214 protein-coding genes, 3 tRNA genes, 3 pseudogenes and 2 riboswitches (2 of these 222 only partly in view) are annotated in these 226,234 nt (G+C 57.3%); of the genes and pseudogenes, 134 read left to right on the top strand and 86 right to left on the bottom strand.

Annotated features, from left to right (window positions below):
- From C8N31_RS02305 to phnC, 7 genes are all read right to left on the bottom strand, one after another.
- Positions 1 to 767 carry the 5' portion of a glycerophosphodiester phosphodiesterase family protein gene (locus C8N31_RS02305; protein WP_025047331.1) on the bottom strand. Its footprint begins 448 nt before the window's first position, so 767 of the gene's 1,215 nt are visible here — the first part of the coding sequence; the start codon lies at positions 765 to 767; the stop codon falls past the left edge of the window.
- A gap of 101 nt (positions 768 to 868) precedes the next feature.
- Positions 869 to 1,486 carry a DapH/DapD/GlmU-related protein gene (locus C8N31_RS02300; RefSeq protein WP_025047330.1) on the bottom strand — a complete coding sequence of 206 codons (618 nt, stop codon included), beginning with the start codon at positions 1,484 to 1,486 and terminating at the stop codon, positions 869 to 871.
- A gap of 2 nt (positions 1,487 to 1,488) precedes the next feature.
- The gene (locus tag C8N31_RS02295; protein WP_025047329.1) at positions 1,489 to 2,136 is read right to left on the bottom strand and encodes an SDR family NAD(P)-dependent oxidoreductase; all 648 of its coding nucleotides are present in this window, start codon (positions 2,134 to 2,136) and stop codon (positions 1,489 to 1,491) included.
- Positions 2,133 to 3,449 (bottom strand): phosphonate ABC transporter, permease protein PhnE, encoded by a 1,317-nt coding sequence (gene phnE, locus C8N31_RS02290; RefSeq protein ID WP_025047328.1) that lies wholly within the window; start codon positions 3,447 to 3,449, stop codon positions 2,133 to 2,135. Before phnE (C8N31_RS02290) ends, C8N31_RS02295 begins: the two co-directional genes overlap by 4 nt.
- Entirely contained in the window at positions 3,446 to 4,318 is an 873-nt protein-coding gene (phnE, locus tag C8N31_RS02285; RefSeq protein WP_025047327.1) for a phosphonate ABC transporter, permease protein PhnE, read from the bottom strand. Before phnE (C8N31_RS02285) ends, phnE (C8N31_RS02290) begins: the two co-directional genes overlap by 4 nt.
- A gap of 67 nt (positions 4,319 to 4,385) precedes the next feature.
- Complete coding sequence (gene phnD / locus C8N31_RS02280) at positions 4,386 to 5,303, bottom strand: phosphonate ABC transporter substrate-binding protein (protein WP_025047326.1); 918 nt, start codon at positions 5,301 to 5,303, stop codon at positions 4,386 to 4,388.
- A gap of 61 nt (positions 5,304 to 5,364) precedes the next feature.
- Entirely contained in the window at positions 5,365 to 6,180 is an 816-nt protein-coding gene (phnC, locus tag C8N31_RS02275; RefSeq protein ID WP_025047325.1) for a phosphonate ABC transporter ATP-binding protein, read from the bottom strand.
- Positions 6,181 to 6,511: 331 nt separating this feature from the next.
- Between phnC and C8N31_RS20180 the strand changes: the two genes are divergently transcribed.
- A complete protein-coding gene (locus C8N31_RS20180) occupies positions 6,512 to 6,697 on the top strand; it encodes a hypothetical protein (RefSeq protein ID WP_146173094.1) in 186 nt (61 codons plus the stop codon).
- Between the two features lie 6 nt (positions 6,698 to 6,703).
- On the opposite strand, the gene C8N31_RS20675 is transcribed toward C8N31_RS20180, so the two are convergent.
- From C8N31_RS20675 to C8N31_RS02245, 6 genes are all read right to left on the bottom strand, one after another.
- The gene (locus tag C8N31_RS20675; RefSeq protein ID WP_310437629.1) at positions 6,704 to 7,009 is read right to left on the bottom strand and encodes a hypothetical protein; all 306 of its coding nucleotides are present in this window, start codon (positions 7,007 to 7,009) and stop codon (positions 6,704 to 6,706) included.
- Between the two features lie 187 nt (positions 7,010 to 7,196).
- A complete protein-coding gene (locus C8N31_RS20670; protein ID WP_310437628.1) occupies positions 7,197 to 7,553 on the bottom strand; it encodes an aldo/keto reductase in 357 nt (118 codons plus the stop codon).
- A complete protein-coding gene (gene arsJ, locus C8N31_RS02265) occupies positions 7,550 to 8,815 on the bottom strand; it encodes an organoarsenical effux MFS transporter ArsJ (RefSeq protein ID WP_025047324.1) in 1,266 nt (421 codons plus the stop codon). The genes C8N31_RS20670 and arsJ overlap by 4 nt, the downstream gene beginning before the upstream one ends.
- Positions 8,812 to 9,810 carry an ArsJ-associated glyceraldehyde-3-phosphate dehydrogenase gene (locus tag C8N31_RS02260; RefSeq protein ID WP_025047323.1) on the bottom strand — a complete coding sequence of 333 codons (999 nt, stop codon included), beginning with the start codon at positions 9,808 to 9,810 and terminating at the stop codon, positions 8,812 to 8,814. Before C8N31_RS02260 ends, arsJ begins: the two co-directional genes overlap by 4 nt.
- A 4-nt stretch (positions 9,811 to 9,814) precedes the next feature.
- On the bottom strand, positions 9,815 to 10,654 hold the full coding sequence (locus tag C8N31_RS02255) for an arsenate reductase/protein-tyrosine-phosphatase family protein (RefSeq protein WP_025047322.1): 840 nt from the start codon (positions 10,652 to 10,654) through the stop codon (positions 9,815 to 9,817).
- 630 nt (positions 10,655 to 11,284) lie between these two features.
- Positions 11,285 to 11,812 (bottom strand): tyrosine-type recombinase/integrase, encoded by a 528-nt coding sequence (locus tag C8N31_RS02245; RefSeq protein ID WP_231476719.1) that lies wholly within the window; start codon positions 11,810 to 11,812, stop codon positions 11,285 to 11,287.
- A gap of 760 nt (positions 11,813 to 12,572) precedes the next feature.
- Between C8N31_RS02245 and C8N31_RS02240 the strand changes: the two genes are divergently transcribed.
- Together C8N31_RS02240 and C8N31_RS20665 are read left to right on the top strand one after the other, a co-directional pair.
- Positions 12,573 to 12,890, top strand: coding sequence for a hypothetical protein (locus tag C8N31_RS02240; protein ID WP_037917801.1), 318 nt, complete (start codon positions 12,573 to 12,575; stop codon positions 12,888 to 12,890).
- Between the two features lie 444 nt (positions 12,891 to 13,334).
- Complete coding sequence (locus tag C8N31_RS20665) at positions 13,335 to 13,676, top strand: HGGxSTG domain-containing protein (protein ID WP_025047319.1); 342 nt, start codon at positions 13,335 to 13,337, stop codon at positions 13,674 to 13,676.
- Positions 13,677 to 13,724: 48 nt separating this feature from the next.
- Here the strand turns inward: C8N31_RS20665 and C8N31_RS02230 are convergent, their stop codons facing one another.
- From C8N31_RS02230 to C8N31_RS02205, 6 genes are all read right to left on the bottom strand, one after another.
- Positions 13,725 to 14,078: a DUF2513 domain-containing protein gene (locus C8N31_RS02230; protein ID WP_146173093.1), complete on the bottom strand. Its 354-nt coding sequence runs from the start codon at positions 14,076 to 14,078 to the stop codon at positions 13,725 to 13,727.
- A gap of 389 nt (positions 14,079 to 14,467) precedes the next feature.
- Positions 14,468 to 15,118: a carbonic anhydrase gene (locus tag C8N31_RS02225; protein WP_025047317.1), complete on the bottom strand. Its 651-nt coding sequence runs from the start codon at positions 15,116 to 15,118 to the stop codon at positions 14,468 to 14,470.
- A 22-nt stretch (positions 15,119 to 15,140) separates the two neighbouring features.
- The gene (locus tag C8N31_RS02220; protein ID WP_025047316.1) at positions 15,141 to 16,172 is read right to left on the bottom strand and encodes a C45 family autoproteolytic acyltransferase/hydrolase; all 1,032 of its coding nucleotides are present in this window, start codon (positions 16,170 to 16,172) and stop codon (positions 15,141 to 15,143) included.
- Positions 16,172 to 17,695: a biotin carboxylase gene (locus tag C8N31_RS02215; protein WP_269146521.1), complete on the bottom strand. Its 1,524-nt coding sequence runs from the start codon at positions 17,693 to 17,695 to the stop codon at positions 16,172 to 16,174. The genes C8N31_RS02220 and C8N31_RS02215 overlap by 1 nt, the downstream gene beginning before the upstream one ends.
- Complete coding sequence (locus tag C8N31_RS02210; RefSeq protein WP_025047314.1) at positions 17,661 to 18,515, bottom strand: carbon-nitrogen hydrolase family protein; 855 nt, start codon at positions 18,513 to 18,515, stop codon at positions 17,661 to 17,663. The genes C8N31_RS02215 and C8N31_RS02210 overlap by 35 nt, the downstream gene beginning before the upstream one ends.
- Positions 18,516 to 18,662: 147 nt before the next feature.
- Complete coding sequence (locus C8N31_RS02205; protein ID WP_025047313.1) at positions 18,663 to 19,580, bottom strand: LysR family transcriptional regulator; 918 nt, start codon at positions 19,578 to 19,580, stop codon at positions 18,663 to 18,665.
- 224 nt (positions 19,581 to 19,804) lie between these two features.
- Here C8N31_RS02205 and C8N31_RS02200 point away from each other — a divergent pair, with 224 nt between their 5' ends.
- The 8 genes from C8N31_RS02200 (at position 19,805) to C8N31_RS02165 (ending at position 27,789) form a co-directional block, all read left to right on the top strand.
- Positions 19,805 to 20,581, top strand: coding sequence for a 5-oxoprolinase subunit PxpA (locus C8N31_RS02200; protein ID WP_025047312.1), 777 nt, complete (start codon positions 19,805 to 19,807; stop codon positions 20,579 to 20,581).
- A 25-nt stretch (positions 20,582 to 20,606) separates the two neighbouring features.
- The gene (locus tag C8N31_RS02195; protein WP_025047311.1) at positions 20,607 to 20,843 is read left to right on the top strand and encodes an acetyl-CoA carboxylase; all 237 of its coding nucleotides are present in this window, start codon (positions 20,607 to 20,609) and stop codon (positions 20,841 to 20,843) included.
- A 1-nt stretch (position 20,844) separates the two neighbouring features.
- Positions 20,845 to 22,215: an acetyl-CoA carboxylase biotin carboxylase subunit gene (locus C8N31_RS02190; protein WP_025047310.1), complete on the top strand. Its 1,371-nt coding sequence runs from the start codon at positions 20,845 to 20,847 to the stop codon at positions 22,213 to 22,215.
- Positions 22,216 to 22,225: 10 nt separating this feature from the next.
- Positions 22,226 to 23,101: a 5-oxoprolinase subunit B family protein gene (locus tag C8N31_RS02185; protein WP_025047309.1), complete on the top strand. Its 876-nt coding sequence runs from the start codon at positions 22,226 to 22,228 to the stop codon at positions 23,099 to 23,101.
- Positions 23,091 to 24,062 carry a 5-oxoprolinase subunit C family protein gene (locus C8N31_RS02180; RefSeq protein ID WP_025047308.1) on the top strand — a complete coding sequence of 324 codons (972 nt, stop codon included), beginning with the start codon at positions 23,091 to 23,093 and terminating at the stop codon, positions 24,060 to 24,062. Before C8N31_RS02185 ends, C8N31_RS02180 begins: the two co-directional genes overlap by 11 nt.
- 71 nt (positions 24,063 to 24,133) lie before the next feature.
- Positions 24,134 to 25,204 (top strand): TMAO reductase system periplasmic protein TorT, encoded by a 1,071-nt coding sequence (gene torT / locus C8N31_RS02175; protein ID WP_025047307.1) that lies wholly within the window; start codon positions 24,134 to 24,136, stop codon positions 25,202 to 25,204.
- A gap of 69 nt (positions 25,205 to 25,273) precedes the next feature.
- Positions 25,274 to 26,782, top strand: a complete 1,509-nt coding sequence (locus C8N31_RS02170) for a sugar ABC transporter ATP-binding protein (protein WP_025047306.1) — start codon at positions 25,274 to 25,276, stop codon at positions 26,780 to 26,782.
- Positions 26,779 to 27,789 carry an ABC transporter permease gene (locus tag C8N31_RS02165; RefSeq protein ID WP_025047305.1) on the top strand — a complete coding sequence of 337 codons (1,011 nt, stop codon included), beginning with the start codon at positions 26,779 to 26,781 and terminating at the stop codon, positions 27,787 to 27,789. The genes C8N31_RS02170 and C8N31_RS02165 overlap by 4 nt, the downstream gene beginning before the upstream one ends.
- Before the next feature lie 108 nt (positions 27,790 to 27,897).
- Here C8N31_RS02165 and C8N31_RS02160 read toward each other — a convergent pair whose 3' ends face one another.
- A complete protein-coding gene (locus C8N31_RS02160; RefSeq protein WP_025047304.1) occupies positions 27,898 to 28,464 on the bottom strand; it encodes a cupin domain-containing protein in 567 nt (188 codons plus the stop codon).
- Between the two features lie 144 nt (positions 28,465 to 28,608).
- Here C8N31_RS02160 and C8N31_RS02155 point away from each other — a divergent pair, with 144 nt between their 5' ends.
- Genes C8N31_RS02155 through C8N31_RS20510 form a run of 8 tightly spaced genes read left to right on the top strand, consistent with a single transcriptional unit; the run spans position 28,609 to position 36,243 of the window.
- Complete coding sequence (locus C8N31_RS02155) at positions 28,609 to 29,886, top strand: 4-aminobutyrate--2-oxoglutarate transaminase (protein ID WP_025047303.1); 1,278 nt, start codon at positions 28,609 to 28,611, stop codon at positions 29,884 to 29,886.
- 2 nt (positions 29,887 to 29,888) lie between these two features.
- Entirely contained in the window at positions 29,889 to 31,343 is a 1,455-nt protein-coding gene (locus C8N31_RS02150; protein ID WP_025047302.1) for an NAD-dependent succinate-semialdehyde dehydrogenase, read from the top strand.
- 30 nt (positions 31,344 to 31,373) lie between these two features.
- Positions 31,374 to 32,783, top strand: coding sequence for a Glu/Leu/Phe/Val family dehydrogenase (locus C8N31_RS02145; protein ID WP_025047301.1), 1,410 nt, complete (start codon positions 31,374 to 31,376; stop codon positions 32,781 to 32,783).
- Positions 32,784 to 32,786: 3 nt separating this feature from the next.
- Positions 32,787 to 34,097, top strand: a complete 1,311-nt coding sequence (locus tag C8N31_RS02140; RefSeq protein WP_025047300.1) for an NAD(P)/FAD-dependent oxidoreductase — start codon at positions 32,787 to 32,789, stop codon at positions 34,095 to 34,097.
- Between the two features lie 7 nt (positions 34,098 to 34,104).
- Positions 34,105 to 34,866, top strand: coding sequence for an energy-coupling factor ABC transporter ATP-binding protein (locus C8N31_RS02135; protein ID WP_025047299.1), 762 nt, complete (start codon positions 34,105 to 34,107; stop codon positions 34,864 to 34,866).
- Positions 34,841 to 35,455: an energy-coupling factor transporter transmembrane component T family protein gene (locus C8N31_RS02130; RefSeq protein ID WP_025047298.1), complete on the top strand. Its 615-nt coding sequence runs from the start codon at positions 34,841 to 34,843 to the stop codon at positions 35,453 to 35,455. The genes C8N31_RS02135 and C8N31_RS02130 overlap by 26 nt, the downstream gene beginning before the upstream one ends.
- Position 35,456: 1 nt before the next feature.
- Complete coding sequence (locus tag C8N31_RS02125; RefSeq protein ID WP_025047297.1) at positions 35,457 to 36,020, top strand: biotin transporter BioY; 564 nt, start codon at positions 35,457 to 35,459, stop codon at positions 36,018 to 36,020.
- Positions 35,998 to 36,243, top strand: coding sequence for a nitroreductase family protein (locus C8N31_RS20510; RefSeq protein ID WP_338063660.1), 246 nt, complete (start codon positions 35,998 to 36,000; stop codon positions 36,241 to 36,243). The genes C8N31_RS02125 and C8N31_RS20510 overlap by 23 nt, the downstream gene beginning before the upstream one ends.
- Before the next feature lie 615 nt (positions 36,244 to 36,858).
- On the opposite strand, the gene C8N31_RS02110 is transcribed toward C8N31_RS20510, so the two are convergent.
- Positions 36,859 to 36,944: transfer RNA gene (locus C8N31_RS02110), tRNA-Leu, on the bottom strand.
- Between the two features lie 171 nt (positions 36,945 to 37,115).
- Here C8N31_RS02110 and C8N31_RS02105 point away from each other — a divergent pair.
- The 10 genes from C8N31_RS02105 (at position 37,116) to C8N31_RS02060 (ending at position 51,237) form a co-directional block, all read left to right on the top strand.
- On the top strand, positions 37,116 to 38,102 hold the full coding sequence (locus C8N31_RS02105) for a complex I NDUFA9 subunit family protein (RefSeq protein WP_025047295.1): 987 nt from the start codon (positions 37,116 to 37,118) through the stop codon (positions 38,100 to 38,102).
- Entirely contained in the window at positions 38,102 to 38,908 is an 807-nt protein-coding gene (locus C8N31_RS02100; protein WP_025047294.1) for an undecaprenyl-diphosphate phosphatase, read from the top strand. The genes C8N31_RS02105 and C8N31_RS02100 overlap by 1 nt, the downstream gene beginning before the upstream one ends.
- 158 nt (positions 38,909 to 39,066) lie before the next feature.
- Entirely contained in the window at positions 39,067 to 40,500 is a 1,434-nt protein-coding gene (locus C8N31_RS02095; RefSeq protein WP_025047293.1) for an NAD(P)-dependent oxidoreductase, read from the top strand.
- A gap of 2 nt (positions 40,501 to 40,502) precedes the next feature.
- Positions 40,503 to 40,934 carry a GFA family protein gene (locus C8N31_RS02090; RefSeq protein WP_025047292.1) on the top strand — a complete coding sequence of 144 codons (432 nt, stop codon included), beginning with the start codon at positions 40,503 to 40,505 and terminating at the stop codon, positions 40,932 to 40,934.
- Positions 40,934 to 45,466: a glutamate synthase large subunit gene (gene gltB, locus C8N31_RS02085; protein ID WP_025047291.1), complete on the top strand. Its 4,533-nt coding sequence runs from the start codon at positions 40,934 to 40,936 to the stop codon at positions 45,464 to 45,466. Before C8N31_RS02090 ends, gltB begins: the two co-directional genes overlap by 1 nt.
- 171 nt (positions 45,467 to 45,637) lie before the next feature.
- Complete coding sequence (locus C8N31_RS02080) at positions 45,638 to 46,573, top strand: Hint domain-containing protein (RefSeq protein WP_025047290.1); 936 nt, start codon at positions 45,638 to 45,640, stop codon at positions 46,571 to 46,573.
- 47 nt (positions 46,574 to 46,620) lie between these two features.
- Positions 46,621 to 47,349, top strand: coding sequence for a monofunctional biosynthetic peptidoglycan transglycosylase (mtgA, locus tag C8N31_RS02075; protein WP_025047289.1), 729 nt, complete (start codon positions 46,621 to 46,623; stop codon positions 47,347 to 47,349).
- 58 nt (positions 47,350 to 47,407) lie between these two features.
- Positions 47,408 to 48,073 (top strand): FtsZ-binding protein FzlA, encoded by a 666-nt coding sequence (gene fzlA / locus C8N31_RS02070; protein ID WP_025047288.1) that lies wholly within the window; start codon positions 47,408 to 47,410, stop codon positions 48,071 to 48,073.
- 61 nt (positions 48,074 to 48,134) lie between these two features.
- On the top strand, positions 48,135 to 49,163 hold the full coding sequence (queG, locus tag C8N31_RS02065; protein ID WP_025047287.1) for a tRNA epoxyqueuosine(34) reductase QueG: 1,029 nt from the start codon (positions 48,135 to 48,137) through the stop codon (positions 49,161 to 49,163).
- 67 nt (positions 49,164 to 49,230) lie between these two features.
- Positions 49,231 to 51,237 carry a hydantoinase/oxoprolinase N-terminal domain-containing protein gene (locus tag C8N31_RS02060; protein WP_025047286.1) on the top strand — a complete coding sequence of 669 codons (2,007 nt, stop codon included), beginning with the start codon at positions 49,231 to 49,233 and terminating at the stop codon, positions 51,235 to 51,237.
- 26 nt (positions 51,238 to 51,263) lie between these two features.
- Here the strand turns inward: C8N31_RS02060 and msrA are convergent, their stop codons facing one another.
- The 4 genes from msrA to C8N31_RS02040 all read right to left on the bottom strand — a co-directional run bounded on the left by msrA (position 51,264) and on the right by C8N31_RS02040 (position 54,321).
- Positions 51,264 to 51,773 (bottom strand): peptide-methionine (S)-S-oxide reductase MsrA, encoded by a 510-nt coding sequence (msrA, locus tag C8N31_RS02055; RefSeq protein WP_025047285.1) that lies wholly within the window; start codon positions 51,771 to 51,773, stop codon positions 51,264 to 51,266.
- Entirely contained in the window at positions 51,770 to 52,219 is a 450-nt protein-coding gene (gene msrB, locus C8N31_RS02050) for a peptide-methionine (R)-S-oxide reductase MsrB (protein WP_025047284.1), read from the bottom strand. The genes msrA and msrB overlap by 4 nt, the downstream gene beginning before the upstream one ends.
- Before the next feature lie 154 nt (positions 52,220 to 52,373).
- Positions 52,374 to 53,381: a GlxA family transcriptional regulator gene (locus tag C8N31_RS02045; RefSeq protein ID WP_037906145.1), complete on the bottom strand. Its 1,008-nt coding sequence runs from the start codon at positions 53,379 to 53,381 to the stop codon at positions 52,374 to 52,376.
- A 70-nt stretch (positions 53,382 to 53,451) separates the two neighbouring features.
- The gene (locus tag C8N31_RS02040) at positions 53,452 to 54,321 is read right to left on the bottom strand and encodes a DMT family transporter (RefSeq protein ID WP_025047282.1); all 870 of its coding nucleotides are present in this window, start codon (positions 54,319 to 54,321) and stop codon (positions 53,452 to 53,454) included.
- A gap of 141 nt (positions 54,322 to 54,462) precedes the next feature.
- Here C8N31_RS02040 and C8N31_RS02035 point away from each other — a divergent pair, with 141 nt between their 5' ends.
- Positions 54,463 to 55,050 carry an ATP-dependent Clp protease proteolytic subunit gene (locus C8N31_RS02035; RefSeq protein ID WP_025047281.1) on the top strand — a complete coding sequence of 196 codons (588 nt, stop codon included), beginning with the start codon at positions 54,463 to 54,465 and terminating at the stop codon, positions 55,048 to 55,050.
- Between the two features lie 69 nt (positions 55,051 to 55,119).
- Here the strand turns inward: C8N31_RS02035 and C8N31_RS02030 are convergent, their stop codons facing one another.
- The 3 genes from C8N31_RS02030 to ade form a co-directional block, all read right to left on the bottom strand.
- Positions 55,120 to 55,410: an HU family DNA-binding protein gene (locus C8N31_RS02030; RefSeq protein WP_025047280.1), complete on the bottom strand. Its 291-nt coding sequence runs from the start codon at positions 55,408 to 55,410 to the stop codon at positions 55,120 to 55,122.
- Positions 55,411 to 55,539: 129 nt separating this feature from the next.
- A complete protein-coding gene (locus tag C8N31_RS02025) occupies positions 55,540 to 57,003 on the bottom strand; it encodes an AMP nucleosidase (RefSeq protein WP_025047279.1) in 1,464 nt (487 codons plus the stop codon).
- Complete coding sequence (gene ade, locus C8N31_RS02020) at positions 57,000 to 58,802, bottom strand: adenine deaminase (protein ID WP_025047278.1); 1,803 nt, start codon at positions 58,800 to 58,802, stop codon at positions 57,000 to 57,002. Before ade ends, C8N31_RS02025 begins: the two co-directional genes overlap by 4 nt.
- 49 nt (positions 58,803 to 58,851) lie before the next feature.
- Here ade and C8N31_RS02015 point away from each other — a divergent pair, with 49 nt between their 5' ends.
- The 10 genes from C8N31_RS02015 (at position 58,852) to C8N31_RS01970 (ending at position 67,275) form a co-directional block, all read left to right on the top strand.
- Positions 58,852 to 59,271, top strand: a complete 420-nt coding sequence (locus tag C8N31_RS02015; protein WP_025047277.1) for a VOC family protein — start codon at positions 58,852 to 58,854, stop codon at positions 59,269 to 59,271.
- A 65-nt stretch (positions 59,272 to 59,336) separates the two neighbouring features.
- Complete coding sequence (locus tag C8N31_RS02010) at positions 59,337 to 60,092, top strand: class II aldolase and adducin N-terminal domain-containing protein (protein ID WP_025047276.1); 756 nt, start codon at positions 59,337 to 59,339, stop codon at positions 60,090 to 60,092.
- Positions 60,082 to 61,074 carry a sterol desaturase family protein gene (locus C8N31_RS02005; RefSeq protein WP_025047275.1) on the top strand — a complete coding sequence of 331 codons (993 nt, stop codon included), beginning with the start codon at positions 60,082 to 60,084 and terminating at the stop codon, positions 61,072 to 61,074. The genes C8N31_RS02010 and C8N31_RS02005 overlap by 11 nt, the downstream gene beginning before the upstream one ends.
- A gap of 86 nt (positions 61,075 to 61,160) precedes the next feature.
- Positions 61,161 to 62,042 carry a sterol desaturase family protein gene (locus tag C8N31_RS02000; RefSeq protein ID WP_338063659.1) on the top strand — a complete coding sequence of 294 codons (882 nt, stop codon included), beginning with the start codon at positions 61,161 to 61,163 and terminating at the stop codon, positions 62,040 to 62,042.
- A 74-nt stretch (positions 62,043 to 62,116) separates the two neighbouring features.
- Positions 62,117 to 63,364 (top strand): glycosyltransferase family 4 protein, encoded by a 1,248-nt coding sequence (locus C8N31_RS01995; RefSeq protein WP_025047273.1) that lies wholly within the window; start codon positions 62,117 to 62,119, stop codon positions 63,362 to 63,364.
- Positions 63,365 to 63,413: 49 nt separating this feature from the next.
- On the top strand, positions 63,414 to 64,304 hold the full coding sequence (locus C8N31_RS01990; RefSeq protein ID WP_025047272.1) for an NAD-dependent epimerase/dehydratase family protein: 891 nt from the start codon (positions 63,414 to 63,416) through the stop codon (positions 64,302 to 64,304).
- Positions 64,304 to 64,921, top strand: a complete 618-nt coding sequence (locus C8N31_RS01985) for a sugar transferase (RefSeq protein ID WP_025047271.1) — start codon at positions 64,304 to 64,306, stop codon at positions 64,919 to 64,921. The genes C8N31_RS01990 and C8N31_RS01985 overlap by 1 nt, the downstream gene beginning before the upstream one ends.
- Before the next feature lie 46 nt (positions 64,922 to 64,967).
- The gene (locus tag C8N31_RS01980) at positions 64,968 to 65,828 is read left to right on the top strand and encodes an SDR family oxidoreductase (protein WP_025047270.1); all 861 of its coding nucleotides are present in this window, start codon (positions 64,968 to 64,970) and stop codon (positions 65,826 to 65,828) included.
- Positions 65,829 to 65,868: 40 nt separating this feature from the next.
- On the top strand, positions 65,869 to 66,417 hold the full coding sequence (locus tag C8N31_RS01975; protein ID WP_249031121.1) for an exopolysaccharide biosynthesis protein: 549 nt from the start codon (positions 65,869 to 65,871) through the stop codon (positions 66,415 to 66,417).
- A 66-nt stretch (positions 66,418 to 66,483) separates the two neighbouring features.
- On the top strand, positions 66,484 to 67,275 hold the full coding sequence (locus C8N31_RS01970) for an ion transporter (protein WP_025047268.1): 792 nt from the start codon (positions 66,484 to 66,486) through the stop codon (positions 67,273 to 67,275).
- On the opposite strand, the gene dxs is transcribed toward C8N31_RS01970, so the two are convergent.
- From dxs to C8N31_RS01945, 5 genes are all read right to left on the bottom strand, one after another.
- Positions 67,272 to 69,200, bottom strand: coding sequence for a 1-deoxy-D-xylulose-5-phosphate synthase (gene dxs / locus C8N31_RS01965; RefSeq protein WP_025047267.1), 1,929 nt, complete (start codon positions 69,198 to 69,200; stop codon positions 67,272 to 67,274). The genes C8N31_RS01970 and dxs overlap by 4 nt on opposite strands.
- A gap of 21 nt (positions 69,201 to 69,221) precedes the next feature.
- On the bottom strand, positions 69,222 to 70,043 hold the full coding sequence (locus C8N31_RS01960; protein WP_231476717.1) for a polyprenyl synthetase family protein: 822 nt from the start codon (positions 70,041 to 70,043) through the stop codon (positions 69,222 to 69,224).
- 64 nt (positions 70,044 to 70,107) lie between these two features.
- Entirely contained in the window at positions 70,108 to 70,350 is a 243-nt protein-coding gene (locus tag C8N31_RS01955; RefSeq protein WP_025047265.1) for an exodeoxyribonuclease VII small subunit, read from the bottom strand.
- Positions 70,351 to 70,503: 153 nt separating this feature from the next.
- Entirely contained in the window at positions 70,504 to 71,205 is a 702-nt protein-coding gene (locus tag C8N31_RS01950) for a response regulator (protein WP_025047264.1), read from the bottom strand.
- A complete protein-coding gene (locus C8N31_RS01945; RefSeq protein ID WP_025047263.1) occupies positions 71,202 to 71,714 on the bottom strand; it encodes a MarR family winged helix-turn-helix transcriptional regulator in 513 nt (170 codons plus the stop codon). The genes C8N31_RS01950 and C8N31_RS01945 overlap by 4 nt, the downstream gene beginning before the upstream one ends.
- Positions 71,715 to 71,872: 158 nt before the next feature.
- On the opposite strand from C8N31_RS01945, the gene C8N31_RS01940 reads away from it, so the two are divergent.
- Positions 71,873 to 72,742 carry a branched-chain amino acid aminotransferase gene (locus C8N31_RS01940; RefSeq protein WP_025047262.1) on the top strand — a complete coding sequence of 290 codons (870 nt, stop codon included), beginning with the start codon at positions 71,873 to 71,875 and terminating at the stop codon, positions 72,740 to 72,742.
- A gap of 12 nt (positions 72,743 to 72,754) precedes the next feature.
- Here C8N31_RS01940 and C8N31_RS01935 read toward each other — a convergent pair whose 3' ends face one another.
- The 4 genes from C8N31_RS01935 to aroC all read right to left on the bottom strand — a co-directional run bounded on the left by C8N31_RS01935 (position 72,755) and on the right by aroC (position 76,317).
- Positions 72,755 to 73,522, bottom strand: a complete 768-nt coding sequence (locus C8N31_RS01935) for an SDR family NAD(P)-dependent oxidoreductase (RefSeq protein WP_025047261.1) — start codon at positions 73,520 to 73,522, stop codon at positions 72,755 to 72,757.
- Entirely contained in the window at positions 73,522 to 74,121 is a 600-nt protein-coding gene (gene cobO / locus C8N31_RS01930) for a cob(I)yrinic acid a,c-diamide adenosyltransferase (protein WP_025047260.1), read from the bottom strand. Before cobO ends, C8N31_RS01935 begins: the two co-directional genes overlap by 1 nt.
- Before the next feature lie 15 nt (positions 74,122 to 74,136).
- Entirely contained in the window at positions 74,137 to 75,111 is a 975-nt protein-coding gene (locus tag C8N31_RS01925) for a DMT family transporter (protein WP_025047259.1), read from the bottom strand.
- Between the two features lie 102 nt (positions 75,112 to 75,213).
- Complete coding sequence (gene aroC, locus C8N31_RS01920) at positions 75,214 to 76,317, bottom strand: chorismate synthase (protein ID WP_025047258.1); 1,104 nt, start codon at positions 76,315 to 76,317, stop codon at positions 75,214 to 75,216.
- Between the two features lie 91 nt (positions 76,318 to 76,408).
- Positions 76,409 to 76,511: riboswitch (TPP riboswitch) on the top strand.
- Positions 76,512 to 76,547: 36 nt separating this feature from the next.
- Between aroC and thiB the strand changes: the two genes are divergently transcribed.
- From thiB to C8N31_RS01905, 3 genes are read left to right on the top strand one after another with little or no spacing between them, the layout of a single operon-like run.
- A complete protein-coding gene (gene thiB / locus C8N31_RS01915) occupies positions 76,548 to 77,525 on the top strand; it encodes a thiamine ABC transporter substrate binding subunit (RefSeq protein ID WP_025047257.1) in 978 nt (325 codons plus the stop codon).
- Positions 77,501 to 79,057: a thiamine/thiamine pyrophosphate ABC transporter permease ThiP gene (locus C8N31_RS01910; protein ID WP_025047256.1), complete on the top strand. Its 1,557-nt coding sequence runs from the start codon at positions 77,501 to 77,503 to the stop codon at positions 79,055 to 79,057. Before thiB ends, C8N31_RS01910 begins: the two co-directional genes overlap by 25 nt.
- Entirely contained in the window at positions 79,044 to 79,736 is a 693-nt protein-coding gene (locus C8N31_RS01905; RefSeq protein ID WP_025047255.1) for a thiamine ABC transporter ATP-binding protein, read from the top strand. Before C8N31_RS01910 ends, C8N31_RS01905 begins: the two co-directional genes overlap by 14 nt.
- A 52-nt stretch (positions 79,737 to 79,788) precedes the next feature.
- Here C8N31_RS01905 and C8N31_RS01900 read toward each other — a convergent pair whose 3' ends face one another.
- Positions 79,789 to 80,238, bottom strand: a complete 450-nt coding sequence (locus C8N31_RS01900; protein WP_025047254.1) for a 6,7-dimethyl-8-ribityllumazine synthase — start codon at positions 80,236 to 80,238, stop codon at positions 79,789 to 79,791.
- Positions 80,239 to 80,313: 75 nt separating this feature from the next.
- Positions 80,314 to 80,464: riboswitch (FMN riboswitch) on the bottom strand.
- Positions 80,465 to 80,529: 65 nt separating this feature from the next.
- Here C8N31_RS01900 and C8N31_RS01895 point away from each other — a divergent pair.
- The 5 genes from C8N31_RS01895 (at position 80,530) to C8N31_RS01875 (ending at position 84,725) form a co-directional block, all read left to right on the top strand.
- Positions 80,530 to 81,153, top strand: coding sequence for an FMN-binding negative transcriptional regulator (locus tag C8N31_RS01895; protein ID WP_025047253.1), 624 nt, complete (start codon positions 80,530 to 80,532; stop codon positions 81,151 to 81,153).
- Positions 81,154 to 81,225: 72 nt separating this feature from the next.
- Positions 81,226 to 81,837 (top strand): glutathione S-transferase, encoded by a 612-nt coding sequence (locus C8N31_RS01890; protein ID WP_025047252.1) that lies wholly within the window; start codon positions 81,226 to 81,228, stop codon positions 81,835 to 81,837.
- A gap of 174 nt (positions 81,838 to 82,011) precedes the next feature.
- Positions 82,012 to 82,569, top strand: coding sequence for a ubiquinol-cytochrome c reductase iron-sulfur subunit (gene petA / locus C8N31_RS01885; RefSeq protein WP_025047251.1), 558 nt, complete (start codon positions 82,012 to 82,014; stop codon positions 82,567 to 82,569).
- 12 nt (positions 82,570 to 82,581) lie between these two features.
- Complete coding sequence (gene petB / locus C8N31_RS01880) at positions 82,582 to 83,922, top strand: cytochrome b (protein ID WP_025047250.1); 1,341 nt, start codon at positions 82,582 to 82,584, stop codon at positions 83,920 to 83,922.
- An 11-nt stretch (positions 83,923 to 83,933) separates the two neighbouring features.
- A complete protein-coding gene (locus C8N31_RS01875) occupies positions 83,934 to 84,725 on the top strand; it encodes a cytochrome c1 (RefSeq protein WP_025047249.1) in 792 nt (263 codons plus the stop codon).
- A gap of 95 nt (positions 84,726 to 84,820) precedes the next feature.
- On the opposite strand, the gene mtaB is transcribed toward C8N31_RS01875, so the two are convergent.
- Entirely contained in the window at positions 84,821 to 86,077 is a 1,257-nt protein-coding gene (gene mtaB / locus C8N31_RS01870) for a tRNA (N(6)-L-threonylcarbamoyladenosine(37)-C(2))-methylthiotransferase MtaB (protein ID WP_025047248.1), read from the bottom strand.
- Positions 86,074 to 86,907, bottom strand: a complete 834-nt coding sequence (dapF, locus tag C8N31_RS01865; protein WP_025047247.1) for a diaminopimelate epimerase — start codon at positions 86,905 to 86,907, stop codon at positions 86,074 to 86,076. The genes mtaB and dapF overlap by 4 nt, the downstream gene beginning before the upstream one ends.
- 104 nt (positions 86,908 to 87,011) lie before the next feature.
- Here dapF and C8N31_RS01860 point away from each other — a divergent pair.
- Positions 87,012 to 87,087: transfer RNA gene (locus C8N31_RS01860), tRNA-Lys, on the top strand.
- Positions 87,088 to 87,297: 210 nt separating this feature from the next.
- Here C8N31_RS01860 and C8N31_RS01855 read toward each other — a convergent pair.
- Both C8N31_RS01855 and C8N31_RS01850 read right to left on the bottom strand, forming a co-directional pair.
- Positions 87,298 to 87,933 (bottom strand): ChrR family anti-sigma-E factor, encoded by a 636-nt coding sequence (locus tag C8N31_RS01855; protein WP_025047246.1) that lies wholly within the window; start codon positions 87,931 to 87,933, stop codon positions 87,298 to 87,300.
- Positions 87,934 to 88,500: a sigma-70 family RNA polymerase sigma factor gene (locus C8N31_RS01850; RefSeq protein WP_197021497.1), complete on the bottom strand. Its 567-nt coding sequence runs from the start codon at positions 88,498 to 88,500 to the stop codon at positions 87,934 to 87,936. It lies immediately after the preceding gene.
- 158 nt (positions 88,501 to 88,658) lie between these two features.
- Between C8N31_RS01850 and C8N31_RS01845 the strand changes: the two genes are divergently transcribed.
- The 6 genes from C8N31_RS01845 (at position 88,659) to C8N31_RS01820 (ending at position 94,154) form a co-directional block, all read left to right on the top strand.
- Positions 88,659 to 89,939 carry an NAD(P)/FAD-dependent oxidoreductase gene (locus tag C8N31_RS01845; protein WP_025047244.1) on the top strand — a complete coding sequence of 427 codons (1,281 nt, stop codon included), beginning with the start codon at positions 88,659 to 88,661 and terminating at the stop codon, positions 89,937 to 89,939.
- Positions 89,936 to 90,691, top strand: coding sequence for a DUF1365 domain-containing protein (locus C8N31_RS01840; RefSeq protein ID WP_025047243.1), 756 nt, complete (start codon positions 89,936 to 89,938; stop codon positions 90,689 to 90,691). The genes C8N31_RS01845 and C8N31_RS01840 overlap by 4 nt, the downstream gene beginning before the upstream one ends.
- The gene (locus C8N31_RS01835; protein ID WP_025047242.1) at positions 90,691 to 91,848 is read left to right on the top strand and encodes an SAM-dependent methyltransferase; all 1,158 of its coding nucleotides are present in this window, start codon (positions 90,691 to 90,693) and stop codon (positions 91,846 to 91,848) included. Before C8N31_RS01840 ends, C8N31_RS01835 begins: the two co-directional genes overlap by 1 nt.
- Positions 91,841 to 92,578, top strand: coding sequence for an SDR family NAD(P)-dependent oxidoreductase (locus C8N31_RS01830; RefSeq protein WP_025047241.1), 738 nt, complete (start codon positions 91,841 to 91,843; stop codon positions 92,576 to 92,578). Before C8N31_RS01835 ends, C8N31_RS01830 begins: the two co-directional genes overlap by 8 nt.
- A gap of 27 nt (positions 92,579 to 92,605) precedes the next feature.
- Complete coding sequence (locus tag C8N31_RS01825; RefSeq protein WP_025047240.1) at positions 92,606 to 93,004, top strand: DUF2177 family protein; 399 nt, start codon at positions 92,606 to 92,608, stop codon at positions 93,002 to 93,004.
- Between the two features lie 94 nt (positions 93,005 to 93,098).
- Positions 93,099 to 94,154 carry a cupin domain-containing protein gene (locus tag C8N31_RS01820; RefSeq protein ID WP_025047239.1) on the top strand — a complete coding sequence of 352 codons (1,056 nt, stop codon included), beginning with the start codon at positions 93,099 to 93,101 and terminating at the stop codon, positions 94,152 to 94,154.
- A gap of 6 nt (positions 94,155 to 94,160) precedes the next feature.
- Here C8N31_RS01820 and C8N31_RS01815 read toward each other — a convergent pair whose 3' ends face one another.
- Positions 94,161 to 95,675 (bottom strand): malonate--CoA ligase, encoded by a 1,515-nt coding sequence (locus C8N31_RS01815; RefSeq protein ID WP_025047238.1) that lies wholly within the window; start codon positions 95,673 to 95,675, stop codon positions 94,161 to 94,163.
- Positions 95,676 to 95,746: 71 nt separating this feature from the next.
- Positions 95,747 to 97,483: a SulP family inorganic anion transporter gene (locus C8N31_RS01810; protein WP_025047237.1), complete on the bottom strand. Its 1,737-nt coding sequence runs from the start codon at positions 97,481 to 97,483 to the stop codon at positions 95,747 to 95,749.
- A gap of 239 nt (positions 97,484 to 97,722) precedes the next feature.
- Between C8N31_RS01810 and C8N31_RS01805 the strand changes: the two genes are divergently transcribed.
- The 3 genes from C8N31_RS01805 (at position 97,723) to C8N31_RS01795 (ending at position 100,542) form a co-directional block, all read left to right on the top strand.
- Entirely contained in the window at positions 97,723 to 99,177 is a 1,455-nt protein-coding gene (locus C8N31_RS01805; protein WP_025047236.1) for an aldehyde dehydrogenase family protein, read from the top strand.
- Between the two features lie 9 nt (positions 99,178 to 99,186).
- On the top strand, positions 99,187 to 99,933 hold the full coding sequence (locus C8N31_RS01800) for an SDR family oxidoreductase (RefSeq protein ID WP_025047235.1): 747 nt from the start codon (positions 99,187 to 99,189) through the stop codon (positions 99,931 to 99,933).
- A gap of 78 nt (positions 99,934 to 100,011) precedes the next feature.
- Entirely contained in the window at positions 100,012 to 100,542 is a 531-nt protein-coding gene (locus C8N31_RS01795) for a hypothetical protein (RefSeq protein WP_025047234.1), read from the top strand.
- 20 nt (positions 100,543 to 100,562) lie between these two features.
- Here C8N31_RS01795 and C8N31_RS01790 read toward each other — a convergent pair whose 3' ends face one another.
- Positions 100,563 to 101,831, bottom strand: a complete 1,269-nt coding sequence (locus C8N31_RS01790; protein ID WP_025047233.1) for a flavin-dependent oxidoreductase — start codon at positions 101,829 to 101,831, stop codon at positions 100,563 to 100,565.
- A gap of 341 nt (positions 101,832 to 102,172) precedes the next feature.
- Between C8N31_RS01790 and hisD the strand changes: the two genes are divergently transcribed.
- From hisD to C8N31_RS01770, 4 genes are all read left to right on the top strand, one after another.
- Positions 102,173 to 103,480 (top strand): histidinol dehydrogenase, encoded by a 1,308-nt coding sequence (gene hisD, locus C8N31_RS01785; protein ID WP_025047232.1) that lies wholly within the window; start codon positions 102,173 to 102,175, stop codon positions 103,478 to 103,480.
- Between the two features lie 53 nt (positions 103,481 to 103,533).
- On the top strand, positions 103,534 to 104,031 hold the full coding sequence (gene comD / locus C8N31_RS01780) for a sulfopyruvate decarboxylase subunit alpha (RefSeq protein WP_025047231.1): 498 nt from the start codon (positions 103,534 to 103,536) through the stop codon (positions 104,029 to 104,031).
- A complete protein-coding gene (comE, locus tag C8N31_RS01775; protein ID WP_025047230.1) occupies positions 104,031 to 104,585 on the top strand; it encodes a sulfopyruvate decarboxylase subunit beta in 555 nt (184 codons plus the stop codon). Before comD ends, comE begins: the two co-directional genes overlap by 1 nt.
- A gap of 139 nt (positions 104,586 to 104,724) precedes the next feature.
- Positions 104,725 to 107,130 carry a GcvT family protein gene (locus C8N31_RS01770; RefSeq protein ID WP_025047229.1) on the top strand — a complete coding sequence of 802 codons (2,406 nt, stop codon included), beginning with the start codon at positions 104,725 to 104,727 and terminating at the stop codon, positions 107,128 to 107,130.
- 46 nt (positions 107,131 to 107,176) lie between these two features.
- Here C8N31_RS01770 and C8N31_RS01765 read toward each other — a convergent pair whose 3' ends face one another.
- Positions 107,177 to 110,575, bottom strand: a complete 3,399-nt coding sequence (locus tag C8N31_RS01765; RefSeq protein ID WP_025047228.1) for an indolepyruvate ferredoxin oxidoreductase family protein — start codon at positions 110,573 to 110,575, stop codon at positions 107,177 to 107,179.
- A gap of 135 nt (positions 110,576 to 110,710) precedes the next feature.
- On the opposite strand from C8N31_RS01765, the gene C8N31_RS01760 reads away from it, so the two are divergent.
- Positions 110,711 to 111,160, top strand: coding sequence for an Lrp/AsnC family transcriptional regulator (locus C8N31_RS01760; RefSeq protein WP_037917789.1), 450 nt, complete (start codon positions 110,711 to 110,713; stop codon positions 111,158 to 111,160).
- Here the strand turns inward: C8N31_RS01760 and C8N31_RS01755 are convergent.
- Positions 111,157 to 111,378, bottom strand: a complete 222-nt coding sequence (locus C8N31_RS01755; protein ID WP_037917786.1) for a DUF2061 domain-containing protein — start codon at positions 111,376 to 111,378, stop codon at positions 111,157 to 111,159. The genes C8N31_RS01760 and C8N31_RS01755 overlap by 4 nt on opposite strands.
- Positions 111,379 to 111,655: 277 nt before the next feature.
- On the opposite strand from C8N31_RS01755, the gene C8N31_RS01750 reads away from it, so the two are divergent.
- From C8N31_RS01750 to C8N31_RS01735, 4 genes are all read left to right on the top strand, one after another.
- On the top strand, positions 111,656 to 112,768 hold the full coding sequence (locus tag C8N31_RS01750) for an S-(hydroxymethyl)glutathione dehydrogenase/class III alcohol dehydrogenase (protein ID WP_025047227.1): 1,113 nt from the start codon (positions 111,656 to 111,658) through the stop codon (positions 112,766 to 112,768).
- Positions 112,769 to 112,871: 103 nt separating this feature from the next.
- A complete protein-coding gene (locus C8N31_RS01745; RefSeq protein ID WP_025047226.1) occupies positions 112,872 to 113,330 on the top strand; it encodes a (2Fe-2S)-binding protein in 459 nt (152 codons plus the stop codon).
- 2 nt (positions 113,331 to 113,332) lie between these two features.
- The gene (locus C8N31_RS01740; RefSeq protein ID WP_025047225.1) at positions 113,333 to 115,573 is read left to right on the top strand and encodes a xanthine dehydrogenase family protein molybdopterin-binding subunit; all 2,241 of its coding nucleotides are present in this window, start codon (positions 113,333 to 113,335) and stop codon (positions 115,571 to 115,573) included.
- Positions 115,573 to 116,133 carry a hypothetical protein gene (locus C8N31_RS01735; RefSeq protein WP_025047224.1) on the top strand — a complete coding sequence of 187 codons (561 nt, stop codon included), beginning with the start codon at positions 115,573 to 115,575 and terminating at the stop codon, positions 116,131 to 116,133. Before C8N31_RS01740 ends, C8N31_RS01735 begins: the two co-directional genes overlap by 1 nt.
- Positions 116,134 to 116,193: 60 nt before the next feature.
- On the opposite strand, the gene C8N31_RS01730 is transcribed toward C8N31_RS01735, so the two are convergent.
- Positions 116,194 to 117,747: a trimethylamine methyltransferase family protein gene (locus C8N31_RS01730; protein WP_025047223.1), complete on the bottom strand. Its 1,554-nt coding sequence runs from the start codon at positions 117,745 to 117,747 to the stop codon at positions 116,194 to 116,196.
- A gap of 132 nt (positions 117,748 to 117,879) precedes the next feature.
- On the opposite strand from C8N31_RS01730, the gene C8N31_RS01725 reads away from it, so the two are divergent.
- Complete coding sequence (locus C8N31_RS01725; protein WP_025047222.1) at positions 117,880 to 118,920, top strand: pyridoxal-phosphate dependent enzyme; 1,041 nt, start codon at positions 117,880 to 117,882, stop codon at positions 118,918 to 118,920.
- Between the two features lie 208 nt (positions 118,921 to 119,128).
- On the opposite strand, the pseudogene C8N31_RS01720 reads toward C8N31_RS01725, so the two are convergent.
- The 4 genes and pseudogenes from C8N31_RS01720 to C8N31_RS01710 form a co-directional block, all read right to left on the bottom strand.
- Positions 119,129 to 120,045 (bottom strand): annotated as a pseudogene (locus C8N31_RS01720) (tripartite tricarboxylate transporter permease); the annotation flags it as partial.
- On the bottom strand, positions 120,038 to 120,271 hold the full coding sequence (locus C8N31_RS20175) for a hypothetical protein (RefSeq protein ID WP_051544570.1): 234 nt from the start codon (positions 120,269 to 120,271) through the stop codon (positions 120,038 to 120,040). The pseudogene C8N31_RS01720 and the gene C8N31_RS20175, both read right to left, overlap by 8 nt.
- Positions 120,272 to 120,592 (bottom strand): hypothetical protein, encoded by a 321-nt coding sequence (locus tag C8N31_RS20660; RefSeq protein WP_338063657.1) that lies wholly within the window; start codon positions 120,590 to 120,592, stop codon positions 120,272 to 120,274.
- On the bottom strand, positions 120,492 to 120,857 hold the full coding sequence (locus C8N31_RS01710) for a type 2 periplasmic-binding domain-containing protein (RefSeq protein ID WP_025047220.1): 366 nt from the start codon (positions 120,855 to 120,857) through the stop codon (positions 120,492 to 120,494). The genes C8N31_RS20660 and C8N31_RS01710 overlap by 101 nt, the downstream gene beginning before the upstream one ends.
- A gap of 320 nt (positions 120,858 to 121,177) precedes the next feature.
- Between C8N31_RS01710 and C8N31_RS20255 the strand changes: the two genes are divergently transcribed.
- Positions 121,178 to 121,324, top strand: coding sequence for a hypothetical protein (locus tag C8N31_RS20255; protein ID WP_156026878.1), 147 nt, complete (start codon positions 121,178 to 121,180; stop codon positions 121,322 to 121,324).
- Between the two features lie 4 nt (positions 121,325 to 121,328).
- On the opposite strand, the gene C8N31_RS01705 is transcribed toward C8N31_RS20255, so the two are convergent.
- The 5 genes from C8N31_RS01705 to C8N31_RS01685 all read right to left on the bottom strand — a co-directional run bounded on the left by C8N31_RS01705 (position 121,329) and on the right by C8N31_RS01685 (position 125,402).
- On the bottom strand, positions 121,329 to 121,649 hold the full coding sequence (locus tag C8N31_RS01705; RefSeq protein ID WP_025047219.1) for an NIPSNAP family protein: 321 nt from the start codon (positions 121,647 to 121,649) through the stop codon (positions 121,329 to 121,331).
- Positions 121,646 to 122,119 carry a TRAP transporter small permease gene (locus C8N31_RS01700; RefSeq protein WP_025047218.1) on the bottom strand — a complete coding sequence of 158 codons (474 nt, stop codon included), beginning with the start codon at positions 122,117 to 122,119 and terminating at the stop codon, positions 121,646 to 121,648. The genes C8N31_RS01705 and C8N31_RS01700 overlap by 4 nt, the downstream gene beginning before the upstream one ends.
- The gene (locus C8N31_RS01695; RefSeq protein WP_025047217.1) at positions 122,116 to 123,402 is read right to left on the bottom strand and encodes a TRAP transporter large permease; all 1,287 of its coding nucleotides are present in this window, start codon (positions 123,400 to 123,402) and stop codon (positions 122,116 to 122,118) included. Before C8N31_RS01695 ends, C8N31_RS01700 begins: the two co-directional genes overlap by 4 nt.
- A gap of 57 nt (positions 123,403 to 123,459) precedes the next feature.
- A complete protein-coding gene (locus C8N31_RS01690) occupies positions 123,460 to 124,431 on the bottom strand; it encodes a TRAP transporter substrate-binding protein (RefSeq protein ID WP_025047216.1) in 972 nt (323 codons plus the stop codon).
- A 74-nt stretch (positions 124,432 to 124,505) separates the two neighbouring features.
- On the bottom strand, positions 124,506 to 125,402 hold the full coding sequence (locus C8N31_RS01685) for an NAD(P)-dependent oxidoreductase (RefSeq protein WP_025047215.1): 897 nt from the start codon (positions 125,400 to 125,402) through the stop codon (positions 124,506 to 124,508).
- A gap of 134 nt (positions 125,403 to 125,536) precedes the next feature.
- Here C8N31_RS01685 and C8N31_RS01680 point away from each other — a divergent pair, with 134 nt between their 5' ends.
- From C8N31_RS01680 to C8N31_RS01670, 3 genes are read left to right on the top strand one after another with little or no spacing between them, the layout of a single operon-like run.
- Positions 125,537 to 126,280, top strand: coding sequence for a FadR/GntR family transcriptional regulator (locus C8N31_RS01680; RefSeq protein ID WP_025047214.1), 744 nt, complete (start codon positions 125,537 to 125,539; stop codon positions 126,278 to 126,280).
- Between the two features lie 18 nt (positions 126,281 to 126,298).
- Positions 126,299 to 127,945 carry a thiamine pyrophosphate-binding protein gene (locus tag C8N31_RS01675; protein ID WP_025047213.1) on the top strand — a complete coding sequence of 549 codons (1,647 nt, stop codon included), beginning with the start codon at positions 126,299 to 126,301 and terminating at the stop codon, positions 127,943 to 127,945.
- Between the two features lie 19 nt (positions 127,946 to 127,964).
- On the top strand, positions 127,965 to 129,458 hold the full coding sequence (locus tag C8N31_RS01670; protein ID WP_197021496.1) for an aldehyde dehydrogenase (NADP(+)): 1,494 nt from the start codon (positions 127,965 to 127,967) through the stop codon (positions 129,456 to 129,458).
- Positions 129,459 to 129,633: 175 nt separating this feature from the next.
- Here the strand turns inward: C8N31_RS01670 and C8N31_RS01665 are convergent.
- Positions 129,634 to 129,710, bottom strand: a tRNA-Arg gene (locus tag C8N31_RS01665).
- A gap of 124 nt (positions 129,711 to 129,834) precedes the next feature.
- Between C8N31_RS01665 and C8N31_RS01660 the strand changes: the two genes are divergently transcribed.
- Both C8N31_RS01660 and C8N31_RS01655 read left to right on the top strand, forming a co-directional pair.
- Positions 129,835 to 130,872, top strand: a complete 1,038-nt coding sequence (locus tag C8N31_RS01660) for a LacI family DNA-binding transcriptional regulator (protein ID WP_025047212.1) — start codon at positions 129,835 to 129,837, stop codon at positions 130,870 to 130,872.
- A 1-nt stretch (position 130,873) separates the two neighbouring features.
- Positions 130,874 to 132,073 (top strand): winged helix-turn-helix domain-containing protein, encoded by a 1,200-nt coding sequence (locus C8N31_RS01655; RefSeq protein WP_037917783.1) that lies wholly within the window; start codon positions 130,874 to 130,876, stop codon positions 132,071 to 132,073.
- Between the two features lie 7 nt (positions 132,074 to 132,080).
- Here C8N31_RS01655 and C8N31_RS01650 read toward each other — a convergent pair whose 3' ends face one another.
- Positions 132,081 to 132,782 carry an aspartate/glutamate racemase family protein gene (locus tag C8N31_RS01650; RefSeq protein WP_025047210.1) on the bottom strand — a complete coding sequence of 234 codons (702 nt, stop codon included), beginning with the start codon at positions 132,780 to 132,782 and terminating at the stop codon, positions 132,081 to 132,083.
- Positions 132,783 to 132,952: 170 nt separating this feature from the next.
- Between C8N31_RS01650 and C8N31_RS01645 the strand changes: the two genes are divergently transcribed.
- From C8N31_RS01645 to C8N31_RS01605, 9 genes are all read left to right on the top strand, one after another.
- Positions 132,953 to 134,191, top strand: a complete 1,239-nt coding sequence (locus tag C8N31_RS01645) for an NAD(P)/FAD-dependent oxidoreductase (RefSeq protein WP_025047209.1) — start codon at positions 132,953 to 132,955, stop codon at positions 134,189 to 134,191.
- Between the two features lie 31 nt (positions 134,192 to 134,222).
- A complete protein-coding gene (locus tag C8N31_RS01640) occupies positions 134,223 to 135,212 on the top strand; it encodes a TRAP transporter substrate-binding protein (RefSeq protein WP_025047208.1) in 990 nt (329 codons plus the stop codon).
- Positions 135,213 to 135,317: 105 nt separating this feature from the next.
- Entirely contained in the window at positions 135,318 to 135,842 is a 525-nt protein-coding gene (locus C8N31_RS01635; protein ID WP_025047207.1) for a TRAP transporter small permease, read from the top strand.
- Positions 135,843 to 135,846: 4 nt separating this feature from the next.
- The gene (locus tag C8N31_RS01630; protein ID WP_025047206.1) at positions 135,847 to 137,157 is read left to right on the top strand and encodes a TRAP transporter large permease; all 1,311 of its coding nucleotides are present in this window, start codon (positions 135,847 to 135,849) and stop codon (positions 137,155 to 137,157) included.
- 11 nt (positions 137,158 to 137,168) lie between these two features.
- Complete coding sequence (locus tag C8N31_RS01625) at positions 137,169 to 138,107, top strand: hypothetical protein (RefSeq protein WP_025047205.1); 939 nt, start codon at positions 137,169 to 137,171, stop codon at positions 138,105 to 138,107.
- Positions 138,100 to 138,837, top strand: coding sequence for a 5-oxoprolinase subunit B family protein (locus C8N31_RS01620; protein ID WP_025047204.1), 738 nt, complete (start codon positions 138,100 to 138,102; stop codon positions 138,835 to 138,837). Before C8N31_RS01625 ends, C8N31_RS01620 begins: the two co-directional genes overlap by 8 nt.
- A complete protein-coding gene (locus C8N31_RS01615) occupies positions 138,834 to 139,862 on the top strand; it encodes a 5-oxoprolinase subunit C family protein (protein WP_025047203.1) in 1,029 nt (342 codons plus the stop codon). The genes C8N31_RS01620 and C8N31_RS01615 overlap by 4 nt, the downstream gene beginning before the upstream one ends.
- A 1-nt stretch (position 139,863) precedes the next feature.
- A complete protein-coding gene (locus tag C8N31_RS01610) occupies positions 139,864 to 140,637 on the top strand; it encodes a LamB/YcsF family protein (protein ID WP_025047202.1) in 774 nt (257 codons plus the stop codon).
- 4 nt (positions 140,638 to 140,641) lie between these two features.
- Positions 140,642 to 141,484 (top strand): phosphotransferase, encoded by an 843-nt coding sequence (locus C8N31_RS01605; protein WP_025047201.1) that lies wholly within the window; start codon positions 140,642 to 140,644, stop codon positions 141,482 to 141,484.
- On the opposite strand, the gene C8N31_RS01600 is transcribed toward C8N31_RS01605, so the two are convergent.
- Positions 141,469 to 144,399 (bottom strand): ABC transporter transmembrane domain-containing protein, encoded by a 2,931-nt coding sequence (locus C8N31_RS01600; protein ID WP_249031123.1) that lies wholly within the window; start codon positions 144,397 to 144,399, stop codon positions 141,469 to 141,471. The two genes, C8N31_RS01605 and C8N31_RS01600, sit on opposite strands and share 16 nt — an antisense overlap.
- A gap of 199 nt (positions 144,400 to 144,598) precedes the next feature.
- Between C8N31_RS01600 and C8N31_RS01595 the strand changes: the two genes are divergently transcribed.
- A complete protein-coding gene (locus C8N31_RS01595) occupies positions 144,599 to 144,988 on the top strand; it encodes a DUF3307 domain-containing protein (protein ID WP_025047199.1) in 390 nt (129 codons plus the stop codon).
- Here the strand turns inward: C8N31_RS01595 and C8N31_RS01590 are convergent.
- The 4 genes from C8N31_RS01590 to C8N31_RS01575 form a co-directional block, all read right to left on the bottom strand.
- Positions 144,978 to 146,696, bottom strand: a complete 1,719-nt coding sequence (locus C8N31_RS01590; RefSeq protein WP_025047198.1) for an adenylate/guanylate cyclase domain-containing protein — start codon at positions 146,694 to 146,696, stop codon at positions 144,978 to 144,980. The genes C8N31_RS01595 and C8N31_RS01590 overlap by 11 nt on opposite strands.
- 92 nt (positions 146,697 to 146,788) lie before the next feature.
- Positions 146,789 to 151,636 (bottom strand): PKD domain-containing protein, encoded by a 4,848-nt coding sequence (locus tag C8N31_RS01585; protein WP_025047197.1) that lies wholly within the window; start codon positions 151,634 to 151,636, stop codon positions 146,789 to 146,791.
- 37 nt (positions 151,637 to 151,673) lie between these two features.
- Positions 151,674 to 153,986: a FecR domain-containing protein gene (locus C8N31_RS01580; protein ID WP_025047196.1), complete on the bottom strand. Its 2,313-nt coding sequence runs from the start codon at positions 153,984 to 153,986 to the stop codon at positions 151,674 to 151,676.
- A 324-nt stretch (positions 153,987 to 154,310) separates the two neighbouring features.
- Positions 154,311 to 155,369 carry a saccharopine dehydrogenase family protein gene (locus C8N31_RS01575; RefSeq protein WP_025047195.1) on the bottom strand — a complete coding sequence of 353 codons (1,059 nt, stop codon included), beginning with the start codon at positions 155,367 to 155,369 and terminating at the stop codon, positions 154,311 to 154,313.
- A 211-nt stretch (positions 155,370 to 155,580) separates the two neighbouring features.
- On the opposite strand from C8N31_RS01575, the gene C8N31_RS01570 reads away from it, so the two are divergent.
- From C8N31_RS01570 to C8N31_RS01530, 9 genes are all read left to right on the top strand, one after another.
- Positions 155,581 to 156,498 (top strand): LysR family transcriptional regulator, encoded by a 918-nt coding sequence (locus C8N31_RS01570; protein ID WP_025047194.1) that lies wholly within the window; start codon positions 155,581 to 155,583, stop codon positions 156,496 to 156,498.
- A 158-nt stretch (positions 156,499 to 156,656) separates the two neighbouring features.
- Complete coding sequence (locus tag C8N31_RS01565; protein ID WP_025047193.1) at positions 156,657 to 158,390, top strand: ABC transporter substrate-binding protein; 1,734 nt, start codon at positions 156,657 to 156,659, stop codon at positions 158,388 to 158,390.
- Between the two features lie 106 nt (positions 158,391 to 158,496).
- Positions 158,497 to 159,558: an ABC transporter ATP-binding protein gene (locus C8N31_RS01560; RefSeq protein ID WP_025047192.1), complete on the top strand. Its 1,062-nt coding sequence runs from the start codon at positions 158,497 to 158,499 to the stop codon at positions 159,556 to 159,558.
- Positions 159,558 to 160,631, top strand: coding sequence for an ABC transporter ATP-binding protein (locus C8N31_RS01555; RefSeq protein WP_025047191.1), 1,074 nt, complete (start codon positions 159,558 to 159,560; stop codon positions 160,629 to 160,631). The genes C8N31_RS01560 and C8N31_RS01555 overlap by 1 nt, the downstream gene beginning before the upstream one ends.
- Positions 160,628 to 161,491, top strand: a complete 864-nt coding sequence (locus tag C8N31_RS01550; protein ID WP_025047190.1) for a carbohydrate ABC transporter permease — start codon at positions 160,628 to 160,630, stop codon at positions 161,489 to 161,491. The genes C8N31_RS01555 and C8N31_RS01550 overlap by 4 nt, the downstream gene beginning before the upstream one ends.
- On the top strand, positions 161,488 to 162,285 hold the full coding sequence (locus tag C8N31_RS01545; RefSeq protein WP_025047189.1) for a carbohydrate ABC transporter permease: 798 nt from the start codon (positions 161,488 to 161,490) through the stop codon (positions 162,283 to 162,285). Before C8N31_RS01550 ends, C8N31_RS01545 begins: the two co-directional genes overlap by 4 nt.
- A complete protein-coding gene (locus tag C8N31_RS01540; protein WP_025047188.1) occupies positions 162,285 to 162,686 on the top strand; it encodes a DUF2160 domain-containing protein in 402 nt (133 codons plus the stop codon). Before C8N31_RS01545 ends, C8N31_RS01540 begins: the two co-directional genes overlap by 1 nt.
- Before the next feature lie 79 nt (positions 162,687 to 162,765).
- Positions 162,766 to 163,161, top strand: a complete 396-nt coding sequence (locus C8N31_RS01535; protein WP_025047187.1) for a BlaI/MecI/CopY family transcriptional regulator — start codon at positions 162,766 to 162,768, stop codon at positions 163,159 to 163,161.
- A complete protein-coding gene (locus tag C8N31_RS01530; RefSeq protein ID WP_025047186.1) occupies positions 163,148 to 164,293 on the top strand; it encodes a M56 family metallopeptidase in 1,146 nt (381 codons plus the stop codon). The genes C8N31_RS01535 and C8N31_RS01530 overlap by 14 nt, the downstream gene beginning before the upstream one ends.
- Positions 164,294 to 164,302: 9 nt before the next feature.
- Here the strand turns inward: C8N31_RS01530 and glpK are convergent, their stop codons facing one another.
- The 8 genes and pseudogenes from glpK to leuC form a co-directional block, all read right to left on the bottom strand.
- Entirely contained in the window at positions 164,303 to 165,790 is a 1,488-nt protein-coding gene (gene glpK / locus C8N31_RS01525) for a glycerol kinase GlpK (protein WP_025047185.1), read from the bottom strand.
- Between the two features lie 51 nt (positions 165,791 to 165,841).
- Complete coding sequence (glpD, locus tag C8N31_RS01520) at positions 165,842 to 167,425, bottom strand: glycerol-3-phosphate dehydrogenase (RefSeq protein WP_037917778.1); 1,584 nt, start codon at positions 167,423 to 167,425, stop codon at positions 165,842 to 165,844.
- A 108-nt stretch (positions 167,426 to 167,533) separates the two neighbouring features.
- A complete protein-coding gene (locus tag C8N31_RS01515) occupies positions 167,534 to 167,914 on the bottom strand; it encodes a VOC family protein (RefSeq protein ID WP_025047184.1) in 381 nt (126 codons plus the stop codon).
- 118 nt (positions 167,915 to 168,032) lie between these two features.
- Entirely contained in the window at positions 168,033 to 169,139 is a 1,107-nt protein-coding gene (leuB, locus tag C8N31_RS01510; RefSeq protein ID WP_025047183.1) for a 3-isopropylmalate dehydrogenase, read from the bottom strand.
- A gap of 107 nt (positions 169,140 to 169,246) precedes the next feature.
- A pseudogene (locus tag C8N31_RS01505) lies at positions 169,247 to 170,164 on the bottom strand (endonuclease/exonuclease/phosphatase family protein); the annotation flags it as partial.
- A 29-nt stretch (positions 170,165 to 170,193) separates the two neighbouring features.
- Positions 170,194 to 171,024, bottom strand: coding sequence for a hypothetical protein (locus tag C8N31_RS01500; RefSeq protein WP_231476703.1), 831 nt, complete (start codon positions 171,022 to 171,024; stop codon positions 170,194 to 170,196).
- 313 nt (positions 171,025 to 171,337) lie between these two features.
- Positions 171,338 to 171,943, bottom strand: coding sequence for a 3-isopropylmalate dehydratase small subunit (gene leuD, locus C8N31_RS01495; protein ID WP_025047180.1), 606 nt, complete (start codon positions 171,941 to 171,943; stop codon positions 171,338 to 171,340).
- Positions 171,943 to 173,349 (bottom strand): 3-isopropylmalate dehydratase large subunit, encoded by a 1,407-nt coding sequence (gene leuC / locus C8N31_RS01490; RefSeq protein WP_025047179.1) that lies wholly within the window; start codon positions 173,347 to 173,349, stop codon positions 171,943 to 171,945. The genes leuD and leuC overlap by 1 nt, the downstream gene beginning before the upstream one ends.
- Positions 173,350 to 173,622: 273 nt before the next feature.
- Between leuC and C8N31_RS01485 the strand changes: the two genes are divergently transcribed.
- The 3 genes from C8N31_RS01485 to rlmH all read left to right on the top strand — a co-directional run bounded on the left by C8N31_RS01485 (position 173,623) and on the right by rlmH (position 176,056).
- Positions 173,623 to 174,984 carry a mechanosensitive ion channel family protein gene (locus C8N31_RS01485; protein ID WP_025047178.1) on the top strand — a complete coding sequence of 454 codons (1,362 nt, stop codon included), beginning with the start codon at positions 173,623 to 173,625 and terminating at the stop codon, positions 174,982 to 174,984.
- Positions 174,985 to 175,197: 213 nt separating this feature from the next.
- Positions 175,198 to 175,563 carry a ribosome silencing factor gene (gene rsfS / locus C8N31_RS01480; RefSeq protein WP_025047177.1) on the top strand — a complete coding sequence of 122 codons (366 nt, stop codon included), beginning with the start codon at positions 175,198 to 175,200 and terminating at the stop codon, positions 175,561 to 175,563.
- 22 nt (positions 175,564 to 175,585) lie between these two features.
- Positions 175,586 to 176,056, top strand: a complete 471-nt coding sequence (gene rlmH / locus C8N31_RS01475) for a 23S rRNA (pseudouridine(1915)-N(3))-methyltransferase RlmH (RefSeq protein WP_025047176.1) — start codon at positions 175,586 to 175,588, stop codon at positions 176,054 to 176,056.
- 2 nt (positions 176,057 to 176,058) lie between these two features.
- Here rlmH and C8N31_RS01470 read toward each other — a convergent pair whose 3' ends face one another.
- Complete coding sequence (locus C8N31_RS01470; RefSeq protein WP_025047175.1) at positions 176,059 to 176,412, bottom strand: hypothetical protein; 354 nt, start codon at positions 176,410 to 176,412, stop codon at positions 176,059 to 176,061.
- Positions 176,413 to 176,456: 44 nt separating this feature from the next.
- Positions 176,457 to 177,149: a DUF599 domain-containing protein gene (locus C8N31_RS01465; protein WP_025047174.1), complete on the bottom strand. Its 693-nt coding sequence runs from the start codon at positions 177,147 to 177,149 to the stop codon at positions 176,457 to 176,459.
- Between the two features lie 81 nt (positions 177,150 to 177,230).
- Between C8N31_RS01465 and C8N31_RS01460 the strand changes: the two genes are divergently transcribed.
- The 6 genes from C8N31_RS01460 to C8N31_RS01435 all read left to right on the top strand — a co-directional run bounded on the left by C8N31_RS01460 (position 177,231) and on the right by C8N31_RS01435 (position 183,540).
- Positions 177,231 to 178,679, top strand: coding sequence for an FAD-linked oxidase C-terminal domain-containing protein (locus C8N31_RS01460; protein WP_025047173.1), 1,449 nt, complete (start codon positions 177,231 to 177,233; stop codon positions 178,677 to 178,679).
- Between the two features lie 61 nt (positions 178,680 to 178,740).
- On the top strand, positions 178,741 to 179,859 hold the full coding sequence (locus C8N31_RS01455; protein WP_025047172.1) for an FAD-binding protein: 1,119 nt from the start codon (positions 178,741 to 178,743) through the stop codon (positions 179,857 to 179,859).
- Positions 179,860 to 179,897: 38 nt separating this feature from the next.
- Complete coding sequence (gene glcF, locus C8N31_RS01450) at positions 179,898 to 181,229, top strand: glycolate oxidase subunit GlcF (RefSeq protein ID WP_025047171.1); 1,332 nt, start codon at positions 179,898 to 179,900, stop codon at positions 181,227 to 181,229.
- A gap of 95 nt (positions 181,230 to 181,324) precedes the next feature.
- A complete protein-coding gene (locus C8N31_RS01445) occupies positions 181,325 to 182,113 on the top strand; it encodes a trypsin-like serine peptidase (RefSeq protein WP_025047170.1) in 789 nt (262 codons plus the stop codon).
- A complete protein-coding gene (locus tag C8N31_RS01440) occupies positions 182,113 to 182,940 on the top strand; it encodes a trypsin-like serine peptidase (RefSeq protein ID WP_037917775.1) in 828 nt (275 codons plus the stop codon). The genes C8N31_RS01445 and C8N31_RS01440 overlap by 1 nt, the downstream gene beginning before the upstream one ends.
- A gap of 129 nt (positions 182,941 to 183,069) precedes the next feature.
- Entirely contained in the window at positions 183,070 to 183,540 is a 471-nt protein-coding gene (locus C8N31_RS01435; RefSeq protein WP_025047168.1) for an Hsp20 family protein, read from the top strand.
- 121 nt (positions 183,541 to 183,661) lie between these two features.
- Here C8N31_RS01435 and C8N31_RS01430 read toward each other — a convergent pair whose 3' ends face one another.
- A complete protein-coding gene (locus tag C8N31_RS01430) occupies positions 183,662 to 185,134 on the bottom strand; it encodes an NAD-dependent succinate-semialdehyde dehydrogenase (RefSeq protein WP_025047167.1) in 1,473 nt (490 codons plus the stop codon).
- 96 nt (positions 185,135 to 185,230) lie between these two features.
- On the opposite strand from C8N31_RS01430, the gene C8N31_RS01425 reads away from it, so the two are divergent.
- The 10 genes from C8N31_RS01425 (at position 185,231) to C8N31_RS01380 (ending at position 194,535) form a co-directional block, all read left to right on the top strand.
- Positions 185,231 to 186,019, top strand: a complete 789-nt coding sequence (locus C8N31_RS01425; RefSeq protein ID WP_025047166.1) for an alpha/beta hydrolase — start codon at positions 185,231 to 185,233, stop codon at positions 186,017 to 186,019.
- Entirely contained in the window at positions 186,016 to 187,251 is a 1,236-nt protein-coding gene (locus tag C8N31_RS01420) for an MFS transporter (protein ID WP_025047165.1), read from the top strand. The genes C8N31_RS01425 and C8N31_RS01420 overlap by 4 nt, the downstream gene beginning before the upstream one ends.
- 120 nt (positions 187,252 to 187,371) lie before the next feature.
- A complete protein-coding gene (locus tag C8N31_RS01415; RefSeq protein ID WP_025047164.1) occupies positions 187,372 to 188,448 on the top strand; it encodes a GumC domain-containing protein in 1,077 nt (358 codons plus the stop codon).
- Complete coding sequence (locus tag C8N31_RS01410) at positions 188,423 to 188,689, top strand: hypothetical protein (RefSeq protein ID WP_146173090.1); 267 nt, start codon at positions 188,423 to 188,425, stop codon at positions 188,687 to 188,689. Before C8N31_RS01415 ends, C8N31_RS01410 begins: the two co-directional genes overlap by 26 nt.
- Positions 188,682 to 189,803, top strand: coding sequence for a hypothetical protein (locus C8N31_RS01405; RefSeq protein ID WP_025047162.1), 1,122 nt, complete (start codon positions 188,682 to 188,684; stop codon positions 189,801 to 189,803). The genes C8N31_RS01410 and C8N31_RS01405 overlap by 8 nt, the downstream gene beginning before the upstream one ends.
- A gap of 54 nt (positions 189,804 to 189,857) precedes the next feature.
- Complete coding sequence (locus C8N31_RS01400; protein WP_025047161.1) at positions 189,858 to 191,795, top strand: AAA family ATPase; 1,938 nt, start codon at positions 189,858 to 189,860, stop codon at positions 191,793 to 191,795.
- Between the two features lie 134 nt (positions 191,796 to 191,929).
- The gene (locus tag C8N31_RS20250) at positions 191,930 to 192,130 is read left to right on the top strand and encodes a hypothetical protein (RefSeq protein WP_156026876.1); all 201 of its coding nucleotides are present in this window, start codon (positions 191,930 to 191,932) and stop codon (positions 192,128 to 192,130) included.
- A gap of 133 nt (positions 192,131 to 192,263) precedes the next feature.
- The gene (locus C8N31_RS01390; protein WP_025047160.1) at positions 192,264 to 193,619 is read left to right on the top strand and encodes a DUF6638 family protein; all 1,356 of its coding nucleotides are present in this window, start codon (positions 192,264 to 192,266) and stop codon (positions 193,617 to 193,619) included.
- Between the two features lies 1 nt (position 193,620).
- On the top strand, positions 193,621 to 193,887 hold the full coding sequence (locus tag C8N31_RS01385; protein WP_025047159.1) for a hypothetical protein: 267 nt from the start codon (positions 193,621 to 193,623) through the stop codon (positions 193,885 to 193,887).
- Between the two features lie 12 nt (positions 193,888 to 193,899).
- Positions 193,900 to 194,535, top strand: coding sequence for a DUF1523 family protein (locus C8N31_RS01380; protein WP_025047158.1), 636 nt, complete (start codon positions 193,900 to 193,902; stop codon positions 194,533 to 194,535).
- 99 nt (positions 194,536 to 194,634) lie between these two features.
- On the opposite strand, the gene C8N31_RS01375 is transcribed toward C8N31_RS01380, so the two are convergent.
- Positions 194,635 to 196,212 (bottom strand): DUF5928 domain-containing protein, encoded by a 1,578-nt coding sequence (locus C8N31_RS01375; protein ID WP_025047157.1) that lies wholly within the window; start codon positions 196,210 to 196,212, stop codon positions 194,635 to 194,637.
- Between the two features lie 144 nt (positions 196,213 to 196,356).
- On the opposite strand from C8N31_RS01375, the gene C8N31_RS01370 reads away from it, so the two are divergent.
- A complete protein-coding gene (locus C8N31_RS01370; RefSeq protein WP_025047156.1) occupies positions 196,357 to 197,175 on the top strand; it encodes a sulfotransferase family protein in 819 nt (272 codons plus the stop codon).
- Positions 197,176 to 197,178: 3 nt separating this feature from the next.
- On the opposite strand, the gene C8N31_RS01365 is transcribed toward C8N31_RS01370, so the two are convergent.
- Positions 197,179 to 197,859 carry an SGNH/GDSL hydrolase family protein gene (locus tag C8N31_RS01365; protein ID WP_025047155.1) on the bottom strand — a complete coding sequence of 227 codons (681 nt, stop codon included), beginning with the start codon at positions 197,857 to 197,859 and terminating at the stop codon, positions 197,179 to 197,181.
- Positions 197,860 to 198,023: 164 nt separating this feature from the next.
- On the opposite strand from C8N31_RS01365, the gene smpB reads away from it, so the two are divergent.
- From smpB to C8N31_RS01345, 4 genes are all read left to right on the top strand, one after another.
- Positions 198,024 to 198,512: an SsrA-binding protein SmpB gene (gene smpB / locus C8N31_RS01360; protein WP_025047154.1), complete on the top strand. Its 489-nt coding sequence runs from the start codon at positions 198,024 to 198,026 to the stop codon at positions 198,510 to 198,512.
- Positions 198,505 to 199,149 carry a glutathione S-transferase family protein gene (locus C8N31_RS01355; protein WP_025047153.1) on the top strand — a complete coding sequence of 215 codons (645 nt, stop codon included), beginning with the start codon at positions 198,505 to 198,507 and terminating at the stop codon, positions 199,147 to 199,149. Before smpB ends, C8N31_RS01355 begins: the two co-directional genes overlap by 8 nt.
- Before the next feature lie 87 nt (positions 199,150 to 199,236).
- Positions 199,237 to 200,091, top strand: a complete 855-nt coding sequence (sseA, locus tag C8N31_RS01350; protein ID WP_025047152.1) for a 3-mercaptopyruvate sulfurtransferase — start codon at positions 199,237 to 199,239, stop codon at positions 200,089 to 200,091.
- Positions 200,091 to 201,275, top strand: coding sequence for an amino acid aminotransferase (locus tag C8N31_RS01345; protein WP_025047151.1), 1,185 nt, complete (start codon positions 200,091 to 200,093; stop codon positions 201,273 to 201,275). Before sseA ends, C8N31_RS01345 begins: the two co-directional genes overlap by 1 nt.
- 164 nt (positions 201,276 to 201,439) lie before the next feature.
- On the opposite strand, the gene C8N31_RS01340 is transcribed toward C8N31_RS01345, so the two are convergent.
- Together C8N31_RS01340 and C8N31_RS01335 are read right to left on the bottom strand one after the other, a co-directional pair.
- Positions 201,440 to 202,747 carry an ammonium transporter gene (locus C8N31_RS01340; protein WP_025047150.1) on the bottom strand — a complete coding sequence of 436 codons (1,308 nt, stop codon included), beginning with the start codon at positions 202,745 to 202,747 and terminating at the stop codon, positions 201,440 to 201,442.
- A 30-nt stretch (positions 202,748 to 202,777) separates the two neighbouring features.
- On the bottom strand, positions 202,778 to 203,116 hold the full coding sequence (locus C8N31_RS01335) for a P-II family nitrogen regulator (RefSeq protein ID WP_025047149.1): 339 nt from the start codon (positions 203,114 to 203,116) through the stop codon (positions 202,778 to 202,780).
- Between the two features lie 254 nt (positions 203,117 to 203,370).
- Between C8N31_RS01335 and C8N31_RS01330 the strand changes: the two genes are divergently transcribed.
- The 9 genes from C8N31_RS01330 (at position 203,371) to C8N31_RS01290 (ending at position 213,339) form a co-directional block, all read left to right on the top strand.
- A complete protein-coding gene (locus C8N31_RS01330) occupies positions 203,371 to 205,584 on the top strand; it encodes a transglycosylase domain-containing protein (RefSeq protein WP_025047148.1) in 2,214 nt (737 codons plus the stop codon).
- A gap of 102 nt (positions 205,585 to 205,686) precedes the next feature.
- Positions 205,687 to 206,535: a PhzF family phenazine biosynthesis protein gene (locus C8N31_RS01325; RefSeq protein WP_025047147.1), complete on the top strand. Its 849-nt coding sequence runs from the start codon at positions 205,687 to 205,689 to the stop codon at positions 206,533 to 206,535.
- Positions 206,536 to 206,628: 93 nt separating this feature from the next.
- Positions 206,629 to 208,365, top strand: a complete 1,737-nt coding sequence (locus C8N31_RS01320) for a type I secretion system permease/ATPase (RefSeq protein ID WP_025047146.1) — start codon at positions 206,629 to 206,631, stop codon at positions 208,363 to 208,365.
- The gene (locus tag C8N31_RS01315; RefSeq protein ID WP_025047145.1) at positions 208,362 to 209,657 is read left to right on the top strand and encodes an HlyD family type I secretion periplasmic adaptor subunit; all 1,296 of its coding nucleotides are present in this window, start codon (positions 208,362 to 208,364) and stop codon (positions 209,655 to 209,657) included. Before C8N31_RS01320 ends, C8N31_RS01315 begins: the two co-directional genes overlap by 4 nt.
- A gap of 70 nt (positions 209,658 to 209,727) precedes the next feature.
- On the top strand, positions 209,728 to 210,186 hold the full coding sequence (locus C8N31_RS01310) for a RidA family protein (RefSeq protein ID WP_025047144.1): 459 nt from the start codon (positions 209,728 to 209,730) through the stop codon (positions 210,184 to 210,186).
- Positions 210,183 to 210,944 carry a glycerophosphodiester phosphodiesterase family protein gene (locus C8N31_RS01305; protein WP_025047143.1) on the top strand — a complete coding sequence of 254 codons (762 nt, stop codon included), beginning with the start codon at positions 210,183 to 210,185 and terminating at the stop codon, positions 210,942 to 210,944. The genes C8N31_RS01310 and C8N31_RS01305 overlap by 4 nt, the downstream gene beginning before the upstream one ends.
- Before the next feature lie 48 nt (positions 210,945 to 210,992).
- Positions 210,993 to 212,180 (top strand): GNAT family N-acetyltransferase, encoded by a 1,188-nt coding sequence (locus C8N31_RS01300; RefSeq protein ID WP_025047142.1) that lies wholly within the window; start codon positions 210,993 to 210,995, stop codon positions 212,178 to 212,180.
- Positions 212,177 to 212,494: a 4a-hydroxytetrahydrobiopterin dehydratase gene (locus C8N31_RS01295; protein WP_025047141.1), complete on the top strand. Its 318-nt coding sequence runs from the start codon at positions 212,177 to 212,179 to the stop codon at positions 212,492 to 212,494. Before C8N31_RS01300 ends, C8N31_RS01295 begins: the two co-directional genes overlap by 4 nt.
- Complete coding sequence (locus C8N31_RS01290; RefSeq protein WP_025047140.1) at positions 212,494 to 213,339, top strand: mechanosensitive ion channel family protein; 846 nt, start codon at positions 212,494 to 212,496, stop codon at positions 213,337 to 213,339. The genes C8N31_RS01295 and C8N31_RS01290 overlap by 1 nt, the downstream gene beginning before the upstream one ends.
- A 55-nt stretch (positions 213,340 to 213,394) precedes the next feature.
- Here C8N31_RS01290 and C8N31_RS01285 read toward each other — a convergent pair.
- Positions 213,395 to 213,883: pseudogene (locus C8N31_RS01285) on the bottom strand (redoxin family protein).
- 90 nt (positions 213,884 to 213,973) lie between these two features.
- Here C8N31_RS01285 and C8N31_RS01280 point away from each other — a divergent pair.
- Both C8N31_RS01280 and rsmD read left to right on the top strand, forming a co-directional pair.
- On the top strand, positions 213,974 to 215,182 hold the full coding sequence (locus C8N31_RS01280) for an NAD(P)/FAD-dependent oxidoreductase (RefSeq protein WP_025047139.1): 1,209 nt from the start codon (positions 213,974 to 213,976) through the stop codon (positions 215,180 to 215,182).
- The gene (gene rsmD, locus C8N31_RS01275) at positions 215,179 to 215,739 is read left to right on the top strand and encodes a 16S rRNA (guanine(966)-N(2))-methyltransferase RsmD (RefSeq protein WP_025047138.1); all 561 of its coding nucleotides are present in this window, start codon (positions 215,179 to 215,181) and stop codon (positions 215,737 to 215,739) included. The genes C8N31_RS01280 and rsmD overlap by 4 nt, the downstream gene beginning before the upstream one ends.
- Here rsmD and C8N31_RS01270 read toward each other — a convergent pair.
- From C8N31_RS01270 to sfsA, 3 genes are all read right to left on the bottom strand, one after another.
- A complete protein-coding gene (locus C8N31_RS01270; protein WP_025047137.1) occupies positions 215,736 to 216,947 on the bottom strand; it encodes an aminotransferase-like domain-containing protein in 1,212 nt (403 codons plus the stop codon). The two genes, rsmD and C8N31_RS01270, sit on opposite strands and share 4 nt — an antisense overlap.
- Positions 216,948 to 217,088: 141 nt before the next feature.
- Positions 217,089 to 217,901 (bottom strand): type I methionyl aminopeptidase, encoded by an 813-nt coding sequence (map, locus tag C8N31_RS01265; RefSeq protein WP_025047136.1) that lies wholly within the window; start codon positions 217,899 to 217,901, stop codon positions 217,089 to 217,091.
- 31 nt (positions 217,902 to 217,932) lie between these two features.
- A complete protein-coding gene (gene sfsA, locus C8N31_RS01260) occupies positions 217,933 to 218,649 on the bottom strand; it encodes a DNA/RNA nuclease SfsA (protein WP_025047135.1) in 717 nt (238 codons plus the stop codon).
- A 47-nt stretch (positions 218,650 to 218,696) separates the two neighbouring features.
- Between sfsA and C8N31_RS01255 the strand changes: the two genes are divergently transcribed.
- From C8N31_RS01255 to C8N31_RS01240, 4 genes are read left to right on the top strand one after another with little or no spacing between them, the layout of a single operon-like run.
- Positions 218,697 to 219,416, top strand: a complete 720-nt coding sequence (locus C8N31_RS01255; RefSeq protein WP_025047134.1) for a competence/damage-inducible protein A — start codon at positions 218,697 to 218,699, stop codon at positions 219,414 to 219,416.
- Positions 219,413 to 220,132: a GNAT family N-acetyltransferase gene (locus C8N31_RS01250; protein ID WP_025047133.1), complete on the top strand. Its 720-nt coding sequence runs from the start codon at positions 219,413 to 219,415 to the stop codon at positions 220,130 to 220,132. The genes C8N31_RS01255 and C8N31_RS01250 overlap by 4 nt, the downstream gene beginning before the upstream one ends.
- A gap of 13 nt (positions 220,133 to 220,145) precedes the next feature.
- The gene (locus C8N31_RS01245) at positions 220,146 to 220,715 is read left to right on the top strand and encodes a peroxidase-related enzyme (RefSeq protein ID WP_025047132.1); all 570 of its coding nucleotides are present in this window, start codon (positions 220,146 to 220,148) and stop codon (positions 220,713 to 220,715) included.
- Positions 220,712 to 221,689: an OmpA family protein gene (locus tag C8N31_RS01240; RefSeq protein WP_051544568.1), complete on the top strand. Its 978-nt coding sequence runs from the start codon at positions 220,712 to 220,714 to the stop codon at positions 221,687 to 221,689. Before C8N31_RS01245 ends, C8N31_RS01240 begins: the two co-directional genes overlap by 4 nt.
- A 68-nt stretch (positions 221,690 to 221,757) precedes the next feature.
- On the opposite strand, the gene C8N31_RS01235 is transcribed toward C8N31_RS01240, so the two are convergent.
- The 3 genes from C8N31_RS01235 to C8N31_RS01225 form a co-directional block, all read right to left on the bottom strand.
- Positions 221,758 to 222,663 carry a LysR family transcriptional regulator gene (locus C8N31_RS01235; RefSeq protein WP_025047130.1) on the bottom strand — a complete coding sequence of 302 codons (906 nt, stop codon included), beginning with the start codon at positions 222,661 to 222,663 and terminating at the stop codon, positions 221,758 to 221,760.
- A gap of 145 nt (positions 222,664 to 222,808) precedes the next feature.
- A complete protein-coding gene (locus C8N31_RS01230) occupies positions 222,809 to 223,750 on the bottom strand; it encodes a CorA family divalent cation transporter (protein WP_025047129.1) in 942 nt (313 codons plus the stop codon).
- 77 nt (positions 223,751 to 223,827) lie between these two features.
- Positions 223,828 to 225,855 (bottom strand): NADPH-dependent 2,4-dienoyl-CoA reductase, encoded by a 2,028-nt coding sequence (locus C8N31_RS01225; RefSeq protein WP_025047128.1) that lies wholly within the window; start codon positions 225,853 to 225,855, stop codon positions 223,828 to 223,830.
- A gap of 124 nt (positions 225,856 to 225,979) precedes the next feature.
- Between C8N31_RS01225 and C8N31_RS01220 the strand changes: the two genes are divergently transcribed.
- Positions 225,980 to 226,234: the 5' portion of a GNAT family N-acetyltransferase gene (locus C8N31_RS01220; RefSeq protein WP_025047127.1), read on the top strand. It continues 216 nt past the right edge of the window; 255 of the gene's 471 nt are visible here — the first part of the coding sequence; the start codon lies at positions 225,980 to 225,982; its stop codon lies beyond the right edge, outside the window.

The following is a 226,234-nucleotide window of genomic DNA, read 5'->3' as shown; positions in this document are numbered from 1 at the left end:
TCGAGGTTGAACGATTGCAACCAGACATCAGTCGCAGGAACGCCCGCGGCGACATATTCGTCGACCAGCTTTTGGGCGTAGTCCTGTTGCGTGAAGCCGTTGAACGGCATCTCGACCGAGGGTGATTTGAGTTCAGGCGTGAACCGCGCGCCAAGGTCGCGAAACAATCCGATGGATTCAGCGTGTGTCATCAGCATTGCAGGTTCAGCCGAATATAGATCGGTGCGAAAATCCGCTGTGCCGTCAAGATAGGCCTCTACCGTTGTGGCGGTGCTATCAGCGGCGTCCATCTTGGGCGTCAAGCTGCGATATTCGTCAAGCGTAATTTCGGATGTACGGCATTCGGCGGTGGCACTAGCATCTCCAAACGCTGGCGTAAAGGGCGTTGTGCAGGTTGAGGCCAGTGGCGTGGCAAGGATGTTGGTCGTTGTATGCAAATCGTTCTGCGCGTGCCGGCACACCAATTCAAGGTCTTCGGTGAACGTCACATCACATTCCAAAATGCCCGCCCCCATCAAGGCCGCCGCGCGGTTGGATTCAACCGTGTGCTCTGGAAACTGCATCGGCGCACCCCGGTGTCCGATGGAAAACAGCGAGCGTGACGCATCTTGATTTTGGCAAGACTGCAACTGATCCTTCAGTGGACCGTCTTCCATCCGGTCGATCAGGTAAAACGGACGCGGGCCGTATTCAACGCGGTCAAGCGTTTGTGCGACGGCAGGTGCCGCGGCGAGCGTGGCTGTTGTCAGTGCGATGAAACGAAGCATGATGTTCCCCTTTGGTGGTCATTCTGGCTCGGGGTAATCGCGTTGTGTGACTGCCCCATAACAGAAACGTCAAAGGTTTATGAAAGCAGGTCGCCGCGGGGTTAGTTTTCGTATTTTTCCAAGAACGCGTCGGCCTTCAGGGCCCGAAAATCGTCCAGCGCCTCGCGCAATGCATCATGGTCCCAATCCCACCACGCCAGCGCAACAAGACGGTCCGCGATGTTGCGTGGCTGGCGCAACCGTAAGGGTTTGGCGGGTGTCCCAGCAACGATTGTGTAGGGATCGACATCCTTTGTGACTACGGCCCCTGCCGCCACGACCGCGCCGTCACCCAAAGTAACCTCAGGCTTAACCATCGCACCCGCCCCGACCCATGTGTCGTGCCCGATGTGGGCGATACGGGATTTGCGATGCGAAAAGAACGCCTCATCCCACGTCGTGTCATCCCAATAATCCGCAGAGCGATAGAGGAAATGGTGACAGGCGGCGGTGTCCAAAGGATGGTCCGTCGCACCGATCCGGCTGAACGCTGCGATATTGGCGAATTTTCCAATCTGCGCATTCGCGATGTCGGCGTAACGGTCACAGTAGGAATAATCCCCGAAGGTCGCGTTATTCAGGCGGCTGCCACGCCCGATTTCCACGTAAGCACCAAATGTGCTGTCGGTGATATCGCAATCGGGATGGATGAAAGGGTTGGTCGCGCTTAGTCGGGGCATGATCAAAATTCTCTTTCTTCGCCGGTAAATCGAAAAAACTTACCCGTCTCTGCAAGGGTCAGTCCTGCGGAAATATCAAGGAAGCCTGCAGCTACGTCGTCTGGGTCTTCATCTGCGTCCATCCCACCCATGTCCGTGCGCACCCAGCCCGGATCCACAAGAACGACAAGGATCCCGTCAGGTTCCAGCGATGTGGCAAGGCCTTGCATCACTTTGTTCAGCGTGGATTTTGAGGCGCGGTAGGCGATCTGTGTCGGCTTGCGATACCTCATCCACGCCATTTGGGACGACACGTTCACAATCCTGGGGGCTCTACTTTCGCGCAGGCGCGGCAGCACCGCTTGGGCCTCGGCCAAAGGGGCCAACGTATTCACCGATAAGGTATGGGCAAATCCATACCAATCCATGTCCAACGGCGTTTGATGTTCTGCCTCAGGCCCGATGACGCCTGCGTTGTTGATAAGCACGTCAACGGGAGGGATATCTGCCAATTGCGCAGCGATGCGTGCCGGATCATCAAAGATAAGCGGCACAGTTCCGTACCGTCCGTCGCGTGTCGTGCCAATGACGGTATGTCCGCGCGCGGTGGCACCCGCCATCAACGCGGCCCCAATGCCGCGGTTCACACCCGTAATCAAATAGGTCGTCATCCGTCTTTGCCGCCAATCAATTTACCACGCAGCCAGCCCGACAGCCAGTCCATCAACATGACCATCACAATGATCAGGATGATGTAATATGCGACTTCCTCCCAGTCTTTTTGCGTTTGGATGGCTTGCGTCAACATCAGGCCAATGCCGCCGCCCGTGATCGCGCCGATGATCGTCGCAGAACGGGTATTGGATTCGAGGAAATAGAGCACCTGTGCCAGCAGCACGGGAACGACTTGCGGGATTACCCCGAACCGATACCGTTGCAGCGGTTTGGCACCGGTCGATGTCACACCTTCGATCTGTTTGTCATCGACGTTTTCTAGCGCCTCAGAGAACGTCTTGCCGAATGTTCCCGTGTCGGTGATCAAGATAGCCAAGGCACCGGTCAACGGGCCCGGTCCGAACGCACGGGCAAGAATCACGGTCCAGATCAGCGCATCCACACCGCGCACGAAATCAAACAAGCGGCGCGTGGCTGCACGCAACAATAGGACTGGTGTAAATCGTTTGGCGGCTAGGAACGCCAGTGGCAGCGCGATGATCGCAGCCCCCATGGTCCCTAAGAACGCCATCAGGATGGTCTCACCGATGGCCCATGCGATATCCTTATGGCGCCACATCTTGTTGTGCCAAAAGTCCGCCACTGCGCCGTTGATGTTGCCACGACCCGGGTCGATCTGTGCGCCGAATAGGATCTGCCCGATACCGACGCCGTGATAGGGGCTGTCGAGCGTGAACCAAAACAGCTCCCAGCCCGCGAAATAGTTGAACACTTCGGTCTTGGACCCCGTAAGGGTGATCCGACCCTCGGGCGTTGTGATCGCGACACGGCGATCTGAGGCGTTGATCCAATCAGGCAGATCAGCGGGCAGATTGGTAGTGACCTTACGGCCTTCGGCCTGTGCTTCGACCAGACCAAAGCCCGGAATGTTCACCTGGGTGCGGTTGTCTGACAAGAAACGTACAGTGGTGTCGCCACCAAGATCAACCTTGACAACGTCGGTGCCGCTGACCCACGCGGGACGTGCGCCTTCGGGGTATTCGCCCTTGCGCTCGCCTTCAACAGCATAGGCGATTTCGCCGTTCCGGTTGTCGCGGGTGACGTGAACCTTGTGCGACCAGATATCAGAGGCCAGCGTGCGTGCATTGTCCACATTCACACGCTGGACCAAGCCCGGCACATCAAAAGCAAAGAAGATATAGGCAAAGTAGACCAAGATCACCGCAGGCACGCCGAAAGCGAACAAACGTTTGCGACGAAACAGACCATCTGCATGGATTTTGGCGGTTTGGATATCTACGGCAGTCATTGGGCCTGTCCTTCGGTCAAACGGTTGCGGTAGCGGCTTGAGACTTGGTCAAAGAAAACGATTGTTCCGAACAGCAGGACAAAGATCGCGGCGGCCTCATCAAACCGGCCCGGTCCCCAAGCCATCGCATTGCGCAGCTCGTACCCAATACCCCCCGCACCAACAAAGCCCAGAATGGCTGAGGCGCGGATGTTAATTTCAAACCGAAGCAGCGTGTAGCTGACGTAGTTTGGCGCAACCTGCGGCAACACGCCCAGCAGCATCCGCTGTGTCCATGTGGCTCCTGTTGAGGCCAGTCCTTCAACGGGTTTCAGGTCAGCATTCTCAGCCACTTCAGAAAACATTTTGGCCAATGCACCGGCCGTGTGCAGTGCAATCGCGATCATCGCAGGTACAGGTCCACCGCCCAAAACGAAGATCATAACCAGCGCGATCACGATTTCGGGGATTGCGCGCAGAATGTCGGAAAATCGGCGAAACAGCGGGATCAAACTTGGCCATTTCGCAAGGCCTCGCGTTCCCAACAGAGACAGGATCAGGCCACCAATGGCGCCGATGATCGTCGCCACCGACGCGATATTGATGGTTTCAACAAGGGCCGGGAAAAACTTGGCAATCAGGACTGGCAGGTCTGCGCGCTTTTCCCATGCTTCGGCAAAAACTTCGCTAGGGTAGTCGCCAATTTGATGCAATCCTTCCCAGAACCCACCTGCATTTCGGTCGTCCGCCACGTTAAAACCAGACACCATCAAGACCACGAAGATGAGCAGCGCCAAACCACTATAGAGCCTGCGCCGTCCCACTTGGGCAATATAGCTTTCACGAATGTTCCCGATGCTTGGCACGCTTGCTGTGTCTTGTGTTGTCATGATGTCCCTGCACAAAAATACCGGCCGCCTCGCAGAACCGAGGCGACCGGTGTCGTCATAAAATAACTTAGCCGCCGATTTTGGCTTTGCGGGCCTCAACGATAGAAATGTATGTGTCATGCGTAACTGGCTGTGCGCCCAAGCCGTCGCCAGAAAACACGCCGTAAGAGCACTCGGGATCGTTTTCATACAGGTTATCAACGAGTTCGGTCATCGTCGCTTTGACGTCAGCCGGCAGGCTCTTGCGTAGAACGACCGGACCTTCAGGGATCACAGCGGACTGCCAAATCTGCACAAGATCGTTCATGTCAACGAGACCCGCGTCAACCGCCTTGCGCAACGCGCCTGAATCGTAGCCATCTTCCCAGTTGTCGTTCAGGCCAGCCGCCCAAGTCACGCCACCATCGATGTCGCCGTTTGCCACGGCAATAATCGTCTGTTCATGGCCGCCAGTGAACTTAACTTCGCCGAAGTAGTCTCCAGATTCCATCGTGATGCCGTCTTTGTACTGAGGAATCTCAATCGATGGGATCAGGTAGCCTGATGTGGAGTTTGGATCACCAAAGCCAAAGACTTTACCCTCCATGGCGTCAATGCTGTCGATGCCACTGTCAACACGCGCAAAGCCGATGGAATGATAGCCGATGGAACCATCAAGGTTTACTTTGACAAGCACAGGCTCGACCGCCTCTGGATTTTGCAAGTATGTTGCCGCGTATGATGATGCGCCCAACCACGCCATGTCGAGTGTGCCACCAAGCAGACCCTGAATGACGCCATTGTAGTCAGCCGGAGCAAATATTTTCGTCTCAACGCCAAGGGCTTCGGATGCGTATTCCTGCAAGCAAGCGTAGCTGTTCAAACGGTCCTGTGCGTTTTCACCGCCAAGGACACCAATACGGAATTCGGTGATTTCATGGCCATCTGCGTAGACGGGGGCGGCAAGTGCTGTGGTTGCCAAAGCGGCTGCGATAAACTTTTTCATCAGTGTCTCCATGGAAGGAATTGAGCGCCCCCGTGTCATACTGGGACGCAGGTAAACTAGCTCAGGCGACGACCTCGATTTTGGGCGCGTCCGTCCTGTCCAGCGTTTCGATTTCGGTTGATGTGGCGGCTTCGGAAAAGTCCGCGCCCGCCCCATAGATGTCGCGCGCGACACCGGTGGTCAGTTGTGCGGGCGTGCCGTCAAACACGATGCGGCCATCGCGCATGCCAATAACCCGGTCACAGTAGCGACGTGCGGTATCCAGTGTGTGCAAGTTGGCGATGACCATGCGGCCATCTTCTTCGTGAATGTCGCGAAGGGACTGCATCACGACTTGTGCATTCATCGGATCAAGCGATGCGATAGGTTCGTCGGCCAGAATAATAGCAGGGTCCTGCATCAGCGCGCGCGCAATGGCGACACGTTGTTGCTGGCCACCTGACAGGGCTTCTGCACGTTTGGGTGCCTGTTCAGCGATGCCAAGACGGTCCAAAATATCGATGGCTTTGTGAATGTCGGACTGAGGATAAAGGTTGAACATCGTCGCCAGCGTTGAGCGGCGGTTCAACGTTCCATGCAGCACGTTTGAGACCACATCCATGCGAGGCACCAGATTGAACTGTTGAAAGATCATCGCGCAACGCGATTGCCAGTGGCGGCGCGCGGCACCGCGCATTGCCGTCACATCTTCGCCTTGAAACAGTATTTCGCCATCTGATGCATCACTGAGCCGGTTGATCATCCGCAGAAGAGTCGACTTGCCCGCGCCTGAGCGGCCGATGATGCCAATCATCGCAGGTGCGTCAATTTGGATATTGGCAGCGTCCACGGCGATCTTATCGCCAAACTGTTTTGTCAGTCTGCTAATGGTCAGCATGTTATCCCCCGATGCGTTCTGGGGATGCTTAGGCCTGTAGTCCAACACTTGGGTGACAGTTTTGAATCATTTTTTTGAAAGTTTTATAAAGGTTGCGTGACGGTCGGTGAGGGCAGGCAAGTCAGGGGCGCTACCTATCGTGGTAAATCTCCATGGCGCCACACCCGTGGATAATGCTGTCATATACTTGTTACATTCACGCCTCTGCGGTTAGTGTATCACCATGAGACGCTACATTTTTCTTTTCGTTATAGGCTTCACAGCCTTTCCAGCTTTGGCACAATCGCCAACGGCGGATGTGACATGCGATGACAGCGCGCGCTTAGAGCGGATGCTAAGCACTGTAATGCACGCCGAACGCCGCGCCTTGGGGTTTCGCGGGCCAGAGACTTTGCTTGAGGTCTGGATCGATCCGCGCACGCAGGATTGGACGTTGGTGCAAACCTACACCAATGGCACGTCCTGCATCATTGCGATGGGCGAACACTGGGAAGACTTGACACCCGCACCCGCATAGACGCGACTAGGCCTCCTCAAGGCGGTCGGTCGCGGGGGCTGGGGTTTGGCAAAGAGCCGTGATCCGTGCATAGTGTTTGTCGCTCAACGATATCTGCGTCGTTGCCAGCGATGGTCGCGGGGTCCATCTGCGTCTGTGCGGCAAGGGCTGCAATAGATTTTGCAGTTTGTGCATCCACGTTTGTCCATACCGCGCGGCATATCGGCTGTCCGTGGCAAGACGGCCGCCTCCGCTTTGTGTATCTTTGCCCGCCAACAGCCCCGCTCCAAGCGGCGAATAGGCGGCGACGTTGATACCTTCGGGTTTGGCCATTGGCAGCAATTCAACCTCGGCCTAACGTTTGACTAATGAATACATGCGCTGGATCATAACGATGCGGGTGCCCATCGCCGCAGCCACGCCTTGCGTTTTCACCACTTGCCAAGCGGTATTGTTGGTCACGCCGATGTGGCGAATTTTCCAGCCTGCTGCAACCGCGCGACCGCCTCAATTGTTTCCTCTAGTGGGGTGTCAGCGGCAAAGCGGGCAGATACAGCAGATCAATGTAATCCAGACCAAGCCGCTCTTGAAAGGCGTCAAAGGTAGCGTTTATGTTCTTTCTGCCTGCACCGCCCGTATAGGCGATCTTGGTTCCAACATGGATCGTGTTAGGTTCAGCCTTGATAAACTGGGCCAACAGGGTCCCGGATGCGCCGCCTGTGTAAACATGCGCTGTGTCGAAATGGTTCACACCCGCCGCGCGACACGCGTCATACATGGCGGGGCTGGCCCCAGCATCTGCTGTGCCGCCAAATTGCATGGTTCCAAAACACAAAGGCGACAGCGGCGTCCCGCCAAGCGTGCGAAGCTGCGTCATGTCGCTTGTTTCTCGTCAGGCCTCAGAAAGCTCACCGCGACGGCGGATAAGGCGACCATTCCGGCGGCGATCCCGAGCATTAGGGGAAGCCCCCCGATCTGATAGCTGAGCCCTGATGCGAGCGTCCCGATCAGCCGCCCAGCCGCGTTGGCCATGTAGTAGAACCCCACATCCATTGTGACCCGTTCCGCCTTGGTGAAGGACAGGATCAGAAAGGAATGGAGCGATGAGTTCACCGCAAACAGCGCCCCGAACACCAACAACCCCACAACGACACCGAGCGTCAGCCAGTCTTGCGGCCCATGCGCCATCAAAGCCGCCACGGCGAGAACCGCCGGGACCACAGCAAGCGCCCAAGCCCAACCGCGTGCCGCTGAAATCAGCTCAGCGGTGGGACGCGTTTTGGCGCGCAGGATACGTGGGGCATTGGCCTGCACTAACCCGTACAAGATGACCCATACGGCCATAAACGTCCCGATCAAGAAGAACGCGGTGCGATTGCCTTGCGTCGTTCCATCCGACAAAACCGCGTAGAAATAGATCGGGATACCGACCACGAACCAGACATCCCGCGCCCCGAACAGAACGACCCGCGCAGCGCTGAGCCAGTTGACGTTGGGCGATTTGGAAAAGATCTCGGCGAATTTTGCGTCCTTGCGGCCTTTGGGAAGACCCGCTGGCATTAACAATAGAACGGCGATCAGGATCACCGCCAACACCGCCGCCATGCCAAGCACTGCACCAACAAAGCCCACTGTCGCCAGTAGCGCAGCGCCCAGCAGAAACCCCACACCTTTGACCATATTCTTGGATCCCGTCAGCAGGGCGACCCAGCGGAACAATCCTGCATCACCAGTAGGCGCCAGCAATTTAACCGCAGATTTGGACGACATCTTGGCGAGGTCTTTTGCCACTCCGCTGGCCCCTTGCACCAACATCACAAACACAACCGACGCCCCAACGGCCCAGTTCGGGTCAAGTTGCGCGAGCACCAACAGAGCGACAGCCTGCATCCCAAGCCCGGCATATAGGGTCGACGTCAGCCCGAACCGCGCCGCGATCCACCCAGCGCACAGGTTCGTCACGACGCCTGCGATCTCGTAGAGCACAAACAGATAGGCCAGCTGCACAGGAGAAAAGCCCAGCGTGTGAAAGTGCAACAACACCAACATCCGCAGCGCTCCGTCCGATAGCATGAACGCCCAATAGGCGGCCGTTACGGCGATGTAGGCCGACAGGCCCTCGGGCCGCGCGTCGCTCACAAACTGCCCCCGACCATCAATGCCACATCCACCAGACGATGCGCGTAGCCCATTTCGTTATCATACCACGTGTAGACTTTGACCTGTGTGCCGTTGATCACCATGGTCGAAAGCGCGTCCACAATGCTTGAGCGTTCGTCATTGGTGTAGTCCGTCGAGACAAGCGGACGTTCCTCATAGCCAAGAATGCCGTTCAATTCACTCTCGGACGCGGCTTTGAAAAGGCCGTTGACCTCCTCTGCGGTGGTTTCGCGCTCAACTTCGAACACACAATCGGTCAGCGAGGCATTCAACAGCGGCACCCGCACCGCATGGCCGTTCAGACGTCCCTTAAGCTCTGGGTAGATCAGCGTGATCGCCGTCGCACTGCCCGTCGTTGTCGGGATAAGGGAGTTGAGCGCCGATCGCGCACGGCGCAAATCCTTGGCAGGGCGATCCACAATGGTCTGCGTGTTCGTCACATCATGGATCGTGGTGATGGAGCCGTGCTTGATCTTCAGGTTTTCGTGGATCACCTTCACGACCGGGGCCAGACAGTTCGTCGTGCAACTGGCCGCCGTGACGATGTTATGGCGCGCGGGATCATAGATCTCGTCATTCACGCCAAACACGATATTCGCGGCATTGCCGTCCTTTACCGGAGCGGACACCACGACCTTTTTAACGCCGGCGTCAAAGTAGGGCGCGATCTTGGCTTCGGTTTTGAAGACGCCGGTGCAGTCGATCACAACATCAACTCCGTCCAGCGGCAGATCGGCAATGTCGCGGGTGCCAATGAACGGCAGTCGCGTGCCATCAATTGTCACGCCGTTGTCGTCATGGGCAAACTCGGCGTCCCAGCGCCCATGCACCGTATCAAACTCTAGCAGATGCGCGTGCATCTCGGGGTCACCGACCGCGTCGTTGATCCATGCTATTTCCGCGCCGCGCGCCAAAAGGGGCTTTAAGGCGAGTTTACCAATCCGGCCAAGGCCGTTCACAGCATATACGGTCATTAGGCTATCCTTCGTTTTTGATTTGGCCGATGTCATCCACGGCCTTTTGCAGGGAAATACGATCCAGTGACGCAATCGGCAGGGCGGTAAACCCCGTCATGCGGTTGCGCAACGCGCCATAGGTCTGGCGGAATGCGAGGCTCTTCTCTGCGTCTGTGCCCTGAACATTGACCGGATCAGGTAGCCCCCAGTGGGCACTAATTGTCTGACCCTGCCACGCGGGGCATTCTTCATTGGCGGCTTGATCACAAACGGTGAAGACAAAGTCGAGGGCCGGAGCATTTTCGGTCTGAAACTCCCCGATGTTCTTAGCCCGCAATTCTGACACGTCATGGCCGTTATGCTCCAACACCTCCAAGGCAAAGGGGTTTAGGTCCGATCGCGGTTTGGTGCCCGCAGAATAGACGTTGAAACGATCCGGCGAGAGGTCGCGCAGGATGGCTTCGGCAAAAATCGACCGGGCGGAATTGCCGGTGCAGATGAACAAGACATTGAACTTTCGATCCGTCATTTCAGAAATCCTATGGGAGGCATCACTGGAGAATGGAGAACAAATTTCAGGTCGTCCCCGACAACAGTCGTGGAGAAGGAACCCAATCGTCGCTTGAGTTACGTCCATATCCACTGAGTAGCGCAGCGATGTGCCGACCCGTTCTTGGCTGATCAGACCGGTTTGCATCAGCGCAGATACATAGGTCGACAGCGTATTGGGCTTAAGTTCGAGAGCATTGGCGAGTTCCGTCGCAGGAACCCGGTCTGGGTAGCGCCGCATGAGCAGCCGGAACACAGCGAGCCGTTGCGGATGGCCAAGCGTTGAGAGGCGGTCGGGAATTAATATATCCATACTTCATGAATAATTGAAGTATGGGCCAAATTAAAATGAAGATTTTGTAAAAATGAGCCCCCGCTCGCCGGAACGGCACCTCAATAAAGAGTGGCGCATACGCGATCTTGGATTAACTGTGTTGCGGGTTTGCCCTCTGGTTTCGAGTTGGCGGCATTGGCCAGAAGAGCTAGCTTCTCTGGTTTTTGGAATCCAACCAACTGACGATATCTTGCCGTGGCGCACCTATGAACTCAGCAGGATGTTGAGGATCAAAAATGTGCTTTGTAGGATCAAAAACGCGTGGCCCCCGGGTCGTTTTCGTCGTGACCCAAATTGCCGCGATGCGGTTCGCTTCATCCATTTCGGCAATATATCTGTCCATAGCTTCCCCGCACCCAGTGTGTAACGCTTTCATGACGTTAGGATACGTGGAACGATTCGAAAAGTATCCCAGCGGTCTGGGGGCTTTCCCGGATGCGCCTGGAAGTTTGAGCATGCCTTCGCAATTGGGACTAAAGGCTGATGATGCGCGGACCACGGCCGACTGAAGCAATTGATCTGTGCATCCACTACGACCTGATGGTCAAATTCCAAGTAGGCAGACTCACCAAGACCTCGGCGAACGGCCAGCACCTTCGCCGAAATCGCTTAGATGTCGATGCCTTCTGCGATAGTCAGAGCGTCTTCTAGTTCGACACCGAGGTAGCGCACCGTGCTATTGACCTTCGTATTACCAAGCAAAAGCTGCACAGCGCGCAAGTTGCCGGTCTTACGGTATATCTCGGCAGCTTTGGTTCGGCGGAGCAAATGGGTATCGTAGCCTCTCGGCTCCAACCCAATCGATGTCAACCAATCACTAACGAGCCGACCATAGTGACGTGTTGAGATGTGTGGGCGGTCGTGGAAGCGGCTCGGAAACATGAAGCGGCGACCAATCATCTCCGGTGACCTCGTCCAAACAATGACGGCATCTCGTGTGTTCTCAGTCAGTTCAAACTGAACCTGCTTTTTGGTCTTGTTTTGGTTCATAGAAACGCGTTCGCGAACGCGATCATCCTTGACCAATTCAGTCACGACGAGTTTGACAAGATAGCAGCTCCACCGCTTACTATCAATCGCTACGTTTAGCAGCGCTAGGTCGCGAAGGTAGCCTGCAAGTTCGAGGCGCGCGCGGATAGATCAGACTTGTTTGGTAAGCAGCGGCCGTTCCTGCCCGATGATCCGACCTTTGTTCCAGGCTTTGCGCTTAGAGGTGACTGCAGGAAGTTGGACTCTTGGCATGATTTGCCCTCCAATCCTCCTTCCAAACCCAGTCGTCATCACCGCGCTGACACCAAAAGCACAGCATTGGATTGAATGGCCGCTCTTGGACGCGTGTGCAGACGGCATTTCTAAGACTGCATCACACCGCAACAAGCCACACTTGATCCTTTCGCCTTTTATCTTTGCTGCGATTTGTTTGAATGACCACTTTTCCTGCTGCGAAGCTGTATGGAAATTTACGCTGTTGCAGCATTATCCATGCTGCGAGCGCGCGCAGCGAGAAAAAGCAATGACGGAGTCGGGCTCTTCAGGAACATTCGCCGCACCTAGTTCGATTGGCTGCTTAGGCTAAAACATGGGCAGAGATGTCCTCAGTTGAAGCAGCTTCCAAAGCTCTCAAGCCGCTCGTGATTCGGGAGGATGACGTTTGCGGCGTGCAGCACTTCAGCATTTCGAACAGACATCGGCAGCCAGTTAACGATCATGTCTGACTGTACTTTATGAGGTTACATACAATCATGTATGGAGGTATAATAATACCACATATAGGGTAACACATGCGCCGCTACACCAGAACAAATCGACTGAACAGAAGACATGCACTGGCGGATGCAAGTAATGCAGTCGCTGGCCATGGGCCAGATGGTCGGGTGTGGGACGGCAGAGCCAAAAGATGGAAGAGGCCAACATGAGCAATTCACCTCAAGAACAAATACAGGCACCAATGACAACTGATGAGCAGCGTGATGTGATCCTTAACGTCGTGATGGACTTTTTCCCTGATGACATTGGGGAGTACATTCGTCACGTGGGCTTTGATATTCAGGGCATCGGTGACCCCAAGAACTTCGTTGACGCATGGCTAGGTCACTACCGGCTCGGGCAGGGCACGTATGACGTTGATCGCGCCTTGATGGACTTCACCACGTGGCCGCCGATTTCGCGGCGCATTTTCGAGTTGCAGGACGAAGCCCGGAAGTTAGCCACATGATTTGTGAACAGATGCCGCAGATACGGATTTCTGACGCCCACCGACTGTCTAGTGGCGCGATCAATATTCGCGGTGTTCAGGTTTCCATTGAATGGACTCAGCAACCTCTTGGTGGATCACGGGCATGGTTCAACTGCCCCACATGCCAGCGCCGGTGTGCCATTCTTTATCCAAACCGTTGCAGGCTCTGTTTGAAGTTGCGGTACCAATCCGAGTTGTTGTCCCCTGAAGACCGCGCAATATTACAGGCGCACAAATTGCGGGCGCGGCTCGGCCAATCTGACGGCAACCTTACTCTCCCGTTACCTCCAAAGCCAAAGTGGATGCGCTGGCACACATACTTCGCATTTCGCAAACGCATCCATCGCGCAGATCAACGCCAGTTAAGTTGGGTCAGAGCATATCTGGACGCCATGCGTCGTGAATAGATTTGAAGGTAAAAAAATGCTGACAGGCAAAGGCAAGACGGGTTTGCAAAGAGATACGCGCGGGCGTGGGGAAGGGGTCTTACTAGATTACGAGCAAAATGCTCTTGCTCGAGAGCTCGCGAGGCTCGACGCCAAGATGGTTGAACAAGTCGCCATACATCGCCAGACATGCCACGCCAAGACCCGAAAGGGGCGTCTATGTAGGAACAAATCAGAACCGGGTCGCAGGCGATGCAAGTTTCACGGCGGTATGTCCACGGGGCCAAAGACACAGGAAGGCAGGGCGCGCATAGCAGAGGCTCAACGTGCCAGGTGGGCCGGTTTCCGCCAAAACGCAAAGAAAAAGTCCGGCAGGTGACCCAGCGTTTCAAATACAGCCAGGCCAGGTGTGAGATGTCCAATGGGATCAGAATTCCAAACCTGTCAGTTCGGCCGCTTTGGCTTTGAACACTCCAAATGCAATTGTCTTCAACATCTCGAGCGTGACGCCACCGGCTTTTCCAGCTAGTTCCTTGGTTTTTGCCCAAACTTTTTCGTCGCGAATGGTAGCGATATAATCATGACCTGCGTTTGTGATTCGGAAAAAGCGCCCTTCCTCCATCGCCATTAATCCTGCGTCACAAAGAAGCCTATAATGATAGTGTTCTAGGTGCCCGTTTTCGCTTGTTTCAAAGTCTGCTTTGCCTTTTTGTATTCGTCCCAATTTAAAAGCCTCCGCAGCTAATAATAGGTCTCTCATCATGTCATCATTGCGTTTCAAGGCACTTCCTTTCCGATCCAATCCAAACTAGCACATCGCTACGCTGCCCGGGATACACTTACATTTGGTACACTAGTTTTGTTGCTGGACACTGGGCATATAACTAAAACGATAAGTTTTCCGCTAGGGCATTGGCTCAGAAATTCACTAATGAGCATCAGCCGCAATTGGGCGCTATGCGCGAACGCTCAAGATGCTGAGTGAAGAACGTTGGCGCTGCTTTTACTGGCAAGGGTGCAACCCGCCGCTGCAATGTCTGCAAAAGAGGGAGCACTGGTCAGAAAAAAAGTTAAGATTAGCGGCTGACCGCATCGGGAGCAGCCATCAATCACACCGGACGGGAATTGGACCTCGGCCATCCCATATTGCTGGATCGTTGTCCGGTTACTTCAACACTTCATTATGTGCTGAAACTGCTTCGTTCCCGGATCAAAAGCCATCAGTTGCCCACCCCCGAGATCTTGCCAGATGCCATGAAGCTTGAGACCGCGGCTCTCGATCGCGCTCACCACATTCGGGTAGGTCATTAGGTTCTCCAAGGATGTCATTACGCTGATGAATTCGAGAGCTCGAACACGGTCCTCCGCTTTGGAAAGCCCCTCGACGCGGAAGAATTCATCGCCGACGATCTTCAACCACGTTGAGAGGGCAGGGGTGACACTGATGGAGTCCGGATTTAGTGCCAGATCGTGGCAGGCCTTGATGCCACCACATTGTGAGTGCCCGGCAACAACGATGTGGCTGACTTTCAGTACATCTACTGCGTAGTCTAAGGCGGCGACCGTTCCATGATGCCCAGCGTCGTCGGCAAATTTTGGAACGAGGTTTGCGATGTTGCGGTGTACAAAGATGTCACCTGGGTCAGCGTCGAACACTTTCGAAGTTTGAACACGGCTGTCGCAACAGCCAATTGCGAAAACTCTTGGCGTTTGCCCCTGATCAGCGAGTTGTCGGTATTTATCGCTTGCCGGGTCGTAGTCTGACGACTTCCACCTTGCATAACCTTCGACGAGAAACCTTGGTAGCGCGCTAATCCCCATGTGTTATCCTTCCGTTTGGCTGTTATTCAACACTTGAAAACCCTTGAGCAAATCTGCTCGGGGTTCGTGGTGCATCAGACAATTCAATGGTCGCTGTCATGGGTTGGAAATCATCGAAGGATTGACTGATCAATTGATTGTCCCAGATGTAATCGACGTCGCCCGAACGCGGCGAGAGCAGGCAACTGTAGAGCGTTCCAAAACCTCGATTGTATGCGTAAGAGCGCAATGGAGGCTTCTGAAATGCTTGGTGTAGCTCTTGCGTTGAGGGAGCGTTCTGCGCCGAAGTCAGATCACTCAAGACCGAAGAACGTTCTTTGGATCTTGCAAGGGCCACATAGGCATCCCACCTTTTTCCGGATTGATGGTTCGTCGCATATGGCCTGTCGAGCGTCTTTGCGCGTTGGCCTGGGGCAATCTCGACGGTGCGCACGTCACCCGAACAGTCATTGATCGTTATGTTGTAAGCCATATGGCATGGCACATGCTTCAGGGCCTCGACTGCTTGATATGTGGTGTCACAGGTTTGCAGGAGGTACCGCAGGATAATCGGGATACCAAAGCCGATCCCGGTTGCACGGCTGCCACCAAAAGCAAGGCTGACCGCAAGTCCGTATTCGTTGATGCCATCGAGGCATCCCCAAAGACTATCAATCGTCGAAATGACCCGCGTGTTGCCCCAGTTCGTCAGCGCGACTGTCCCCTCAAAAAGGCGGGGGCTGTAGTCATAGCTTCGAAAAAGGACAGGCTGTCCGCTCGACCAGAGACCGATTTGGCTGCACCCCGTCACGTAGGCGGGTGGGCAATACATCGATAAGAACCTTGCGGCCGTATCGTCCAGGCCGTCGACTGAGATCAAGTCCTGATAAATGCGGGATAGTTCCGGCATATGGGACCGAACGGATTTCTCGCACGCCACAAAAGAGGGTCGATTGCTGATACCATGGGACAAAAACCACCGACGATACGAGGGCCAGAACCGATCAAAAGATGATTTCCAGTTCTCGCCAGCACCGTCGTACTCAACAAATTGAAAGCTTAACTTGCGGGACATCAGATGATCTTGAATGCCCCCGGCTCCTGTATTTGTGGCGGCGTGTCCTCAAACGGCGCCAAGGCACGCGTGGTGTAGCCAGAACGAATTGCCTTCACCCAGTCTTTGGCTCGTTTTGTGAGTTTATGGTTCTTGGACATCAGACGACCCTTGGTGATCAAGATGCCAAGATCTGCGCCTTCGTAGCAGTAATCCCCGCTGCCAGCGATGCGAAGGAAGAAGCCTTCAGTCTTGTCGTCCAGATTTGATCTGCGCAGGTCGAAGCGATCAAGTTCCAAGCGACCGTCATCACCAATGTGGTAGATGCCGCTTTCAGGCGCATCTTCGATCACGCCAACCTCGTCTTCAGTATACTTGATGACCAATTGCGACCAAGTGTCGATGTTCTTTGGCTCGCTCCAACGTTTGTTCACCTCGCCGATGTCGATATCGAAATCTTGGCCGCTGAACTCGAGGAGATGGAACAGGAAGAGAGGCATGTCTGCGAAGGCAAACGACGCGATATTCGTCATTGCGGATGCCCCGGTGACGCGCGGATTGAGCTCGCCAAGCCAAACTTCATTGGTATCCTGGTCGATCAGGAAATCCAGTTCGAAGTAGCCACGATACCCAGTTTTTCGAAGCTCTTCACCAAACTTGAAGGTAAGGTCACGCGCGCGCTCAGATATCTCAATTGGAAAGGCATCCGGTGAGATTTCATTTCCTGCCCAGCCTCCCCGATAAGGCGTCAGCTCCTTGAAACCCACGATCTCCGTCATCAAGGGTCCAACAACAGTGCCGCAACGCGTTGTGCAAGCCTCGATCGCCGCCTGATGGCATTTGATACGCGTCATGATCTTGACGGTGCCTGCCGAAACAATCTCATCCGCATGCTTTTTCCAGGTGGCTTTGCTAGACACAAAAAACGTCGTGTGGCCGGAGTCACCAAACGAGGTTTGGATGACAAGGTCGGTGCCGAGGTGTTCGGCTTTTTGGCAGAGATCTTCGTAAGACGAGATCTTTGCTAAGACGTTTGGAACGCTGGGAACACCGGCGCGCTCGCCAATTTTCACAGTCTGGATCTTGTCATCCAGTCGATTGCGCAATTTAGCTTTTGGAAACGGAATTCGTAGTTTCGCCGCTTTTGCCAGTTGCTCAGTTTCCCCATCAAACATAAGGAAAACGCCCTGGCCGCGCTTCTTTGGGCGGATGTAGTCGAGGACTTCTTTGTTGCCGAGAAGATGGTTGTTGATCTCCTCCATGCTTTCAAATTCCTGGGTCGCGTCATGGGAAGGAACGAACACGTTTGGATGGCGTCCGTCGAAACAGTCGATCAGATTGATGAACTTGAAATTGCTCACCCACGTATCGATACCCAGAAGGTTGAAGGGGCTGGCACTCACGAAGTAAATGGGTTGCTCGTTCTTGTGGAAAAACAACCTCGCATCTGCAACGGATGTAAGCATGGCAAGTTCCTTTCTGGATCGTTGGTTCCAAGCATTAGCGTGGCTAGAGGTCCCTGATTGGCATTTGAAGCGGGCCAAGACCCCTGAGGAAGGTCGTGGTTGGACCAGGTTTGTACACGTCGAAATCGATGGGTTTGTCGCGATAGGACTTGAGCGTTTGACCCAACCCGTTGGCTCCACGTTTGCGGCAGCGTTTTACGAGGTCGAGATCAAGCTCCAGCGGAAATACAGCGTCCGCTTGCCCAGCATCGTGGACGATATGACCGGTCGGATCAGCCACCACGGAATGGCCGATGCCCCCGGAATCGAGACCATTCACGTCGACAACATAGCATTGGAACATCACCGCAGTCGCTCGGGCAATCGCGAGTTCAGCATCACGGTCCGTTGTGCCCGTCAAAACGGGGTGAAGGAGAACCTCAACACCTTGTGAGACAAGTGTCCTTGTCGTTTCGGGAAACCAAATATCGTAGCAGATAGTCAATCCAAAACGCCCGACACTGGGGACATCAAAAATGAGGAAATGCTCACCAGCCTTTACACCCTGTTCATAGGGTCTAAAGGGAAACATCTTGTCGTACTCGCCTACGATCTCCCCGTCAGGGTTGATCACAACGGTGTGGTTGAAGATGTCTTCGCCCCGCTTTAGGAAATATGACCCAGGGCAGACCCAAACGTTGTGCTTTGCGGCGAACTCGCGGAACGGAGCTTCCACGCTATCGGGGTCCTCAGTGGCAAATGCGATGGACGGACCGTGTGGCGCAAGCTCGCTGAAAAGGATCATGTCGGTCCATGGATGAACATGGACAATCTTGTTAGCACGCTGCAACATCGCAGGTATGTTGTTCCCTGATACGGAAACTGGCATCTGCACACCGGCCACTGAAAAATGAGTCATCCAAGACGCCCTTGAGTTTGGGTGCAAGGTCAATTAGCGCCTTGCAATCCTTACTCTGTTAGGGTCATGAGGGGTGTGAAATGAAGTTCTATTAAGTGATAGACCAACATCGGAATAACCGATTTCCGGCGTCTTTGGGTCGCCTCGTTACTTTCTGCCGCTGAACTGGGCCATCTGTGGAGAGACAAAGCTCGACTTGAAATAGTCTACCAACAGGTGCATCGCAGGAGTGAACTCGGCGTCGCTCCGCCAGGCTATTCCGACGTCCATTGTTGGGATCTCGACGTCGGTGGAAACTGTTTCCAGACGTTTGCCTTCCAACGACCACGGCCGATACACCATGTCGGATAGAATGGCGACGCCTTGCCCATTCGCAACCATAGACCTGCAGGCTTCAACAGATGATGTTCTGAGCTTCGTATTGGGTCGATAGTTGGTCTTGCTCCAGTATTTCATGGCGGTATGGGCCGCCTCGTCGACTGTGAGCATTATATAGTCTTCCTTGGCGATCTCCTTGAAGCTTGCTTTGCCGCCGTCCAGAAAACGGTGGCCAGTTGGAACCCAAAGCCTACGAGACGACTTCAAGAGAGTTTCTGATTCCAGGTCAGGACTGCTGAGGTTCGACGTGAGAAGAACAGCGAGATCGAAGCGGTTTGCGAGGAGGCCGTCCTCGATGCTCTCGCGGTTCAGTTCACTGATCTGGATATCCAAGCCTGGATGAAGGCGGGCAAGGCGATCGATATGGAAGGGAAGGAAATAGCCCAACACAGTATATGTCGCGGCCAGAGTGATCCTGCCGCTTACTTCTGAACGGCGCTTGGTCAGTCTCTTAGCTTCATCAACCTTGTCCAGGATTTCCCGAGATGCCGCTAAGAATTCTCGTCCTGAATCCGTCAACTCCATCCCTTGAGAGGAGCGTACAAAGAGTTCGGCATCAACAATTGCTTCCAATTCCTTGATAGCGCCCGTGACTGACGATTGTGAGATGGACAACGCACTCGCGGCGCGACTCACTTGACCCGATTCTGCGGTTGCCACGAAATATTTGAGATGGCGTAGGTTCATAGCCTTCACTTAACACTATACCTGACGCCAAGCTATCGGAAAATTCGATGCCATTTGTGTACTGTGCAGATGCAGCAATTTCCCTTTGTTATAAATCAACAGGTTGAGCAATTTCTTTCGCGATTGCAGTATCTAAATTTCTGATACGCAGGCCTCAGAATAAAGAAATTCCAATTCTCAGTGCTTTTTGTGAACCTGTTCGAAACCAAACAGGGATGCGAACCATGAAAGAGATTATCGACCTCAACTGCGACATGGGTGAGGGATTTGGCCAGTGGAAGTTGGGTGAAGCGCCAGATGAAGAGATCATGGCACTCATCAGTTCAGCCAACATCGCGGCAGGTTTTCATGCTGGCGACCCAAACTCAATGGATCGGGTCGTTAAGCTCGCGCAGACCTACGGCGTCGGCCTGGGGGCACATCCCGGATACAATGATCTTCAGGGTTTTGGCCGCCGCTACATCAAGACAAGCTCCGAAGAACTTGTGAACGACATCGTTTATCAAGTTGGCGCAATCCGGGAATTTGGGCGCCGTCATGGTGTCAGCCTCCAACATGTGAAGCCGCACGGAGCCCTCTACATGGAAGCGGCTGTCAACGAAGAACTGTCCGAGATGATCGTCGACACGCTTGGTAAGACGTGTGGCACTGCCATTATCTTCTGCATGGGGATTTCGAAAACCTACGAAGTCGCAAAACGCGTTGGTCATCCTGTTGCTCGCGAATTCTACGCTGATCGTGACTACGACAAGTCTGGTTCAATCGTCTTTGCACGACACGTTTCTCGACCAAAACCGGAAGAAGTGGCTGAGAAATGCGTGCGGGCCTGCAAAGAAGGTGTCGTGAGAACTGTCGATGGTGAGGACATTCCAATCGAGTTTGAATCCATCTGTTTCCATTCGGACACGCCAGGTGCTCTGGATATGGGCAAAGCCATCCGGGCCGGCCTGACGGATGCGGGCATAACAATCGCGCCAGCTGCTACAGTGCTGGGACTCTAAGATATCCTGAGGGAGGAAAACACAAATGGCACAAGTACTTTCACCGTTGCCGGGGACTTTCTACGTTAAGCCGTCGCCGGAAGCCGACCAGTTCAAATCGTCTGGAGACGCCGTTGCCGTTGGCGACACGATCGGTCTTATCGAAGTGATGAAGACGTTCATCGAGATCAAATCTGAAGTTGCTGGTACTTTCACCGCTTATGCAGCGGAAGACGGAACTCCGGTTCAAGCCGGCGAAGCCCTTGCTGAAGTGGCCGAATGATATGACCATTCAACGTCTATTTATTGCAAACCGTGGCGAAATCGCTGTCCGCATTATTCATGCTGCCAAGTCGCTCGGCATCACCACAATCCAAGCCTACTCTGAGGGCGATGCAGACATGCTTGCAGTTAAACTGGCCGACGAGTCAGTGTGCATTGGGCCGGCCAAAGCAACGGAATCCTATCTCAACGTTACTGGTATGGTCGCGGCGGCAATTGAGAAATCCGCCGATGCGGTACACCCCGGTTACGGTTTCTTGTCGGAAAGCCCTGAGTTCGCACGCGCGATTGAACAGGCTGGCCTCAAGTTTATCGGACCTTCTGCTGATACGATTGAGCGGATGGGGGACAAAGTTGCTGCGCGCCAGGCAGCGGAAGCTGCTGGTGTGCCCGTTGTACCCGGCTCCAAGGGTCGCATCGAAGATGTGAACGAAGCCGTCGCAGTGGCGGCGCAAGTTGGCTACCCGGTTATGGTCAAGGCTGCTGCTGGTGGTGGTGGCAAAGGCATTCGGATCGCAGACAACGAAGAGGAGCTGCGTACCTTAGCCCCACAGGCACAACAGGAAGCTGCCGCCGCCTTTGGCGACGGTGGTCTCTACGTCGAACGCTCTGTGAAATCACCGCGCCACATCGAAGTTCAGATTGTTGGTGATGGCAAGAAAGCGGTTCACTTCTACGAGCGCGAATGCTCGCTGCAGCGTCGACGCCAGAAAGTCTGGGAAGAAGCGGGAGCTGATTGCCTTGATGATGAGACACGTGAGAATCTCTGTATGGCTGCGGTCGCTCTTGCCGAAGCTGTCAATTATCGCGGCGCTGGAACACTCGAGTACCTCTACGAAGAAAGCACGAAAGAGTTCTTCTTCATCGAGATGAACACGCGCATTCAGGTCGAACACCCAGTGACCGAGATGATTACCGGTTTTGACCTGGTTCAGGAAATGATCCGTGTTTGCGGCGGCGAAGAGCTCAGTGTCAGCCAAGATCAGGTCAAGAAGTCCGGTCATGCGATCGAGGTTCGCCTCAATGCGGAAGATCCCTTCATGCAGTTCATGCCTTGGCCCGGAAAGGTCGAAAGCTTGAAGATTCCAGAAGGGGAGGGGATCCGGTTCGACCACTTAATGTACGAAGGTTATCAGATTCCTCCGTTCTACGACTCTTTGATCGGGAAACTGATCGTGCATGGCAAGGATCGTGCGGATGCGATCTCGAAAATGGCTGCTGCACTTGATGGTCTTGAGATCAATGGCCTGAAAACAACTGTCCCACTCCACAAGGCACTGGCCAAAGATCCGACCGTCGCAACTGGCGATTTCCACACCCAATGGCTCGAGCCGTGGCTGGAAGCCGGAAACCTTAGCCCCGAGAACACGTGAGGAAGTCATAATGAAAACCAGATATACATTTGGAGGCGACGAGCACGTATATGTCGAGATGGACGACGAAATGTCCCTCGACGCGTTCTTCAAGTCTCTTTCAATGAGCAATGCGGTGCGCGATGCCAACATTGAGGGCGTCACTGAAATCTGCCCAGCAAACGCGTCATTTCAAGTTCGCTTTGACCCGGACGTGATCTCGCCTGATGAGATCATGGCGAAGGTCAAAGAGTTGGAACACAAGGCCGAGTCTGCTGAAAAACGATTGACGACGCGGATCGTCGAGATTCCCGTGTTCTACAAAGATCCATGGACGCATGAAACACTGATGCGCTTTCGTGAACGCCACCAGGATCCAAATGGAACCGATCTCGACTACGCTGCCAAGATCAACGGTTTCGCGGACGCCGACGCGTTTATTGAGGCGCATCACTCACAGCCATGGTTTGTCTCAATGGTTGGTTTTGTTGCGGGCCTACCGTTTCTTTATCAGCTCGTCGAGCGCGACAAGCAGTTGCAGGTTCCGAAGTACCTGAGCCCGAGGACAGACACTCCAAAACAGACAATCGGCTATGGTGGGTGCTTCTCTTGCATCTACTCCGTGCGTGGCGCAGGTGGCTATCAGATGTTCGGGGTCACTCCGATGCCAATCTATGATCCGGAGCAGAAGGTCTCACACCTGAAAGACTTTATGGTGTTCTTCAAGCCCGGCGACATCGTGAAGTGGAAGCCGATCGATCGTGCTGAGTATGACGCAGTTGTCGCCGCAGTCGAAGACGGCACTTACGAGCCGCGGATCGCGGAGGTCGAATTCGATCTCGACGAGTTCAATGCCGACATGCGCGGCACCAATGCAAAGATGTTGGAGGCCCTCAATGACGCTTAAGATCAAAAACCCAGGTCTTGCGACCTCTATTCAGGACCTTGGCCGCATCGGCTACTTTCACCTCGGCATTCCGCTCGGTGGTGCAATGGATCGCTATGCGTTGCGTGCAGCTAATATGCTTGTTGGTAATGACGAAGGCTCTGCCTGTCTGGAAGCCGTTTTCATGGGCCCCGAAATCGAGTTCACCGAGACGGCGACCGTCGCTGTCACGGGCGCTCAATTGCCCATCAAGGTCGATGGCGAAGTTCAGGAAGCTTGGACATCCTTTGTCGTGAAGGCAGGTCAGACTCTCAGTTTTGATTTCCTTCAGGCCGGTGCGCGCATCTATATCGCAGTGAGCGGCGGAATTACGACACCAGAAGCACTGGGCAGCCGCTCGACCTATTCCATTGGGGCTCTTGGCGGCGTCGAAGGACGCGCGATCCAAGCTGGAGACGAACTGCCCACAGGCGGTTCAGAAGGACCTGGCGCCGGCCGTACGGTACCGGAATCTCTTCGTCGCAAGCCAGGTACTCCCGCCAGGTTGCGCGTTCTCCCCGGGCTTTACTGGCATCGCCTGACGGATGAAGCGGGTGCCGGGTTCTTCGAAGATGAATGGAAAGTTGCGCCTGAAGCGGATCGCATGGGCTATCGTTTCAAAGGCGGGCGCCCATTGGAATTCGTTGATCGCGAACAACCCTTCGGGGCGGGCGCAGATCCATCCAATATCGTGGATGGCTGTTATTCTTATGGATCCATTCAGGTGCCCGGTGGCACAGAGCCGATCGTGCTTCACCGAGATGCCGTTTCGGGTGGCGGGTACTTTACCCTTGGCGCGATCATTTCCGCAGACATGGACCTGATCGGCCAACTTCAGCCCCATACACCCGTGAAGTTCGAGAAGGTCGATATGACCCAATCACTGGCTGCCCGAAAGGACCGCAAAGATATGCTTGAAAAAATAAGAGAAGAGCTCGGCTAAGAGCCAGAAATCCAACCTGAAATCGCGAGAAATCGCCTCAGACTACCGTAACTGACAAGGAGATCAGAATAATGAAACTCGTCCTAAAGACAGCGCTCGCTCTGAGTGTTGCAATCCCAGCAACAGCCTTTGCCGAAGAAGCCTGGTTCCCCTATCCCGCACAAGAAGTCACTCCTGCGTTCTCCGCAGACGGCGAAACAAGCGCTGTGACTTACGAAGCGCTCGATGCTGCTGAAAAGGCATGGAACATCTGTGTGTCTTTCCCTCACATGAAAGATGCCTACTGGCTTGGCGTCGACTATGGCGTCACCGCTGAAGCTGAACGTCTCGGCGTTAATCTCAACGTTGTGGAAGCCGGTGGTTACACCGAACTGGCACGTCAAATCAGTCAGATCGAAGACTGCGTCTCCGGTGGTGCTGACGCGATCGTTGTTGGTGCAATCTCATTTGATGGCCTGAACAACGTTATCGGCGAAGTTGCTGCCCAAGGCATCCCTGTGATTGATGTCATCAACGGCGTTTCATCTGAAGACATTTCGGCGAAATCTTTGGTCTCTTTCCACACGATGGGATACCAGACTGGCGCTTACCTTGCCGAAAAACACCCAGCTGGCTCAGAACCTGTCCAGGTTGGCTGGTTCCCTGGTCCTGCTGGCGCAGGTTGGGTTGAAGGTGCCCACGCAGGGTTCATGGAAGCCGTAGAAGGCTCTGCTGTCGAGGTGCTTGAGCCACGCTTTGGTGACACAGGCAAAGAAACTCAGCTGCAGTTGGTTGAAGACGTTCTTCAAGCAAATCCTGAGGTTCGCTATTTGGCAGGTACCGCTGTTACTGCCGAAGCCGCTCAGGGTGTTATTCGCGAGCGCGGCCTGCAGGGCGAAGTTGATCTGCTGGCTTTCTACATGACGCCAGGTGTCTACACCGGCATCGAGCGCGGTTTCATTCTTGCAGCACCCGCAGACAGTATGGTGATCCAAGGCCGTGTTGCGATCGACCAAGCGGTTCGCATTCTGGAAGGAAAGGACTTCGTGCAGCACGTGGGTCCTGAAATTTTCGTAGTCGATCCAACCAACATTGGCGAAGTGGAGCGTACAAACATCCTTCCTCCGGATGGTTTCGCGCCCGTCTTCTCCGTGTCCAACTAACTACCTCCCTGTTGGACTTGCGGGCTGGTTTGGGCCTGTCCCTCCGGCCCGCATTTTTTGGAGATCAACATGACTGCACAAGCACTAATCGAAACCAAGGGACTAACAAAGCAGTACCCCGGAGTCCTTGCTCTCAACTCGGTCGATTTCGACCTGAAGTCTGGAGAGGTCCACGTCCTCTTCGGTGAGAATGGGGCGGGGAAATCGACTTTGATTTCCATGTTGGCAGGCGCGAATAACCCGTCGCAGGGAAGCGTCTTGCTAGACGGCAAAGAGGTGAGATTCGAAAGCGTTGCTGATGCCCAAGAGAAAGGTATCTACACCGTCTTCCAAGAATTCTCACTCATTCCAACGCTCACCGTTGCCCAGAATATTTTCCTTGGATGGGAGCCCATGCGTGGCCCCTTCATTGACCATAAGACCATGCGCAAGCGCGCCCACGACATGTTACTGGAACTTGGTTTCGATATCGACCCAAACGAGGTCACAGCACATTTGTCGCGCGCGCAACAGCAGATGGTCGAAATCACAAAGGCGTTCCACGGCGATTTGAAAGTCCTCATCCTTGATGAACCTACAGCCTCGCTGACTGACAAGGAGGTTGATCACCTGTTTGAGTTCGTAAAGGAGCTTAAGGAAAAAGGTGTGGGCATTGTCTACATCTCGCACCGAATTCAGGAATTTTCCCGCATCGCCAACCGCGTCACGGTATTGCGTGATGGAGGCAAAATCGGCACCGTCGATATGGTTGACACGGATGATGACGCGCTCGTCGAAATGATGACGGGGCGTGCGATCGATGAAATATACCCGAAGATTACCAAGGGATCTGGCGAGGTTCTTCTCTCTGTTGAGAACCTCAGAACGGTTGGGATCCATGATGCCACGTTTGACGTCCGGGCTGGCGAAGTTCTTGGGGTCGCGGGCCTCGTAGGGTCAGGTAAATCCCGCTTGTTCCGAACGGTAATGGGACTGACAACGCGAGTTGGTGGCAAGGTCACATTGAAAGGCGAGGATATCAGTCACGCTCCAACCCGTGATATCATTAAGAGCGGCATCTACTATCTTTCACCAGACCGAAAAGCAGAGGGCCTGGACCTGGCCAAAACGTCCAAAGACAACCTCGCGATTAATCTGGTTATGGGCGACAAGGTTGGCGGCGAAGGCCAATTGGTCAAATGGGCAGAGGTCAACTCGGAAGCCGTCACCATCTCTGACTACGTGGAACTGCATGAAGGTTATCGCAACAAGCCAGTCTCTCAACTGTCCGGCGGCAACCAGCAGAAGGTTCTGTTCGGGAAGTGTTTTGGCCAGAACGCGGATATCATCATCTTTGATGAGCCGACCGTAGGCGTCGATATGGGCACCCGTGCAGCGCTCTACCTGCTGATTAAGGAATTGGCGGAGTCTGGCAAAGCCGTAGTTGTGATCTCGTCCGACCTACCCGAGGTCATGAACCTCTCTCACCGAATGATTGTTCTGGCTCATGGCCATGTCTCCGCAGTGCTAAGCGGCGATGACATGACCGAAGAACAAGTTCTCAAATATTTCTTCGACGAAACCGGAGCAAAACAATGACCACAGAAGCAATAAAAAACGGGCCATTTGAGCCTATCCGTAAAGTGTTCCTCAAAGTCGGTGTCTTGCCGTTCTTTCTCGTCGGCGCATTGATCATCTTTACCGCGCTTTCAGATAAGTTTCTGAGCGTTCAGAACCTCGTAAATGTCGCGCGCCAATCAGTATATCTGGTCTTGGTGTCCATGGGGCAAATGCTGGTCCTGATTTCGGGCGGGTTTGACTTGTCAGTTGGCACTTCCATTGCCCTCACATCGGTCGTCTCCGCGCTTGGTATGGTTTGGTTTGCTGGGATTTTCCCCGATGCCATCTGGATCGCGATCCTGCTGGGTGCCTTCATGGGTTTTGCGGCAGCAATCGCGGTTGGTCTGGTTAACGGCGTTGGTGTTGCCTACTTTGAGGTTTCTCCCTTCATCATGACCTTGGGTGTATCGTCCGTTGGTGCTGGCCTGGCTCTATTCTTGACAGGTGGTGTGCCTGTCTCGGGTTTGCCTTTCGCATTCGGCGATACGTTTGGATTTGGTCGCCTGTTTGGAATTCCTGTCCCGGTGATCATCGCAGCAATCTGCATACTTGTGATGTGGTTGTTCATGTCTCGGACCCGCTTGGGAACCCAAGTGTATGCGGTTGGAGGCAACATCAAAGCTGCACATCTTTCTGCGATTGACACGAAGCGCACCCTGATGATGGCATACGTGATTTGCGCGCTCATTGCGTCGCTGACCGGTTTGCTGCTGACCGCGCGTGTCGAATCCGGTGAGGCCAATTTGGGGAGCTCGATTGCTCTGGAGTCTATTGCGGCTTGCGTCATCGCTGGCGTGTCCCTGCGGGGCGGGATTGGCCGAGTGGAAAACGTGGTTCTTGGCGCATTCTTTATCGTCCTTGTCCAGAACGGGATGAACCTCGCCCAAGTCAGCTCTTACATGCAGATGGTACTGCTGGGAGCGCTTTTGATCCTCGCGGTGATCTTCGATCAAATGCGCTACCGAATGATCCTAAGTGGCAGCTGATTGTTGCCCTCAAGAGAAAAGGGGGCCGGTAAACACCGGTCCCCTTTATTGTTCAAACTCAGAAAGGAGAACGTCAAACGGTTCGGAAAGCAGATGAGTCCAAACGCGCTAAAAGGTCGGCGGGGTGCAGGCACTTACAAGTACACAAGGCTCGGGTCCAACTTGTCGAAAACGATGTGGTCTCTTGCTGTCAAAGTAATAGGCGTCACCAGGCCCAAGTATCTTGCGTTGTTCATCAACCGTGATCTCGATGCGACCTGATATGACAATCCCGCCTTCTTCGCCTTCGTGCACGTACATCACACGCCCGGTGTCTGCTCCGACTGCATATGTTTCGTGAAGCATCATCATGGCACGCCCTAACAGGTCCTTTCCGACTTGTTTCAGCGACAAGCGGCCCTTGCCAATCTCGGGAAGATCTTCGGCAGCATAGAACGTTGTCTTCTCTAGCTCCGGTTCGAATTCGAAGAATTCAGAGAGGCTAATTGGGATGCCGTCAAGAACACGCCTCAGGGCTCCGACAGATGGGTTCGTCTTTCCAGACTCCATGAGGGAAATTGTGGAATTTGGCACGCCCGTCTTCTTTGCAAGTGCGCGTTGTGAAAGGCCCGCTCGCTCCCTGATTGCTCGGAGCCGGGCTCCAAGAATGAGATCCTCATGAGATGTGTTTGACATGTCCATAATACCCAAAAAGACTTCTCAATAGCATTATAAATCAATGCGTTACAAACTACAAGAAACAGGCTTTTGTAAAATTATGAACGCCTTAAGAAGGAAATTAAGCGGGCTTCGTGGCCCCGAGTCGAAAAGGAAATGACAATGTTGAACGCAGAAATCAGCACACGCAAAGATGAAGCAATCTCTCGCGGCGTGGGAATGCAGACTCAGATCTACGCAGATAGAGCAAAGAACTCGGAAGTTTGGGATGTAGAGGGGAACCGCTACATTGACTTTGCAGCCGGTATCGCGGTCGTGAACACAGGCCACTGCCATCCCAAAGTCATGGCAGCGGTTGAAAAGCAAATGGGCTCTTTCACGCACACTTGTCACCAGGTTCTCCCTTACGAGAATTACATCAGCCTGGCCGAACGCTTGAACGCGCGGGTCTCAGGTGACTTTGAAAAGAAGACCGTCTTTGTGACGACAGGTGCGGAAGCCGTAGAGAACGCGATCAAAGTCTCACGGGCCTATACAGGGCGTCCCGCCGTCATTGCGTTTGGCGGCGGCTTTCACGGCCGTACGTTCATGGGCATGAGTTTGACGGGCAAGGTCGCCCCTTACAAGCAAGGCTTTGGCGCAATGATGCCGGACGTCTACCATGTACCTTTCCCGATCGACCTGCATGGGGTCTCTACGAAAGACTCGATGGATGCGTTGAACAAACTGTTCAAAGCGGATCTTGACCCTGGTCGCGTCGCCGCCATCATTTTTGAACCTGTGCAAGGCGAAGGGGGCTTTTATCCCGCACCCGCTGAGCTCGTGCGTGAGGTCCGTGCGCTTTGCGACGAGCATGGCATTGTCATGATCGCAGACGAAATCCAGACCGGCTTTGCGCGCACAGGAAACTTGTTCGCCATGGATGGCTATGGCGTTGCACCTGATCTTACGACAATGGCAAAAGGCCTGGCTGGTGGTCTGCCGCTCGCGGCCGTCGTCGGGAAAGCTGAAATCATGGACGCAGCGGGGCCAGGCGGCCTTGGCGGAACCTATGGTGGTAATCCTTTGGGCATCGCCGCTGCGCATGCCGTTCTTGATGTGATTGAAGAAGAAGACCTTTGTGCACGCGCCAACGAATTGGGTTCTCGTCTTCGCCAGCGGCTTGAATCGATCCGCGCAACGGCTCCTGAGATCGTGGAAATTCGGGGTCCCGGCTTCATGGTAGCGGCTGAATTCAACACGCCAGATGGCGCCGCCCCTAGCCCTGAATTCACTCAAAAGGTGCGAGCCGAAGCTTTGAAGCGGAATCTGATCCTTCTGACTTGCGGTGTGCATGGCAATGTCATTCGTTTCCTTGCGCCGATCACCATCCAAGATGACGTATTCGCAGAAGCCCTCGACATTCTCGAAGAGTCCGTCGCTGCAGCGCAGGAGAACTAGAGATGTGGAACCTAAACGATCCATCGCTTCTGGAAACGCGCGCCTATATAAACGGTCACTGGGTAGAAACCGAAAAGACCTTTGCAGTTCGCAACCCTGCTAACGGCATAGAGATCGCAGAAGTCACTGACTTAGCCGTTGAGGATGTGAGCCTGGCAATCGACGGGGCCTACGACGCCCAGAAATCGTGGGCTGCGAAGACGGGCAAAGAGCGCGGAGTCATCTTGCGTAGTTGGCATGACTTGATGTTGGAGAACATCGATGATCTCGCCACTATTCTGACAGCCGAGATGGGAAAGCCGTTCGCCGAAGCCAAAGGCGAAATCATGTATGGCGCATCCTATATTGAGTGGTTCGCGGAAGAGGCGAAGCGGATCTATGGCGACGTTATCCCCGGTCACCAGCCTGACAAGCGTATTGTCGTGTTGAAGCAACCGGTCGGTGTGGTCGGATCCATCACGCCATGGAACTTCCCCAATGCGATGATCGCGCGGAAAGTTGCGCCCGCCCTGGCCGTTGGCTGCACCTTCGTGGCACGCCCGGCTGAACTAACACCACTTTCAGCCTTGGCGATGGCCGTACTGGGCGAGCGAGCGGGCATTCCTTGCGGCGTTTTCAGTGTCTTGCCGAGCAGTGACGCTTCGGGCGTCGGCAAAGAGATGTGTGCCAACACGAAAGTAGCCAAGATCACCTTTACGGGTTCTACACGCGTCGGAAAAATCCTCATGGAACAAGGTGCTGCAACCGTCAAGAAGGTGTCAATGGAGCTCGGTGGCAATGCACCGTTCATTGTATTTGACGATGCCGATGTCGATGCCGCAGTAGAAGGTGCGCTCATTGCGAAGTTCCGAAACGCAGGCCAAACGTGTGTCTGTGCGAACCGCATTTATGTGCAATCGGGTGTCTACAAGGAGTTCTCCGAGAAACTCGCTGAGCGCGTCGCTGCCTTTGGTGTAGGCGATGGTTTTGGAGAGGGTGTCACGATTGGCCCCCTCATCAATGACGCAGCACTCAAGAAGGTCGAGACTCATCTGTCAGATGCAGTTGCGAAAGGCGCGCAGGCAATCACCGGCGGTCAACGCCATACGTTGGGCGGAACCTTTTTCGAGCCAACTGTCGTAACGGGCGTCACGAAAGACATGCTGGTTCAGCATGAAGAGACCTTTGGCCCTGTTGCCCCTTTGTTTGAGTTCAAGACTGAAGACGAAGCAGTCGAATTGGCGAACGATACAGAATTCGGTCTTGCCGGATATTTCTACTCCAAGGACATCTCTCGCGTTTGGCGGGTCGCTGAGCGGCTGGAAACGGGCATGGTCGGCATCAACACCGGAATGATCTCTACCGAAGTCGCGCCCTTTGGAGGCGTGAAGCAATCGGGGCAGGGACGCGAGGGCTCCAAGTACGGGGCCGATGACTATCTCGAACTCAAATACATGTGCTTCGGCGAAATCAACTGAGGTTGGTCCTCAGCAGCAAAGGAAAATACAATGTCGGGCAGCAAAACATTCCTCCAAGACGTAAACCTCATGTTTCAGGAGGCAGCGGACCTTATCTCGATGGAAGAGGGGCTTGCCACCAAGATTAGTGTGGCGAACTCGACCTACATCACGCGCTTTGGTGTCAGATTGCGCGGTAAGATGCACACTTTTGAGGGGTGGCGGTCTGTTCACTCAAACCATCCAAGTCCGGCAAAGGGTGGCATCCGATACGCGTCCTACGCCAATCTAGATGAGGTGGAAGCACTCGCCGCATTGATGACTTACAAATGCGCGCTCATGGATATCCCTTTCGGAGGGTCGAAGGGGGCTCTTAAGGTCGATCCTCAGGAATGGACATCCGAGGAGCTTGAACGCATCACCCGCAGATTTACGCAGGAGCTCGTCCGCCATGAGTTTCTGACGCCCAGTCTCAACGTGCCAGCACCAGATGTTGGGACGAATGAAACGACAATGATGTGGATGGCTGACGAGTATCGACGGCTCAGGCCGACCGACATCAATGGGTCGGCTTGCGTGACCGGGAAGCCGCTTGCGGCGGGGGGTATTGAAGGGCGTATCGAAGCCACAGGCAGAGGCGTTCAATACTCCATCCAAGTGCTTTTTGAGACCGAGATTGATCGTGCCAAGACACAACTTCCCAAGACACTGGATGGTGCGACAGTCGTTGTGCAAGGTCTTGGAAACGTGGGATACCACGCAGCCAAGTTCTTATCTGAGGAAGACGGCTGCCGCATCGTGTCCGTCATCGAGCGAGATGGTGTCGTCAGAAACCCAGACGGTTTGAACATCGAGAAGCTTAAGCAACACATCGTTGATACAGGCGGTGTTCGAGGATTTACGGGCGGTGTTCATTCGCTTGATGCAACCGACGCCTTGGCTGACGAATGCGATATTCTCATTCCCGCGGCGCTGGAAGGGGTCATCACTGAAGAAAATGCTCCTTATTTGCGCACCAAGCTCATCGTCGAAGCGGCAAATGGGCCAATGACGTTCAAAGCCAATGATATCCTCCGCAAGCTTGGCGTTGTCATTATTCCTGATCTGTTTGCAAATGCTGGCGGCGTAACGGTCAGCTATTTTGAGTGGGTCAAAAACCTCACTCATATTCCTTTTGGCCTGATGGAGCGGCGGCGCGATGAGATGGGGCATCGTGTTCTTGCCCAATCGCTCGAGCGCATGACAGGCAGCCAGTTTCCAGAAGATGCCACGGGCGCATTCCTTCAAGGGGCCAGGGAAATCGATCTGGTTCGCTCGGGTTTGGATGACAAGATGCGCTCTGCCTATGCTGAGATGTCAAATCTCTGGAACACTGACGACACGATTCCAGACCTTCGAACTGCTGCCTATATGATTGCGGTCCGGCGCATTGCCGGCATCTACAAAGCATTGGGGATCTGATCGTTGGAAACGCAAATCCCCAGAATTGTGGTTGTCGGTGGTGGAGCAGGAGGGTTGAACCTTGTCACCCGGCTTAGCCGATCCTTGGGTCAAAAAGGACGGGCTGACATAACGCTCGTTGATGAGAACCTGTCTCACATTTGGAAACCTTCGCTACATGAGTTTGCGGCGGGAACCAAAGGTCCTGAAGAAGAGATCAGCTTCCTCGAACATTCCAATCGCAACGGTTACAAGTTTCGTTTGGGGCGTTTTGCGGGCGTTGACTACCAAGAACGTTGGGTGATGTTGGACCCGGTCTTGAGCGACGAAGACGTTGAGCTATCGCCAGCCAGAGCGGTTCCCTACGATATTCTGGTGCTCGCGATCGGAAGCCGATCCAACGATTTTGGCACGTCTGGTGTTTCAGAACACTGCTTGTTCTTGGACACGCCGACCGAGGCCAAACGGCTGCAATCAGCGATATTGAATCTGTGTCTCAGAATGGAAACAGGTGCGTTGGATGTCGACAATGATGCAATTCGCCTTGCCATTGTCGGTGGAGGTGCAACGGGCGTAGAGCTTGCTGCCGAGCTTCGCGAGGCGACGGAACAATTGGGGCGGAATGGCATCGACAAATTGCGCATTCCGGACTCGGTCGGCATTACGGTTATTGAGGGTTCTGAACGCCTTGTCGGTGCGTTGCCGGAAAGTATCTCGGAGAAGGTCTTACACGAACTAGAGACACTCAATGTCGATGTCCTTTTGGGGACGCGAGTGACCAAAGTATCTGAAAAAACCCTGAAGCTTGGCAACGGTGATTCACTAGACGCCGAGATTATCGTTTGGGCCGCTGGCATCCAAAGCAACAAGGCGCTCGCTTCAGCGGTAGACCTCGAAGTCGGCAGTCTTGGGAGGCTGCTCGTCGGGCCGACCCTGCAGACAACATGCGAAGACCGGATTTTCGCAATGGGTGATGCCGCGGATTGTTATTGGCCAGAGCAAGAGTGCTCACTCCCACCACGCGCACAAGTCGCTTCGCAACAAGCCGCATTTCTCGAAGCGCAAATCAAGCGCATGATTTCGGGCCGTGCCCTAACCGAGTTCAAATATACGGATCACGGATCTTTGGTCGCACTAAGCTCAAGCTCGGCGATTGGATCGTTAATGGGACGCGCGCTTGGGACAATGACCCTAAAAGGCTGGCTCGCACACCGCGCCTACAAGTACCTCCACTACCAGCATGAAGCAGCCGTGCAAGGGCACTTTCGAGCAACGGTCCGTACTTTCTTGTCGATGGCCATGCGTCGCGTACGCCCGCGACTAAAGCTGCACTGAGGTTGGCATGAAGATGCAACGCGTCACAAACCAACAAGATAGCCAGGCTGCGAACACGCTTCGCCTAGTCGATGTCAGTTATGATGTTGACGGCAGGACCATCTTGGATCGAGTTTCTTGCGAACTAACCGCCTCTCGGATTGGGGTCGTTGGGAGGAACGGATCGGGTAAATCCACGTTGGCCCGGCTACTGGCCGGTCTCGTTTCTCCAACAAGGGGTGAACTTCACGTTAACGGACTTGATCTTGCCAAAGATCGCAAGGCGGCTCTGGATGAAGTGGGCATTCTATTCCAGAATCCTGATCATCAAATTATTTTTCCGACTGTTGAAGAAGAGATCGCTTTCGGATTGAGACAACAGGGATATTCAAAGAACGAAGCCGCCAGGACCACGAGCGCAACGCTTTCGGATTTCGGGAAGTCGCATTGGTCCGAGGCCCACATCAGCGCTTTATCGCAAGGCCAAAAACACCTTGTTTGCATGATGGCCATCATAGCTATGAAGCCAAGATTGATCATCTTGGACGAACCCTTCACAGGGCTGGACATCCCAACTAAGGCGCAGCTCACGCGTTATCTCAGACGTTACCAAGGTGGGCTTTTGCATATTACCCATGACCCTTCCGATCTTTCGGGCTACGAGCAGATCGTTTGGCTTGAGGGAGGGACGGTAAGGTCGATTGGCGATGCCCGCAGCGTCATGACGGCGTACGAGATGGAAATGGCGAAGTTGGGAGGATTGGATGATATCTCTGACCTCACCCATTAGAACCAGAGCACATAACTGGCCAGCTGGCGCCAAGCTTCTTAGTCTCTGTGTCGCGACTGCTGTGCTTTTTGCCATCAAAGATGTGCCAGCTCAGGTCCTGGTCTTTGCGCTTGTTATAGCTCTCTATACTATTCCCGGTCGGGATTTCCTTGCTGCAGGCTTCAGGCAATTAAGGTTGTTGTGGCCTTTCGTCCTGATCGTCGGATTGTGGCATTTGTGGACTGGGGAATTTGCTCTCGGTGCATCCGTAGTATTGAGAATGCTCTCAGCGGTCGGGCTGGCGAATTTGGTCACGATGACCACGCGATTATCTGACATGATCGACGTCGTGAAGGCTGTTACTGTGCCACTACGCTGGTTCGGGCTGAGCTCACGCGTCCTGGAGTTCGCCATCGCATTGGTAATCCGGCTCACGCCGGTTCTGGTCGAAAGAGGCGGGCAACTGTCTCAGTCCTGGAAAGCACGATCACGTAAAGCGCCAAACTGGCGCATCATCTTACCTTTCACCGTACTTGCGCTTGATGACGCAGATTATGTCGCAGAAGCTCTGCGTGCTCGCGGTGGATTCAACACCAAAGAGGATACCTGACATGGAAAAAACCGTAGCCCTCATTGCTCTCTTTGCAGCACTGATTGCAGCCTTGGGCTTGATCCCAAAGGTCACACTTGCCTTCGGCGTTCCTGTTACTGCCCAAAGTCTTGGCGTCATGCTCTGCGGTACAATTCTTGGATCAAAGCGTGGCGCGCTCGCGACACTACTCTTCCTATTGCTCGTCGCAATTGGCTTGCCTCTGCTATCGGGTGGCCGGGGCGGTCTCGGCCTCTTTGTCTCCCCATCGGCCGGGTTCCTGATCGGCTGGCCCGTCGCCGCATTCTTCACAGGTCTTATCGTCGAAAAATGGCGCAGCGCTTCTCTCGCTGTAGTCGGCGGCGTAGCCTCCATCATCGGGGGTATCATTGTCATGTATGTCTTCGGGATCATTGGGATGTCGATTACGCTTGAGAAATCTCTGACCGAGGCGACGGCGCTTGTGACGGCGTTCATTCCTGGGGACATCATCAAGGCTGTGATTGCGGGGATGCTGACGGCCGCATTGGCGAAAGCGCGACCTGCGAGTGTTCTGTCACGCTATGAACCGGCCGATGCTGTCTGATTTCGCGGACATACTGGCCCAACGCCGTTCAATCCGAGCCTACACCAGCGATCGGGTTGAACGGGCAACGTTGGAGAGGATTTGCTTGGCTGCACGGCGTGCTCCCAGCGGTGCAAATTTGCAGCCGCGAAATTTCCACGTCCTTACAGAGACTGCTCTGGAAGGCCTGATTGCACGTCTGACGGCTGCCCAGCAGACCGGTGAGCCGATCAGCGAAGACTAATCTTACTTTGCCGAAAAGATGTCGCAGGATCTAAAAGAACGACAGCGGCGTGCAGGATATGCACTTTACGAAGCTCTTGGGATTCAACGTCGCGATACAGAGGGACGGCGCAAGCAATTTGCCAGGAACTATGCCTTCTTCGGGGCTCACCTCTTGGCCTGTCGAACCACCTCTTCAAATCTGGCGTTGCCCAATGGGCGCATCGTATGAACTCGACAGATCCCTTGATCCCAAGAGACAGATGTACGACGTCTATTTCTACGGGCCGTCCGCCCTGCCCCAAAGCCTCCCTGAAGCACAGGCACAATTCAATTTCGTGGCACTTCCAGCCGTCTTTCGACTGTCTGAACCGCAACGCGACGCTCCCGGAAGGCCTAGGCACTTTATCACTGAAAGCTGTGATAGCACTGCCATAGCAATTAGCGGCCGCTGAGTCTTAGCAGGCTTGGTCAAACGTTTGGCAGAGAAATTGAAACTGCTTCGTGCGCTTTGGTCGATGCCAGGATAGGCGGAAACAAGCAACGCGTGCAAATTGGTTGAGGGGGACTGTAAGGGGGACTAAAGAGCCAGACAATTAGTTAATATATTGATAAATAACAAATATTTAGATTTAATTGGTGCCCAGGAGAGGACTCGAACCTCCACACCGTTGCCAGTACTAGCACCTGAAGCTAGCGCGTCTACCATTCCGCCACCTGGGCAGGTTGCGTGAGCGCTGATCTAGGGGGATGTTGGGGGGGTGTCAATCGGATTTTAGCAGAAAAATCACCGTTCCCGCATTTGGTCGCATCCATCCTGCGCACTTCTGCCTTGTCCGGCGGCAGGCAGGGGGGTACATCACTGTGTAAGAATAGACGTACAGGAGCATTATCATGTCCAAGCTGGTTACGATTTATGGCGGTTCCGGGTTTGTCGGGCGTTACATCGCGCGGCGGATGGCCAAAGCGGGCTGGCGTGTGCGTGTGGCTGTGCGGCGCCCGAACGAGGCGTTGTTTGTCAAACCTTACGGCGTGGTTGGTCAGGTAGAGCCGATCCTGTGCAACATCCGCGATGACAATTCTGTCCGGGCTGCAATGGTGGGTGCGGATGCGGTTGTAAACTGCGTTGGTATTCTGGCCGAAAGCGGCAAGAACTCGTTTGATGCGGTGCAGGTAGAAGGCGCAACGCGCGTGGCGCGGCTGGCGGCTGATGAAGGTATCGCGCGGATGGTGCAGATTTCTGCAATTGGTGCAGATGCGGATTCAGACAGCGAATACGCCCAGACCAAAGCGGGCGGCGAGGCTGGTGTGCTTGAGCATATGCCCGGTGCTGTGATCTTGCGTCCTTCCATTGTTTTTGGGCCCGAGGATGAGTTCTTTAACCGCTTTGCTGGCATGACACGGTTTAGCCCTGTGCTGCCGCTGGTGAATGCGGATGCCAAGTTTCAGCCAGTCTATGTGGATGATGTGGCCCATGCCGCAGAGCTGGCCCTGACCGGAAAGGCAGAGGCTGGCGTTTACGAATTGGGCGGGCCGGATACCGAAAGCTTCCGCGAATTGATGCAGCGGATGTTGGGCGTTATCGGGCGTCGTCGCTTGATCCTGAACATGCCAAACTGGATGGCGCGTCTGACGGCCTTTGGGTTTGATATGATGCAGGCAATGACCTTTGGATTGATCAGCAATGGCGTTCTGACCCGCGATCAGGTCAAGAACCTGCAAAACGACAATGTCGTGGCACAAGACGCGCAGGGATTCGACAGCTTGGGGATCGGCCCGGTGTCGATGGTTTCGATCCTGCCAGATTATTTGTGGCGGTTCCGGCCTTCCGGCCAATATGACGCAATCAAGGATTCGGCACAGAACCTGCGCCGCGGCTGATGGACAGCTCGACAACGCTGGTTGCAGCTTTTCTGGGGCTTGTTGAGGGGCTGACGGAGTTTATTCCGGTCTCCTCAACGGGGCATTTGCTGCTGGCCGGGCATTTTCTTGGGTTTGAGAGCGCGGGCAAAACATTCGAAGTGGTGATCCAGCTGGGCGCGGTTCTGGCGATTCTGACGCTCTATGCTGGTCGGCTGTGGTCTGTCTTTTCCACTGCGCCGCATGATCCGCAATCGCGCCGTTTCATTCTGTCAGTTTTGATTGCGTTTTTGCCCGCCGTTTTCATTGGCGTGCTTGCCCATGATTTCATCAAAACGGTTCTGTTTGAGACGCCGATGTTGATCGCAATCATGCTGATCCTTGGCGGTTTTATCCTGCTGGTCGTGGACCGCATCGCGCCGGAGCCTGTGCATGATGACGCGATGCGCTTTCCCATTCCGATGGCCCTCGCGGTCGGGTTTATCCAATGTCTTGCGATGATCCCCGGCGTATCTCGATCCGGGGCAACTATTGTTGGGGCGCTGATGATGGGCAGCAGCAAACGCGCGGCGGCGGAGTTTTCGTTTTTTCTATCGATGCCGACGATGGCAGGTGCCTTTGCCTATGATCTCTACAAAAATCGCGATGTTTTGGATGCCTCTGCGATGGGTGAAATCGCTGTAGGTTTTGCTATGGCCTTTGTCAGTGCGGTATTGGTCGTGCGGTGGCTGCTCGGGTACGTGAGCAAGCATGGATATGCACTTTTTGGTTGGTGGCGAATCATTGTTGGAACGGCTGCCGTAGCCGGGCTTTTGACCCTTGGTTGACACATAGGTCCGGATCGGATCTAAAATCAGGCAGAAAACTGTTCCGCCAACTCGGTCAGATAGAATTAACTTGAATGTAGGTCAGTAATACTGACTTTTATTTCCTTTCATCCTGTAATATCCCACAGCTTCGGTGGATTGAATGAAAGGGCGCGGTCATGGCCAAGCAACCTATGCTGAAATTTGTAAGCGTTGAACGGGATATGCCAGAGAAACGGCCCCCGGATTTGCGGCGCACGGATTTTCAAGAGATCTACGCCGAATATGCGGATGCGAAAGCCAAGGAGCAATCCAGCCGCTGTAGCCAATGTGGCGTGCCCTATTGCCAAAGCCATTGTCCGCTACACAACAACATTCCCGATTGGCTGCGCCTGACCGCCGAAGGGCGTCTGCAAGAGGCCTATGAGGTCTCGCAAGCCACCAATACCTTCCCCGAGATCTGCGGACGCATCTGCCCACAGGACCGTCTGTGCGAAGGCAATTGTGTGATTGAACAATCCGGCCACGGCACCGTGACCATTGGGTCGGTCGAGAAATATATCACAGACACCGCATGGGAGAACGGTTGGGTGCAACCGATCACGCCCAAGGCGGAGCGTACCGAAAGCGTTGGCATCATTGGCGCGGGGCCCGGCGGCCTTGCAGCGGCAGATGTGTTGCGCCGGGCGGGTGTGCAGGTGACGATCTATGATCGCTATGACCGCGCGGGTGGGTTGCTGACCTACGGCATTCCGGGGTTCAAACTGGAGAAAGACGTGGTCATGCGGCGCAATGATCAGCTGGCCGAGGGCGGTGTCACATTTGAGCTGAACTGCGATGTGGGTCGCGACATCAGCTTTGCCGATATTCGGGCCAAACATGACGCAGTGATCATTGCAACTGGCGTATACAAAACCCGCGAAATTCAGGCCCCCGGTGTGGGCGGCCTGGGCGTGGAGCGGGCAATTGATTTTCTGACCGCCAGCAACCGCAAAAGCTTTGGCGATACAGTTGAAGAATTCGAAAGCGGGCGTTTGAACGCTGAAGGCAAGCGCGTGGTTGTGATCGGTGGCGGTGACACTGCGATGGATTGCGTACGGACGTCGATCCGCCAAGGCGCGACCAGCGTGAAATGTCTTTATCGCCGTGACCGGACAAACATGCCGGGCAGCCAGCGCGAAGTGGCAAACGCCGAAGAAGAAGGCGTGATCTTTGAGTGGCTTTCCGCGCCCAAAGGGTTTGTGGGTGATCCCGTTACGGGCGTCATGGTGCAGAAAATGCGTCTCGGCGCACCTGATGCCACCGGGCGTCAGGCCCCTGAGGTGATCGAAGGCGCCGACTATATCGAGGAGGCCGATCTGGTGATTACCGCCCTTGGGTTCGAGCCAGAAGACCTGCCGACCCTCTGGAATGAGCCTGATTTGCCGGTAAACCGCTGGGGCACTGTCAAAGCGGACTATATCACCGGCGCAACGGCCCTTGATGGCGTTTATGCGGTGGGTGATATCGTACGCGGCGCATCCTTGGTGGTTTGGGCGATCAAGGACGGGCGCGATTGCGCTGAGGCGATTCTTGCCCGGCTTGGCGACGCTGCCGCGATTGCGGCTGAATAACCATGGATGAGGTTCAACACCTTTCAGGGCAATGCCTGTGCGGCGCGGTCAAGATCACCGCAACGGCCAGCAATCCGATCCTGCGGGCCTGCCATTGTGATATGTGCCGGCAGCATACCTCGGGCATGTTCATGTCGATCTCTGCTGATCCGGATAGCATTTCGGTGGAGGGCCCCGCCAAGAGCTTTCGGTCATCAGAATGGGCTGAACGCGGCTTTTGCCCCGAATGCGGTTCAACGCTTTGGTACGGAACGGTCCATGACGGGGTCAAAAACCTCTCTGCCGGGCTGTTCAAGGGGGCCGCTGACGCCCCGATGAAGCTTGAATTTTTCACCGACAATTGCCCGCAGGGATATGCCCTTGCCGGAACCCACAAGAAACTATCGACACAAGACACAATTGCGCTGTTTGCGCCGCAAGAAGGAGAAGCCTGATGACCAAATATGATGATGCATGGGTGGCCCGCGAAGAAGCAAAACGCGCGATGATGGCGGAGCAGGGACTGTATAGCCCTGAGGAAGAGCATTCATCCTGCGGTGTTGGCCTTGTAGTGAACATTGACGGTAAAAAGACCCGTGATGTGGTGCTGAACGGGATCAAAGCGCTCAAGGCGATCTGGCACCGCGGCGCGGTGGATGCGGATGGCAAAACCGGCGATGGCGCGGGCATCCACGTTCAGATCCCGGTTCCGTTTTTCTATGATCAGGTGCGCCGTACCGGCCACACACCCCGCGAGGACGAGATGATCGCGGTTGGTCAGGTCTTTCTGCCACGTACCGATTTTGGCGCTCAGGAAACATGCCGAACCATCGTCGAGACCGAAGTGCTGCGCATGGGGTACTACATCTATGGCTGGCGCCATGTGCCTGTCGATGTCTCTGTTCTGGGTGACAAGGCCAATGCGACCCGTCCGGAGATCGAACAGATCCTGATTTCTAATGCCAAGGGTGTCGATGAGGAGACCTTTGAACGTGAACTTTATGTAATCCGCCGCCGCATTGAAAAAGCAGCGAACGCGGCGCATGTGCCAACGCTCTATCTTGCGTCGCTGTCATGCCGGTCGATTATCTACAAAGGCATGATGTTGGCCGAGCAGGTGGCGGAATTCTATCCGGACCTCAAAGATGACCGTTTCGTGAGCGCCTTTGCGATCTATCACCAGCGTTATTCCACCAATACTTTCCCGCAGTGGTGGCTTGCGCAACCCTTCCGCATGTTGGCGCACAATGGTGAGATCAACACACTGCGTGGCAACCTAAACTGGATGAAATCGCATGAGATCCGCATGGCATCGAATGCCTTTGGCGACATGGCCGAAGATATCAAACCGATTGTGCCTGCCGGATCGTCGGATTCTGCTGCATTAGACTCTGTCTTTGAGGCATTGGTGCGTGCGGGCCGGAATGCACCCATGGCAAAAACCATGCTGGTGCCCGAAAGCTGGTCCAAGCAGGCGGTTGAACTGCCGCAGGCGTGGCGCGACATGTATTCTTACTGCAACTCCGTGATGGAGCCGTGGGATGGCCCCGCTGCATTGGCGATGACCGATGGCCGCTGGGTGTGTGCCGGTCTTGACCGGAACGGGCTGCGGCCGATGCGGTATGTGGTGACTGCGGACGGGATGCTGATCGCGGGCTCTGAGGCAGGTATGGTGCCGCTGGACGAGGCCAATGTGTCTTTCAAAGGGGCGCTTGGCCCCGGCCAAATCATCGCTGTCGATATGGCAGATGGCAAACTCTATCACGACACTGAAATCAAAGATCAACTGGCGGCATCACAGCCATTTGGTGATTGGGTCGGCAAAATTGTTGAGTTGGACACGCCCCTGTCCAAGGTTACAGAAGCACCGTTATTTTCTGGAAATGAACTGCGCCGCCGTCAGGTAGCTGCGGGATATTCCATCGAAGATCTGGAACAGATCCTCGCGCCGATGGCAGAGGATGGCAAAGAGACGCTGGCGTCGATGGGTGATGACACGCCATCGGCGGTGCTGTCGAAACAGTATCGTCCGCTCAGCCACTTCTTCCGCCAGAACTTTAGTCAGGTGACCAACCCGCCCATCGACAGCCTGCGTGAATTCCGGGTGATGAGTCTGAAAACACGGTTTGGCAACCTCAAGAACGTGCTCGACGAAGACAGCAGCCAAACAGAGATTTTGGTGCTGGACAGCCCGTTTGTCGGCAATGCGCAATTTGATGAATTGTTCAGCCACTTCAACGCGGATGTGGTGACAATTGATTGTACGTTTGAACCGGGCGGCAGCAATCTGAGTGCTGGTTTGGCCCGTATTAGAGACGAAGCAGAAGACGCCGTGCGTTCGGGCGCCGGGCATCTGGTGCTGACGGATCAGGCCAGTGACGAAAACCGCGCCGCAATGCCGATGATTCTCGCCACCAGCGCGGTGCACAGCCATCTGACCCGCAAGGGTTTGCGCACTTTCACCTCGTTGAACGTGCGGTCTGCGGAATGCGTTGATCCACATTATTTCGCGGTTCTGATTGGCTGTGGTGCGACCGTGGTCAACGCATATCTGGCGGAGGATTCACTCGCCGACCGGATCGAACGTGGCTTGCTCGATGTGTCTCTAACACAGGCGATTGGCCGCTATCGCGAGGCGATTGATCAGGGTCTGCTCAAGATCATGGCTAAGATGGGAATCTCTGTGATTTCCTCCTATCGCGGCGGTCTCAACTTCGAAGCGGTCGGCCTGTCCCGTGCCATGTGCGCCGAATACTTCCCCGGTATGACCAGCCGTATCAGCGGCATTGGTGTGACCGGCATTCAACGCAAGGCCGAGGCGGTTCACGCCAAAGGCTGGCAAGGCGATGGCGTTGTTCTGCCCATCGGCGGTTTCTACAAAGCGCGCAAATCCGGCGAGACCCACGCATGGGAAGCGTCCTCGATGCACTTGCTGCAAATGGCCTGCAATAGAGCCTCATATGAAATGTGGAAGCAGTACTCTGCCAAGATGCAGAGCAACCCACCGATCCACCTGCGCGATCTGCTGGATATCAAACCTCTCGGTACGCCGATTGGGCTCGAAGAGGTGGAAAGCATCACCTCGATCCGCAAACGATTTGTTACACCGGGGATGAGCCTTGGCGCGTTGTCGCCAGAGGCGCACAAGACCCTCAACGTGGCGATGAACCGTATCGGCGCCAAGTCCGATTCCGGCGAAGGTGGCGAAGATCCGGCGCATTTTGTGCCAGAGCCAAACGGCGACAACCCAAGTGCCAAGATCAAACAGGTGGCCTCTGGTCGCTTTGGCGTGACCGCTGAGTATCTGAACCAATGCGAAGAGTTGGAGATCAAGGTCGCACAGGGTGCCAAGCCCGGTGAGGGTGGTCAGTTGCCCGGTATGAAGGTGACAGATCTGATCGCGCGACTGCGCCATTCGACCAAAGGTGTGACGCTGATCTCGCCACCGCCGCACCACGACATCTATTCTATCGAAGATCTGGCGCAGCTGATTTACGATCTCAAACAGATCAACCCGCGCTGTAAAGTGACGGTCAAATTGGTCGCTTCCTCCGGTGTTGGTACAATTGCCGCCGGTGTTGCCAAGGCCAAGGCGGACATCATTCTGATCTCGGGCCACAATGGCGGCACAGGTGCGTCTCCTGCGACCTCAATCAAATATGCGGGGTTGCCGTGGGAAATGGGCCTTACGGAGGCGCATCAGGTTCTGTCCATGAACAACCTGCGGGATCGTGTGACCCTGCGGACGGATGGCGGCCTGCGCACTGGACGTGACATCGTGATGGCCGCGATGCTGGGCGCCGAGGAATACGGGATCGGCACCGCCGCTTTGATCGCCATGGGCTGTATCATGGTGCGTCAGTGTCAGAGCAACACCTGCCCAGTGGGTGTTTGTACCCAGGATGAAGCGCTGCGGGACAAGTTCACCGGTAATGCCGACAAGGTCGTGAACCTGATCACTTTCTACGCCAGCGAAGTGCGCGAGATTTTGGCGAGCATCGGTGCGCGATCCCTGGATGATGTGATCGGTCGGGCGGACTTGCTCACTCAGGTCAGCCGCGGTTCGGCACATCTGGATGATCTGGACCTGAACCCGCTGTTGATCACTGTCGATGGTGCGCACAACAACGTCTATGACCGTGACAAGCCGCGCAATGCGGTTCTGGATACGCTTGACGCGCAGATCGTGCGTGACGCCGCGCGGTTCCTGGAAGATGGCGAGAAGATGCAATTGAGCTATGCGGTTCAGAACACCCACCGGACTGTTGGCACCCGCATCTCAAGCCACATTGTCCGCAAATTTGGGATGAACAATTCCCTGCAACGTGATCACCTGACGGTCAAACTGACCGGGTCGGCCGGGCAGTCCCTTGGCGCCTTTGCTGCGCCGGGTCTCAAGCTTGAAGTGTCGGGTGATGCCAATGACTACGTCGGCAAGGGTCTGTCTGGCGGTACCATCGTTGTGCGCCCGCCAATGGCCAGCCCGGTCGTGGCGGCCGAGAATACGATCATCGGCAATACCGTGCTTTATGGCGCGACCGCGGGGTATCTGTTCGCGGCGGGCCGTGCGGGTGAGCGGTTTGGTGTGCGCAACTCTGGGGCCAAGGTGGTCATTGAGGGCTGCGGCAGCAACGGATGTGAGTATATGACAGGCGGTGTAGCAGTTATTCTGGGTGAGGTTGGTGCCAACTTTGCCGCCGGGATGACCGGCGGTATGGCCTATCTTTATGATCCCGACGGGCAGGCACTGGCCCTGATGAACCGCGAAACAATCGTGGTTGGACCGGTGTCTGTGGACCATTGGCAAGTGATTCTCGAAGAGCTGCTGGAGCAGCATCTTGCAGAGACAGGAAGCCGAAAAGCCGCAGAAATTCTTCAGCATTGGGAAACCGAGCGCCACAATTTCATTCAGGTCTGCCCCAAGGAAATGCTGCCTCATCTGCCCGCGCCACTGGGGTATGAAGATGCTGCAATGCCAGCAGAATAAGGGATTTTCGGCAAATACGACCCCTACGTGAAGTCTTTGAATTTTGCGTAGGGGTGATCAAAAAAACCGCCTTTTCTCGAACATTTTTTGACACATTTGACTAAACTTTTGACGTAATTCGAACCGGATTGAAGCGCAGAGTCTCGATTGTAACGCAATCAGGATCTCGCTATGCCGACGTCTTACAAAGATCAGTTCTATACAATCGACCCGGGCAACCCGCCTGCGTCAGGTACTGCTGTATCATTCACCCGTCAGACATTTACGGACGCCAACGACGATGGATTGATCCAGCCAAACGTTGGTGACACCTTTGAAGGCACACAAGTCACCTCCGTCTGGCAGAACGATTCTGTGACGATCAATGTTCCCGGTGTGGGCAACGTGACCTACACAGGCACGACCTTTTACTTGGCAGGGGGGCTGCCTGCGGTTTTCACCCCGACAGATGGGCAAGTTCTACAAAACGGGACGTTTGTCAGCTCGACCTATGTTACCAGCAGCACGCAGATGCCGGTGGCCAACACGGGGCCAACCTGTTTTACTCCCGGCACGATGATCCAGACGCCAGATGGTGACCGTTTGATCGAGGGTTTGAAGGTTGGTGATCTGGTCAATACCGCCGATCACGGCGCACAGCCGATCCGTTACATTCTGCGCGGAACGTTCCGGGCCGCAGGTGACGTTGCGCCAATCCGATTTTCTGCTGGCTCTATCGGCAATGATGCCCCGCTGACCGTTTCACCCCAGCACCGGATGTTGATCACCGGTTGGCAGGCGGAGATGTTCTTTGGCGTTGATGAGGTGCTTGTCGCGGCCAAACATCTGGTCAACGGAGATACGATCCGGCAGGTCACTGGCGGCATGGTGGAATACATCCATCTGGTGTTTGATCAGCACGAGCTGGTCTTTGGTCAGGGTGTTCCATCAGAAAGCTTCTTTCCCGGTCATGTGAGAGACATGGAAGATCAAGCCGCACGAGACGAGCTGTTGATGTTGTTCCCTGATGCAGCGGATTTGACCACTGAAGACATGCAGACGGCACGTTGTGTCTTGCGCGGGCGTGATGCGCAGATCCTGCAAGGGCATCCGCATCTGCTGCAATAGGGCGGGGCGGCGTTCACAAACCCCAGAGTCGTCCCTATAGATTGGGAATGGCAAAACCGACGCAGAAAAAATCGAAACCCAAAAAGAAAAAACCGCCGCAGCGCAGTTTGCGGCAGCGCCTGAGACGTATCTTTTGGCGCAGTGTATCCGGTGTGTTTCTGTTTACTGTGGCGATTGTTGTTTTGTTTGCCGTTTTCAACCCGCCTACGAATTTCTACATGATCTCTGAAGGGCGCAGGCTCGGCAGTATCAACCAGACCTGGGTGCCGATGGAGCGCATCGCCCCGGTTATGGCCCGGTCTGCTGTGGCCGCTGAGGATGCGAATTATTGCTACCATTGGGGATTCGATTTGGCGGCGATTAAACTGGCCATCGCAGACGGATCATCGCGCGGGGCCTCCACCATCAGTCAACAGACAGTCAAGAATGTCTACCTTTGGCACGGGCGGGTGTGGTTGCGCAAAGCGATGGAAACCGCCCTCACGCCGTTGGTCGAGGCATTGTGGTCCAAGCGGCGCATCCTTGAGGTCTATCTGAACATTGCCGAGTTTGATGAGGGTGTTTTTGGGGTCGAAGCAGCGGCCCAGCACTACTTCGGTGTAACCGCCGCAGATCTGTCCGCAAGTCAATCTGCTCGACTGGCGGCGGTGCTGCCTTCGCCCAAAAGCCGATCTGCCTCGAAACCGGGCGCCTATGTGAAAAAACGCGCAGCGCAGGTGCGTGACGGGGCGGCGACAATCAGCAGAGACGGGCGGGCCGCATGTTTCGAGAGTTGAAAACAGCACGTTTAACGGGCATTGAAAGAAACCAACCCCAAATTATCGGATCTTAGTAATGGCTCGTTTGTTTCATGTCCCTCTCTCCCCTTTCTGCCGCAAAGTGCGTCTGAGCCTTGCGGAGAAGAAGATCGAGGTGGAGCTGGTGGAGGAACGGTACTGGGAGCAGGATCCGGACTTCATGCGTCGCAATCCGGCAGGAAAGGTGCCTGTGCTGCGGCTGGACGGGATCATGATGTCTGAAAGTGCGCCGATCTGTGAGTATATCGAAGAGACCCGGCCAGAACCGTCGCTTTTGCCAACCGATCCGGTGCAACGGCTTGAAGTACGCAGGTTGGTCAGCTGGTTCGACGATAAATTCCATGCCGAGGTCACCTCGAAACTGCTTTATGAGCGGGTCAACAAAAAGGTGATGAAGCAAGGCTACCCCGACAGCAGCAATGTCAAAGCCGGGGCCAAAGCGATCAAGTATCATCTGGATTATATGGCATGGCTGCTCGATCATCGGCGCTGGCTTGCCGGGGATAAAATGAGCCTTGCCGATTTTGCCGCGGCGGCGCATCTGTCATCGCTCGATTATATCTCTGATGTGGATTGGAACCGCAGCGAGATTGTCAAAGATTGGTACGCCAAGATCAAATCGCGACCTGCGTTCCGTTCCATTCTGGCCGACCAGATGCCGGGTTTCCCCCCGCCCGCACATTACAACAACCTGGATTTCTGATCGACCCGCCGAGGGCTGTCTGCCCCCGGACCCCCGAGAATATTTAAGGCCAAAAAGCAATATGGATCTCAAAGCACGATTGGTGGATCAGGCCCTAACCGAGGGGTTTGTGAGCTGTCGGTTGTGCAAACCGTGGGATGTGCCCGAAGTGCCGGACAGGTTGGCGGCGTTTGTCGCTGATGGCTATCACGGGCAGATGGGCTGGATGGAAGAACGGATGCACTGGCGCGGCAACCCTGCCGCCCTTTGGCCGGAGGCGAAGACGGTGATCATGCTGGCGGAATCCTATGCGCCGGAACAAGATCCGCTGACGGTCCTGGAGCATCCTGAAAAGGCGGCGATATCGGTTTATGCGCAGGGGCGTGATTATCATGATGTGGTCAAGAAACGTCTGAAACGTTTGGCGCGGTGGTTGATAGAACAAGAGCCTTGTGAGGTGAAGGTGTTTGTCGACACTGCTCCTGTGCCGGAAAAGGCGCTGGCGCAGGCATCCGGGCTTGGATGGCAGGGCAAGCACACCAATGTGTTGAGCCGGGATTGGGGCAATTGGGGCTTTTTAGGCTCTGTTTTTACCACTCTGGATCTGCCTGCGGACAAGCCTGAGATTGATCATTGTGGATCGTGCCGCGCCTGTCAGGATATATGCCCAACGGATGCCTTTGTGGCCCCCTATCAGCTCGATCCGCGGCGTTGCATCTCGTATCTGACAATTGAACATAGCGGTCCGGTTGATCTTGAGCTTCGCGAAAAGATGGGCAATCGGATTTATGGCTGTGACGATTGTCTTGCGATCTGTCCGTGGAATAAATTTGCAGCTCCGGTGAGCGACGACAGATATCATGGGTCGCATGTTGAGGCGGCAGATTTGGCGGAGTTGGTCGCGTTAGATGATGCTGCGTTTCGTTTGCGGTTTTCCGGATCGCCTGTCAAACGAATTGGCCGTGACAGGTTTGTGCGCAATGTTCTTTATGCCATTGGGAATTCTGGTTTGCCGGCATTGCGCCCGGCAGCGGCACCATTGTGCGAAGATACAGATGCCACAGTGGCAGAGGCGGCGCGTTGGGCGATGGCGCGGCTCTCTGATGGATGACGCAATTGGACTGGACGCCGACGCGCATCAGGGTAAATCCTAACCAGAGAAAAATGGGGAGGTGCCGATGCCGGTGCTATTGGGCGTAGATACAGGCGGGACGTATACGGATGCTGTGCTGATCCGTGATGAAATCACGGTCATCGCTTCTGCCAAATCGTTGACCACCCGGCAGGATCTGGCGATTGGTGTCGGCAACGCGGTGCGGTCCGTTCTCGAAGCCGCACAGGTTGCGCCGGAGGATATCGCGCTGGCGTCTCTCTCGACCACGCTGGCCACCAATGCCTTAGTCGAAGGGCAGGGTGGTCGTGTGGCGCTGATTTACATCGGATTTAGGGGCCGTGATCTTGAGGCACATGGTTTGGCTGAGGCGCTTAAGGGTGATCCTGCGCTGGTGTTGGCTGGTGGACATAATCACGCCGGTGGTGAGGCGCAGCCGCTTGATGAACAGGCTCTAATCAGCTTTCTAGAGACACATAAAGATGATGTCAGCGGCTTTGCTGTCGCCAGCCAATTTGCCACGCGAAACCCGGCGCATGAGCTACGGGCGGCGCAGCTAGTTGCGGAAATGACTGGCAAACCCGTGTCATCATCTCATCAATTGTCGGCCAAGTTGAACGGTCCGAAACGCGCAATGACAGCGGTGTTGAACGCGCGGTTGATTGGCATGATTGATCGGCTGATTGGCCGCGCAGAGGATGTCTTGCAGCAGATCGGCGTCGCGGCGCCGCTTATGGTGGTGCGCGGGGATGGCGCTCTCATCTCGTCAGGTCAGGCCCGCGAACGCCCTATTGAAACGATTTTGAGCGGCCCTGCGGCCTCGATTGTTGGGGCGCGTTGGATGACCGGTGTCGATCACGCATTGGTCAGTGACATCGGCGGCACAACCACTGATGTGGCCCTGATCAAAGGCGGAAAGCCGCAGATCGACCCTGCAGGAGCGCGGGTTGGCCCCTATCGTACAATGGTTGAAGCGGTGGCGATGCGGACCACCGGGCTTGGCGGAGACAGCGAGGTGCATTTTCAATCCGAAGGTTTGCAAGGCGGTGTGACGCTGGGCCCCCGCCGGGTTTTGCCGATTTCTCTGATCGCGGTAGATGCCCCTGACGTCGTGCACGCCGCGTTGGATGCACAGCTGCGCAGTGTCGCGCCGGGCGAGCATGATGCGCGATTTGTACGGGCAGTTGCAGGTCAGACCAAAGAGGGGCTTGGCCCACGCGAACTGGTCCTGCTGGACCGGATTGGCGATCAGGTGCATCCGTTAGGTGATATCATCCGGTCGCGGATTGAATTGGGGGCACTTAAACGTCTGGTTGAGCGCGGCCAGATCCAAATTGCTGGTGTGACGCCATCAGATGCCAGCCATGTGCTGGGCCGGGTTATGGAGTGGGACAGCGGGGCAGCGCGCAAGGCCTTGCGGTTGTTCGGTCGGCGGCGGACCGGCGGCGGTGATGTTCTGTCCAATAGCGAAGATGACATTGCAGAAATGATCATCGACCGGTTGACGCATCAGACAGCTTTGGCCTTGTTAGAGACTGCATTTGCAGAGGAAATCCCTGAATTTGACGTGCCGCCGGATGTGTTGGCGCGGCATGTTCTGATGCAACGGGGCATGAGCGGGCATCAGGGGTTGGTGCGACTGAACACCGGACTTGCGGTTGACGTTGTGGGGCTTGGCGCCTCTGCGCCCAGTTATTACCCCGCTGTGGGGCGGCGGCTTGGTACCCGCATGATCTTGCCAGAGCATGCGGGCGTTGCCAATGCGATCGGTGCCGTTGTCGGGCGCGTCACAATGCGGCAAAGCGGTACGGTCACGTCGCCCAGCGAGGGCAAATACCGGGTGCATCTCGCCGATGGGCCAAGCGATTTTGGTGACCAAGATAGTGCATTAGCCTTGTTAGAGACTGTTTTGCGCGATGCGGCGCAGGCGCAAGCCGTGGAAGCTGGTGCGCAGGACATCCAGTTAACGGTAACCCGTGATATCCGAACCGCCGGAGTTGAAGCGCGTGAAGTGTTTGTGGAAGCAACCGTTACCGTGGAGGCGGCGGGGCGTCCGAGGGTCGCAGAAGGGTAGGCCGGGCGAGCCGCCCAACCAAGTTCTTATTCCGCAGCCGCGCGCTTTGGCAGCACCCAATCTGGCCGTGCAAAATGGCAAGTGTAACCATTGGGCTGGCGTTCCAGATAGTCCTGATGCTCTGGTTCAGCTTCCCAAAAATCACTCACAGGTTCAATTTCCGTCACGACCTTACCGGGCCAGAGACCTGAAGCTTCGACATCTGCAATAGTGTCTAATGCGGTCTCTTTTTGCTGTTCGTCTACGAAATAGATTGCGGACCGATAGCTCATACCCATGTCGTTGCCTTGCCGATTGGCTGTGGTCGGGTCGTGGATCTGAAAGAAAAACTCCAACAGCTCGCGATAAGAGGTCTTGGCGGGGTCAAAGATGATTTCGATCCCTTCGGCGTGGGTGCCGTGGTTGCGGTAGGTGGCGTTAGGCACATCGCCGCCAGTGTAGCCCACCCGTGTCGAGACCACGCCGGTGCGTTTGCGGATCAAATCCTGCATGCCCCAGAAACAGCCGCCTGCCAGCACTGCGCGTTCGTTGCTCATGTGATGTCCTCCACTTGGTTCAGATAATCGCCGTAGCCTTCGGCTTGCATGTCATCGCGGTGCACAAACCGCAAGGAGGCGGAATTGATGCAATAGCGTAGCCCGCCGCGGTCGGGTGGACCGTCGGGAAACACATGACCAAGGTGGCTGTCGCCATGGGTGCTGCGCACCTCGGTGCGGATCATGCCAAGGCTGGCATCGCGCAATTCTGCAACATGGGCTGGTTCGATGGCTTTGGTGAAACTGGGCCAGCCGCAACCGGATTCGTATTTGTCCGACGAGGCAAACAGCGGCTCACCCGATACGATATCAACGTAAATGCCGGGTTCTTTGTTGTTCAGCAGCTTGCCCGTGCCGGGGCGTTCGGTGCCGCTTTCTTGGGTGACGTGGAACTCTTCGGGCGAAAGGGCCGCGATGGCGTCCGGGTTCTTTTCGTAGCGGGGCATGGAGATCCTCCTGTCGATGCGGTTGGCACATTAGATGGGGCGACGGCAGGAAATTCAAAGGGTTTGTGGGGTCTGAGCACCGATATGTGATGGACGATGGAATAAGCGACCAGAGTGCTTATCTATCGAGAACAGGCTTTCGGCGGAGCCGGGATTAACGATGCACCGAATCTGACCACAGCACTTTGCCGTCAGAGGCCTCCATGCCCGGAGGGATACCATAGGCCGACCGGTAGCTTTTTGAAAAATGCGACAGTGATTTGAAGCCGCAGGCCACACAGACATCCGTGACCGACAAATCCGTTTGGCGTAGCAGATTGCGCGCTTTTTCCAGACGCAGGTGCAGATAATACCGCTTTGGCGAGGTGCTGAGGTATTTTGCGAACAAACGTTCCAGCTGCCTGGTGCTAAGAGTGACGACGCCGGCAATCTCTTCTGGGCGCAGCGGGTCTTCCAGATTGTTTTCCATGATTTGCAACGCCAACAGCAGCTTGGCGTTGCGCACCTCGGGCCGCGATTGCAGCGACATCCGTTGCCTTTGGCTGTGGACTCGCGGCACGGTATAGACCATCTGATCGGCGACCCATGTGGCGATGTCGTTGCCATAGTCTTTGTTCACGCGGTGCAGCATCAAATCCATCGAAGCCACATTGCCAGCCGAGGTAAAGACGCGCCCGTCTACGGAATACAGCGTGTCTTCCATGATCACGTCAGGCAGCATTTCAGCCAGCGCCGTCTTGTATTCCCAATGAGTCGTGACCCGCTTGCCGCCGATCAACCCGGCCAGCGCAAGTGTATAGGTCCCGGACGACAACGCGCCGTAGTCCATGCCTTTACGGGTTTCACGGCGGAGCCAATTGAGCAACGGCTTGGTGCTGCCGCGCCCGGCATTTTCGCCAGCACAGACAATCAATGTCTCGTTTCGATCCAGTTCTGTCAGGCCGCTGTCGACTTCTATACTGACACCATTATAGGCGCGAACGGGTTCTCCGCTCTCGGAGATCAGGCGCCATTTGTAGAATTTCTGGCCAGACGGGTGATGGTTGGCCAGTGCCAGAGTGTCCAATGCACACGAAAAGCCCAACGTCGAAAACCCCGGCAAAAGCACGAAGGCATAAGACCGCGGCGCGGTGGTCTGATCTATGAGGCGGGCGCTGTTCATGGCGCTAGCTTTTGCACGTTTTGTAGCGGCGCCGAGCGCGATCTGCGGCAAAAAACGATAGCTTTACGTCTTATTGGCGACTTTGCCTTGAGATTTGAACGGCCAGAATCCCCATGGTGATGATCAAAACGCCCAAGGCTTCGCGCCAGCCGAGCGACTCATTGAGCAACACAGCGGCGACCAGAACGCCGAAAAACGGGTTGAGAAAGTGGAAAGTGGCCGCACGTGTGGCGCCGATCCGGTTGACCAGCCAGAACCAGACCACAGTGGCGGCGAGACCAGGCACAAGGCAGGTGTATGTGAACGCAATGGCCAATGGCCAGCTTGGGTTGATGCGCGGGGTTTCAAACACCAAAGTGGCAATCGTCAGGGCAACGCAGCCCACCAACATTTGCAACCCCACAATCATCAGGAAATTGCCGCCCGAAGTTGCACCCCGCACCAAGAGTGTCGCGGCCGAAAGCGCAAGCACACCAACGACGCAAAGCGCAATGCCCACCATATCGACACCGCCGCTCAGTCGGGCACCCATGATGATGGCCACCCCGACGACACCCGCCACCAAACCTGCCACACCCAGCGGCTTGAGCCGTTCACCATAAAGAATCCACGCAGCGAAACCGACGATCAGAGGCATGGTGGAGGCGATGATGGCGGCCAGAGAGGCTTCGATGTTTTGCATCGCGACAAAATTCATGCCCAGATACATCGCGTTTTGCAACACACCAAAGATCGCGGTCGCCCGCCATTGTGCGGGGGTCAGCCGCCAGCTTTGCCCCAATGCCAGTGCGATCCCGACCCCCAAAAGGCCGGACACCAGATAGCGCAGGGAAAGGGCAAACAGGGGCGATGCATCTGCAACGATGATCCGCGCCGAGGTAAAGGCAGAGGACCACATCATCGCAAAGACGAGACCCATCAGAATTGCACGAATATCCATCTTTGCCCCTTCGGTATCCAAGCCCGACAGTTTCCCAGATTGCACCCAAGGGCAAGGGGCGGATTGACGCCTATGGGACGGATGGACAACCCCTGCGTGCAGGGTTAGCGTTTGATCATTCATCGAAATCAGGAGGCCTTTATGAAGATCAATTTGTTGGATGACACCCAACCGGAAAAGACCGACGGCGACCGCATCAGTGCCTTGTTCTTCAAAAGCCGCAATGTGGTGATCACGGGCGAGATCAACGACAAGCTGGCACAGCGTACAGTTACGCATCTGCTGGCCTTGGCCGAGGAAAGTGATGATCCGATCAACGTCTATATCTCGTCACCCGGCGGCCATGTGGAATCGGGTGATATGGTGCATGACGTGATCAAATTTATCCGCCCCAAGGTCCGCACCATCGGGTCAGGCTGGGTGGCCAGTGCCGGCGCGCTTATTTTTGTCGGGGCGGAAAAGGAAAATCGGTATTGCTTGCCCAACACCCGTTTCCTTTTGCATCAACCCTCTGGCGGCATTGGCGGTCAGGCGACGGATATGATGATCCAGGCCGACCAAATCCGCATTATGCGCGAACGGTTCGATCAGCTTTTTGCTGAGGCGACAGGGCAGGCCCCGGAAAAGATTGCCGCCGACACGGCACGTGACTTCTGGCTCAAGGCCAGTGAGGCGCAGGATTATGGTCTCGTTGGCCATATCATCAATGGGATTGATCAACTGCAGTGATCGCCGGCGTCTGCACAAACAAAAAGGGCCGCCAGAGGGCGACCCTTTGATACTAAAAGCTTGCGGGGTTTAACCGTTGACGCTGTCTTTCAGCGCTTTGGCGATGGTCATTTTCACAACCTTGTCCGCTTCTTTCTTGAACTGTTCACCGGTCGCAGGGTTGCGAACCATGCGCTCTGGGCGCTCGCGGCAGTAGATCTTGCCAACGCCGGGCAGGGTCACTGCGCCGCCACCGGACACTTCGCGTGTGATCAGGTTGCAAACCGCGTCCAGCGCTGCGCCTGCGGATTTTTTGTCTGTGCCCATTTCATCTGCCAATGCGGCGACGAGCTGAGTCTTTGTCATAGGTTTGGTTGCCATCTTTTTATCTCCTTAGACCGCCCGAATTTAGGGCCCTGTGAGCGGAATGTAACGGTATGTTGTAGGATAACACAACGAATAGTGGCGCGAAAAACCGCAAAACATGCGATTTTCTGCTGTTTTTGGCCTTTAGAGGAAGGCGGTTTCGTCAAACGAGCGCAATTTCCGACTGTGAATGCGTTCCAGTGGGGTGGAGCGCAGCAATTCCATGGCCCGAATTCCGATCATCAAATGCCGTGCAACCTGTGTTTTATAGAAATCTGACGCCATTCCGGGCAGTTTCAACTCGCCGTGCAGCGGTTTGTCCGAGACACAAAGCAGCGTTCCATAAGGCACCCGGAACCGATATCCGTTGGCGGCGATTGTCGCGCTTTCCATATCGAGGGCGATAGACCGCGATTGGCTCAGCCGTTGCACCGGGCCGGATTGATCGCGCAATTCCCAATTGCGGTTGTCGATCGTGGCCACGGTGCCGGTACGCATCACACGCTTGAGCTCATAGCCTTCAAGCTGGGTCACTTGTGCCACCGCACGTTCCAGCGCGATCTGGATTTCGGCCAATGCCGGGATTGGAGTCCAGACCGGCAGGTCGTCATCCAGCACGTGATCTTCGCGCAGGTAGGCATGAGCCAGCACAAAATCGCCCAAGGCCTGACTGTTGCGCAGGCCTGCGCAGTGCCCGACCATCAGCCATGCATGGGGCCGCAACACGGCGATATGATCCGTGGCGGTTTTTGCGTTTGATGGGCCAACCCCGATGTTGACCAGCGTGATACCGGAACCGTCCTCGCGTTTCAGATGGTAGGTTGGCATCTGCGGGGTCTTTTGGGTCTCGCCCAATGGCGTGCCACCGTCGGTGATCTCGACATTACCGGTCGAGACAAACGAGGTGTAGCCGCTGTTTGGGTCGTTCAGTTGGGCCCGCGCATAGTCTTCAAACTCGGTGACGTAGAACTGGTAGTTGGTAAACAGGACATGACACTGAAAATGTTCTGGATCGGTCGCGGTGTAATGCGCCAAACGCGCCAGAGAATAATCAACCCGCTGCGCGGTGAAGGGTGCAAGCGGCCGCACGTCGTCCTGTGGAACATAGGTGCCGTTCACGATGTCATCGTTTGTGGTGCTCAGATCCGGCACATCAAACACATCGCGCAAGGTAAATTCGGCGGCGCCGTCTTGTGGGATCTCCATGGCGCTTTCACCGGTCACGGCAAAATGCACCGGGATCGGTGTGTCGGATGGCCCGATGATCACCGGTTGCCCGTGGTTCTCAAGCAAGAGGCCAATCTGTTGGATCAGGTAATTGCGAAACAAATCAGGCCGGGTAATCGTGGCGGCAAATGTACCCGGTGAGGACACATGCCCAAAGGCCAGCCGCGTATCGACATGAGCATAGCTGGAGGTGCGAAACCGGACCTCTGGATAAAACGCACGGATGCGGACCTCCTGCGGAGTGTCCTGCATTGCGGCGTTGAATTGATCTCGCAGGAACCCCGTCGCTTCCATGTATAGCTCTGTCAGGCGGTCAACGGCGGCGGTGGCATCTGTGAACTCTTCCGAAGGGCGGGCGTTCGGGGTCAGGATTTTGGTCATGAATGAGGCTCTAACACGGGGATAAATTCAAAGGACCGGACATCGACCAACCCAAGGTCAGAGATCCGCAATTCGGGAATGACAACCAACGCTAGCAGGGAATGCTGCATATAGGCATTGTTGAGCGTGCAGCCACAATCTCGCATGGCTTGCATCATGCCTTCAGCCTTGGCGGCAACCTCGGTGGCGGGGCTGTCGGACATCAAGCCTGCGATCGGCAATTCGACCAGCGCAAGTTCCACGCCATCGCGGAAGATCGTGATCCCGCCGCCCACTTCACGCAATCGGTTTGCCGCCAGTGCCATCTGTTCCGGGTCTGTGCCCACAACAATCATATGGTGGCTGTCATGCGCCACGGTAGAGGCCATCGCCATTTGCCCCTCATAGCCGAACCCGGACACAAACGCGTTGACGACCCCGCCGGTTGCGCGGTGACGTTCGACCAATGCGATCTGGCAAACCTCTCCGGTGCTTTGGACCTGTCCATCGGTTACCGGCAGTTCAAACTTCAAGGCCCGTGTGGGTGCTTGGTTTTCTACCACTCCAATAACATTTGCGGTGACCGCGTTGGCACCTTTGGGCGCATCAATGCGGAAATCTGTGCCTGTCAGATCCTTAGCCATGTTCACGGTTTTACGTGCCGCTTCTGGCCAATCGTAGTGTGGACAATCCACGAGACATTCGCCCGCCTCGGCCACGATCTGACCGCGGGCAATAACAGTCTCTATCGGGAGAGTTTTGAGGTCTGAGGTCAGCACAATATCCGCGCGGCGTCCGGGGGTGAGCGACCCGATATCGCGTTCCAGCCCGAAATGTGTGGCGGTGTTGATCGTGGCCATTTGCAAGGCCACAACCGGATCACAGCCGCACTCGATGGCATGGCGCACAACGCGGTTCATATGCCCATCGTTGACCAATGTGCCAGAGTGGCTGTCATCGGTGCAAAGGATCATATTGCGCGGATCTAGACCCTTTTCGGTGATCGCTGTGATCTGCGTCTCGACGTCATACCAAGCGGAGCCGAGGCGGATCATGGACCGCATTCCTTGCCGCATTCGGGCAATAGCGTCGGCCTCGCATGTACCCTCGTGGTCATCCGCCGGACCGCCCGCGACATAGGCGGCAAAAGCGGGTCCAAGGTCGGGTGAGGCATAATGCCCGCCTACCGTTTTGCCAGCCCTCTGGGTGGCGGCAATTTCCGCCAGCATTTGTGGATCGCCGTTGCTGACACCGGGAAAGTTCATCATTTCGCCAAGACCAATGATACCGGGCCATTGCATGGCCTCGGCCACGTCTTCGGCGCTGATCTCAAAGCCTGTCGTCTCCATTCCGGGCGCGGATGGGGCGCAGGATGGCATCTGGGTGAAAATATTCACCGGCTGCATCAGTGCCTCGTCATGCATCATACGCACGCCTTCAAGGCCCAGAACATTGGCGATCTCATGGGGATCGGTGAACATGGATGTTGTGCCATGGGGGATCACGGCGCGGGCAAACTCTGCCGGTGTGAGCATCCCGCTTTCGATGTGCATATGTGCGTCGCACAGGCCGGGGATCATATAGCGGCCTTTGGCCTCGATGATCTGGGTGTCTGGCCCGCGGCAATGGCTGGCATCTGGCCCAACAAAGGCGATCCGTCCTGCGGCGATGGCAATATCGTGGTCAGGCAGGATTTCGCGGGTGTGAACGTTGACCCATTTGCCGCCCTTGATAATCGTATCAGCAGCGGTGCGCCCAGCGGCCACATTGACCAGTTGGGCGGCGACATCGGGCCATGAGGGAAAAATTTCTTGCGTCATGGCCCAAGGTGACACACGGTTTGAGCGGGTTCAACCGAGGAAAGAACAGATGGATTTCGACAAGGTCTCAGCCGAAGAGTTTGGTGCCAGCCTACGCGGCATCGGACTGAACCTTTTGGTGCGTGATGTTTCTGCGCAAATCTCCTTTTTAGAGACTGTTTTTGGCATGAAAGCGTTTCAGCCTACCGCGGATTTTGCGATCGTAAAATATGGCGATCAGGTCTTTCAGTTGCACAGTGACGGCACGTACCATTCCAACCCGTTGCTTAGCCTTTTACCCGAAAACCCGCCACGCGGCGGCGGGATCGAGATCCGGCTTTACGACACAGACCCCGAAACAGCCTGTGCCAAAGCCGAAGCGGCGGGCGGTACTGTTTTGCAAGGACCAACAGACAAACCGCATGGGCTGCGTGAAACTTATATTCTGTGCGAAAACGGATACGCATGGGTCGCTAGCCGACCACTTTGAATGTCGTTTTTGAAAGGTTTCCTGTCGGCCTCTTTGCCAGAGTGAAACAAATGGAGGGACAAAGAATGAGCGTCACACAGATTCGGCAGAATATGGATCACTGGCAGGAACGCGTGGATCTTGCCGCGGCGTTCCGCTGGACCGCCCGTTTGGATATGCACGAGGGGGTCGCGAACCACTTTTCTCTGGCTGTGAATGACGAGGGTACGCAGTTCCTGATGAACCCCAATCAGGTTCATTTCTCCCGTATCCGCGCCAGTGATCTGTTGATGGTCGATGCCAACGATCCAGAGACATTATCAGGCCCTAATGCACCTGATCCGACGGCTTGGGGGCTTCATGGCGGGGTGCATCGCGCCTGCGCCCATGCCCGTTGTGTGATGCATGTGCATTCGATCTACGCAACTGTCTTGGCTTGTTTGCAAGACAGCCGCTTGCCGCCGATTGATCAGAACTGTTGTACGTTTTTCAACCGCGTTGTGATTGACGAAGACTATGGCGGTCTGGCGTTTGAGGACGAAGGCGCGCGCTGTGCCCAATTGCTGACCGATCCCAAACAAAAGGTCATGGTCATGGGCTCTCATGGAGTGATGGTGATCGGGGATACGGTCGCAGATACCTTTAATAGGCTCTATTATTTTGAACGTGCGGCGGAAACTTACATCAAGGTCCTGCAAACTGGTTTGCCGTTGCGACGCATCTCTGATGAGATCGCCGAGAAGACGGCACAAGAGCTGGAAAACTACCCTGAACAAGACGCACGACATCTGGCCGAGCTGAAGGCGATATTGGACTCAGAAGGATCCGACTATGGCCATTGAACCGGAAATTGGTGCAGAAGCAGAGCGTTGGCATCATCATCCGGGGCCGGTTCGGAACAACCCACTTTTTAGCTGGCCACCGCAACCTGTGGCGGTGTTGAGATGGTATGCCGCATATTGGCTGGCGGTTTCGACAATTACGATCACCGCAGTATTTTCCGTGGCGATCTATTTCACGCTTTTGCCCGCGTTAGAGACAATGCAGAGCTTTCAGGCCGGGTGGATGGTTCGGGTCTGGCTGGCCAACCTGTTGCCGCAAGCGATTTGCGCGGGCGGGTTGCATATGTGGCTCTATCACTGGCGCAAACAGGGCAATCAGACCAAATATGATGCCCGTGATCTGGCCCGCGATAACGGCACTTATACCTTTGGCAATCAAGTTTGGGACAATATGTTCTGGACTTTGGTCAGTGGCGTTACTCTGTGGACAGTTGCCCAATGGGCTGTGTTCTGGATGATGGCGAATGGCTATGCGCCAGCGATGTTGTTTCCGGACAATCCGGTTTGGTTTGTGTTGATGTTCCCGTTTCTGGTGATTTGGTCGTCATTCCATTTTTATTGGGTGCATCGGTTGCTGCATGTCCCGGCGATCTACAAACACGCCCATGCTCTGCACCATCGCAACGTCAATGTTGGGCCGTGGTCCGGCATTTCGATGCATCCTTTGGAGCATCTGCTGTTCTACACGAATTTCGCGATCCATCTCATTGTGCCCAGTCATCCGATTCACATTCTGTTTCACGGTTATGTGCAATCGGTGCATCCGGTGTTCTCACACTCGGGCTTTGATCAACTGGTTGTGCGGGATGAGGAGAAGGCCAAGATGGGCGATTTCTTTCATCAGCTGCATCATCGTTATTTTGAGTGCAATTATGGCACCGTCGAAATGCCTTGGGACAAGTGGTTTGGTTCATTCCATGACGGCAGTGCCGATGCGACACAACGCACGAGAGCCTTCAAGAAACAGATGTACACAAAATGAGCGACACGCGGCGAGAATGGAATCATGAACCGGACCTGCCGCTTCAAGTCTCGCCGTTGTGGCAATGGCCGCCAAAACCGCTCCACGTGTTCAAATGGTATGCGGGCGCCTGGTTCTTTTTCACGATCAACGTGGCGATCCTTGGCTTGGCATTCGGCAGCTACTTTTGGCTGAGCCCGCAGTTGGATCAGACCCGAACGTTGGATCTTTCGTGGGCGTCACTGATTTTCCTGCGCAACTTCGTGTTGTTTGTGATCGTGGCTGGTGGGTTGCATCTATGGTTTCATACCTATGCAGTTCAGGGGCAGGACAAGAAATACGATCCGCGCCCGTTTCCGCGCAAAGGGCGGATGTTCAGTTTCAACTCACAGGTCCTGGACAACATGTTCTGGTCACTCGCCTCTGGGGTCACAATCTGGTCGGGGTTTGAGGTTTTGCTTTGGTGGGCGCTTTCCAATGGGTATGCGCCGCTGACCAGTTTCGCCCAAACGCCCGTTTGGTTCATTGCGTTCTTCTTTTTCGTGCCGGTGTGGGAAAGCTTTTACTTCTATTGGATACATCGTTTGCTGCACTCCAACCTGCTGTATCGGTTCCATGCGCTGCACCACCGGAACACGGATGTGGGGCCTTGGTCCGGCCTATCCATGCATCCGCTCGAACATCTGATGTTCTTTGGGACGGTTGCGATCCATTTCGTTTTGCCCACGCATCCGGTGCATGTGATTTTCCATCTGATGTACTATGCGCTTTATGCGGTTACGACCCACACCGGGTTTGAGGGGCTTTGGTTTCGCAATCTCAAGCGGGTGCATTTGGGCATGTTCCACCATCAGATCCATCACCGCTATTTTGAGGTGAATTATGGAAGCCTTGATGTGCCGTGGGACAAAGTGTTTGGCTCGTTTCACGATGGCACGCCCGAGGGCAAAACGCGGATGAAAGAACGCTTGCGCAGTCGCAAGCGATAAACGTCTGGTTGCGTTGCCAAGATGCGCGCGCTCTGGTTATCTGCGCACAACGCTCTCAATTGCAGGCCTTTGACATGAATATTCTATTTGTTCATCAGAACATGCCGGGGCAATACCGCGAACTGGTGCAATGGTTGGCTGCGCAGGGCGAACATCGGATTTACTTCCTGACCCAGCGCCGCAATGCGCCGTCCTTTGAAGGTGTAAAAACCTGCATCTACAAGCCGCACCGGACACCAGCCAAAGATGCCTATGGCCTGTCAAAGGTGTGGGAAGCCGCTGCGGGGGCAGGTTTTGGCGCGGCGACCGCGGCGCGAAAGCTGGAGCAAGAGGAAGGGTTCAAACCCGACATCGTGATCGGGCATGTTGGCTGGGGCGAGTTGACGTTTTTCAAGCAGGTCTGGCCAGATGTGCCAATCATCGGGTTCTTTGAGTATTACTACAACATGACCGGCGGCACCGTTGGCTTTGATCCGGCAGAGCCGCCGACGGATCATGCTCCATTCTTGATGCAAGCCCGCAACGCCGTGCCTCTGGCCAATATTGAAACGGTCGATTTGGGCCAATGTCCGACAGTTTGGCAAAAGGATCGGTTTCCCAAGCGCTTTCATGAGAAATTCTATGTTTGCCATGACGGAATTCGCACGGATTTGTTGCAGCCTGACCCGACGGCAGAGGTTGGGCTGGGACGGTTGGAAAAACCCCTGACAGCGCAAGATGAGGTCGTGACCTATGTCGCTCGCAATCTGGAGCGGACGCGCGGGTTTCACACCTTAATGCGGGCTTTGCCGCGCATCCAACGCGAACGGCCGAACGCGCGGATCTTGATCGTTGGCGGCAATGAGGTCTCTTACGGCGGCAAAGCCAAGACGCCGGGCGGCTTGCGTGCCGAGATGGAGGCGGAGGTTGGCAAGGATCTGGATTGGGACCGCCTGCATTTTCTGGGACAGATCCCCTACGATCATTTTTGCAAGCTGATCCAGATCAGCAGTTGCCATATCTACCTGTCGATGCCCTTTGTTCTGTCGTGGTCCTTGCTTGAGGCGATGTCGATGGGCGCGCGGATCGTTGCCTCTGATGTTCCTTCCGTGCGCGAGGCTGTAACCCATGGCGAAACCGGGATGTTGGTTGATTTCTTTGATCACGAGGCGCTGGCGGCGCAGGTGGTGGATGTGCTGGCGCGACCTGATGATTTTGCGCGTTTGGGCAGCGCGGCGCGGGCGCATGCGGTTGAACATTACGACTTTCTGGGCACTTGCCTGCCCGAACATATTGCGCAGATCAACGCATTGGTGCCCAAAGACAAGCGGATCGTGATCTGATCATCCAAACATAATGATCTGTTAACCATTTCACCGATAGCGTGGGGTGATGGATGGTTCTGGTGTGATATCCGCGATAGATCGCCTCGGCGAAAGCCCGGTTTTGGTGCTTGGCGCGGGTGGACGATTGGGCCGTATGTGCCGCCAATATTGGCCGATGGATCATGATTTGATCAGCCAAAGCCGGCAAATCGGATTGGGTGACGTCCGATTTGACCCGCTGTTGGACCAAAGCGCTCTCATCGCCGCGGCACGGGGCAAACGGGCGGTGGTCTGTTTGGCCGGGGTCGTGCCAAAGGGTACAAGAGAGCCGTCTGTTGATTTCGGGTTGAATAGCGATCTGGCCTGCGCTGCAGTACAGGCGGCAAAGGCGGCGGGATGCCCACGAGTGTTCCTGGCATCTTCCGCCGCGGTTTATGGTCGGCAGATTGGCCCATTGTCCGAGACCACACGCCCTTGCCCGATCAGCGCTTATGGCCGGTCAAAACTGCGGATGGAAGAAGAGGCCCACGCCATCGGCATTGCATTGGATCAGCCTGTCACATCGTTGCGCATCGGCAATGTTGCAGGCGCTGATGCAATCCTTGGCGGCTGGCACAGGGGGATGCGGATCGACCAGCTGCCTGATGGCACAACTCCGCGCCGCAGTTATACTGGTGGGGTGGATCTGGCAAAGTTGATTTGTCAACTTACATGGGTGCCGCATGTGCCACCGGTTTTGAACGTGGCGCTGAGCGGTGCAATTGAAGCGCGGTCGCTTTTGGATGCTGCTGGGCTGCCATGGTCCTATCGGCAGGCCACGGCTGATGTGATCCCCGACGTGACACTGAACGTGGATTTGCTTGGCCGTGTGCTGGGCCATGCAGTGCCAGAGGTGAACGCGGTTAAGCTGGTCTCGGAATGGCAAAGCGGGCCAAGGCAACAGGCCTGCGCCGTTTGATGCCCTTGTCCAAACGGCTTTTTGATTTGCTGTTGGTCGCGTTGTTGGCGTTGCTTTTGGCTGTTCCGATGGCGCTTTTGCTGCTGTGGCTTTTGGTGGCCGAAGATGGGCCGGTTTTCTTTGTCTCGGAGCGGATGAAAACGCCAGAGGTTGCGTTTCGATTGTGGAAATTGCGGACCATGACCCATGTCGGGGCGGATCAGGGTGTAACCGGCGGGGACAAGCACGGCAGGGTCACACGCAGTGGCGTCTGGCTGCGGCGGTTTCGATTGGATGAGCTGCCGCAACTGTGGAATATCCTGCGCGGCGACATGAGCTTTGTCGGGCCGCGTCCGCCGCTTCGGTGTTACGTTGAACGGTTCCCGCGAATTTATCGGCAAGTCCTACAAAGCCGTCCGGGGGTTACGGGACTGGCCAGCGTTATGTGCCACAGGGCCGAGGATCGGCGCCTACAGCAATGCCAAACCCCGGCCGAAACAGATGCGGTTTACGCGCGTGTTTTTGTGCCGCGCAAGGCCAAGCTTGATCTGATTTATCAGCGCAACCGAAGCCTTTGTCTGGATCTGAGATTGCTATTCCGCACAGTGTCTGTGCTGGCGTTGGGCCGCCGGAAATGACCATTGCCCTCTTGCTGCGCCGGGCGCAAAGGGGCAGGTATTGCGCATGGATAAAACACTTCTTTCTCTGGGCCACGGATACAGCGCACGGGCATTGGCCGACCGGCTGATCCCGCAGGGCTGGCGGATCATCGGAACAACGCGCAGCGCGGACAAACGGGATGATATTGCGGCGACGGGTGTCGAACCTTTGCTTTGGCCGGGAACGGATATTGCGCCGCTTTTGGCGCAGGTGCCACATGTGTTGGTGTCAGCAGGGCCGGGTCCGGAGGGCGATCCGGTGCTGGGCGCGTTGCGCGAGCAGATCACCGCGGCCGCACCGCATTTGCGCTGGGTAGGGTATTTATCGACAACCGGTGTTTACGGTGATCATGGCGGTGATTGGGTGGATGAAGATACGCCACTGACACCTGCAACCAAGCGTGGATTGGCCCGTGTTCGTGCCGAAACCGCATGGCAGTCGATCCCTGATCTGCCGCTGCATATTTTCCGCCTAGCCGGGATCTATGGCCCCGGTCGCGGCCCATTCGCCAAGGTCCGCAAAGGCACCGCGCGGCGGATCATCAAAGAGGGGCAGGTGTTTTCGCGTATCCATGTGGAAGACATTGCGCAGGCGCTGGAATTGTCGATCCGCTCCCCGCAGCCCGGCTCGATCTACAATCTGTGCGATGATGACCCCGCGCCGCCCCAAGACGTGATCGGATTTGCCGCGACCCTTTTGGATGTGCCATTGCCACCCGCGATGGACTTTGAAACCGCAGAAATGACCCCGATGGCCCGCAGCTTTTACGCAGAAAGCAAGAAAGTCAGGAACAATCGGATCAAAGAGGCGTTGGGCTGGCAACCGCAATACCCCGATTATCGAAGTGGTCTGACCGACCTTTTGAAGCGGGAAACCTCAAGTTGATCTTATGCCCGCACCTGAGACAGACCATAGACTGACAGAAATGCTCGATGGTTTGGAACAGGCAGGGCAGGGCCGCAAGGTGTCCTTCCGCGATCTGCTGCGCCCATTTGGGGATCGGGCAATCACCCCGTTCATCCTGCTCATTGCGCTGCTGATGGTGTCGCCTCTGTCTGGCATTCCCGGCACGCCCACCCTTGCCGCGATGATTATTGTGACGATGGCGGTTCAGGCCCTGTCAGGGCGCAAACGGATCTGGTTGCCGGAGTTCTTGTTGCGCCAGCGCCTGCGATCCGAACGGCTGCATCAGGCTGTACGCTGGATGCGCAAGCCTTGCGCATTTCTCGATCGTCATTCGCAAGCGCGGCTGCAATTTCTGACAAAAGGCGTGATGCGGTGGATCACCCTTGCCGTCTGTGCCGCGATCCCCCTGGCCTGGCCGCTGTTGGAAATTCTGCCAATGGTCACCTCCGTCGGGGCGGCCACCGTGGCGTTGCTGGTCTTTGGTCTTTTGACCCACGACGGTGTTTACGTGCTTTTGGGATATTGTGCTGTTGCACTCAGTGTTTTTGCCGGTCTTGCGCTGCTCTGACCTGCGCGGGCTTGTTCAGGCACCCGGCCATCGCCATATAGGGGCAAACGCGGCATGGGCAGGAATATGACGGTACAACAACGACTTCAGGCAGTTCTGGAAACACCGAGATTTGGCACTGCGATTATGTCGGTGATCATTTTCAATGCCGTGCTGCTTGGCCTTGAGACCTCCAAGACCGCTATGGATGTGGCGGGCGGTTTGATCTTGATGCTGGACCGGCTGTGCCTTGCGATCTTTGTGCTGGAACTGGCGGCCAAGCTGGTGGCCTACAGGCTGCGGTTTTTCCGTGATGGATGGAATATCTTTGATTTTGTGATTGTTGGCGTGTCCTTGGTGCCTGCCGCGCAGGGGTTCTCGGCGTTGCGGGCGCTACGCATCCTGCGGGTGCTGCGCCTTGTGTCTGCCGCGCCGCGTCTGCGACGGGTTGTCGAAGGTTTCATCACTGCGCTGCCCGGCATGGCGTCCGTGTTTTTCCTGATGGCGCTGATTTTTTACATCGGGTCGGTGATCGCGACCAAACTCTTCGCGTCCAGTTTTCCTGACTGGTTTGGCACGCTGGGCCTGTCGGCCTATTCCCTGTTTCAGATCATGACGCTGGAAAGCTGGTCCATGGGCATCGTGCGTCCGGTGATGGAAGTTTACCCGCTGGCATGGATGTTCTTTATCCCCTTCATCATCGTCACCACCTTTGCCGTGGTGAACCTTTTGGTGGGTCTGATTGTGAATTCCATGCAAGACGCCCACCACGAAGAGGCAGACGCCGAAACCGGGGCCTACCGCGATGACGTCACCGCGCGTTTGCTGGTGATTGAGGGGCAGTTGGCGCGGCTGCTGGAACAGCAGAAAAAGCCTTAGGCCCGCTGCGCCCCAAGGCTGGCAATGCCCAGAACATCCAAAACCTTTGCCTCGATATGTTCGGCGTTCATTTCGGCCACGGCATACATGTCTGCCGGGCTGGCTTGATCAATGAACGTGTCCGGCAAGACCATGGAGCGATATTTCAGCCCCTCGTCAAACACGCCTTCTTCCGCAAGCAACTGCGCAACATGGCTGCCAAAGCCGCCGACCGCGCCCTCTTCGATGGTGATCAGGGCCTCGTGATCCGCGGCCAGTGACAGGATCAATTCGCGGTCCAGAGGTTTGGCAAACCGGGCATCGGCAACCGTAGGGGTGATGCCCTTGGCCTCTAATGCTTCGGCGGCTTTTTCGACCTCCTCCAGACGTGTTCCGAACGACAATAGCGCCACCTTGGACCCTTGGGTGATCATCCGGCCCTTGCCGATTTCAATCGGCGTGCCACGCTCTGGCATGTCTACGCCGCGCCCTTCGCCGCGGGGAAAACGAAAGGCGATAGGACCGTTGTCATGGGCCGCTGCTGTGGCGACCATGTGTTTTAGTTCGGCCTCATCGGCGGCGGCCATCACCACAAATCCCGGCAGGTTGGCCAGATAAGCAATATCGAATGCGCCCGCGTGGGTCGCGCCATCCGCGCCCACCAATCCGGCGCGATCAATGGCAAAACGAACCGGCAAACGCTGGATCGCCACGTCATGCACAACCTGATCATATCCGCGCTGAAGGAAAGTCGAATACATCGTGCAAAAGGGTTTCATCCCGCCTGCGGCAAGCGCGGCACAGAAGGTCACGCCATGTTGTTCGGCAATCGCCACATCAAAACACCGCGAGGGATAGCGTTCTGCAAAAAGGTTCAATCCGGTGCCATCGGGCATCGCGGCGGTCACGGCGCAGATCTTGTCGTCCTCCGCCGCTTCTTGCAGCAAGCTTTGCGCAAAAACCGAGGTGTAGCTTGGCGCATTTGAGGGGGCTTTTTTCTGCTCGCCCGTCACCACATTGAATTTGGCCACCCCGTGGCCTTTGTCGCGGGCCTGTTCGGCGGGGGCGTATCCTTTGCCCTTTTTGGTCAGCACATGGATCAGGATCGGCCCGGTGGCGCGGTCCTTGACCGTGCGCAATACAGGCAGCAGCTGGTTCATGTCGTGGCCGTCAATTGGCCCGACGTATGAGAACCCAAGCTGTTCGAACAAGGTACCGCCAACGGCCATGCCTTTGAGAATATCCTTTGCCCGTTTCGCGCCCTCGCGGAACGGCTCGGGCAAAAGGCTTACTGCGCCTTTGGCTGCGGCTTTGAAGTCCTGAAAGGGCTCTTCGGCATAAAGACGGCTCAGATAGCTGGACATTGCGCCAACGGGCGGCGCAATCGACATCTCGTTGTCATTGAGGATAACGATCATCCGCTTGCCCAGATGTCCGGCGTTGTTCATCGCCTCATAGGCCATCCCGGCAGAGATCGACCCATCGCCAATCACTGCAATCGCATCGCCCAGCCCTTCGGGAATGTTTCCGCCCAGATCCCGCGCCACGGCAAAGCCAAGCGCCGCACTGATCGAGGTCGAGCTATGGGCGGCGCCGAAAGGATCATAGGGGCTTTCGCTGCGCTTGGTGAATCCGCTAAGCCCGTCCTTCTGCCGCAGGGTGCGAATACGGTCGCGCCGCTCGGTCAGGATTTTATGAGGGTAACACTGGTGCCCGACGTCCCAGATGATCTTGTCACGCGGTGTGTCAAAGACCGCATGCAAGGCGACGGTCAATTCGACAACGCCCAAGCCTGCCCCCAAATGCCCACCGGTTACGGAAACGGCAGAAATGGTTTCCTGCCGCAGCTCTCTGGCCAGTGTATTCAGTTCAGAGTCGCTGAATTGTTTGAGGTCAGCTGGCCGCTTGGCGCGGTCCAGCAGTGGGGTGACAGGTCGGTCGGTCATTTGAACCCCCCTCCGGGTGATCTATTTCTCGCGGGCAATAACGAAGCGAGCGGCCTCTCGCAAGGTTTCGGCGTCCTCTCCATAGGAAGATAGGGCATCACAGGCAGATTGCACCAGGTCAGAGGCGCGGCTTTTGGCCCCATCCAGCCCCAGCAGCGATACAAAAGTGGCTTTGCCCGCGCCCGCATCCTTGCCCGTGGCTTTGCCAACCACGGCTGCGTCGCCTTCGATATCCAGAATGTCATCGGCGATCTGAAAGGCGAGGCCAAGCGCATCTGCATAGGATTTGAACGCGGTGCCATCCGTGCCGGTCATACGCGGCCCGGCCATTGCGGACCATGTGATCAAGGCACCGGTTTTCCCGGCCTGAAGCGCGGTGATCTCGTCCAATGTTAAAGGCAGTGCAGCGGTCTCTGCCGCGATGTCCATCGCCTGTCCGCCAACCATCCCGCCAACGCCCGCAGCGCGGGCCAGGCTGACAGTCAGATCCATCTGCTGTGCGGGGTCGCAATCCACCTCACCAAGCAATTCAAACGACAGCGAATGCAAGGCATCGCCTGCCAAAACGGCCGTTGCCTCATCCCATTTCCGGTGCACTGTCGGTTGGCCGCGGCGCAGGTCGTCGTCATCCATGCAGGGCAGATCATCATGGATCAACGAATAGGCATGCAGCGCTTCGATTGCGCCCGCCGCCGGTCCGGCCTGCGCCGCGCTGCATCCACAGATCCGGGCGCTTTCCAACACCAAAAACGCACGCAATCCCTTGCCGCCACGGGTGGCATAGCGCATCGCCTGCGCGATATCGCTGCTTTCATTTGCGAGGGCTACGTCAATCCAATGCACCGCGACATCCTGCGCCGCGCCAAGGGCCTGCGGAAACGGCAACCGTGCGTTTGATCCGTCTATCTCAGAGACCTTCAACAGGTTTCGCCCCCACGGGATTGCCCTCGCCGTCCAAGGTAATCGCCGCCACCTTTTCTTCGGCTTCTTTCAGCTTGGCCTCGCACCGCGCCTTTAACGCCGCACCCCGTTCATAAAGCGCAATAGATTCGTCCAGCGCCACATCGCCCCGCTCCAGCTGGCCCAGAACCTTTTCCAGCTCCGCCATCGCAGTTTCAAAGTTCATCTCATCTACGGATGTCTCGGACATGTCAGTGCCTTTCTGTCAAATTCCCGGCCACATTAACGGCGAAGCGAAAGGCCTGCCAGATGCGCGGGTCATCTTTCTTTTTGGCCTTAAATATTTCGGGGGGTCAGGGGGGCTGGCCCCCCTTTGCCGCGCTGGCCAAACCCGCGCCTTTTATCAATCCGGCGCCAGCATATACCCCGCGCCGCGCACCGTTTGCAGGTAGCGCGGCTGTTTGGGATTGTCCTCAATCTTGCGGCGCAGGCGGGTGATCTGAACGTCCACGGCACGTTCCTGCGCCTGCCCCCGATCGCGGCCCAATTCCTCAACAAGTTTGGCACGGCTCAGAGGCACACCGGGCTGAGCGGCAAAGATCTTCATCAATTGCACCTCGGTGGCGGTCAGCCGGACCAGATCATCGCCCTGCCACATTTCACCGCGTTCCAGATCATACCGGATCGGCCCCAGCGACAGCACCTTGGGCGCGGCATCTTGCGCACTGGTATCAGGCATACGCCGCAAAATGGCGTTGATACGTAGCAGCAGTTCCTTGGGTTCAAACGGCTTGGCCAGATAATCATCCGCCCCCGCCTCAAGCCCTTCGATCCGGTTGCCAGTCTCGCCTTTGGCGGTCAGCAGCATGATCGGTGTCTGCATCGTTTCGCGCAGCGATTGGGTGAGCGACAGACCATCCTCGCCAGGCATCATCACATCCAGAACGATCAGATCAAAATCCAGCCCCGCCAGAATGCGCCGCGCATGGGCGGCATCGCGGGCGGCGGTGACCAAAAACCCGTTCCGCATCAGAAATTTCTGAAGCAGCGTGCGAATACGCTCATCGTCATCAACGATCAGCAGATGGGCGTCCATATCCATCATGATCCGCTTTCCTTGAGCCGCGTATAGCTCGCGCCCATTTCAGGATCCATCATCGCCTCCAATACCGTGCGAAATCCAGCCACCGCATCGGGACCGGCATCGCGGAATGCTGTGCGCATCCGGGCGCGTTGTGCATCAGACAAGGTCTGTTCCAGCGCGCGGCCCGCATCCGTCAAAAAGAGGTGCCGCTCGCGTTTGTCGTTGCGGCCCACCCTGCTTTCGACAAGACCATCTGCAATCAGGGTGCGCAACACACGGTTGAGTGACTGTTTCGTGACGCCAAGAATATTCAGCAGGTTGTTCACCGTGGTTCCCGGCGCCCGGTTGATAAAGTGGATGGCGCGGTGATGCGCCCGGCCATAGGCCATATCCACCAAGATACGGTCCGGGTCTGCGGTAAAGCCGCGATAGGCAAAAAACATGGCCTCTATGGCCTGCCTGAGCTGTTCGTCGGTCAGGAAAAGCAGGCTCTCGCCACTGCTGCCTGCGGGGCCGCGTCCGTCTGCCATAGTGTCCTCATATGTTGGTGTGCCAACATTACGTCAGCCTTGTTGACACTCCAAGGACGAAAGGCTAGAGAATCGCAGCTTTTGCGTAATTAAATGTCCGAAACGGTCATTTCTTGCGCAACAATCGAAAAATGACCCGCTAAGTTGGAGGAATGCAGATGGCTGGAGCATATGATGATCGGGATGGTTTCATCTGGTTGGATGGTGAAATGGTCAACTGGCGTGACGCAAATGTGCATATCCTGACCCATGCGATGCATTATGCGTCTTCGGTGTTCGAAGGCGAACGGGCCTATAACGGCAAGATCTTCAAGAGCCGCGAACACTCCGAGCGGTTGCGTCGCTCGGCCGAGATGATTGATTTCCAGATCCCATGGACCGTGGACGAGATCGAAGCGGCCAAGGTCGAAGTTCTGGCCAAGTCCGGCCTGTCCGATGCCTATGTACGGGCCATCGCATGGCGCGGTGCGGGCGAAGATATGGGTGTGGCATCGGCCCGCAACCCTGTTCGCCTTGCCATCGCGGCCTGGGAATGGGGCGCCTATTACGGCGATGCCAAAATGAAGGGCGCAAAGCTGGACATCTCCAAGTGGAAACGCCCGAGTCCCGAGACCATCCCAAGCCATGCCAAAGCGGCAGGCCTTTATATGATCTGCACCATGTCCAAACATGCGGCCGAGGCGAAGGGCTGTTCGGACGCAATGATGTTCGACTACCGCGGCTATGTGGCCGAGGCGACCGGGGCGAACATCTTTTTCGTGAAAGATGGCGAAGTACACACCCCTGACCCGGATTGCTTTCTCAACGGGATCACCCGCCAGACGGTTGTCGGGATGCTCAAGGAAAAAGGCATCACCGTTCATGAACGCCACATCATGCCGGAAGAGCTTGAAGGGTTTGAGCAATGCTGGCTGACCGGCACAGCGGCGGAAGTGACCCCTGTGGGCCAGATCGGCGATTTCAACTTTGAGGTCGGCGCCCTGACCCGCGACATCGCGGAAAGCTATGAAAAGCTGGTGCGGGTTTAACCCCGCACCGCGCTATTTGCGAAGCGCAGGCAGGCCCACGCCTGTGCTTTCAAACCCGCCATCTGATGCGATGATCTGGCCAGTGACATAGCTGGCCTTCTCGCTGCACAGGAACGCGATGACCTCACCGATTTCCTGCTCCGACCCATAGCGGTTGAGCGGGATCGCATCATGGTAGGCGTCGATGATGTCTTGGGTGTGTACGGCCATGGCCAATTTAGTCCGCACGGGGCCGGGGCAAACTGCGTTTGCCCGAATCCCATACTCCCCAAGTTCCGCCGCCTGTTGTTTGGTCAGGTGGATCACGGCGGCTTTGGATGTGCCGTAGGCCACGCGCAGGGTTGAGGCCCGCAAGCCAGAGATCGACGCGATGTTAACGATTGCGCCAGCGCTATCCTTGAGCGCCTCGGTCGCGGCTTGGGTCATCAGGAACACACCGTCCAGATTGGTTTCCATCACCCGCCGCCAACGGGCAAAATCCGTTTCTTCGATGGGCCCAAAATCAGCCACGCCCGCATTGTTGACCAAGGCATCCAGCCGTCCGAAATGATCAAGGCAGGCGCGGATCGCTTGAGGTGCGGCTTGCGGGTCGGAAACGTCAAACAGCAGATCCAATGCCTTGCCGTCAAACTCTGCCGCCGCAGATTTCAGGGCGTCAGCGTCACGATCCAGCAACGCAACCCGCCAGCCATCTGCGGCCATCAGGTGCGCCGTGGCCAGCCCGATCCCCCGCGCCGCGCCGGTGATCAGCGCGACCTTGGCTTGTGTGCCGTTCGCCATCAGAAATCCACACCGCGCTGGGCTTTGATGCCTGCCTTGAACGGGTGTTTGACCTCTGTCATTTCTGTCACCAGATCGGCATAGGCGCAAAGCTCTGGCTTGGCATCGCGGCCTGTGAGAATCACGCCGGTGTCTTTGGCGCGCGCATCGAGCCCAGCAATAACGTCTTCGACGCTGATGTATTCATAGCGCATCGCGATGTTGATCTCGTCCAGAACCACCAGATCATAATCGCCGCTTTCCATCATCTCGCGGGCCTTGGCAAAGGCAGCCTGCGCGGCGGCGATGTCACGGTCTTTGTCTTGGGTATCCCACGTGAAACCTTCGCCCATGGTGTGCCATGTGACTTCTTCGAGGCGATCAAAGAACAACCGCTCGCCGGTTTTCCATTTGCCCTTGATGAATTGCACCACGCCAACCCGCTGTTTCCAGCCAAGTGCCCGCACCACCACGCCAAAAGCGCTTGAGGTTTTGCCCTTACCTGCCCCGGTATGGACCAGAACCAGCCCCTTTTCCGGATCCTGAAGCTCTGCGACTTTTTTGCGTTGCTCGGCCTGACGCTTTTGCATCTTTTCTTTGTGGTCTGTTGTCTCGGACATGGGGTTCTCTCTCCTTTAGCCGGGGGTGCCTGGTGGGGGGACATTGGGCTTTGATTTGCTCCTGTCCACCCCCAATTGCCGTTCGCGCCAGATAATCAGCACACCACCCGCAATGACAAGCCCAGCACCCAGCAGAATCGTTGCGGTTGGCACTTCGCTGAAGACCACCCAACCAATAAGGCTGGCAAAGATCATCGAAGAGTAATCAAAAGGCGCGAGCATCGAGGCGCTGCCAAAGCGGAAAGACGACGTCACAAGGATTTGTGCAACACCGCCGATCAGGCCCGCACAGATGATCAGGCCCAGCACCTCAATGCCCGGCGCGGTCCATGTGAGGGCCGGTGTTTGAATGAGCCAACCCAACGGTAGGGTCAGCAGCGACAGGCAGGTGGCGGTCAATGAGAAGTAAAAGACGATAGCAGAGGTGCTGTCAGTTTGCACAAGTCGCCGGACGTGGATCTGTACCAAGGATCGCAGGATGGACGCGGCCAACACCATCAACGCGCCGTAGGTGGCGGCGGCACTGAAGTTTGCGCCCATAGACAAACGCGGGGCAATTACGATCATCACACCAATCAACCCAAGCGCCACGGCAGACAAGCGGAACAGGCGCACCCGCTCGCCCAGAAACAGGGCGGCGAATATCACGGTGAACATCGGCGTGGCATAGCCGATCGCGGTCACTTCGGGCAGGGGCAGAAGGGCGAGCCCGGCAAAGGTCAGGCCCATCGCGGTGGTGCCAAAGAGCCCGCGCCAGATGTGGCCAAAGAGATTGTTAACCTTAAGCCCGTCATGCAAATGCCCGCTTTGCCACAGCCAGAGGCCAATGATCGGTATAGCAAAGAGTGAGCGGAAAAAGACGGCCTGCCCGGGCGGTACGTGACCAGAGGCGGCCTTGATCAGTGCGGCCATAACCATGAACAGAAAGATCGCACAGAGTTTGAGCGCAATGGCGCGTCCGGGGCGGTTCTGGGTCAGACTGGCGGGCATGGCGGAGTCATGCGCCTCTGATCGGGAAAGTGCAAGCGCGTGGGCTGGGTGGCGGACGTTTTCAAAAAGTCCGGTCAGGAAAATTTGAGATTTTCCGCGCCCTCAGCCGATGATGCCGCGATTTTCTCCAACCTGCCCGCGGTGCAGCAGCAGGTGATCGAGGATCACACAGGCCATCATCGCCTCGCCCACCGGCACGGCGCGAATGCCCACGCAGGGGTCATGGCGGCCTTTGGTGATGATCTCGGTCTCTTCGCCGTTTTTGGTGATCGTCTTGCGGGTCGTGAGGATGCTTGAGGTTGGTTTAACCGCAAAGCGCACGACAATATCCTGCCCGGTGCTGATCCCGCCCAGAATACCACCTGCATGGTTGGACGAGTATCGCGGCTGGCCATCGTTGCCCATGTAAATCTCGTCCGCGTTGGCCTCACCTGTCAGCATCGCCGCTGACATGCCCTCGCCGATTTCCACACCTTTGACGGCATTGATGCTCATCATTGCGGCGGACAGGTCGGTATCAAGTTTGCCGTACACCGGTGCGCCGATCCCGGCGGGGACACCGCGCGCGACCACCTCGATGATCGCCCCGACGGAGGAGCCGGATTTGCGCAACCCATCAAGGTAGGTCGCCCAATCTGATGCGGCCTGTGCATCTGGCACCCAAAACGGGTTTTGCTCAATCTGGTCCCAATCAAATGCAGTGCGGTCGATCTGATGGGGCCCCATCTGGACCATGTAACCGGTGATCTGAACACCGGGCGCCATGGCTTTCATCGCCTCGCGGGCCAATCCGCCAGCTGCCACGCGGGAGGCCGTTTCACGGGCAGAGGACCGCCCGCCGCCGCGATAATCGCGAATGCCGTATTTCTGGAAATAGGTGATGTCGGCATGACCGGGGCGGAACTTGTCCTTGATATCCCCGTAATCCTTAGAGCGCTGGTCGGTGTTTTCGATCATCAGCTGAATCGGGGTGCCGGTGGTTACACCTTCAAACACACCTGACAGGATCTTCACCTCATCGGCCTCGCGCCGCTGGGTGGTGTATTTGTTCTGCCCCGGTTTTCGTTTGTCGAGCCAGTGCTGGATCATCTCGGGCGTGACCGGCACACCGGGAGGGCAACCGTCAACCGTTGCGCCCAAGGCCGGGCCGTGGCTTTCGCCCCAAGTGGTCACGCGGAAGAGATGGCCAAAGCTGTTCATCGACATAAATGCACTCCTGTTGGGTCTGCATTAACGGGCGCAGTGCTGTGCCTCAAGGGGTTTTGGCTTGCATCCCTTTGGACATGCTCCTAACGATGGCGATACCTCGGGGGGCTCAATTGAGCTGAGATGTGCATTTGCATGGACCCGTAGAACCTGAACCGGTTAACACCGGCGGAGGGAAGGTCTGGACAAACATCCATCCTTTTTCCCTTTCGCCGCAAAAGGAGGATGCGATGAAGTATCTTACACTTGCAGCGGGCTTGCTTGGGGCCTCGGCAGCGATTGCCGAAACACCAGTGCTGACTGTTTACACCTACGACAGCTTTGTTTCTGACTGGGGGCCAGGCCCGCAGATCGAGAAAGCGTTTGAGGAAAACTGTGCTTGCGATCTGAAATTTGTCGGAATGGGCGATGGCGCGGCGCTTTTGGCGCGGCTCAAGCTCGAAGGCGCACGATCTGACGCTGATGTGGTCCTGGGGCTTGATACCGGCCTGATCGCGGCGGCCAAGGACACTGGGCTGTTCACTGAAACGGCTGTGAGCGCTGATTATGCCTTGCCGATCACTTGGGACGATGCCGTTTTTGCGCCCTACGATTGGGGTTACTTTGCCTTTGTTCACAACACGGACATGACCCCGCCCAAAAATTTCAAAGCGCTGGGCGACAGTGACGTGAAAATCGTCATTCAAGATCCGCGTTCCTCAACCCCCGGTTTGGGGCTGATGATGTGGGTCAAGGATGCCTATGGCGATGAGGCCGAGGCGATTTGGCAGGGCTTGGCAGACAATGTCGTGACCGTGACCAAAGGCTGGTCCGAGGCTTATGGTCTGTTCCTTGAGGGCGAAGCCGACATGGTGTTGAGCTATACAACCTCGCCTGCCTATCACATCATCGCCGAGGAAGACGAAAGCAAAGCCGCAGCTGTGTTTGACGAAGGCCACTATATGCAGGTCGAAGTCGCTGGGCGTCTGGCGAACAGGGATCAGCCAGAGCTGGCTGAAGCGTTTTTGAACTTTATGGTGTCTGACGCGGCACAATCCATTTTGCCGACAACCAACTGGATGTATCCGGCGGTGATGCCAAGCGGCGGCCTGCCCAAGGGGTTCGAGGCGCTTGTGAAGCCAGAAAACGCGCGATTGATCCCCGCCGAAGAGGTGCCAGCCATTCGTGATGCGGCATTGCAAGAATGGCTCGGCGCGTTGTCGCAGTAAAAAACGGTGCAGGCATCGGCGCTGCGATCTTGGTCGCGGTTCTGGTGCTTGCCGCTTTGCTCGCGGTGATGTCGCGGGCAGAGACCGGCGCAGGTTTGCTGCGCTCTGATTGGGCTGCTGTGCGGTTTACCGTTTGGCAGGCGGTTTTGTCTTCGGTGATTTCAACACTCTTGGCCATCCCGGTCGCCCGTGCGTTGGCACGGCGGCGGTTTGCAGGCCGGGCCTTGCTGGTGACGCTGCTGGGTGCGCCGTTCATTCTGCCCGTGATTGTGGCTGTGCTTGGGCTTCTGACGGTGTTTGGCAGATCCGGCTGGTTGAACCAATTGCTTGGCCTTGCCGGGGTGCCAGAGGTGTCGATCTACGGATTACACGGGGTGGTTCTGGCGCATGTGTTTTTCAACCTGCCCTTGGCGACACGGTTGATTTTGCAAGGCTGGCAAAGCATCCCGGCAGAGCGGTTTCGCCTTGCCGCGCAATTGCGGCTTGGACCACGTGGGATTTTCCTGACGCTGGAATGGCCGCTGCTGCGCCAAGTGGTGCCGGGGGTGGCGGCGTTGATCTTTGTGATCTGCTTGACCAGTTTTGCCGTTGCACTGACACTGGGGGGCGGGCCGAAGGCCACAACGCTTGAATTGGCTATTTATCAGGCGTTCTTGTTTGATTTTGACCTGTCACGGGCGGCACTTTTGTCATTGGTGCAGCTGGTGTTGGCGGGAGGTGCGGCATTGGCCGCATTGTGGATCATTCCGGCGATCTCGCTGGGCGGTGGTCAGGACCGAACGCTGCAACGTTGGGACGCGCGTGGAGGGTTGCAACGTGCAGGGGATGGGGCGGTCATCACTTTGGCGGCGCTGTTTTTGCTGCTACCGCTTGCGGCGGTTCTGCTGCGCGGCGTTGCGGGTTTGCCGCAAGTGCCTGCCGCAGTTTGGCAAGCGGCAGGGTTGTCGGTGTTTGTGGCGGTGATCTCTGTGTTGACGCTTTGCCTTTTGGCACTGCCGATGGCGGGCTGGATCGCAACCCGCCAGAGGGGCGGTGTGGAGGCAATAGGGTTGCTGGGCCTGTCTGCATCACCTTTGATGATCGGCACTGGCTGGTTCATTTTGATCAATCCGGTGATGAACCCGTCTGATCTGGCCTTGCCCGTGACGGCATTGGTCAATGCGATGATGGCCTTGCCCTTTGCGCTGCGGATCTTGGTGCCGCGGCTGCGCGATACATTGGCGGATTTTGGACGGCTTTCTGTGTCGCTTGGCCTGCAAGGCTGGCCGCTTTGGCGTTGGGTGATCCTGCCGCGGTTGCGGGGGCAATTGGGATTTGCAGCAGGCTTGACGGGTGCATTGTCGGTCGGGGATCTGGGCGTGATTGCGCTTTTTGCTGATCAGGACCGGACAACATTGCCACTGCAAATGTACCGGTTGATGGGCGCTTACAGAATGGAGGCAGCGGCGGGGGCTGCGTTGATCCTGCTGGCGTTGGCATTGGGGATATTCTGGATCTGCGACAGGGGAGGACGCTGGCATGCTGAGAGTTGAACAGGCGAAAATTGCGCTGGGCGATTTTTCATTGGCTGCGGATATGGCGCTGGAGCAAGGGCAGCGGTACGCCGTGATCGGCCCGTCCGGGGCAGGCAAGTCCACCTTGCTCGGTGCGCTTTGTGGCTTTGTGCCGTTGCAATCGGGCCGCATTCTTTGGCAGGGGCGGGATATTTCGCAGGACAATCCGGGCCAACGCCCCATGACGATGCTGTTTCAGGACAACAACCTGTTTCCGCATCTGACTGTGCAGCAGAACGTCGGCTTGGGACTGCGCCCTGATCTGCGGCTGTCCGGGGCAGAACAGGCCAAGGTGCTGGACGCGCTGCGCCGTGTGGGGCTGGCCGATCACAGTGCCAAACGCCCCGCTGCTTTGTCGGGAGGACAGCAAAGCCGCGCGGCGCTGGCGCGGGTGTTGGTGCAAGCGCGGCCGCTTGTTTTGCTGGATGAACCCTTTGCGGCGCTCGGTCCGGCGCTGCGCAATGAGATGCTGGATCTGGTGGCCGAATTGGTGGCCGAAACCGGCGCGGCGCTGATCATGGTGACACATGCCCCCGAAGACGTGCGGCGCATTGCCGATCAGGTGGTGTTTGTCGCCGAAGGCCGCGCCGAAGCACCGCAACCGGCGGCGGCGTTGATGGACAACCCGCCGCCGGCGCTGCGTGCCTATTTAGGCTGAGAGGCAGCGAAGTCTTTAGAGACTTCGGACCGTTTTCTTTGAAGGAAATGGATCATGCGGCCAATGCCGCTTTTGCCCCAGTGATGCCGAGGGCGGCGCGGGCGGCTTCTCGGCCCTTCTCCACAAAGTGATCGCGGTAGATCGCGTTGTGATGGTCAGTTTCCTGATAGTGATGCGGGGTCAGAGACACCGACAGCACAGGTACGCCAGTGTCCAAGCCAACCCGCATCAACCCTTCAACCACAGCAGCGGCCACAAAATCATGGCGATAGATGCCGCCATCTACAACAAAGGCGGCGCATGCGACGGCGCTGTATTTGCCGGTGCGGGCAAGGGTTTGTGCCATCAGCGGCATTTCAAACGCGCCGGGCACATCGACAACGCCGACTTGTGCGGCGGGGATAATTTCGCAAAATCCGTCCAATGCGCGATCAACGATATCGGCGTGCCATTGAGCTTTGATAAAGGCGAAGCGGGCGGGGGCTGTATTGCCATGTGTCATAATGATCTCCTTTGGTTCAGACACGTCCACCCAAGGCGATCACGACCACAGACAGGGGCATGGCCCCCGAATATGACGCATTCTCTTTCATCCGGACTATGACCGTCGGCTCTGGCATCTCACCAGATCTGCTGACCAACCCCTAGCGGGAGTTGCGCTCGCGGGCTCGCGGGGTCGTGCCCTGCATACCGCCGGTGGGGAATTTCGCCCCGCCCTGAGAATGGCGCCACGTTGCAATGTCGTGCAAAACTCTGCAAGAGCGAAAATGAGAGATTTGAAAAGGTACGCGCCATGCACCCCAATCCGATATTTCATGATGCCGACGATGCACGAAACGTTGCATTTGCCCGCGAGCGGGGCTTTGGCGTTTTGGCGGCACAGGGTGCGGATGCGCCCATGCTGAGCCATATTCCTTTCTTGCTGTCCCATGATGGGGCGGTTGCGGATCTACATTTGGTGCGGTCCAACCCGATTGCCCGCGCCTTGAAGGAACCGGTGCCTGTGACTTTGGCGGTGTCTGGCGCAGATACCTATGTGTCGCCCGATTGGTACGAGGTGGCAGATCAGGTGCCGACCTGGAATTATGTTGCTGTGCATCTGACGGGGGTTCTTGAGCGGCGACCGCAAGAGGAATTGCTGGCGCTCCTCGATCGGCAATCGGCCTTTTATGAGGATCGCCTTCTGCCCAAACCGCCATGGAAAACCACCAAGATGACACCGGATGCGCTTGAAAAGATGATGCGTATGATCGTGCCTTGCCGGATCAAGGTGACGGCTGTTGATGGCACATGGAAGCTGGGCCAGAACAAGCCCGATGCGGTGCGTGATGCCGCCGCAGGCCAGATCGAGGCTTATGGGTTTGGATCGGAGGCCCATGTCATTGGTGCCCTGATGCGCGGCGTCTCGAAGGACTGATTTGGTACAATGCAGTGATTGCGCCCAAGGAAATGCGGGGCAATACTTGAGCGATCAGTTCAGGAGACCTGCATGAAACTCGCCTATTCGCCGACCTCTCCCTATGTGCGCAAAATCATGGTTTTGCTACACGAAACCGGGCAGCTTGATGATGTCACGCTGGAAGAACAACATGGCACACCCTTGGCCCCGGCACCGGGGCTGTTGCCGCAAAACCCGCTGGGCAAAGTGCCCGCGCTGGAACGGGCAGATGGCCCAGCTATTTATGACAGCCGGGTGATTTGCGCCTATCTGGACGATCGCGCAAAGGCGGGCCTTTACGGCAGCGGCGCGGCGCATTGGGATCTTCTGACACTTGAAGCGACGGCGGACGGGATTCTCGATGCCGCGTTGTTGATGGTCTATGAAACGCGCTTGCGTCCCGAAGAGATCCGCATGGATGCTTGGGTTGAGGGGCAATGGGGCAAAATTGAACGCGCCTGTGCTGCATTGAACACACGTTGGATGAGCCAGCTGTCCGCGCCGATGAATATCGGGCAGATCGCGGTTGGCTGTGCGCTTGGCTATGTGGATTTCCGTTTGGACGCGCGTGGTTGGCGCAAAGGCAATGATGCATTGGCCGCATGGTACGAAAGCTTTGATTCGCGCCCTTCGATGCAGGCAACTGTTCCGCCAGCGGGTTAATTTTTGCTCAAACGGCTATTTTTCCGGTTTCTTCGGCAAACTGCGACCCTTTGCGCGGCATTGCCATCTGGACGGACTCGCTTTGGCCCGTTAGATACCGCTTGAAGTCAGGTGGCGCATTCGCGCCGCCTCTATGTCTGATGGCCCGTTTTGGCCGAGAAGTGGAGTAAACCCGTGTCCCAAGCAGATGATCACGCAGGCACCCGGAGGGATTTCCTGTATTACGCAACCGCCGGAACCGGTGCCGTAGCCGCCGGGGCTGTTGCCTGGCCGCTTGTCAATCAGATGAATCCATCTGCTGACGTTCTGGCGCTGTCCTCTATTCGTGTGGATGTTGCTGATGTTGAACCCGGCACCCAGCTGACTGTGAAGTGGCTCGGTAAACCGGTTTTCATCCGTCGCCGTACCCAAGAAGAGATCGACGAAGCCCGCGCCGTTGCGTTGGCTGACTTGCCCGATCCTGTGGCGCAGAACGACAACCTCGGTTCCGTGGATGCGTCCGACGAGAACCGCACGCTGGATGAAGCGGGCGAATGGTTGGTGATGATGGGTGTGTGTACGCACCTTGGCTGTGTGCCTTTGGGCGATGCCGGTGACTTTGGCGGCTGGTTCTGCCCCTGCCACGGTTCACACTACGACACCGCGGGCCGTATCCGCAAAGGGCCAGCGCCGACCAACCTGCCGGTGCCTGTCGCTGAATTCGTGGATGAAACCACGATCAAACTGGGTTAAGGGAGCACACCAATGTCTGGAATTCCTCACGACCATTACGAGCCAAAGTCAAACGGCGAAAAGTGGCTGCACAGCCGCCTGCCCATCGTTGGCCTGCTCTATGATACATTGATGATCCCCACACCCAAGAACCTGAACTGGATGTGGATCTGGGGTATTGTGCTGACGTTCTGTCTGGCGCTTCAGATCGTCACCGGTATCGTTCTGGTTATGCACTACACGCCGCATGTCGATCTGGCGTTTTCGTCTGTTGAACACATCATGCGCAACGTGAACGGCGGCTATATGCTGCGGTACCTGCACATGAACGGCGCATCGCTGTTCTTTGTTGCGGTCTATGCGCATATCTTCCGCGGTCTCTATTACGGGTCTTACAAAGCCCCGCGCGAGATCACATGGATCATCGGTATGCTGATCTATCTGCTTATGATGGCAACCGGTTTCATGGGTTACGTTCTGCCATGGGGTCAGATGTCCTTTTGGGGCGCGACTGTGATCACCGGCCTGTTTGGCGCGATCCCGTTCGTGGGTGAAAGCCTGCAAACATTCCTGCTGGGCGGACCTGCGGTAGACAACGCCACGCTGAACCGTTTCTTCAGCTTGCACTATCTGCTGCCTTTCGTGATTGCCGCGCTTGTTGCGGTTCACATCTGGGCCTTCCACAGCACCGGCAACAACAACCCAACAGGTGTTGAAGTCCGCCGCGGCTCAAAGGAAGAAGCAGAGAAAGACACGCTGCCGTTCTGGCCTTACTTCGTGATCAAGGATCTGTTCGCACTTGCAGTGATCCTCGCGGTGTTCTTTGCCATCGTCGGCTTTATGCCAAACTATCTGGGCCACCCCGATAACTACATCGAGGCAAACGCCCTGGCGACACCTGCGCACATCGTGCCGGAATGGTATTTCTTGCCCTTCTACGCGATCCTGCGGGCGTTCACCTCTGAGGTTTGGGTTGTTCAGATCGCGTCATTCGTGACCGGCGGTATTATCGACGCGAAATTCTTTGGTGTTCTGGCGATGTTTGGTGCGATTGCCGTGATGGCGCTGGTGCCATGGCTGGACACATCCAGCGTACGTTCGGGCCGCTATCGCCCAATGTTCAAATGGTGGTTTGCCCTGCTGGTGATCGACTTCTTCGCCCTGATGTGGCTGGGTGCGATGCCGGCCGAAGAACCCTACGCGAGCTTCTCGCTCATTGCGTCGGCCTATTGGTTCGCCTACTTCCTGGTGATCCTGCCGCTGCTTGGGGTTATCGAGAAACCTCTGCCGCAACCGGCAACCATCGAAGAAGATTTCGATGCACATTACGCCCACAAAGCCGATGCTGACGCAGCGGCCAACCCGGCGGAGTGAAGGACATGACAATGATCAAGAAACTGACCCTGTCCGCGCTTGTTGCGCTTGGCCTTGGCACTTCCGGCGCAATGGCCGCCGGTGGTGGTGAGCAGCACATCGAGAACATCGATTTCTCGTTTGACGGCCCTTTTGGTGCCTATGATGTGAACCAGCTTCAACGCGGTTTGCAGATCTACACTGAGGTCTGTGCGGCCTGCCACGGCCTGAAATACGTGGCGATCCGGACCCTTGGTGACGACGGCGGCCCACAGCTGCCCGAAGATCAGGTCATCGAATATGCCAAACAGTTCGAAGTGTTTGACGCCGATCTCGATGATTTCCGTGAAGCAACACCCGTGGACCACTTCCCGGAATCCAATCTGGAAACGGCACCTGACCTGTCGCTGATGGCGAAAAAGCGGGCCGGTTTTCATGGCCCCTACGGCCTTGGCATCAACCAGTTCTTCAAAGGTATGGGCGGCGCCGAATACATCGCGGCCCTGCTGAACGGCTATACCGGTGAGACCAAGGAACAGGCCGGTGTGACCTTCTACGAGAACACCGCATTCCCTGGTGGCTGGATCGCAATGGCGCCACCGCTGGATGATGAATCGGTCGAATTTGTCGATGGCCATGCCAACGATCTGCATCACCTGTCGGAAGATGTATCCGCTTTCTTGATGTGGACAGCTGAACCCAAGATGATGGCGCGCAAGCAAGCCGGTTTTGCCGGTGTGCTGTTCCTGACCCTGCTTTCGGTTCTGTTGTATCTGACCAACAAACGCCTTTGGGCACCGGTGAAATACAAAAACCGCGACTAAGCTGGCCTAAGCCGGAATTCAAAAGCCTCCGCAGGGAACTGCGGAGGCTTTTTTGTGATGTATCTAAAGAAACGCGCCCGAACTTTTCAAAGGGTTCAGACGGTGAGTTGGTTGCCGGATTGCCCGAGGATAGCAGTGGTGACGATCTGTCCTTCGGTCTGCGGTTTCGTGAAAGTCACCTCGGTAAACTGCTCTGTCCGGCCCATGGTCGGGTTTTCCATCAATATGCGATGGGTCTTGCCGATCTGCGCCTGCAAGTGCCGCTGCACCTGTGCATCGCCCGCGGCTCGCAATTGCGCCGCACGGGTTTTGATCACTGTCCCGTTCACCTGATTTGGAATCTTTGCGGCCGGTGTGCCATCCCTTTTTGAATAGGGGAACACATGCAGCCATGTCAGATCACAGTCTTTGACCAGCTTCAGCGAGTTCTCAAAATGGGCGTCTGTTTCCGTGGGGAAACCGGCGATGATATCAGCGCCAAAGGTCATATCCGGGCGTAGGCGTTTGGCCTCTTCCGTGAACCGGATGGCATCATCGCGAAGGTGCCGCCGCTTCATCCGTTTGAGGATCATGTCATCGCCATGCTGTAACGACAAATGCAGGTGCGGCATCAAACGCGGCTCTGTTGCAATGGCTTGCATCAGGTTTTCATCGACCTCGATACTGTCGATTGAACTGATCCGCAGGCGGGGCAGGTCCGGCACCAGCCGCAAGATGCGCATGACCAGATCACCCAGCTTGGGTGTTGCGGGCAGATCAGCCCCCCAAGAGGTCAGATCAACGCCTGTTAGCACGACCTCGTTAAAACCTTTGCCCACCAAACGCTTGATCTGATCCACAACAACACCCGCCGGGACAGAGCGGGAATTGCCGCGGCCATAAGGAATGATGCAGAAGGTGCAGCGATGGTCACAGCCGTTCTGGACCTGCACATAGGCGCGGCTGCGGGTGCCGAACCCGTCAATCAGATGTCCGGCGGTTTCAGTGACCGACATGATGTCATCGACCTGAACCGCCTCTGTTTCGCCGATAAAATCTGCCGCCAGCCCTTGCCATGTATCGGGACGCATCTTTTCGGTGTTGCCGATCACGGCATCGACCTCATCCATCTTGGCAAAGGTGTCCGGCTCGGTCTGTGCGGCGCAGCCTGTGACGATCAGGCGGGCCTCTGGATGGGCCTTGCGCAGCTTGCGGATGTCTTGGCGCCCTTTGCGCACGGCCTCTGCGGTGACGGCGCAGGTGTTGACGACAATCGCGTTCTCCAGCCCGGCCTGCCCGGCAAGATCCTTCATCGCCTCCACCTCATAGGCATTGAGGCGGCAACCGTGATTGGAAAATACGGGGGGTTTCATTTCAGGCTGTCCAGAAAGTCAGCAGTAAAGACGCCACTGAATACATGTGAGGTCGGTCCGGTCATCCAGACACCATCCTCGGCCCAGTTCAGATGCAAGGTACCGCCATCCAGATCAATGCGCACCTGTCGCCCTGTCAGTCCCCGCCGGGCCGCAGCAACGGCCGTGGCGCAGGAGGAAGAGCCAGAGGCCAGTGTCACACCAACCCCGCGTTCCCAGACCCGCATGCGGATGTGATCGGGGCCAATGACTTGCGCAATCTGCACGTTGGTGCGTTGGGGATAAAGCGGGTGATGTTCGATCCGCGGGCCGATCTCTTCGAGGTTTGCGGCCATCACGTCATCGACAAAGAAGGTGCAATGCGGATTGCCCATGCCCGTGGCGGTCGGGCTGCCATCAATAGGCAGGGTCAGCGTATCCATTTGCTCGGACAATGGCACTTCGGCCCAGTCCAGCTGTGGCTGGCCCATATTGACAGAGGTCAACCCGTTGCCCGCATCCTTGGCCGCCAGATCGCCGCGATCCGTGGTCAGGTGAAGGTCGGATTTCCCGGTCTCGTCCATGATGAACCGCGCAATGCAGCGTGTGGCGTTCCCGCAAGCGGCAGACAGTGAACCGTCTGAATTGAAAAAGGTCAGATGCGCATCGCCTTTGCCCTTGGTGATAACGGCAAGCTGGTCGAATCCCACGCCAAAGTGCCGATGACCGATTCCCTTGGCGATTTCGGGTGTGATCTCATGCGCTTGCGCACGCGCATCCACAACGACAAAGTCGTTGCCAAGCCCGTGCATCTTCATGAAGGGCAGATTATCGGTGTTTTCAGAGCACATTCGGCGCATATAACGATGCGCCGCGAAGTAATCCAGCATGTCCAGGCATTTTCCTGTTTTTGGGCTTGACCCTGCCCCTCTAGCTTTCTAGATACCCGCCCAGTGGGCCGTTAGCTCAGTTGGTAGAGCAACTGACTTTTAATCAGTGGGTCGCAGGTTCGAATCCTGCACGGCTCACCACTGAAATCCGAAAAGTATCAAGGGGTTGGTGAAACCACCCAATTTGGTCGCGGGTCGAGCGGCGCGCGCGATTCGTCTGCGCCCTTTTGAGCGGTTGGCGCTTTTGACCGTGTGAGTTGTTTTGGCAAACTGAGCTTACGCCGCATCCGCTTGCACCTCCGGCGAAGGGCAAGCGGTTGGCGACATCGAGTCAACGACTGCGAAAACCGATCAGATCTTGAACAGTGGCTGCAACAATCTTGGCAACAGCGCGTTGAAACGCAAAGGAGCATCCGTTGCGGCGAGACAGATACAAGGCGGGCCGGCATCCGCAATTGGAGTATGCTCCAGATCCTGATCGGCGATCTCAAGGTCGCCAACGCCGAAGCGCCCGGTTTCATCGCTGAAGCTGCCCTGAAGAACCAGCGTCAACTCCAACCCATTGTGCGAATGATCAGGCACCGCTTGTCCGGGCGGGATATAGAGCAATCGCACAGATCCCTCGCGATCACCGGACAGGATGCATTGCCGCACGCCAAGGCCCAATGATTTCCACCGTGGCGGCTTACCCTTGAGCGCCTCCATGACAGGGCCGGGATAGACGCCGGACCGTGCATAGGTCTTTTCGACCGGTGCGGGGGCGTCCAGCAGGGCCAGAGTGCTGTTCTTCAGATTGCCCGAGACAGCTTCGCTGTTCGCGGCTTCAAGTAGGGCGCCGCCCGCCATCTGATGCGCCTCGAAACCTGCGCGGCAGTCGAGGCACAGCGAAATATGCGCGGCCACGACCACGGCATAAGGATGGGGCAACGTTCCAGCGGCATAGGCCGCAAGCAGATCGTCGGAGATATGGTGATTGATTGCGGTCATCTAACGCATGTCCTTAAGCTCATGGCGCAACCGTTCCAGCCCCAGACGGATCCGGGATTTGATTGTGCCAAGCGGTAGGCCCGTCTGGGTGCGGATCTCCTGATGGGTCAGCTCCCCCAGATAGGCTTTTTCAATGATTTCACGTTGGTCGGGCTTGAGCAGCGACAACGCCTTTTTCAGTGCCCCTGCCTCTTGTTCTACGGCGAGGATCTGACCGGCATCTGGCTCGGTCTCGGGATCTTCGGCCAATTCTTCTGGCATGGGGCGGTTTTCTTTGCGGATCACGTCGATCTGGCGGTTGCGCGCGATCTGGTAGATCCATGCTGAAACCTGCGCACGCTCGGGATCGAACTGCGCCGATTTGCGCCAGACGGTCAGCATGACCTCTTGCACAATCTCTTCGGCTTGCCCGGTGCCGGTGCCGGACCGCATGATAAAACCTTTCAGGCGCGGTGCGAAATAATCAAACAGCATCGCAAAGGCATCGCGGTCGCGTTGGTCGCGTACCAATAGCATCCACGTTGTCTGTGGAGAGACTTGGGCGGACGGTTTCGTCACCTGTGTCATGTCCTTTCCAAACCGCGCCGGGGGCGGTTTGAGCGTGGGAGGGGTATCTAGGCTCGCAATCAGCATAATCTCATTACGGGGGCCGATAAAAGTCGGATCATTTTTGATCCAACTTTTTTTGCGCCTCGTAACACTAGGGAATAAGCACTGGAGCCTACATGTCATTTGATGCCCTTCCCATCCGCCCGCAACGTGTCGCTATCATTGGTGGAGGGATATCTGGACTGGCTGCGGCTTATCTTCTGTCGCCGCATCATGCGGTCACTCTTTATGAGGCCGCGCCGCGACTGGGCGGGCACGCGCGGACTGTGATGGCAGGCCGGAACGGGGATCAACCGGTCGATACTGGTTTTATTGTCTTCAACTATGCCAATTATCCGCATCTGACCCGTATGTTTCAGGATCTCGATGTGCCTGTCGCCAAAAGTGACATGAGTTTTGGCGCGTCGATCAATGACGGCAAGATCGAATATGGGCTCAACAGTCTTTCAGCGCTTTTGGCGCAGCCGCGCAATATGCTTCGGCCGGGGTTCTCGCGCATGGTGCGAGACATTTTGCGGTTCAACAAAAAGGCCGAAGCGATGACAGATGAGACCTCGCTGACCATTGGCGAGTTCATGGATGATCTGAGGCTTGGCGATTGGTTTCAGCGCTACTATTTGATGCCGCTGTGTGGTGCGATCTGGTCAACGCCGCCCGCAAAAATCCGGTCTTTTCCGGCACGTGCCCTCATCCAGTTTTTCCGCAACCACGCATTGCTAAGCACACATGGACAACACCAATGGTGGACAGTAGATGGCGGCAGCATCGAATATATCCGCCGTCTGGAGCAACATCTGCGCGGTCGCGGCGCGATTTTGCGCACCAATGCCCCTGTACAGGGTGTGCGCCGAAACGCGGTAGAAAGCACGGTTTGCACCGCAGATGCGCCGGATGAAACATTCGATCAGGTCATCTTTGCCTGTCATCCCGATCAAACATTGCGTCTGCTGGAGCAGCCAACAGCGCAGGAACAGGCGGCCCTGTCGGCGATCCGGTTTCAGGACAACCAGATGATCCTGCACCGCGATGAGGCGCAGATGCCGCGCCGCAAATCGGTTTGGTCCAGCTGGGTTTACAAGGCCGATACCACGCGGCCAGAGCCGGCGATCGGCGTGACGTACTGGATGAACCGGCTCCAGAATATCCCGCAGAATGACCCGCTGTTCGTCTCGTTGAACCCCTCCGACCCGGTGCCGGATGAATTGATCTACGACCAGAAAACATTCCGCCATCCGGTGTTTGATACCGCTGCCCTGAACGCGCAACAGCAGTTGCGTGATCTGCAGGGGCAAAACAACACTTGGTTCGCGGGCGCCTATACCCGCCACGGGTTCCATGAGGATGGTTTTGCCAGCGCCGCGCGGATTGCCCGTCTGATGGATCGGCAGTTCGCATGAGAACCGTACCCGAATATATCTCAGGGGTGACGACCCATACCCGTAAGGGTGCTGTGCGGCATGGTTTTCGGTACGGCGTTGATTACGTGATGATTGACCCAGAGCAGGATCAGCGCAGCCCGTTCTTGTTTTCCCGCAACAGGTTCAATTTCAGCGCGGTGCACGACGTGGATCATGGTGGCCCACTTGGGGCAGGCCGTGGTCCTGCGTGGGCGCGTGCGGCGTTGCGGGCCAATGGTCTGCCGGATCGCGGCGTGGATCTGCGTCTTTTGACCCAACCGCGGTTTCTGGGCTATGTGTTTAATCCGGTCAGTTTCTGGCTGGCCTTTAGGGGGGCGGATCTGGTTGCGGTGATTGCTGAAGTCTCCACGCCGTTCCATGACCGGCACAGCTATTTGTGCCACCTACCGGGTTTTGCGCCGATCACCGGCGAGAGCCGGATCGAAAAGCCGAAATGGTTGCACGTGTCGCCCTATCAGGACGTCGCGGGGCATTATCAATTCGGGTTCGACATTCGCGAAGACCAGATTGCGATCCGGATCATTCACAAAAACGGTGAGGAAGGTGTGGTCGCGACACTGTCCGGCCCCCGCGTACCGATGACCAGCCCAGACCTGATCAAAGCCAGCCTGCGCCGCCCCCTTGGAGCGATGCGCACCATTGGCCTGATCTATTGGCAAGCTCTGATCCTGAAACTCAAGGGGGCCAACTACCGGTCCCGCCCAACACCGCCCAAGACCGAGGTAAGCTGATGCTTTTTCTAACAAACCGTGTGAAGCGGGACTTTCTGGACACATGCGGCCGGATCAACACGGGCAGTCTGCGCCTGCGCACGCCAGAGGGCGAGATCTATGACTTTGGCGCGGGGTCTCCTGCTGCCGAGATGCGCATTTACGATTGGTCTGTTGTGACATCTATCGCGGCACGTGGCGACATTGGGCTGGGAGAGACTTATGTCGCTGGTCTTTGGGAAACCTCTTCAATCGCCGACTTGGTTGAGGTTGCCATTCTCAATCTGGATCAATTCCGCGGCTATGCCTATGCGGGGTTCTGGTCGAACCTGAAATACCGCGTGGTCAATCAGATCTTGCGCGCCAATTCACGCAGTGGCGCCGCGCGAAATATCCGGGCCCATTATGATGTTGGCAACGAATTCTACCAACTCTGGCTGGATGAAGGGATGACCTATTCATCAGCGATGTTTGCGGCGGGCGACAACGATCTGCTGCGGGCGCAGAACCGCAAGTATGATCGCATTCTGAACCGACTTGGCGAAGCTGAGAATGTGCTTGAGGTTGGTTGTGGCTGGGGCGGCTTTGCCGAGCGGGCTGCGGACAGCGGGCGTCATGTGACCGGCCTGACCATCTCGCGTAGTCAAAAAGGTTATGCCGATGCGCGCCTGGATGGACGGGCCGACATCCGGTTGCAGGACTATCGCGACAGTGCTGGGCGTTATGATGGCATCGTTTCGATTGAGATGATTGAAGCGGTTGGTCAAAAGTACTGGCCCACCTATTTTGCGATGCTCAAAAACCGGCTCGCCGAAGGGGGCCGCGCCGTGGTGCAGGCGATCACGGTCTCGGACGACTATTTCGACACATACCGCCGGACCGCAGATTACATCCGGCAGCATACCTTCCCAGGTGGCTTGCTGTTGTGCGATGGGGCGATCCGCGAACAGGCACGGCGGGCCGGCCTCAGGGTTACCGACAGCCATGCGTTTGGTCAGGACTACGCCCGCACCTGCGCGGTATGGGATGACCGTATCGAACAGCAATCCGGCAAGATCCGGGCACTTGGTTTTGACGACGCGTTCCTGCGCAGCTGGCGCTATTATCTCGGCGCTTGTGCGGCCTCGTTCAAGGCAGAGCAGACCAATGTGGTGCAAGTGGAGCTGAGCCATGTCTGACCGAGAAACCGTTTGGATCATCGGGGCAAGTGACGGGATCGGCGCGGCCTTGGCCCGCGCGTGGGCGGCCAAAGGCGCGCGTTTGATCCTATCGGCGCGGTCCGAAGACAAACTTGCATCTTTTGCGGCTGAACTGGGACCGGACCATGTGGCGCAGCCGCTTGATGTGTCGGATCGTGACAGCCTTGATCGGGCCGCGCAGGCGATTGCAGCACGTGGCCCTGTGGACCGGGTTGTGCATTTGGCGGCGATCTATGATCCGGGCAAGGTCGCAGACCTTGATGCAGAAAAGGCCGCGCAGATTGTCACCGTGAACCTCGCCGGGACGTTTCATGTGGCGCAGGTGGCGCCAAAGGTTCTGCGTGCAGGTGGGCAGATGGCGCTTTGCGGATCGGTGGCAGGCTACATCGGATTGCCTCAGGGGCAGATTTATTCCGCAACCAAGGCGGGGGTGATTAACCTTGCCGAGACCCTACGGGCAGAACTGTCGGGAAAGGTGGATGTCCGGCTGATCAACCCCGGTTTCGTTGAGACCCGCCTGACCGCTCAGAATGATTTTGACATGCCCGCCATGGTCACCCCCGAACGCGCGGCGGAGGAGATCATCAAAGGTTTGCTGGGCCGATCTTTCGAAGTGCATTTCCCGCGCCGCCTCACGTGGCCGCTCAAGTGGTTGAGCGCGCTGCCTTATTGGGCGGCGCTGCCACTGACCGGGCGTTTGACCCGCTGATCCCAGATTGATGAAAGAAGCAAAGCCATGAAAATTCTTGTTCTTTACCTGTCGACTGCTCTGGTATTTTTCGCGGCGGATGCCGTTGGCCTGAGGATGCTGATTAAGCCGGTGTTCGACCGGCACATCGCGCATTTGTATGCCGATCCGTTTCGTGTCGTTCCAGCGGCGGTTTTCTATCTTGGCTATGTCGCGGGGGTGCTTTGGTTCGTGGCGTTGCCTGCCCTGCGCGATGGTGACCCGGTTGCGGCTTTGATTGGCGGTGCTTTGCTTGGTCTGATGGCCTATGGCACCTATGAATTTACCAATTATGCAACCCTGCGGGATTGGTCGATGACGCAGGTTATCGTCGATAGCCTTTGGGGCGCGGTTCTCACCGGGTTTTCTGCATGGGCGGGGGTCATGATCACGCGGGCGTTGGTTTAGGCCAGCTACCGCAGCGGTCCGGTCCTCTATGCGGATGGCGATGCGGCGTATATTGTATCAGTGTCAACTGCATCACCAATAGGGAGGCCATAACATGGGCTTGCGTTTCATCTTCATGCTGACCCGCAACGACCGCACGGTGGAGGATGCGGCCGCGCATTTGGCGACCGCTTTGGCCTTGGGTGTGCGGCATGTGGGGTTCAAGGATGTCGGCCTGCCAGTGGCCGCGCTCAAGGAGCTGAACCAGACGATCAAGGCCAAGGGGGCGACGTCCTATCTTGAGGTTGTTTCTCTTGATCAGGACAGTGAAGTGCGCTCCGCCCGTGCGGCTGTTGAGATCGGGGTCGATGTCCTGCTTGGCGGTACACGGGTTGATGAGGTGCTGCCGGTTCTGGCGGGGCGGGGCATCGCCTATTATCCGTTTCCCGGTCGGATTGAGGGGCATCCCAGTGTCCTGCAAGGCAGCATCGAAGAGATCGCAAAAAGCGCCGCTGAACTGGCGGCGCGGGACGGGGTGGATGGGCTGGATCTGCTGGCCTATCGGTCCAATACCGATGTGCCTGCGTTGATCCGTGCGGTCTGCGCTGCCGCTGGTAAGCCGGTGATCGCGGCGGGTTCCATCGCTGATCCTTCGCGGATTGCCGATGTGCGGGATGCGGGGGCGGCAGGCTTTACCATTGGCACTGCGGCGCTTGATGGCCTTTATCCGGCTGAGGCTAATGATCTGGCCTCGCAACTGGGCGCAATTGTCCGAGATGTGGCAGAGCTGAACGGGCATATTTCACCCTTTGGCAAAAAGAGCCTCGACCGTGCATTTGGGTCATTCGAAGACACATGGTCTCCTCGGGTTGCGGGTCAGATCAACGACATGCAGATCAAACTGGTCAAACTGGAAGGGGATTTCACCTGGCATTTCCACCATGATGAGGACGAGTTGTTTCTGGTGCACCGTGGACGGCTTTTGATGAAGTTTCGCGACCGCGAAGAGATCATCGAAGAGGGCGAATTTATCGTGGTGCCGCGCGGCGTTGAGCATTGCCCCGTAGCCCTGTCAGAAAGTTGTGAGGTGGTTCTGCTGGAACCGGCCAGCACGGTAAACACCGGCACAGCCAGCGATGCGCGGACGGTTCATGATCTGGCGCGGGTCTGACACCGCCTAACTGTCAAAGGCATCCGCATAGGTTTCACGCAGCAGGTTCTTTTGCACCTTGCCCATAGTATTGCGCGGCAGGGTGTCCACGACGATCAATTTGCGCGGACATTTGAACCGCGCGAGGTCGGAGTTAAGCTGAGCCAAAATCGCCTCGCTGTCCGGCTCCGCGCCTTTTTCGCGTACAAGAATGCCCAGCGGCGCCTCACCCAGATCGTCATGTGGTACGCCGATCACAGCAGATTCAAGCACACCGGGTTGGTCATCCAACACCAACTCAACCTCTTTGGGATAGATGTTGTATCCACCCGAAATAATCAGATCCTTGCTGCGTCCGACAATCTGCACATAGCCCTGATCGTCGATCAGCCCCAAATCGCCGGTGATAAAGAACCCGTCGCTGCGCAGTTCAGCGGCGGTCTTCTCCGGCATCTGCCAATAGCCCTGAAACACATTTGGCCCGCGCACTTCGATCACGCCAATCTCGCCATCTGGCAGGGTTGTCCCGCTGTACTGGTCTGCCACTTTCAATTCTACCCCTGGCAAGGGATGCCCGACCGTTCCCGCGCGGCGGTCCCCGTCATAGGGGTTTGAAGTGTTCATATTGGTTTCGGTCATCCCATAGCGTTCCAATATCCGGTGGCCTGTTCGGGCCTCAAACGCCTTGTGGGTTTCCGCCAACAGGGGGGCAGACCCCGAGATGAACAATCGCATATGTGAGGTCAGATCCTTGGTAAAACCGGGATGATCCAACAGCCGGGTGTAGAACGTCGGCACCCCCATAAGGCTGGTGGCGCGGGGCATGAACCGGATCAATTCATCCACATCCAGCTTGGGCAGGAAGACCATAGATCCGCCTGAAAGCAGGATGATATTGGTCGCAACAAACAGCCCGTGCGTGTGAAAAATCGGCAATGCATGCAGCAGGACATCGCGCTCGGTAAAACGCCAGAACTCTTTGAGGGTTTCGGCGTTGCTGAGCAAGTTGGCTTGGCTCAGCATAGCGCCTTTGGACCGGCCTGTGGTGCCGGAGGTATAAAGGAACGCGGCCAGATCATCCGGTGATCTGTCTACTGCAACAAAGGTTTCGGACTGGGCCTCGGCCAAGTCTGCCAAAGTACCGCCGCCCGACCCGTCCAGCGTTTCGAGACGTGCCTGCGCATCCTTGGCCACGGGTGACAGACCGCTTGCTTTGGCCGGGTCACAGACTAGCAACTTCGCGCCCGAATTGCTGACGAAATAGTCTACTTCGGCAGGTTTGTAGGCAGTGTTCAGAGGGAGAAAGACCAGCCCTGCCTGTACGCAAGCGGCGTAGAGGGCCAGCGCATCCGCTGATTTGTCGATCTGCACGGCAACCCGATCCCCGGCAATCAGCCCGCATGCGGCAAATGCGTTGGCAAAGCGCGCAGTACGAGCCAGAAAATCCGCATGGGTCAGGGTCTGGCCGTCCGGCAAATGCAGAAACGGTGTGTCTTTGCCTTGGTGGCGACCAAACAGAGCATCAAAAAGCGGATTTGCCATCATCATTCCTTTGCGGAGATTTCGCTCGAATTTGCGCTATCGGCCCTGCGGCGTAAAGGGGCGCTTTGACGCTAGGATGAAACCTTTGCGCTGGCAGCGCTGGCGGCAAATTCGGCGGCCTCAAATTGCGTCAGGAACACTTTGCCGGTCATCTCTTGCAAGAAATGTTGTTCCCCCAGCCGGTCCATCACCGGGCCTTTGACCTCGGACAGATGCAGGCAAACGTTCATTTCCTTAAGGCGGGTGTTGATCATCTCAAGGGATTCCAATGCGCTGAGGTCAATCGCGTTTATGGCAGAGCATTGCAAAATCACATGCCGAATAGCTGGATCACGGGCGACGCGGTTGTGGATCTGATCCTCAAGAAATCTTGCGTTGGCAAAATACAGGCTCTCGTCCACCCGCAAGGTCACGACGGCGGGGTCGGTAATCACCTTGTGGCGCAAAATATTGCGGTAGTGTTCGGTGCCCGGCACGCGGCCCACTTCGGCGATATGCGGTTTGGATGACTTGTAAAGATGCAGCAGGATCGAGAGCAGCACACCGGCTGTGACACCCGCTTCGACGCCCATGCCGAGGGTCAGCAGGATCGTTATCGCCACGGCGGCGAAGTCGGATTTGGAGTAATGCCAGCTGCGGGACAGGATTGAGAAATCCACAAGGCTGAGCACCGCAACGATGATGGTTGCTGCCAGTGTTGCCTTGGGTAGGAAATAGATAAGCGGCGTCAGCAGCAGCGCTGCGATGGCAAGACCGATGGCGGTAAAGGCTCCGGCGGCAGGGGTCTCTGCGCCTGCATCAAAATTCACAACCGATCTGGAAAATCCCCCGGTGACAGGAAATCCACCTGTCAACGCCGCGCTGATGTTGGCCGCGCCCAGACCGATCAATTCTTGATCCGGGTCGATCCTCTGGCGCTTTTTCGCGGCAAGGGTTTGTGCGACCGAAATGGATTCCACAAACCCGATCAGCGAGATTAGGAAGGCAGGCAACACCAGTTGTTGCAACAGATCAAGCGGAACAGGTGGCAAGGTAAAGGGCGGCAAACTTTGCGGGACTGCGCCGACAATCTGCACGCCGCTTTGATTCAGATCAAAACCCCAAACCGCCAATGTGGTCATGACAACAACCGCGACAGGTCCGGCCTTGACCAAGGCGGATTTGACCCCATCGGGCAAACCAAGCCGCGCAAGCAGCGGCGCAAGACCTGTGCGCACCCAGAACAGGAACACGATCGCACTGGCGCCGATGATCAAGGTGATCCAATTTGTCTGCGGCAGATGCCGGATCAAGGTTTCGAGCAGGTCCAAAAGCGTATGACCCTGCGCGTCGATACCAAGAATATGTTTGAGCTGGCTGGCTGCAATCAACAGCCCGGATGCGGTGATAAATCCGGCAATCACCGGATGCGACAGAAAGTTTGCGACAAAGCCAAGCCGGAACAGGCCCATCGCAAGCAGGATCGCACCCGACAAGGCCGCAAGGGTCAGGGCCGCCGCAGCATATCCGGCGCTGCCCTGCGCAGCGACTTCGCCCAAGGTGGCGGCGGTCATCAAGGATACAACCGCCACAGGGCCAACCGCCAAGGCGCGGCTGGTCCCGAACACCGCATAAAGCATGATGGGCAGGATTGAGGCGTAAAGCCCTGCCTCGGGGGGCAGGCCGGCAAGCAGGGCATAGGCCAAAGACTGCGGGATAAGCATGATCGTGACGATCACTGCTGCCATCAGGTCATTGCTGAAACTGCTGCGGTCATAGGTGCGGCCCCAGCTGAGGATAGGCAGAAATCGGGCGAGGGATGTATTCATGAAATGGTCCGGCAGGGCTGCGCGAGTGGCGCAGGAACAGAGTGATCGTTTCCCACTAGTATAGCTCAAAGATGTCCGAGTTTCGGTGACTTAGTCACCTTGCTTGCCGAATTTTGAACTTAGGTTGGAAGCGGCGGGAAGCCGGGCACCCAAACCCTGTTCATGCGATTTTGGGCTGTTCATTGATGCGGTTCTGCCGCAGCTTGGGCGCAGTTCAGACAGCACAGTGAGGATGAAACGTGACCCTGCGACCTTTAGGCATAGATCCCGGCTTGTGTTTCATCGGCGGCCAGTGGGGCCCAGTGGATGGCGGAGATACCATACCGCTGCGCAACCCGTCTGATGGATCGACCTTGTGCGCAATTGCACGTGGCGGTGCAGCGGACGTTGATCGCGCTGTTGCAGCGGCCGAGGGCGCGCTTTCGGGTGACTGGGGCCGGATGCCACAATTTGAACGGGGCCGGATCTTGCAAAAGACCGGCGCGATGGTGTTGGAGCATGTGGACGAACTGGCCGAGCTTGAGGCGCTGGATGTTGGCAAGCCGCTCAAGCAGGCGCGAGCCGATGTGATCGCCCTTGCGCGGTACATGGAGTTTTACGCCGGTGCGGTTGATAAGATCCACGGCACGACCATTCCCTATCTCGATGGGTATACCGTCTATACCCTGCGGGAGCCGCATGGGGTGACGGGGCATATCATCCCCTGGAATTATCCGATGCAGATCATCGGGCGGTCTGTTGGGGCGGCTTTGGCAATGGGCAATGCAGCGGTTTTGAAACCGGCAGAAGAGGCATGCCTGACCGCGCTGGCCTTTGCCGAGATTGCCCGCCGCGCCGGTTTGCCGGACGGGGCATTGAACGTGGTTCCGGGGTTGGGCGCGGAGGCGGGCGCGGCCCTAGCCGGTCATCCGGGTGTCCGGCATGTGTCATTCACCGGCTCCGTCGGGGTTGGCAAATTGATCCAGACAGCGGCGGCGGCCAATGTGGTGCCTGTCACGCTTGAGCTGGGCGGCAAATCCCCGCAGCTGGTGTTTGAAGATGCGGATGTGGATGCGGCGCTGCCGTTTCTGACCAACGCGGGCATTCAAAATGCGGGTCAAACCTGTTCGGCGTCTTCGCGTATTTTGGTGCACCGCAGTCGGTATGACGAAGTGTTGAGCGGTATGGCGGAACGGTACTCTGCGCTGCGTGCTGGTCCTGCGATGCATGATCTTGATGTCGGGCCGCTGGTATCAGCGCGGCAAAAAGAGATTGTTGAAGGGTTTCTGATCAAAGGCAAAGACCTTGAGCTCGCGGCACAAGGGCAGGTTGTTTCGGATGCGCCTGCGGGTGGCGCCTATGTTGCGCCGACCCTGTTCGCGGGTGTGAAGCCGGATCACCTGTTGGCGCAGGATGAGATTTTTGGGCCGGTGCAGGTCGTTATTCCATTTGAGACTGAAGAAGAGGCGGTTCAGATCGCTAATGGCACGGCGTTCGGGCTGGTTGCTTCGGTCTGGTCGCGCGATGGTGCGCGGCAGATGCGGCTGGCCAAACGGCTGCGGGCGGGGCAGGTGTTCTTGAACAATTATGGCGCGGGCGGCGGTGTGGAACTGCCCTTTGGCGGCACGGGTCTGTCCGGACACGGGCGCGAAAAGGGCTTTGAGGCGCTTTACGGATTTTCACAACTCAAGACCGTCGCGGCGCTGCACGGCTAGGAGGATCAAATGAGACTAAGCAACAAAACAGCAATCGTCACCGGCGGTGCATCAGGGTTTGGCGCGGGCATTGTTCGCAAATTTCACGCCGAAGGGGCCAAGGTTCTGATTGCGGATCTGAACACCGAACTGGCAGAGGAATTGGCGGCAGAACTGGGCGATGGGGTGCGGGTTTGTACCACCAATGTGGCCAAAGCCGCAGATGTAGATGCGATGACGCAGGCCGCATTGTCGGCATTCGGGCAGATCGACATTCTGGTCAACAATGCAGGCACCACACATTTGCCCGCACCGATGGAAGAGGTCAGCGAAGAGGATTTTGACAAGGTTATCGCCGTTAACGTCAAATCGGTTTACCTGACAGCAAAATCCATTGTGCCTTTGATGAAGGCCCGCAAAACCGGGGCGATCTTGAATGTGGCTTCAACCGCAGGGGTCAGCCCGCGACCACGACTGAACTGGTACAATGCCTCCAAAGGGTGGATGAACAACGCGACCAAGGGCATGGCGGTCGAACTGGCCCCCGTCGGGGTGCGCGTCAATGCGATCAATCCGGTTGCAGGTGAAACGCCGCTGTTGAAGATGTTCATGGGCGAAGACACACCCGAAGTGCGGGCCAAATTTCTGTCGACCATCCCGCTGGGCCGGTTTTCCACCCCCGAAGATATGGGCAACGCCGCCTGCTATCTGTGTTCGGACGAGGCCAGCATGGTTACGGGCGTCTGCATGGAAGTTGACGGCGGGCGCTGTATCTGACGTCATTCGGAGGCGTTTGAAACGCGCCCCTCTGGTAATCTTCCGCAACTCCACTACATATAATATATGAGATCATTCATGCCGCTTCATCGACTGCTTCTTGCGCTGGTTTTCAGCATCCTACCGGTTTTGGCTTTGGCCGCTGAAATTGGCCGTTTTGCAGGTGTCTATGAAGGCAGTTCTGAGTTTGTGCAGGACGGCGAGGCACAGCGCCGCGATCTGAGCACCACCATCAAACCATCAAAAACGGGTTTTGAGCTGAGCTGGACATCGGTTAGCTACAAAAGCGATGGGCGGATTAAGCAGAAGGTCTATACCATCGAATTTGTGCCAAGTCCTCGCGATGGCATCTACGGCTCTGCGATGAAAACCAATGTGTTTGGCAAGCCTGAGCCACTGGACCCCCTCAATGGTGAACCGTTTGTCTGGACCCGGATCAGTGGCGACACATTTTCGACGTTTTCGCTTTTTATCAACGAGGCTGGCGAATACGAAATGCAGGAATATCACCGCACGCTGGCCGACGGCGGGCTCGATCTTGTGTTTCGTCGGGTCAAGCAAGGCGCGATAGAACGTGAAATCAAGGCATTCCTGTCCAAGGTGAAATGAGCACATCTTTCTGATTGAGCTTAGCCTATCTTTGCTCCTTCGGCGATGGTGCGTGGGCGCGCATTTGTTTCTTCAATCCCGTAACCTGCTGCCGCTTTGTACTTATCAGCATGTGCGGCTAGCTCTTCCTTGCTCATCACTTCGGAAATGTCGGTGAATGCGCCATCTGCGCGTTGCTCGACCAGATCCAGAATGGAATCCGGGCCCGCGACACGGTTCATCAAGGTCACCTGCGCCGTCTGCGGGCGCATCTCGGCTTCATAAACTTCCAGCGCCTTGGGCCCGATGCCATGCGCCAGGAATGCCGCGCCCAGTTTGCGGGCGTCGATAATGGCCGACCCTGCACCGTTCGATCCCACTGGATAGGCGGCATGGGCGGCATCGCCCATCAAGGTCACGCAGCCCTGTTGCCAGTTGTCCATCGGGTCACGGTCCACCATGGGGTATTCATAGACTTTGCCAGCCTCGCGGATCAATCCGGGCACATCAATCCAATCAAGATCAAACACCGAAAACGCGGGCAGGACATCGTTTTTGTCAGCTTCGCGGCTCCAGTCTTCTTTGTTCCAATCGGCGTCCGGATCTTGCAAGAGTGTCGCAATCCAGTTGATCTCTGCAAGGCCGGTGTCTGGGTCAGGCTTTGAAATCGGATAAGACACAAAGCGCAGACCTTTTGATCCGATCATCACCATGGACGCACCGGTCTTGAACGGTTTGGCCAGCGTTGTGCCGCGCCACATGATTGTGCCGCCCCATTTTGGCGGGCCTTCGTCCGGGTCGATCTGGCCCCGGATCGCAGAGTGGATGCCATCGGCTCCGATCACCACGGAACCGTCCATTGACCGGGTTTCGCCATCCGCGCTGCGCAGATGCAAGGTCGCGCCTGCGTCTGTGTCCTCAAACCCGGTTGCGGCCCAGCCGGTTTCAACGGCATCCGGCCCGGCCCGTTCGATCAGCGCGTGATACAGCATCATGTGCAATTTGCCCCGGTGAACAGAATACTGTGGCCAGTCATAGCCCGCCCAATGCCCGCGTGGTTCGGTCCAGACATGCACGCCATGGCGGGTGAACATCCCGTAATCTTGGGTGCGCACACCGATCTGTTCCAGTTCGGCTTCGAGACCTAGATCAATCAATTCGCGGACAGCGGTGGGTTGAAGGTTGATCCCGACGCCCAAGGGCCGCAGCGTTTGAACCGCTTCGAACACTTTGAAGGGCACACCGATCTGATGGCAGGTCAACCCCAGTGCAAGCCCTGCGATCCCGCCTCCGGCAATAAGAACTGTCATAACTCTGCCTCTACGATTGTATTTGGGCATAGGGTGAGAATGCTGCCGTAACTGTCAAGAGCAGGGCAGGTTTAAGGCAAAGGCTGCGTATGCGAATGCCCCGCAGCTGCGACAGAGCCATCGACAATTCCGGCACAAGATAGCCCCATTCAGGGTCAAAATGGCCCATGAATTTCAGTCCTCGAAAGCCAGTTTTCGGCTTTTGAAAATGGAGGTGCCGAAACGGCTGAAAGCCTTGCAAAGCCGCAAATAGCCCCCCAAGAACAGTCATAATCTACTGTTTTCCCTTTGGCGGGCGCAGAGGATTTGCCCTCATTCTTTCGAACAAAGGACCGCATGAAATGGCCCCGACTTACCTGAAAAAAGCCAGCATGACAGCGCAAAGCGGATCGTCCGATGTTCAGAACACGGTACAAACCATCCTGTCTGACATTGAAAGCGGCGGCGAAGAAAAAGCGCTTGAGTATGCGGCCAAGTTTGACAAATACGCCGGAAATATCCTGCTGACAGAGGAAGAGATTTCCGCCGCCTCCGCGTTGGTGTCCGATCAGGTCAAGGCCGATATCCGGTTCGCCCATGACAATGTAAAGCGGTTTGCAGAGGCGCAGAAATCCACCATTGGCGACGTTGAGATTGAGGTCGTTCCGGGATTGACTGCGGGCCAAAAGGTGATTCCGGTGGATGCTGTGGGCTGTTACGTGCCTGGCGGGCGTTACAGCCATATCGCCAGCGCAATTATGACCGTAACAACCGCCAAGGTGGCAGGATGCAAACATATCATGGCCTGCTCGCCGCCGCGCCCTGATGTGGGTATCAATCCTGCGATTATCTACGCGGCCCATGTGTGCGGCGCGGACAGCATCATGGCTATTGGCGGTGTGCAGGGCATTGCGGCGATGACCTTTGGTCTGTTTGATCAACCCAAGGCGAATATTCTGGTGGGTCCGGGCAACCAGTTTGTCGCCGAGGCCAAGCGCATTCTTTATGGCCGCGTCGGCATTGATATGGTGGCCGGCCCAACCGACAGCCTGATCCTTGCCGATGCCAGTGCGGACGCGCATATCGTCGCGACGGATCTCGTTTCGCAGGCTGAGCATGGCTATAACTCACCGGTCTGGTTGGTCACGGATGACCGCAAGCTGGCGGATAACGTGATGGCGATGGTGCCGGGGATGATCGATGATTTGCCACCTGTGAACCGGGACAGTGCATTGGCTGCGTGGCGAGATTATGCCGAGGTTGTTCTGTGCGCCGACCGCGAAGAGATGGCAGTGGTGTCTGATATCTATGCGCCCGAACATTTGACGGTGCAGGCCGAAGATCTGCCATGGTGGTTGGACCGGTTGACGTCTTATGGATCACTGTTTCTGGGCGAGGAAACCACAGTTGCCTTTGGCGACAAGGCCAGCGGCACAAACCACGTTTTGCCAACCTCCGGGGCGGCGACATATACGGGCGGTTTGTCGGTTCACAAATACATGAAAATTGTCACCTGGCAGCAGGCAACCCGTGAGGGCGCCCGCCCCGTGGCTGAGGCGACGGCCCGCATATCGCGACTGGAGGGCATGGAAGGTCACGCGCGATCTGCCGATGTCCGCCTTGCAAAATATTTCCCGGATCAGCGGTTTGATCTTGGCGCTGCCAGCTAAGTATTGTCGCTTGTGGTATCATCTGAATTCTCAGGACCGAGAGGAGTTTAACTTTGTCCATATCCAAACAAATCGTTGATGACTTTGTCGCCAATGACATCTCATTTGTAACGACCGTGCCGTGCAAGCAGTTGGCTGGCGTGATTGACGAGGTCGAAACCCGGCCAGAGATCTACCACATCCCATCCAACAAAGAAGACGAGGGCATGGGGCTTTGTGCTGGTGCTTTCATGGGCGGCAAACGCCCCGCCATCATCATGCAGAACACTGCGATTGGTGTGACGGTGAACACGCTGGTAACTCTGACGCAGTTCTACCGGATGCCTCTGCCCATGCTGATCAGCTATCGCGGCGAGCTGAAAGAGCCGGTCGCCTGTCAGGTTGAAATGGCGGTGCATACCAAGGCGTTGCTCAATCAGTTGAACATCCCGACCTATCATTTCCACAAGCAAGAAGATGCGCAGGAATTGGATGCGATCCTGAAATATACATTCATGTGCAACAAGCCGGTCGCCATCCTGACCGATGCAACATTCTGGGGAGGTTACTGATGATCCGTTCCGAAATTCTTAAAGAAATCGCACCGATCCTGCGGGACCAACTGGTGATCTGCAATATTGGCCTGCCCAGCCAGGAATTGCATATGATCGACGATCAGCCGACCAATTTTTACATGTTGGGTACCATGGGCCTTGCGTCGTCTATCGGGCTTGGCGTGGCTTTGGCGCAGGACAAAACGGTCATCGCGATTGACGGTGACGGGTCTGTGTTGACGAACTTTGGCACCTTGCCGACCATTGCCAACAATGTGGCAGACAACTTTGTTCTAATGATCATCGACAATGGGTCTTATGGATCAACCGGGGATCAGCCGACCTATGCGGGCAAGAAGACATCGCTGGCCGCTGTGGCGACAGCCTGCGGCTGTGAGAATGTGGTCGAAGTGCAGGACAAGGACTGCGGTCCGGCACTTGAGGCAGCGATTGCATCAAAGCAAATGACGATCATGGTGGTGAAATGCGACAGCGGTAATATCAAAGTGCCGGTGATCACCAAGGATCCTGTGGTGATCCGCGACCGGTTTATGAATGCCGTAGCATCCTGATCTGAAATCATAAACTCTGTTTATTGGCGCGTACCCTGACCGGGTGCGCGCCTTTTTCTTGGCCGTGTCGCGATTGGTCTTGACGGGCCCCGCGCCGCGCTTGTCTGCTTGACCCTATCAGCACGAGGGGAGAGCGGGCATGAAATCGCATTACAGAGTGGTTGTTATCGGTGGCGGCGTTGTTGGGGCATCCGCGCTTTACCATCTGGCCAAACTTGGCTGGAGCGATGTTGCGCTGGTGGAACGTTCGGTCCTGACCGCAGGATCAAGCTGGCACGCCGCCGGCGGTATTCATGCGCTGAATGCTGATCCCAATATTGCGGCCTTGCAGGCCTATACCATTGATCTGCTGAGCGAGATCGAAGAGGAAAGCGGCCAGAACATCGGGCTGCATATGACCGGCGGCTTGACGATGGCAGGCACCCCTGACCGATGGGAATGGCTGCAATCGGCGTACCGCACGTTTCAGTCCATCGGCATCGAGGATTGCCGTCTTGTCAGTGTCGAAGAGGCGGTCGCGCTGAACCCGATCATGTCCGGTGACGGGCTGTTGGGCGGCATGTGGGCTGATCGCGAGGGGTATATTGACACCACAGGCACTGTTCATGCCTACGCTGGCGCGGCCAAAAAACGCGGTGCAACTGTGATCGAAAACAACCGCGTGCTTGAGCTGAACCAGACCCTCCAGGGGTGGGAAGTGGTGACAGAGAAAGGCACAATTTCTTGCGAACATGTGGTCAATGCAGGCGGCCTTTGGGCCAAACAGGTGGGCCGGATGGCGGGGGTTGAATTGCCGGTTGCGCCGCTCAAACACCATTACCTGATCTCCGACACAATTCCGGCGCTTGAAGCACTGGATTTCGAGGTGCCGATGACTGTGGACCTCGAAGGGTTCACCTATCTGCGGCAGGACCAGAAAGGTGTTCTGCTGGGAATTTATGAGGTGAATACCGAACATTGGGCGATGGACGGTGCCCCGTGGGACTACGGGATGGAGCTGTTTCAGGAAGACACGGACCGGATCGAGCATGAGCTGACGCTGGGATTTGAGCGTTATCCCGCGTTGCAGGATGTGGGTGTGAAAACATGGGTCAACGGCGCGTTTACCTTTAGTCCCGATGGCAATCCCTTGGTTGGCCCGGTTCCGGGCAAGCGTGGTTATTGGTCGGCTTGTGCGGTTATGGCCGGGTTCCTGCAAGGCGGCGGTGTTGGCAAAAGCCTTGCAGAATGGATGATCCACGGAGAGCCGGAGGCGGATGTCTATGGCATGGATGTGGCCCGTTACGGCATCTGGGCCGAGAACAAACAGTACATCGCGCAGACCACCGGGCAGTTTTATTCGCGCCGCTTTGTGATGACCTATCCGAACGAACAACTGCCTGCGGGCCGCCCGATTAAAACCACTGCAGCCTATACCGATATGACGACGGCGGGCGCAAAATGGGGGCAAAGCTGGGATCTTGAGGTGCCGCTGTATTTTGCACCGCAGGGGTTTGAGGAAACGCCGTCTCTCAAGCGGTCGAATGCCCATGATATTGTCGGGGCGGAATGCCGTGCGGTGCGCGATGGCGTTGGTCTGCTGGACATCACCGCGTTTTCCCGGTTCGAGGTTTCTGGCCCGAATGCAGAAGGCTGGCTCAACCATCTGATGGCATCCAAACTGCCTGCGCCGGGGCGTGCGAAACTGGCGCCGATGCTGGGGCAGGATGGGCGGCTGAAGGGGGATCTGACGATCTTCAATTGGGGGGATGGCACATGGTGGATCACCGGATCTTACTACCTGCGCCAATGGCACATGCGGTGGTTTAACGATCATATGCAGGACGGCGTGAACCTGCGCGATCTGGGTGACGAAATGGGCGGGCTGTCGCTGGCTGGTCCCAAGTCACGCGAAGTGTTGCAAGCGGCGTTGAGCGATGGTGATCTGGAAGCCCTGCGGTTTATGGGCTGTGCGCAGATGGACGTGGGGTTGATCCGCTGCAAAGTCGGCCGATTGTCAGTCGCGGGAGAGTTGGGATACGAATTGCACAGCCGCGCCGGTGACCTGAAAGCCCTGCGTGATCACCTGCTGGCGGCGGGGGCAGATCACGGCATGATCGAATATGGGTTCAACGCCCTGTTATCGCTGCGGCTTGAGAAAAGCTTTGGCATCTGGTCGGCGGAATTCACCCAAGGCTACACGCCGGGCATGACGGGGATGGACCGTTGGATTGACTGGTCCAAAGATTTCATCGGCAAAGATGCAGCACTGGCAGAGCGGGACGGGGCAGGCCCGGACAAGTTGTTGGTGACACTTGAGATTGATGCGCTGGATGCGGATGCCAGCGGGTATGAGCCGGTTTGGCATGACGGGCGCAAGGTCGGTTTTGTGACCTCTGGCGGTTATGGGCATTGTCTGGGCAAATCGCTGGCGATGGCATTGGTTGACCGCGGCAGCGCTGCCGAGGGCACAGCACTTTCGGTGCATGTGGTCGGGGTGGAACGGCCTGCAACGGTGATCGCAGCGTCACCTTATGATCCGCAGGGGCAGGTGATGCGCGGATAATGGTTTTGGGCAGAGCGTTGGAAGGCTGCTCTGCCCCATGCGCCGATCAGCTGAGCAGTGTCGCGATCTTCTCTTTGGCCTGTACTGCTGCCTTCTCCTTGACTGGACCGTAGCCTCGGATCTCCATCGGGGCGGTCAGAACGGCAAGAGCGGCCTCTTCGTTCAGCGCGCCGTTGCCAACCTGCGCCATCACCTCTTCAAACCAACCGATCAGCGCGACCTCCAGCTTGCGATCTGCACCATAGCGGAACACATCGGCCCAAGTGCCGCGCAGGCCTTTCATCCGGGCCAGCAGGCCAAAGGTCTTGCCCATCCATGGGCCAAACGTCGTTTTGAAAGGCCGCCCGCGTGTGTCTTTGCCCGTTGGCCAAAGCGGCGGCGCGAGATGGTATTTGACCTTGTAGTCACCTTCAAAACCCTGCGCGATCTGATCGGTGAAGCCCGATTGGGTATGCAGACGCGCGACCTCATATTCGTCTTTGTACGCCATCAATTTGAACAGGGATTTGGCCGCCGCACGGATCATATCCTCGCTCGCCCCGGTTTGCGCAAAGCTCTCAAGCTTTGATTGGTAGCGGGCGGCATAGGCGGCATTCTGGTAGTCGGTCAAAAATGCCATGCGCCGCTCGATCAGGGCAGAAACGCTTTCATCTGTTGTCGGCGCTTTCTCGTCCTGCGTCAGCAGTTCGGGGTTGTCGGCCATGATCCGGCCATAGGCAAAGGCGATTTTGTTTTTGTCTGGCGCAACGCCGTTCAATTCAATCGCCTGATAAAGTGCATCAAGCGAAACAGGCACCAAGCCCTTTTGCCAAGCAAAGCCGAGCATCATGACGTTGGCAAACACCGCATCCCCCATCAACCGCTCTGCCATTGCGTTGGCATCAAAGGCTGACAGGTTTTCCGCGCCAACCACGCCCGCGATCACATCTTCGCGGGCATCAACGCGCAGATCGGCATCCCGATTCAGCACCAGATCACCGGTCGGCATTTCGGCACGGTTGAGAACGATCCGTGTGCCCTTGCGGTAATGTGCCGAGGCTTTGGGTGCGGAGCTGACCACCATGTCACATCCGATCACCGCATCCGCGCTGCCGTCATCAATGCGCACCTGATGCACGGCATCGGGGCTTTCGGCCAACCGGACATAGCCCAGCACAGTTCCGAATTTCTGGGCAAATCCGGTGAAATCCAGCACGCTTGCACCTTTGCCTTCGAGATGGGCCGCCATGGAAATCAGCGCACCCACGGTCACAACCCCGGTGCCACCCACGCCGGTTACAAGCAGGTCAAACGGTTTTTCCAGATTGGGCAGTTTGGGGCGGGGCAGGTCTGCGACCATACTATCCACATCCAGGCCTGCCCCAGATTTCTTGCGCCGCTCGCCGCCCTCGATGGTGACAAAGGAGGGGCAGAAGCCGTTGAGACAGGAATAATCCTTGTTGCAGGTGGATTGGTTGATCTTCCGCTTGGTGCCGAACTCCGTTTTCTTTGGCTCGACGCTCAAACAATTGCTTTCGAGCGAACAATCCCCGCAGCCCTCGCAGACCAGATCGTTAATCATGACAAAGCGTTTGGGGTCGTCCATCTGTCCGCGTTTGCGCTTGCGGCGTTTTTCGGTGGCGCAGGTCTGTTCGTAGATCAGGACCGTCACGCCGGGGATCTCGCGCAATTCGCGTTGCACCGTGTCCAGATCTCGGCGGTGGTCGAATGATGTGCCAGCGGGGAAATCGGCACGGGTGAACTTTTCCGGATGATCCGAGACAAGCGCGATGCGGTTGACCCCTTCGGCGCGGGCGGCTTGGGCGATGCCACTGACGGACACCGGCCCATCAACAGGTTGCCCGCCAGTCATCGCCACGGCGTCGTTGTAGAGAATTTTGTAGGTGATATTGGCTTTGGCCGCGACCGCCTGCCGGATCGCGAGAGAGCCGGAGTGATACCACGTGCCTTCGCCAAGGTTCTGAAAGATATGCTTGCCGCCGTTGAACAGCGACGTCGCAATCCACGGCACCCCTTCGCCGCCCATCTGGGCAAATCCGGCGGTGTCGCGGTCCATCCAGCTGGCCATGACGTGACAGCCGATGCCAGAGGCCGCTTTGGATCCTTCGGGCAATTTGGTGGAAGTATTGTGCGGACAGCCTGAGCAGAAATAGGGCGTGCGGTTTGCGCCGGGCACGTTCAGCACCGGCGCCGGCGTGCTGGTCAAGACTTTGGCGCGCTCCACGAGATCTTCGCTTGGGAAAAACGCATCCAGCCGCGAGGCGATGATTGGCACCAGTTTCAGCGGTGACAGTTCGCCCGTCCACGGCACCAGCTCTTTAAGGTTTTCGTCATGTTTGCCGACCATTCGCTGTGGCTTGGAACCGGGCCAGTCATAGAACGCCTCTTTGAACTGGCTTTCGATGATGCCGCGCTTTTCCTCGATCACAAGGACTTCTTTTTTGCCTTTCACAAACTCCAGCGCATCGCGGCGGGCGAGAGGCCAAACCATACCTACCTTGTATATGTCGATGCCAAGCTGGCGGCATTTCTCTTCGGACAAGCCAAGCAGACGAAGTGCTTCGAGCAGGTCCAGATGCCCCTTGCCCGTGCTGACAATGCCAAACGGCGCATCGTCGATGTCATAGATTTTGCGATCAATCGGGTTGGCTTCAACAAAGGCTTCGACCGCCTCAAGCTTGTCGTGAATCCGCGTTTCGATGCCCGGTGAGGGCAGATCACCCAAACGCACATGCAGCCCACCTGCGGGCGCGGTGTAATCTGGCTGGTTGAAGGTTCGGTCTGGCAAAAGATCGACGGATGCACCGGATTCCACCGTTTCGGAGATCGCCTTGAAGCCCACCCACGTGCCGGAGAACCGCGACAGGGCAAATCCATATTCGCCAAAGCTTTGGTATTCGGCGACCGAGGCGGGGTTCAGCGTCGGCATAAACCACGACATGAACGCCACATCTGATTGGTGCGGCATGGAGGACGAGACACACCCGTGGTCGTCACCCGCAACAACAAGAACGCCACCTTTGGGCGCGGATCCATATGCGTTGCCATGTTTGAGCGCATCGCCAGACCGGTCAACGCCGGGCCCCTTGCCGTACCACATCGAAAACACGCCATCGACTTCGGCGTGCGGATCCAGATGCGCCTGTTGCGCACCCAGAACTGCGGTTGCGCCGAGATCTTCGTTCACGGCGGGCATGAATTTGATGCGGCTTTCCTCAAGCCGCGGCGCAATGCGCCACATTTCCTGATCCAAGCCGCCAAGGGGGGAGCCGCGATACCCCGAGACAAAACCGGCGGTGTTCATGCCTGCATTCTGGTCCCGCCGCGCTTGATCGAGCATGATACGCGTGAGCGCCTGCGTACCGGTCATAAAAACGCGCCCACGAACCTGCGCGTAGCGGTCATCAAGTTGATAGGTTTTGAACTGGTGATCAGGACGGGACATTGCGCACTCCAAGCTTTTGGCGAAAATACATTATGAATTCTGGATTACGGCTTCATTCTTTCTGCAATTACTGCCATTGTGCGAGAAATTGTTTCACAATTACCACTTCGTTTGGCAATTTTACCCGAGGTTTCTATGGATGATATTGATCGTAAGCTGTTAACGTCTCTTCAACAGGATTCGCGGCTCCCGAATGCGCAGCTGGCGGAAAAACTCAATATCTCCGCATCGTCGTGCTGGCGCAGGGTCAAGGCGTTGGAAGAGGCCGGAATTGTTGAGCGCTATGCCGCTATCGTCAACCCGAAGCAAATGGGCCTGCGGTTTGAGGCGATCGTGCATGTTCACCTGACCCGCCACGATACCGAAGCTTTGGCGCGTTTCATCGCCGCCGTTCAGCGCCGCGAGGAGGTGACGGAATGTTACGCAACCACAGGGCAGGCGGACTACCACCTGCGTATCCTGTGCCGCGATATTGACGCCTATAACGAGTTTCTCGAAGGGTTCTTGTTTGTTCAGCCTGCGGTGAATTCTGCGCAAACAAATGTGGTTTTGCGTCGGATCAAAGCGAATGGGCCGGTGCGCTAGCTTCCTTGATCTTGCTGAATAATCTGGCCCCAGCGGATGCGATCCCAGATCCGTTCGTGGATGAAATAGGTCACCGTACCACAGGCAAAGCTGGCTAGGGCAAGCCCGCCAGCGGCCCGTATTGATCCGGTGGTCAGATAACCAAGGATTGCCATCATCAAGAGGCCGGACGTTTGCCAGGTAAGGGCCTTGGCCAATGTGCGTTTGGGGTGCTGCATTCTTGCTCCTTCGGGTCAAGCATTACGGCAGTCGCGGAGAGCGGGCCATTCTGAGAAAAGTCAGATATTGGTCACCGTTGATGGTAATTATCAACAATGGTTATTTTTGAGCGCATAGTGTGGATATCGTCAAGTCTTAGGTCGAAGGCGCGTCCGCTATGCTTTCCAGCTTTCCTCTTGGGTGTCGCATCTGAACCCTCAGGCGGTGTTGCTTGCCTTGACAAGTGACCCGCCCTTAAGCTTCCTGCGAAAAACAATTTCGGAGGATATCCCCATGATGAAAACCCGTGCCGCCGTTGCCGTTGAGGCAGGAAAACCGCTTGAGATCATGGAGGTGAACCTCGAAGGGCCTCGCAAGGGCGAGGTTCTGGTCGAAATTAAAGCGACCGGTCTGTGCCATACGGACGAATTCACCCGTTCAGGCGACGATCCCGAAGGGATTTTCCCGGCGATCCTGGGCCACGAAGGTGCAGGCGTGGTTTTGGAGGTGGGCGAAGGCGTCACCACGCTGGAGCCGGGCGATCACGTGATCCCGCTTTACACACCTGAGTGCCGCGAATGCGAATATTGCCTCAGCGGCAAAACCAACCTGTGTCAAAAGATCCGCATCACCCAAGGGCGCGGGCAATTGCCAGATGGCACTACCCGCTTTTCCATGCTCGATGGCACGCCCATCCATCACTACATGGGCTGTTCGACCTTTGCCAATCACACGGTTGTGCCTGAGATCGCGCTGGCCAAAGTGCGCAAGGACGCGCCGTTCGATAAAATCTGTTACATCGGTTGCGGTGTGACCACGGGCATCGGCGCGGTGATCAACACCGCCAAGGTCGAGATCGGCGCGCGTTGTGTTGTCTTTGGTCTGGGCGGTATTGGCCTCAATGTCATTCAGGGTCTGCGCCTTGCGGGCGCGGATCAAATTGTCGGTGTGGATCTCAACGACGACAAGGCCGAGACGGGCAAATACTTTGGCATGACCGATTTTGTGAACCCGTCCAAGGTTGACGGCGATTTGGTCGCCCATCTGGTTGAGCTGACCAAAGGCGGCGCTGACTATTCGTTTGATGCAACTGGCAACACCAAGGTGATGCGCGATGCGTTGGAATGTGCGCACAAGGGTTGGGGCGAAAGCATCATCATTGGTGTGGCTCCGGCGGGCGCCGAAATTTCGACGCGGCCGTTCCAGTTGGTAACTGGCCGGGTTTGGCGCGGTACTGCATTTGGCGGCGCCAAGGGCCGGACAGATGTGCCCAAGATTGTGGATTGGTACATGGACGGCAAAATCGAGATTGACCCGATGATCACCCACAAGCTCAAGCTTGAAGAGATCAACCACGGATTTGATCTGATGCATGAGGGCAAGAGCATCCGCGCTGTCGTCGAATTCTGATCTCTAAAAATGACCCAAGGTAACCCGCAGCGAAGACAGGTTGCGGGTTGCCGACACAGGCGGCGCTCCTAAATTGAACGAAACAGTTCAGCAGGAGCCGCCCATGAAACTCAACGTCAACGGAAAAAATCACGAGGTGGATGTCGAGGACGACATGCCGCTGCTTTGGGTTTTGCGGGACGAATTGGGGATCACCGGGCCGAAATACGGCTGCGGGATCGGGCAATGCGGGGCCTGTACCGTACATATTGACGGCATTGCGGTGCGGTCATGCCAATTGGCGGCAGCTGACGTCGATGGCGACGTGACCACGATCGAAGGGTTGGGAACACCTCAGTCGATGCATGCGGTGCAAGCCGCGTGGGTGGATCATCAAGTTGCGCAATGCGGCTATTGTCAGTCAGGCCAGATCATGCAGGCTGCTTCCTTTCTGGATCTGAACCCGGACCCCTCGGATGATCAAATTGATGCCGCGATGAGCGGTAATCTTTGCCGGTGCGGCACCTACCCACGCATTCGCGCCGCGGTGAAAACCGCCGCTTCCAAATTGCAGGGGGCTTGATTATGGAACGCGTGCGCACGATTGCCCGCCGCAGTTTTCTGGTGGGGTCTGCCGCCGTTTTGGGCGGTGTGGCCTTTGGCACCTATCTTTACAAACGCGAGGTCGAGAACCCGCTTCTGGATCAGCTCGCGCCGGGCGAGGTGGCCTTTAACCCCTATGTGATGATCGATGCGGATGGCATCACCTTGATCACGCCACGTGCGGATGTGGGGCAGGGGGCCTATTCTGTTCAGGCGCATTTGATTGCCGAAGAGCTGGATGTGGATGTGTCGCAAGTGCGCCTTGATCCCGGCCCGCCAGCGGCAGCTTACTACAACCATGTTGTCGCCGCCGAAGGGATGCCGATTGCCGCCGTTTCCGACAGTTTCTTTGCGCAAGCCGGACGCGGAGCAGCGGATGTAGCGGGCAAACTCTTGGGTCTGCAATTGACTGGCGGATCGTCCACCGTGCCGGATATGTATGACCGCCTGCGCGAGGCTGGTGCGATGGCGCGGGAAACCTTGGTCGCGGCGGCGATGGCGCAAACGGGAATGGCGCGTGATCAGCTGGAAACAGGCGATGGCGCAGTGAATTTGCCGGATGGATCGCGGCTTTCTTATGTGGGTTTGGCTGCTGCCGCGGCCGCGTTGGAGCCGGTGCAAGATACGCCGCTGCGCCGTCCGTCTGAGTGGAGGCAACTCGGACAGGCACATCAGCGCAGCGATATTGTGCCAAAATCGACCGGCACGCAGGACTACGGCATCGACATGCAGATGGACGGGCTGGTCCATGCCACAACCCGCACCAACCCGGCGCGTGGGGGTGGCATGCGGGGCTATGACGCGGCCGAGGCAGAGAAAATGCGCGGCGTTCAGGCAATCCTGCCTATCCGAGAAGGTATCGCGGTGGTGGCGGACAACACATGGCGTGCCTTTCAGGCTGCGGATGCGGTCAACTGCGATTGGGGCGATAGCCCGTATATTGGTGAAACCGAGGGCCAGATTGCGGCGCTGAACGCATCCTTTGCCAAAGATCAACAAGACAGCCAGTTTCGCGATGACGGCGATGTAGAGGCCGCGCTGGGCGATGGTGAGGTGGTCGAAGCAGCTTACCAAATCCCGTATCTAGCCCATGCGCCGCTTGAACCGATGAGCGTGGTTGTGAAACTGGGCGCTGGCAGGCTTGATATTTGGACCGGTACGCAAATTCCGCGGTTCATGCAGGTCAATGCCGCCAAACTGGCAGGGCTGGAGGCCGAGCAAGTCTATGTTCATGTCCTGATGTCCGGCGGCAGTTTTGGTCGGCGACTTGAGGATGATTATGTGCTGCAGGCCGTCGAGATTGCGCAGCAGATGCCGGATGTGCCGATTAAAATGACCTGGAGCCGGGAGGAGGATTTCACCCATGATTTCCCCAGGCCGATGCAATTGGCACGCGCGCGGGGCAAGGTGGCGCAGGGGGAGGTGACAGCATTTGATCTGGGCATTGCTGCGACCTCTGTGACGGAAAGCAGCCTTGGCCGATTGGGCCAACCGGCGATGGGGCCGGATGTGGCGATTGTAGCGGGGGCATGGGATCAACCCTTTGCCATTCCCGACTACCGGGTCACCGGATATCGTGCCCCTGCGATGGTGCCGGTCAGTTCATGGCGCTCTGTCGGGGCATCGGGCAACGGGTTCCTGCACGAAAGTTTCATGGATGAGCTGTGCCATGCGGCGGGGGCCGATCCCTTGCAGGAACGCCTGCGCCTTTGCAGCCATGACGTGTCGCGCAAGGTTCTGGAAACCGTTGGCGAGATGTCGGGCTGGGGCGGCGATCTTGGCCCGCGACGAGGGCGCGGTGTTGCCTTCGTGTTGGCCTTCGGCGTGCCTGTGGCGCAGGTGGTCGAGGTCACAGATACCGATGACGGCATTCGCATCGACAGGGTTTTTGTGGCAGCGGACGTGGGGCGCATATTGGATCCGGTGAATTTTGAGGCGCAGGTTACGGGCGGTGTGATCTGGGGGCTTGGCCATGCGATGAATTGCGGGCTGACCTATGAGGCGGGCGTGCCGCAACAGGACAACTATCACGCCTTTGAAGGAATGCGCCTGTATCAGACCCCGGAAATCACGGTGCGCGGATTGGAAAATGGCGAGAAGATCCGCGGTATTGGAGAACCGGGCGTGCCGCCTGCGGCACCTGCCTTGGCCAATGCGATCTTTGATGCCACCGGGCAGCGCATTCGCGAAATGCCCTTTGATAAACATGTGAGGTTTGTCTGATGCGTTATGCCATTGCTTTGATGGTGCTGGCCTCTCCACTGGCGGCCCAAGATACCGCGACCCGTGCCGAGGGATTGCAAGCCTGGGATCAGATTTTTGCGGTCACATCACACCCCCGCTGCACCAATTGTCATGTCGCGGAGGACCGCCCGATGTGGGAGGGGCTTGGCTATGGCGCGGGTGCGGTACATGGCATGTATGTCCGGGCGGATGAAAGCCGGATCGGTGCCGAAACCATGCCATGCCGAACCTGCCATGTGACCAGCGATGCCGCCAACATCGTATCTCACGCACCGCCGCATATTGATGATGCGTGGCGGTTGCCTCCGGCAGAGCTGGCATGGCTGGGCAAATCCTCAGCCGAGGTTTGTGTGCAGTTGCGCGATCCGGAAACCAATGACGGCAGCGATATCCCGGATCTGATCGACCATGTGCAAACCTCTGCCTTTGTCAGCTGGGGGTTCACCCCCGGCGCGGGCCGCTCTGCGCCGGATGGAACAGTTGCGGATCTCGCACGGGAGCTGGCGATCTGGGGGGCGGCGGACACCCCTTGCCGGTAGAGCCTTAGGCGGGCCGCCGCGCAGGAGTTTTTCTAGCCAAATGAAGCGGGAAGCGGTGCATTAGTAGCTTTGGTTGAGCTCGTCGCTGGCCGGTATTTCTGTCTCGCGGCGACTGATGTAGGCGCGCAACTCTTCATCCTTTGCAAGGTCCAGATGCGGCTCTTGGTATTCGGACAATAGCTTGCGGGCATGGATCAGGGCGCGTTCGGTGATTTCCTTGGCTCCGTCCGCCTGCCATTGTTCGATGGAGTTGTTGTCAAAGAGTTCAGGCATGAAAAACGCGGTTTGAAAGTTGTCTTGTGTGTGGGGGTGGCCAAGGTAATGACCGCCGGGGCCAACATCGGGGACAGCGGCCAGAGCCTCGTCAAAATCGTCAAAGTTGGGGCCCTGCGCCATCCGGTGGGCCATGGCGCATTGTTCGGCATCAACGATGAATTTCGCAACCGAGCAATGCATGCCCGCTTCGTTCCAACCTGCGGAGTGCCAGATGTAATTGGCGCCCGCATGCATCACCGATGACAGGGTTGTGGCGCTTTCATAGCCTGCTTGGGCGTCGAATGTTTTGGCCCCGCCCAATGTGTTCGAGGTGCGCCAAGGCACATCGTAGTGCCGGGCCATTTGTCCGATCATAAAGTTCATCAGCGAGATTTCGGGGGTGCCCGCCATCGGCGCGCCTGATTTCATGCTGACACTGCTGAGGTAGTGGCCATAGATCGCCGGACATCCTTTGCGGATCACTTGAGTGTAGGCCAGCGCCGACAGGGCTTCGGCATTCAGTTGTGCGACAGAAGCGGCGACAGAGGCGGGCGTGTTGGCGCCCCCGAGCACGAAGGGAGAGCACAGCACCGGTTGATTGGCGCGGCAGAAAGCCCGCATTGCGCCCAGCATGGTTTCATCCCAGACCAGCGGCGAATTGCCGTTGCAATTGCCTGTGACAACGGGGTGCCCTTCGACAGTATCAGAGCCAAACAGAATCCGGCACATGTCGATGACGTCTTCGGCGTTCTTGGGGCTTGTGGTCATACCCATGAAGGTTTTGTCGGAGTATTTCATCGAGGAATAGGTGATCCGCAGGTGTCGCTGACTGATCGGGTGATCATAAGGTTCGACGATGTGGTGGGCGCTGGAATGCAGGGCGGGCATCATATGGGCCAGCTTGTGGAACATCGCCAAATCATCCAGCGTCGGATTGCGGCGCACGTCATCCAGATCACGCAGGTAAGGCGCGCCGGTCATCGGGACAAACATCGCATCACGTCCGCCCAGAGCGAGGTTTTTATTGGGATCGCGGGCCAGATAGGTGAACCGCGCGGGGATCGTGGCGATCAGGCCGCGCACCAGCCCGCGATCCAGGTAGACACGTTCGCCGACAACTTTGGCCCCGGCCTTGCGCCAGTCTGCGAGAGCGATGTCATCGCGGAACACCACACCGACATTTTCCAGGATATCCATGGAGGCGGCATCAATCCGTTCCACCTGAGAGCCGGTCATGATTTCGCAAGTGGGGATCTTGTTGTGAATGCCGGGCAGCATGGAGACATCCGTGGTCTGGCGTATCGCGCGGCGGGCGGCGCGGCCACCAGAGCGGGTGGGTGCAATAGCTTGATCTGTCATGGCGATCCCTTTCTGAATTGCCTTCAGGCTTGCACATTAGCGACGTCGCTGGTTGTCCAATGGCGAAGTGTTTTCCACAAAACAGGCCGCAAACCGCTTGACCTGCGACCGGCAGCGTATTGGAGTGCGCGGATGGATATTTTGCACAACAACCGTCCGGCGGCCCTTACCGGGCTAGATGATGTTCCCTTTCCTTCGGTGGAAGCGGATGCGCCGATGGCCTTGCTCAAGCGGTGTCCGGCAGCGGGGCAAACGCCGTTGGTGTCGGCCAAACCAATAGCGGCACAGGCAGATGTGGCGGAGGTTTGGATCAAAGACGAACGCGGCCGCATGGGTTTGGGCAGCTTCAAGGCGCTGGGCGCGGCCTATGTGATTGCCCATGACGCCGAGCAGGGAAATGCCAAAGGTGCGACCTATGTGACCGCAAGCGCGGGCAATCATGGGATGTCTGTAGCCGCAGGGGCAGCTGCCTTTGGCGCGCGGGCAGTTGTCTATATTGCCCAGACGGTGCCAGAGGCATTCGCCGCACGGTTGGCGGATCAAGGGGCTGAGGTTGTGCGGGCCGGTGAAACCTATGAGGCGTCTATGGAAGCTGCAGCGCAGGCCGCGTCAGACAATGGCTGGCGGCTTTTGTCGGACAGCTCATGGGAGGGGTATATGGAATATCCTCACCGCGTTATGGAGGGATACCTTGCCTTGATGGCTGAGGCGATTGAACAGATGGAGCAGGTGCCCAGCCATATCTTTTTGCAGGCAGGCGTCGGCGGTTTGGCCGGATCATGCGCGACGTTGGCCCGGCAGGTTTGGGGGGACGTGCCGAGAATCATCGTGGCGGAACCGGCATTTGCCGCCGCGCTTTATGGGTCTGTCGCCGCAGGCGGACCAACCGAAGGTGGCGGCCCGGTCAGTAATATGGGGCGCCTGGATTGCAAGATGCCTTCGCTGATTGCGCTCAAAGGATTGGCGCGGGATGCGGATGATTTTGTGCTGCTGTCCGAGGCGGAGGCCGAAGCGGGCGCTGGCGCTATGATGGTGGCTGGATGGCCGTCAACGGAATCTGGCGCTGCTGGTGTTGCCGCCTTGCTGGCTGCATCCGCGGACCAACGTCGGGAACTGGATCTGACAAAAGATGCGCGGGTTCTGTGTATTTTAAGCGAGGGACCGGAGGGGTAAGCCCCGACCTTTTCATGTGAATGTCCTCTGAGGCAATATACCCCGGCGTGGCAACGGCACACAAAATGATGAAGCTTGATCCGATCAGGGTCGCCGTCCGCTCTAGGCTTTTGCAGGGTTCTGTGACCAACACTTCCACGGGTGAAGGGCCGATCCCCAAAGTCAGGTACATATCGAACAGGCTGTAGCGCATGGAATAGGCGCCAAACATGCACAGGAACAAGATGGCGGGAACCATGATCCGTTGATCGATGCGGATCAATCTGCCGAAAAGCCAGCAAGGGAAAGGCCAACAACCAGCAAAATCGATTGGGTCACGATTACCCCGGCAAAGATCGAGTTGACCAGACCAGGGTTGGCAGAAAAAAACACCGGGCCTGGCTCAAATCCGTGGATGGTCAATGCGCCAAGCAATACCGCGGTGACAGCATCCCCCGGCACCCCCAGCGACAGCATCGGGATCAATGCGCCCGCCGTCCCTGCGTTGTTGGCGGCTTCGGGGGCTGCGACGCCCTGAATGTTGCCTTTGCCAAATGTATCGGGGTCGGCTGCCGCGCGTTTAGCCTCGGCATAGGTCGCAAATGCAGCAATATCGCAACCTGCGCCGGGAACAGCGCCGACAAAAACGCCAATGAAAGCAGATTTGAGCATGGTCCAACGGGTGATGATCAAATCGGCCAGCCTTGGCAGGAAATTCCCTGTTGCAGCTTCTTTCGGGAACGTCAGCATGTTTTCGGCCCGCGCAAAGACTTGCGCCACGCCAAAAAGGCCAATCAGGACGGGGATCAGTTCCACACCGCCCAATAACTCACGCGACCCAAAAGTATAGCGGGTCTGGGCTGAAAGGGGGTCAAAGCCGATCGTTGTTATCAATACGCCAGCCGCAGCCGCCAAAGCGCCGCGCAGCAGGTTCTTGCCCGACACCGCCACGATCATCGCAAGACCAAACAAGGTCAGGGCAAAAAACTCGGGCGGACCAAAGGCAAGCCCAGCCCGCGCCAGTGTCGGCGCGAGAAGGGTCATGATGATCGCCCCGACAGAGCCGCCGACAAATGACGCCAAGGTGGCAAGGCCGATGGCCCGTCGGGCCTCGCCTTTTTGCGACATGGGAAACCCGTCAAGCATCGTTGCCGCCGCCGCAGGTGTGCAGGGCGTGCGCAACAGGATCGCCGACAATGAGCCCCCTTAGATGCCGCCACAAAAGACCCCGATTAGCATCAGGATGCCTTGTCGCGGTCAGGCCGGGAAGGGCGCCGACAAAAACACCAGCCAATACACCCCCAAGGATATAGAGCAGCACAACAGGGTCAGAGAATATCGTGGCAAAGCCGGCGATGATCGCGAAGTCCATTCAAATGTCTCCCAAGATGCCCAGTGGGGGTGGCGCATAGGCCAGACCTGCGAGCAGGGAATAGGCGACAGCCGGAAGGATCACGGCAGTTCCCGCAATTGTAAGGTGGTGGCGCGCGCCGAGGATGATCATCGTGCCCGCCACCCAAAGCGGCGCGATCAGCGGATAGCCAATCACAGGCATGAGGGCGAGAAACAACGCTGTGCCCGCAAGTAACGCCCTAACGCGGCGGCTGGTCCCGTTTGCATGAGCCTCGGGCGCCGCGCGGGTTTGGAGCAGTGCAATCAGGGCAAGCGAGGCTGTAAGGCCCCCCGCAATCATCGGGGCCTAGGTCAACCATGCCCATCGGTTCATAGGCCGTAAGTTCAAATGTAACCAAACCGATTGTGTATCCACCGGGCCGCGCCGTTGCAGTTGCGCCCATGCCGGATGCGCCAACCGCGCCTGTGCGGTTGACCACATTGACGTTTGCGCCAAGACAGCTTTCTGCCTCTGCCACCAAGGTGCGGGCAATGGTATCTGTGCCGCCGCCGGCGGACCAAGGTACGATCAAAGTGATGTCTTTTTCCGGAAGTTCAGCCAGCACCGGTGTGGCAAAAGCGATGTTGATCGCTGCGAGTGTTTGGTATTTCAGGGTAGTCCTCCCTATGCCGGGTCTGTATTGTAATCGCAGTACGTCCCCCGGCCGGGCGCAATGCGTTTGGTTCAATTAGGACAAGCCGATGATTATTCGTCTCGCCGTATTTTCTGGTCATTTACCAGCCGAGTCCGCGGCCGCATTCGAGGCCCATGTGACAAAGCGGATGTTGCCGTTGATCTCTTCGTTTCCCGGCATATCGTAGGTGCGGGGTTCTGCGCACCGAAGGTCGCGATGGCTTGCTGGAGAATGCCTGCCTTGCGCTTGAAATGACCTATCTAGATCAAGCCGCGATGGAGCGTGCGCTTGCCTCGCCCGCGCGGGCGCAGAATGCCAAGGAAACAGAGATTTTGTTGGAAATGGTCGAAGACCCGCGTGTGAGCCACACTGTCTTCGATGTTTTGGCGGCTGGTTGATCGCCTATTTGGGATCAAAGAATGGCGCAGGGGTCAGGATCGTGTTGACCTGACTGGCCAGATTGCCGCTTTCGCTGCTGAGTTTGAGGAATTTCTGCCAATCTGGATCGGCGGCCAGAGCGGCGCGGCGGGTGCTGCGGTCTGCGGCGTCCTTGTAGACCCAAATATGAACGTAGGAATTCACATCACCGGTTTCGACCGCGCCATAAACAGCCGGTTCGCCCAAATGCTTGCGCTGCACTTCCCAGCCGTGATCGGCATATAGCTGCATGTGTTTTTTGATCCGGCCCGGATGGCAGGTATAGGTGCGGTGATCGTAGATCATGATTTGATCTCCTTATTGGTGGTTAATTTGAATAGATCGACACAGGCATAGATACTCATCACTGCGCCCGAGATGGGGATGGCGGCGTAGAACAAGGATGTCGGCAGATCGAGGATCGGGGTCAGCGCACGTGCATCAAGCGTCAGCGACGCGCCGTACCATGTCATTGCAAACAAGAAGCACAGGCTGATGAGCGCAATCAAAATGCGCAGCAGACGCGAGGGGGCTGGTGGCAAGGTTTCTATCAGCCAGTGGACCTGAAAGTGGTCCTTGTCCCGCCACAGAGCCGCAGCGCCGATAAAGACCATCCAGGCAAAAAGGCCCTGCACCACCTCATCGAACCACGCGAATCCAGCAAGCTGAAAGGTCCGCGCAACCACGTTGATGAACAGCAGCAGAAACAGCAGACTGAGGCATGTGATGGGTACGATCCGCAAAAGCTGACCGAGGCGGTGATCCAGCGCGCTCATGGTCCCATCACCAGATTGGGCAGCCAAGTAGACACCCCTGGCACGGCAACGACCAGCACAAGAACCAGTGCAAGACCGATGAGATAAGGAACAAGAGCGCGTGACAAACGCCCGACAGGCATTCGCGCGACTGAAGCAACGGCAAAAAGCACCATCCCGACTGGCGGGGTGAGCAAGCCCAGCATCGAGCACATGATCATGATCACCCCGATTTGAACAGGATCGACCCCAATCTGTTGCATCACCGGCAGGAACAGCGGCACGGTCAAAACGATGACTGCAATCCCCTCAAGGAACATGCCTAATACCAGCAAGATCGCGACGACGATGATCAGGATCACGGCCGGATTGTCAGAAAACCCTATCATTGAGGAAACAAGTGCATCCGGCACGCGCTGGTGTACTAAGAGCCAGCCAAAGAAACCTGCTGCGGCGATGACAAACATCACACGGATGGTGTGTTGCAGGGTGCTCCAGAAAATGCCGGGCAGGTCGCGGGGTGCGATTTCGCGGTAGACAACCATGGAAAGAAACATCGCATAGGCGCTCGCGGCAACGCCGGCCTCGGTGGGGGTAAATAACCCGCCGAAAATACCCGCGATGATGATGATTGGGGTCAAAAGGGAAAGGGCTGCGCCTTTGAAGCTTTGCCAGATTTCGATCCAGTCGATGTGATCGGCCCGCGGCATCTTGTGGCGCAAGGCCACCAGCCAGACGGCCCCCATGAGGGCCAGCGCCATCAGCACGCCGGGCACCACACCGGCAAGGAACAACTGTGCGACAGACACGCCAGTGATCGAGGAATAAAGGACAAAGGGGATCGAGGGGGGAAACACCGGCCCGATCGTCGAAGAAGCCGCGGTGATTGCCGCGCTAAAATCCGGGTCATAGCCTTTGTCGGCCATCGCCTTGAGTTCGACTTGTCCTAGGCCGGCAGCATCCGCCACGGCAGCCCCGGACATGCCAGAGAAGAACAGCGACGCCAGCACGTTAACCTGGCCCAGACCGCCGCGCACATGACCCACGGATGCATTGGCAAAGCGAAAGATGCGTTCGGTGATTCCGCCTGTATTCATCAACGTACCCGCAAGGATGAAAAACGGGATCGCCAATAGGGTGAAGCCAGTGGTCGCGGAGAACATACGCTGGGGCAGCATAGCGAGAATACGAAAGTCGCCTTGCAATGCGTAAAATCCAACCGCCGTCAGCCCAAGGGAAACCGCAATCGGCACGCCAATGGCGATCAACAGCACCAGCACGCCCAGAATGATAAACGTCGTCATGTGAAAAGCCCTGGGTGGGGCCGCCCGCGACTGATTGGGCCGCGAGCAACCATTGGGTTACTTCAGGAAGCTGAGGAAGGTGTCCATGTTCTCCTGACCGGAGAACTCGGCAACCCGCGCCCGCGCTGGACCCATCAGGGCTGCAAAGGGGGCGAGATCCGGACGGGTCACGGCCATGCCTGCCGCCTCAAGCGCTGCGATCTCGTCTTCTTCTTGGGCGATCACCGCGGCACGCATCATATCACCCGCGCGTTTGCTTTCTTCGCGCAGGATGGTCTGCTGCTCTGGGGTGAGCGCGTCAAAGACGTCTTTGTTGATCACATGCACCATGGAATTATAGACGTGGCGCGTGACGGCAAGATTGGTTTGGAAATCATTCAACTTGAAGTGATAGATAACGCCAATCGGGTTTTCCTGCCCGTCCACCACACCCTGGTTCAATGCATTGGGAAGCTCGGGGAACGCAATCTGCGTTGTCGCCGCGCCAAGCCCTTCCATTGCCGCCACGATTTGCAACTCTGACGGGGTGCGCAGTTTCAGGCCTTCGACGTCGCTGGGTGCATTGATCGGGCGAACCGAGTTGGTGATATTGCGAAATCCGTATTCCCAGTTGGACAGCATAACCAGGCCCTGCTCTTCGAGCTTGGGAGCGGCCCAATCCATGAACGGCCCATCAAGGATCGCATGCGCTTCTTCATAGCTGGAGAAGGCGAAAGGCGTCATCACCGTGCCAAATGCCTTTTCATATTTGTCGAGCGCGCCCTGCGTTGGCAGGTTCATTTCGATGGCGCCAAGAACGGTCTGCTCATGCTGCTCTGGCGGGCTGCCCAACTGGTTGGCGGGGAAAAGCTCCACCGCGACGGCGCCATCCGTGCGCTCAGAAACGGCCTTGGCAAAGGCCTGTGCGGCGATGTGGCCCGGATGCGCTTCGGCGGCGAAATGTGCAAGCCGTAGCGTGACATCCTGTGCGAATGCCGTTCCGGACATAAGCGCCGAAATTGCGCCGGTGATCAGTAGTTTCTTGAGCATTTGGTTTCCTCCCGTAATGCAGTTTATTTTGCGCCGCGCAGATGACACGTTGCGGCATGTGTATGGGGCAAGGCCTATTGCGCCTCGGGCAGTTTCGCCTCGACCCCTGTAGGATCTTCGTATGCCTTGATGACAGCGGTGCAGCCTTCGTCGCCATGCCCCATGATCGAGGCCAGCGCGTAGGTTTGATGAACAGATTGCGCCATGAAGCCGGGCAGGCCGGCTTGCTCCAGCCATTCAGCGTAATAGCGAACGTCTTTTTGTGCGTTGGACAGGGACATATGCGGGGTGAAATCTCGCAGCAGCGTCAATTCACCATAAAGGTCCATCATTCCTGACTTCCCGCCCGCGGCAGAGATGATCCCGATGACTTTGCTCATATCGAGTCCCTCTTTTGCCGCCAGCGCGAAGCCTTCGCAGAAGGTCGCGACATTGGCGAAAGCGATATAATTATGGATCAGCTTGAGGCGGATCGCATGACCGGCAGGACCAACGTGAAAGATGTTCTCGGCATAGGTTCCAAACACCGGGCGAAGATGCTCGATCAGTTCTTCGTCGCCGCCAAATAGGATGTTGACCTCGCCGCGGTCGGCGTGCGCGGGGGTGCGTGTCATCGGCGCTTCGGCGTAGCGGACACCTGCGGCATCACATTGCGCCCGCATCAGATCAACGTGTTCGGCAGATACAGTCGTGTGATCAACCAAAACGTCGCCCGGTGACATATGCGCCAGTGCACCATCCGGCCCCAATGCAATGCTTTGCACTGCTTCTGCTGTGGTGACGCAGATCATCAACACGTCGCAATCAGCAGCCATCTGCGCCGCTGTGCTCCCTTGTTTCGCACCCAAGCCTACCGCGTGATCGACACGCGATTGATCCAGATCCGAAACTGTTAAGTCGATACCTTTAGCCGCCATGTTCTTGGCCAGTCCGCGGCCCATGCCGCCAAGGCCAATCAACCCGATTCTCATATGCTTCGCCCAATTTCGTTCACCAAAGCATTAAAGCAGTTGTCAGACAACCTGTTTTATCATATCCCATTTGATAACGGCTGTCTGAAACCCTATGCTAAAGACGCAATGGCCCTAATTTTGGAGTATTTTCGATGTCAGACAGTGCGAATCTTTTTGATCGGATCGATCGTCCGCGCCGTTTGCCGGACGAGGTCGCGGTTTCTATCATAGGTGCAATCGAAGGTGGGCAGTTGATGCCGGGTGATCGTCTGCCAACAGAATCGGAATTGTCAAAGCGCTTTGGCGTGGCGCGGACCGTTGTACGCGAGGCAATATCTCTGTTGCGCTATGATGGTATCGTGAATTCCCGGCGCGGCGTTGGGGCTTTTGTCACAGACGCATCCCAACGCGCCGCTTTTCGTATTAGCCCGGCCTGTTTTGAAAAACGAAAGCAGATTGTCCAGCTTTTGCAGCTTCGCACAGGCGTTCAAGCCGGGGCTTCGGCACTGGCAGCGAACACACGCACGTCAGATCAGCTTGCACAGATCGAGGCTGCCTTCAAACGCATGGTTGTCGCAGACGAGCGCGGCCCGTCAGATGCGCTTGAAGAGCGGGTCGATAGTGAGCTGTTGCTTTACCGCTACATCACCGAGGCGTCGAACAACCCATATTATGCCGAGGTCGTCGCGATGATCGAGGCGAACATACAGAATAATCTGCGCTCAGCGTTCTTGAAAAACGCTGCGGCCTCAGAGTTTGGACCGGAGATTATTGCGGAACACAGCGCTGTGCTTGACGCCCTGCGCGCAGGAAACATGGAAGCCGCGCGCACGGCAACCCGCACCCGTTTTGAACGTGCCGCCGATCGATTGGCCGCACGGGCCGATTTTGCCTGACACAAGGATACCCCGACAATGACCAACGCTTCCTCCCCGCTGCATGGCGGTGCCCTTTTGACGCAATGCCTGGCGGCACAGGGGGTTGAGCGGGTGTTTTGCATTCCGGGTGAAAGCTTTTTGGCGGCGCTTGACGGTCTTTATGATGCGGATATCGATGTGGTCGTTGCCCGCCAAGAAGGCGGCGCCGCGATGATGGCCGAAGCGACAGGTAAACTAACCGGAAAGCCCGGCGTTGCCTTTGTCACCCGTGGTCCGGGGGCAACAAATGCAAGTGCCGGTGTGCACATTGCCTTTCAAGACAGTACACCAATGGTTCTTTTTGTGGGGCAAGTCGCAAGCGACCAGCGCGACCGCGAGGCGTTTCAGGAGGTGGATTATCGTGCGATGTTTGGCCCGCTGGCGAAATGGGTCGCAGAGATCGACCGTGCGGACCGGATCCCGGAATACATCAGTCATGCATTCCATGTCGCGCAGTCCGGCAGACCCGGCCCCGTCGTGCTCGCGCTTCCGGAGGATATGCTATCTGGCATTGCGGAGGGCGCACCCGTCCCGGCGGCGACGCTGCCATCGGGCAAGGCCGCGGATTGTGACCTAAAGCGTGTTGTCGAAAAATTGGCTGCGGCCAAGCGGCCCTTGATCATCGCGGGCGGTGCAAGCTGGGATGCGGAGGCGGCAGAGGCGCTTGGCCTGTTTGCGAAACAGATGGGCTTGCCAGTGGGCGCATCGTTCAGATGTCAGGATTTTATCGACAACCGACACCCAAACTACGTGGGAGACGTTGGGATTGGGATCAATCCGGCCCTCGCAAAACGGGTGCAGGAGGCAGACGTGATCTTGGCACTCGGTGCGCGATTGGGCGAAATGACGACCTCGGGTTATACACTTCTGACACCGCCCGTATCGCGCCAGGAACTGATCCACATCCACGCTGATCCCTCGGAGATCGGGCGTGTTTACCATCCCGCCTTGGCCGTTGTGGCCCAGCCGGGACCAGTCATCAAACAGCTCAAAGATATGGCCATCGCCCGCGAAGGCGGCACATGGTTGACCGATGCGCGCGCGGATTATGAACTTTGGCAAGAGCCGCAAGAAACACCCGGTGCGCTCAAGATGGAACAAGTGATTTCACATTTGAACGGCGCACTCGACGACGACGCTATTCTGACCAATGGTGCCGGCAATTACTCCGCCTGGCTGCACCGCTATTACCGCTATCGTGGTTGGCGGACCCAGTTGGCCCCCACGTCAGGTTCTATGGGTTATGGTCTGCCTGCTGCCATTGCCGCCAAGTTACACCATCCAGAACGTGATGTGATCTGTCTTGCCGGTGACGGGTGTTTCCAAATGGTCAGTCAGGAATTTGGCACCGCCTGCGATCAGGGTGCAGCGGTGATTACCCTTGTTTCAGACAACGGCATGTACGGCACAATCCGGATGCACCAACAGCGCCATTATCCGGGCCGCCCGTCCGGCACCGCAATGAAAAACCCCGATTTCGCAGCACTCGCAGAAGCATATGGCGGCTTCGGGGCTACAGTCATCAAAACCGAAGAATTTGGTCCCGCGCTGATCGCTGCACGTGCAAGCGGTCTGCCTGCCATTCTTCATCTGAAACTTGACCCTGTTGCGTTGTCGCCAAAGATGCGCCTTGAGGGGCACTAACCCAAACTGGAGATCCCCCGTGATTGAACCAACAGGCCAACACCTGATCGATGGAGATTGGGTCAGTTCTGATGCCAAATTTACAAGCACACCGCTCACCGGCCCTGGTGTTGAGGTCAGTGAAGGCACCGCCGCAGAAGTGGACCGCGCCGCGAAAGCCGCCGAGGCCTGTTTTGCCAGCGTGAGTGCGATGCCGGTCGAACGCCATGCGGCTTTGCTGCGCCGGATCGCGGCGCATATCGACGATCAAGGTGACGCCATCACGGCCTATGGTGTGGCCGAAACTGGCCTGCCCAATGCCCGTTTGGTTGCGGAACGTGGCCGAACGGTCGGGCAGCTGCGTTTGTTTGCCGACTACATCGAAAGTGGTGATCAACTCGACCAACGCCATGATCCCGCTCAGCCAGATCGCAGCCCTGTTCCCGCGCCTGATCTGCGTTTGGTACAGCGCCCCATTGGCCCGGTCGCCGTATTTGGTGCGTCCAATTTTCCACTGGCTTTTTCAACGGCTGGTGGCGACACCGCATCTGCATTGGCCGCTGGATGCCCGGTCATCGTGAAGGGCCATCCTGCCCATCCAGCCACCGGCGAAATCGTCGCGCGTGCCATCGCATCTGCCGTCTCCGACGAAGGCTACCCAGCAGCTATGTTTCAATTGGTCCAAGGCAGCACACACGATCTGGGTCGCGCACTGGTTGAGCATCCACTGATCAGCGCAGTGGGTTTTACTGGCTCACTTGGGGCAGGGCGGGCGCTCTTTGATCTCTGTGCAAGGCGGCCGGTCCCGATCCCATTTTTCGGAGAGCTGGGTTCAATCAATCCGGTCTTTGTCCTGCCCCATGCTTTGGCGGCACGCGGTGCCGAATTAGCCAAGGCTTGGGCGGCATCGTTGACAATGGGTGCCGGGCAGTTTTGCACCAACCCCGGCTTGATCGTATTGCCAAAAGGACCAGAGGGAGATGCGTTTCTCGATGTCGCAGTGGCGGCCCTCCAAGAGGTTGCGGCCCAACCGATGCTGACAACTGGAATTGCCGATGACTTCATCAACAAAACACAACAAATCGCAAAGATGAGCACCTTGGCGTTTCAAGGTCAAACCAAAGACCGTGACGTTACGCCATTCATCAGTTGCGTATCCGCGTCGGAATTTAGCGCAAATCCAGCACTGCGCCACGAAGTGTTCGGTCCATTTGGGCTGGTCGTGCGTACTCCCGATCCGGAATCGACCCTGTCATTGGCCAAGGAACTGGACGGTCAATTGACCTGCACCTTGCAGGTGGATGAAGGGGACGCCCCCGAGGCCCGCCAGCTGTTGGCTATTTTGGAGCGCAAGGCGGGCAGAATCCTCGCCAACGGATTTCCCACCGGAGTAGAGGTGGCATCCGCGATGGTGCATGGCGGTCCATATCCGGCTTCAACCAACTTTGGCCACACGTCTGTTGGTACAATGGCTATCCGCCGTTGGATGCGGCCCGTCAGCTATCTGGATTTGCCCGATTATCTTGTGGCGTGAATTGCAGGTTGTTGAGAGGTTTTCGTACGAAGGAAAGCTCCGGTTCCGGTTGCCGCCGCTCCGGAGCATTCTAGCGGCTTGCATTGACTAGTCCCACCTCGATGCCGCAATTCCGCCCCCTTTTGCTAGGTTCCCATCGGCGTGTTGCGCTACATCCAACGCTTTTGGAAAAAGCTGGCGACCCCGGCAGGATTCGAACCTGCAACCTGCCCCTTAGGAGGGGGCTGCTCTATCCAGTTGAGCCACGGGGCCAGCAGGCTTGGGTTTAGCCCAGCGTTCGGGGCTTGTCATCGGCATATTGAGATCTGTGCAGGCGGCGCTTGATCGTGGGGGGTGCTTCGCGGTAACTGTTTCATATGCATTCAGGAATAGAATTTTGAACACACCCCCAAAACGCCCGCTGACCCTTCGTGATGTATCCGATGCTTGCGGCGTCTCTGAAATGACGGTGAGCCGGGTGTTGCGCAATCGTGGCGATGTATCTGAAGCGACACGTAAAAAGGTTCTGACCGCAGCAAAAGAATTGGGTTATGTGCCCAACCAGATCGCCGGATCGCTGGCTTCGCAACGGGTCAATCTGGTGGCGGTGATCATTCCGTCCCTGTCCAACATGGTCTTCCCCGAGGTTTTGAACGGCGTCAATCAAGTGCTTGAAGACACGCCGTTGCAGCCTGTTGTTGGCGTGACCGATTATCTGCCCGAGAAAGAAGAGCGGGTGCTTTACGAGATGTTGTCGTGGCGTCCGTCCGGCGTGATCATCGCGGGGTTGGAGCATTCCGACGCAACGCGGGCGATGCTGCGCAACGCGGGTATTCCGGTGGTTGAGATCATGGATACCGATGGACGGCCTGTAGATGCGATGGTGGGCATTTCGCACCGCCGCGCCGGGCGCGAGATGGCGAATGCGATCCTCAAGGAAGGATATGAGCATATCGGGTTTATGGGCACCAAGATGCCGTTGGACCACCGGGCCCGTAAGCGGTTCGAAGGGTTCACCGAAGGGTTGGCCAAAGCCGGGGTCGAGATCGAGGATCGAGCCTTCTATTCGGGTGGATCGGCGCTGGCCAAAGGGCGCGAGATGACGCAAGAGATGCTTGAGCGGTCACCTGATCTGGATTTTCTTTATTATTCCAATGACATGATCGGCGCGGGCGGATTGTTGTACTTGATTGATCAGGGCGTGGATATCCCCGGACAGATTGGGCTGGCGGGTTTTAACGGGGTTGAGTTGCTGCAAGGTTTGCCGCGTCAGTTGGCGACCATGGATGCCTGCCGCGCCGAGATCGGGCAGGCCGCAGCACGGATCATTCTGAACCAGACAATAGATGAGCCTGACGCGGATCTGCCGCAGCAGGTCACTTTGACGCCGACGTTGTCGTTCGGTGATACTCTGCGCCGTCATCGCAAACGATAACATGCTGACCCTTTCCAACAGTGCCGCGCGGCGCGTGTTTCTTGACCGGCACCACCTGTCCGGTCTGCCGCAGGGGCCGGGCAAGGGCGATGATCTGCTTGGCCTGATCGAAAACCTTGGCTTTGTGCAACTCGACAGCATCAACACGGTCGCGCGCGCGCATGATCTGATCCTGTTTGCCCGGCGGCAGCGGTATCGGCCCAAGGCGCTTAAGTCCCTTTATGAGAAAGACCGCGCGTTGTTTGAGCATTGGACCCATGACGCGGCTGTGGTTCCGATGTCCTATTACCCCTATTGGCACCTGCGGCGCCAACGCGATGCGGAGCGTTTGCGCGGCCACTGGCGGGACGGGCGGCGTGCTGGGTTTGAGGCGTGTTTTCAGGCGGTTTTGGACCAGATCAAGTCTGACGGCCCAGTGTGTTCTGCCGATGTGGGCAAGGATGAAAAGCGCGGATCAGGTGGCTGGTGGGATTGGCACCCATCCAAGACCGCGTTGGAATATCTGTGGCGCAGTGGGGCGTTGTGCGTAGTTGGCCGCGAGGGGTTTCAGAAACGCTATGACCTGACCGAGCGGGTGCTGGAGCAGCATCTGTGTGATGTCTCGAATGCCCCTGATTTGGACGAGACGATTGATTGGTGCTGTGATCAGGCGTTGGACCGATTGGGTTTTGCCACCCATGGCGAATTGGCCGCGTTCTGGGCGCATATCACCCCGGCTGAGGCGCAGGGGTGGTGCAAGGCAGAATTGGCGGCGGGGCGGCTTGAACAGATCCAGATCACCGGTGTCGATGGCAGCGTCAAGATGGCCTATGCGCGGCCCGGTTTGGCCGAAGATCCGGCGCTCGATTGCGCCCCCACAAACCGTTTGCGCGTTCTTAGCCCGTTTGATCCGGCCCTGCGGGACCGCAAGCGAGCGGAGCGGTTGTTCGGTTTCGATTACCGGATCGAGGTATTCGTGCCTGCCGCCAAACGCAAATATGGCTACTACGTTTTTCCTATCTTGCAAGGCGAACGCTTGGTTGGACGCGTGGATATGAAGGCGTTTCGCGATGAAGATGTGCTGCGGGTGCGGGCGCTTTGGCCGGAGGGTAAGGTCAAATGGGGCACGGGGCGGATTGCCGCATTCGAGGCAGAGCTTGAGCGGATCAAAAAGTTGGCGGGTGTCAGCCGGGTCGCATTTGAGGATGACTGGCTGCGTTAACGAGAGGTTATGGCGTGCCAAATTGGTTTGGCTGCAACCCTTCGTGAAACCACATCAAATAGCTGTAGATCGAAAAGACCGGTCTTTGTGTCGCCGCGGCGATGGCTACGGCATAGGGCACCATATTGGTGCATTCGAGGATGATGGCCCCGACGTCTGGGTGGTCTGTCACAAGGGTATGGGCGGCCCTTACCAGATCGGCGCGGGCGGCGGGCACATCCAAGGTGGGTTGGTTGCCCAGTATTGTCTGGGAAAAGCTGCTGCCGTCTGTGCCTTGAACCGGCACCCCCTGAGGTACGCCCGCTGCAGTCAGGTGGGCCGGCGTCAGTGTGCGGGCTGAGATGGTCAGGACGCCGATGGTTTGACCGGGGGGCAACATGGATTGTATCTGCGCCGATTGTTCAAGCGCGGAGGCGGCCACCGGCACCCCTAATTCCGCTGCAAGGCGGGGCCGGATCAGGGATAGAAACCCGCAGGTGGTGGCAATCCCGCTGCACCCTGACGCGACCAATTCTTGACCCGCAGCCACAAAGGCCTGCACAAATGGTTCTACGTCGTCGCAGACGATGGCTTCAGGCGTGGCGCCTTCAACCACCGCGTATTTCACCGCAAAGGGCCAGGTATTCGGGTTCCCAACATCGCCGAGGATTCGCGGAAATTTGGTGTCCAGCATCAAGATCCCGAGGCGTGCGTCATCGTTGTTGTGCATGTCTATGTCCCGCCAAAGCCCCGCAAACACTGCGGTTTACTGCCACTTCATACAAGGGAAATTCGGCATAATTACAAAATACAAACAAATTGTTGACGTTTTGATATTTTTGACAAGAATGGAGGCAGGGAGAACATCATGGACAGATCTATTTGCACCGGGCTTGCGATGTGACCGGCCATTGCGTGGTCATAGGGGCGGGCATCGTGGGCGTGTCGACAGCGATCTGGCTGCGCCGTGCTGGCGTCGCGGTGACGGTGATTGATCGCGGTGCGCCCGGCACGGGCACCTCTCATGGCAATGCAGGTGTGCTTGCGTCATGTGCCATGGTGCCGGTGACAGGGCCGGGGCTGATGCGCAAAGCGCCGGGAATGTTGCTGGATCGGGATTTCCCATTATTTCTGCGCTGGTCCTATCTGCCGCGCCTGATGCCATGGCTGCGCAAATATCTGGCGGTGGCAAATGATGCGGACACCCGGCGGATTGCCAAAGGTCTGACCACGATAACCGGCGATTCCGTTGAGCAACACAAAAGCCTTTGTGACGAATTGGGTCTCGGCGACTGGGTCAGCGAAAGCGAATATTGCTTTGCCTACAACAGCCGCGCGGCCTTTGAGGCGGAGCATTACGTCTGGGCGCTGCGCAAGGAAGCGGGGTTTGAACCGCGTCTGATCGAAGGGTCAGAGGTGCATGACTATGAGCCTGCATTAGGGCCACAAATCAACACGCTGGCGGTTATGAAAGATCACGGGTTTATCCGCAGCCCCGGCGGATATGTGCAGGCCCTGGCCAAAGCCTTTGAAGAGATGGGCGGCACCGTCATGCAAGCCGAGGTGAAAGATTTCGACCTTTCAGGCGGGCATGTGCGTGGTGTTCAGACTACCGAAGGCACCATTCCTTGCGATGATCTGGTGCTGGCGACAGGCGTTTGGTCGAAACCTTTGATGAAGAAACTGGGCCTGAACATTCCACTTGAGGCCGAACGCGGCTATCATATCGTTTTTGAAGATGCCTCTGGCGCGCCTGCGCGGCCTACGATGATCGCCAGCGGTAAGTTCGTGGCAACGCCTATGGAACAGGGCCTGCGCTGCGCCGGGATTGTGGAGTTGGGCGGGCTTGAGGCCGGACCATCGGATGCACCGCTGGCCTTGCTCAGACGTCAGGCCAAGGCCGCCTTTCCGGGGCTGAAAGCGACAAATGAAATCGAATGGCTGGGGCACAGACCCGCCCCCAGTGACAGCCTGCCGTTGATCGGTGAGGTTGGAAACAGCCGGGTCTTTACGGCCTTCGGGCATCACCACATCGGGTTAACGGGCGGGCCAAAAACGGGCCGCCTTGTGGCCGGATTGATCACCGGGCAGGCGCCAAATACGGACCTGACCGCCTATCACCCACAACGCTTTGAATAGCGTTCAAAAGATCCAAAAAGGGAGAAACTACATGAAACTGACGACAAAACTGATGGCAGGCGTAGCCACGGCCGCCGTGACGCTAACAGCAGCGATGCCGGCGATGGCGTCCGAAAAATGGGATATGCCGATGGCCTATTCCGCGTCCAACTTCCATTCGGAAAATGGTGTGGCCTTTGCCGATTGTGTGCGTGGCGCCACCAATGGCGATATTGATATCACTGTGCATCCGGGCGGTTCGCTGTTTGCGGGTGCAGACATCAAACGCGCAATCCAGACCGGTCAGGTCCAGATTGGCGAGCGTCTGCTGTCTGGTCACCAGAATGAAAACGCTGTGTTCGGCTTTGATTCCGTGCCGTTCCTTGCGCCATCCTTTGACGACAGCGCCAAGCTGTTCAAAGCGGCCAAACCAAAGCTGGACGCGGTTCTGGACGAACAGAACCTCGTGATGCTTTATGCCGTGCCATGGCCGCCACAGGGTCTGTATTTCAACAAAGAAGTGAACAGCGCAGCGGACATGCAAGGCATCAAGTTCCGGTCCTATAACAACGCAACCGCGCGTCTGGCGGAACTGACCGGCATGTTGCCAGTGACCATCGAAGCGGCCGAGATTTCACAGGCCTTTGCAACGGGTGTAGCGGAATCGATGATTTCCTCCGGCGCGACCGGCTATGACCGCAAGGTCTGGGAAAGCCTGAGCCATTTTTATGAAGTCGATGCATGGCTGCCGTACAACTACGTGATGGTGAACAAAGGGGTCTGGGCCGATGTGTCTGACGCCAACAAAACCGCCATCACAACCTGCGCCGGCGAAGCGCAGGCGCGTGGCTTGCAGGCTTCCAAAGACTACACCCAGTTCACCATGGACGGTCTGGCCGCTGGCGGCATGACCGTTGGTCCAGCCGGTGATCAGTTGATGGGCGATCTGCGTGCCGTGGGTGAAACCATGACCGCCGAGTGGCTCGAAGCGGCGGGTGATGATGGCGCAGCCATCGTCGATGGCTTCAAATCTATGAAATAGGCGCATTGCCTAAAACCCTAGAGGGCCGGTGCGCCGGCCCTCTTTGCCCAGCCTTTGCGGCGCTTTGGCACGGCCACCCAGCCTTCTTTTGACAGGGGTCAGATCATGACATTTCTCCGACGGTTCCTCGATTTTCTGTATCTTGCATCCGGCGTTCTTGCCGCGCTTTGCCTGATCTCGATTCTTAGCCTGATTGTGGCGCAAATGCTGGCCCGCTGGATCGGTGAGATCTTTCCTGGTGCGCCCAGTTATGCGGGCTACGCCATGGCCGCAGCGAGCTTTTTCGCCTTTGCAAACGCATTGAACCGGGGTGCGCATATTCGGGTTTCGGTCCTGTTAAACGCGGTGCCGCCGGGCCCGAAAAAGCTGTTGGAGATCTGGTGCTTTGCGCTGGCGGCAGGGATCGCATGGTATTTCACCTATTACGCCTATTGGTTCGTCTATTGGTCGTGGAAATTCAAAGAGGTCTCACAAGGCCAGGACGCAACACATTTGTGGATACCGCAATCGGTGATGGTTCTGGGGGGCGGCCTTTTGGCGATCGCACTTACCGACAACTTGATAAATGTGCTGTTCAAAGGTGAGCACCGCATCAGCCGCGACATCGTCGATCAGGCGCACGGGGAATAAGACCATGACAGAGATTTACGCCATTACGCTTTTCCTTTTTGTGCTGTTTTTCCTTCTGGGCACAGGTGTCTGGGTCGGGCTGGCCCTGATGGGGGTCGCTTGGGTCGGGATGGAGCTGTTTACCACCCGGCCGGTGGGCGACACGATGATCACGACCATTTGGGCCTCATCCAGTTCATGGACATTGACCGCCTTGCCCTTGTTTATCTGGATGGGGGAAATCCTGTATCGCACCCGACTAAGCGAGGACATGTTCAAGGGCCTGTCGCCATGGCTGGCGCGGTTGCCGGGTGGTTTGGTGCATACCAACATCGTGTCTTGTACCGTGTTTGCGGCGGTCTCAGGTTCTTCCGCTGCGACCCTGACCACGGTTGGCAAAATGTCGATCCCGGAACTGCGGGCGCGAAATTATCCAGAAAAGATGATCATCGGCACATTGGCGGGGGCGGCCACTCTGGGTCTGATGATCCCACCTTCGCTGGCGTTGATTGTCTACGGTGTCACCGTAAATGAAAGCATTACCAAGCTGTTCTTTGCAGGTGTGTTTCCTGGCTTGGTCTTGGCGGGCATGTTTATGGCCTATGTTGCCTTTGTCAGCTTCACCTCAAAAGATTGGAACCCGGATGTCGAGACCGGGATGAGTTTTGCCGAAAAGGTCCGAAATTCGCGGTTCCTCTTGCCGGTGTTTGCCCTGATCACTGTGGTCATCGGGTCGATGTATCTGGGTCTGGCGACAGCCACCGAAGCGGCGGCCATCGGGGTCATCGGGGCGCTGGTGTTGGCGATGTTCCAAGGGTCGCTGACCTGGGGCAGTTTCCGCGAAAGTTTGATGGGGGCCACGCGGACTTCTGCAATGATCGCGCTGATCCTTGCGGGCGCAGCATTTTTGAAACTGTCGATGGGTTTTACCGGATTGCCACGGGCGCTGGCTGACGGGATTGCGCTGATGGAACTGACCCGCTTCCAGCTGCTGATGGCGCTTTTGGTGTTTTACATTGTGCTGGGCATGTTCCTTGACGGTATCTCATCGGTTGTCCTGACCATGGCTGTGGTTGAACCGATGGTGCGCGGTGCGGGCATTGACCTGATATGGTTTGGCATCTTTGTGGTTGTGGTGGTCGAGATGGCCCAAATCACGCCGCCCATCGGATTTAACCTTTTTGTGCTGCAAGGCATGACCGATCACGAGATGGGCTATATCACCCGCGCGGCGTTGCCGATGTTTTTTATCATGGTTTTGATGGTCTTTGTCTTGATCTGGTTCCCCGAGATTGCGACATGGCTGCCAGAGAACCTGCGCAGCGGGCCGTCCTGAGACTGTGACCTATGATCCAACGCATTCTATTTGCCGCATCGACCCATGCGCGGCTGTGCCTGATCCTCGGGCTTGCGGGCGGGCTTTTGTTGCCTGCCGTGGCCGGGGCGCTGGTGCCGTGGTTGCCACATATGGTGGCAGGGCTGCTGACGATCACGGCGCTGCGCATTGGCTGGCGCGCGGCAATGGGCGCGGTGGGCGATCTGCGCTGGGGGCTCAGCGCGGTCTTGCTGCTGCAAATGGGCGTGCCGCTGGCGTGCTTGGGCATCATGACCTTGGCCGGTTTCGGCGACAGCCCCGCAACCCTTGCCATTGTGCTGGCCAGTGCTGCCCCAGCCATTGCCGGGTCGGTCAATCTGGCGCTGATCCTCGGGCTGGATGGCGGCCGGATGATGCAGATCTTCGTGCTGGGCACGGCGGCGTTTCCCCTTACTGTTTTGCCGGTTCTGGCGGCGTTGCCGCAGCTTGGTCCGGTCACGGATGTGGTGTTTGCGGCGCTGCGCCTTTTGGTGATTATCGCGGTGTCGGCCGGGGCCGGATTTGTGTTGCGGCGGCTGTTCTTTCCGCGCCCTTCGCGGGATCAGATCAAGGCGCTGGATGGGCTGTCCGTGATCGCCTTTTCCTCAATTGTTGTGGGGCTGATGGCGGCGTTGAACCCCGCCTTGCGCGCCGATCCGGTTGCGGTTTTGTGGTGGGCCTTGTTGGCTTTCGCGATCAGCTATCTGTTGCAACTGTTCACACTACTGGCCCTACGCCACGGCAAACTCAAAGCAGTCGCCGGACCCATCGCTATCGGCGCAGGCAACCGCAATATCGCGATCTTTCTGGTGGCCCTGCCCGCCGAGGTACTGGCCCCGCTGATGGTGTTTATCGGCTGTTGGCAATTGCCGATGTATCTGACGCCGGTGCTCTTGCCGCGCCTTTACAAATGGGCGCTTGGGGATGAGTGACTGGCCTCAAATACGCACCGTCGGACTGTCCGGCATATTGGTCAGCTTTGCCGACAAGATGTCAGAGCCTGCCAATCGCGCCGCGCTGGCCTTTCGCGCGGCTGTGGATGCGGCAGACTGGCCTGAGGTGGCAGAGACCAGCACCTCTTTGATCTCGGTCTTCTTGCAGGTCGATTTGGCACAGGCCGCACCCGAGGGGGTGATTGAAAAGTTGCGAGACCTGCTTGCCCAGGCAAATTGGCTGGATGCACCGCTGCCGGCGGGGCGCACCCTGTGGCATGTGCCGACCGTTTATGGCACAGATCTGGCCCCGCAACTGGAAGAGGCCGCAGAGGCGGCTGGCGTTGATCCCGATACGGCGATCCGCGAATTGTCCACATCGCGGGTGCGGGTTCTGACCATCGGCTTTGCACCCGGCCAGCCCTACATGGGCGAGCTGAGCGAGACTTGGAACATTCCCCGCCAGCAGGCCCTGACCAAATCGGTGCCTGCCGGGGCGCTGGTGGTTGCGATCCGCCAATTGATCATCTTCACCAATGCCTCCCCGACGGGCTGGCGGCACATCGGACAAACGGCGTTCCGCACGTTCCGGCCCGAAGCAAAGCAGCCCTTTGCCCTGTCTCCCGGGGATGAACTGGTGTTTCCGTCCGTGACGCAAGCCGAGCTGGCGAAGATCCGTGCCAAGGACATCAGCGGCAATGGCGGCGCCAGTGCGGAGGCGCTGACATGAGCGGTCATCTGGACATTGTCCAAGCCGGTCCGGGGTTGAGCCTGCAAGATCTGGGCCGCCCCGGCTTTCGGGCGCAGGGGCTAACCATCGGCGGTGCGGCAGATCCGGTCGCGCTTTATGAAGGGGCGGCCATTCTGGGCCAATCTGCCAATTTGGCGGCGTTAGAAATGGCCGGAAGTGGCGGCGCATTCCGGGTCAGTGTGGACATGCGTATTGCTCTGACCGGCGCGGAAATGGCGGCCAACATCGACGGTGATCCGCTGATCTGGAACGCCTCGTATCTGTTGCCTGCCGGTGCGACGCTGACCATCGGCGGGGCACGAAACGGCAGCTATGGATACCTGCATGTGGGCGGTGGATTTGATACATCGCCGCAGATGGGATCACGGTCCAGCCATCTGAGCGCGGGCCTGGGTCGGGCGCTTCAAGCCGGAGACAGCTTGCCGCTGGGCCAAGACGGGACCGGCCAGACGGGGATGACCCTGACTCCGGTCACCCGGTTCGGAGGCGGTGCGGTGCGGGTGGTCGCCTCCATGCAAACAGCGTCTTTTTCGCCAGATACGCGGGACAGGTTTACCCAAACCGAATTTGTGCGGGATGCCCGCGCCAACCGCATGGGTGTGCGGATGGACCAACCGGGCGAGGGATTCACCACCGAAGGACAGCTCACCATCGTGTCCGAAGTCATTGTGCCCGGCGATATCCAAATCACCGGTGATGGCGCGCCTTTTGTGCTGATGTATGAATGCCAGACGACAGGGGGCTATCCGCGCATCGGCACAGTGATCCCTTGTGATCTGCCGCGAGTGGCGCAGGCCCAGACGGGGGCCGCGATCCGGTTTGAATTTGTCGAAATGGCCGAGGCCATCGCACTGCAAACCCGTTTTCTGGCGGAACTGAAGGCGCTGCCATCCAAGGTGACGCCGCTGGTGCGTGATCCGGCCAATATCCGTGACCTGCTAGGTTATCAATTGATCAGCGGTGCGGTTTCTGCCCAAGCAAACCCTTTTGAAGAGGAGAACTAAGATGCCACATGTCGATCTGAACGCGGATATGGGGGAAAGCTTTGGTGCATGGACGTTGGGCGATGATGCTGCGCTGTTAAAGATCGTCACCTCGGCCAATATTGCCTGTGGCGGTCATGCCGGAGATGCGGATGTGATGGCGGCGACCATGACGATGGCTCATCGCAATGGTGTGGGCATTGGCGCGCATCCGGGTTTCATGGACATCGCCGGCTTTGGTCGCAACCGGATGTCCGTGCCGCGTGGAACCTTGCAGAATCAAGTGCGCTATCAGGTGGCTGCAAGCCTTGGCATGGCACGCAGCGTCGGGGCGGAGGTGCGGCATCTCAAGTTGCACGGGGCGATGGCCAATATGTGTGCCGAAGATGAAGATATGGCGCGTGATCTTTACGAGGCAGCGCTGAGCGTTGCGCCGGATTTGATTGTCATGGTGCTGGCCGCCACTGCGCAACAGTCGGCGGTGGAAAAGCTGGGCTGCCTCTGGGCCGGAGAGATCTTTGCCGACCGCGCCTATAACGATGATGCCACGCTGGTCGATCGGTCTCTGCCCGGTGCGGTGATCCATGATGCGGATCTCGCAGGCGCACGTATGGTTGAGATGGTGAAAGCCGGGGCGATCATCACCGAAAGCGGGAAACACATCCCGACCCGGATTGATACGATCTGTTTGCATGGTGATACGGCAGAGGCGGTTGCAATCGCAGCCTCCGTCCGGCGGCAACTGGAAGCGGCGGATGTGTCATTGCGCAGGTTTGATGGCTATCGGGCAAGTTAAAGGAATGGATCGACAGACCCAGGCGCAACTGGCCAAGCTTGCCCCGATCTTTGACGCTCTGGGCGAAAGGGCTGTTGATTTGACGGTGCTGGGCAGCGGGGCGCAGGCCTCGGTCTGGCGCATTCGAACAGACCGGGCTGACTACGCCTTGCGGGTGCTTAAACCCGGCGCACCGGGCCTCAATCCGGCGGTCGATGCCAGATTGCGCAAGGCGCTGGTTGAATGTGGTGCTGCGGTTGTCCGACCGGTATTGACCTCTGATGATGTGGCAACGCCCGAAGTAGCTGCACAATGGGTATTGGATGATTTTGTGGACGGGCGGCCGTTGTCCGGGCCGCTGACGATGCAGCAAGCCGATGATTTGGGCCGTTCCCTATGGGTATTGCACAATTTCGATCATGACAGATGGGCAGATATTCCAGCCAGCTTGCCGGTGCCTTTGTCTGTTTTTGGCGATGGAAATGGTGGTTTCCGAATGGGCGGAGATATGGATCAGTACCAAGGATTGCTGCGCCGTACACTGACTGAGGAAAAGGCCTGTTTGGCGGTTTGTCACGGTGATTTGCATGCGGATCAAGTGCTCCGTAAACGTGATGGCGGGATCGCGATACTGGATTTTGGTTTGGCGCGGCGCTGTGATTATCGTTGGGATCTGGCGGCGATTTTCCTGGCCTATGGACGGGACAGCTTTGATGGAGTTTTAGCGGGCTATCAGGGCAAAACAGCCGTTGATGATGTACTGCCATTTGCGCAGGCATTGGCCATTGCAGCACTGATGCGTGGCCGGGCCAAAGCGGCAGCGGCGCAGGTCTTTTTGAATCAGTACCCCGTTCAGTTGGATACGTAACCCGCGACCACCTGCAACAGCTTGTAAGCGGTGCCAGCATCGCTGCCGACCACATCAAGGAATTCTTCGCCGCCAATGCGCAGGCAGGTCAGCTCCGATTTGGCACGCATGTCCAAGGCACGGGGCACATTGCGGATCAGGCCCAGTTCTCCGACCAGCGCACCGGGGCCGGAGGTCGTGATCAGCAGATCGTCCTCGCCGTCACGAGGCAGCAACAAATCCGCCTCGCCGTCGATCACCAGATAAGCACCTGATGTTGGATCATCGTCTTTGTGAAACACATACTCGCCCGGCTTGGCCTTGTACCAACGGGCCCCAAACGCCAAAAGGCGCAGTTGCTTGCGGGCCAGGCCAGAGAATAGATCGGTTCCTTCGATGGCACGCAATTTACGCGCCAGATCGGCGCTGACGGTGCTGTCTTCATCTTGCGGGGTGGCGCTGGCGATGGATGAAATCCGGCCTGCCTGCATCTCGTAAACGTCTGTAAAATCGTCCGTATTCTCAAAACTGGGCGCAAGACAGATGAGGGTTGTGCGCGGCAAGAGCGCCCGCAGCTTCTGTGGCAGGATGTTCCGAGTTTCGTCGTCAAAACTGGCCAGCACCCCATCAAGGATCAGGATGTGTGGCCGCTTGATCGTGGCGCGGCTGATGGCAAGCGATTCCGTGAGCAAGGCAGGCAGGTTGCCGCCGCCCAAGGTCAGAGGCATCTCAAAAATGAGGTCCAGTACAAGACCATCCAGATCCGCCTTTCGCAGGATGTCGCCGATCAGATCACGCAACTCATCCGCCTTGGACCCGGCGCTGGCCACGATCCGGCCATAGAGCGCGTTCTCTAGCACGGTAAGGCCTGCGACCGGCGCATCGGCATCAATCGGGCTAAGCAGATCGGCCATGCTGGCTTGCAATTGCGCTCCATGCTCCTTGCGGATTTGCAGCACGCGGGTAGTGATCTCTTCGGGGAAAGCGGTGCCGAGTTTGTCGGCGGAAATGACAAATGTCACAGCCAAAAGCCGTGCCTTTTCCTCGCGTTCAAGTTGACCGCCGTCTTGATGTTTGGTCAACAACGCGACCGCATTTTCGTAGGTTTCAGGATCAAGGCCAAGCTTGCGGAACATCGGGTGATCGGTGCCATCCAACCCAAAGATCTGGCGCAGAAGATCAACGATATCGGCGGCGAGTTGCAGCAAATCCGCTTCCAGATGCAGCTCTTCGAGCAGGTTCAGGAACTGCGCCTGTTCGAGCAGGTTTTCCGCAGTGACATGATTGCGCGATGTGGCAAATAGCATGTTTTCGGCAACCGGCAGGCTGGGATTGAACAGATCCTCGCGGAAGAAGTAGACGGCATCGCGCAGGCCGGCATTTTGAACCGCTGTGTCAACCTCAGGCCGGAGCGCGACCAGTGCGCGGGCCAGTTTGGTATGGTCCGTTGCATTGATCCGCTGTTCGACCCCGCGTTTGAACAGGGCCTGATCAATGCCCATCCCGGTGATCAGCTCTAGCCACCACGACCGCAGATCTTCGGGCGAAACTGTCTCTTCGATGTCTTGCCAATCGGCCTCTAACGGATCTGTGCTGTTGCCCGCCCGTGCGCTTTCTGCTGCTGTTTCATCCTGTTCGGCACCCGGTTGCAGTTTCAGGGGCAGCATTACGTTATCGCCAAAGCTGCCGAGGAACATCACCGGGCGCGATGTGGCGTGGCCGATACGTTTGGCGATTGTTGCCTGATGCAGGCCGGACAGTTCCAGATCGCCAACGGTGATCTTGCCCGATGACGGAATAACCTCGCGGACCAGCACCTCTGCCAAGGCGCGGCGGTCTTCGTCGCTGGGCGCTGTGATGGCGATGGAAGTGCCGCCTTCGAAGGTGACATTCAGGTCTTCGAGCACCGGATTTCCATCGGCATCCTGCACGTTGACACCATGCAATTTGACGGTACCTGCAAGATCCTCAAGCTGCTCTGGATAGCCATCAAACAGATCTTCGCGGATCATGCCCTGAGGGGCAAAACGTTCGGTTATGGTTTCCCAGCGTAGGGCCATGTCCTGTGACTGGTTGTAATAGGCCAGCAGTTCTTTCCACGGGCTCGACAGATCCTTGTAGGCTGCCAAAGCTGCAACAAGGGCGCCCACCGTAATCTCACCCTTGATCGCGAGGTATCCGCCAAGAGCATAGAAAAAGAACGGCGTCAGTTGCGAGATGAAGTTATTGACGAACTTCATAAAGAACTTCTTTTGAAAGATCTCAAACCGGATCGCGAAAAGCCGCCCGAGCCGCGATGAGATCATCGCAAGGCGATAGCGCCAGCCGCCGTTCACGCGCAGGGTGCTTGCCCCCGCAGAGCTTTCGCCGATTTCCGAGGCCAGCGCCCGCAGCTGGATCACCCGCTTCTTGTTCAGCTTGTTCACTTGGCGCTGTAATTTGGGGATCAGCCACGCCTGAAGTGGGATGAACGCACAGGCGGCCAGACCAAAAGTAAAGCTTTGTAAAAACAAGAAGCCCAGGATTGTCGCCATCTGGCCTGCTTGCAGCACGGGCTGTGCAACCGCATCGCCCATCAGGCCGCCCATCGGTTCGGATTCAGATGTGACCATCGAAACCAGTTCACCCTGACTGGTGCGCTCAAAATAGGGGGCGGGAAACCGCAGGATGCGGGCGATCAACGTGTAGCGTAGCCGCCGCAATAGGCGTTCGGCCAGCACCCCTTTCATCGTGTTGATCCGCATTTTCATGATGCCATGACCAAAGACGGACAACAAAAATAGCCCGCACAGGAACATTAAGAACGGCACCTGTTGCATCTCATAGCCATAGACGGTGACCGGGCCGCCAGCGCCAATGGCATCATTGATGATCCGCTTGGGCAATTCCAGGGTCAGGTAAAGTAATGGAAACAAGGTCAGCGTCACGGCCAGCAGAATCAGCTGGTCGCGTTTGGAGTATTTCCAGATGAAACTGAACAGCGTGCGTTCGATGGGGCAGATCCAATGTAGAGGTGAAACAAAAGGACTTTGAAAATCATCAACCTCAGAGTCTTAACAACTCCGGGGCGCTAAAATCAATTGATTTGCAGCTTTCGCAGGTTGCGTTAGGATCAAACCCTGAGGGAGGACTTGCGTGACTGCAGAGCTTCAAACCGCTTTGCTCCTGCTGCTTTTGCTGGAGATCAAACATCTGTTTGCGGATTTTTTCCTGCAAACACCGCGCATGTTGTCCGGTCGCGGGCAGTACGCTCATTTGGGTCGGGCGCAGCATGCCGGTTTGCATGCGGTGTTTTCTGTCTGTGCGCTGTTGATCTGCGGTGCGCCGCTGGTGTTTGTTGTGATCCTTTGTCTGGCGGAACTGGTTGTGCACTACCACATTGATTGGGCCAAAGGGGTGCATTCGGACAAGACCGGATATACGCCCACCGATCCGGGGTACTGGCGGGCCTTCGGGGTCGATCAGTTTTTACACCAGCTTACTTATATCGCGATGGTCTGGGCTTGGGCAGTCTTTACGCTGTGACGGCCTTTGCTGCGAAGTTCGGCACCGGATCGGCATAGCCTTTCAGGGCGATTGGCGCCAAAGTTTCAAATGCAACGCCGTCCAGATCGCCGCTGGCATCGCGGGTCGCCTGATCCAACAGAACCTGCCCCGGATCGGCCTTTGAACACAGCCGGGCAGACAGGTTCACCGTGGAACCCAAAACAGTGAAATCCATCCGTTCTCGGGCGCCCATGGCCCCGACAACCACTTCACCGGATGCGATGCCAATGCCGACATGCAGGTTGTAGTCGGGAAACTTCATCAACAGATCTTGCATCGCGCTGGTGATTTTCACCGCACATTGCACCGCGCGTGTTTCCATTTCGTCGCCCTCAAATACCGCAACAAGGGCATCACCGATGAACTTGTCCACGTCACCTTGATGTTCTTCGACGATGTCGGTTTGAACATCAAAATACTGGTTCAATGCCTCAATCACGACCTCGGGCGGCACGCGTTCGGAAAACTCCGTGTAGCCGCGAATATCGGTGAAAATGACAGAGACCCGCCGCCGCTGCCCGCCGCGTGACATGCCTGCTTCATGCGATCCCTGAATGGCGTTCATGGTGCCGTGGCTGACAAATTTCATCAGCTCCAACCGTTCCCCCAGATGGCCGATCATCTGGTTGATCCGGTGAGACAGGTCGCCGATCTCATCGCGGGAATTGACGTCTTGCACACGGGCGCTGAAATCACCGCCACCGACCTTTTCCGCCACGCTGCCAATCTCAAGGATGGGTTTGGTCAGGCGCCGGGCAAAGATCAATGCACCCACACTCGCAATCGCAAACCCCAAAAGGCCAACAATCAGGATCTGTTCTGTGATAGCATTCACCACACCGTAGGCTTGATCCTCGCTTTGTTCGGTCACCACGGCCCATGGAAACCGATTGGGAAAAGCATAAGCGCCCAGCATTTTGGTGCCATCGGTACGGGTATAGCCCTGCAAAGTGTCTGCTCGTGCATTTGCCGTGATCAGGGGCATCGCAGAGCGGACCAAAGACCGGTCTTTCAACGACACAGGCTCTGCGGTCAATACCGTTTGCCCTTGCGGATCAATCACAGAAATTTCCCCACGCGCCGAGAACGGGTGATTGGCCACCAGCGCCGCCATAGACGCAAGATTGATCTTGGCAGCGAATGTGACCTCGCGGCCCGCGATCTTGGTTTCCAGTGGCAAGGCAATGGTTGCGATCCAATCGCCGGTCGCGTCCAGTTGATCAATCAGCGGTTTGCCATAGGCGCCGCGTGCCCGCAGATCAGCTAATAGTTCCGGAGAGGTGCTGAGCGTGGTGACAGGGTCAAGACCCGCCGCATCAAGCCGTTGGGCGAAGCCCTGATCCGGGGCAAGGATTGGCAGTTTTGATCCGTCGATTGCCAGTTGCAGGGCGACCACCTGTGGCAGTTCCTGTATGCCCAGTGTCAGCAAGGACACCTTTTGTTGCACGTCAAGATCGGGGCTGTCGATGCCATTGCGGATCACCTGAAGCGGAGAAAGCCAACGGCCCTGAAATTCGTTGTCGAAGGCGCGGCGCAGTTGGCTGGCAACGGCGGTCAGATCTTCGTTGGCGGCGCTTTTTAGTTCGTCACGTGTCAGCTTGGTCAGGTTCTGGCCAACAATGGCCAGCGGCAGAACGGCAAGCAACGTCGCAAAGAGGAAAAATTTGATGCGTAATGGAAATCTCATGAGCGCACCTTAGAGCAGAAAACAGGCTCTGAATATGGGCTATCTGCCTGCATCGCGCCGCAACGGTTTGACCGCAGCGGCGCGTGTAAAAATCAGTTGCGCGGCAAGGCTGTCACGAGCGCGGTGTCACGGCCGACCCCGCAGGCCAGCCCGGTTGTATCGCGTGCCTCGACCGTCACGGTATAGGTGCCGGGTGTTGCATAGCGGTGACGCGTTACCGCGCCTGTGCCGGTGGCCCCGTCGCCGTAGCTCCACTGCAGGTCGAGCCCTTGGCCATCCGCATCAGAAGCGTTGGATGCGTCAAAATCAGCAACGTCATGGGCCGCGCCCAGTTTTGTTGTGATGTCCGGCCCGGCATCGACGCTGGGTGTGTGGTTAACCAGAACCGCAGCGCGGTCTGTTCCGGTACCGCAGGTCAGGCCACTGTTGTCGGTCACAACCAGATCCACGGTGACAGGACCGGCGGTGTCAAAGCTGCGTTCGACGCGGGGGCCGGTCAGGGTGACGCCATCGCTGAACTTCCACTCGAACTGTTCAATCAACCCGTCCAGATCACCAGATGCGCCCGCATCAAAGACGGTCACATCGCCGGGGCAGACCACACGGTCCGGTCCGGCAAGCGCGGTCGGGGCCGCGTTGACCCGCACATAACGTTCCTCGCGGCGTTGGCTGTTGGCAAGGTTTTTGCCGTCATCCAATGCCACGCTCACCGGGTAAAGACCCGAGTTGGCGAATTGATAGGTCACGTTGGCACCTTCGGCGCGCACGCCCGTGTCGCCAAAGATCCATGCCACCTCGGTGCCCGATGGCACATCCACAGCCCAGGGCAATTCCACGGCGGGGCAGATCCATTGCGGCGCTTCTAGATCGGCAACCGGGGCGGGGTTCACCACGACCTCATGTTCGCGCGTGACGCGGCTGTTGCCGACGCCTGCGTCATCCGTCACGGTCAAAGCCACGCGGTAGGTGCCTGCCTCGGCAAAACGGTGGGCGGGGCGCAGACCTTCGCTGGTGTTGCCGTCGCCAAAGTCCCAGGCGTAGTTGATGATCACGCCATCTGCGTCTTTGGAGGCTCCTGCATCAAAGATCACCGCCTCACCTGCGGCCATGGATTGTGGTCCTTTAATATCGGCGGCGGGCGCCTCATTGACCACAACCTTGCGGGTTGTCTCGATGGTGCTGCACCCTTGATTGCCGCCTGAAAGCTCGGTCTTCAGGGTCGCAAAATAGACGCCGGGTGTTTCAAAGGTGTGCGATACCTCGGCCCCTTCGGCAGTTGTGCCGTCGCTAAAGATCCAGTTGTGAGAGATCACGGAAGCGCCCTCAAGATCGCTGAGATCAATCGAGAAATTGGCGGGCATCCCAGCAGCGGCGCGTTCAGATCCAACAATGGCCTGCGCAGGGGCTGCAACAACCTCAACATTCACGGTGTCGGTGTCCAGCGGGCTACAAGCCCCCAAAGCTTCGCCCGTGATGGTCAGGTTGACCACGTAATTACCCGGCTTCTTGAACCGGTATTCAGGGCGTTCACCGCTGGCCGTTCCGCCGTCACCAAAGGTCCAAGCGAAAGAATTCACAGCCCCATCCGCATCAGTCGATCCAGAGCCATCAAAGCGCACGGCCTGATTGGTGCAGACAGTCATGTCCTCCCCAGCGTCAGAGATCGGCCCTTCGCGGATCAGCGCGGCGATGCGGTCCACGGCTGTGCCCCAGTCGGTGCCAGTGCCATTACGCACGGTCAGGGTGACCGGATAGGCGCCCGGCTGTTCGTAGGTCTTGGACGGGTTCACCAGATCGGAGGTTTCGCCATCGCCAAAGTCCCAAGAGTACAACAGCAAGCTGCCATCGGGATCAGAACTGTCAGAGGCGTCAAACAGGATCGGTTGGCCGGAACACACATCCTTGTTGCCGCCTGCCATCGCAATCGGGCGGGTCTTGATCGTGACAACCGTGGTGTCGATGGCCTTGGCGTTTTTCAGGCCGGTGCCGTCATTGACGCGCAGGGTTACGGGATAGATGCCGGATTTTTCGTAAACATGCGTGACTTGCGCCCCTTCCATCGGGGCAGAGCCGTCACCGAAGTCCCACAGATAGATCAATGCATCGCCATCCGCATCCGAAGAGGCAGAGCCGTCAAAGGAGACCTGCAACACCTCAGTATCGAGGCGCGGTCCGGCTTCGGCCACCGGGGCGTGATTGACCCGAATGGTCAGATCATCGGTATCTGTGGCGTTGGTCACGCCGCTGTCATCGGTCACGACCAATTGCGCGGACCAGACGCCGGGGGTGGTATATGTGCGTTCAAACGCGGAAACGGCGACAGGATCAACGCCATCGTCGAATTCCCACATGTAGCTGATGATCTCACCGTCCGTGTCGTAGGACAGACCACCGTCAAATCGCACCGGATCACCGGGCGCGACCAGCATATCGGCACCCGCTTCGGCCACGGGGGCAGCGTTGACGGTGATCAATGTCTCTGCGGTGTCTGCCGCCGGGCCACCGGAAAAGCCGTCTTTGACAGTCAGGCCAAACCGGTAGAGGCCGGGGCTGGCCAAGGCCACAGCGATGCGCTCGGCAGATTGGGATGTGCCGTCTGGCAGTGACCATTCATGGGTGCTGACCCGGCCATCAGGGTCCAGGGAGGCGCGGCCAGAAAGGATGAACTCCTCATTCGGGGCCACGGTTAGTGGCGGACCTGCATCGGCGATTGGGGTGGCATTGATTGTAATCGTGGTTGTGGCGCGGTCCACGTTCAGTGGTGCGGTGCTTTCGTCGCGGACGACCAAGGCAACTTCATAGATGCCGGGCCGTGCATAGGCGTGCACCGGGGTCGGCCCGTTGCCGGTTTGGCCATCGCCAAAGTCCCATTCGTAGGATGTAATGCCACCTTCGGGATCGGATGATCCGGTGCCATCAAACTGCACTTCGCTGGCGGTGACAAATTGCGCCGGACCTGCGTTTGCCGTCGGGGCGGCATCAATCACGATCTGTTTTTCGATCTTTTGAATGGCCGAGGCTGTGCCGCTGTCATCCGTCACGGTCAGGGTCACGGTATAGATCCCCGGCGCGGTCCAAGCGTATTCGACATTTTCGCCATCCCCCAGCGCGCCATCGCCAAAGGCCCACATGTAGGACAGGATCGACCCATCGGGATCAACGCTGGCCTCCGCAGAAAGCTGGGCCGCTTCTGAGACAGAGACAGGGCGATCAGGGATGGTGAACATCGGCTCAGGCGGCGCATTCACGACCACGATCAGTTGATCCCAGTCATAGTTGTTCTCGACGCCGCTGTCGTCTTTGACGGTCAGGGTGGCATAGTATGTGTCCGGCTTGGTGTAGGTGTGGCTGATGCGGGCGCCTTCTATGATGGTGCCGTCGCCCATGTCCCAAACATAGGTCTTAAGCGCCCCGTCCACATCATAGCTGGCGCTGGCATCGAACAGCAGGGTTTGGCCGGTCTCGGCGGTCTGATCGGTGCCAGCCTCGGCCACAGGGGCAAAGTTGACGGTGATCAGACGGGTTTCTACGCCAAAGTTACAGGGATGATCGCTGTTGTCTTCGACGCGCAGGTTGCTGCGGTAGGTGCCGGGTTTGTCATAGGTTTTCTCGGCATAGCTGCCGGTCGCGCCGGTGCCATCGCCAAAGCTCCAGATGTAGCGGCTGATCGGGCTGTCCGATGGCTCAGAGGTTGAACCGTCAAACGGAACAACCTGACCGGGGGCGACTGTGATCGGATCGCCGGGTTTGGCCGTTGGGCCAGACCGGACATGCACGGGTACGGCAACGCTGGACCCACGGCCCGCACGGGTGCCTTGTTCCATCACCTTGAGTGTCGCGGTGTAGCGGCCCGGCGCATCATAGCGGTGCGCGATCACGGATTGATCGGCGGTTTTGCCATCGCCAAAGTCCCAAATGTAGCTCAGCGGCACCCGCCCTTGCGAGGGGCTGGCGTCAAAGGCCACGGCGCGGCAATCGGCGAGCGGGCTGGCGGTTCCTATGGCGGTTGGACGGGCCGGATCCAGCGCTTTTACCGGCGGCATTTGCAACGCAACGGCGGCACCGTCCTTGTCAAACACCGATACGGTCACATCATTGGGGGTTTCAAACCCGCCCTTAAGGCTCAGCGCCAATGCGCCGGTTTCCGGTGTGGCGCTGTCGATGGACCAATAGTTTTGGCCTGAGATCTGCAACGGGATATCGGTGTAGTCGGTCACAAAGGTCAAATCACCCTTGGCACCATCAAAGTTTTGTACTTTGAACGGTCCCAGTGCAGCGGGGTCTACGGTCACACGGGTGGCGGATGTGCCTGCGCTCCACCGGATGGTGGGTTGATAGGCAAACATCGACAGGTCTTTGGGCGCACGGTTGCGGTCACGCACGGTGCTGATGGCAACAGAGAACCCGTTGCCATCGTTGCCTGCGGTACCATCCACATCAATGCGGAAATAGGCGCGACCATCCATGATCTCACCCTGACGGGCACGCACGGTACCCAATGTCACCCAGCGGCCATCGGTGCCTTTGTCATAGCCATACTCTGACTGCGCCAATTCCTTTCCGGGGTCTGTGGCCAGTGTCGAAATCCGGGCGGGGCGTTCGCGTTCCTGCACCATTGCGGGGCGCGTCGCGCCGGTGAAGGCACCCTCGCCGCCCATGATGCGATAGGTCGTCAAAGAATCGCGTGGCCCGCCATAGGTGAAATCATCATTGCCGCTGGTTTCGGGGTCAAAAAGGCGCACATAGACGCGGCCGGGCGTGTTTTCAGGGATGGAGAACAGGATCTGTTCGCGGTGATCCACGTCGCCTTCGGAACTGGGCGCAGAGACCCCGTAGACCACCAGCAGGCTGGCGGTATCAGCGGTGGTTTGGGCGCTCAGCGGCAGGGCAAACGCCGTGAGGGCGCTGGCAGCCAATGTGATGCGTTTCATCCAGTTCATCGTCTTCCTCCATCCCTCAGGCGCAGCGCCCGAGAGGTCATTTGAATGCCGTGTTCCCGGCGTAGTCTTCGACGGCCACTTCGATCAGTTGGATCCGGCCAGCTTCAGGTGGCAAGCTGGCGCGGCAGATGCCTGCGCCACTGTCGCAGCGCAAAAAGCCGTCCCGCTCTGCGCCGCCGATCTCAAGCAGATAGGTCGCAGATTTGCGCAGCCCGCTTGGGTCGGTCGCAGCCACTTCGATGGTGATTGGCCCGGTGTTGCCCTCGGGGCGGGTCACTTCGGCGCGGGTGATCACGGGCGGGTCAATGTCATAGACCGTTTGCAAGCGCACAGCGGTGACATTGCCAACCGCATCGGTTGCCAGCAGGTCAAAATCATTGATACCGGGTTGCAGTTCGGTTGCGATGGTAAACGCCCCGTCAGTAACCGCGAGCGGCTGCCCATCAAGGGTCAGGTTGACCGCATCCCCTGCCGTGCCCGTGATCTCAAGGTCAGGATTATCCGTCGCCTTGGGCAATGGCAGATCAAGTTTGACTTCGGGCGGCATTTCATCGCGCAGGGCAAAGAAATCAGCGCGGCCTTCGGAATTGCCGTTGGGGGCAAAAATCTCAACCTGGTAGCCTTGGATCTCGGAGGTGGCTGGGACGCTAAACGAGAGTGCGCCCTGCGGCCCCGTAACGGCCTGAACCACCACTGCGCCGGAGGCGTCTATGACAACCACTGGCGCGTCTGGTTGCGCGGTGGTCGCAGCGCGGACCACCAATTCACCGGACCGGGTGGCGAAGGCATCACCTGCGCGGGGCATCGCCGGGTCAAAGGCGATCTCGACCGCAACAGCAGGGCGATAAATGACGGTTTGGCCAAGGTTGCTTTGGTTTCCGGCCAGATCTGTCGCATCAAGGCGCAGCAGGTTCTCACCTACGTTCAGGGTCACTTCGGTTTCAAAGCTGCCGTCCTTGTTCAACGTCATCGGCGCACCGTTCAACAGGACTGTCGCCTCAGGCTCGGATGCACCAAACACAATGATCGTTGGTTCTTCGAACAGTGCCCCATCACCGGGGGCAAGTAAGGTTAGGAACGGCGGTGTGTTGTCACGGCGCACGGTAAAGCCTGCGGGTTTGCTCCATTGTCCGGGAAGGCCCAATTGATCAAGCGCGGCGACCCGCCAGAAATAGCGGGCAGGGGGCAGATCGGGCGTGGTAAAGGCGGTTTCGGCGATGCCCCATTCGCTAACCTGCATTTCGTTAAACCCAGCGTCACGGGCAACCTCGATCCAATAACCAGCAGCGCCATCAAAACCGCCCCAGCCCAGATCAACCGCACTGGAATACAAGATCTCATTGTCGTCTGGCTTGCGTAGAACAGGGCTGTCCAACACATCGGCGGTCTGTGCGCCGTTTCGGTTCAGAACGACACCTTCGTTTTCGCCAATCACAACGGCGGTGTCGCCCTGTTTGACCTCAAGACTGGCCTCGTCATAGTTCACAAACTTGGCGCCGCTGCGGTCGTTCCTGACCCAGAAATCAGAACTGTCTGTTGTTGTCTCAATGCCCGGCACATCGATTTCAAAGGCGGTCTTGTCCGAAAGCTGGTGGAGCACCGCGTAGAAGTCTCCGTCAACAAGCGAGACCTTGGTCACCTCATCCCCAGTCAATGGGTCAGAACGCATACGCTGGATCGTGGCGTTTGAATTGGCGTTCAAACGCAAGCGCGACAGATCGCGAAAGGTGATCTGTGTCGTGCTGGCCGACAAGGTGCGGACGCGCTCAAATTCGATCAGAATGTCATTGAGGCTGCGACCGGACCAGCGCGGTTCTGCCGGGGCGCGGCCCTGCACGTCACCTTGTACATCGGACACAACCGCCTCGGCGGATCGGTCGCGCTGGGCAATTGCAATTTCCAGCGCCTCTTGGGCCAATAAGGTGGCGATGTCCGACAGGTCGATCACCTCGCCCCATTTATAGTTCTCGCGCCGCTCCAGCGCGGTTTCGCGGCTGGCAACGGCATTGCCGATCTGGACCGGCGCAAAAACCTGCGCACCTTCAGCCGTTGCAGTCTGGATGGTGTTAAGCGCCTCTTGCAGCGCTTCGTCTGCCGCACGGACCTGTTTGACCGGCATCTTGAGCGTGTCGTTGGGCCGCAGATCGGTGGGTGTTGCGATCTCGTTCAGCTCAAGAACGTAGGGCCAAAGATCAGGATCACCCAGATGCCGCCCGACAAAATCACGGATCGTGTCGGCAGAGGTGAATGTGATGTTTTCGAACTCAAGCGTTGCGCTGCGCGTTTGGCTCAGGGCTGGCTGAATCGCCAGTCCGGATGCAAATGCACTGGCAAAAACAAGGCCGCGCAAAATATGTCGGACAGTACAAAACAATATTGCCGCCCCCGAGGGATCAAAGTGAAGTGCCTTAAAATTGGCACAATTCTCCGGAGAAACCTCTGTTCAGGCAAGTTTATTCGTTAACAAATGAACTGTTTTGGTGCGCTATTGGCCCGGCAAGGCGCATCAATCCGCCTGTTTTCTGGGGCATTGTCGCGCATTTGGCATCTATTTGCAGATGGGCGCTGCGAGGCGAGCGATTTTGTAACCACCGGCTTTGCAGCGCTACGGGCCATGATTCTCTTTGGAAGTGCCGCGGTTCTGGATGTGTCCGGAAGCGCGGCACTTGCCATCTTATTGGGCGTAAAGGCCGCCCGTGGGTGTGGCAAGGAAATCGGACAGTGAGATGTCCTCTTGCTTGAGGAACCCGCTGGCTGGCAATTTTCCGTCACGGACCATTTCGATGATCGCAACAACCGATCCTGCCGTTGTCCATGCGATGGCGGTGCGGGATTTGCCCGCCACATCAATCGGGCGATAGCCGCGCACAAATTCCTTGCGGGCCATGCGGCCATCTTTGCTGCCCTCTGCCGCGACATGCACATAGACCACGTCATCATCGACAGGTGGCTTGGCGTACACAAGGATCTCGCCGGCCTCTTTGCGGCGCTCGCGCATCAGCAGTTCGTGGAAGAAAAAGTTCATCTGTGCGGCATGACCGGGATAGCGCATGGTTTTGTAGTCGATGTTGGCGACTTTGCCCAAATAGGTGTCACACATCGTGCCCAGACCGCCCGAGGTGGTAAAGGCCTCGAGCTTGACCCCGTCGATGTAGATATCTTCGAGCCATTCCATCGCCGAGACCCATTTGATCTCACCGTCTTCGATCACTTCGCAATCATTCAGGTATTCGTTGACCACACCCTCCGGCGACCAGTTGAAGGCATACCCCATCAACCCAGTGGGGTTTTGCGGCAGCGCGCCAACCCGCATCTTACAGCTGCGGCACTCATCCAACGATGCGATCAGATCTGCACCAACGATTCCGATAAATCCGGGGGCCAGACCACATTGCGGGGCCATCAACCCCTTTGAGGTTTTGCTGAGTTCGATGATGGTCTTGGTTGTCGGCACATCTTCGGTCAGGTCAAAGTAGTGGATACCTGCATCATGCGCGATCTGCGCCAGTTGGATGTTCAGGTGAAACGGCAGACAGGACAGCACGGCATCTTGTTGTGCAAATTCTGCGGCCACATCGCCGGTCTGGCTCAGATCCATGGATTTTACGGTGAAGGGCAGCGACGTGGCGGGCTGCGCCATGTCCACTCCGGTGACTTCAAACCCCGAATTGTGCAGCAACTCCGCTGCCAATGTGCCAACTTTCCCAAGCCCAAGAACCGCAATCTTTTTCATAACCAACCCTCAATCATAGCCGTTGCGAAAGGGCAGGTTTGGCACGTCGTACAGGTGCGTCCCGCCATTTCAGATTGCAGCCACCTAATGCGCCCCGGTGGGCAGTTACAATCGCTTGATACTCATCCACTCATGAATAATATTCATATCTCACCCCGCTGGATCCCGGTATGGGTGAATATGACCGCATCTTGAGGCAGGAATACCCGCAATGTCAGAATACCAAAGGCGATACCTGCCGTCCCATGCTGTTTTGCGCAGTTTTGAATCTGCCGCGCGGCATCAAAGCTTTACGCTCGCGGCGGCGGAGCTGCATCTGACGCAAAGCGCGATCAGCCGTCAGGTGAAAGAGTTGGAGAACACAGTTGGCACCGCGTTGTTCCGCCGTGTCGGTCGCGGGGTGGTTTTGACCGCGGCGGGGCAAAACCTGGCGGATGGATTGGCTGTTGATCTGGAGAATATGCACCGTACCATCATGCGGGCGGTGTCGGCGGGCAAGATGGGCGCGGCCATTCGTGTTGCCACACTGCCGGCCTTTGCCAGCCGCTTTATGATCCCGCGATTGCCTGCATTCTTTGAACGTTACCCGAACATCGAGGTCAGCCTGTCCACGCGGCTTGAGCCATTTGACATGTCAGAAGGACGGTTTGATCTGGCTGTGCATTTTGGCAAGGCCGATTGGCCCGGTGCGGACCTACGCTATCTGTGCAGCGAGACTTTGATCCCCGTTGCCTCGCCCGCGTTTACTGAAAAGCACGGGTTCAAGGGACCACAAGACCTTGGCGCAGTTCCGCTGTTGCATCTGGCGACCCGTCCCTTCGCTTGGCAGGAGTATCTGGAAGATCTGGAGATTGATCGGCCAGTGGCGATGTCGGGCAAATATTTTGATCAGTTCCTGATGATCATCGCGGCGGCGACTGCGTCTATGGGAGTGGGGCTGATCCCTGACTATTTGATCGAACAGGAATTGCAAAGCGGCGCATTGGTGCCACTGATCGAAGGCGGGATGACCACCAACAACAGCTACTATTTGGTGACACCGCAGAACCAGAATAATGCGCATGTGAACAGATTGTGTGATTGGTTAGCCGATTGTGTTTCTGACCGCGAAGAGCAGGGCAACGCATAAGGGTGACCTAAGGTTAAAAGCGGCCACGATCAGTAATACTTTGTAAATAATGATTAATTATCTACTAACAATTTAGTTTGACAGATTTGTATTTCTGGCATTAGCGTAGTGGCAGGTCGGCATGTTCCGGCTCACAAAACACTTTGGGAGGAGACAAGATGCGCAAGTATCTGCTCTCCGCGACTGCGGCACTGGCCGTCATCGCGGGGTCTGGGACTGCTTTTGCCGACACGGCAGCGGCTCAGAAATGGATTGATCAAGAGTTCCAGCCGTCCACGCTGAGCAAAAACGAACAAATGTCTGAGATGGAGTGGTTCATCGGTGCGGCGGAGCCGTTTAAGGGCATGGAGATTAACGTGCTGTCGGAAGGTATCCCGACGCACGGTTACGAATCCGAAGTGCTGACCAAAGCCTTTGAGGACATCACCGGTATCAAGGTAAACCACCAGATCCTTGGTGAGGGCGAAGTGGTGCAGGCTGTGCAGACACAGATGCAGACCCAGCGGAATCTCTATGACGGCTATGTCAACGATTCCGATCTCATCGGTACGCACTCACGGTTGCAGCTGGCCTATAACCTGACCGAACAGATGAACGGTGAATGGGCGGCAACGACATCGCCAACGCTGGATCTGGATGACTTTATGGGCATTCAGTTCACCACGGGCCCGGATGGCAACCTGTACCAGCTGCCGGATCAGCAGTTTGCGAACCTCTATTGGTTCCGCAAGGATTGGTTCGATGATGCCGGCAACAAAGCCGCGTTCAAAGCGAAGTACGGCTATGAACTGGGTGTTCCGGTCAACTGGTCTGCATACGAAGACATTGCGGATTTCTTTTCGAATGACGTGAAAGAAGTCGACGGTGTCGCGATTTATGGCCACATGGATTACGGCAAACGCGCACCCGATCTGGGCTGGCGGATGACCGATGCCTGGCTGTCGATGGCGGGCACAGGGTCCAAGGGTGAGCCAAATGGCGTGCCAATTGACGAATGGGGCATCCGCATGGAAGCCGGTTCGTGTAATCCTGCGGGTGCATCCGTCACACGCGGCGGCGCGGCCAACGGTCCGGCGGCGGTTTATGCGATCCGCAAGTGGGACGAATGGCTGCGGGCTTATGCACCTCCGGGTGCGGCGTCTTATGACTTCTACCAGTCCTTGCCAGCATTGGCGCAGGGCAACGTGGCCCAGCAGATCTTCTGGTACACGGCCTTTACCGCCGACATGGTGAAGCCAAAGTCAGAAGGCAACAACACTGTTGATGATGCGGGCAATCCACTGTGGCGGATGGCGCCATCGCCGCATGGTCCTTATTGGGAAGAGGGTCAGAAGGTTGGCTATCAGGATGTGGGGTCTTGGACCTTCCTGAAATCCACACCGGCAGATCGTGCGCAGGCGGCCTGGCTTTATGCCCAGTTCGTGACGTCCAAAACCGTGGATGTGAAAAAATCCCACGTTGGTCTGACGTTCATGCGCGATTCCACTGTGAACCACGCGTCCTTTACTGAACGCGCACCAAAACTGGGCGGTCTGGTCGAATTTTACCGTTCGCCTGATCGTGTGGCATGGTCGCCAACCGGTATCAACGTGCCTGACTATCCCAAGCTGGCGCAGATCTGGTGGCAGCAGATTGGTGATGTGAACTCTGGTGCGTTTACACCGCAACAGGCGATGGATCGTCTGGCCGAAGAGATGGACATCACCATGGCCCGTATGCAGCAAGCGGATGAAGCGGCTGGAGTTTACGGCGGTTGTGGCCCGCGTCTGAACGAGGAAAAAGATCCCTCTGAATGGCTGGGCAAAGGCGGGGCGAAAGCCAAGCTGGACAACGAAAAGCCGCAGGGCGAGACCGTCAACTATGACGATCTGGTGGCCCGCTGGAACCAGTAAACCAAGTGTTGGCCCCTTCACAGGGCCAGCGTTGGCCGAAGTTCCCTCTCTGGGCTTCGGCCTTTTCTGACGCCGCGCTTTCGGGCGCAACTCCGGGCTGAACGACATGACAATCCAACTGCGCGCCGCGACCAAAGTGGTCAGGGGCATCACTCATATCAAACCCACCACGCTGACGCTGGAGGCGGGGCATTTTAATGTTTTGCTGGGGCAGACCGGATCGGGCAAGACGTCCTTGATCAAGCTGATGGCGGGGCTGGATCCATTGGGCGCAGGCGAGATCCACATGGACGGCGAAGATGTGTCAAAGCTGTCCACGCAAAAGCGCAATATCAGCCTCGTACATCAGTTCTTTGTGAACTATCCGCATATGACGGTTTTTGAGAATATCGCCTCCCCCTTGCGGGTTGCAGGCATGGCCAAATCCGAAATCACTGGGCGTGTGGAAGAAGCCGCCGACATCCTGCAATTGCGGCCCATGCTGAACCGCCGTCCGCAAGAGCTGTCGGGCGGGCAACAGCAACGCTGTGCCTTGGCCCGCGCGATTGCCAAGGAAAGCCGCGCGGTGTTTCTGGATGAGCCATTGGCCAACCTGGATTACAAGCTGCGCGAGGAACTGCGCGAACAGCTGCCCGAGCTTTTTGCAGGTCGCGGTGCAGTGGTGGTTTATGCCACGTCCGAGCCGGAAGAGGCGCTGTTGCTGGGTGGCAAAACCGCGCTCTTGAATGATGGTGTGGTGACCCAATTTGGCACCACGGCAGAGATTTATCGCAGGCCGGAAAACCTAACCGCGGCGCGGGTGTTTTCCGACCCGCCGATCAATTCGGCCCAGATCGTCAAATCAGGCACCACCGCCAAGATGCAAAACGGGATCAGTTGGACCATGGGGGGATCGTCGGCAGAATTGCCTGATGGGCCCTACATTGTCGCCGTGCGCCCGCATCACGTCACACCGGTGGCCGCCGATAGCACCGTTGCAATGGACGGTACGGTTTTGGTGACCGAATTGTCCGGCTCTGAATCCAGTGCCCATTTCGAAGTGGGCAAAGATGCATGGGTGTCTTTGGCGCATGGGGTGCATCCCTACAACGTGGGCGAAAGCCACCGGTTTTACATGGACACGACACAGGCATTCTATTTTGCCCCGGACGGGAGGCTCGTTGCCTGATGGCCAAAATCACTCTCTCCAACCTGCGCCATTCCTACATGCCCAATCCGAAAGGGCCGGAGGATTTTGCGCTCAAAGAGATCGACCTTGATTGGCAAGACGGCGGTGCCTATGCGTTGCTTGGGCCGTCAGGTTGCGGCAAATCTACTTTGTTGAACATCATCTCTGGCCTGCTCGCGCCGTCCGAAGGGCGCATCTTGTTTGATGGCAAAGATGTCACCAACTTGCCGCCCGATCAGCGCAACATCGCGCAGGTGTTCCAGTTTCCGGTGATCTACGACACGATGACGGTGCGCGAAAATCTGGCGTTTCCACTGCGCAATCGCGGGGTGGCAGAGGCCAAGATCGCTGAGCGTGTGGCCGAGATCGCGGCAATGCTCGAAGTCGAAGAAATGCTCGATACCCGCGCCTCGCATCTGTCACCGGACAACAAACAAAAGATTTCCATGGGGCGCGGATTGGTGCGCGACGATGTGAATGTGGTGATGTTTGATGAGCCGCTGACGGTGATTGATCCGCATTTGAAATGGAAACTGCGGTCCAAGCTCAAGGAACTGCATCAACGGGTGCGGGCGACGATGATCTATGTGACCCATGATCAGACCGAGGCGCTGACCTTTGCCGATCAGGTCGTGGTGATGCAGGATGGTGAGATCGTTCAGATCGGCACGCCCGTTGAACTGTTTGAACGCCCGCAGCATACCTTTGTTGGCCATTTTATCGGGTCGCCTGGCATGAACGTGCTGCCCGCCGATGAAGGGCAGGGCGGCGTCACGGTTGAGGGTCATCCGATCACGCTGGAAGGCAAAATCACAGGCAGTGGCGGTGCGGCGCAGGTCGGCATCCGGCCCGAGTTTGTCTCGCTTGCCAAGACGGGCCTGCCGGGCCGTGTGCGCAAAGTGTCAGACATTGGCCGGCATTCCGTGCTGGAGGCGAAGGTGGGCGACACCTCGATCAAGGCCGTGATCGACGGTCCGGTGCCCGCACAGGGCGAGGCGGTGCATCTGGCCTTTCGCGCCGATCAAACCCGGCTTTATCGCGACGGCTGGATCGCAACGGAGGTGGGCGCATGAAAACCGAAAATCAAAAAGCGTGGTTCTTTGTGCTGCCGGTCTTGCTGCTGGTGGCCTTCAACGCGCTCGTGCCGATCATGACAGTGGTCAATTATTCGGTGCAGGAAACCTTTGGAAATAACGTGTTCTTTTGGCAGGGGCTCGACTGGTTTGAACAGATCTTGCGGTCTGACCGGTTTCAGGCGGCCTTGGGGCGGCAGTTTCTCTTTACCTTCCTGATCCTGATCATCGAAGTGCCGCTGGGTATCATCATTGCCCTGTCGATGCCGCGCAACGGGTTCTGGGTGCCGGTGTGTCTTGTTACTATGGCCTTGCCGATGTTGATCCCGTGGAATGTTGTGGGCGCGATGTGGAACATTTTCACACTGCCGGACATCGGACTGCTGGGTTATCTGATGAATCATACGCTGGGCATTCCCTATGACATGACGCAGAACCCGTTCGCGGCTTGGGTCACGATTGTAACCATGGATGTTTGGCATTGGACCTCGCTTGTGGTGCTGCTGTCTTATGCCGGGCTCGTGTCGATCCCAGACGCCTATTATCAAGCGGCCAAGATTGACGGTGCCAGCGCATGGAAAGTGTTTCGGTTCATCCAGCTGCCCAAGCTGAAGACCGTACTGACCATCGCCATTCTGCTGCGGTTTATGGACAGCTTTAACATCTACACGGAACCCTTTGTTCTGACCGGCGGCGGGCCGGGCAATTCCACGACCTTGCTGTCGATTGATCTGGTGAAAATTGCCTTGGGCCAGTTTGACCTTGGGCCAGCGGCGGCAATGTCGTTGATCTATTTCGCCATCACGCTTTTGGTAAGCTGGCTGTTCTACACTTTGATGACAAAGGACGACGCGCAATGAGAAAACGGTCCCTCATTCCGATCCTCTATATCCTGTTCTTGATGCTGCCGATCTATTGGCTCATCGCGATGAGCTTTAAGACAACCGGTGAGATCCTCTCGGGGTTCAGCTTGTTTCCCCAGACCTTCACGCTTGAGAACTACAAAGTGATCTTTACTGACCCGACGTGGTACTGGGGCTATATCAACTCGATCATCTATGTGTCGTTGAACACGGTCATATCCGTCGCTGTTGCCCTGCCTGCCGCCTATGCGTTTTCGCGGTATCGCTTTCTTGGGGACAAGCAATTGTTCTTCTGGCTGCTTACCAACCGGATGGCGCCTGCGGCGGTTTTTGCGCTGCCGTTCTTTCAGCTGTATTCATCCGTCGGGTTGTTTGACACACATCTTGCCGTGGCCTTGGCGCATTGTCTGTTCAACATCCCATTGGCGGTTTGGATTCTCGAAGGGTTCATGGGCGGGGTGCCAAAGGAGTTGGACGAAACCGCCTATGTGGATGGCTATTCCTTCCCGCGGTTTTTCGTGAAAATTTTTCTACCGACGATCAAAGCAGGTGTGGGCGTTGCGGCGTTCTTTTGCTTCATGTTCTCGTGGGTTGAATTGTTGTTGGCCAAAACGCTGACAGCCGTGGCAGCCAAGCCGATTGCCGCCACCATGACCAAGACGGCATCTTCTGCGGGGTACGAGCTTGGCCTGCTTGCGGCGGCGGGGACGCTCACCATCATTCCCGGTGCCATCGTGATCTATTTTGTCCGCAATTACATCGCCAAGGGTTTTGCCCTGGGGAGGGTTTGATGCAGCGTCTTTCAATCACACTTGCCGCCCTTCTTTTGGCTGCGCCTGTTTGGGCGCAGGGTTGGGGCAATGTCGCTAAAAAGGAAGAGGAAAAGGGATTCTCCTGGACCGATCCTCTGTGGCCGGAGTTCTGGATGGCATGGACACCCGCCACATTCCTGCTGTTCTGCGGGATCTTTTCTGCGATGGCGATCATCACCCTGCTGGAAATCCGCCGTCCGGGCGGGGATGAACGGCGCGGTGTGCTTGGCCTGACCACAACGCGCGGAGATCGCTTGTTTATCTCGCTTTTGGGAACGGCCTACATCTTCCTCGCTTGGCTTGGCATCGTGGGACAGCCGCTGTGGTGGCCATTGGCAATTTCCGTGGGGTGGGCGGTGTTCTGTTTCCGCAAGGTTTAGAATTCGCTTTGGATTACGAAAAACTTAGTATTTACTCCGGCAATGTAACGAGTGAGCAATGCCCACGGACTGGATGGCAATGAGAGAAAAGAAAAAGCGCGAGTTGTTAACAGAGGTTGAGCTGGAGTTCATGAATGAGCTTTGGGCCTTGGGGGAAGGGACGGTGCGTGATGTGCTGGACCAGCTGCCAAAGGAACGCAATCTTGCCTATACATCCGCCGCCACCATCCTGCGCATTCTGGAACAAAAGGAATTCGTCACCAGCCGGAAAGAAGGCAAAAGCCATGTCTATATTCCCGCGCTTGGCAAAGACGCCTACCAGAGCCGCTCACTCAAAGATCTGTCGATGAAGTTGTTTGATGGAACGCCTGCCTCGCTTGTGGCGCGTTTGGTCAACGATGACGCACTGACAGACGAAGCATTGGGGCAAATCCGGGCACTTGTGGATCGGAGGTTGAAAAATGATACCGGGTGATGCAGTTCTCGACGCTTTCATCAATGCCAATATTCTGTTTTGTGTGGCCTATGCGCTTTGGTATGTGACGCGCATTGGGTTGAATTATCTGGGCCTCCGACACGCCTACGGAACCCAACTGCAACTTCTGAACGGGGCCTTTGTGGCCATTGTTTTTGCGCCCTTTCTTGTCCTGCTGTTCAACGGTCTCCAAAGCAACGGCATCGCAACCGGGGTGAACCTGAATCTGTCGGATATGGTGGTGTCTCATTATCTGAATGGCGGGTTCGAGATGAAAGCGACCCGCTTTGAAAGCTTGATCCAGATCCGCGAAAATCTATCGGCCAATGTCCTTAGTGGTGCGGGGATTATCGCGCAGGCGGTGATTGTTGCCTTTCTTGCGGGGCTGATACTGGGGGCGGTGCGGCTGGTTTATTCGATGTTCTGTCTGCACAAGATCGTCGGCAACAGCTTTACCTGGCGGCGGTTTGGCCGGATGCGCCTGTTGCTGTCGGACCGGACGCTGGTTCCGTTTTCCACACGCGGCATTCGCAATTACTATGTGGTGATCCCTACACATATGTTGAGCCAAGGCAGTGAGCTTAAAGTGTCGCTGGCGCATGAATTCCAACACATTCGTCAGGGCGATCTTGAATGGGAAATCCTGCTTGAGGCGCTCAAACCGCTGTTCTTTCTCAACCCGGCGTATCACGCATGGAAGCGGCAGGTGGAACACCTGCGCGAGCTCAGCTGCGACAGCGCGGTGCTGACCCGTGGCAGCATCTGTGTGAAAACTTATTGCGATACTTTGTTGTCGGTCTGTCAAAAGACATTGCGCAAAGACCGGACCTTTGTGATCGCTGTGCCCAAGGTCGCCTTGGTCACGGCTGACCGTGTAACCCTGCGCGAAGGCAAAGCCAGCTTTCTTGAGCATCGGATCAGGTCGCTGTTGGATGCACGGCGCGTCAACCATCCGCGTTTGATCCTTGCTGCAGTCATCCTGCCGTTGTTTGCGGTGACAACCCTGACGGCGATCTCAATTCAGCGCCCCGGTGACTGGAGCCATGACCGGTTGATGCTGTCTACTGTGGTCAATCTGGAGCGGTTGGACGAGATAAACCGCCTGTCTACCTTTGGCCGCGTCCGCAACTAACCCTCCGATCTAGACCGACAAAGTTGCAGCAACCGCGCGTTGCCAGCCAGCGTATTTTTCCGCGCGGACTTCTTCGTCCATAGATGGTGCAAAACTGCGCTCCTTGGCCCAGCTTTTTGCAAACTCATCCATACCCGGATAAATGCCAGCCCGCTGTCCAGCCAGCCATGCCGCGCCCATTGCGGTGGTTTCCAGAACATGCGGGCGGTCCACCGGTGCATCGATGATGTCTGACAAAAACTGCATGGCCCAATTGCTGGCACTCATCCCGCCATCCACGCGCAGGGTTGGGGCGGCCCCTTCGTCCTGCCAATCGGCATGCATGGCCTCCATCAAATCACGGGTCTGAAATCCAACACTTTCCAATGCGGCGCGGGCAAATTCGGCTGGTCCTGATCCGCGGGTCAGCCCATAAACCGCACCCCGGCATTCTGCATTCCAATAGGGTGCGCCAAGGCCGGTAAAGGCGGGCACGATGATCACGTTTTGCTGGTCATCCGCGGTTTCGGCCAAGGGCTGCGTTTCTGCGGCACCTTTGATGATCTGCAAGCCATCGCGTAGCCATTGTACAACGGCGCCCGCCACAAAGATCGACCCTTCGAGAGCATATGTCGTTTTGCCGTCCAGCTGATAGGCGATCGTGGTCAGCAAACGATTGTTGGAGACCACCGCATTTTCGCCGGTGTTGAGCAGCGCAAAACATCCGGTGCCATAGGTTGACTTCAACATGCCCGGTTCAAAACATGCCTGACCAATGGTTGCGGCCTGCTGGTCGCCCGCAACACCAAGAATGGGCAAGGCCGCGCCCAGATGTGCAGGGTCCGTCACGCCAAAATCGGCGGCGCAGTCCTTCACTTCGGGCAGCATCTCCATCGGAATGTCGAACAGATCACAGATGATTTTGCTCCAACGGCCATTGTGGATGTCATAAAGCAGGGTACGGGCGGCATTGGTGGCATCGGTCACATGGGATGCGCCATTGGTCAGCTTCCAGATCAGGAAGCTATCGACTGTTCCAAACAACAACTTGCCAGCGCTGGCACGATCCCTTGCGCCGTCAACGGTATCCAGAATCCACTTAAGCTTGGTGCCGGAAAAATACGGATCAGCCAGAAGGCCGGTCTTGGCGGTGATCATCCTGTCATGGCCATCTGCGCGAAGCTCGGCGCAGTATTTGGCGGTGCGGCGGTCTTGCCAGACGATAGCATTGTAAATCGGCTCGCCCGTTTCACGATCCCAAATCACGGTCGTCTCTCGTTGGTTCGTGATGCCAATCGCGGTGATGTCTGATGCGTTCAAACCGGCCTGCGCTATCGCATCGCGGCAGGTTTGCAGGGTCGTGGACCACAGGTCAGAGGGATCATGCTCGACCCAACCACTGTGCGGAAAATGTTGCGCAAACTCTTGCTGGGCCGTGGCCGCGATGCTCAGGGTACCATCAAACACCAACGCGCGGGAGGACGTTGTGCCCTGATCAATAGCAAGAATATGGGTCATAACGGGCCTTTGGGTTGGGTTGTAGAATGGTTTCTTTCAGGGGCTATGTTGTCAAGATGCCGGAGGTTGCTGCATCCAGTGATCCAGCGCTTTTGCCTCAGTTTGAGACAACCGCAAACCCAGCTTGCTGCGCCGCCACAAGACATCATCGGCGGTCTGGGCATATTCGCGTTGCATTAACCAGCGCACCTCGGCCTCGGTCAGGTTAAATCCGAAGGTTTCGCCCAGATCACCGGCTGACTGGGCATCACCCAGAATGTGCCGGGCTTCGGTCCCGTAGGCGCGGATCAGGCGCGTGGCCCAAACACGGTCAAGAAATGGGTAATCGGACAGCAACAGGTCGATCAGTTTCTGCACATCACCCACCGGAAAATCACCGCCGGGCAGAGGGACACCTGCGGTCCAGTGATCTGCGCTGCCCTCAAAGAAGGGTGCAATCTTGTCCATCGCGTCTTCGGCGAGCTTTCGGTAGGTCGTGATTTTTCCGCCAAAGATATTCAGGATCGGCGGACCGCCTTTTGCATCGACCTTGAGCGTATAGTCGCGCGTGGCTGCGGCGGCAGAACTGGCACCATCGTCATAAAGCGGCCGCACGCCTGAATAAGTCCAGACCACATCACTAGCGCTCAGATCCTGCTGGAAATAGCCATTGGCGAAATTGATCAGATAGTCCCGTTCCTCTGGTGTGCATTCGGGGCGCACCGATGGATCTGGGTGATCCATATCGGTGGTGCCGATCAGGGTGAAATCGGTCTCATATGGGATCGCAAAAATGATCCGCCCATCTGAGCCTTGGAAGAAATAGCATTTGTCGTGATCATAAAGCCGCTTGGTGACGATATGACTGCCCCGCACCAGCCGCACGCCTTCGCGGGAATTGATGCGGGCTTTGCTTTGGATGATGTCGCCAACCCATGGACCACCTGCGTTGATCAGCATCTTGGCGTGATGACTCTGCTGCGTGCCGGTGCCTGTATCTTCGGTTGTGACCTCCCAAAGATCACCTTTGCGGGCGGCGCTGGTGACTTTGGTGCGGGTCATGATCTTGGCGCCCCGCGCCTCGGCATCACGGGCGTTCAGAACGACGAGCCGCGCATCTTCGACCCAGCAATCGGAATACTCAAAGGCCTTGCTGAACTGCGGTTGCAGCGGTGCGCCCTCGGGCGTGCCTTTCAATGATAGTGTCCGCGTTGAGGGCAAAATCTTGCGACCACCCAGATGGTCATAAAGAAACAGTCCAAACCGGATCAGCCATGCGGGGCGGCGGCCCTTGGTCCAAGGCATCGCAAAATTCAGGATCTTCGATGCTGGCGTGTCGGCCTCAAACCGCATGTCTTTGTGGTAAGGCAGGACAAACCGCATCGGCCAGGAGATATGCGGCATCGCCCTCAGCAATGTCTCGCGTTCGCCCAAGGCATGGCGCACCAGCGCGATCTCGAAATATTCAAGATAGCGCAAGCCGCCATGGAACAATTTGGTCGAGGCAGACGAGGTGGCCGAAGCCAGATCGTTCATTTCCGCCAGCGCAACGGACATGCCGCGCCCCGCCGCATCACGGGCAATGCCGCAGCCATTGATGCCGCCGCCGATCACAAAAAGATCCAAAGGGGCGTCGGTTTTTTGCGCTTGGTTCAAGGGTGTTCTCTTATCCAGAAATGTTACCGCTGACATACCTTAAAAACAGGGCGCAAGCAATCATTGCGGGGGCGCAAACCAAAGTGCCGAAGCGTCACGAAACATGGGTTATTCGCGGTATTCTTCTTGTTGGGCAATCCACCAAACCGTGCCGTTGCCATCTGCAACCCCGCCGCGATAATCACCGTCGCCTGCGCGAGTCATTTCCTGAACGGTATTGCCGCCGGTTGCCAACGCAAGGGCAAAGGCCGCATCGGCATCTGGCACATAGACGTGGATGTGGGCCGCAGCGCCGCCGGGCATTTCGCCCACCATGACAACGGTGTCGTCTATGCGAAATTCGGCATGTTTGATCCCGCCGTCATCGCGGCGGTGCAGGCGCAAGCGCTCGGCATCAAAAACGGCTTGGGCAAAGGCAAGCGTTGCTTCGGCATCTGGGACAATCAGATATGGGCTGACGCTTGAGTATCCTTCGGGTTTCCAGCGCATTGCGACCTCCTTGAATTGAGGCGGTCAAGATAGCATGGAATTCCTGCAACCCCCAAATTGCGGACACAAAAAAGCAGCGCCAAAGCGCTGCTTTTCGAAGTTGTGGCCTAGGGACCGTTTAGAGACTGGCGTCAAGCGCGGCCAGAATGGCGTCGCCCATGTCTGAGGTGCTGATCGGTGTGCCGCCCTCTTCGCCCATCAGGTCCGCCGTGCGGGCGCCATCGGCGAGCACCTTTTCAATCGCGGCTTCCAGACGCGCGGCCTCGTCACCCTGATCAAAGGAATAACGCAACGCCATCGCAAAGCTGAGGATACAGGCAATCGGGTTGGCCTTGCCCTGACCGGTGATGTCAGGCGCAGAACCATGGACCGGTTCATAGAGCGCCTTTGGGCGACCATCGGCATTGGGCGCACCAAGCGAGGCAGATGGCAACATCCCAAGCGAACCGGTCAGCATCGCGGCACAATCAGACAGGATGTCACCAAAGAGGTTGTCGGTCAGGATGACGTCAAACTGTTTTGGCGCACGCACCAGCTGCATCGCGCCGTTGTCGGCGTACATATGGCTCAGTTCGACATCGGGGTAATCGGTGTCATGAACCCGCTGAACAACCTCGCGCCACAAGATGCCGCTTTCCATCACGTTGGCTTTTTCCATGGAGCAGACTTTGTTGCCACGGCGGCGGGCCAGTTCAAAGGCGGAGCGGGCAACCCGGTCGATCTCGCTTTCGGTGTAGCGCTGGGTGTTGATGCCCACACGTTCGTTGCCTTCTTCGATGATACCGCGGGGCTCTCCAAAATAGACGCCAGAGGTCAATTCGCGCACGATCATGATATCGAGGCCGGCAACGATGTCCTTTTTCAAAGACGAGAAATCTGCCAGAGCGTCAAAGCACTGGGCCGGGCGCAGGTTGGAAAAGAGGTCCATCTCCTTGCGCAGGCGCAGCAGGCCACGTTCCGGTTTTACGCTGAAGTCCAGTTCGTCGTATTTGGGGCCGCCAACCGCACCAAGCAGAACCGCATCCGCCTCAAGCGCGCGGGCCATCGTGTCATCGTGCAAGGGGGTGCCGTGTTTGTCGTAAGCTGCGCCGCCGACCAGATCATGTTCCACATCAAAGGCCAGATCACGCTTGGCGCCAAACCAGTCGATGACGCGGGTGACTTGCGCCATGACTTCCGGTCCGATGCCGTCACCGGCGAGGATAAGCAGAGTTGGGTTGGCCATGGGGCGCTCCTTGAAAAAACTATCAGAAGCGGCCTAGCCCGTGGATGCCGGAGGGTCAAGATAACCTTCTGTTTGAGGTCTACCCAAAGCAGGTTATGGCGGCTGGCTGCGGCGATTTGCGGCATGACTTGCGCATCAATAATGCGCCACCCAGCAGAAGGCAGGATGTAACTGACCCGCATGGGCCCGGTTTGCGGCCAATTGACGGTTGGCTTTTCGGGAAGCGGGTCTTGAAATGCAGAATGGTCCAGCAAGGCTCTGATTGTATCGCGGCGGCCAGCGCCCTTGTTCGGGTCGATATTTGCATCGCCCATTAGAACGAAACGGGTCGATGGCGCCAGGCCAATTTCGCCGTTCAGGAAATGCTGCCAAAACCGGATTTCATCGGCGTTACGTTTGCCATTGCGGTCTTCGGGTCCGTCAAAAACGGGCGGTGTGGCGTGAAAAGTCAGTATCGGTATCGAGCCAATTTCCGGGTGCAAGATAGGCACCACCCAATGCCCGCGGAATGACAGGCGTTGTACCGCCTGCGCATTGGCGCTCGGGAACGGATTGCCATCCACTTGCGGCATGTCTGCACCGGGCAAATCGCGCCAAAGCATGTGCGTGAAGTCTTGCACTTGATCGGCGGCAATGGGAAAGCGGGACAGCAAGGCCATACTTCCAGCGCCGTAAAACCGGCCATACCCTTGGGCGTCATCCGGCCCGCCTTTGCGCCCGTCACCGTTCAGATCCAGCCCGGTTCGGAGGCCAGCATTGGGCGGCGCTGCAAAGAGATGCGGGTAGGGTAATCCGTTTGCTTTCAATGCATCGGCAAAGGCGCTGAGGGCGCGGTTTTCGAGGTCATAATCGAACCCTTGCAACAGGACCACATCGGCATTTGCCTGTACCAAAAGATCCATCACTGCGGTGATTTGTGGATCGGACCCCTTGAGAATATCGCGCAGCAAGAGGCCAGGGCCTTTGCGGGACAATTCAGTGTTGAAGGTAGCGACCCTGAGCGTGTCAGCCGAAGCAGGCAACACCCACAGAAAGAGGGCCGCCGCCAGTGTGATCAGGCGATTTGCAAACCTGCTTCGGTTTCCGCGTCGGCATAGGTGCGGCGGCGCTTGTCTTCGATCATGCCGGCCACCTTGTTCATGGCGATGCCTCGCATGATCATGCTGGCTGGCAAAAAGGCCCATGCACTTACAGTCCAGATCAATGTTTGCGGGTTTTCGAATGGAATCGGATCAATCAGGTATGACGCAAGCTTGACCATCGCAGGGATCAAGAAAGGCAGCAAGAAGCCGAGCGCAATATTGATGCGCGCATCGCGCTGTAGCCGCGAGATGACGTCGCCGCCCGCTGTTGGATCAAAAAGCGGAAGATTTACCCAAACGTTGAATGCGCCGTGCCGGGTGGGCCAGCCCAGAACGCGCACGAGCAGAACAAAAACGATCAGGGCAATCGCGGCCACCAGATAGGCAAGGCCAGCCGCCGCGCGAATCGTCTCAACCAGTTGCAGGCTGGCTGTTTCCGGCAGCATCAAAACGGCTAGGCGCACCGGGGAATAAGGGAAATCGAGGGCGTTGCCGATGATTGTGCCCAATGAAAACAACGCACCGCTGAGCAGGGTCACTTCGGAATGGCTTTTGATCACTTGGGTGATCATCACGACGGTCACAAAAAGGGCGATAAACCGAAGGCGGTTGAACGGCGGGGCATCGCGAAACTCGACAATGCTGGGAAAGCTGGAATTGTATTCGACAAAGGTCAGGAAACCGGCAAGCAGGGCCATCAGCGCGGTGATTTGGGTCGAGTCTGCGGCGACACCGGGCAAGATCAATGCCGGTGTTGCAATCAGCAACGCCACCAAAAGGCCACGCGTTGCCGCGCCTGTCATTCGTCCAATCACTACTGCGCCTTTCCAAACTGGCCAGTCCCGATACGTTGCCGCGACCTATTCCAACTTGTTGCCCACTGTTTTTCAGGGGCGCCTCAATTCTGCCCGATTTGTGCCTTCTTTTGCCATAGTTCTCAAGTCGCTAGACGCATTGAAGCTAAGAGTTGTGGCATTTTGACGATGAAGGTGGTGCCTTCTTGCATCATTTTGATGGCCACAAGAAGGCGGTGACCAAGATGTTGTGGGTGCCACGAGGGCACCCACTAGAAACACTTAAATATGTGTTTTGTTTGTTAACGAATGAGGCGCGGGGTCAAACCCAAGGGCGGCTTTGCGCGGCTTGCTCTTCGTAGGTGTCGATTGACGCGGCCTTTTCCATGGTCAGGCCGATATCGTCCAAGCCGTTCATAAGGCAGTGCTTTTTGAAGGTGTCCACCTCAAAGGAGAAGCTTTCGCCGTCGGATGTTGTGACGGTCTGCGCCTCGAGATCAACGGTCACACGGGCATTGGCGCCTTTCTCTGCGTCCTGCATCAGAACATCGACCTGATCTTTCGGCAGGACGATTGGCAGGATGCCGTTTTTGAAGCAGTTGTTGAAAAAGATGTCGGCAAAGGATGTGGAGATCACACATTTGATGCCAAAGTCCTTGATCGCCCATGGCGCGTGTTCGCGCGATGATCCGCAACCGAAGTTGTCGCCCGCAACAAGGATCTCAGTCTCGCGGTACTGCGGTTTGTTCAGCACAAAATCTTCGATTTCGTTGCCTTGGCGGTCAAAGCGCATTTCGTCAAACAGGTTCACGCCGAGGCCGGACCGCTTGATTGTTTTCAAGAACACTTTGGGGATGATCATATCGGTGTCGATATTGACCAACGGCATAGGCGCCGCGATCCCGGTGATTTTGTCGAATTTTTCCATTACATCATCTCCCGGACGTCGGTGAGTTTGCCGGTGATTGCGGCAGCGGCGGCCATGCCCGGAGAGACAAGGTGCGTACGCCCTTTGTAGCCCTGACGGCCTTCGAAGTTGCGGTTTGATGTGGAGGCGCAGCGCTCTTCCTCCGCCAGTTGGTCGGGGTTCATCGCCAGACACATGGAACATCCCGCCAGACGCCATTCGAAACCGGCCTCTTTGAAGATATCGGCAAGGCCTTCTTCTTCGGCTTGGGCCCGAACAAGGCCGGAGCCGGGAACGATCATGGCCCGCATACCTTCCTTGATCTTTTTGCCCTTCAGGATCTCGGCCGCGGCGCGCAGATCTTCGATGCGGCCATTGGTGCAAGATCCGATGAACACGGTGTCGATCTCGATATCGGTCAGTTTCTGACCCGGCTTGAGGCCCATGTATTCAATGGACCGGCGTGCCGCTTCGACCTTGCCGCCTTCAAAATCTTCGGGGCTGGGCACGGTGGCTGTGATCGGCAGAACATCCTCGGGCGAGGTGCCCCATGTGACCACGGGTTGGATGTCTTCACCGCGCAGGGTGATGACTTTGTCAAAATGTGCACCCTCATCGGTAAAGAGGGTTTTCCACCATGCCAGCGCCGCTTCCCACTGTGCGCCTTTGGGGGCGTGTGGGCGACCTTTGACATATTCATAGGTGGTTTCATCCGGCGCGATCAGACCCGCGCGTGCGCCGCCTTCGATGGCCATGTTGCAGACGGTCATGCGCCCTTCCATTGACAGATCGCGGATCGCTTCGCCGCAATACTCAATGACATAGCCGGTGCCGCCTGCGGTCCCGGTTTGGCCGATCACGGCCAGCGTGATGTCTTTGGCAGTCACACCCGGCTTAAGCTTGCCAGTGATCTCGACCTTCATGTTCTTGGATTTTTTCTGGATCAGCGTTTGCGTGGCCAGAACATGTTCCACCTCAGATGTGCCGATGCCGTGGGCCAATGCGCCAAAGGCACCGTGGGTGGCGGTGTGGCTGTCGCCGCAGACCACGGTCATGCCCGGCAATGTCCAGCCCTGTTCGGGGCCGACGATATGCACGATGCCCTGACGCACGTCAGACACAGGATAGTAGTGAATGCCAAAATCCTTGGCGTTCTTGTCCAGCGCTTCGACCTGAATTCGGCTGTCTTCGGTCATGGTCGCCGCATTGGCGCGGTCCAGCGTGGTGGGCACGTTGTGATCCGGCACCGCGATGGTTTTGTCCGGCGCGCGCACGGACCGGCCTGTCATGCGCAGCCCTTCGAACGCCTGCGGGCTGGTCACTTCGTGCACGAGGTGGCGGTCAATATAAAGAAGGCAGGTGCCGTCGTCCGCTTCATGCGCGACATGGGCATCCCAGATTTTATCGTAGATCGTTTTGGGGGACATGATGGTCCTCTCCCGTATTGTTTGGGTGATGGTGTGAGACTGGAGCGATGCGGCTTATAGAAAAGCAAGCACGCTGTGCCGCGCTCCGAAAAAGCGTTCGCGCAGGCGCGCGCGGTCGTCCAGATCAAACACCTGTGTCATGCATCGCGGCCTAGCCTGAAATGGCCCACGGTTCAAGGGAATTGCCGGGTTTGCAAAGCGCCGCGTCCGAATATCGCGGGTCTTGGCCTGACGCAGCTTGCCGCTGGGCTTTGGCTGTGGTTGTCTTTGTCTATGACGCCGGAAACCGATCCTGTTGATCCCTATGTGGATTTCCTTTTGTCGCTACAAACCCTGTTTGCCAGCGTGATGAATTTCCTTGAAGGGGTGATCACTCCGGGTTGGCGGCAAAATCAGATCCTGATCCTGATTGCATTGGCGTTGATTGCCTGGGGTTTGCATCGCCTGTCTGATGGGGCGTTGCAAAACTGGGTGCGATCCCGCGAGGGCTGGTCGAAATGGCAGCTGCGCATTGTGGTGCAGGTCCGCCGGCGTTTGGGGTTGATGTGGTTCGCCCTGATGGCGGCTGGTGTTTATCTGGTCATGCAGAACGTGACCTGGCCGTCGCGGTCCTATCTGATTGGGTTGGCAGCCACCTTGGCGATTGTATGGGTCGGGATCGCATTTGCGGTGCGATTGGTGCGCAACCGATTCTTGCGGCGCATGGTGACATGGGCGCTTTGGATTTATGCAACGCTGTATTTCCTGAATGTCTCGGACGAGGTGTCGAGTTTTCTGGAAGGTGTCGCCCTCAAGATCGGTGAGTTCCGCCTGTCATTGCTGGATATGATCACGGCTTTGGTGGTGATCGGTGTTTTGTTCACCTTTGCCAGATTGGTCAGCACGACCACCGCCGCCAGCATCCGCCGCAACGAGGATATCAGCCCCTCCATGCAGGTGCTGGCTGTCAAAGGGGTGCAGATATTCCTCTATGGTATCGCCTTTTTCATGGGGGTGCGGGCCGTTGGCATTGACCTGACCGGACTTGCGGTGCTGTCGGGCGCGATTGGTGTGGGTCTTGGTTTTGGTTTGCAGAAGGTGGTGTCCAACCTTGTCTCGGGTGTGATCATCCTGATCGACAAATCCATCAAACCCGGCGATGTGATCAGCCTTGGAGAAACCTTTGGTTGGATACAGACCCTTGGCGCGCGCTATGCCTCGGTGGTGACGCGGGACGGCAAGGAATACCTGATCCCGAACGAAGATCTGATCACCGGGCAAGTGGTCAACTGGTCCCATTCCAATGATTTCGTGCGCCTCGATATCTATTTCGGCACGGCTTATTCCGACGATCCCCATCAGGTCCGCAAACTGGCCATCGAAGCGGCCAAAGGCGTGGACCGCGTTCTCAGCTTCAAAGCGCCCGTATGTCATATCGTTGGATTTGGAGACAGCAGTGTGGATTACATCCTGCGGTTCTGGATCAAAGATCCAACCGGGGGGCTGACCAATATTCGAGGCAATGTTTATCTGGCGCTTTGGGATACCTTCAAAGAGAACGACATCTCAATTCCCTTCCCACAGCGCGAAGTGCGCATGTTGGAAGACAGCCAGCTTGCCGTTTCGAGCAGGCCCGTGGGCAAAGCGCTGGATTAGGTTCGGACGGCACAAGCAACCTGAACAAGCAACATTGTCACAGCCTTTGGCCGGTTCCTGCTACCGGGGTTGCTTGTCATTGAATTGTCACTTTGGCGTTGCTATCTTGGGCCCATCCCCAGCGCCGGGGGTCCGGCGGCGCGCAAAAAGGAGGACGATGTCCTGTCAATCCAAGCGAACGCAGCCACGGCTGCGGATACCGGGGCGGCTATAATGTCTGTTGCCGGTGAAATGACCACAAGCGATGCGCTTTTGGCGACAATCCTGAAATCCCTTGAAGACGACAAAGCCGAAGATATCGTGCAGATCAATCTGCGCGGCAAAACGGAGATTGGCGATTACATGATCATCTGTTCGGGCCGTTCGACCCGTCAGGTATCCGCGATCTCTGAAAAGCTGGCTCAGCGCGTCAAGGATGAGTTCGGGCGGACGCCCAAGGTGGAAGGCAAAGACATTGGCGACTGGGTCTTGATCGACACAGGCGACGTGATTGTGCATGTTTTCCGCCCTGAAGTGCGTGAATTCTATCAGTTGGAAAAGATGTGGGTTGGGGGCGACGCGCCCGCACCGCAAAGCTGACCTGACTGATTGAACGCCGCTGATGCGTGTTCACATCTGTGCTGTCGGGCGGTTGCGCGCCGGTCCCGAGAAAACCCTCATTGACGATTATCTGACCCGCTTTGACCGGACAGGCCGCAATCTTGGCCTTGGTCCGGCGCGGGTCGTTGAGGTTGAGGATAAGAAAGGTGGCGGCATGGCAGCAGAGGCCGCGCTGCTGCAAAAGGCGATCCCGCAAGGGGCGGTGATCTGTGTGCTGGACGAGCGCGGCAAGGTCGAAAAGTCACCTGAGTTTGCCAATCGCCTGGCCGGTTGGCGCGACATGGGGCGTGGCGATCTGGCCTTTGTCATTGGCGGCGCTGACGGGATTGATTCGGCGCTGCGCGGCACTGCGGATCATGCATTGTCATTTGGTAAGATGGTTTGGCCGCATATGATGGTCCGGGTGATGCTGTCAGAACAATTGTACCGCGCGGCATCAATCCTGTCCGGCGGGCCTTACCACCGCACCTGAAGTTAGCGCAATTTGATCGTGACGGTTGCAGGCGACCAGCCGCCAACCGAATCGCGGGCTTGCACTGCGACTTCGCTGACATTGCTTGGAATGGAAACGCCTGACAATGATCGGGTAAACGGCTGTTCGTTGACATGGGGATGCGCGAGGTTGCGCAGGCCCAGAACCTTGCCGTCTTTGTCCAGAACCCGCCAAGCATCGGCGTAATCGTCCCAACCGGTATCGCCGTGGCGCAATGTCACATCAAAGGTCCAAAGGTCACCGACCTGCTTTGCGTTCACGTTTTTGATCACCGGCGCATCAGCGAAGGCGGGAAAAGTCGAGGCCACGAGGGCAAGCAAACTGCGTTTTAACATGGTGTCACCATTGTTTCGGAACGGGTTCGATATAGGTATTCTTTTCAAGTTTTCAAAAGAATTTCACGTGACAAAGAGGCGAATTCCCGCCGCCAGATCACAATCAGTGTGATAAATGCACCAATAATCAAAGGCACGGCGCCCGCCAGCCAGGCCACACTGGCCAATGCGAAATAGACAGATCTCAGACCCCGGTTAAAACTGCGTGCGGCGGTTATGTTCAGCTCTGCCGCCTTGTCGGCCATGCGGATCGCGTCACCATGGGCCGGGTCATTTGGCACCGCCGCCATAACCACCGAGCAATAGCCGAACAGGCGATTTGACCAGGCAAATTTCAGAAATGCATTGGTCAGGAAAAACACGACCAGCAGCAGCTTTATCTCCCAGACAATGCGCGGCTGGGCCTCTGTGGTCAGATCCTGTGCAACATCGGCAAGGCTGTCTGCGTTGCCCATCAAGGCAAGGGTGCCGCCGATTGCAATGACGCTGGTTGAGGCAAAGAAAGACGTGCCCTGCCGCAGGGTCGAAACTGTTTGCGCGTCAAAGATGCGCGGCTCGCGGGTGATCATCTGCCGCATCCATTCGCGGCGGTATTCGGCCATGATCCGCGACACCGATGGCCGCCCTGCGGGCGGATGCTCAACCCGCCAGCCAACAATCAGCCAAAGTGCCAGATTGATGGCGACAGCAGCAAAGTCGAGCGGTTCAAAAAGGGTGAGTTGTGCAGGCCAATCCATGACCGGGTGATAGCGAGTGTGGATAGAACTTGCCAGAACGATAAATTGGTAATATAACTTTACCAAATTGGAGGTGCCCTCATGGAAATGCCAAAACCGGACAAAAAAGTCCTCTCTCGAAAAGCACGAGTTGTGGCCCGTTTGCAGGAGGTTTTGCCCCACAGTGCGGTCATTCACGATGAACGCGAGACACGCGCCTATGAATGTGATGCGCTGACCGCGTATAAATGTCCGCCCATGGTTGCGGTGCTGCCGCAGGATACAAATGAGGTCGCCGCGGTTCTGCGGATCTGCCACGAAGAGGGTGTGCCGGTGGTGCCGCGCGGGTCTGGTACGTCGCTTGCGGGTGGGGCCTTGCCAACGGCGGATTGTGTGATCCTTGGGGTGGCGCGGATGAATGGCGTGATCGAAACCGATTATGAAAATCGGCTGATCCGGGTGCAGACCGGGCGCACCAATCTCAGTGTGACAGGCGCCGTTGAAGAAGACGGATTTTTCTATGCACCGGACCCGTCATCGCAGCTGGCCTGTGCTATCGCCGGCAACATCGCGATGAACTCGGGCGGGGCGCATTGTCTCAAATATGGTGTGACGACCAACAATCTGATGGGCGTGACCATGGTGATGATGGATGGCGAGGTCGTCGAGGTTGGCGGCGGTCATCTGGATGCGGGCGGCTTGGATCTGCTCGGCCTGATCTGCGGATCTGAAGGACAGCTTGGTGTTGTCACAGAAGCAACCTTGCGTATCTTGCCAAAGCCGGAAGGCGCGCGCCCGGTGCTCATGGGGTTTGACGACAACGAGGTGGCCGGTGCCTGTGTGTCGGACATCATCAAGGCGGGGGTGCTGCCGGTTGCGATTGAGTTTATGGACCGACCCTGCATCGAAGCGACCGAAGCTTTTGCCAAAGCAGGCTATCCGATGTGCGAGGCTTTGCTGATTGTCGAGGTCGAGGGATCAGAAGCCGAAATTGATCATCAATTGTCGCTGATTATGGAAATTGCCCGCCGCCACAATCCGGTGGAATTGCGCGAAAGCAAATCGGCAGAAGAAAGCGCGGCGATCTGGCTGGGCCGCAAATCGGCTTTCGGCGCGATGGGGCAGATCAACGATTATATGTGTCTCGATGGCACAATCCCGGTCAGCAGTCTGCCGATGGTGCTGCGGCGTATTGGCGAGATGTCGGAAGAATTCGGTTTGAAAGTCGGCAACGTGTTTCACGCTGGCGACGGAAATATGCATCCGCTGATCCTGTTCGATGCCAACAAGCCCGGTGATCTGGAGCTGTGCGAGGCCTTTGGTGCCGAGATCCTCAAATTATGTGTCGAGGCGGGCGGGTGCCTGACCGGTGAGCATGGTGTGGGTATTGAAAAGCGCGATCTGATGCATGTGCAATACGCGCCTGCGGATCTTGAAGCGCAGATGGCGGTGAAAGACGTGTTTGATCCCGGTTGGTTGCTCAATCCCGCCAAGGTGTTTCCATTGGATGCATCCGAGGGGCGGCGTGCCCCGGCACTGGCGGCGGAGTGATCCAGCGCAAGATCGGGGGCCAGCCCCCGAACCCCCGGAATATTTAAGGCCAGAAAGAAATATGGACATCAAATCAGAAGAAGACTTGGTTGAAGCCGTTCGTGGCACAGATGGCCCGCTCTCGGTGAAGGGCGGCGGGACGCGGGGCTTTGCGCCATCTGGTGATCCTTTGAGCGTGGCGGGGCTGAGCGGGATCACGCTTTATGAGCCGGGTGCCCTGACCATGGTGGCACAGGCCGGAACGCCCGTGGCCGAGATCGAAGTGGCGCTGGCGAAAGAAAACCAGCGGCTGGCGTTTGAGCCGATGGATCATCTTAGCCTTCTGGGCACAAAAGGCACACCAACGATTGGGGGCATTTTTGCCGCAAACGTCAGTGGGCCGCGGCGGATCGCCGTTGGTGCCGCGCGGGATTTTCTGCTGGGTGTGCGGTTTGTGGATGGCGCTGGCGCGGTTGTGAAGAACGGTGGCCGGGTGATGAAAAACGTCACGGGCTATGATCTGGTCAAGCTGATGGCGGGATCTTTTGGAACGCTGGGTGTGCTGAGCGAGGTGTCTTTTAAGGTTTTGCCCTGCCCCGAGACTGAGGCCAGCCTTGTTGTTCATGGGCTGGATGATGCCCAAGCAATTGCCGCGCTGGCCCGCGCGATGGGCAGCCCGTTTGAGGTCACCGGGGCCGCTTATGATCCGGCGGCGCAGCATTGCGTGATCCGCATCGAAGGGTTTGAATCGTCGGTCTCTTACCGGATGCAGCGGTTGAAAGAATTGCTGAAGAACGCAGGCGGCGACATTGCGGAATGGGATGCGGCCGCGTCAGCGAAATTCTGGGCGGCGCAGCGGGATGTTGCGGCCTTTGCTGAGGATGCGGGTGATGTTTGGCGCGTGTCGTGCAAGCCATCGGATGCGCCCATGCTGGCCGCCAAAGCGGGCGCAGAGGCGCATTGTTACGACTGGGCCGGAGGCTTGATCTGGTTGCGGACGGCAACGGGGACGGATGTGCGGGCGCGTTTAGGCCTGTTTGACGGCCATGCAACATTCATGCGCGGCGCGGAGGATATGCGCAAAGCGCTGGGCGTTTTCCAGCCCGAGTCTGCCGGTGTGGCGCGGCTCACGGCGGGCCTGAGAGCGCGGTTTGACCCACGCGGTATTTTCAACAGCGGCCTGATGGGCGCGGCGCAATAACAAGCGCCCGGATACAGTTTTAGATTGGCGGAACCACGATGCAGACCACCTTTACCCCCGAGCAATTGACCGATCCGGCCATCGCCCGCAGCAACGAGATTTTGCGGGCCTGTGTGCATTGTGGATTTTGCACCGCGACCTGCCCGACCTATCAGGTGTTGGGCGACGAACTGGATAGCCCGCGTGGCCGGATCTACCTGATCAAGGATATGCTGGAGAACAACCGTGACCCGGATGCAAAGACGGTCAAACATATTGATCGTTGTCTGAGTTGTCTGGCCTGCATGTCGACCTGTCCATCTGGTGTTCATTACATGCATTTGGTGGATCACGCGCGGGAATATATCGAAGAGCGGTACAAGCGGCCGTTCACGGATCGTGCATTGCGTTGGATTCTCGCGCGGATTTTGCCCTATCCGACACGCTTTCGACTGGCGCTTCTGGGGGCCAAGATCGGGCGGCCCTTTGCGCGGTTGATGCCGGATGCGCGGCTGCGGGCGATGCTGGAGATGGCGCCCAAGACCATTCCACCGGTCAGCCGCAACGATGATCCGCAGAGTTTTGCGCCACAAGGGCCGCGCCGCAAGCGGGTGGCTTTGATGACGGGCTGTGCGCAAAAGGCGCTGAACACTGATATCAACGATGCCACAATCCGCCTGCTGACCCGGCTGGGCTGCGAGGTGGTGGTGGCCGAAGGGGCAGGATGCTGCGGGGCGTTGACCCATCACATGGGTAAAACCGGCGAGAGCCACGGCACGGCTGCCAAGAATATCCGGGCTTGGACAGCTGAAATGGATGCAGGTGGGCTGGATGCGATTGTGATCAACACATCGGGCTGCGGCACCACGGTCAAGGACTACGGCCATATGTTCCGCAACGCGCCCTTGGCCAAGGATGCTGCGCGGGTGTCCGGGATCGCAAGGGACGTGTCCGAGGTATTAATGGATCTGTTGGACGAAGGCCAAGTGCAAGCGCCGCCTGAGGAATTGACCGTGGCCTATCACGCGGCCTGTTCGTTGCAGCATGGTCAGCAGATTAAGACCTTTCCCAAAGATCTGCTGAAGCGGGCAGGGTTCACCGTGGTGGAGCCGGCGGACCCGCATCTGTGCTGCGGATCGGCGGGGACATATAATCTGATGCAGCCTGAGATTTCGGGGCAACTGAAAGAACGCAAGATCAAGACCCTTGAAGCCAAGAACCCTGATGTGATCGCGGCAGGCAATATCGGCTGTATGATGCAGATCGGATCAGGGGCATCTGTGCCGATTGTGCATACGGTCGAACTGCTTGATTGGGCCACTGGCGGGCCAAAACCACCTGCGATGACCGGCGGAAATGCACACAATCAGGGCGTGCCCCGCTTGCGTTGAAAAATTGCCGCAATTTTGCCGCATCTGCCCCGTAGTGCCTAAGTATAGACAAGAACGGGGATGGTCTTTTGCGGCGCTGGATGGCTCTTTCACTTATGGCTCTTGTTGTCACTTCGGCAGCATATGCACAGGATTCGCGGCTCAAGCGGTTGGAAACCGGGGTGACCGGAAAAGCTTGGGAAGCGGTCGGCAGGTTGGACATTGGCGGGCGCGGCTTCTGTACCGGCGCATTGATCGCGCCGCGGCTGGTTTTGACCGCTGCGCACTGCCTTTTTGACAAAGACACAAAACAACGGATTGATCACGGCAAGGTGCAATTCCTCGCGGGGTTCCGCAACGGTCGCGCGGGCGCTTACCGCGATGTGCGCCGCGCCGTGGTGCACCCTGATTACGTTTACGATGGCGAGGTTTCTTCGCAACGAGTCCGCAATGATCTGGCCTTGCTGGAGCTGCAGCGCCCGATCAACAACACCACGATAACCCCATTTTCCACCGCGGCGCGGCCGCGCCCGGGTGATCCTGTTGGGGTGGTGAGCTATGCCCGCGACAGATCTGAGGCGCCATCGCTTCAGGAACGGTGCAAGGTGTTGGCTCAACAAGAAGGTGTGCTTGTTACGTCATGCGCGGTTGATTTTGGCTCAAGCGGCGCGCCGATCTTTACCTTTGCCAATGGCGCTCCGCAGATTGTTTCGGTTGTGTCTGCCAAAGCTGAAGTGGAAGGATCGAACGTGTCGCTGGGAACCTCTTTGGGCGCACCGCTTGCCATGTTGCGGGCAGAGTTGGTTGCGGGCAAGGGTGTGTTTTCTTCTTCTAATGCAGCGCCGCAGCGGATCGTTGCAGGTGACGCCAACCGGAGCACCGGCGCGAAATTTGTGAAACCATGATGAAGCTGTTGCGCCATATTGCGGGCACAGCCCTGTCTCTTGGCTTATGCACAGGGGCGGTGTTAGCACAAAGCAATGGGACAACAGACCTGCGATCCCTCGACACCGAAAACGAAGCCTTGGTCTGGCAGGCAATTGGCCGGCTGGACAGCGCAAAGGGCAGCTATTGCACCGGCACGTTGATTTCACCGGATCTGGTTTTGACAGCAGCGCATTGTGTCTTTTCCGGGATCGATTTGGTCAACCCGTCGGATCTGACGTTTCAGGCAGGGCTGACTCACGGGACAGCGGCGGCCAAACGCCAAGTGTCGCAGATTGAAGTGCTCAACACCTATGATCCGGCCAATGGCATGAGTGCGGTGAATATCCGAACCGATGTTGCGCTGGTCCGTCTGGCAGAGCGTATTCCATCCCATGAACTTGATCCTTTTGTTGTCTATTCAGGGCAGTTGCCGAAAGGGCCGGTCAGTGTTGTGTCCTATGGCAAAGGCCGCTCTGAGGCTTTGTCTCGGCAAGATCAATGTCAGGTGGTGCATACTCAGACCGGTTTGATCGCCTTGGATTGTGATCTGACCTTTGGCTCCAGCGGTGCGCCGGTGTTTACCCATTTGAACGGGCGCGGGCAAATCGTTGCGCTTATTTCGGGTGGTGGATCATGGGGCGGCAAAGATGTGGCGCTCGGGATGATCCTGCCAGAGGTTGTTGGCGCGTTGAAACGTCAGATGCGGGCCAACAAGCCTGCGCCCCGCGCACGGGTCAAACGGTTGACCGTGGGCGGCAACAAGGGCGGCACCGGGGCGAAATTCGTGACTGCAAAAGGGTCTTGAAAGGCCGCATTACCATTCCCACATGAGTGATGTCCAAGGCGCCTAGTGAGGGTCTTGGGCAAAGAAAAACGGGCCTGTCCAATGGTGGAAGGTCCGGATGTTCAATCGCTCAAAGATGAGGATGACCAAATGCGTAGTTATGATTTTGCACCGCTTTACCGTTCCACTGTTGGGTTCGACCAGATCGCCAACATGATGGACCGTGTGCTGAGCAATGATGGTGCCACACCCAGCTATCCCCCTTACAACATTGAAAAAACGGCCGATGATGCCTATCGCATTTCCATCGCCGTTGCCGGCTTCTCGGACAATGATCTGAGTGTTGAGATGCGGGAAAAATCGCTGATCGTTTCGGCCCGCAAAGCGGATGAGACCGAAGAAAAAACCTATCTGCATCGCGGCATTGCCACCCGCGCCTTTGAGCGCCGGTTCCATTTGGCCGATCATGTGCATGTGACTGGTGCCGCACATGCCGACGGGATGCTGCACATTGATCTTGAACGGCAAATGCCCGAAGCGCTGAAACCACGCCAGATCCAGATTGCCTCTGATCGTGCGGTTCTGGACAAGGACGTGGTTGAAGCCAAGTCGGTCAACTGAACAGGCCTTTGGTTTTTGCCTTGGCTGCGGGATAGAGGGGCCAGCCCCTCAAACACCCCGGAGGTACTTAAGGCCAAAAAGGCAGAACGCCGGACCCAGTACAGGTCCGGCGTTTTTTGATTTAGACGCTCATGCAGATGTATTTCATCTCAAGATAGTCTTCGATGCCGTGGTGGCTGCCTTCGCGGCCAAGGCCGGATTGTTTGACCCCGCCAAATGGTGCGACTTCGGTGGAGATGATGCCGGTGTTCACGCCCACGATGCCATACTCCAGCGCTTCGGCCACTTTGTAGACCCGGCTGAGGTCATTGGCGTAGAAGTAGGAGGCCAGACCAAAGATCGTGTCATTGGCCATGGCGATCACTTCGTCTTCGTCCTCAAACTTGAACAAGGGGGCGAAGGGGCCAAAGGTTTCGTCTTGAGCGACCTGCATGTCTTGGGTGACGCCGGTGACGATGGTTGGCGGAAGGAAATTACCGTCCATTGCGCCATTGCCGCCCAGAATGACGGTTGCGCCTTTGCTGATCGCGTCGTCGATATGTTCTTTTACCTTTTCACCCGCGGCAGGATTGATGAGCGGGCCGAGGTCCACGCCTTTTTCAAAGCCGTCACCGATTTTCATCTGTTCCACGCGTGCTTTGAGTTTTTCGGCGAAGGTGTCGTAGACGCCGGATTGCACATAGATGCGGTTGGCGCAGACGCAGGTTTGGCCGTTGTTGCGGAATTTGCACATGATCGCGCCTTCGACAGCGGCATCCAGATCGGCGTCATCGAACACGATAAAGGGCGCGTTGCCGCCCAGTTCCATTGAGCATTTCATGACGCTGTCGGCGGCTTGCTTGAGCAAGATGCGGCCAACTTCGGTTGAACCGGTGAAGGTCAGCTTGCGCACGGCCGGGTTTTCACAAAATTCCTTGCCCACTGCAGAGGACGAGGAGGACGGCACAACGTTGAAGACGCCTGCGGGGATGCCTGCGCGTTCGGCCAGCACGCCCATCACGATGGCGGAAAGCGGTGTTTCGGCGGCGGGGCGGGCGACAAAAGAACAACCAGCGGCCAAGGCGGGTGCGGCCTTGCGGGTGATCATTGCATTGGGAAAGTTCCAAGGCGTGATCGATGCCGCGACGCCAATGGGTTGCTTCAGCACGGTGATGCGTTTGTCGCGCTGGTGGCCGGGGATGGTTTCACCGTAGATACGTTTGGCCTCTTCGCCGAAGAATTCGATGAAAGAGGCGCCATAGGCCACCTCGCCTTTGGCTTCGGCCAGTGGTTTGCCTTGCTCTGCGGTCAGGATCGCGCCGAGGTCATCCTGGTTCGCCATCATCAGGTCGAACCATTTGCGCAGAACATTTGCGCGTTCCTTGCCGGTCCAGCTGGCCCATTCTTTCTGGGCGGTTTCGGCTTGGGAAATGGCGCCAGCCACCTGAGCGCGGCTGAGATTGGCCACTTGAGCGATCACATCGCCGCGGGCCGGGTTTGTTACATCAAAGGTACCATCCTCGCCGTCCACCCATTTGCCGCCGATATAGGCGCAGGTTTCGAGCAGGCTTGGATCTTTGAGCAGGGATTTGAGATTCGTTGTAGCGTCGGTCATTTGGGTGTCTCCGCGTTTTGGTTGTGCTACCCAAAGCAAGTAAGTCTATGATTGTCTAGGTCCAGTTTATGGGCGGAATACCTACAGGAGACCCAAATGAAGCTTGATGATGCCTATGCCAATGGTGCTTACATTGATGGTGCAGACGAATATCCGCCGCGTTGGGCGGCGGCGGCGGCGGCATTTCGCACCGAACTCGGGGCGCGGGCGCAGGTTGATGTCTCATACGGGGCGTCGGAACGGGAAGCCTATGATTTCTTTCAGCCCGAAGGCGTGTCGCGTGGCACGTTGATCTTTGTGCATGGCGGGTATTGGAAGGCTTTTGACAAAAGCGCGTGGTCGCATCTGGCCGCCGGGGCGCTGGCGCGGGGCTGGGCGGTTGCCATGCCAAGTTATGTGCTGTGCCCTGAGGCGCTGATTGGCGAAATCACCACCCAGATTGCCGCCGCGGTCAGCCATATTGCCAACCGAACCTTTGGGCCGATTGCCCTGGCGGGGCATTCGGCGGGCGGGCATTTGGTGGCGCGGATGATGGATCCGCTGGTGTTGCCGGGGGATGTGCGGGGCCGGATCAAGACGGTTGTGCCAATCTCTCCGGTGGCGGACCTTGCGCCGTTGTTGCAAACCTCGATGAACGCCGATCTGCGGTTGGATGAGGCAGAAGCCATTGCAGAAAGCCCGGTGAACATGACGCCGCCGCATGGGGTGGCTGTGACGGTTTGGGTGGGCGCGGATGAGCGTCCGGCATTCTTGGAGCAGGCCGAAGCCTTGGCGCGGGCTTGGGGCGCACGGCAGGTCGTGGATCAGGGTAAACATCATTTTGATGTGATTGATGCACTGGCCGATCCTGAGCATGAGTTGACCAATATTCTGGTCAGCGGGTGATCGCCGCCACTCCAACAGCGCGCAATGTCGCGTTGTATCCATGGTTCAAGTTCTTCCAGAACCTCGTGTTCTGGCAGGCAATCTGGTTTTTGTTCTTCCAAAAAGAGCTATCGGGTGCCGAAGCGATCTTGCTTTACGCGATCTATGATGTTGGCACGACAGCGATGGAGGTTCCGTCGGGCTATATGTCGGATCGACTGGGGCGGAGGCGGACGCTGATTGCGTCGGGGCTTGCGGCCAGTGCTGGCGCGGCGTTGATCGCTTTTGGAAATGGCTTTGCCGTCTTTGCCTTGGCGCAAGTGTTGCTGGGCGCAGGTGCGGCTTTTGCATCGGGGACGGATAATGCGTTCTTGTATGAATCCCTGGCAGCAGATGGACGGGAGGATGAAACCGAGGCGCAGGAAACCCGCAGTTGGCAGTTTTCGTTGATCGGGCTTGCCCTGTCGGCGTTCACGGGCGGGCTGATGGCGCAATGGGGGTATGGTCTGGCTTTTGCGGCGGGTGCTGCGGCGCAGGCAGCCTGTTTTGTTGTGGCGCTGCGGTTCTGTGAGCCGCCGCATGAGGTGAACCGAACTGAGACCGCCGGGCCGGTGTTTCAAGCACGGCTCTTTCAATCTGCGATGCGGGTTCCGGTTTTGGTCTGGCTGTTCACGCTTTCTGTGCTGATGTATGGGTTCAGCCATATTCCTTTTGTTTTTGGTCAGCCTTTCATCGCCGAAGCCCTGCGCAATATTGGATTGCAAGGGGATGCGCCGATGGTCAGTGGCGGTGTCTCTGCGATCATGATGTTGACCTCTGCGCTTGCCACTTTGTTTGCGCTGCGGCTGCGCAGGCGGTTTGGTCTGGCGGCGCTTTTGATGCTGGCCTTTGGCATTCAGGTCGGTTTGATTGCCACGCTGGCCGTGACCAACAGCATCTTTGCCATCGGGGTTTTGTTTCTGCGTATGGTGCCCAATTCATTGTCCCGGCCATTTATCATCGCGCGCATGCAACCATTGCTGAGCGATGCAGGCAGGGCGACGTTTCTGTCTGTACAAAGCTTTGCGGGTAGGTTGCTGTTTGCGGGCAGTTTGCTGCTCGCGTCGGTGCAAGTTTCCGACCGGGCGGGCATGGCCTATGGTGATATTCGCATGACACTGGGGTGGTATGCGGTCGCGGGCATCCTGTGTTTGGTGGCTTTGCTTATGACTGTGCGATGGGCGGCTGTGCAGCCGGATGCGCAGGCGGACTGATCAGCCCTTTTCAAGATCAGGGGCATTTGGCACAATCGGAAAAACTTTTTAACTGGCTGATGTAAATCGGCATAACATTGCCTATATATGGGCTAAGATATTGAAATAGAGGATCGTTTGATGGCCAATTTGGATGCACAGGTAAGAGAATCCCAAGCGCAGGTTGCAGAAGCGCAAAGCAAGATCGCCGAACTGACCGGCCGGATTGAGACCGCGCGTGCCAAATTGAAAGCTGGCGACGATGCGATGATCGACATCGAAAATGCCACGCTCGAGGACGTGCATGCCCATACCGAGGTGATGAACGCCAATATTGCCGAGCTGATTATGGGGCTGGATGATGTGACCGCGGGGTTCAGCCGTGATTTTGATGAAATGCGCAACAAGACCGGTTGGGAAACCTTTGTGGGGATCTTTTCCGGTGCCAAGTCGGACAGCATGCGGCAGGAACGGGTGCGCTCCGCCTCTATTGACGACAAGTTGCAGGATCTGATCGGCAAGTCCGACGTGATTGTGCAACTGCTCGAAGGGCAGTTGGCGATGCTGGAAGAGCAGAAGGTCAAGGTTGAAAGCAACCTGACCGAGACACTGGACGAACGCGAGATGACGGTGGGTGAGCTTGAGAACATTCGCAGCGACATCGGCGGGATGGACCCGAATATTATCAAACTAGAGAATGCCATTGCCAGCGAAACCGATGCCGCCAAACGCACCAAGCTGGAAACCGAACTGGCCGAGATGAACACCCGCTACAATGCGTTGGTGCAGGAAGAGCAGGTCAAGCTGGCGAAATCACAAACGATGGAGCGGTACATCGAAAAGGGCAAGACCTGGATCGATTCATTGCAGAACCAGGCGGCGACCCAGATGGTGTTGATCAACAAGTTGCAAACAGACACCAAGCAGCGGGTTGTGCTCTATGATGCGCTGACCAAATCGCTCAAGACAGCACAGCAGCAGGACGTCGCGCACCGGATCAACGAGATCGGCGTAAAAACCGACCAAGAGGCGCAATCTGCCATGGCCGGGATCGGGGCCGCCACCAATGCGCGTATGGCCGAGATGATGGAGAAGCACGAAGATCACATGGTCTTTGCCCGCGAAGTGCTGGAGGCCAAAGCCAAGGCCGATGAACGCTTCGCCCGCCGGTTCCAGAAGATCATCGAGAAGCATGACAGCAATCAGTATGGGGCTTAAGCCAACATCTGGGCCAAATATGCGTTTGGTCGGCCTTTTTGCGGGTGCTCTAGCGCTGCTTGTGTTGGCTCCCTATATCACCGTCCCGCGATGGCTGATGTGGGTGATCCTTTTGCCTCTGGGAGGTGCGTTTGTTTTTTGGCAGTTTTGTTTGAAACACGGTCTGCCGGAACCACCAGAAGTTAAGCAGATTCGATTGAGAAAATGTGCTGCCGATGAAACAAAGGTCAAAAATGACTGATCCCGCCCGCGACCACGTTGGCCTTATGGATACCTTTGCCTCGCGCCGGTATTTCCGCAAATTCGAAGGCATCATGCAGCATATGTTGCGTGTGGCCGGTGTGATGGAGGCGGAAAGCAAGCTGAACCGGGATGAGGTGGAAATTCTGACCCGCTATGCGGTGATGTTGACCCATACGTTTAAGGCGCTGAGCCTCAAGTATCTGTTGGTGGGCCGCGAAACGGGGCGGTTCTTTGGCTCGCTCAGTATCGACAACCGCGACAGTGGCTTTCCCGTGGCGGAAGAGCTGATGACGATGGCCAATGATGCCCAGCAGGCGGCCAAACATCTGGAAAACATGCCTTCGGTCGCCACGCTCAAGAACGAAATGGTCCAGATGATCCTGGGCGACAGGCAGGTACCGACCAAGCTGCAATTCGCGTTGTCGCAGCGGCTTTATTATGAGGAGCTGATCAAGGGGGATCTGTTCTGGGTGCAGAATGATCCGCAGGCCGATTGGACCGGAAACCTGAGCGAAGGGCGGCGCACTTTTCGGCTGCATTGGGCGACTTATGACAGCCAAGTGAATCTGCCGGTGATCTACCTGCTGGAGCTGGAGGACAGCGGCAAGGTTGGGCTGCCCAAGGATGAACGGCGCTGGCCGGAGGTGCAGGCGCATCTGTCTGCGCAGGCGCTGGGCGGGCTGAAGCTGGTGACAATTGCGCGCGGTTTTGATCAGGATTTTGACGACCTGCACCCCAAGCGGTTGCGGCGGTTTCATGTGGGTCCGATGTACAGCCATGCCTTTACCCGGCAGGCTGGCCCGCTGCGCGATGTGTTGGCTGGCGCCAAAGCGCCCGAGGGGCAGGATTGGGCTTTGGTCTGGACCGAAGAGGAATTGGTCAGCGACCGCGTGATCGAAGAAAAATCGGGCTGGTTTAGCACCGTTGAACGGGAGGTCTTTGCGCTGGATCCGTTTGGCGGAAAGGGCGCCGATCTGGGCGCCACCCGGCAAGAGCGCAGCATCATCCTGCCGCAACGGCCCTATCAGGTTTTGGAAGAACAAAACCCGCCCGGGTTTGGTGCCGTGCGCAAATTTGTGGTGAGCGGGTCGGGGCAAGTGCTGCGTTACTAAATTTTATGCCTCCGGCGGGAATATTTAGAGCCAAAAAGGGAAGGCCCTTACAAGATGAGCCAGATTTCAGATGCGATGGAACTCCGCGAGGAGGATATTCAAACCCATGTGCCGATGGCGCAGGCGATGTTGGACGGATTTGACCATGCGCCGCGGATTGGTAAGGCCACCGGGGATGATAGCGTCGCAGAGCAATCTGCGGGCCTTGGCACGCGGCGGCGGTTTCGCACCACCACACTGGGGCTGGTGACACGGCGCAGGGTGCCGACCGGGGCTGTGCAATTGATTGCGCGGATCGAAGGCGCGGATGAAGGCGATACGTTGATCAGCCCGATGCAGGCGACGGTGCTGCATGTGTTGCGACGGGCGATTGCGATTGCGCTGGCGGTCGCTGAGAACGTGGCGGAGCAATCGGGGCTGGGTGATCTCAAACGGGCCAATTTGGAGGGGTCATTGCCTGCGGCCCGCAAGAGCGAGTTTAGCGAGCTGCTGGCGGCGGAGGCATTGGTCACGCTTTATGTTCTGGGCAATGCCACAGCCTATTTGATGTCATCACATCTGACGGAGACCACAGTGGAAGTGGGCGAGGTGGATGAGGTTTTAACCGACAACGGTCAGGTCGCGCTGCATGGTGCATTGTGGGAGCTGGATCAGGATATCGCCGCCCATGCGCAGGATGATGCGCGTCTGGTGGCCACGGTGGCGGCCTTTGCCGAAAGCCTGATGGAAAAGGTTGCCCTGCGTGCCCAGACCGCGCGGCGCCTGGAAGGGTTCAAATCCGCCGCCTGGCGGGTTGAGGCGGATGATTTCACGGTGCGCGGGTTCAGCCCGGCGTCCAAGGCGAAATCCACCACGTTGACCATGACCTTCAAGAAGCCAAATGAGGTGGTGGGCAACCACATCGCCAAATATCAGGCGATGAAGCTGGCGAAGATGCTGATGGCTTATGATTTTGATCGGCGGCTGAACCCCTTTGCCGAATTGGGCGGTTTCATCTTTACCTTTATGGGGGATGGCGCGCCGGGGACGGGGAAAACCACGCTGATCCAGATGATGGCGGGGTTGATTTCGGAGTATTGTGGCAATGCCGGATATCCGTTTCGCTATCAGAACCTGAGCACCGATAACATCGACAGTTATCAGGGCAAATCGGGGCAGAACGCCAAGGCGTTTATCAACAATATCATCGACCCCTCGGTCATCGGGTTTGGCACGATTGATGATATTGACCAGCTGGCGGGCAAACGTGGTGACCGGCAATCGTCGGCGGGGCAGTTGGAGATCACGGCGGTTCTGATGGAAAGTTTTGCCGGGGCCAATACCGTGGTGCGGGGGAATTGCACCTTTGGGATGTTCTCGAATTATCCCGAGAACGTGGATGACGCCTTGCGCCAGCGGGCGGGGGCGCGGTTCTTGGTCGATGGGCCGCAGACGCGGGAGGATTACGTTGATATCCTCTATCTGTTGATGGGCAAGAACCATGACATCCCCTTGGGCGATCACGAGGTGTTTGAGGCGCAGGCGATCAAAAAGGCGGTGGCGGCGTCTTTTGAATCGCACGCCCGCCCCCATGAGGACGGGCTTTTGAAGGTTTATGAGGCGGTGCGCGGTGAGATCGGGGAGCTGGACACAATCAACAAGCTGGGCACCTATCTAAAGGGTATTCAGGAGGCCGATCCACGGTTCACCGGGCGGGCGATCAAGAACATCACCGACGCGGTCAAGGTGCGGGCGATGGATTTTGAACTGCCGGATGAATGGATGGAGGAGCCGGAGCTGTTCCTGTTCAAGGATTACGAGACCAAGAAGGCGATGATCAACGAGATGCGCCAGCCGATCACGGTGGAGATGGTGGTGCAGGAGATCAACCGGTATGCGGATTCCGAGTTCCGCTATGCGGATAAGTCGGATGAGGTGGCGATTGACGGTGCTGTACGGGATATGCAGCGGATGGAAGAGGCGAAGAAGCGGTATTTGGGGGGTGAGGTTTGATAGGCCTTATCGTCCTTATCTTGCCGATATTGGTATCGATCTTGTTGGCGTTTCTATGCCGCGGCCCCGCGTGGCGTTTTGGGCGATCCAGACCTTCTTTTGGTCCGCTCAAAGTTCTGCTGTCGACACTAATTTTGTTAGTTCTCGTTGGGCTGGTTTTGTCTGTTTCTTTTGATACCGCCGAGACTTTAACAGGAAAGGCCAGTTCATTCGGTGAACATTTGAAGTTTGCCTGGTTTCAAGCGGTGTTAATGGCCTTCTTGGTCGTGCCTGGGAACCTCTTTGCTTTTCGAGATGGAAAACAAAGTGCCTTCGATGATGTGGGGCTCAAATGAGTAGTAGATCATTATCTATGTCAGTAGGGGCCGTTGAAAACATTGCGCCATTCCCCATGGGGGGAAGGGAAGGGCGCGCATCTGCTTTGCAGATGCAGGGCAGACTGACAATGCAGCATGGCGGGAGGCGCAGATGCATCGCTTGATCAAACACGGCCTCATGTTCGGCAATCTGTTCCATGTGGACAGCCCCGCCTTGGTGGAGCGTTACAATCGGGCGCTTGAGCATCTCACGGGCAAGCGCACGGAACTGAGCGACTTTCACATCGACATATCCGGCTATTCCCCTGAGGTCGGTGACGCGTTGGACGATCATCTCTATCTCAACCATGCGGGGGTGAACCGGCAGTTTATCTTGCTCAGCATGGAGCAGCGCAGCTGTCCTTTGTTGTACACCAAATTCTCGAACTCGCGGGAGATCTTGCAGCAGTTCCTGGATGCCAATGAGGCGCAGCTTTTTGCCCTGACCGCGCGGGATGCGGTGACGGGGGAGTTGGTGAATTCGGTTTATGACGTCAGCACCCCGGCGCGGCTGTTTGATATTCGCCGGGTCGAGATTGAGGCCGATACAACGGGCGGCACCCTGCGGGATGCGGAGAAGCTGGGCGGTTTGGTGGACCGGTTCAAGAGCGAGCCGGACGGTTGGTTTGATGATGTTTTGATTGCCAAGATGATCACATTGGCGGGCAAGACCGGGGATGTGATCCGCAATCCGGTAAAGCTCAAGCAGATGGGGTTTGACCAGCGCAATTTCTGGACGGCGCATTTTGGTGGGCTGTATCTGTTTCAGGATCTGGAGCATCCGGCGCTGATTGCCCCTGCGGGCAAGGATGGGCTGGAAGATCTGCCGATCAAATATGTGTTTGATGCAGGCAACCGGAACCAGATCGCGAAGTTTTTTGACTACAACGATCTGGTGGAACCGATTGTAAAAGCGCGGGGCGTGGATGCGGCGGCGATCCTGCGGCAGAAGATGGATTTCATACTGGTCGATGCGGTGGCTGATCTGGGCGTGGATCTTTCTGGGGCAAACCGGGCTGATATGCGCAGGCTTGCGCGGCATCACGGTGACAAGCTGCCGCCGGAGTTTCATGCGCTGGGCGCTTTGGTGCGCTGGGCGGAAAATGGCGGGGCCTGGCCGCGGATCACCTCGGATCATCCGGCCTATTTTTATACGCTGCGGGCCTCGGATACCAAGGACGCCGCGCTGGTGAATATGCTGCTGGCGGAACTGGCGCCCAAGGATGCGCGGCAGATGTTCATTTGCCACAAGGAGCTGTTCTATCGCACCTATGCAGGCTGGGCCGAGACCAAAAAGGCCTATGTTGCCGATTTTCTTGTGGCCGAGTATCAGGTGGACAAAGCCGGTGCGCGGGCCGCACTTTTCGGGCATGATGCACCGATGGAAGAGCCGCGCAGGGCCAAGCCCGATCCGGTGTCAGAGATGATTGCGCGGGTTGGCCCCTGGGGCGCGGTAAGGAGGCGGTAGGATGCTTGCATTGGCACGGCTTGTGGTGGTTGGGTTTATCGTTTTGACGGTGATCTATGTCTGCCTGTCGTTTTATTCCCGCGCGGTGCGCAAGGGAAAGCTGCGGCAGAAGTGGCAGGACGGACCGCAGAAAGTGAACCGCGAGACCTTTGTGCAGCGCGGGCTTGAGAAATACGATGGATCGATCCGGCGCAAGCTGATCCTGGGTGTTTATGTTGTTCCGGTGGTGGTGGTCGGCGTGATCATCTACCTCACCAATTTTTCCTGAAGGAGCCATCAGATGGCGATTATCAAATGGGTTTTCTGGATCACTTTTTGGGTGCTGGTGGGGGCTTTCTTTCACTACACGCTGCCGCAAGTGGATATCGTGCGGGTCACGGACACTTATGAAAAGCGGATTGATTTTGGCGAGAACTCGATCTTTTGGGCGCAGGCAGATGTGGGCAATGATGGCACTGCGGTGAACCGCGATGTGTTCTTTATCCAGACGCGGCGGGCCAAAGGTGATGTGATGGTTTACCGCAATGAGGATACGGGGTGGGGCTGGCCGCCCTATTTCAAGTTTGATACGTCGAACTTGCAGGCCGAGGCGGCAGATGCCAAATCCACAGGCGAAGCGGCCAAGTATGTCGCGATCAAGCATTATGGCTGGCGCAATGAGTTCCTGTCGATTTTTCCCAATGCGATTTCGATCCGCGCAGTGGATGGTCCGGATGCCGCCAAAGGCATTCCTTGGTTGAATATCTTTATCCTCGTGGTGTTTTTTGCCATCGCCTATGCAATCTGGGTGCGCTGGCGGCGGTTCCGCATGGCGCGCATTGATCCGACATTGGAAGCCATTGAGGACGATTTGGTGGAAAAGCGCGGTCGGTTCAGCCGCTGGATCGGCACCTGGCGGGCCAAGGACAAATCCTAGAGTAGTCGGGCGGCGTTGCCGCGCATGATTTAGGCTGATGAGGGGGCTGCATGCCCCCTCAAACTCGCCCTGGAGTATTTGAGGCCAAAAAGGGCAGGTTCAGTCGGCAAAGAGGTGATCAGTGCGTGTGATCTCTGCTGCTTTGTCCATTGGAATGTTCAGAAAATGACCAAGTTCCTGTGCGTTTTCGTCTGAGCCTGCGATTTCGCGCATCCGGCAGTGGTTTTCAAATTCAGCATCGTTGAGTTGATCGCTTTCGTGGAGCATGTCGTTGCGGATGGTTGGCAGCAGACGGGCCAGCGTGTCTTTTGAGGTTTGGTCGCCCGCAAGGCCGACGCGCATGGCGTGGCCGATGAGGTAGTCATCCGAGAACTGGCATTCGATTTCCATTATCCGGGTGACAGACCGGTCCGAGGCAAAATCATTGAGCAGGTCAAGATTGCTGGGATCCATGCAGACGATCAGGCGGTCGGTTTCATAGTAGTCAAAGAGCATCCGCATCAAGGCGCGGCGGTGGCGTGTGCGTTTTTCCAGAGTGTTCTGGATGCCGCCAAGATCGGGCAGCGGCGTGTCCTCTTCGTTAAAGAGGTATTCGATGGCCGGAACATTGGTCACCTGGCGAATGCGTTCGAGCACCCGTTTGGCAACATGCCATTTTTTGCAGACCACGATCAGCAGTTCGCGTTCACGGCCAAGCGTGCTTTCTGTTTCCCAAAAGCGAGTGGCAAAGCGGCGGCCAACGCGGCCACGGCCGCTGAGGAATTTGAACAGGCTGCGCCCTTCGTTGCTGATCTGGAAATCGACACCTTCGGCGGCATAAAGCAGACCAAGCCGGCGCTTTAGATCCTGCGCTTCGGGGCTAATCTTGCGGGCAAAGAGGTAGTCCTGGCTGAGCAGCAGGTCGTAGTGGTCGTTGTAGAAGGTGACCGGCATACCATAGTCGGTGAACATCAAGAAGGTCAGCGTGCGGGCGCGAATTTCGTTTTCCGGGACCAGATGACGGACCAGGGTTTGAAAGAAGGTTTCATCCGGGATCCAGGTTGTGCGGAAAAACCGCAAGACATCGCGGCGTTTTTTGATGAACTCCAAGACGGCTTCAACAGTGTTGCGGCGCAGGCACCACCATTGGCTGCCAATCTGGATTTGCAGATCAGCAGGAATTTTGCGTTTGAGCCCAAAGCGTTTTTGCGCCTCGAACATCGCGTAGAATAGTTTCTTGTGGGTCCGTTCGTTGACGTAGTGGCGGTAGATCAGGCGTTCTTCGCGCCAGCCGGTCTTGATCCAATCGCTTTCGAAATAGTCAAAGCTTTCGATGAAATCTGCATCGTTGTCGTCAAGGAAGCGGTGAGTGTATTCGGCGGTTTTGATGGCCATGCAATCACCCGACAGCATGTAAAAATGCGTGGCCCTTGGGAAGGCATCAACGGCGGATTGCACGGCATAGATCGTTGCCTGAACCAGTGACCATTCACCCCAGCCGCATTTGATACGCTTGTGCGCGAAGGTGACGTTTGGATTGTCGGCAAGGGCGGTTTGGATCTCGCGAAAGGCGTCTGCATCTGCGGAGGCATCAAAGTGGATCGACATATAGTCGCCAGCCGCCGTCAACCGCTCGGCCTGCCGAATGATGGCAGCCGGGTCTTTGTGACACAGCAGGATGTAGGCGATTTTTGCCATACCTGTTACGAACTGCCTCTTTACCTCTGTTTGTTTACCTAGATAATGGTGAAGGTGAATTGAATAAACAGAATTTATCCCTTTTTTGGGGTTATCGCGAAACTGTTGTGAAAACAGTCGCAACCGGCAGGAGGCAGGAACGCTATGGGGTTTCCCGGAACATGGATGACGGAAAGCGAAAGCGTGGTCTATCGGGTGGTGCCAAAATGTGCCTGCTCGACCATCGGGCAAATCATGTATTACTCTGATCATGGGGCTTTTTTTGATGGCGACATCCATGATGCGCAGTCCGGTCTGCACAAGTGGGCACTGGATGCGTCACAAGATCCGATCACCCGCAATGTGACGGCGCATAAGTCCTTTGCCTTTACCTGTGTGCGCAACCCTTACACCCGCGTTCTATCGTCATTCTTTGACAAGATTTGCGGGATTCAACGCAACGGGCGGCGATATCGCGGCAATCTGGTGCCGCTTCTGATCCAGAAATACGGGATCGAAGTTGGCGGCGAGGATGGCAAACAGGAGTTTGACCAGATCGCCAGCTTTCGCCGGTTTCTGCTTTTCGCGCGGGACACAATCCGCTGGCGGCGCCCCATGGACCCCGACATTCACTGGTCCGCGCAGGCTGGCCATGTCAGCACGTTCATCGTGAACGGCGGCAAGTATGACAAGATCGTCTGGACCGAAAGTTTTAACGACGGCATGCAGAATGTTCTGGATGCAATCAAGACACCGCATGCGGTCAAGTTGGCGGATATTCCGCGCTTTAACGAAAGCGAAGGGCATGGACCCAAACGCGCGCATCCGGTGGAAGATTACTTTGATGATCTGTCGATGCATTTGGTGCGCGAGATCTACAAACGCGATTTTGCACTGTTCAAATACGATTTTGATAACCCCGGCAACAAAATGCCTGTGGGGGAGATCGATCTGGATGAGGTTCACGCCAAGCTGGGCGACTGATCGTTATTTCTGAATATTTCGAATGGTTTGGGCAATCCTTTGGGTCGCGGCGGCGCTGCCTTTGGGCGAGGGATGGATCATGTCCGCGGCGTGAAAGCTGCGATCGCCATGCGGCACCATATCCGCCAAGGAAACAAAGCTGACGCCAGCGTCTTGTTTCGCCATCACGTTGATCCGGGCCTCCAATGCGTCACCCACTTTGCGGCAGTGCTCGATAGGGGAGCCAAGGCCGGGGCTGCGCAGATATCCAACATAGATGACTTGCGCCCCGCTCTTGCGGGCTTTGCTCACAGCACTGGGGATCTCGCCCTTGCGCCCGTCAGGGGAGATCAGACGGTTGAGGCGTTTGCGGCAGCGTGTGCAGCCGCAGCCCATCCACAGATCGTTGCCGCCACCGTTCATCACGACAAAATCCCACGGGCCAGGGCGGTATTGTTTTGTGATGTTCATGCCCAAGGCGCCGGTGATTGGCAGACGGTAGACAAATCGCGCACCCGTCACCGCGCGGCTTTGGACATTGGCCTGAAGATCACGGCGCAGCAGGCTGGGTACGGCGGATCCGGCGGAGCCATTGGAGGTCATGAAAGAATCCCCCATAACGAGGATGCGCAGCGGATCCGCCATGGCGGCAGTGTATTGAGACACGCTTAGGATCAGGGCCACGAGGGCAATGGGTTTGTGCATTCTGCCCTCATGGCTAGCTGAATCGGCGATATTGCGGCCTCAATTCCTGACACCGAATTGAGGCGAGAGTTTGGCCAATTTGTTATGGCTAAGGTCACCTCTGCACCCAGTCTTTGGTCTGGCTCACCTTGCGCTGGGGCAGGCGGCGTTCTACATCCCTTTGCATGTCACAGGTCAAATCCTCTTCGAAATCCGATCCGAACTACAAGGTGATCGCTGAAAACCGCCGGGCGCGGTATGATTATGCCATTGATGACGACATCGAATGCGGGATCATTCTGGAAGGTTCCGAGGTCAAATCACTGCGTCAGGGTGGGGCGAATATTGCGGAAAGCTATGCCGCGGTTGAGGATGGGGAGCTGTGGCTGGTGAACAGCTATATCGCGCCCTATGCGCAGGCCAAAACCTTTGGTCACGAAGAGCGCCGCCGCCGCAAGTTGATGGTGTCGCGCAAGGAATTGTCGAACCTGTGGAATGAAACCCAGCGGAAGGGCATGACCCTTGTGCCGCTGGTGATGTATTTCAATCATCGCGGCATGGCCAAGATTAAGCTGGGTATCGCCAAGGGTAAGAAAAACCACGACAAGCGCGAAACAGCGGCCAAACGCGATTGGTCGCGGCAAAAATCACGTTTGTTGAAAGATCATGGCTGAGCCGCTGAACCTGCTTGGCTTTCGCCATTCGGTCTATACGCGGATTGCGCGGATGGGACTGATCGAAACCGGGCTTACCGCGACTTATGTAGAGGCAAACCCCTTCGCGGCTGAGCCTGATCCGGTCTTGGCCGCGATGACACCGCTTGGCCGGGTGCCGGTGTTGCAGCATGGAGATTTCGTGCTGACGGAAACGGCGGCGATTTTGCGGTATCTCAACGATCTTGGCCCCAAGGCCAGCCTGATCCCTACTGATCCACAGTCGGCCGCTCGGATGGCGCAGGTGATGGGCATCGTGGATGCCTATGTTTATCAGCCATTGGTGCGCAAAGTGTTCTCTCACGGGTTCTATCAAGCCGCCGTGGGCGAGGACGGGGATTCTGCGATTGTGGCGGAGGGGCTGGTCCTGTCCCAAGCGCCATTGCGGGCGCTGGACAGTATCGCCGCTGGGGGGTTGCAGCTGGGCGGTGCGCGGATCAGCCTCGCGGATCTACATTTGGCCCCGATGATGGATTATTTCGTCAGGGTGCCCGAAGCTGCTGATTTGTTGCGGCATTACTCAGCGTTAAGCGCGTGGTGGGATGAGATTTCAAATCACCCCTCATTGCGGGATACTGATCCCTTTCCAGACAAATAGTTCAAGGCCCTTGCGGCATGCTACCACCTTGCCAGTCTGCGCCAGCGGGGATAGGCAGTGTGCGACCTGTTTTGCAAAGGATTCCCGATGGCTGATGATCCCAAAACACTGGTGTCGACCGCATGGTTGGCCAAGCACCTGAAAGACCCCGATCTGCGGCTTTTGGATGCATCATGGTATTTGCCCGATGAGGGCCGCGATGCCAAAGCCGAATATGATGCCGCGCATATCCCCGGCGCACGATTTTTCGACATTGATGAGATTTCCGATGCTCGGTCGGACTTGCCACATATGGCACCGCCGGTGGAAAAGTTCATGTCGCGGATGCGGGCGATGGGTGTTGGCGACGGGCATCAGGTGGTTGTCTATGATGGCGCGGGCCTGTTTTCTGCTGCGCGTGTCTGGTGGCTGTTCCGTCTGATGGGGCAGGAAAACGTGGCGGTGCTGGATGGTGGTTTGCCCAAGTGGGTCGCCGAGGGGAATCCGACCGAAGACATGCCGCCGATCCCGCGTGATCGGCACATGACGGTCCGTTTCCAGAACCAGTTGGTGCGTGATGTCACGCAGGTGGCGCATGCCTCCAAGCTGGGTGATCCGCAGATCGTGGATGCCCGCGCCGCTGCACGGTTCCGCGGCGATGCGCCTGAGCCGCGTGAAGGATTGCGCGCTGGCCACATTCCAGGATCGCGCAACGTGCCCTTTGGCAGTTTGCTGAACGACGATAAAACTTTGAAAACCCCGGATGAGACCCGCAGCATTTTTGAAGCGGCAGGCGTTGATCTGGGCAAACCCGTTATCACCTCATGCGGATCCGGCGTTACGGCGTCGGTTCTGGCCTTGGCGCTTGAACGCATGGGGCATCATTCGTGGTCCCTTTATGATGGATCATGGTCGGAATGGGGGATGTTCCCCACCGTTCCTGTGGCAACCGGAGAGGCCTAATGTTTGAGACATTGAAAACCCAGCCAGCGGACAAGATCCTTGCGCTGATGCAGATGTACCGCGAAGACCCACGCGATACCAAAGTGGATCTGGGTGTCGGCGTTTACAAAGACGCAACCGGACTGACCCCGGTAATGCGGGCCGTCAAAGCGGCCGAGCAAAAGATTTGGGAAACCCAGGATACCAAGGTCTACACAGGGCTGATCGGTGATCCGGCCTATTCGGACGCGATGATCGAATTGGTGCTGGACGGCGCTGTGGCGCGCAATACCATTGCCGCGGCAGCTACCCCCGGCGGCACGGGTGCGGTGCGCCAGGCGTTTGAAATGATCCGCATGGCCAATGCCAATGCACGGGTGTTCGTGTCAAACCCGACATGGCCAAACCACCTGTCGATCCTGTCCTACATCGGGATTGAGGCGGTGCCCTATCGCTATTTCGATAGCGAGACGCGTGGTGTTGATTTTGACGGCATGCTGGCCGATCTGAAAACCGCCAAAAAGGGTGATGTGGTTCTGCTGCATGGCTGCTGTCACAACCCGACCGGTGCGAACCTGAACGCGGCAGAATGGGATGCGGTGATCGAGGTCTTGCTGGAAACCGGCGCAACCCCGATGATCGACATTGCCTATCAGGGCTTTGGGGACGGGCTGGTCGAAGATGCGGCAGCAACGCGCAAACTGGTTGCGGCGGTTCCGGAATGCCTGATCGCGGCGAGCTGCTCGAAGAACTTTGGCATCTACCGGGAACGGACGGGCCTGTTGATGGCGATCGCGGCGGACCCTGCGGCGCAGGTGCTGAACCAAGGCACGCTGGCCTATCTGAACCGCCAGAACTACAGCTTTCCGCCCGATCACGGTGCGCGGATCGTAACCACGATTCTCACCGATGATGCGCTGCGCAGCGATTGGATGGCGGAGCTTGAAGAAGTGCGTCTGGGGATGCTCGATCTGCGGCAACAACTGGCGGCGGAGTTGCAGCGGCTATCTGGATCAGATCGGTTTGGGTTTCTGGCCCAGCATCGGGGCATGTTCTCGTTGCTTGGAACCTCGCCCGAGAAGGTCGAACTGCTGCGCAAAGAGCACGGGATTTACATGGTAGGCGACAGCCGCATGAATATCGCGGGTTTGAATGCCGACACAGTGCCCATGCTGGCCAAGGCGATCATTGACGCCGGTGTCTGAGGCGTTCTTTTGCAAGGGCGTCGCGGGTTGAGGGGCAGGGATTGAGTTTTTCTTGCCAAATGAAGCGAAGGGCAGTGCCCGGCTTTTGAAACCTAGCCATTAATTTTGGTGAAATAGAAAAAGCCCGGTCGATTGACCGGGCTTTTGATCTTTGTGGTTACGGTTTAGCCGTTGGAGAACTCCGGATAGGCTTCCATGCCCAGTTCGGATGTGTCCAGACCGTTGATCTCGGCTTCTTCGCTGGCGCGGATGCCAACGGTTGCCTTGAGGATCATCCAAGCGACGAGGCTGATCACGAAGGCAAAGATGCCCACTGCGGCAAAGCCGATGATCTGGGTCACGAAGGATGTGCCTTCGGTATAGACCGGCACTACCAATGTGCCCCAGAAACCCGCGATCAGGTGAACCGGGATGGCGCCTACAACGTCGTCGATCTTGAGCTTGTCGAGGAAGGGCACGGCAAAGACCACGATCACACCGCCAACGGCACCAATCCAAAGTGCGCCAAACAGGGTCGGGTCAAGCGGCCCGGCGGTGATAGAGACCAAACCGGCCAGCGCACCGTTGAGCACCATTGTCAGGTCAACCTTGCCATACATCACCTGCGTCAGGATCAGCGCGGCGACAGCGCCAGCGGCAGCAGCCATGTTGGTGTTGGCGAAGATCTGCGCGACCGCATCCACGTCTTCGAGTGTGCCCATTGCCAATTGCGATGCGCCGTTAAAGCCGAACCAGCCCATCCAGAGGATGAATGTGCCCAGTGTCGCCAGCGCCAGGTTGGAGCCGGGCAGCGGGATCACGCGGCCTTCTTTGCTGTATTTGCCCAGACGCGGTCCGAGGATGATGGCCCCGGCCAGCGCGGCAAAGCCACCGGCAGCGTGTACGAGGGTTGAGCCAGCAAAATCGCTAAAGCCCATTGCGCTCAGGAAACCGCCGCCCCACTGCCAGCTGGCTTCGATCGGGTAGATTATGCCGGTCAGGACCACCACGAAGATCAGGAAGGGCCACAGTTTGACCCGTTCAGCCATGGTGCCAGACACGATGGAGGCCGTTGTTGCGCAGAACATCAACTGAAAGAAGAAATCAGACGCGTTGGAATAGCCGCCTGCATCAATGTCTGTCTTGATGTCTTTGGGCGAAACGGTGCCAAACACCCCTTCGATGATCCAATTGCCATCGCCGGGATACATGATGTTATAGCCGATCAGCCAGTACATGATCGCGGCAATGCCAAACAGGCCCATGTTCTTGGTCAATTGCGTGGTCACGTTCTTTGAGCGAACAAGCCCGGCTTCGAGCATGGCAAAGCCTGCGGCCATCCAGAACACCAGAAAGCCACCAATGAGGAACAGCAGAGTGTTAAAAATGAACGTGGTTTGTTCGAGGGTGGCAAATTCGGCGTCTTGCGCGGCGCCCAATGTGGGCACCAGCGCGATCGCGGCGGCCAGCGGTAGATATTTGATCTTGGTCATGGATGGGGTTCCTTTTGATCAGGGAGGAGATCAGATGGCGTCTTCGCCGGTTTCACCGGTGCGCACGCGCACGGTTTGATTGACGTCGAGAACAAAGATTTTGCCGTCGCCAATTTTGCCCGTGCGTGCGGAGGTCGAGATCACCTCGACGATCTGGTCGGCCATGTTGTCAGCGACGACCAGTTCCAGTTTTACTTTCGGGACAAAGTTCACGACGTATTCAGCGCCGCGATAGATTTCGGTATGGCCTGACTGTGCGCCAAAGCCTTTGACTTCTGTGACCATCAAACCGCGAATGCCCGCTTCGGTCAGCGCTTCGCGGACCTGTTCCAGTTTGAATGGTTTGATCGTTGCAATGATGAGTTTCACCTTTTGGCCCTCTTCCGGTTGGCAGGGTTGCCCTGCATTGTGCAGGTGCAGAAAATCGGAACAGACGGCGGTAATGGAAGGAGTCGGAGGTGAATCCGAGGATGGAATCGCTCGTGAGCGCCTAAAATTTGTGCGCCAGCGACATGTTGCCTAAAAAGAGGGCGAAAATTTGATGTTGAATGGGGGTGACGGCGCTAAACAATCGGGTGCCGCCAAGGTAGAGTGTGAAAAAAACAGGCCGGGCAGGCAACGAAATGAGTGACCAATCCAAGCGCAAACGCCCGTTGGTGGCGGACAAACGCTATCCGAGCAAGGGCAAGGCAGCGGCGAAAAAGCCGGCCAAGAAACCTGCGCCGAAGAAACCCGTAACCAAACGCAAGGCCGCGCCCAAGCGCGCCAAACGGGGTGGGATCACCGGATTGTTCTCGGCCATGTTCCGGTGGATTTTCCGGCTGATCTGGAAGATCACCTGGCGGATCACGGCCGTTGTGGTTTTGGTGCTGTCTTTGGCTGTCGGCTATTTCTACACCACATTGCCGCCGCTTGAGGCGCTGCTGGATGGCCGGGCGCGTGGGTCGGTGACCATGCAAGACCGCTACGGCGATGTCTTTGCATGGCGCGGCGATCAGTTTGGCGGCGTGGTGACCGCAGACAGCGTGTCGCGGCACCTTAAAAATGCGGTGATCGCAACAGAGGACAAACGCTTTTATCGTCATTTCGGGATCAGCCCGCGCGGCATCGCCTCTGCGGTGCGCATTAACCTCAGCGAGGGGCGTGGCCCATTGCAGGGCCATGGCGGCTCAACCATCACTCAGCAGGTCGCGAAACTTTTGTGTCTTGGCGAACCGTTTGACCCAAATGCGGGCCTGACCGAAAAGGAATACGAATCTTCCTGCCGCCGGACGTCATTGCAACGCAAGGCGAAAGAGGCGCTGTTCTCTATGGCGATGGAGGTGAAATACACCAAGAACGATATCCTCTCTATCTATTTGAACCGCGCTTATATGGGTGGCGGTGCATTTGGTGCCGAAGCGGCGGCGCAGCGGTTCTTTGGCAAACCGGCTGCGGCGGTCAGTGCAGCGGAGGGCGCCATGTTAGCCGGGCTTCTGACGGCGCCGACAACCCTTTCGCCCACCAATAATCTGGACCGGTCGCAAAGCCGTGCCGCCACTGTGATCCGGTTGATGCGCGAACAAGGGTATCTGACTGAGGCCGAGGCGGCACAGGCGCAGGCCAATCCGGCAGAATTGTCTGAGGCGGCAGAGGCCAAGGCAGGTGGCTATTTCGCCGATTGGGTGATGTCGACCGGACCTGAGTTTTTCACTCGAAACACCACAGAAGACGTGATCATTAAGACGACTCTGGATCAGCGGATGCAAAGCGCTGCTGAGGAGGGGTTGAATTGGGTGTTCGAAAATAAGGTGCGCAAGGGCTCCAAGGCGCAGGCGGCAATCATCGTGATGTCGGCGGATGGCGCTGTGCGGGCGATGGTGGGCGGGCGCAAGACCAAGGTTGCGGGTGCCTTTAACCGGGCCACACAAGCGCTGCGTCAAACAGGGTCTGCGTTCAAGCCGTTTGTCTATGCGGCCGCATTGGATCTTGGCTATTCGCCCAATGATCTGATCGACGATTCGCCGTTTTGCATGACGATCCCCGGATCGGGCGAATGGTGCCCCAAGAACTACACCAAGCGGTTTGAAGGCATGGTCACGATGACACAGGCCTTGAAGGATTCGTTGAATGTTCCCGCGGTGAAAATCTCCGAAAGTGTTGGACGTGATCTGGTCAGCCAGGTCGCCAGCCAATTTGGCATTCAAAGTGATCTTGCCGCTGGTCCGGCTTTGGCACTGGGCGCATCGGAAAGCACCTTGATCGAGATGGCAGGGGCCTATGCGGGCATTCTCAATGGCGGCTCTTCGGTGACGCCTTACGGCTTGGTTGAACTGCGGTTGCAGGGAGATGAAGAGCCGTTGATGGGCACCGGCGGCGGGATCGGCGAACGTGTCATTCAGGAAAGCGCTGCGCGGCAGTTGGTTTACATGATGGAAAAGGTCATCTCTGAAGGGTCCGGGCAACGGGGGCAATTCGGCGGGCGGCAACTGGCGGGTAAGACCGGCACCACATCTGCAGCTAAGGATGCATGGTTTATCGGGTTCTCCGCCGACTATGTTGCGGGGGTCTGGATGGGGTACGACGACAACACCCCGCTGTCCGGCGTGACGGGCGGGGGCCTGCCCACTGATATCTGGCGCGAGGTGATGAGCCGGGTGCATGAGGGGTTGCCGCTCAAGGATCTGCCGATGTCGGCGCCTGCACCGTTGAGCGATTTTTCGGATGAGGGCCAAGATGGCCAGAACACGGGCAATGGTAATGGGTCCGGTACCGTGATTGACCAGATCCTGAATGAGATTTTCGGGTCAAGCGGCTCTGGCTCGTCTGCCCCCAATCCGGAGGGTGGAGACAGGTAGTGCGGCACGCATTCTAAATGTTGATGGTATGGCGCACATTCATTCATTTTCGTTTGATTGGAGTATGTGTCAACTTCGCCTGACACATTAGAAAGGCGTAACATGACCCCCTTACATATCTCCTCCTTCTCTCAAGGTGGCAGCGGCGGCAATCCGGCAGGAGTGGTTATCTCGGATCAGCTCCCGACACCCGCTAAAATGCAGCATATCGCGGCTGACCTTGGCTATTCCGAAACCGCATTCGCCGCCCCGGATGGGGACGCTTGGAAGGTTCGCTATTACGCTCCGGTGGGAGAAGTGGCGTTTTGCGGTCATGCAACAATTGCGCTGGGCGCAGCCTTGGGCCGCCAGAACGGGGCCGGCACCTATGAGCTGCATTTGCGAGATGATGACATCACGGTAGACGCAATGCAGGTCGGCGCGGATTGGCATGCGGCATTACAATCCCCGAACACATGGTCCAAACCGATGGCGGATGACCTGTTGTTGGCTTTGCTGAGCTATTTTGGCCTTGATCGGGATGATCTGGATCCTGCTTTTCCGCCCACACTTGGCTTTGGCGGGGTGCGGCATGGGGTACTGGCGTTGAAGGACCGCGCGGCATTGGCGGAAATGTCCTATCCGTTTGAGGCGATGCAGGCGTTGATGCATGATCGTGAGTTGGTCACAGTTAGCCTGCTGCATTTTCGCGCCCCGCGAGACATTGTATCGCGCAATGCCTTTGCCAGCGGCGGCGTGGTCGAAGACCCCGCAACAGGCGCGGCCGCAGCGGCACTGGGCGGTGCCTTGGTGGATCTGAACTGGGATGGTCTGCAAGCCGGGGGCCAATTTGTGATCGCGCAGGGACAAGATATGGGCATGCCTTCCGAACTGACGGTTGAAGTGTCCGGGGTGCCCGGCGCATCTGTCCGGGTCAGCGGCGCGGCCCGCTGGATGGCTTTCGGAGAATAACAGCAACAAGATATTAAACACCCTGTGGTCAAATCCCACGTCCCGCCCCGGTGCTGCGCCGGGGCGCGGGCGGTTAAGGTCGGGGTCTGCCAAATGAAATCCGGGGCAATCAAACGCGGCGAGGCAGAGCTGCGCCGTGTGCGCGGCAAAAGCCGGTCGCTTTACCTTGTTGTTGTGGTGTTCAGCCTGTTTGCAAATCTGCTTTTGCTGACCGGGCCGGTTTTTATGCTTCAGGTCTATGACCGCGTGCTTGGCTCTGGTTCTCAGGAAACGCTTGTTGCCTTGTCGGGCTTGGTGCTTTTTCTGTTTTGCATTCTTGGGCTGCTGGATCACCTGCGTGGCCGGATCATGACACGGATCGGTCTTCGATTTCAGGCGGATCTGGAGAAAAGAGTGCTTGATGCGGTGTTGCGCAAATCGGCGCTGCTGCCGGATGATGGCACGCGGCAGGGCCTTCGGGACCTTGACGCGGTGCGGCGGCTCATCACCTCTCCGGTCTTGATCGCGGCGTTCGATTTGCCTTGGACACCACTTTTCTTTGCCGCGATTTTTGCCTTTCATCCGGTTCTTGGTCTGGGGGCATTGGCCGGTGCGGTGCTTTTGGTTTTGGCCACAATCGCCAACCAAATCCTGTCACGTGATCCGCAGGCCAAGGCGGACCTTGCCGCGCAGGCGGCAGAGGTGATTGAAAGTCAGGCACGAGCCGAAGCAGAAACCGTGCATGCGCTTGGCATGGCCGAGGCCGTGTTTCACCGCTGGCAGGACGCGCGGGCGGCGGCAGTGACAAACCAGTTGGCCGTAGCGGATATTGGCGGCAGTTTTGGCGTTTTGACCCGAACCCTTCGGCTTGCGTTGCAATCTGTGATGCTGGGCCTTGGGGCATGGCTGGTGCTGCGGGGGCAGATGTCGGGCGGGGCGATGATTGCCGGATCGGTCCTGATGGGGCGGGCGATTGCCCCTGTTGAGGCGCTGCTGAACCATTGGCCGGTCTTGCAGCAGGGGCGCAAAGGTTGGTGCAGTTTGGCGGCGCTGTTGGGCGAGGTTGGCGAACCGCCGCCACGTATCGATCTGCCCACTCCCGCTGCGCGGTTGAGCGTGGATGCGTTGACCGTCGTGCCACCGGGACACAAAGGCGCAACCTTGAAGTCCGTCAGTTTCGAATTGGAACCGGGGCAGGCTGTGGGGGTCATTGGACCCTCTGCCAGCGGAAAATCCACGCTGGCCCGTGCAGTTATGGGGGCTTGGCCGATGGCGGGGGGGCAGGTGCGGCTAGACGGTGCAACTGTGGGTCAATATGGGTCACAAACGCTGGGCGGATACATTGGATATCTGCCCCAAAAACCAACCCTGTTTGATGGCACGATTGCACAGAACATTGCGCGGCTCAGGCAAGATGCCGAGGACAACAAGGTTGTAATCGCCGCGCAAAAGGCCGCCGCCCATGACATGATACTGGCCTTGCCCCAAGGGTATGACACCGTGATCGATGCCGGGCAGGTGCGATTGTCGGGTGGACAGATACAGCGGATTGGCCTGGCACGGGCGCTTTATGACGATCCGGTGCTGTTGATATTGGATGAACCCAACGCAAACCTCGACAACAGCGGGTCACTGGCCCTGAACCATGCGGTGCGGCAGATGAAGAACAACGGCAAGGCGGTCTTGATCATGGCGCACCGCCCCGCCGCCATTCAGGAATGTGATATGCTGCTGGTTCTGGATGGCGGGATGCGCGTTGCCTTTGGCCCAAAGAACGAGGTGTTGGCCGGTATGGTCAAAAATGCAGGCGCAATTCAGCAGGTGCCAGCGCAGGCCGGTGGGTTGAAATGATGCACGCAAACCTTGGGTGCCATCGCCATGTGATTGCGGGCGCTATAGTGCTTTTGGCTCTTGCGGGCGGCGTATTGTTTTGGGCGGTTCAGATTGAAATTTCCGGGGCGATTGTGGTGCAAGGCCAGCTCGCGGTTGAGCGGAGCAGCCAGAGCGTGCAGTCCGAAATCGGCGGGCGGATAACGGGTGTGTTTGTGGCCGAAGGGGAGCACGTGCGGGGCGGTGATGTGCTACTCCAACTTGATCGTAGTGCGGGACAATTGCGAGAGGACGCCGTTAACCAAAATATCGCCGAACTTACCCTGCGACGTGCCCGTCTTCAGGCAGAGCAGGACGGCACCGCGCAGATCGATTTTCCACAGGTCGCTGGCAACGTAGATCCACAAGAGATTGCCCGCATCAAAGAAGGAGAGCGGCGCCATCTTGAGGCCAGCGAAGCGATGTTTCGGGACGGGCAGGCCCAGATCGCCACCGCCAAGGATCAGATAGCGGCGCAGATATCGGGTATTCGGGCGCAGCGGGCTGCGGTTGTTTTGCAGATCGCCCTGATCGAAGAGCAATTGACCGCGCAAGAGGCACTACGGGCTCGCGGCCTGACACCGGCGGCAGCGGTGCTAGCACTTAGACGTGAACATGTGCGGTTGACCGGACGACAGGGTGAGCTACGCAGCGCCGAAGCCGCTGCCAATGAAAGGATCACGGGCTTGAGTTTCGATGCATTGCACCAAAAAGAGGCCCGACGAGCAGAGATCATCGCGCAGCTCAACACCCTGTCCAGCGATTTGTCGCGACTGACCGGCGCACGAGAGGCCATTTTGCAAGAGCTGGACAAATTGGTGATCCGCGCACCCGTCTCCGGGATTGTCCACCGCTTGACAGTACAACACCAAGGATCGGTGATCCGTTCGGGCGAAACGTTATTGCATATTGTGCCGCAAGACAGGCCGATGACCGTTATTGCACGGGTCACACCCAAAGCGGTGGATCAGGTCCATGTCGGCCAAACCGCCCGCCTTAGGCTGACGGGGTTCAACCGTCCGGAAACCCCAGAACTGAACGGGCAGGTCGTGCATGTGTCCCCGGATGCGATCACGGGTCCGAACGGAGGGCAAAGCCACTATAACATTACCGTACAATTGCCGGCGGGTGCGCTCCAGGATTTGGGGCCCGATATGCCTCTGTTGCCAGGGATGCCGGTCGAAGTTTTTGTTATTCAAGCGCCCAGATCGGCGATGTCCTACCTCGTGAAACCGCTGACCGACTATTTCGTGCGGGCATGGCGGGAAAGTTGATCTGGGCTCTTTTCTGCGGCGGTGAAAGTGACTAGCGTCCCGCGTGAAAACCATTTTGAGGAATAACGCCATGACCTTTACCGCACGTCTGTCCGAACTGGGTGTGACCCTTCCCGATGCACCTGCGCCTGCGGCGAATTACGTGCCGTTTGTGCAGGTCGGAAACCTTGTCCATGTGTCTGGTCAAATCTCGATGGGCCCGGATGGGTTGATCACTGGCAAGCTGGGTGCCGACATGGATGTTGCCGCAGGGGCGGATGCCGCCAAAACCTGCGCGATCAGCCTGCTGGCTCAGGTCAAGGCGGCCTGTGGCGGCGACATTGAACGGCTTGTTCGCGTCGTCAAATTGGTCGGCTTTGTGAATTCCACTGCCGATTTCACCGATCAACCCAAGGTGATCAACGGCGCGTCCGACTTTATGGTTGAGGCATTGGGCGATGCAGGGCGGCACGCCCGATCCGCGGTCTCTGCGGCCTCTCTGCCGCTTGGCGTTGCGGTTGAGATCGAAGGCATCTTTGAAATCAAATGACCTTGCCGCGTGGATTTGTTGATCTGCCATTGGCGCATCGTGCCTTGCATGATGTGGCGCAGGGGCGGCCCGAAAACAGCCGGGCTGCCATTCGCGCCGCGATAGAGGCCGGTTATGGCATCGAGATTGATGTCCAGCTGAGCGCCGATGGCGCGGCCATGGTATTTCATGACTATGCGCTGGATCGTTTGACCCATGACAGCGGCGCGGTGCGGTTGCGCAGCGCGGCTGATCTGAAAGCGGTGCCGCTCAGGGGCGGGGATGAGGGTATTCCCGACTTGCCTGAAGTGTTGCAGCTGGTCGCTGGGCAGGTGCCGCTGTTGATTGAGCTGAAAGATCAAGACGGCGCTATGGGCACCAATCTGGGGCCGTTAGAGCAGGCAACTGCCGCCGCGCTCAAAGGGTATGCGGGGCCGGTTGCGGTCATGTCATTCAATCCCAATTCCGTGGCGATGATGCGCGATTTGCTGCCCGATGTGCCACGCGGAATTGTGACCAGCGCTTACCGCTATGATGAATGGCCGCTGTCCAAGGCCACCTGTGACCATCTGCGCGAGATCCCCGACTATGACAGGACCGGATCCTGTTTCATCAGCCATGAGGTGGATGATCTGGACCGCCGCCGCGTGGCAGAGATCAAAGGGCAGGGCGCGATGATCTGTTGTTGGACGGTGCGCAGCCTTGAGGTTGAACAACAGGCCCGCCAGATTGCGGACAACATCACCTTTGAGGGGTACAACGCCGCGCTTGATGCTTGATCCTTGCCAGGAAAGCCACACATTGGATCACAGGCAAAAGGGCAGAACATGAGCGCGCAAGAAATCGAAATCACCGTGGTGCCGCATCTGGCCGAAATTGGCCAAGATCAGTGGGATGCATGCGCCTGCCCCGAGGCGGCGGATGGCGCGAGAGCTGTTGATCCCTTTACCACCTATCGGTTTCTGTCAGCGCTGGAGGAAAGTGGCAGCGTTGGCCCTGGCACGGGCTGGCAACCACAATATCTGACGGCGGCGGTTGGCGGGCAGATCATCGCGGTGGCGCCGCTTTATGCCAAATCCCATAGTCAGGGCGAATACATCTTTGATCACAACTGGGCCCATGCCTATGAACGGGCGGGTGGTCGGTACTATCCCAAGTTACAGGTCGCGGTGCCACATACCCCCGCGACCGGACGCCGGTTTTTGACCCGTCCGGGGTTTGAGGAAACAGGCATGGCGGCCTTGGTGCAGGGCGCGGTGCAGTTGACGCAGAACAATCATTTGTCCTCGTTGCACGCCACGTTTTGCACCGAAGCAGAGGCACTGCGCGCGCAGGATATGGGCTTGATGATCCGCAAGAACCAGCAGTTTCATTGGTGCAATGACGGCTATGAGGATTTTGACGGGTTTCTTGGCAACCTCAATTCGCGCAAGCGGAAAAACATCCGCAAGGAACGCAAACAGGCACAAGCGTTTGGCGGCACGATAGAGACCTTCACCGGGGATCAGATCGCACCAGAACATTGGGACGCATTCTGGCAGTTTTACCAAGACACCGGCGCACGAAAATGGGGGTCGCCCTATCTGACACGTGCGTTCTTTGACATCGCGCATGAGACCCTGAGGGACGATATCGCGTTGGTTCTGGCGCAGCGCGACGGGCGCTGGGTTGCAGGTGCATTGAACTTTATTGGCGCTGATGCGTTGTACGGCAGGTATTGGGGCTGTGCAGAGCATCACCCCTGTCTGCATTTTGAGCTGTGCTATTACCAAGCCATTGATTTTGCGATTGCAAATAGGTTGGCAACGGTAGAGGCGGGCGCTCAGGGCGAACACAAGCTGGCGCGGGGCTATTTGCCGACACCAACATGGTCGGTGCACTGGCTGCGCGACGAAGGGTTTGCAAATGCAGTTGGTGAATACCTTGAGGCGGAACGCGATGCGGTGGACCGCGAGATTGAAATATTGACGGACTACGGACCTTTCAAACAGGTCCAGATTGAGGAACAGGAATGACAGAACGACTAAGCGAAGAGACACGCAAGACCGTGTTGCAGCCGCTTTTTGACACTGGCTGGGGCATGGTGGACGGACGCGATGCGATCTGCAAATCCTTCAAGTTTCCCGATTTTACGGACGCCTTTGGCTGGATGACCCGCGTGGCGCTTTGGGCGGAAAAGTGGGATCACCACCCTGAATGGCAAAACACTTACAACCGCGTGACCGTGACGTTGACCACACATAGCGTCGAGGGTCTCAGCACGTTAGACGCCAAGTTGGCACGCAAGATGGACGGCCTGTTTGCGCCTGACAAGGACAGGGGGCAGTGATGGAAAACCTGATGAACACAGAGATCTGGCAGGGCAAAACGATTGGCGATTTGCTGACCATAGAATTTTTGGCAAGTGCCGTTGGTTCTGTCATGGGCGCGCTTGCGATCCTGCTGCTGGGTTGGATTGTGTCCAGTTGGCTGCAACGCCGTGTGCAAAAGCTGGGCAAGAGCAACAAACATCTGGACGAGATGTTGTTCGATTTCCTTGGCTCAATCGTGCGTTATGTTGTGCTGGGCTTTACGGTTTTGTTTGTGCTCAATACCTTTGGTGTGCAGACCACATCCGTTGTTGCGGTTATTGGTGCTGCCGGCTTGGCCATTGGTCTGGCCTTGCAGGGTACCTTGTCCAATGTCGCGGCAGGCGTCATGCTGATCCTGTTCCGTCCGATCAAGATTGGCGATTTTGTCGAGGTCGCTGGCGAGATGGGAACCGTGAAACAGATCAACCTGAACTTCACCGAATTGGCCGATCTCAGCAATGTGCAGGTGATCGTGCCCAATTCCGAAGTCTGGGGAAATGTGATCACCAACTATTCGGTCAACGAAAAGCGCCGCGCCGAGTGGACCTTTGGTGTGGGTTATGGCGCCAACCTCAAGACCGCAGAGGGGATCATACGGGATACAATCATGGGCGACAGCCGATCCCACTCAGACCCCGAACCGTTCATTCAAGTGACAAATCTTGGCGACAGTTCGGTTGATTTTCTGGTGCGGGTTTGGTGCGATGCATCCGATTATTTTGCGTTCAAGGCCGACATGACCCGCAAGGTCAAAGAGGCGATGGACGAGGGCGGGATCGACATTCCGTTTCCGACACGGACCATTGTGCAAGCGGCAGAATAATCAGCCTGACAATCGAGACAAAGGCGGGGCGCATTTGGATGCGCCCCGTTTTGGTTTACATGTTCTCAAGCAGGCCTTCACCGCCCGACAGATCGCAAACACCTGCTTGGATTTCAGGCTGGAACAATGTCACCTAGCCATCATCGACCAGCATCGCATAGCGCTTGGAGCGTGACATCAGCCCGGCTGGGGCGGCGTCGAATTCCATGCCGATCGCTTTGGTGAACTCCGATTGCGCATCGGCCAGCATGGTAATGCCCGCCGCCGTTGCGCCCGTCGCCTCGCCCCATGCTTGCATCACAAAGGGATCGTTGCAGGACACGCAGATAATCTCATCCACACCCTTGGCGTCATATTGATCCTTGGTGCGGACAAAGCTTGGCACATGTGCGGAATGGCATGTCGGGGTAAAGGCGCCCGGCACGGCAAAGATCACGACCTTCCGGCCTTTGACCTTGTCAGCCATTTTTACGGGCGTTGGCCCCTCAGCGCCCATTTGCACCAGTGTGGCGTCGGGCAGGGCGTCCCCTTGAGAGATTGTCATCAGCTAGACCTTTCGTGACATTGCGTTTGATGTGCCGCTCAATATAGGTTTCCGGCGACAGGCGGCCAGCGAATTCGGGAGAATGCAACCATGAGCCAAGTAATCGTGATCGGGGCAGGGCAGGCAGGTGCCTCTTGTGTGGCCAAGCTGCGCAATAGCGGCTTTGACGGGGGCATCACCTTGATCGGGGCAGAGCCGGTTCCGCCATATCAACGTCCGCCGCTGAGCAAGGCCTATTTGATGGGAGATATGACGCTCGACCGTCTTTTTCTGCGGCCAGAGAGCTTTTATGCCGAACATGACATCAATCTGCGGATGGGGCAGCGCGTCGATGCGATTGATACCGCCGGGCAAACGGTGACGCTGGGCGATGAGGTGTTGTCCTATGATGATCTGGTGCTGACCACGGGGTCCATTCCCAACCGCCTGCCTGCGGCCATAGGTGGTGATCTGGAGGGGGTGTTCACTGTGCGCGATCTGGCGGATGTCGATGCCATGGCGCCGCGATTCGCCGAAGGGGCGCGGGTGCTGATTGTGGGCGGCGGATATATCGGGCTTGAGGCGGCAGCCGTGGCGGCCAAGCTTGGTCTCAAGGTGATATTGGTCGAGATGGCCGACCGCATTTTGCAACGGGTCGCCGCGCCTGAGACCAGTGATTTCTTCCGTGATGTGCACCGCTCACATGGCGTTGAAATTCTTGAGGGTGTTGGCTTGGACCATCTGACCGGCACCGGCGCGGTGAGCGGCGCAAAACTGACCGATGGATCCGAGATCGAGGCGGATTTTGTGATTGTGGGCGTTGGCATTCGCCCCAGCATCGCCCTTGCCGAAGCGGCAGGTATAGAGATTGAGAACGGGATCAAAGTGGATGCGCAGGGGCGGACCTCTGCGGTGCGTGTCTGGGCAGCAGGGGATTGTACGTCCTTCCCTCACCAAGGCGGGCGCATTCGTTTGGAATCAGTGCCCAACGCAATTGAACAAGCAGAATGCGCTGCGCTGAACATCATGGGCGCGGGAGAGGACTATCTGGCAAAGCCGTGGTTCTGGTCGGACCAATACGATGTGAAACTGCAGATCGGCGGCCTGAACACGGGGTATGACCGGGTTGTGACACGGCGTACGGATGAAGACAGCGTGAGCTTTTGGTACTATCAGGGCGATCAGCTTTTGGCAGTGGATGCGATGAACGATCCGCGCGGCTATATGGTTGGCAAGCGGATGATAGAGGCAGGGAAATCCCCTGATCCGGCGTTGATCGAAGATCCGGCCACCAATCTTAAGGCGCTTTTGAAAGCGTGAGGATCATCGCAGGCAAATACCGCGGAACCGCGCTGGCCAATGTTGGCAAGGGTGACACTGCGGCGCATTTGCGCCCGACCTCCGACAGGGTTCGCGAAAGCCTGTTTTCGATGTTGACCCATCATGATGTGATCCACGGCGCCCGTGTGCTTGACCTTTTTGCAGGCACCGGGGCTTTGGGGCTTGAGGCATTGTCACGCGGCGCGACCGAGGTTTGTTTCGTGGAAAACGGGCGGGTTGGGCAAAAGCTGCTCCGTGAGAACATTGAGAAACTGCGGGCCGAGGCCGAAACGGTCCTGATGCGCAATGATGCAACACGGCTTGGGTCATGGCCCAACGCGGCGTTCGATCTGGTGTTTCTGGATCCGCCCTACGGCAAGGGTATGGGCCAGACCGCTTTGGCAGCGGCGCGGACCGGTGGGTGGTTGGCCTCCGATGCGATGATCATCTGGGAGGAAAACGCCCCGATGCAAGCGCCGGAAGGGTTTGAGCGGCTCGACAAACGCAAATACGGTGACACCCACGTGACGCTACTGCGCCACGTGGCGGCAGGTTAAAGCGCTGCGCGAATGGCCGCGCCCAGCCTTGTGATGCCTTCGGCGATCTGGGCGTCATCGGCCAGAGAGAAACTGAGCCTCAACGTGTTTTTGCCCGACCGATCTGCAAAGAATGCCTGACCGGGCACAAAGGCCACCCGCTGTGTCTCAAGCGATTGGCGCAGCAATTCACCGCCGTCCATATGCTTGGGTAGGGTCAACCAGACAAACATGCCGCCTTCGGGTTTGGTCCATGTCACGCCGTCGGGCATCTGTGCCTCCAGCGCCGACAGCATCGCATCGCGGCGTGCGGTGTAGGTCTGGCGCAGCTTTGCTGTGTGATCTTCGAAAATCGTGTTGGCAACTTCGGCAATAGCCATTTGGTTGATGGTGGATGAATGCAGATCGCTGGCTTGTTTCATCAGCACCAGCCGCGAGATGACATCCGCCGCGCCGCAGATCCAGCCAACCCTCAGGCCCGGGGCGAGGGATTTGGAAAAGCTGCCGCAATAAAGGGTCCGGCAGGCGTCAATCGAGCCCTTGCGCGCCACTTCCAAGGCCAGCACCGGCGGGATCGGATCGCCATCAAAGCGCAGCGCCTGGTAGGCGGCATCTTCGATCACCGCAATGTCCAGATCATCGGCCAGATCCAGAATGTTCTCACGGGCCATTTGGTCAAGCGTTTCGCCGGTGGGGTTGGCAAAATCCACGGACATATAGGTAAATTTAACCCGTCCGCCGTTGTCTTTGGCGGTTTGTGCATAATCCTCGGCGGATCGGTTGCCGCCGGGGATCAGCCGGTCGTAGTTCGGCTCATAGGCGTTGAACGCCCCCAACGCGCCCAGATAGGTCGGCCACCCCAGCAAGGCGGTGTCATTGGGCGAAAGCATCAGCTTGCCCAGATAATCCAACGCCTGCTGCGAGCCGGATGTGATCAGGATGTTGTCGCGGGTGCAGGGCACGCCGATCTCGGTCATTTTGCCGACAATCCAGTCGCGCAGCGGGCCATAGCCTTCGGAAACCGAATATTGCAAAGCGGTGCTTTGGTTCTTGGGTGACAGGGCGTTGCCAAGCGCCTTTTGAAAGGCTTCGGTCGGGAACAGCGCCGGATCGGGAATGCCGCCGGCAAAGGAAATGATGTCCGGCTGATCCAGCAGCTTGAGCAGTTCACGGATCTCGCTGGCCTTCATCCGGTCCATGCGGGTTGCAAAAATGTCCTGCCAATTCATGTGCCGTCCTCCCAAATTTCGGGCAAATGAACATGATTCTACAATTATGGCAACACTTCTTACCTAAAGCGACAAATATTCCACAAACAAAAAAGCCGCGCTGTGGCGGGCGCGGCCTTATTATTTGTTGTCAATGCGGGTTTAGCCGTAGGTCGGGTGAAAGCTGTTGGCCGGTGACAGTGTGAAAATCTCAACGCCGTCTTCGGTCACGCCCACTGAGTGTTCAAACTGCGCCGAAAGCGATTTGTCACGGGTCACGGCAGTCCAGTCATCGGCCAGCGTTTTAGTTTCCGCGCGGCCCAGATTGACCATCGGCTCAATCGTAAAGAACATGCCCGGTTCCAATACCGCGCCTGTTCCGGGGCGACCGTAGTGCAGGACGTTGGGCGGCGAATGGAACACCCGGCCCAGACCATGACCGCAGAAATCGGTCACAACGCTCATCCGGTGACCTTCGACAAAGGTTTGGATCGCATGGCCGATGTCGCCAAATGTATTGCCCGGTTTCACAACGGATATCCCGCGCATCAGACTGTCATGGGTCACTTCGATCAGACGTTCGGCTTTGCGCGGCAGTTTGCCCGCGACATACATCCGCGAGGTGTCGCCGAACCAGCCATCGACGATCACAGTCACGTCGATGTTCAGGATGTCGCCGTCCTTAAGCTTCTTGTCGCCCGGAATGCCGTGGCAGACCACGTGATTGACCGAAATACAGCTGGCATGTTTGTAGCCCTTGTATCCAATCGTGGCCGACTTGGCGCCCGCGGCGTTGACCTTGTCTTCGATGATCCGGTCCAATTCGCCCGTGGTCTGACCAACGGTCACATGTTCGGCGATCTCATCGAGAATGGTCGCAGCCAGTTTGCCCGCGGCATGCATGCCTGCGAAATCGGAAGGGTCGTAAATGCGAATGCCGTCTTTCGTCTGGCGGCCACGGTGTTGATCGTTCACCGGTTTCTCCATCTTTTAGGGTCGGCCCCTCTTACATCGCCGGGCGGCCAAGGGCCAGAGGCGCGGCAAGAGTTACCTCTTGAGGGGTGATATGGGTCCCGATGCACAGGGTTTCCACCCCGGCCTTGGTCGCCTCTGCATGAGCGGCGGCATAGGCGGGATCGATGTCCTGGGCCATGGCGACATGGGTGCAGTCGGTGCGTTGTACCAGATACAGCAGAACCGCGCGATGCCCGTCGCGGGCCATCTGCGCCAATTCGCCCAGATGTTTGGTACCCCGTGCGGTGACGCTGTCGGGAAATTCCGCCAGACCCGATTGGCGCGACAGGGTGACGCTTTTGACCTCGACATAGGCGTCGGGCAGGCCGCTTTCGCTGAGCAGGAAATCAACGCGGGAGTTTTCGCCGTATTTCACTTCGGGCCGAACAGTGCCGTAGTTCGAAAGCGCCGCGATCTGCTTCTCTTGCAAGGCGGCTCGCACGGCGCGGTTCGGCAATGCGGTATCGACGCCGGTGAAATGACCGTTTTCATGATCCACCAGCCGCCAGCCGAATTTCAGCTTTTTCTTGGGGTCGTCGTTGGGTTCCAGCCAAATGCGGCTTCCCGGTTCGGCAAGGCCCATCATGGAGCCGGGGTTGGCGCAATGGGCCGTCACCTCGACCCCCGATCCTTCCAATGTGCAATCGGCCAGAAACCTTTTGTAACGGCGGATCAGGCGGGCGGGGACAAGATCGGTTTGAAAGCGCATGTATGCGGGCCTATACCGATGAGAGCACATGCTCAAGGAACTTGCCCATGACCAACCCCACTGCTGCCATGCTGGTAATCGGAGATGAAATCCTGTCCGGCCGAACGCGCGATTCCAACATGTATCATCTGGCGGGGGAACTCACAGAGGCGGGGATCGATCTCAAGGAGGTGCGTGTTGTCGGGGATGAACGCGGCACGATCATTGCGGCGGTACAGGCGTTGTCCAACGTGCATGACTATGTCTTCACCTCTGGCGGTATTGGCCCCACTCACGATGACATCACCGCCGATTGTATCGCGGCGGCTTTTGACCGTGCAATTGATGTGCGGGACGACGCGCGCGCCATTCTGGCAGAGCATTACGCAAAATCCGGCACTGAGCTGAATTCTGCGCGGCTGCGCATGGCACGCATCCCGGACGGGGCGGATTTGATCGAAAACCCGGTTTCGGCTGCGCCCGGTTTCAGGCTTGAGAATGTGCATGTGATGGCTGGTGTACCTTCGGTGTTTCAGGCGATGGTGCAATCGGTGCTGCCAACCTTGACGGGGGGCGCCCCGTTGATCAGCCAGACGCTGCGCGTGGATCGCGGTGAGGGGGATATCGCCGGGCCTTTGGGGGATCTGGCGGAACAGTTTCCGCTGCTGTCCATGGGGTCTTATCCATTTCAGAAAGACGGCAAGTATGGCGCGCATGTGGTGATCCGCGGCAATGACCCGGATGCGGTGGATGCCGCCATTGCCCAGCTTGAGGCGATCTTTCAATGACCCTTACAACGCAACAATTGTTTGAGGGCAGTGATGAAACATGGCCAGCCGCGCGGGTCTGGACCCAAGGCCCATGGACCTTGCGCGAGGGCAAGGGTGGCGGCAAACGGGTGTCTGCGGCAACGGCCAATGGTTCGGTGACAGAGGCCGACATCGCAGCGGCAGAGGATGCGATGCGCAGCATGGGCCAAACCCCGCTGTTCATGCTGCGCGATGGCGAGGATCAGCTGGATACGATGTTGGCTGGCAAAGGCTATGACATCGTTGATCCGGTCACGATTTATACCCTCCCGATTGAGCGGCTGACGGACAAGCCGATTCCGCGTGTTACTGCTTTTGCCGTGTGGGAACCCTTGGCGATCATGACCGAGATTTGGGCTGCGGGCGGGATTGGTCCGGCGCGTCTGGATGTGATGGCGCGGGCCAAAGTCAAAACCGGTATTTTTTCGCGTTGGAACGAGATGCCGGGCGGTGTGGCTTTTGCCGCCGTTCATGACGGGATCTGCATGGTCCATGCTGTCGAAGTGCGCCCGGAACAGCGCCGTCAGGGTGTTGCCGATTGGATGATGCGCAAGGCGGCGTTCTGGGGGCAGGAACAGGGGGCAAACCATCTGGCGGTGCTTTGCGTCAAGCAGAACGAGGGGGCCAATGCGCTATATCGCGCACTGGGCTTTGCCCCAGCGGGCGGTTATCATTACCGCCAACACACTGCCTGAGGAGATACCGCAGATGGCCGATACTATGCCGACCGCCCTTGACCTGCCGATGGTCGATCCATTGCCGGAAGCCACGCAGAAATACTTTGATGTGTGTCAGGAAAAGCTGGGCATGATCCCCAATGTTCTTCAGGCCTATGCATTTGATATCGAAAAGCTGAACAGCTTTACCGCGATGTACAACGACCTGATGCTGGGCGCCTCTGCGCTGACCAAGCTGGAGCGGGAGATGATCGCGGTGGCGGTGTCTTCGGTCAACAAATGTTACTATTGCCTTGTCGCCCACGGGGCGGCGGTGCGTGAATTGTCGGGCGATCCGCAATTGGGCGAAGCGCTGGTGATGAATTACAAGGTGGCCAAGGTCACAGACAAGCAGCGTGCGATGCTGGATTTCTCGGTCAAGTTGACCAAAGAAAGCTCCAATGTGGTTGAGGCCGACCGTCAGGCCTTGCGCGATGCCGGGTTTACCGACCGGGATATCTGGGACATCGCCAGCGTTGCGGCGTTTTTCAACATGACCAACCGCGTGGCCAGCGCGTCGGATATGCGCCCCAACGAAGAATACCACGCGCAGGCGCGATGAACCGGCGCTTTGCCTGCCTGATTGGTGCTGCGTTTGGCGCGGCGCTGATGGCCGGGCCGGTGCTGGCGCTTGATTTGGCGTTGCCGGTCAATGCCCGCCCTACGGTGGAACGAAACACATCCCCCGATCTTTATGCCGCCCCTGTTGGTGTGTTTGAGGCAGGTGAGGTGCCTGTGCTATCTGTCGAAGGTGACGTGCGGCGCGGCGCGTGGCGTCTTGGTTCGCCGGGGTTGACCCCGTTGCAGGTGATTGTCCCGTTGCGCAAGCAGCTTGTCGATGCCGGATTTGAGATATTGCTGGATTGCGCCAGCGCGGCCTGCGGCGGATTTGATTTCCGATTTGCCACAGAAACCCTGCCTGGCCCGAACATGTATGTGAACATCCGGGCGTTTCATTTTGTCACGGCGGTGCGCAAAACCGATGGCGCGGTCCAAGAGGTCGTGACCGTTCTCGGCAGCACCTCCGCGACATCTGCCTATATCCAGATCATTCAAGCGGGCGCATTGGCCGACCGGACCACAAGCGTCACGGCCAAAGCCGAGGTGCCAGTGGCCACGGGGGAGGAGGCACCGCCGCCTGATCCGGCTAGCCAAGGGGATCTGGCCTCTGCCCTGCTGAACGCGGGCCATGCGGTGCTGTCAGATCTCGATTTTGACACCGGCACAACAACATTGGGGCAGGGACCATTTGCAAGCTTGCAGGCTTTGGCTGATTTGTTGCGCGATCAACCGGACCTGAGGCTGGTGCTGGTGGGGCATACGGATTCTGTTGGTGGCTTGCAGGCCAACATCAATATCTCACGGGAACGCGCCCAATCGGTGCGTAGGCGGTTGATTGAGGTCCACAGCATCTCAGCCGCGCGGCTGGAAGCAGAGGCGGTTGGGTATCTTTCCCCCATCGCCACAAACCGGACCGAAGCAGGGCGGACCGACAACCGCCGTGTCGAGGCAGTACTGCTGCCTGCGCCCAACTGACCACAAAAAAGCCCGGCAACCAATGGATGGGTGCCGGGCGAAGTTTCACCGAGGGGTTTGGTGTTTGCTTACCAGTCGCTTGGGCCTTTTTCGGCAAAGGCATGGACCAGAAAATCAATAAAGGCGCGGACCTTTGGCTGGGTAAACCGGCCGGGCGGATAGACCGCGTAGATGCCTTGGGTTTCCATTGGCAGATCGGGAATTGCGTCCTCAACCAGCCCTTGCGCCATCGCATCGGCGTAAAGGAAGCTTGGCAAATAGGCGATGCCAAGGCCCGAGATCGCCGCGTTCAGCAAGCTTTGACCATCGTTCACAGACAGCCAGCCTGCGGTGCGCACCTGGCGTTTTTCACCGGACGGGGCGGTCAATTTCCAGACATTGCCTGACGACTGGTTGGAATAGTGCAACAGCTTGTGGTCGTTCAGATCGTCGATCTTTTCGGGGCGTCCGTATTGCTCAAAGTATTTTGGGCTGGCGATCATGCGTTTGGTGGTTTCCGTCAGCTTGCGGGCCTTCAGAGTGCTGTCTTCCAGTTCGCCAATGCGCACAGCCATATCAAAGCCTTCGCTGATCAACTCAACATAGCGGTTGTTCAGGACCATGTTCACCGTGATGTCCGGGAAATCGCTGAGGAATTCCGACAGGGCCGGTGACAGGTGGTTGACGCCAAAGTCTGTTGCGACCGAAATCCGCAGCAGGCCAGAGGGCGCAGATTGCATGGATGTCACCAATGCGTCCGCTTCGCCAGCGTCATTGAGAACGCGGCGGGCGCGGTCGTAATAGGCCAGACCAATTTCTGTGGGCGAGACCCGGCGGGTTGTCCGGTTCAAAAGCCGTGCGCCAAGCCGCGCCTCAAGGGATGAGACGTGTTTGGAGACGGCGGATTTGGAAATCCCCATCTTCTTGGCGGCATCGGTAAAGCCACCCTGATCCACCACGGTGGCAAAAGCTTCCATTTCTGTGAGGCGGTCCATTTGGGCTTCCTTCAAAATACTTGTTTCGAGGAAAAGGTATGACGCGCAATTCAGGCAGGAACGGGGCAGGGGTGGGACAGTTGCGTGGTAATTGCGGGATCGTTCATGGCATGGAAACAGGGAAACAGCTGTTTCCGATGTGGGTTCACAGCCATCTGCTGAGCTTGAGAACCAGCAGCATCACGATGGCAAGTGCTGCCATTGACAGGCAAAGCCACGCAAACGCCATGGGGTGGTCCAGCCCCGGCATACCGCCGATGTTGACGCCAAAAAGCCCGGTCAAAAACCCAAGCGGCAGAAATACCCCCGCTGCAACAGAAAGCCGATACCCATGCCGCGCCTGGGTGCGCGCAACAAAAAGGTCGTGATCGTCCTGCACCGTCAACAGCCGGTCGCGCAGCGCATCCAGTTCCTCAACTGCCAATGTGGTGCGGTTCGCCAGTTCGCGCAGGCGCAACCCGTCCGGTTCCGGCATTAAGGGCAGATCAACCGCCGCCAGCTTGTTCAATGCGGTGCGCTGCGGCTCAAGATAGCGCCGCAGACGGATCACCCGCCGCCGCGTCGCGGGCAGGTCTTTGGGTGGCGGTGTGGTGTCGTCATCCAGATCGGCCTCATAAAACTCGGCCAGCTTGGCGATCTCCATGACCTCTTCCTGCACGCGCGCCGTAAGGCGGGAGACCAGCGCTTCGACAAAAGCGGCGGGGGTCGCGGGCGCAGTGCCAGCTTCGATGCCTTGGCGGATATCCTCTAGGGCAAAAACCTTGCGCATCCGCACGGTGATGATGACATCGTTATCAACCCACATCCGTACCGAAACCATTTGATCGGCCGGTTGTCCCGCGTTCAGATTGATGCCCCTCAGGTTCAGCATCAGACCGTTTTCATAGGCATCACACCGGGGGCGGGTCTCTGGCTGGATCAGGGCACCGGCAGGAATAGCGGGCAGATGTCCGGGCAACCATTCGCTTAGCGCCGGATCATTCAGATCAAAATGCCACCAACGATAGGTGCCTGCCCCCGTCAGCGCGGTATCATCTACCGGCTTGGTGGTCCCATCGGGAAAGATATCAAAGACGCAAATTGCCATGGCACGAGTGTGCAGGGGATGCGGGGCGCTTGCAATGGCGGTGACGGGTCCGAAACCCGCCACCAAACCTGATTATGCTAAAGCGTAGCCGCCAGCCGTGTGCCTTGATCAATGGCGCGTTTGGCGTCCAGTTCTGCTGCGACATCGGCGCCGCCAATCACATGGCAAGTCTTGCCTTTGGCCTCAAGCGCGTCTGCAAGGCTGCGGTCGGACAACTGGCCAGCGCACAACACAATTGTGTCTGCCTCAACCACGGTCGGGTTCTCGCGGGCCTCGCCAAAGCTGACGTGCAAGCCGGCATCGTCGATCTTTTCGTAGTTTACACCCGCGATCATCTTGACCTCTTTCATGGTCAGGGAGGCACGATGAATCCAACCCGTTGTCTTGCCCAGCCCTTTGCCCAGTTTGGTGGTCTTGCGCTGCAACATCGTGATGTCCCGTGCCGCTGGGTGTGGCTGCGGGCCTTCGGGTGCAAGACCGCTGCGGTATTCGGCGGGATCGGCCACGCCCCACTCGCGCATCCATTCCGGCAGGTTCAGCGTGGTGCTTTCGCCCTCGTGCGCCAGATGTTCGGACACGTCAAAGCCGATGCCGCCCGCACCGATAACGGCGACCTTTTCGCCAACCTTGGCGCTGCCGTTCAGCACATCAATGTAGGATACGACGTTGTCGCCATTCTGGCCGGGGATCTGCGGATCGCGTGGAATGACGCCGGTTGCGATGACAACCTCATCAAACCCGTCCAGATCGTTGGCTGACACTTCGGTGTTCAGTTTCACGTCAATGTTCAGATCGGCGACCATAGTGCGATACCAATCTACAAAACCCCAGAATTCCTCTTTGCCCGCGACCTGTTTGGCGAGGTTCAGCTGCCCGCCAATCTCGCTGGCCCGATCAAAAACTGTTACCTTATGCCCGCGCTGCGCCGCTGCGATGGCGGTGGACAGGCCCGCCGGACCCGCACCGACGATGGCGATGGATTTTTCGGTTGTGACCGGATCAAGAGTCAGCTCGGTCTCATAACAGGCCTGCGGATTGACCAGACAGCTTGAGATTTTGCCGCCAAATGTGTGATCGAGGCAGGCCTGATTGCAGGCGATACATAGGGCGATATGGCCGGATTTCCCTGCCATTGCCTTGGCGACAAAGTCAGGGTCGGCAAGCATGGGCCGCGCCAGCGACACCATATCGGCGCAGCCATCGGCCAGCACCTCTTCGGCGACCTCTGGTGTGTTGATCCGGTTGGAGGTGATCAACGGAATGCCGACCTTGCCCATCAATTTCTTGGTGACCCAGGCAAAGGCCGCACGCGGTACGGACGTCGCGATGGTGGGAATGCGGGCCTCGTGCCAGCCGATGCCGGTGTTGATGATCGTGGCACCGGCCTTTTCGATTTCCTGTGCCAATTGCACGACCTCTTCATAGGTGGAGCCGTTGGGGATCAGATCAATCATCGACAGACGGTAGATCAGGATGAAATCCTCGCCCACGGCCTCGCGCGTCCGTCGCACGATCTCGATCGGCAGGCGCATGCGGTTCTCGTATGAGCCGCCCCATTCATCGGTGCGCTTGTTGGTGTGTGTGACAAGGAACTGATTGATGAAATACCCTTCGGAGCCCATGATCTCGACCCCGTCATATCCGGCCTGTTTGGCGCGGGCGGCACAGGCGACGATATCGCTGATCTGCTTTTCGATGCCTTCTGCATCCAGCTCTTTGGGGGCGAACATCGAGATCGGCGATTTGATCGCAGAAGGGGCAACGCAGTCGGGCGAAAACGCATATCGGCCTGCATGAAGGATCTGCATCGCAATCTTGCCGCCAGCCTCATGCACGCGGCTGGTGACGATGCTGTGGTTGTCCACGTCTTGCTGGCTGACCATCATTGCCGCGCCATGCGCCACGGACCCTTCGGGGTTGGGGCCAATGCCGCCCGTGACCATCAAGCCGACATCGCCTCGCGCACGGGTCGCGTAAAACTCTGCAACGCGGTTCCAGTCTTTGGTCTCTTCTAAACCTGTGTGCATTGAGCCCATCAGGACGCGGTTCTTGAGCGTGGTAAAGCCCAGATCTAGCGGGGCAAGCATATGGGGGAAATTGGACATGTTCGGGCCTCTCTGGCAGGACGCTGGTTGCCGGTGACAACACCTGATGTGATGCGCTAAGTCACGCGCAACGCGGCGTCACCTTCCCGATTGGACGCCAAGGAAGGATCAAGGGCAAGCCAGAATGACAGATTTGAAAATACGGCCTGTACAGGGGCAGGATGCCGATGCATTGGGCGAAGTGATGTTTGATGCGATCCATAAAGGCGTCAGCAAATACACCGAGGCGCAGCGGGCGGCTTGGCAATCCACGCCAAACAGCGGCGCGAAATGGGCGCAACGGTTGGCCCAGCAGGATGTCTGGATGGCCGAGGAAGCCGGCACCGCCCTTGCGTTCTTGACCCTGCGCAACGACGGATACGTCGATATGGCCTTTGTG

The organism is Sulfitobacter mediterraneus (genome assembly GCF_003054325.1).
In the GTDB taxonomy this organism is placed as follows: Bacteria; Pseudomonadota; Alphaproteobacteria; order Rhodobacterales; family Rhodobacteraceae; genus Sulfitobacter; species Sulfitobacter mediterraneus.
Note: the sequence above shows the minus strand (reverse complement) of the source record. Positions and strands in the feature narration are given on the sequence as shown.

What these genes read in the sequence shown, in the direction of transcription:
- C8N31_RS02300 (WP_025047330.1), bottom strand. Translation starts at nt 1,486, where the DNA reads ATGCCCCGACTAAGCGCGACCAACCCTTTCATCCATCCCGATTGCGAT.
- C8N31_RS02295 (WP_025047329.1), bottom strand. Translation starts at nt 2,136, where the DNA reads ATGACGACCTATTTGATTACGGGTGTGAACCGCGGCATTGGGGCCGCG.
- phnE (WP_025047328.1), bottom strand. Translation starts at nt 3,449, where the DNA reads ATGACTGCCGTAGATATCCAAACCGCCAAAATCCATGCAGATGGTCTG.
- phnE (WP_025047327.1), bottom strand. Translation starts at nt 4,318, where the DNA reads ATGACAACACAAGACACAGCAAGCGTGCCAAGCATCGGGAACATTCGT.
- phnD (WP_025047326.1), bottom strand. Translation starts at nt 5,303, where the DNA reads ATGAAAAAGTTTATCGCAGCCGCTTTGGCAACCACAGCACTTGCCGCC.
- phnC (WP_025047325.1), bottom strand. Translation starts at nt 6,180, where the DNA reads ATGCTGACCATTAGCAGACTGACAAAACAGTTTGGCGATAAGATCGCC.
- C8N31_RS20180 (WP_146173094.1), top strand. Translation starts at nt 6,512, where the DNA reads ATGCTAAGCACTGTAATGCACGCCGAACGCCGCGCCTTGGGGTTTCGC.
- C8N31_RS20675 (WP_310437629.1), bottom strand. Translation starts at nt 7,009, where the DNA reads ATGGCCAAACCCGAAGGTATCAACGTCGCCGCCTATTCGCCGCTTGGA.
- C8N31_RS20670 (WP_310437628.1), bottom strand. Translation starts at nt 7,553, where the DNA reads ATGACGCAGCTTCGCACGCTTGGCGGGACGCCGCTGTCGCCTTTGTGT.
- C8N31_RS02260 (WP_025047323.1), bottom strand. Translation starts at nt 9,810, where the DNA reads ATGACCGTATATGCTGTGAACGGCCTTGGCCGGATTGGTAAACTCGCC.
- C8N31_RS02255 (WP_025047322.1), bottom strand. Translation starts at nt 10,654, where the DNA reads ATGGATATATTAATTCCCGACCGCCTCTCAACGCTTGGCCATCCGCAA.
- C8N31_RS02240 (WP_037917801.1), top strand. Translation starts at nt 12,573, where the DNA reads ATGGAAGAGGCCAACATGAGCAATTCACCTCAAGAACAAATACAGGCA.
- C8N31_RS20665 (WP_025047319.1), top strand. Translation starts at nt 13,335, where the DNA reads ATGCTGACAGGCAAAGGCAAGACGGGTTTGCAAAGAGATACGCGCGGG.
- C8N31_RS02225 (WP_025047317.1), bottom strand. Translation starts at nt 15,118, where the DNA reads ATGGGGATTAGCGCGCTACCAAGGTTTCTCGTCGAAGGTTATGCAAGG.
- C8N31_RS02220 (WP_025047316.1), bottom strand. Translation starts at nt 16,172, where the DNA reads ATGTCCCGCAAGTTAAGCTTTCAATTTGTTGAGTACGACGGTGCTGGC.
- C8N31_RS02210 (WP_025047314.1), bottom strand. Translation starts at nt 18,515, where the DNA reads ATGACTCATTTTTCAGTGGCCGGTGTGCAGATGCCAGTTTCCGTATCA.
- C8N31_RS02205 (WP_025047313.1), bottom strand. Translation starts at nt 19,580, where the DNA reads ATGAACCTACGCCATCTCAAATATTTCGTGGCAACCGCAGAATCGGGT.
- C8N31_RS02200 (WP_025047312.1), top strand. Translation starts at nt 19,805, where the DNA reads ATGAAAGAGATTATCGACCTCAACTGCGACATGGGTGAGGGATTTGGC.
- C8N31_RS02195 (WP_025047311.1), top strand. Translation starts at nt 20,607, where the DNA reads ATGGCACAAGTACTTTCACCGTTGCCGGGGACTTTCTACGTTAAGCCG.
- C8N31_RS02190 (WP_025047310.1), top strand. Translation starts at nt 20,845, where the DNA reads ATGACCATTCAACGTCTATTTATTGCAAACCGTGGCGAAATCGCTGTC.
- C8N31_RS02185 (WP_025047309.1), top strand. Translation starts at nt 22,226, where the DNA reads ATGAAAACCAGATATACATTTGGAGGCGACGAGCACGTATATGTCGAG.
- C8N31_RS02180 (WP_025047308.1), top strand. Translation starts at nt 23,091, where the DNA reads ATGACGCTTAAGATCAAAAACCCAGGTCTTGCGACCTCTATTCAGGAC.
- torT (WP_025047307.1), top strand. Translation starts at nt 24,134, where the DNA reads ATGAAACTCGTCCTAAAGACAGCGCTCGCTCTGAGTGTTGCAATCCCA.
- C8N31_RS02170 (WP_025047306.1), top strand. Translation starts at nt 25,274, where the DNA reads ATGACTGCACAAGCACTAATCGAAACCAAGGGACTAACAAAGCAGTAC.
- C8N31_RS02165 (WP_025047305.1), top strand. Translation starts at nt 26,779, where the DNA reads ATGACCACAGAAGCAATAAAAAACGGGCCATTTGAGCCTATCCGTAAA.
- C8N31_RS02160 (WP_025047304.1), bottom strand. Translation starts at nt 28,464, where the DNA reads ATGTCAAACACATCTCATGAGGATCTCATTCTTGGAGCCCGGCTCCGA.
- C8N31_RS02155 (WP_025047303.1), top strand. Translation starts at nt 28,609, where the DNA reads ATGTTGAACGCAGAAATCAGCACACGCAAAGATGAAGCAATCTCTCGC.
- C8N31_RS02150 (WP_025047302.1), top strand. Translation starts at nt 29,889, where the DNA reads ATGTGGAACCTAAACGATCCATCGCTTCTGGAAACGCGCGCCTATATA.
- C8N31_RS02145 (WP_025047301.1), top strand. Translation starts at nt 31,374, where the DNA reads ATGTCGGGCAGCAAAACATTCCTCCAAGACGTAAACCTCATGTTTCAG.
- C8N31_RS02135 (WP_025047299.1), top strand. Translation starts at nt 34,105, where the DNA reads ATGAAGATGCAACGCGTCACAAACCAACAAGATAGCCAGGCTGCGAAC.
- C8N31_RS02130 (WP_025047298.1), top strand. Translation starts at nt 34,841, where the DNA reads ATGATATCTCTGACCTCACCCATTAGAACCAGAGCACATAACTGGCCA.
- C8N31_RS02125 (WP_025047297.1), top strand. Translation starts at nt 35,457, where the DNA reads ATGGAAAAAACCGTAGCCCTCATTGCTCTCTTTGCAGCACTGATTGCA.
- C8N31_RS20510 (WP_338063660.1), top strand. Translation starts at nt 35,998, where the DNA reads ATGAACCGGCCGATGCTGTCTGATTTCGCGGACATACTGGCCCAACGC.
- C8N31_RS02105 (WP_025047295.1), top strand. Translation starts at nt 37,116, where the DNA reads ATGTCCAAGCTGGTTACGATTTATGGCGGTTCCGGGTTTGTCGGGCGT.
- C8N31_RS02100 (WP_025047294.1), top strand. Translation starts at nt 38,102, where the DNA reads ATGGACAGCTCGACAACGCTGGTTGCAGCTTTTCTGGGGCTTGTTGAG.
- C8N31_RS02095 (WP_025047293.1), top strand. Translation starts at nt 39,067, where the DNA reads ATGGCCAAGCAACCTATGCTGAAATTTGTAAGCGTTGAACGGGATATG.
- C8N31_RS02090 (WP_025047292.1), top strand. Translation starts at nt 40,503, where the DNA reads ATGGATGAGGTTCAACACCTTTCAGGGCAATGCCTGTGCGGCGCGGTC.
- gltB (WP_025047291.1), top strand. Translation starts at nt 40,934, where the DNA reads ATGACCAAATATGATGATGCATGGGTGGCCCGCGAAGAAGCAAAACGC.
- C8N31_RS02080 (WP_025047290.1), top strand. Translation starts at nt 45,638, where the DNA reads ATGCCGACGTCTTACAAAGATCAGTTCTATACAATCGACCCGGGCAAC.
- mtgA (WP_025047289.1), top strand. Translation starts at nt 46,621, where the DNA reads ATGGCAAAACCGACGCAGAAAAAATCGAAACCCAAAAAGAAAAAACCG.
- fzlA (WP_025047288.1), top strand. Translation starts at nt 47,408, where the DNA reads ATGGCTCGTTTGTTTCATGTCCCTCTCTCCCCTTTCTGCCGCAAAGTG.
- queG (WP_025047287.1), top strand. Translation starts at nt 48,135, where the DNA reads ATGGATCTCAAAGCACGATTGGTGGATCAGGCCCTAACCGAGGGGTTT.
- C8N31_RS02060 (WP_025047286.1), top strand. Translation starts at nt 49,231, where the DNA reads ATGCCGGTGCTATTGGGCGTAGATACAGGCGGGACGTATACGGATGCT.
- msrA (WP_025047285.1), bottom strand. Translation starts at nt 51,773, where the DNA reads ATGAGCAACGAACGCGCAGTGCTGGCAGGCGGCTGTTTCTGGGGCATG.
- msrB (WP_025047284.1), bottom strand. Translation starts at nt 52,219, where the DNA reads ATGCCCCGCTACGAAAAGAACCCGGACGCCATCGCGGCCCTTTCGCCC.
- C8N31_RS02045 (WP_037906145.1), bottom strand. Translation starts at nt 53,381, where the DNA reads ATGAACAGCGCCCGCCTCATAGATCAGACCACCGCGCCGCGGTCTTAT.
- C8N31_RS02040 (WP_025047282.1), bottom strand. Translation starts at nt 54,321, where the DNA reads ATGGATATTCGTGCAATTCTGATGGGTCTCGTCTTTGCGATGATGTGG.
- C8N31_RS02035 (WP_025047281.1), top strand. Translation starts at nt 54,463, where the DNA reads ATGAAGATCAATTTGTTGGATGACACCCAACCGGAAAAGACCGACGGC.
- C8N31_RS02030 (WP_025047280.1), bottom strand. Translation starts at nt 55,410, where the DNA reads ATGGCAACCAAACCTATGACAAAGACTCAGCTCGTCGCCGCATTGGCA.
- C8N31_RS02025 (WP_025047279.1), bottom strand. Translation starts at nt 57,003, where the DNA reads ATGACCAAAATCCTGACCCCGAACGCCCGCCCTTCGGAAGAGTTCACA.
- ade (WP_025047278.1), bottom strand. Translation starts at nt 58,802, where the DNA reads ATGACGCAAGAAATTTTTCCCTCATGGCCCGATGTCGCCGCCCAACTG.
- C8N31_RS02015 (WP_025047277.1), top strand. Translation starts at nt 58,852, where the DNA reads ATGGATTTCGACAAGGTCTCAGCCGAAGAGTTTGGTGCCAGCCTACGC.
- C8N31_RS02010 (WP_025047276.1), top strand. Translation starts at nt 59,337, where the DNA reads ATGAGCGTCACACAGATTCGGCAGAATATGGATCACTGGCAGGAACGC.
- C8N31_RS02005 (WP_025047275.1), top strand. Translation starts at nt 60,082, where the DNA reads ATGGCCATTGAACCGGAAATTGGTGCAGAAGCAGAGCGTTGGCATCAT.
- C8N31_RS01995 (WP_025047273.1), top strand. Translation starts at nt 62,117, where the DNA reads ATGAATATTCTATTTGTTCATCAGAACATGCCGGGGCAATACCGCGAA.
- C8N31_RS01990 (WP_025047272.1), top strand. Translation starts at nt 63,414, where the DNA reads ATGGATGGTTCTGGTGTGATATCCGCGATAGATCGCCTCGGCGAAAGC.
- C8N31_RS01985 (WP_025047271.1), top strand. Translation starts at nt 64,304, where the DNA reads ATGCCCTTGTCCAAACGGCTTTTTGATTTGCTGTTGGTCGCGTTGTTG.
- C8N31_RS01980 (WP_025047270.1), top strand. Translation starts at nt 64,968, where the DNA reads ATGGATAAAACACTTCTTTCTCTGGGCCACGGATACAGCGCACGGGCA.
- C8N31_RS01975 (WP_249031121.1), top strand. Translation starts at nt 65,869, where the DNA reads ATGCTCGATGGTTTGGAACAGGCAGGGCAGGGCCGCAAGGTGTCCTTC.
- C8N31_RS01970 (WP_025047268.1), top strand. Translation starts at nt 66,484, where the DNA reads ATGACGGTACAACAACGACTTCAGGCAGTTCTGGAAACACCGAGATTT.
- dxs (WP_025047267.1), bottom strand. Translation starts at nt 69,200, where the DNA reads ATGACCGACCGACCTGTCACCCCACTGCTGGACCGCGCCAAGCGGCCA.
- C8N31_RS01955 (WP_025047265.1), bottom strand. Translation starts at nt 70,350, where the DNA reads ATGTCCGAGACATCCGTAGATGAGATGAACTTTGAAACTGCGATGGCG.
- C8N31_RS01950 (WP_025047264.1), bottom strand. Translation starts at nt 71,205, where the DNA reads ATGATGGATATGGACGCCCATCTGCTGATCGTTGATGACGATGAGCGT.
- C8N31_RS01945 (WP_025047263.1), bottom strand. Translation starts at nt 71,714, where the DNA reads ATGGCAGACGGACGCGGCCCCGCAGGCAGCAGTGGCGAGAGCCTGCTT.
- C8N31_RS01940 (WP_025047262.1), top strand. Translation starts at nt 71,873, where the DNA reads ATGGCTGGAGCATATGATGATCGGGATGGTTTCATCTGGTTGGATGGT.
- C8N31_RS01935 (WP_025047261.1), bottom strand. Translation starts at nt 73,522, where the DNA reads ATGGCGAACGGCACACAAGCCAAGGTCGCGCTGATCACCGGCGCGGCG.
- cobO (WP_025047260.1), bottom strand. Translation starts at nt 74,121, where the DNA reads ATGTCCGAGACAACAGACCACAAAGAAAAGATGCAAAAGCGTCAGGCC.
- C8N31_RS01925 (WP_025047259.1), bottom strand. Translation starts at nt 75,111, where the DNA reads ATGCCCGCCAGTCTGACCCAGAACCGCCCCGGACGCGCCATTGCGCTC.
- aroC (WP_025047258.1), bottom strand. Translation starts at nt 76,317, where the DNA reads ATGTCGATGAACAGCTTTGGCCATCTCTTCCGCGTGACCACTTGGGGC.
- thiB (WP_025047257.1), top strand. Translation starts at nt 76,548, where the DNA reads ATGAAGTATCTTACACTTGCAGCGGGCTTGCTTGGGGCCTCGGCAGCG.
- C8N31_RS01910 (WP_025047256.1), top strand. Translation starts at nt 77,501, where the DNA reads ATGGCTCGGCGCGTTGTCGCAGTAAAAAACGGTGCAGGCATCGGCGCT.
- C8N31_RS01905 (WP_025047255.1), top strand. Translation starts at nt 79,044, where the DNA reads ATGCTGAGAGTTGAACAGGCGAAAATTGCGCTGGGCGATTTTTCATTG.
- C8N31_RS01900 (WP_025047254.1), bottom strand. Translation starts at nt 80,238, where the DNA reads ATGACACATGGCAATACAGCCCCCGCCCGCTTCGCCTTTATCAAAGCT.
- C8N31_RS01895 (WP_025047253.1), top strand. Translation starts at nt 80,530, where the DNA reads ATGCACCCCAATCCGATATTTCATGATGCCGACGATGCACGAAACGTT.
- C8N31_RS01890 (WP_025047252.1), top strand. Translation starts at nt 81,226, where the DNA reads ATGAAACTCGCCTATTCGCCGACCTCTCCCTATGTGCGCAAAATCATG.
- petB (WP_025047250.1), top strand. Translation starts at nt 82,582, where the DNA reads ATGTCTGGAATTCCTCACGACCATTACGAGCCAAAGTCAAACGGCGAA.
- C8N31_RS01875 (WP_025047249.1), top strand. Translation starts at nt 83,934, where the DNA reads ATGATCAAGAAACTGACCCTGTCCGCGCTTGTTGCGCTTGGCCTTGGC.
- mtaB (WP_025047248.1), bottom strand. Translation starts at nt 86,077, where the DNA reads ATGAAACCCCCCGTATTTTCCAATCACGGTTGCCGCCTCAATGCCTAT.
- dapF (WP_025047247.1), bottom strand. Translation starts at nt 86,907, where the DNA reads ATGTGCTCTGAAAACACCGATAATCTGCCCTTCATGAAGATGCACGGG.
- C8N31_RS01855 (WP_025047246.1), bottom strand. Translation starts at nt 87,933, where the DNA reads ATGACCGCAATCAATCACCATATCTCCGACGATCTGCTTGCGGCCTAT.
- C8N31_RS01850 (WP_197021497.1), bottom strand. Translation starts at nt 88,500, where the DNA reads ATGACACAGGTGACGAAACCGTCCGCCCAAGTCTCTCCACAGACAACG.
- C8N31_RS01845 (WP_025047244.1), top strand. Translation starts at nt 88,659, where the DNA reads ATGTCATTTGATGCCCTTCCCATCCGCCCGCAACGTGTCGCTATCATT.
- C8N31_RS01840 (WP_025047243.1), top strand. Translation starts at nt 89,936, where the DNA reads ATGAGAACCGTACCCGAATATATCTCAGGGGTGACGACCCATACCCGT.
- C8N31_RS01835 (WP_025047242.1), top strand. Translation starts at nt 90,691, where the DNA reads ATGCTTTTTCTAACAAACCGTGTGAAGCGGGACTTTCTGGACACATGC.
- C8N31_RS01830 (WP_025047241.1), top strand. Translation starts at nt 91,841, where the DNA reads ATGTCTGACCGAGAAACCGTTTGGATCATCGGGGCAAGTGACGGGATC.
- C8N31_RS01825 (WP_025047240.1), top strand. Translation starts at nt 92,606, where the DNA reads ATGAAAATTCTTGTTCTTTACCTGTCGACTGCTCTGGTATTTTTCGCG.
- C8N31_RS01820 (WP_025047239.1), top strand. Translation starts at nt 93,099, where the DNA reads ATGGGCTTGCGTTTCATCTTCATGCTGACCCGCAACGACCGCACGGTG.
- C8N31_RS01815 (WP_025047238.1), bottom strand. Translation starts at nt 95,675, where the DNA reads ATGGCAAATCCGCTTTTTGATGCTCTGTTTGGTCGCCACCAAGGCAAA.
- C8N31_RS01810 (WP_025047237.1), bottom strand. Translation starts at nt 97,483, where the DNA reads ATGAATACATCCCTCGCCCGATTTCTGCCTATCCTCAGCTGGGGCCGC.
- C8N31_RS01800 (WP_025047235.1), top strand. Translation starts at nt 99,187, where the DNA reads ATGAGACTAAGCAACAAAACAGCAATCGTCACCGGCGGTGCATCAGGG.
- C8N31_RS01795 (WP_025047234.1), top strand. Translation starts at nt 100,012, where the DNA reads ATGCCGCTTCATCGACTGCTTCTTGCGCTGGTTTTCAGCATCCTACCG.
- C8N31_RS01790 (WP_025047233.1), bottom strand. Translation starts at nt 101,831, where the DNA reads ATGACAGTTCTTATTGCCGGAGGCGGGATCGCAGGGCTTGCACTGGGG.
- hisD (WP_025047232.1), top strand. Translation starts at nt 102,173, where the DNA reads ATGGCCCCGACTTACCTGAAAAAAGCCAGCATGACAGCGCAAAGCGGA.
- comE (WP_025047230.1), top strand. Translation starts at nt 104,031, where the DNA reads ATGATCCGTTCCGAAATTCTTAAAGAAATCGCACCGATCCTGCGGGAC.
- C8N31_RS01770 (WP_025047229.1), top strand. Translation starts at nt 104,725, where the DNA reads ATGAAATCGCATTACAGAGTGGTTGTTATCGGTGGCGGCGTTGTTGGG.
- C8N31_RS01765 (WP_025047228.1), bottom strand. Translation starts at nt 110,575, where the DNA reads ATGTCCCGTCCTGATCACCAGTTCAAAACCTATCAACTTGATGACCGC.
- C8N31_RS01760 (WP_037917789.1), top strand. Translation starts at nt 110,711, where the DNA reads ATGGATGATATTGATCGTAAGCTGTTAACGTCTCTTCAACAGGATTCG.
- C8N31_RS01755 (WP_037917786.1), bottom strand. Translation starts at nt 111,378, where the DNA reads ATGCAGCACCCCAAACGCACATTGGCCAAGGCCCTTACCTGGCAAACG.
- C8N31_RS01750 (WP_025047227.1), top strand. Translation starts at nt 111,656, where the DNA reads ATGAAAACCCGTGCCGCCGTTGCCGTTGAGGCAGGAAAACCGCTTGAG.
- C8N31_RS01745 (WP_025047226.1), top strand. Translation starts at nt 112,872, where the DNA reads ATGAAACTCAACGTCAACGGAAAAAATCACGAGGTGGATGTCGAGGAC.
- C8N31_RS01740 (WP_025047225.1), top strand. Translation starts at nt 113,333, where the DNA reads ATGGAACGCGTGCGCACGATTGCCCGCCGCAGTTTTCTGGTGGGGTCT.
- C8N31_RS01735 (WP_025047224.1), top strand. Translation starts at nt 115,573, where the DNA reads ATGCGTTATGCCATTGCTTTGATGGTGCTGGCCTCTCCACTGGCGGCC.
- C8N31_RS01730 (WP_025047223.1), bottom strand. Translation starts at nt 117,747, where the DNA reads ATGACAGATCAAGCTATTGCACCCACCCGCTCTGGTGGCCGCGCCGCC.
- C8N31_RS01725 (WP_025047222.1), top strand. Translation starts at nt 117,880, where the DNA reads ATGGATATTTTGCACAACAACCGTCCGGCGGCCCTTACCGGGCTAGAT.
- C8N31_RS20175 (WP_051544570.1), bottom strand. Translation starts at nt 120,271, where the DNA reads ATGGACTTCGCGATCATCGCCGGCTTTGCCACGATATTCTCTGACCCT.
- C8N31_RS20660 (WP_338063657.1), bottom strand. Translation starts at nt 120,592, where the DNA reads ATGATTGCGGGGGGCCTTACAGCCTCGCTTGCCCTGATTGCACTGCTC.
- C8N31_RS20255 (WP_156026878.1), top strand. Translation starts at nt 121,178, where the DNA reads ATGACCTATCTAGATCAAGCCGCGATGGAGCGTGCGCTTGCCTCGCCC.
- C8N31_RS01705 (WP_025047219.1), bottom strand. Translation starts at nt 121,649, where the DNA reads ATGATCTACGATCACCGCACCTATACCTGCCATCCGGGCCGGATCAAA.
- C8N31_RS01700 (WP_025047218.1), bottom strand. Translation starts at nt 122,119, where the DNA reads ATGAGCGCGCTGGATCACCGCCTCGGTCAGCTTTTGCGGATCGTACCC.
- C8N31_RS01695 (WP_025047217.1), bottom strand. Translation starts at nt 123,402, where the DNA reads ATGACGACGTTTATCATTCTGGGCGTGCTGGTGCTGTTGATCGCCATT.
- C8N31_RS01690 (WP_025047216.1), bottom strand. Translation starts at nt 124,431, where the DNA reads ATGCTCAAGAAACTACTGATCACCGGCGCAATTTCGGCGCTTATGTCC.
- C8N31_RS01685 (WP_025047215.1), bottom strand. Translation starts at nt 125,402, where the DNA reads ATGAGAATCGGGTTGATTGGCCTTGGCGGCATGGGCCGCGGACTGGCC.
- C8N31_RS01680 (WP_025047214.1), top strand. Translation starts at nt 125,537, where the DNA reads ATGTCAGACAGTGCGAATCTTTTTGATCGGATCGATCGTCCGCGCCGT.
- C8N31_RS01675 (WP_025047213.1), top strand. Translation starts at nt 126,299, where the DNA reads ATGACCAACGCTTCCTCCCCGCTGCATGGCGGTGCCCTTTTGACGCAA.
- C8N31_RS01655 (WP_037917783.1), top strand. Translation starts at nt 130,874, where the DNA reads ATGCTGACCCTTTCCAACAGTGCCGCGCGGCGCGTGTTTCTTGACCGG.
- C8N31_RS01650 (WP_025047210.1), bottom strand. Translation starts at nt 132,782, where the DNA reads ATGCACAACAACGATGACGCACGCCTCGGGATCTTGATGCTGGACACC.
- C8N31_RS01640 (WP_025047208.1), top strand. Translation starts at nt 134,223, where the DNA reads ATGAAACTGACGACAAAACTGATGGCAGGCGTAGCCACGGCCGCCGTG.
- C8N31_RS01635 (WP_025047207.1), top strand. Translation starts at nt 135,318, where the DNA reads ATGACATTTCTCCGACGGTTCCTCGATTTTCTGTATCTTGCATCCGGC.
- C8N31_RS01630 (WP_025047206.1), top strand. Translation starts at nt 135,847, where the DNA reads ATGACAGAGATTTACGCCATTACGCTTTTCCTTTTTGTGCTGTTTTTC.
- C8N31_RS01625 (WP_025047205.1), top strand. Translation starts at nt 137,169, where the DNA reads ATGATCCAACGCATTCTATTTGCCGCATCGACCCATGCGCGGCTGTGC.
- C8N31_RS01620 (WP_025047204.1), top strand. Translation starts at nt 138,100, where the DNA reads ATGAGTGACTGGCCTCAAATACGCACCGTCGGACTGTCCGGCATATTG.
- C8N31_RS01615 (WP_025047203.1), top strand. Translation starts at nt 138,834, where the DNA reads ATGAGCGGTCATCTGGACATTGTCCAAGCCGGTCCGGGGTTGAGCCTG.
- C8N31_RS01610 (WP_025047202.1), top strand. Translation starts at nt 139,864, where the DNA reads ATGCCACATGTCGATCTGAACGCGGATATGGGGGAAAGCTTTGGTGCA.
- C8N31_RS01605 (WP_025047201.1), top strand. Translation starts at nt 140,642, where the DNA reads ATGGATCGACAGACCCAGGCGCAACTGGCCAAGCTTGCCCCGATCTTT.
- C8N31_RS01590 (WP_025047198.1), bottom strand. Translation starts at nt 146,696, where the DNA reads ATGAGATTTCCATTACGCATCAAATTTTTCCTCTTTGCGACGTTGCTT.
- C8N31_RS01585 (WP_025047197.1), bottom strand. Translation starts at nt 151,636, where the DNA reads ATGAACTGGATGAAACGCATCACATTGGCTGCCAGCGCCCTCACGGCG.
- C8N31_RS01575 (WP_025047195.1), bottom strand. Translation starts at nt 155,369, where the DNA reads ATGAAAAAGATTGCGGTTCTTGGGCTTGGGAAAGTTGGCACATTGGCA.
- C8N31_RS01570 (WP_025047194.1), top strand. Translation starts at nt 155,581, where the DNA reads ATGTCAGAATACCAAAGGCGATACCTGCCGTCCCATGCTGTTTTGCGC.
- C8N31_RS01565 (WP_025047193.1), top strand. Translation starts at nt 156,657, where the DNA reads ATGCGCAAGTATCTGCTCTCCGCGACTGCGGCACTGGCCGTCATCGCG.
- C8N31_RS01560 (WP_025047192.1), top strand. Translation starts at nt 158,497, where the DNA reads ATGACAATCCAACTGCGCGCCGCGACCAAAGTGGTCAGGGGCATCACT.
- C8N31_RS01555 (WP_025047191.1), top strand. Translation starts at nt 159,558, where the DNA reads ATGGCCAAAATCACTCTCTCCAACCTGCGCCATTCCTACATGCCCAAT.
- C8N31_RS01550 (WP_025047190.1), top strand. Translation starts at nt 160,628, where the DNA reads ATGAAAACCGAAAATCAAAAAGCGTGGTTCTTTGTGCTGCCGGTCTTG.
- C8N31_RS01545 (WP_025047189.1), top strand. Translation starts at nt 161,488, where the DNA reads ATGAGAAAACGGTCCCTCATTCCGATCCTCTATATCCTGTTCTTGATG.
- C8N31_RS01540 (WP_025047188.1), top strand. Translation starts at nt 162,285, where the DNA reads ATGCAGCGTCTTTCAATCACACTTGCCGCCCTTCTTTTGGCTGCGCCT.
- C8N31_RS01535 (WP_025047187.1), top strand. Translation starts at nt 162,766, where the DNA reads ATGAGAGAAAAGAAAAAGCGCGAGTTGTTAACAGAGGTTGAGCTGGAG.
- C8N31_RS01530 (WP_025047186.1), top strand. Translation starts at nt 163,148, where the DNA reads ATGATACCGGGTGATGCAGTTCTCGACGCTTTCATCAATGCCAATATT.
- glpK (WP_025047185.1), bottom strand. Translation starts at nt 165,790, where the DNA reads ATGACCCATATTCTTGCTATTGATCAGGGCACAACGTCCTCCCGCGCG.
- C8N31_RS01515 (WP_025047184.1), bottom strand. Translation starts at nt 167,914, where the DNA reads ATGCGCTGGAAACCCGAAGGATACTCAAGCGTCAGCCCATATCTGATT.
- leuB (WP_025047183.1), bottom strand. Translation starts at nt 169,139, where the DNA reads ATGGCCAACCCAACTCTGCTTATCCTCGCCGGTGACGGCATCGGACCG.
- C8N31_RS01500 (WP_231476703.1), bottom strand. Translation starts at nt 171,024, where the DNA reads ATGACAGGCGCGGCAACGCGTGGCCTTTTGGTGGCGTTGCTGATTGCA.
- leuD (WP_025047180.1), bottom strand. Translation starts at nt 171,943, where the DNA reads ATGGAAAAATTCGACAAAATCACCGGGATCGCGGCGCCTATGCCGTTG.
- leuC (WP_025047179.1), bottom strand. Translation starts at nt 173,349, where the DNA reads ATGTCCCCCAAAACGATCTACGATAAAATCTGGGATGCCCATGTCGCG.
- C8N31_RS01485 (WP_025047178.1), top strand. Translation starts at nt 173,623, where the DNA reads ATGACGCCGGAAACCGATCCTGTTGATCCCTATGTGGATTTCCTTTTG.
- rsfS (WP_025047177.1), top strand. Translation starts at nt 175,198, where the DNA reads ATGTCTGTTGCCGGTGAAATGACCACAAGCGATGCGCTTTTGGCGACA.
- rlmH (WP_025047176.1), top strand. Translation starts at nt 175,586, where the DNA reads ATGCGTGTTCACATCTGTGCTGTCGGGCGGTTGCGCGCCGGTCCCGAG.
- C8N31_RS01470 (WP_025047175.1), bottom strand. Translation starts at nt 176,412, where the DNA reads ATGTTAAAACGCAGTTTGCTTGCCCTCGTGGCCTCGACTTTTCCCGCC.
- C8N31_RS01465 (WP_025047174.1), bottom strand. Translation starts at nt 177,149, where the DNA reads ATGGATTGGCCTGCACAACTCACCCTTTTTGAACCGCTCGACTTTGCT.
- C8N31_RS01460 (WP_025047173.1), top strand. Translation starts at nt 177,231, where the DNA reads ATGGAAATGCCAAAACCGGACAAAAAAGTCCTCTCTCGAAAAGCACGA.
- C8N31_RS01455 (WP_025047172.1), top strand. Translation starts at nt 178,741, where the DNA reads ATGGACATCAAATCAGAAGAAGACTTGGTTGAAGCCGTTCGTGGCACA.
- glcF (WP_025047171.1), top strand. Translation starts at nt 179,898, where the DNA reads ATGCAGACCACCTTTACCCCCGAGCAATTGACCGATCCGGCCATCGCC.
- C8N31_RS01445 (WP_025047170.1), top strand. Translation starts at nt 181,325, where the DNA reads ATGGCTCTTGTTGTCACTTCGGCAGCATATGCACAGGATTCGCGGCTC.
- C8N31_RS01440 (WP_037917775.1), top strand. Translation starts at nt 182,113, where the DNA reads ATGAAGCTGTTGCGCCATATTGCGGGCACAGCCCTGTCTCTTGGCTTA.
- C8N31_RS01435 (WP_025047168.1), top strand. Translation starts at nt 183,070, where the DNA reads ATGCGTAGTTATGATTTTGCACCGCTTTACCGTTCCACTGTTGGGTTC.
- C8N31_RS01430 (WP_025047167.1), bottom strand. Translation starts at nt 185,134, where the DNA reads ATGACCGACGCTACAACGAATCTCAAATCCCTGCTCAAAGATCCAAGC.
- C8N31_RS01425 (WP_025047166.1), top strand. Translation starts at nt 185,231, where the DNA reads ATGAAGCTTGATGATGCCTATGCCAATGGTGCTTACATTGATGGTGCA.
- C8N31_RS01415 (WP_025047164.1), top strand. Translation starts at nt 187,372, where the DNA reads ATGGCCAATTTGGATGCACAGGTAAGAGAATCCCAAGCGCAGGTTGCA.
- C8N31_RS01410 (WP_146173090.1), top strand. Translation starts at nt 188,423, where the DNA reads ATGACAGCAATCAGTATGGGGCTTAAGCCAACATCTGGGCCAAATATG.
- C8N31_RS01405 (WP_025047162.1), top strand. Translation starts at nt 188,682, where the DNA reads ATGACTGATCCCGCCCGCGACCACGTTGGCCTTATGGATACCTTTGCC.
- C8N31_RS01400 (WP_025047161.1), top strand. Translation starts at nt 189,858, where the DNA reads ATGAGCCAGATTTCAGATGCGATGGAACTCCGCGAGGAGGATATTCAA.
- C8N31_RS01390 (WP_025047160.1), top strand. Translation starts at nt 192,264, where the DNA reads ATGCATCGCTTGATCAAACACGGCCTCATGTTCGGCAATCTGTTCCAT.
- C8N31_RS01385 (WP_025047159.1), top strand. Translation starts at nt 193,621, where the DNA reads ATGCTTGCATTGGCACGGCTTGTGGTGGTTGGGTTTATCGTTTTGACG.
- C8N31_RS01380 (WP_025047158.1), top strand. Translation starts at nt 193,900, where the DNA reads ATGGCGATTATCAAATGGGTTTTCTGGATCACTTTTTGGGTGCTGGTG.
- C8N31_RS01375 (WP_025047157.1), bottom strand. Translation starts at nt 196,212, where the DNA reads ATGGCAAAAATCGCCTACATCCTGCTGTGTCACAAAGACCCGGCTGCC.
- C8N31_RS01370 (WP_025047156.1), top strand. Translation starts at nt 196,357, where the DNA reads ATGGGGTTTCCCGGAACATGGATGACGGAAAGCGAAAGCGTGGTCTAT.
- C8N31_RS01365 (WP_025047155.1), bottom strand. Translation starts at nt 197,859, where the DNA reads ATGCACAAACCCATTGCCCTCGTGGCCCTGATCCTAAGCGTGTCTCAA.
- smpB (WP_025047154.1), top strand. Translation starts at nt 198,024, where the DNA reads ATGTCACAGGTCAAATCCTCTTCGAAATCCGATCCGAACTACAAGGTG.
- C8N31_RS01355 (WP_025047153.1), top strand. Translation starts at nt 198,505, where the DNA reads ATGGCTGAGCCGCTGAACCTGCTTGGCTTTCGCCATTCGGTCTATACG.
- sseA (WP_025047152.1), top strand. Translation starts at nt 199,237, where the DNA reads ATGGCTGATGATCCCAAAACACTGGTGTCGACCGCATGGTTGGCCAAG.
- C8N31_RS01345 (WP_025047151.1), top strand. Translation starts at nt 200,091, where the DNA reads ATGTTTGAGACATTGAAAACCCAGCCAGCGGACAAGATCCTTGCGCTG.
- C8N31_RS01340 (WP_025047150.1), bottom strand. Translation starts at nt 202,747, where the DNA reads ATGACCAAGATCAAATATCTACCGCTGGCCGCCGCGATCGCGCTGGTG.
- C8N31_RS01330 (WP_025047148.1), top strand. Translation starts at nt 203,371, where the DNA reads ATGAGTGACCAATCCAAGCGCAAACGCCCGTTGGTGGCGGACAAACGC.
- C8N31_RS01325 (WP_025047147.1), top strand. Translation starts at nt 205,687, where the DNA reads ATGACCCCCTTACATATCTCCTCCTTCTCTCAAGGTGGCAGCGGCGGC.
- C8N31_RS01320 (WP_025047146.1), top strand. Translation starts at nt 206,629, where the DNA reads ATGAAATCCGGGGCAATCAAACGCGGCGAGGCAGAGCTGCGCCGTGTG.
- C8N31_RS01315 (WP_025047145.1), top strand. Translation starts at nt 208,362, where the DNA reads ATGATGCACGCAAACCTTGGGTGCCATCGCCATGTGATTGCGGGCGCT.
- C8N31_RS01310 (WP_025047144.1), top strand. Translation starts at nt 209,728, where the DNA reads ATGACCTTTACCGCACGTCTGTCCGAACTGGGTGTGACCCTTCCCGAT.
- C8N31_RS01305 (WP_025047143.1), top strand. Translation starts at nt 210,183, where the DNA reads ATGACCTTGCCGCGTGGATTTGTTGATCTGCCATTGGCGCATCGTGCC.
- C8N31_RS01300 (WP_025047142.1), top strand. Translation starts at nt 210,993, where the DNA reads ATGAGCGCGCAAGAAATCGAAATCACCGTGGTGCCGCATCTGGCCGAA.
- C8N31_RS01295 (WP_025047141.1), top strand. Translation starts at nt 212,177, where the DNA reads ATGACAGAACGACTAAGCGAAGAGACACGCAAGACCGTGTTGCAGCCG.
- C8N31_RS01290 (WP_025047140.1), top strand. Translation starts at nt 212,494, where the DNA reads ATGGAAAACCTGATGAACACAGAGATCTGGCAGGGCAAAACGATTGGC.
- C8N31_RS01280 (WP_025047139.1), top strand. Translation starts at nt 213,974, where the DNA reads ATGAGCCAAGTAATCGTGATCGGGGCAGGGCAGGCAGGTGCCTCTTGT.
- C8N31_RS01270 (WP_025047137.1), bottom strand. Translation starts at nt 216,947, where the DNA reads ATGAATTGGCAGGACATTTTTGCAACCCGCATGGACCGGATGAAGGCC.
- sfsA (WP_025047135.1), bottom strand. Translation starts at nt 218,649, where the DNA reads ATGCGCTTTCAAACCGATCTTGTCCCCGCCCGCCTGATCCGCCGTTAC.
- C8N31_RS01255 (WP_025047134.1), top strand. Translation starts at nt 218,697, where the DNA reads ATGACCAACCCCACTGCTGCCATGCTGGTAATCGGAGATGAAATCCTG.
- C8N31_RS01250 (WP_025047133.1), top strand. Translation starts at nt 219,413, where the DNA reads ATGACCCTTACAACGCAACAATTGTTTGAGGGCAGTGATGAAACATGG.
- C8N31_RS01245 (WP_025047132.1), top strand. Translation starts at nt 220,146, where the DNA reads ATGGCCGATACTATGCCGACCGCCCTTGACCTGCCGATGGTCGATCCA.
- C8N31_RS01240 (WP_051544568.1), top strand. Translation starts at nt 220,712, where the DNA reads ATGAACCGGCGCTTTGCCTGCCTGATTGGTGCTGCGTTTGGCGCGGCG.
- C8N31_RS01235 (WP_025047130.1), bottom strand. Translation starts at nt 222,663, where the DNA reads ATGGACCGCCTCACAGAAATGGAAGCTTTTGCCACCGTGGTGGATCAG.
- C8N31_RS01230 (WP_025047129.1), bottom strand. Translation starts at nt 223,750, where the DNA reads ATGGCAATTTGCGTCTTTGATATCTTTCCCGATGGGACCACCAAGCCG.
- C8N31_RS01225 (WP_025047128.1), bottom strand. Translation starts at nt 225,855, where the DNA reads ATGTCCAATTTCCCCCATATGCTTGCCCCGCTAGATCTGGGCTTTACC.